Annotated in this window: 214 protein-coding genes, 1 pseudogene and 3 riboswitches (1 of these 218 only partly in view); of the genes and pseudogenes, 99 read left to right on the top strand and 116 right to left on the bottom strand. The window is 68.7% G+C overall.

All coding sequences use genetic code 11. The features are described from left to right. The 8 genes from paaE to IAI53_RS10775 all read left to right on the top strand — a co-directional run. Nucleotides 1-927, top strand: the 3' portion of a protein-coding gene (gene paaE, locus IAI53_RS10810) for a 1,2-phenylacetyl-CoA epoxidase subunit PaaE (RefSeq protein WP_187718215.1). It extends 141 nt beyond the left edge of the window; 927 of the gene's 1,068 nt are visible here — the last part of the coding sequence; its start codon lies off the left edge, out of view; the stop codon is at nucleotides 925-927. A 200-nt stretch (nucleotides 928-1,127) separates the two neighbouring features. Beyond that, nucleotides 1,128-1,763: a TetR/AcrR family transcriptional regulator gene (locus IAI53_RS10805; RefSeq protein WP_187718214.1), complete on the top strand. Its 636-nt coding sequence runs from the start codon at nucleotides 1,128-1,130 to the stop codon at nucleotides 1,761-1,763. Between the two features lie 85 nt (nucleotides 1,764-1,848). Next, on the top strand, nucleotides 1,849-3,051 hold the full coding sequence (gene pcaF / locus IAI53_RS10800) for a 3-oxoadipyl-CoA thiolase (protein ID WP_187719398.1): 1,203 nt from the start codon (nucleotides 1,849-1,851) through the stop codon (nucleotides 3,049-3,051). Nucleotides 3,052-3,178: 127 nt separating this feature from the next. Beyond that, a complete protein-coding gene (locus IAI53_RS10795; protein ID WP_187718213.1) occupies nucleotides 3,179-4,327 on the top strand; it encodes an ABC transporter substrate-binding protein in 1,149 nt (382 codons plus the stop codon). A gap of 120 nt (nucleotides 4,328-4,447) precedes the next feature. Continuing rightward, a complete protein-coding gene (locus IAI53_RS10790; RefSeq protein ID WP_187718212.1) occupies nucleotides 4,448-5,485 on the top strand; it encodes a branched-chain amino acid ABC transporter permease in 1,038 nt (345 codons plus the stop codon). Next, the gene (locus tag IAI53_RS10785; protein ID WP_187718211.1) at nucleotides 5,482-7,296 is read left to right on the top strand and encodes a branched-chain amino acid ABC transporter ATP-binding protein/permease; all 1,815 of its coding nucleotides are present in this window, start codon (nucleotides 5,482-5,484) and stop codon (nucleotides 7,294-7,296) included. Before IAI53_RS10790 ends, IAI53_RS10785 begins: the two co-directional genes overlap by 4 nt. After that, the gene (locus IAI53_RS10780; RefSeq protein ID WP_187718210.1) at nucleotides 7,293-8,054 is read left to right on the top strand and encodes an ABC transporter ATP-binding protein; all 762 of its coding nucleotides are present in this window, start codon (nucleotides 7,293-7,295) and stop codon (nucleotides 8,052-8,054) included. The genes IAI53_RS10785 and IAI53_RS10780 overlap by 4 nt, the downstream gene beginning before the upstream one ends. 53 nt (nucleotides 8,055-8,107) lie before the next feature. After that, nucleotides 8,108-8,698, top strand: a complete 591-nt coding sequence (locus tag IAI53_RS10775; protein ID WP_187718209.1) for a hemerythrin domain-containing protein — start codon at nucleotides 8,108-8,110, stop codon at nucleotides 8,696-8,698. A 132-nt stretch (nucleotides 8,699-8,830) separates the two neighbouring features. Here IAI53_RS10775 and IAI53_RS10770 read toward each other — a convergent pair whose 3' ends face one another. Further along, complete coding sequence (locus IAI53_RS10770) at nucleotides 8,831-10,912, bottom strand: LTA synthase family protein (protein WP_187718208.1); 2,082 nt, start codon at nucleotides 10,910-10,912, stop codon at nucleotides 8,831-8,833. 100 nt (nucleotides 10,913-11,012) lie between these two features. Between IAI53_RS10770 and IAI53_RS10765 the strand changes: the two genes are divergently transcribed. The 4 genes from IAI53_RS10765 (at nucleotide 11,013) to IAI53_RS10750 (ending at nucleotide 15,395) form a co-directional block, all read left to right on the top strand. Further along, a complete protein-coding gene (locus IAI53_RS10765) occupies nucleotides 11,013-11,693 on the top strand; it encodes a response regulator (protein WP_187718207.1) in 681 nt (226 codons plus the stop codon). Next, nucleotides 11,690-13,102 carry an ATP-binding protein gene (locus IAI53_RS10760; protein ID WP_187718206.1) on the top strand — a complete coding sequence of 471 codons (1,413 nt, stop codon included), beginning with the start codon at nucleotides 11,690-11,692 and terminating at the stop codon, nucleotides 13,100-13,102. Before IAI53_RS10765 ends, IAI53_RS10760 begins: the two co-directional genes overlap by 4 nt. A 163-nt stretch (nucleotides 13,103-13,265) precedes the next feature. After that, nucleotides 13,266-13,544 (top strand): HU family DNA-binding protein, encoded by a 279-nt coding sequence (locus tag IAI53_RS10755; protein WP_187718205.1) that lies wholly within the window; start codon nucleotides 13,266-13,268, stop codon nucleotides 13,542-13,544. A gap of 501 nt (nucleotides 13,545-14,045) precedes the next feature. Beyond that, a complete protein-coding gene (locus tag IAI53_RS10750) occupies nucleotides 14,046-15,395 on the top strand; it encodes a DEAD/DEAH box helicase (RefSeq protein WP_187718204.1) in 1,350 nt (449 codons plus the stop codon). Nucleotides 15,396-15,495: 100 nt separating this feature from the next. On the opposite strand, the gene nusB is transcribed toward IAI53_RS10750, so the two are convergent. From nusB to ubiB, 16 genes are all read right to left on the bottom strand, one after another. After that, entirely contained in the window at nucleotides 15,496-15,945 is a 450-nt protein-coding gene (nusB, locus tag IAI53_RS10745; protein ID WP_187718203.1) for a transcription antitermination factor NusB, read from the bottom strand. 79 nt (nucleotides 15,946-16,024) lie between these two features. Beyond that, a complete protein-coding gene (gene ribH, locus IAI53_RS10740; RefSeq protein WP_187718202.1) occupies nucleotides 16,025-16,495 on the bottom strand; it encodes a 6,7-dimethyl-8-ribityllumazine synthase in 471 nt (156 codons plus the stop codon). A gap of 37 nt (nucleotides 16,496-16,532) precedes the next feature. Beyond that, nucleotides 16,533-17,624, bottom strand: coding sequence for a bifunctional 3,4-dihydroxy-2-butanone-4-phosphate synthase/GTP cyclohydrolase II (gene ribBA / locus IAI53_RS10735; RefSeq protein ID WP_187718201.1), 1,092 nt, complete (start codon nucleotides 17,622-17,624; stop codon nucleotides 16,533-16,535). Next, nucleotides 17,621-18,226 (bottom strand): riboflavin synthase, encoded by a 606-nt coding sequence (locus IAI53_RS10730; protein WP_187718200.1) that lies wholly within the window; start codon nucleotides 18,224-18,226, stop codon nucleotides 17,621-17,623. The genes ribBA and IAI53_RS10730 overlap by 4 nt, the downstream gene beginning before the upstream one ends. A gap of 360 nt (nucleotides 18,227-18,586) precedes the next feature. After that, nucleotides 18,587-20,407, bottom strand: a complete 1,821-nt coding sequence (gene dsbD, locus IAI53_RS10725; RefSeq protein ID WP_187718199.1) for a protein-disulfide reductase DsbD — start codon at nucleotides 20,405-20,407, stop codon at nucleotides 18,587-18,589. 33 nt (nucleotides 20,408-20,440) lie between these two features. Then, a complete protein-coding gene (cutA, locus tag IAI53_RS10720) occupies nucleotides 20,441-20,791 on the bottom strand; it encodes a divalent-cation tolerance protein CutA (RefSeq protein WP_187718198.1) in 351 nt (116 codons plus the stop codon). A 72-nt stretch (nucleotides 20,792-20,863) separates the two neighbouring features. Next, nucleotides 20,864-21,475: a glutathione S-transferase gene (locus tag IAI53_RS10715; RefSeq protein WP_187718197.1), complete on the bottom strand. Its 612-nt coding sequence runs from the start codon at nucleotides 21,473-21,475 to the stop codon at nucleotides 20,864-20,866. A 25-nt stretch (nucleotides 21,476-21,500) separates the two neighbouring features. Beyond that, on the bottom strand, nucleotides 21,501-22,157 hold the full coding sequence (locus tag IAI53_RS10710) for an alpha/beta hydrolase (RefSeq protein WP_187718196.1): 657 nt from the start codon (nucleotides 22,155-22,157) through the stop codon (nucleotides 21,501-21,503). Further along, nucleotides 22,154-22,483 (bottom strand): (2Fe-2S) ferredoxin domain-containing protein, encoded by a 330-nt coding sequence (locus IAI53_RS10705; protein ID WP_187718195.1) that lies wholly within the window; start codon nucleotides 22,481-22,483, stop codon nucleotides 22,154-22,156. The genes IAI53_RS10710 and IAI53_RS10705 overlap by 4 nt, the downstream gene beginning before the upstream one ends. Before the next feature lie 24 nt (nucleotides 22,484-22,507). Next, on the bottom strand, nucleotides 22,508-23,587 hold the full coding sequence (locus tag IAI53_RS10700) for a VanZ family protein (protein WP_187718194.1): 1,080 nt from the start codon (nucleotides 23,585-23,587) through the stop codon (nucleotides 22,508-22,510). 51 nt (nucleotides 23,588-23,638) lie between these two features. Next, nucleotides 23,639-24,175: a ubiquinone anaerobic biosynthesis accessory factor UbiT gene (gene ubiT, locus IAI53_RS10695; protein ID WP_187718193.1), complete on the bottom strand. Its 537-nt coding sequence runs from the start codon at nucleotides 24,173-24,175 to the stop codon at nucleotides 23,639-23,641. A gap of 26 nt (nucleotides 24,176-24,201) precedes the next feature. After that, on the bottom strand, nucleotides 24,202-25,098 hold the full coding sequence (locus IAI53_RS10690) for a U32 family peptidase (RefSeq protein WP_187718192.1): 897 nt from the start codon (nucleotides 25,096-25,098) through the stop codon (nucleotides 24,202-24,204). Nucleotides 25,099-25,132: 34 nt separating this feature from the next. Next, on the bottom strand, nucleotides 25,133-26,146 hold the full coding sequence (gene ubiU, locus IAI53_RS10685) for a ubiquinone anaerobic biosynthesis protein UbiU (RefSeq protein ID WP_187718191.1): 1,014 nt from the start codon (nucleotides 26,144-26,146) through the stop codon (nucleotides 25,133-25,135). A 304-nt stretch (nucleotides 26,147-26,450) separates the two neighbouring features. Then, a complete protein-coding gene (locus IAI53_RS10680; protein WP_187718190.1) occupies nucleotides 26,451-27,908 on the bottom strand; it encodes a high affinity choline transporter 1 in 1,458 nt (485 codons plus the stop codon). 172 nt (nucleotides 27,909-28,080) lie between these two features. Continuing rightward, nucleotides 28,081-30,222, bottom strand: coding sequence for an ornithine--oxo-acid transaminase (rocD, locus tag IAI53_RS18695; RefSeq protein WP_187718189.1), 2,142 nt, complete (start codon nucleotides 30,220-30,222; stop codon nucleotides 28,081-28,083). Nucleotides 30,223-30,320: 98 nt separating this feature from the next. Further along, complete coding sequence (gene ubiB, locus IAI53_RS10670; RefSeq protein WP_187718188.1) at nucleotides 30,321-31,850, bottom strand: ubiquinone biosynthesis regulatory protein kinase UbiB; 1,530 nt, start codon at nucleotides 31,848-31,850, stop codon at nucleotides 30,321-30,323. A 160-nt stretch (nucleotides 31,851-32,010) separates the two neighbouring features. Between ubiB and argS the strand changes: the two genes are divergently transcribed. The 5 genes from argS (at nucleotide 32,011) to IAI53_RS10645 (ending at nucleotide 36,404) form a co-directional block, all read left to right on the top strand. Then, the gene (argS, locus tag IAI53_RS10665) at nucleotides 32,011-33,774 is read left to right on the top strand and encodes an arginine--tRNA ligase (protein ID WP_187718187.1); all 1,764 of its coding nucleotides are present in this window, start codon (nucleotides 32,011-32,013) and stop codon (nucleotides 33,772-33,774) included. Nucleotides 33,775-33,789: 15 nt separating this feature from the next. Next, nucleotides 33,790-34,359 (top strand): SPOR domain-containing protein, encoded by a 570-nt coding sequence (locus tag IAI53_RS10660; RefSeq protein WP_187718186.1) that lies wholly within the window; start codon nucleotides 33,790-33,792, stop codon nucleotides 34,357-34,359. A 76-nt stretch (nucleotides 34,360-34,435) separates the two neighbouring features. Then, complete coding sequence (locus IAI53_RS10655; RefSeq protein ID WP_187718185.1) at nucleotides 34,436-35,074, top strand: thiol:disulfide interchange protein DsbA/DsbL; 639 nt, start codon at nucleotides 34,436-34,438, stop codon at nucleotides 35,072-35,074. Between the two features lie 32 nt (nucleotides 35,075-35,106). Further along, nucleotides 35,107-35,895 carry an SDR family oxidoreductase gene (locus IAI53_RS10650; RefSeq protein ID WP_349771919.1) on the top strand — a complete coding sequence of 263 codons (789 nt, stop codon included), beginning with the start codon at nucleotides 35,107-35,109 and terminating at the stop codon, nucleotides 35,893-35,895. Between the two features lie 104 nt (nucleotides 35,896-35,999). Then, nucleotides 36,000-36,404 carry a PilZ domain-containing protein gene (locus IAI53_RS10645; protein ID WP_187718184.1) on the top strand — a complete coding sequence of 135 codons (405 nt, stop codon included), beginning with the start codon at nucleotides 36,000-36,002 and terminating at the stop codon, nucleotides 36,402-36,404. Between the two features lie 51 nt (nucleotides 36,405-36,455). On the opposite strand, the gene IAI53_RS10640 is transcribed toward IAI53_RS10645, so the two are convergent. The 3 genes from IAI53_RS10640 to IAI53_RS10630 form a co-directional block, all read right to left on the bottom strand. After that, a complete protein-coding gene (locus IAI53_RS10640; RefSeq protein WP_187718183.1) occupies nucleotides 36,456-39,101 on the bottom strand; it encodes a TRAP transporter permease in 2,646 nt (881 codons plus the stop codon). Nucleotides 39,102-39,222: 121 nt separating this feature from the next. Then, a complete protein-coding gene (locus IAI53_RS10635; RefSeq protein ID WP_187718182.1) occupies nucleotides 39,223-40,194 on the bottom strand; it encodes a TAXI family TRAP transporter solute-binding subunit in 972 nt (323 codons plus the stop codon). A gap of 183 nt (nucleotides 40,195-40,377) precedes the next feature. Continuing rightward, entirely contained in the window at nucleotides 40,378-41,679 is a 1,302-nt protein-coding gene (locus IAI53_RS10630; protein ID WP_187718181.1) for a D-amino acid dehydrogenase, read from the bottom strand. A 105-nt stretch (nucleotides 41,680-41,784) separates the two neighbouring features. Here IAI53_RS10630 and IAI53_RS10625 point away from each other — a divergent pair, with 105 nt between their 5' ends. After that, nucleotides 41,785-42,735, top strand: a complete 951-nt coding sequence (locus IAI53_RS10625) for a LysR family transcriptional regulator (RefSeq protein WP_187718180.1) — start codon at nucleotides 41,785-41,787, stop codon at nucleotides 42,733-42,735. A 25-nt stretch (nucleotides 42,736-42,760) separates the two neighbouring features. On the opposite strand, the gene ald is transcribed toward IAI53_RS10625, so the two are convergent. Then, complete coding sequence (gene ald, locus IAI53_RS10620; protein WP_187718179.1) at nucleotides 42,761-43,879, bottom strand: alanine dehydrogenase; 1,119 nt, start codon at nucleotides 43,877-43,879, stop codon at nucleotides 42,761-42,763. 68 nt (nucleotides 43,880-43,947) lie between these two features. On the opposite strand from ald, the gene IAI53_RS10615 reads away from it, so the two are divergent. Then, nucleotides 43,948-44,778 (top strand): helical backbone metal receptor, encoded by an 831-nt coding sequence (locus IAI53_RS10615; RefSeq protein ID WP_187718178.1) that lies wholly within the window; start codon nucleotides 43,948-43,950, stop codon nucleotides 44,776-44,778. Nucleotides 44,779-44,851: 73 nt separating this feature from the next. Here the strand turns inward: IAI53_RS10615 and IAI53_RS10610 are convergent, their stop codons facing one another. The 3 genes from IAI53_RS10610 to IAI53_RS10600 are packed head-to-tail and all read right to left on the bottom strand — an operon-like array spanning nucleotide 44,852 to nucleotide 48,256. Further along, entirely contained in the window at nucleotides 44,852-45,292 is a 441-nt protein-coding gene (locus tag IAI53_RS10610; protein ID WP_187718177.1) for a putative toxin-antitoxin system toxin component, PIN family, read from the bottom strand. Nucleotides 45,293-45,351: 59 nt separating this feature from the next. Then, nucleotides 45,352-47,175, bottom strand: coding sequence for a PHA/PHB synthase family protein (locus IAI53_RS10605; protein WP_187718176.1), 1,824 nt, complete (start codon nucleotides 47,173-47,175; stop codon nucleotides 45,352-45,354). Nucleotides 47,176-47,194: 19 nt separating this feature from the next. Continuing rightward, nucleotides 47,195-48,256 carry an MBL fold metallo-hydrolase gene (locus IAI53_RS10600; protein ID WP_187718175.1) on the bottom strand — a complete coding sequence of 354 codons (1,062 nt, stop codon included), beginning with the start codon at nucleotides 48,254-48,256 and terminating at the stop codon, nucleotides 47,195-47,197. 155 nt (nucleotides 48,257-48,411) lie between these two features. Here IAI53_RS10600 and IAI53_RS10595 point away from each other — a divergent pair, with 155 nt between their 5' ends. The 8 genes from IAI53_RS10595 (at nucleotide 48,412) to IAI53_RS10560 (ending at nucleotide 55,666) form a co-directional block, all read left to right on the top strand. Then, the gene (locus IAI53_RS10595; RefSeq protein WP_187718174.1) at nucleotides 48,412-48,849 is read left to right on the top strand and encodes a MerR family transcriptional regulator; all 438 of its coding nucleotides are present in this window, start codon (nucleotides 48,412-48,414) and stop codon (nucleotides 48,847-48,849) included. Nucleotides 48,850-48,924: 75 nt separating this feature from the next. Next, a complete protein-coding gene (locus tag IAI53_RS10590) occupies nucleotides 48,925-49,392 on the top strand; it encodes a PaaI family thioesterase (RefSeq protein WP_187718173.1) in 468 nt (155 codons plus the stop codon). A 49-nt stretch (nucleotides 49,393-49,441) separates the two neighbouring features. Beyond that, a complete protein-coding gene (locus IAI53_RS10585) occupies nucleotides 49,442-50,614 on the top strand; it encodes an isovaleryl-CoA dehydrogenase (protein WP_187718172.1) in 1,173 nt (390 codons plus the stop codon). Nucleotides 50,615-50,789: 175 nt separating this feature from the next. Then, nucleotides 50,790-51,980 (top strand): acetyl-CoA C-acetyltransferase, encoded by a 1,191-nt coding sequence (locus tag IAI53_RS10580; RefSeq protein WP_187718171.1) that lies wholly within the window; start codon nucleotides 50,790-50,792, stop codon nucleotides 51,978-51,980. Nucleotides 51,981-52,211: 231 nt separating this feature from the next. After that, entirely contained in the window at nucleotides 52,212-53,345 is a 1,134-nt protein-coding gene (locus tag IAI53_RS10575) for an acyl-CoA dehydrogenase (protein WP_187718170.1), read from the top strand. Between the two features lie 134 nt (nucleotides 53,346-53,479). After that, nucleotides 53,480-54,082, top strand: a complete 603-nt coding sequence (locus IAI53_RS10570) for a 2-hydroxychromene-2-carboxylate isomerase (protein ID WP_187718169.1) — start codon at nucleotides 53,480-53,482, stop codon at nucleotides 54,080-54,082. Between the two features lie 160 nt (nucleotides 54,083-54,242). Then, entirely contained in the window at nucleotides 54,243-55,412 is a 1,170-nt protein-coding gene (locus tag IAI53_RS10565) for a WD40/YVTN/BNR-like repeat-containing protein (protein WP_187718168.1), read from the top strand. Continuing rightward, nucleotides 55,409-55,666, top strand: coding sequence for a MoaD/ThiS family protein (locus IAI53_RS10560; protein WP_187718167.1), 258 nt, complete (start codon nucleotides 55,409-55,411; stop codon nucleotides 55,664-55,666). Before IAI53_RS10565 ends, IAI53_RS10560 begins: the two co-directional genes overlap by 4 nt. Before the next feature lie 18 nt (nucleotides 55,667-55,684). Here IAI53_RS10560 and IAI53_RS10555 read toward each other — a convergent pair whose 3' ends face one another. After that, nucleotides 55,685-56,053, bottom strand: a complete 369-nt coding sequence (locus IAI53_RS10555) for a VOC family protein (protein WP_187718166.1) — start codon at nucleotides 56,051-56,053, stop codon at nucleotides 55,685-55,687. Nucleotides 56,054-56,171: 118 nt separating this feature from the next. Between IAI53_RS10555 and IAI53_RS10550 the strand changes: the two genes are divergently transcribed. Together IAI53_RS10550 and IAI53_RS10545 are read left to right on the top strand one after the other, a co-directional pair. Next, complete coding sequence (locus tag IAI53_RS10550; protein ID WP_349771918.1) at nucleotides 56,172-56,903, top strand: helix-turn-helix transcriptional regulator; 732 nt, start codon at nucleotides 56,172-56,174, stop codon at nucleotides 56,901-56,903. Nucleotides 56,904-56,969: 66 nt separating this feature from the next. After that, nucleotides 56,970-57,974, top strand: a complete 1,005-nt coding sequence (locus tag IAI53_RS10545) for a GGDEF domain-containing protein (RefSeq protein ID WP_187718165.1) — start codon at nucleotides 56,970-56,972, stop codon at nucleotides 57,972-57,974. Nucleotides 57,975-58,297: 323 nt separating this feature from the next. On the opposite strand, the gene IAI53_RS10540 is transcribed toward IAI53_RS10545, so the two are convergent. Beyond that, complete coding sequence (locus tag IAI53_RS10540; RefSeq protein WP_225433343.1) at nucleotides 58,298-58,888, bottom strand: tyrosine-type recombinase/integrase; 591 nt, start codon at nucleotides 58,886-58,888, stop codon at nucleotides 58,298-58,300. An 84-nt stretch (nucleotides 58,889-58,972) separates the two neighbouring features. Next, nucleotides 58,973-59,103 (bottom strand): annotated as a pseudogene (locus IAI53_RS18630) (phage integrase N-terminal SAM-like domain-containing protein); the annotation flags it as partial. A 340-nt stretch (nucleotides 59,104-59,443) separates the two neighbouring features. On the opposite strand from IAI53_RS18630, the gene IAI53_RS10535 reads away from it, so the two are divergent. The 4 genes from IAI53_RS10535 (at nucleotide 59,444) to IAI53_RS10520 (ending at nucleotide 62,756) form a co-directional block, all read left to right on the top strand. Next, complete coding sequence (locus IAI53_RS10535) at nucleotides 59,444-59,881, top strand: hypothetical protein (RefSeq protein WP_187718164.1); 438 nt, start codon at nucleotides 59,444-59,446, stop codon at nucleotides 59,879-59,881. Nucleotides 59,882-59,961: 80 nt separating this feature from the next. Further along, nucleotides 59,962-60,501 (top strand): hypothetical protein, encoded by a 540-nt coding sequence (locus IAI53_RS10530; protein WP_187718163.1) that lies wholly within the window; start codon nucleotides 59,962-59,964, stop codon nucleotides 60,499-60,501. Nucleotides 60,502-60,594: 93 nt separating this feature from the next. Beyond that, entirely contained in the window at nucleotides 60,595-61,167 is a 573-nt protein-coding gene (locus IAI53_RS10525; RefSeq protein ID WP_187718162.1) for a hypothetical protein, read from the top strand. Nucleotides 61,168-62,231: 1,064 nt separating this feature from the next. Continuing rightward, a complete protein-coding gene (locus IAI53_RS10520) occupies nucleotides 62,232-62,756 on the top strand; it encodes a hypothetical protein (protein WP_187718161.1) in 525 nt (174 codons plus the stop codon). 200 nt (nucleotides 62,757-62,956) lie between these two features. Here IAI53_RS10520 and IAI53_RS10515 read toward each other — a convergent pair whose 3' ends face one another. Next, nucleotides 62,957-64,018, bottom strand: a complete 1,062-nt coding sequence (locus tag IAI53_RS10515) for an AraC family transcriptional regulator (protein ID WP_187718160.1) — start codon at nucleotides 64,016-64,018, stop codon at nucleotides 62,957-62,959. A gap of 201 nt (nucleotides 64,019-64,219) precedes the next feature. Here IAI53_RS10515 and IAI53_RS10510 point away from each other — a divergent pair, with 201 nt between their 5' ends. The 11 genes from IAI53_RS10510 (at nucleotide 64,220) to IAI53_RS10460 (ending at nucleotide 74,730) form a co-directional block, all read left to right on the top strand. Beyond that, nucleotides 64,220-65,827, top strand: a complete 1,608-nt coding sequence (locus IAI53_RS10510; protein ID WP_187718159.1) for a carboxyl transferase domain-containing protein — start codon at nucleotides 64,220-64,222, stop codon at nucleotides 65,825-65,827. An 18-nt stretch (nucleotides 65,828-65,845) separates the two neighbouring features. Beyond that, nucleotides 65,846-66,634, top strand: a complete 789-nt coding sequence (locus tag IAI53_RS10505) for an enoyl-CoA hydratase/isomerase family protein (RefSeq protein ID WP_187718158.1) — start codon at nucleotides 65,846-65,848, stop codon at nucleotides 66,632-66,634. A 374-nt stretch (nucleotides 66,635-67,008) separates the two neighbouring features. Then, the gene (locus IAI53_RS10500; RefSeq protein WP_187718157.1) at nucleotides 67,009-69,012 is read left to right on the top strand and encodes an acetyl/propionyl/methylcrotonyl-CoA carboxylase subunit alpha; all 2,004 of its coding nucleotides are present in this window, start codon (nucleotides 67,009-67,011) and stop codon (nucleotides 69,010-69,012) included. Nucleotides 69,013-69,022: 10 nt separating this feature from the next. Then, nucleotides 69,023-69,949: a hydroxymethylglutaryl-CoA lyase gene (locus IAI53_RS10495; RefSeq protein ID WP_187718156.1), complete on the top strand. Its 927-nt coding sequence runs from the start codon at nucleotides 69,023-69,025 to the stop codon at nucleotides 69,947-69,949. Nucleotides 69,950-70,063: 114 nt separating this feature from the next. After that, a complete protein-coding gene (locus tag IAI53_RS10490; protein ID WP_187718155.1) occupies nucleotides 70,064-70,255 on the top strand; it encodes a DUF1289 domain-containing protein in 192 nt (63 codons plus the stop codon). Continuing rightward, nucleotides 70,252-70,458: a DUF1289 domain-containing protein gene (locus IAI53_RS10485; protein WP_187718154.1), complete on the top strand. Its 207-nt coding sequence runs from the start codon at nucleotides 70,252-70,254 to the stop codon at nucleotides 70,456-70,458. Before IAI53_RS10490 ends, IAI53_RS10485 begins: the two co-directional genes overlap by 4 nt. Beyond that, nucleotides 70,455-71,375 carry an MBL fold metallo-hydrolase gene (locus IAI53_RS10480; protein WP_187718153.1) on the top strand — a complete coding sequence of 307 codons (921 nt, stop codon included), beginning with the start codon at nucleotides 70,455-70,457 and terminating at the stop codon, nucleotides 71,373-71,375. The genes IAI53_RS10485 and IAI53_RS10480 overlap by 4 nt, the downstream gene beginning before the upstream one ends. Nucleotides 71,376-71,436: 61 nt before the next feature. Next, nucleotides 71,437-72,888, top strand: coding sequence for an alanine/glycine:cation symporter family protein (locus IAI53_RS10475; RefSeq protein WP_187718152.1), 1,452 nt, complete (start codon nucleotides 71,437-71,439; stop codon nucleotides 72,886-72,888). A gap of 75 nt (nucleotides 72,889-72,963) precedes the next feature. Continuing rightward, nucleotides 72,964-73,839 (top strand): RNase adapter RapZ, encoded by an 876-nt coding sequence (rapZ, locus tag IAI53_RS10470; protein WP_187718151.1) that lies wholly within the window; start codon nucleotides 72,964-72,966, stop codon nucleotides 73,837-73,839. After that, nucleotides 73,836-74,225: a NusG domain II-containing protein gene (locus tag IAI53_RS10465; protein ID WP_187718150.1), complete on the top strand. Its 390-nt coding sequence runs from the start codon at nucleotides 73,836-73,838 to the stop codon at nucleotides 74,223-74,225. Before rapZ ends, IAI53_RS10465 begins: the two co-directional genes overlap by 4 nt. Further along, on the top strand, nucleotides 74,206-74,730 hold the full coding sequence (locus tag IAI53_RS10460) for a Gx transporter family protein (protein WP_187718149.1): 525 nt from the start codon (nucleotides 74,206-74,208) through the stop codon (nucleotides 74,728-74,730). The genes IAI53_RS10465 and IAI53_RS10460 overlap by 20 nt, the downstream gene beginning before the upstream one ends. 10 nt (nucleotides 74,731-74,740) lie before the next feature. Here the strand turns inward: IAI53_RS10460 and IAI53_RS10455 are convergent, their stop codons facing one another. The 9 genes from IAI53_RS10455 to IAI53_RS10415 form a co-directional block, all read right to left on the bottom strand. Continuing rightward, on the bottom strand, nucleotides 74,741-76,138 hold the full coding sequence (locus tag IAI53_RS10455) for an ATP-binding protein (protein WP_222948275.1): 1,398 nt from the start codon (nucleotides 76,136-76,138) through the stop codon (nucleotides 74,741-74,743). Beyond that, nucleotides 76,135-76,797 (bottom strand): response regulator transcription factor, encoded by a 663-nt coding sequence (locus tag IAI53_RS10450; RefSeq protein WP_187718148.1) that lies wholly within the window; start codon nucleotides 76,795-76,797, stop codon nucleotides 76,135-76,137. The genes IAI53_RS10455 and IAI53_RS10450 overlap by 4 nt, the downstream gene beginning before the upstream one ends. A 1-nt stretch (nucleotide 76,798) precedes the next feature. Continuing rightward, complete coding sequence (locus IAI53_RS10445; protein WP_187718147.1) at nucleotides 76,799-77,461, bottom strand: tetratricopeptide repeat protein; 663 nt, start codon at nucleotides 77,459-77,461, stop codon at nucleotides 76,799-76,801. 36 nt (nucleotides 77,462-77,497) lie between these two features. Further along, a complete protein-coding gene (locus IAI53_RS10440; RefSeq protein WP_187718146.1) occupies nucleotides 77,498-78,295 on the bottom strand; it encodes an SDR family oxidoreductase in 798 nt (265 codons plus the stop codon). After that, entirely contained in the window at nucleotides 78,286-80,457 is a 2,172-nt protein-coding gene (locus tag IAI53_RS18625; RefSeq protein WP_187718145.1) for an AMP-binding protein, read from the bottom strand. Before IAI53_RS18625 ends, IAI53_RS10440 begins: the two co-directional genes overlap by 10 nt. Further along, nucleotides 80,450-81,052 carry a thermostable hemolysin gene (locus IAI53_RS10430; protein ID WP_187718144.1) on the bottom strand — a complete coding sequence of 201 codons (603 nt, stop codon included), beginning with the start codon at nucleotides 81,050-81,052 and terminating at the stop codon, nucleotides 80,450-80,452. The genes IAI53_RS18625 and IAI53_RS10430 overlap by 8 nt, the downstream gene beginning before the upstream one ends. A 279-nt stretch (nucleotides 81,053-81,331) precedes the next feature. After that, nucleotides 81,332-82,720 carry a sensor histidine kinase gene (locus IAI53_RS10425; RefSeq protein WP_187718143.1) on the bottom strand — a complete coding sequence of 463 codons (1,389 nt, stop codon included), beginning with the start codon at nucleotides 82,718-82,720 and terminating at the stop codon, nucleotides 81,332-81,334. Next, nucleotides 82,717-83,379 carry a response regulator transcription factor gene (locus IAI53_RS10420; RefSeq protein ID WP_187718142.1) on the bottom strand — a complete coding sequence of 221 codons (663 nt, stop codon included), beginning with the start codon at nucleotides 83,377-83,379 and terminating at the stop codon, nucleotides 82,717-82,719. Before IAI53_RS10420 ends, IAI53_RS10425 begins: the two co-directional genes overlap by 4 nt. Then, nucleotides 83,379-83,684: a PepSY domain-containing protein gene (locus IAI53_RS10415; protein ID WP_187718141.1), complete on the bottom strand. Its 306-nt coding sequence runs from the start codon at nucleotides 83,682-83,684 to the stop codon at nucleotides 83,379-83,381. The genes IAI53_RS10420 and IAI53_RS10415 overlap by 1 nt, the downstream gene beginning before the upstream one ends. A 158-nt stretch (nucleotides 83,685-83,842) precedes the next feature. On the opposite strand from IAI53_RS10415, the gene IAI53_RS10410 reads away from it, so the two are divergent. From IAI53_RS10410 to IAI53_RS10390, 5 genes are all read left to right on the top strand, one after another. Continuing rightward, nucleotides 83,843-84,265, top strand: coding sequence for a DUF1924 domain-containing protein (locus IAI53_RS10410; protein ID WP_187718140.1), 423 nt, complete (start codon nucleotides 83,843-83,845; stop codon nucleotides 84,263-84,265). Between the two features lie 25 nt (nucleotides 84,266-84,290). Beyond that, nucleotides 84,291-84,794 carry a diheme cytochrome c gene (locus IAI53_RS10405; protein ID WP_225433297.1) on the top strand — a complete coding sequence of 168 codons (504 nt, stop codon included), beginning with the start codon at nucleotides 84,291-84,293 and terminating at the stop codon, nucleotides 84,792-84,794. Nucleotides 84,795-84,813: 19 nt separating this feature from the next. Continuing rightward, nucleotides 84,814-86,133 (top strand): ferredoxin reductase family protein, encoded by a 1,320-nt coding sequence (locus IAI53_RS10400; RefSeq protein ID WP_187718139.1) that lies wholly within the window; start codon nucleotides 84,814-84,816, stop codon nucleotides 86,131-86,133. Between the two features lie 108 nt (nucleotides 86,134-86,241). Continuing rightward, a complete protein-coding gene (gene cysK, locus IAI53_RS10395; RefSeq protein ID WP_187718138.1) occupies nucleotides 86,242-87,222 on the top strand; it encodes a cysteine synthase A in 981 nt (326 codons plus the stop codon). Nucleotides 87,223-87,332: 110 nt separating this feature from the next. Further along, nucleotides 87,333-87,935, top strand: a complete 603-nt coding sequence (locus IAI53_RS10390; protein ID WP_225433296.1) for a histidine phosphatase family protein — start codon at nucleotides 87,333-87,335, stop codon at nucleotides 87,933-87,935. 109 nt (nucleotides 87,936-88,044) lie between these two features. On the opposite strand, the gene IAI53_RS10385 is transcribed toward IAI53_RS10390, so the two are convergent. The 16 genes from IAI53_RS10385 to IAI53_RS10310 all read right to left on the bottom strand — a co-directional run bounded on the left by IAI53_RS10385 (nucleotide 88,045) and on the right by IAI53_RS10310 (nucleotide 103,377). Next, the gene (locus IAI53_RS10385; RefSeq protein ID WP_222948339.1) at nucleotides 88,045-89,127 is read right to left on the bottom strand and encodes a protein-glutamate methylesterase/protein-glutamine glutaminase; all 1,083 of its coding nucleotides are present in this window, start codon (nucleotides 89,125-89,127) and stop codon (nucleotides 88,045-88,047) included. 14 nt (nucleotides 89,128-89,141) lie between these two features. Further along, entirely contained in the window at nucleotides 89,142-89,642 is a 501-nt protein-coding gene (locus tag IAI53_RS10380) for a chemotaxis protein CheD (protein ID WP_187718136.1), read from the bottom strand. Continuing rightward, on the bottom strand, nucleotides 89,642-90,463 hold the full coding sequence (locus IAI53_RS10375) for a CheR family methyltransferase (RefSeq protein ID WP_187718135.1): 822 nt from the start codon (nucleotides 90,461-90,463) through the stop codon (nucleotides 89,642-89,644). Before IAI53_RS10375 ends, IAI53_RS10380 begins: the two co-directional genes overlap by 1 nt. Nucleotides 90,464-90,509: 46 nt before the next feature. Further along, entirely contained in the window at nucleotides 90,510-92,249 is a 1,740-nt protein-coding gene (locus IAI53_RS10370; protein ID WP_187718134.1) for a methyl-accepting chemotaxis protein, read from the bottom strand. Between the two features lie 50 nt (nucleotides 92,250-92,299). Then, on the bottom strand, nucleotides 92,300-92,866 hold the full coding sequence (locus IAI53_RS10365; RefSeq protein ID WP_187718133.1) for a chemotaxis protein CheW: 567 nt from the start codon (nucleotides 92,864-92,866) through the stop codon (nucleotides 92,300-92,302). Nucleotides 92,867-92,878: 12 nt separating this feature from the next. Further along, nucleotides 92,879-94,525: a methyl-accepting chemotaxis protein gene (locus IAI53_RS10360; protein WP_187718132.1), complete on the bottom strand. Its 1,647-nt coding sequence runs from the start codon at nucleotides 94,523-94,525 to the stop codon at nucleotides 92,879-92,881. A 42-nt stretch (nucleotides 94,526-94,567) separates the two neighbouring features. Beyond that, on the bottom strand, nucleotides 94,568-96,778 hold the full coding sequence (locus tag IAI53_RS10355) for a chemotaxis protein CheA (RefSeq protein ID WP_187718131.1): 2,211 nt from the start codon (nucleotides 96,776-96,778) through the stop codon (nucleotides 94,568-94,570). A gap of 3 nt (nucleotides 96,779-96,781) precedes the next feature. Beyond that, nucleotides 96,782-97,099: an STAS domain-containing protein gene (locus IAI53_RS10350; RefSeq protein WP_187718130.1), complete on the bottom strand. Its 318-nt coding sequence runs from the start codon at nucleotides 97,097-97,099 to the stop codon at nucleotides 96,782-96,784. 26 nt (nucleotides 97,100-97,125) lie between these two features. Continuing rightward, nucleotides 97,126-98,394 carry a methyl-accepting chemotaxis protein gene (locus tag IAI53_RS10345; RefSeq protein WP_187718129.1) on the bottom strand — a complete coding sequence of 423 codons (1,269 nt, stop codon included), beginning with the start codon at nucleotides 98,392-98,394 and terminating at the stop codon, nucleotides 97,126-97,128. A gap of 19 nt (nucleotides 98,395-98,413) precedes the next feature. Next, nucleotides 98,414-98,779: a response regulator gene (locus IAI53_RS10340; protein ID WP_187718128.1), complete on the bottom strand. Its 366-nt coding sequence runs from the start codon at nucleotides 98,777-98,779 to the stop codon at nucleotides 98,414-98,416. A 219-nt stretch (nucleotides 98,780-98,998) separates the two neighbouring features. Further along, nucleotides 98,999-99,865 carry a dienelactone hydrolase family protein gene (locus IAI53_RS10335; protein ID WP_187718127.1) on the bottom strand — a complete coding sequence of 289 codons (867 nt, stop codon included), beginning with the start codon at nucleotides 99,863-99,865 and terminating at the stop codon, nucleotides 98,999-99,001. An 82-nt stretch (nucleotides 99,866-99,947) separates the two neighbouring features. Beyond that, nucleotides 99,948-100,601, bottom strand: a complete 654-nt coding sequence (locus tag IAI53_RS10330) for a hypothetical protein (RefSeq protein ID WP_187718126.1) — start codon at nucleotides 100,599-100,601, stop codon at nucleotides 99,948-99,950. A gap of 37 nt (nucleotides 100,602-100,638) precedes the next feature. Then, nucleotides 100,639-101,217, bottom strand: a complete 579-nt coding sequence (gene ruvC / locus IAI53_RS10325; RefSeq protein WP_187718125.1) for a crossover junction endodeoxyribonuclease RuvC — start codon at nucleotides 101,215-101,217, stop codon at nucleotides 100,639-100,641. Then, complete coding sequence (locus tag IAI53_RS10320) at nucleotides 101,214-101,534, bottom strand: heavy metal-binding domain-containing protein (RefSeq protein ID WP_187718124.1); 321 nt, start codon at nucleotides 101,532-101,534, stop codon at nucleotides 101,214-101,216. Before IAI53_RS10320 ends, ruvC begins: the two co-directional genes overlap by 4 nt. Nucleotides 101,535-101,565: 31 nt before the next feature. After that, nucleotides 101,566-102,453, bottom strand: a complete 888-nt coding sequence (locus IAI53_RS10315; protein WP_187718123.1) for a DMT family transporter — start codon at nucleotides 102,451-102,453, stop codon at nucleotides 101,566-101,568. A 198-nt stretch (nucleotides 102,454-102,651) separates the two neighbouring features. Next, on the bottom strand, nucleotides 102,652-103,377 hold the full coding sequence (locus tag IAI53_RS10310) for a YebC/PmpR family DNA-binding transcriptional regulator (RefSeq protein ID WP_187718122.1): 726 nt from the start codon (nucleotides 103,375-103,377) through the stop codon (nucleotides 102,652-102,654). Between the two features lie 122 nt (nucleotides 103,378-103,499). Between IAI53_RS10310 and IAI53_RS10305 the strand changes: the two genes are divergently transcribed. Together IAI53_RS10305 and IAI53_RS10300 are read left to right on the top strand one after the other, a co-directional pair. After that, nucleotides 103,500-104,126, top strand: coding sequence for a hypothetical protein (locus IAI53_RS10305; protein WP_187718121.1), 627 nt, complete (start codon nucleotides 103,500-103,502; stop codon nucleotides 104,124-104,126). Nucleotides 104,127-104,155: 29 nt separating this feature from the next. Then, nucleotides 104,156-105,679, top strand: a complete 1,524-nt coding sequence (locus IAI53_RS10300) for a helicase HerA-like domain-containing protein (protein ID WP_187718120.1) — start codon at nucleotides 104,156-104,158, stop codon at nucleotides 105,677-105,679. Nucleotides 105,680-105,686: 7 nt separating this feature from the next. On the opposite strand, the gene IAI53_RS10295 is transcribed toward IAI53_RS10300, so the two are convergent. Beyond that, complete coding sequence (locus tag IAI53_RS10295) at nucleotides 105,687-107,117, bottom strand: DUF1631 family protein (RefSeq protein ID WP_187718119.1); 1,431 nt, start codon at nucleotides 107,115-107,117, stop codon at nucleotides 105,687-105,689. Between the two features lie 134 nt (nucleotides 107,118-107,251). On the opposite strand from IAI53_RS10295, the gene IAI53_RS10290 reads away from it, so the two are divergent. Beyond that, nucleotides 107,252-108,145, top strand: a complete 894-nt coding sequence (locus IAI53_RS10290) for a DMT family transporter (RefSeq protein WP_187718118.1) — start codon at nucleotides 107,252-107,254, stop codon at nucleotides 108,143-108,145. Between the two features lie 15 nt (nucleotides 108,146-108,160). On the opposite strand, the gene metF is transcribed toward IAI53_RS10290, so the two are convergent. The 7 genes from metF to metK all read right to left on the bottom strand — a co-directional run bounded on the left by metF (nucleotide 108,161) and on the right by metK (nucleotide 115,451). Then, nucleotides 108,161-109,006 carry a methylenetetrahydrofolate reductase [NAD(P)H] gene (metF, locus tag IAI53_RS10285; RefSeq protein WP_187718117.1) on the bottom strand — a complete coding sequence of 282 codons (846 nt, stop codon included), beginning with the start codon at nucleotides 109,004-109,006 and terminating at the stop codon, nucleotides 108,161-108,163. Next, nucleotides 108,993-109,838 (bottom strand): TlyA family RNA methyltransferase, encoded by an 846-nt coding sequence (locus IAI53_RS10280; protein ID WP_187718116.1) that lies wholly within the window; start codon nucleotides 109,836-109,838, stop codon nucleotides 108,993-108,995. The genes metF and IAI53_RS10280 overlap by 14 nt, the downstream gene beginning before the upstream one ends. Before the next feature lie 4 nt (nucleotides 109,839-109,842). After that, nucleotides 109,843-110,715 carry a carbon-nitrogen hydrolase family protein gene (locus IAI53_RS10275; protein ID WP_187718115.1) on the bottom strand — a complete coding sequence of 291 codons (873 nt, stop codon included), beginning with the start codon at nucleotides 110,713-110,715 and terminating at the stop codon, nucleotides 109,843-109,845. Further along, on the bottom strand, nucleotides 110,712-111,371 hold the full coding sequence (locus tag IAI53_RS10270; protein ID WP_187718114.1) for a GNAT family N-acetyltransferase: 660 nt from the start codon (nucleotides 111,369-111,371) through the stop codon (nucleotides 110,712-110,714). Before IAI53_RS10270 ends, IAI53_RS10275 begins: the two co-directional genes overlap by 4 nt. A gap of 75 nt (nucleotides 111,372-111,446) precedes the next feature. After that, nucleotides 111,447-112,856 (bottom strand): adenosylhomocysteinase, encoded by a 1,410-nt coding sequence (ahcY, locus tag IAI53_RS10265; protein WP_187718113.1) that lies wholly within the window; start codon nucleotides 112,854-112,856, stop codon nucleotides 111,447-111,449. A 105-nt stretch (nucleotides 112,857-112,961) separates the two neighbouring features. Continuing rightward, a riboswitch (S-adenosyl-L-homocysteine riboswitch) is annotated at nucleotides 112,962-113,059 on the bottom strand. Nucleotides 113,060-113,111: 52 nt separating this feature from the next. Continuing rightward, on the bottom strand, nucleotides 113,112-114,191 hold the full coding sequence (locus IAI53_RS10260) for a calcium/sodium antiporter (RefSeq protein ID WP_187718112.1): 1,080 nt from the start codon (nucleotides 114,189-114,191) through the stop codon (nucleotides 113,112-113,114). A gap of 93 nt (nucleotides 114,192-114,284) precedes the next feature. After that, nucleotides 114,285-115,451 (bottom strand): methionine adenosyltransferase, encoded by a 1,167-nt coding sequence (gene metK / locus IAI53_RS10255; RefSeq protein WP_187718111.1) that lies wholly within the window; start codon nucleotides 115,449-115,451, stop codon nucleotides 114,285-114,287. 207 nt (nucleotides 115,452-115,658) lie between these two features. Here metK and IAI53_RS10250 point away from each other — a divergent pair, with 207 nt between their 5' ends. Both IAI53_RS10250 and IAI53_RS10245 read left to right on the top strand, forming a co-directional pair. Further along, on the top strand, nucleotides 115,659-116,528 hold the full coding sequence (locus IAI53_RS10250; protein WP_349771917.1) for a lysophospholipid acyltransferase family protein: 870 nt from the start codon (nucleotides 115,659-115,661) through the stop codon (nucleotides 116,526-116,528). Nucleotides 116,529-116,559: 31 nt separating this feature from the next. After that, nucleotides 116,560-117,483, top strand: coding sequence for a lysophospholipid acyltransferase family protein (locus IAI53_RS10245; RefSeq protein ID WP_225433295.1), 924 nt, complete (start codon nucleotides 116,560-116,562; stop codon nucleotides 117,481-117,483). On the opposite strand, the gene IAI53_RS10240 is transcribed toward IAI53_RS10245, so the two are convergent. Further along, on the bottom strand, nucleotides 117,477-117,719 hold the full coding sequence (locus tag IAI53_RS10240; protein WP_187718109.1) for a hypothetical protein: 243 nt from the start codon (nucleotides 117,717-117,719) through the stop codon (nucleotides 117,477-117,479). The two genes, IAI53_RS10245 and IAI53_RS10240, sit on opposite strands and share 7 nt — an antisense overlap. Before the next feature lie 89 nt (nucleotides 117,720-117,808). Here IAI53_RS10240 and dapF point away from each other — a divergent pair, with 89 nt between their 5' ends. The 7 genes from dapF to IAI53_RS10205 all read left to right on the top strand — a co-directional run bounded on the left by dapF (nucleotide 117,809) and on the right by IAI53_RS10205 (nucleotide 123,087). Next, nucleotides 117,809-118,642 (top strand): diaminopimelate epimerase, encoded by an 834-nt coding sequence (gene dapF, locus IAI53_RS10235; protein WP_187718108.1) that lies wholly within the window; start codon nucleotides 117,809-117,811, stop codon nucleotides 118,640-118,642. 64 nt (nucleotides 118,643-118,706) lie between these two features. Beyond that, nucleotides 118,707-119,357: a DUF484 family protein gene (locus IAI53_RS10230; protein WP_187718107.1), complete on the top strand. Its 651-nt coding sequence runs from the start codon at nucleotides 118,707-118,709 to the stop codon at nucleotides 119,355-119,357. Between the two features lie 38 nt (nucleotides 119,358-119,395). Next, entirely contained in the window at nucleotides 119,396-120,280 is an 885-nt protein-coding gene (gene xerC / locus IAI53_RS10225) for a tyrosine recombinase XerC (protein WP_187719391.1), read from the top strand. Between the two features lie 151 nt (nucleotides 120,281-120,431). Then, on the top strand, nucleotides 120,432-120,941 hold the full coding sequence (locus IAI53_RS10220; protein ID WP_225433294.1) for a helix-turn-helix domain-containing protein: 510 nt from the start codon (nucleotides 120,432-120,434) through the stop codon (nucleotides 120,939-120,941). Nucleotides 120,942-120,950: 9 nt separating this feature from the next. After that, complete coding sequence (locus IAI53_RS10215; protein WP_187718106.1) at nucleotides 120,951-121,175, top strand: hypothetical protein; 225 nt, start codon at nucleotides 120,951-120,953, stop codon at nucleotides 121,173-121,175. Nucleotides 121,176-121,427: 252 nt separating this feature from the next. Then, a complete protein-coding gene (locus IAI53_RS10210; RefSeq protein ID WP_187718105.1) occupies nucleotides 121,428-122,618 on the top strand; it encodes a class I SAM-dependent rRNA methyltransferase in 1,191 nt (396 codons plus the stop codon). 121 nt (nucleotides 122,619-122,739) lie between these two features. Then, on the top strand, nucleotides 122,740-123,087 hold the full coding sequence (locus IAI53_RS10205; protein ID WP_187718104.1) for a DUF2249 domain-containing protein: 348 nt from the start codon (nucleotides 122,740-122,742) through the stop codon (nucleotides 123,085-123,087). 11 nt (nucleotides 123,088-123,098) lie between these two features. Here IAI53_RS10205 and IAI53_RS10200 read toward each other — a convergent pair whose 3' ends face one another. The 16 genes from IAI53_RS10200 to IAI53_RS10125 all read right to left on the bottom strand — a co-directional run bounded on the left by IAI53_RS10200 (nucleotide 123,099) and on the right by IAI53_RS10125 (nucleotide 135,752). Further along, entirely contained in the window at nucleotides 123,099-123,446 is a 348-nt protein-coding gene (locus IAI53_RS10200) for a hypothetical protein (RefSeq protein ID WP_187718103.1), read from the bottom strand. A gap of 3 nt (nucleotides 123,447-123,449) precedes the next feature. Continuing rightward, entirely contained in the window at nucleotides 123,450-124,100 is a 651-nt protein-coding gene (locus IAI53_RS10195) for a glycine-rich domain-containing protein (protein ID WP_187718102.1), read from the bottom strand. A gap of 5 nt (nucleotides 124,101-124,105) precedes the next feature. Continuing rightward, the gene (gene ruvB, locus IAI53_RS10190; protein ID WP_187718101.1) at nucleotides 124,106-125,155 is read right to left on the bottom strand and encodes a Holliday junction branch migration DNA helicase RuvB; all 1,050 of its coding nucleotides are present in this window, start codon (nucleotides 125,153-125,155) and stop codon (nucleotides 124,106-124,108) included. Between the two features lie 111 nt (nucleotides 125,156-125,266). Next, nucleotides 125,267-126,100 carry a THxN family PEP-CTERM protein gene (locus IAI53_RS10185; protein ID WP_187718100.1) on the bottom strand — a complete coding sequence of 278 codons (834 nt, stop codon included), beginning with the start codon at nucleotides 126,098-126,100 and terminating at the stop codon, nucleotides 125,267-125,269. Nucleotides 126,101-126,271: 171 nt separating this feature from the next. Further along, nucleotides 126,272-126,877, bottom strand: a complete 606-nt coding sequence (gene ruvA / locus IAI53_RS10180) for a Holliday junction branch migration protein RuvA (RefSeq protein ID WP_187718099.1) — start codon at nucleotides 126,875-126,877, stop codon at nucleotides 126,272-126,274. A 37-nt stretch (nucleotides 126,878-126,914) separates the two neighbouring features. Continuing rightward, on the bottom strand, nucleotides 126,915-127,889 hold the full coding sequence (locus IAI53_RS10175) for a prenyltransferase (protein WP_187718098.1): 975 nt from the start codon (nucleotides 127,887-127,889) through the stop codon (nucleotides 126,915-126,917). 8 nt (nucleotides 127,890-127,897) lie between these two features. Next, nucleotides 127,898-129,352 (bottom strand): ribonuclease G, encoded by a 1,455-nt coding sequence (rng, locus tag IAI53_RS10170; RefSeq protein ID WP_187718097.1) that lies wholly within the window; start codon nucleotides 129,350-129,352, stop codon nucleotides 127,898-127,900. Between the two features lie 163 nt (nucleotides 129,353-129,515). Beyond that, nucleotides 129,516-130,139: a Maf family protein gene (locus IAI53_RS10165; RefSeq protein ID WP_187718096.1), complete on the bottom strand. Its 624-nt coding sequence runs from the start codon at nucleotides 130,137-130,139 to the stop codon at nucleotides 129,516-129,518. A 226-nt stretch (nucleotides 130,140-130,365) separates the two neighbouring features. Next, a complete protein-coding gene (rlmH, locus tag IAI53_RS10160; protein ID WP_187718095.1) occupies nucleotides 130,366-130,836 on the bottom strand; it encodes a 23S rRNA (pseudouridine(1915)-N(3))-methyltransferase RlmH in 471 nt (156 codons plus the stop codon). A gap of 7 nt (nucleotides 130,837-130,843) precedes the next feature. Further along, on the bottom strand, nucleotides 130,844-131,209 hold the full coding sequence (rsfS, locus tag IAI53_RS10155) for a ribosome silencing factor (protein ID WP_187718094.1): 366 nt from the start codon (nucleotides 131,207-131,209) through the stop codon (nucleotides 130,844-130,846). Then, a complete protein-coding gene (gene nadD, locus IAI53_RS10150) occupies nucleotides 131,209-131,886 on the bottom strand; it encodes a nicotinate-nucleotide adenylyltransferase (protein WP_187718093.1) in 678 nt (225 codons plus the stop codon). The genes rsfS and nadD overlap by 1 nt, the downstream gene beginning before the upstream one ends. Continuing rightward, nucleotides 131,873-132,676, bottom strand: coding sequence for a BPSS1780 family membrane protein (locus IAI53_RS10145; RefSeq protein WP_187718092.1), 804 nt, complete (start codon nucleotides 132,674-132,676; stop codon nucleotides 131,873-131,875). Before IAI53_RS10145 ends, nadD begins: the two co-directional genes overlap by 14 nt. Then, nucleotides 132,666-133,439 (bottom strand): BPSS1780 family membrane protein, encoded by a 774-nt coding sequence (locus IAI53_RS10140; protein WP_225433293.1) that lies wholly within the window; start codon nucleotides 133,437-133,439, stop codon nucleotides 132,666-132,668. The genes IAI53_RS10145 and IAI53_RS10140 overlap by 11 nt, the downstream gene beginning before the upstream one ends. Continuing rightward, nucleotides 133,436-134,386, bottom strand: coding sequence for a homoserine kinase (locus IAI53_RS10135; protein WP_187718091.1), 951 nt, complete (start codon nucleotides 134,384-134,386; stop codon nucleotides 133,436-133,438). The genes IAI53_RS10140 and IAI53_RS10135 overlap by 4 nt, the downstream gene beginning before the upstream one ends. Nucleotides 134,387-134,539: 153 nt before the next feature. Further along, nucleotides 134,540-134,869, bottom strand: a complete 330-nt coding sequence (locus IAI53_RS10130; protein WP_187718090.1) for a DUF2782 domain-containing protein — start codon at nucleotides 134,867-134,869, stop codon at nucleotides 134,540-134,542. 160 nt (nucleotides 134,870-135,029) lie between these two features. After that, complete coding sequence (locus IAI53_RS10125; protein WP_187718089.1) at nucleotides 135,030-135,752, bottom strand: LOG family protein; 723 nt, start codon at nucleotides 135,750-135,752, stop codon at nucleotides 135,030-135,032. 115 nt (nucleotides 135,753-135,867) lie between these two features. Here IAI53_RS10125 and polA point away from each other — a divergent pair, with 115 nt between their 5' ends. The 3 genes from polA to IAI53_RS10110 all read left to right on the top strand — a co-directional run bounded on the left by polA (nucleotide 135,868) and on the right by IAI53_RS10110 (nucleotide 141,978). Next, the gene (polA, locus tag IAI53_RS10120; RefSeq protein ID WP_187718088.1) at nucleotides 135,868-138,600 is read left to right on the top strand and encodes a DNA polymerase I; all 2,733 of its coding nucleotides are present in this window, start codon (nucleotides 135,868-135,870) and stop codon (nucleotides 138,598-138,600) included. A 130-nt stretch (nucleotides 138,601-138,730) separates the two neighbouring features. Beyond that, entirely contained in the window at nucleotides 138,731-140,473 is a 1,743-nt protein-coding gene (locus IAI53_RS10115) for a carbamoyltransferase family protein (protein ID WP_187718087.1), read from the top strand. Nucleotides 140,474-140,604: 131 nt separating this feature from the next. After that, nucleotides 140,605-141,978 carry a hypothetical protein gene (locus tag IAI53_RS10110; RefSeq protein ID WP_187718086.1) on the top strand — a complete coding sequence of 458 codons (1,374 nt, stop codon included), beginning with the start codon at nucleotides 140,605-140,607 and terminating at the stop codon, nucleotides 141,976-141,978. A 98-nt stretch (nucleotides 141,979-142,076) separates the two neighbouring features. On the opposite strand, the gene tviB is transcribed toward IAI53_RS10110, so the two are convergent. The 5 genes from tviB to IAI53_RS10085 all read right to left on the bottom strand — a co-directional run bounded on the left by tviB (nucleotide 142,077) and on the right by IAI53_RS10085 (nucleotide 148,376). After that, nucleotides 142,077-143,354, bottom strand: coding sequence for a Vi polysaccharide biosynthesis UDP-N-acetylglucosamine C-6 dehydrogenase TviB (tviB, locus tag IAI53_RS10105; RefSeq protein WP_187718085.1), 1,278 nt, complete (start codon nucleotides 143,352-143,354; stop codon nucleotides 142,077-142,079). 29 nt (nucleotides 143,355-143,383) lie between these two features. Further along, the gene (gene rfbC, locus IAI53_RS10100) at nucleotides 143,384-143,926 is read right to left on the bottom strand and encodes a dTDP-4-dehydrorhamnose 3,5-epimerase (protein WP_187718084.1); all 543 of its coding nucleotides are present in this window, start codon (nucleotides 143,924-143,926) and stop codon (nucleotides 143,384-143,386) included. Then, nucleotides 143,926-144,801 (bottom strand): glucose-1-phosphate thymidylyltransferase RfbA, encoded by an 876-nt coding sequence (gene rfbA, locus IAI53_RS10095; protein WP_187718083.1) that lies wholly within the window; start codon nucleotides 144,799-144,801, stop codon nucleotides 143,926-143,928. Before rfbA ends, rfbC begins: the two co-directional genes overlap by 1 nt. Nucleotides 144,802-144,985: 184 nt before the next feature. Further along, nucleotides 144,986-146,020, bottom strand: a complete 1,035-nt coding sequence (locus IAI53_RS10090) for a porin (RefSeq protein WP_187718082.1) — start codon at nucleotides 146,018-146,020, stop codon at nucleotides 144,986-144,988. Between the two features lie 181 nt (nucleotides 146,021-146,201). Then, nucleotides 146,202-148,376 carry a hypothetical protein gene (locus tag IAI53_RS10085; RefSeq protein ID WP_187718081.1) on the bottom strand — a complete coding sequence of 725 codons (2,175 nt, stop codon included), beginning with the start codon at nucleotides 148,374-148,376 and terminating at the stop codon, nucleotides 146,202-146,204. Nucleotides 148,377-148,650: 274 nt separating this feature from the next. On the opposite strand from IAI53_RS10085, the gene msbA reads away from it, so the two are divergent. Continuing rightward, nucleotides 148,651-150,450: a lipid A export permease/ATP-binding protein MsbA gene (gene msbA, locus IAI53_RS10080; RefSeq protein WP_187718080.1), complete on the top strand. Its 1,800-nt coding sequence runs from the start codon at nucleotides 148,651-148,653 to the stop codon at nucleotides 150,448-150,450. A gap of 50 nt (nucleotides 150,451-150,500) precedes the next feature. Here the strand turns inward: msbA and IAI53_RS10075 are convergent, their stop codons facing one another. The 15 genes from IAI53_RS10075 to cobU all read right to left on the bottom strand — a co-directional run bounded on the left by IAI53_RS10075 (nucleotide 150,501) and on the right by cobU (nucleotide 164,907). Continuing rightward, a complete protein-coding gene (locus IAI53_RS10075; RefSeq protein WP_187718079.1) occupies nucleotides 150,501-151,310 on the bottom strand; it encodes a polysaccharide pyruvyl transferase family protein in 810 nt (269 codons plus the stop codon). Nucleotide 151,311: 1 nt separating this feature from the next. After that, nucleotides 151,312-152,262 (bottom strand): glycosyltransferase family 2 protein, encoded by a 951-nt coding sequence (locus IAI53_RS10070; RefSeq protein ID WP_187718078.1) that lies wholly within the window; start codon nucleotides 152,260-152,262, stop codon nucleotides 151,312-151,314. 20 nt (nucleotides 152,263-152,282) lie between these two features. Continuing rightward, nucleotides 152,283-153,716: a lipopolysaccharide kinase InaA family protein gene (locus tag IAI53_RS10065; protein ID WP_187718077.1), complete on the bottom strand. Its 1,434-nt coding sequence runs from the start codon at nucleotides 153,714-153,716 to the stop codon at nucleotides 152,283-152,285. A 9-nt stretch (nucleotides 153,717-153,725) separates the two neighbouring features. Continuing rightward, the gene (locus tag IAI53_RS10060; protein ID WP_187718076.1) at nucleotides 153,726-154,541 is read right to left on the bottom strand and encodes a glycosyltransferase family 2 protein; all 816 of its coding nucleotides are present in this window, start codon (nucleotides 154,539-154,541) and stop codon (nucleotides 153,726-153,728) included. A 38-nt stretch (nucleotides 154,542-154,579) separates the two neighbouring features. Next, entirely contained in the window at nucleotides 154,580-155,347 is a 768-nt protein-coding gene (locus IAI53_RS10055) for a lipopolysaccharide kinase InaA family protein (protein ID WP_187718075.1), read from the bottom strand. Then, on the bottom strand, nucleotides 155,344-156,183 hold the full coding sequence (rfaP, locus tag IAI53_RS10050; protein ID WP_187718074.1) for a lipopolysaccharide core heptose(I) kinase RfaP: 840 nt from the start codon (nucleotides 156,181-156,183) through the stop codon (nucleotides 155,344-155,346). The genes IAI53_RS10055 and rfaP overlap by 4 nt, the downstream gene beginning before the upstream one ends. After that, entirely contained in the window at nucleotides 156,180-157,307 is a 1,128-nt protein-coding gene (locus IAI53_RS10045; RefSeq protein ID WP_187718073.1) for a glycosyltransferase family 4 protein, read from the bottom strand. Before IAI53_RS10045 ends, rfaP begins: the two co-directional genes overlap by 4 nt. Further along, entirely contained in the window at nucleotides 157,307-158,395 is a 1,089-nt protein-coding gene (waaC, locus tag IAI53_RS10040) for a lipopolysaccharide heptosyltransferase I (RefSeq protein WP_187718072.1), read from the bottom strand. Before waaC ends, IAI53_RS10045 begins: the two co-directional genes overlap by 1 nt. Beyond that, nucleotides 158,396-159,451 carry a lipopolysaccharide heptosyltransferase II gene (waaF, locus tag IAI53_RS10035; protein ID WP_187718071.1) on the bottom strand — a complete coding sequence of 352 codons (1,056 nt, stop codon included), beginning with the start codon at nucleotides 159,449-159,451 and terminating at the stop codon, nucleotides 158,396-158,398. A 2-nt stretch (nucleotides 159,452-159,453) separates the two neighbouring features. Then, entirely contained in the window at nucleotides 159,454-160,419 is a 966-nt protein-coding gene (gene rfaD / locus IAI53_RS10030) for an ADP-glyceromanno-heptose 6-epimerase (RefSeq protein ID WP_187718070.1), read from the bottom strand. Between the two features lie 274 nt (nucleotides 160,420-160,693). Then, the gene (gene rfaE1 / locus IAI53_RS10025) at nucleotides 160,694-161,644 is read right to left on the bottom strand and encodes a D-glycero-beta-D-manno-heptose-7-phosphate kinase (protein WP_187718069.1); all 951 of its coding nucleotides are present in this window, start codon (nucleotides 161,642-161,644) and stop codon (nucleotides 160,694-160,696) included. A 194-nt stretch (nucleotides 161,645-161,838) separates the two neighbouring features. Beyond that, entirely contained in the window at nucleotides 161,839-162,390 is a 552-nt protein-coding gene (gene cobC, locus IAI53_RS10020; RefSeq protein WP_187718068.1) for an alpha-ribazole phosphatase family protein, read from the bottom strand. Further along, entirely contained in the window at nucleotides 162,375-163,145 is a 771-nt protein-coding gene (locus IAI53_RS10015; protein ID WP_187718067.1) for an adenosylcobinamide-GDP ribazoletransferase, read from the bottom strand. The genes cobC and IAI53_RS10015 overlap by 16 nt, the downstream gene beginning before the upstream one ends. A gap of 10 nt (nucleotides 163,146-163,155) precedes the next feature. Next, the gene (gene cobT / locus IAI53_RS10010; protein ID WP_187718066.1) at nucleotides 163,156-164,193 is read right to left on the bottom strand and encodes a nicotinate-nucleotide--dimethylbenzimidazole phosphoribosyltransferase; all 1,038 of its coding nucleotides are present in this window, start codon (nucleotides 164,191-164,193) and stop codon (nucleotides 163,156-163,158) included. A gap of 162 nt (nucleotides 164,194-164,355) precedes the next feature. Beyond that, nucleotides 164,356-164,907 (bottom strand): bifunctional adenosylcobinamide kinase/adenosylcobinamide-phosphate guanylyltransferase, encoded by a 552-nt coding sequence (gene cobU, locus IAI53_RS10005; protein WP_187718065.1) that lies wholly within the window; start codon nucleotides 164,905-164,907, stop codon nucleotides 164,356-164,358. A gap of 73 nt (nucleotides 164,908-164,980) precedes the next feature. Continuing rightward, nucleotides 164,981-165,220: riboswitch (cobalamin riboswitch) on the top strand. A gap of 125 nt (nucleotides 165,221-165,345) precedes the next feature. Here cobU and IAI53_RS10000 point away from each other — a divergent pair. The 7 genes from IAI53_RS10000 (at nucleotide 165,346) to bluB (IAI53_RS09970) (ending at nucleotide 173,064) form a co-directional block, all read left to right on the top strand. Next, complete coding sequence (locus IAI53_RS10000; protein ID WP_187718064.1) at nucleotides 165,346-167,154, top strand: TonB-dependent receptor domain-containing protein; 1,809 nt, start codon at nucleotides 165,346-165,348, stop codon at nucleotides 167,152-167,154. A gap of 72 nt (nucleotides 167,155-167,226) precedes the next feature. Next, entirely contained in the window at nucleotides 167,227-168,180 is a 954-nt protein-coding gene (locus IAI53_RS09995; RefSeq protein ID WP_187719388.1) for a FecCD family ABC transporter permease, read from the top strand. After that, nucleotides 168,177-168,956 (top strand): ABC transporter ATP-binding protein, encoded by a 780-nt coding sequence (locus IAI53_RS09990; RefSeq protein WP_187718063.1) that lies wholly within the window; start codon nucleotides 168,177-168,179, stop codon nucleotides 168,954-168,956. Before IAI53_RS09995 ends, IAI53_RS09990 begins: the two co-directional genes overlap by 4 nt. A gap of 4 nt (nucleotides 168,957-168,960) precedes the next feature. Next, nucleotides 168,961-169,770, top strand: a complete 810-nt coding sequence (locus IAI53_RS09985) for an ABC transporter substrate-binding protein (protein ID WP_187718062.1) — start codon at nucleotides 168,961-168,963, stop codon at nucleotides 169,768-169,770. Between the two features lie 54 nt (nucleotides 169,771-169,824). After that, entirely contained in the window at nucleotides 169,825-170,679 is an 855-nt protein-coding gene (gene cobA, locus IAI53_RS09980; RefSeq protein ID WP_187718061.1) for a uroporphyrinogen-III C-methyltransferase, read from the top strand. Then, a complete protein-coding gene (locus tag IAI53_RS09975; protein WP_187718060.1) occupies nucleotides 170,672-171,958 on the top strand; it encodes a cobyrinic acid a,c-diamide synthase CobB in 1,287 nt (428 codons plus the stop codon). The genes cobA and IAI53_RS09975 overlap by 8 nt, the downstream gene beginning before the upstream one ends. Continuing rightward, nucleotides 171,957-172,150, top strand: a riboswitch (cobalamin riboswitch). (Overlaps the previous gene by 2 nt.) A gap of 155 nt (nucleotides 172,151-172,305) precedes the next feature. Next, nucleotides 172,306-173,064 carry a 5,6-dimethylbenzimidazole synthase gene (gene bluB, locus IAI53_RS09970; RefSeq protein ID WP_187718059.1) on the top strand — a complete coding sequence of 253 codons (759 nt, stop codon included), beginning with the start codon at nucleotides 172,306-172,308 and terminating at the stop codon, nucleotides 173,062-173,064. A gap of 102 nt (nucleotides 173,065-173,166) precedes the next feature. On the opposite strand, the gene IAI53_RS09965 is transcribed toward bluB (IAI53_RS09970), so the two are convergent. From IAI53_RS09965 to IAI53_RS09955, 3 genes are all read right to left on the bottom strand, one after another. After that, nucleotides 173,167-174,090 carry an alpha/beta fold hydrolase gene (locus tag IAI53_RS09965; protein ID WP_187718058.1) on the bottom strand — a complete coding sequence of 308 codons (924 nt, stop codon included), beginning with the start codon at nucleotides 174,088-174,090 and terminating at the stop codon, nucleotides 173,167-173,169. A gap of 18 nt (nucleotides 174,091-174,108) precedes the next feature. Next, the gene (locus IAI53_RS09960; RefSeq protein WP_187718057.1) at nucleotides 174,109-174,705 is read right to left on the bottom strand and encodes a TetR/AcrR family transcriptional regulator; all 597 of its coding nucleotides are present in this window, start codon (nucleotides 174,703-174,705) and stop codon (nucleotides 174,109-174,111) included. A 79-nt stretch (nucleotides 174,706-174,784) separates the two neighbouring features. Continuing rightward, complete coding sequence (locus IAI53_RS09955; RefSeq protein WP_187718056.1) at nucleotides 174,785-176,083, bottom strand: acetyl-CoA hydrolase/transferase family protein; 1,299 nt, start codon at nucleotides 176,081-176,083, stop codon at nucleotides 174,785-174,787. 144 nt (nucleotides 176,084-176,227) lie between these two features. On the opposite strand from IAI53_RS09955, the gene bluB (IAI53_RS09950) reads away from it, so the two are divergent. Further along, the gene (gene bluB, locus IAI53_RS09950) at nucleotides 176,228-176,893 is read left to right on the top strand and encodes a 5,6-dimethylbenzimidazole synthase (protein ID WP_187718055.1); all 666 of its coding nucleotides are present in this window, start codon (nucleotides 176,228-176,230) and stop codon (nucleotides 176,891-176,893) included. Nucleotides 176,894-176,962: 69 nt separating this feature from the next. Here bluB (IAI53_RS09950) and IAI53_RS09945 read toward each other — a convergent pair whose 3' ends face one another. Beyond that, nucleotides 176,963-177,241, bottom strand: a complete 279-nt coding sequence (locus IAI53_RS09945) for a ComEA family DNA-binding protein (protein ID WP_187718054.1) — start codon at nucleotides 177,239-177,241, stop codon at nucleotides 176,963-176,965. 163 nt (nucleotides 177,242-177,404) lie between these two features. Between IAI53_RS09945 and IAI53_RS09940 the strand changes: the two genes are divergently transcribed. Continuing rightward, nucleotides 177,405-177,824 carry a DUF4395 family protein gene (locus tag IAI53_RS09940; RefSeq protein ID WP_187718053.1) on the top strand — a complete coding sequence of 140 codons (420 nt, stop codon included), beginning with the start codon at nucleotides 177,405-177,407 and terminating at the stop codon, nucleotides 177,822-177,824. Between the two features lie 94 nt (nucleotides 177,825-177,918). Here the strand turns inward: IAI53_RS09940 and IAI53_RS09935 are convergent, their stop codons facing one another. Beyond that, nucleotides 177,919-179,349: a DEAD/DEAH box helicase gene (locus IAI53_RS09935; RefSeq protein ID WP_187718052.1), complete on the bottom strand. Its 1,431-nt coding sequence runs from the start codon at nucleotides 179,347-179,349 to the stop codon at nucleotides 177,919-177,921. Nucleotides 179,350-179,516: 167 nt separating this feature from the next. Next, a complete protein-coding gene (locus tag IAI53_RS09930; protein WP_187718051.1) occupies nucleotides 179,517-180,548 on the bottom strand; it encodes an MBL fold metallo-hydrolase in 1,032 nt (343 codons plus the stop codon). A 142-nt stretch (nucleotides 180,549-180,690) separates the two neighbouring features. Between IAI53_RS09930 and ampD the strand changes: the two genes are divergently transcribed. Together ampD and IAI53_RS09920 are read left to right on the top strand one after the other, a co-directional pair. Beyond that, nucleotides 180,691-181,263 (top strand): 1,6-anhydro-N-acetylmuramyl-L-alanine amidase AmpD, encoded by a 573-nt coding sequence (ampD, locus tag IAI53_RS09925; RefSeq protein ID WP_187718050.1) that lies wholly within the window; start codon nucleotides 180,691-180,693, stop codon nucleotides 181,261-181,263. Nucleotides 181,264-181,548: 285 nt separating this feature from the next. After that, nucleotides 181,549-182,262 (top strand): lytic transglycosylase domain-containing protein, encoded by a 714-nt coding sequence (locus tag IAI53_RS09920; protein WP_187718049.1) that lies wholly within the window; start codon nucleotides 181,549-181,551, stop codon nucleotides 182,260-182,262. Nucleotides 182,263-182,359: 97 nt separating this feature from the next. On the opposite strand, the gene IAI53_RS09915 is transcribed toward IAI53_RS09920, so the two are convergent. Next, nucleotides 182,360-183,535: a pyridoxal phosphate-dependent aminotransferase gene (locus IAI53_RS09915; protein ID WP_187718048.1), complete on the bottom strand. Its 1,176-nt coding sequence runs from the start codon at nucleotides 183,533-183,535 to the stop codon at nucleotides 182,360-182,362. Between the two features lie 94 nt (nucleotides 183,536-183,629). Then, nucleotides 183,630-185,474, bottom strand: coding sequence for a phosphoenolpyruvate carboxykinase (GTP) (locus IAI53_RS09910; RefSeq protein WP_187718047.1), 1,845 nt, complete (start codon nucleotides 185,472-185,474; stop codon nucleotides 183,630-183,632). A 238-nt stretch (nucleotides 185,475-185,712) separates the two neighbouring features. Here IAI53_RS09910 and IAI53_RS09905 point away from each other — a divergent pair, with 238 nt between their 5' ends. From IAI53_RS09905 to pbpG, 3 genes are all read left to right on the top strand, one after another. Then, nucleotides 185,713-187,986: an NADP-dependent malic enzyme gene (locus tag IAI53_RS09905; RefSeq protein WP_187718046.1), complete on the top strand. Its 2,274-nt coding sequence runs from the start codon at nucleotides 185,713-185,715 to the stop codon at nucleotides 187,984-187,986. Nucleotides 187,987-188,073: 87 nt separating this feature from the next. Next, complete coding sequence (locus tag IAI53_RS09900; RefSeq protein ID WP_187718045.1) at nucleotides 188,074-189,210, top strand: patatin-like phospholipase family protein; 1,137 nt, start codon at nucleotides 188,074-188,076, stop codon at nucleotides 189,208-189,210. A 159-nt stretch (nucleotides 189,211-189,369) separates the two neighbouring features. After that, nucleotides 189,370-190,284: a D-alanyl-D-alanine endopeptidase gene (pbpG, locus tag IAI53_RS09895; RefSeq protein ID WP_187718044.1), complete on the top strand. Its 915-nt coding sequence runs from the start codon at nucleotides 189,370-189,372 to the stop codon at nucleotides 190,282-190,284. A 38-nt stretch (nucleotides 190,285-190,322) separates the two neighbouring features. On the opposite strand, the gene IAI53_RS09890 is transcribed toward pbpG, so the two are convergent. Beyond that, nucleotides 190,323-191,045: an IclR family transcriptional regulator gene (locus IAI53_RS09890; RefSeq protein WP_187719387.1), complete on the bottom strand. Its 723-nt coding sequence runs from the start codon at nucleotides 191,043-191,045 to the stop codon at nucleotides 190,323-190,325. Between the two features lie 176 nt (nucleotides 191,046-191,221). Here IAI53_RS09890 and IAI53_RS09885 point away from each other — a divergent pair, with 176 nt between their 5' ends. The 12 genes from IAI53_RS09885 (at nucleotide 191,222) to IAI53_RS09830 (ending at nucleotide 203,871) form a co-directional block, all read left to right on the top strand. After that, entirely contained in the window at nucleotides 191,222-191,947 is a 726-nt protein-coding gene (locus tag IAI53_RS09885) for a (Fe-S)-binding protein (protein ID WP_187718043.1), read from the top strand. Next, entirely contained in the window at nucleotides 191,947-193,380 is a 1,434-nt protein-coding gene (locus IAI53_RS09880) for a LutB/LldF family L-lactate oxidation iron-sulfur protein (protein ID WP_187718042.1), read from the top strand. The genes IAI53_RS09885 and IAI53_RS09880 overlap by 1 nt, the downstream gene beginning before the upstream one ends. Then, on the top strand, nucleotides 193,377-194,324 hold the full coding sequence (locus tag IAI53_RS09875) for a D-2-hydroxyacid dehydrogenase (RefSeq protein WP_187718041.1): 948 nt from the start codon (nucleotides 193,377-193,379) through the stop codon (nucleotides 194,322-194,324). The genes IAI53_RS09880 and IAI53_RS09875 overlap by 4 nt, the downstream gene beginning before the upstream one ends. 28 nt (nucleotides 194,325-194,352) lie before the next feature. Continuing rightward, a complete protein-coding gene (locus IAI53_RS09870; protein WP_187718040.1) occupies nucleotides 194,353-195,006 on the top strand; it encodes a LutC/YkgG family protein in 654 nt (217 codons plus the stop codon). 188 nt (nucleotides 195,007-195,194) lie between these two features. Next, the gene (locus IAI53_RS09865; RefSeq protein ID WP_187718039.1) at nucleotides 195,195-198,059 is read left to right on the top strand and encodes a monovalent cation/H+ antiporter subunit A; all 2,865 of its coding nucleotides are present in this window, start codon (nucleotides 195,195-195,197) and stop codon (nucleotides 198,057-198,059) included. Further along, nucleotides 198,059-198,478: a Na+/H+ antiporter subunit C gene (locus IAI53_RS09860; protein ID WP_187718038.1), complete on the top strand. Its 420-nt coding sequence runs from the start codon at nucleotides 198,059-198,061 to the stop codon at nucleotides 198,476-198,478. Before IAI53_RS09865 ends, IAI53_RS09860 begins: the two co-directional genes overlap by 1 nt. Next, nucleotides 198,475-199,998 (top strand): monovalent cation/H+ antiporter subunit D, encoded by a 1,524-nt coding sequence (locus IAI53_RS09855; RefSeq protein WP_187718037.1) that lies wholly within the window; start codon nucleotides 198,475-198,477, stop codon nucleotides 199,996-199,998. The genes IAI53_RS09860 and IAI53_RS09855 overlap by 4 nt, the downstream gene beginning before the upstream one ends. Beyond that, the gene (locus IAI53_RS09850; RefSeq protein ID WP_187718036.1) at nucleotides 199,998-200,522 is read left to right on the top strand and encodes a Na+/H+ antiporter subunit E; all 525 of its coding nucleotides are present in this window, start codon (nucleotides 199,998-200,000) and stop codon (nucleotides 200,520-200,522) included. The genes IAI53_RS09855 and IAI53_RS09850 overlap by 1 nt, the downstream gene beginning before the upstream one ends. Continuing rightward, nucleotides 200,519-200,788 (top strand): K+/H+ antiporter subunit F, encoded by a 270-nt coding sequence (locus tag IAI53_RS09845; RefSeq protein ID WP_187718035.1) that lies wholly within the window; start codon nucleotides 200,519-200,521, stop codon nucleotides 200,786-200,788. Before IAI53_RS09850 ends, IAI53_RS09845 begins: the two co-directional genes overlap by 4 nt. Nucleotides 200,789-200,795: 7 nt before the next feature. Next, nucleotides 200,796-201,197 (top strand): Na+/H+ antiporter subunit G, encoded by a 402-nt coding sequence (locus IAI53_RS09840; protein ID WP_187718034.1) that lies wholly within the window; start codon nucleotides 200,796-200,798, stop codon nucleotides 201,195-201,197. An 89-nt stretch (nucleotides 201,198-201,286) separates the two neighbouring features. Further along, nucleotides 201,287-202,498, top strand: coding sequence for a pseudouridine synthase (locus IAI53_RS09835; RefSeq protein WP_349771915.1), 1,212 nt, complete (start codon nucleotides 201,287-201,289; stop codon nucleotides 202,496-202,498). Continuing rightward, a complete protein-coding gene (locus tag IAI53_RS09830) occupies nucleotides 202,498-203,871 on the top strand; it encodes an AmpG family muropeptide MFS transporter (RefSeq protein ID WP_187718033.1) in 1,374 nt (457 codons plus the stop codon). Before IAI53_RS09835 ends, IAI53_RS09830 begins: the two co-directional genes overlap by 1 nt. Before the next feature lie 9 nt (nucleotides 203,872-203,880). Here IAI53_RS09830 and IAI53_RS09825 read toward each other — a convergent pair whose 3' ends face one another. From IAI53_RS09825 to IAI53_RS09790, 8 genes are all read right to left on the bottom strand, one after another. Then, nucleotides 203,881-204,126, bottom strand: a complete 246-nt coding sequence (locus IAI53_RS09825) for a GlsB/YeaQ/YmgE family stress response membrane protein (RefSeq protein WP_187718032.1) — start codon at nucleotides 204,124-204,126, stop codon at nucleotides 203,881-203,883. Nucleotides 204,127-204,230: 104 nt separating this feature from the next. Further along, nucleotides 204,231-205,028 (bottom strand): undecaprenyl-diphosphate phosphatase, encoded by a 798-nt coding sequence (locus tag IAI53_RS09820; protein WP_187718031.1) that lies wholly within the window; start codon nucleotides 205,026-205,028, stop codon nucleotides 204,231-204,233. Between the two features lie 210 nt (nucleotides 205,029-205,238). Continuing rightward, nucleotides 205,239-205,439, bottom strand: a complete 201-nt coding sequence (locus IAI53_RS09815) for a hypothetical protein (RefSeq protein WP_187718030.1) — start codon at nucleotides 205,437-205,439, stop codon at nucleotides 205,239-205,241. 143 nt (nucleotides 205,440-205,582) lie between these two features. Further along, nucleotides 205,583-206,782, bottom strand: a complete 1,200-nt coding sequence (locus IAI53_RS09810; protein WP_187718029.1) for an ABC transporter permease — start codon at nucleotides 206,780-206,782, stop codon at nucleotides 205,583-205,585. A gap of 5 nt (nucleotides 206,783-206,787) precedes the next feature. Beyond that, entirely contained in the window at nucleotides 206,788-207,996 is a 1,209-nt protein-coding gene (locus IAI53_RS09805; RefSeq protein WP_187718028.1) for an ABC transporter permease, read from the bottom strand. Continuing rightward, nucleotides 207,996-208,715 carry an ABC transporter ATP-binding protein gene (locus IAI53_RS09800; protein ID WP_187718027.1) on the bottom strand — a complete coding sequence of 240 codons (720 nt, stop codon included), beginning with the start codon at nucleotides 208,713-208,715 and terminating at the stop codon, nucleotides 207,996-207,998. Before IAI53_RS09800 ends, IAI53_RS09805 begins: the two co-directional genes overlap by 1 nt. 8 nt (nucleotides 208,716-208,723) lie before the next feature. Further along, nucleotides 208,724-209,878: an efflux RND transporter periplasmic adaptor subunit gene (locus IAI53_RS09795; protein ID WP_187718026.1), complete on the bottom strand. Its 1,155-nt coding sequence runs from the start codon at nucleotides 209,876-209,878 to the stop codon at nucleotides 208,724-208,726. A gap of 63 nt (nucleotides 209,879-209,941) precedes the next feature. Further along, complete coding sequence (locus IAI53_RS09790; RefSeq protein WP_187718025.1) at nucleotides 209,942-211,663, bottom strand: glutamine--tRNA ligase/YqeY domain fusion protein; 1,722 nt, start codon at nucleotides 211,661-211,663, stop codon at nucleotides 209,942-209,944. A 159-nt stretch (nucleotides 211,664-211,822) separates the two neighbouring features. Here IAI53_RS09790 and IAI53_RS09785 point away from each other — a divergent pair, with 159 nt between their 5' ends. Genes IAI53_RS09785 through hrpA form a run of 3 tightly spaced genes read left to right on the top strand, consistent with a single transcriptional unit; the run spans nucleotide 211,823 to nucleotide 217,525 of the window. Continuing rightward, nucleotides 211,823-212,965, top strand: coding sequence for a mechanosensitive ion channel family protein (locus IAI53_RS09785; protein WP_187718024.1), 1,143 nt, complete (start codon nucleotides 211,823-211,825; stop codon nucleotides 212,963-212,965). A gap of 11 nt (nucleotides 212,966-212,976) precedes the next feature. After that, nucleotides 212,977-213,366: a fluoride efflux transporter CrcB gene (gene crcB / locus IAI53_RS09780; RefSeq protein ID WP_432813921.1), complete on the top strand. Its 390-nt coding sequence runs from the start codon at nucleotides 212,977-212,979 to the stop codon at nucleotides 213,364-213,366. A 22-nt stretch (nucleotides 213,367-213,388) separates the two neighbouring features. Then, nucleotides 213,389-217,525: an ATP-dependent RNA helicase HrpA gene (gene hrpA, locus IAI53_RS09775; protein WP_187718023.1), complete on the top strand. Its 4,137-nt coding sequence runs from the start codon at nucleotides 213,389-213,391 to the stop codon at nucleotides 217,523-217,525. Between the two features lie 21 nt (nucleotides 217,526-217,546). On the opposite strand, the gene IAI53_RS09770 is transcribed toward hrpA, so the two are convergent. After that, complete coding sequence (locus IAI53_RS09770) at nucleotides 217,547-217,879, bottom strand: hypothetical protein (protein ID WP_187718022.1); 333 nt, start codon at nucleotides 217,877-217,879, stop codon at nucleotides 217,547-217,549. A gap of 257 nt (nucleotides 217,880-218,136) precedes the next feature. On the opposite strand from IAI53_RS09770, the gene rpsF reads away from it, so the two are divergent. The 5 genes from rpsF to dnaB all read left to right on the top strand — a co-directional run bounded on the left by rpsF (nucleotide 218,137) and on the right by dnaB (nucleotide 221,121). Then, entirely contained in the window at nucleotides 218,137-218,523 is a 387-nt protein-coding gene (gene rpsF, locus IAI53_RS09765; protein ID WP_187718021.1) for a 30S ribosomal protein S6, read from the top strand. 16 nt (nucleotides 218,524-218,539) lie between these two features. Then, nucleotides 218,540-218,839, top strand: coding sequence for a primosomal replication protein N (gene priB, locus IAI53_RS09760; protein WP_222948274.1), 300 nt, complete (start codon nucleotides 218,540-218,542; stop codon nucleotides 218,837-218,839). Nucleotides 218,840-218,841: 2 nt separating this feature from the next. Then, nucleotides 218,842-219,108, top strand: coding sequence for a 30S ribosomal protein S18 (gene rpsR / locus IAI53_RS09755; protein ID WP_136386393.1), 267 nt, complete (start codon nucleotides 218,842-218,844; stop codon nucleotides 219,106-219,108). Nucleotides 219,109-219,123: 15 nt separating this feature from the next. Further along, complete coding sequence (gene rplI, locus IAI53_RS09750) at nucleotides 219,124-219,576, top strand: 50S ribosomal protein L9 (RefSeq protein ID WP_187718019.1); 453 nt, start codon at nucleotides 219,124-219,126, stop codon at nucleotides 219,574-219,576. A 138-nt stretch (nucleotides 219,577-219,714) separates the two neighbouring features. Beyond that, on the top strand, nucleotides 219,715-221,121 hold the full coding sequence (dnaB, locus tag IAI53_RS09745) for a replicative DNA helicase (RefSeq protein ID WP_187718018.1): 1,407 nt from the start codon (nucleotides 219,715-219,717) through the stop codon (nucleotides 221,119-221,121). The last annotated feature ends 267 nt before the right edge of the window (nucleotides 221,122-221,388 follow it).

The following is a 221,388-nucleotide window of genomic DNA, read 5'->3' as shown; positions in this document are numbered from 1 at the left end:
AGCGTGGATGGCGAGGAAGTGCGCCGCTCCTACTCGATCTGCGCCGGCGTCGGTGACGGTGAGCTGCGCGTGGCGATCAAGAAGATCGCCGGCGGGCGCTTCTCCTCCTGGGCCAACGGCGGCATCAAGGCCGGCGACGTGCTCGAGGTGATGACCCCGGAAGGGCGCTTCCACACCCCGCTCGACCCGGCGCACGCCAAGCACTACGTGGCCTTCGCCGCGGGCAGCGGCATCACGCCCATCCTGTCGCTGATCAAGACCACGCTGGCGGCCGAGCCGAAGAGCCGCTTTACCCTGGTCTATGGCAACCGCCGCCAGGCCAGCGTGATGTTCGCGGAGGCGCTGGAGGACATCAAGAACCGCTATCTTGCGCGCTTCACCCTGTACAACCTGTTCTCGCGCGAGGAGCAGGAAGTGCCGCTGTTCAACGGCCGGCTCGACGCAGCCAAGGTGAGCCAGTTCCTCGACACCCTGCTGCCGGTCGGAGACATCGACGAAGCCTTCATCTGCGGCCCCGGGGCGATGATCGACGAGGTGGAGTCCGCGCTGCTGGCCGCCGGCATGAGCGCCGACCACATCCATCTGGAACGCTTCGGCGTGCCGGACTCCGCGCCCGCCCATCACGTGGAAGCGGGCGACGCGCCGCAGGCCACCATCGTGGTGGTGGCCGACGGCCTGCGCCGCGAGATGGAGTTCCACGCCAGCGACCCGTCCATCCTCGACGTCGCCCTGCGCGCCGGCATGGACCTGCCTTACTCGTGCAAGGGCGGGGTGTGCTGCACCTGCCGTGCCAAGGTGGTGGAGGGCAAGGTGCGCATGGACAAGAACTACACCCTGGAGCAGCCGGACGTGGATGCCGGCTACGTGCTGACCTGCCAGGCCCACCCGCTCACCGAGCGCGTGGTGATCAGCTTCGACGAGCGCTGATCGCTACCGAGCCACATCGAAGGACATGTAGGAGCGGCCTTGGCCGCGATCAACGAGATCGGCAGCAACGGACATTGAAGGATTACACATTGGAGATGGTGGCATCGAGCGTGTATGGTCGCGGGCGTGGCGGAGAACCCCTCCGCAGCGCGCGTGCCTGCGCGTCCCCCTTCATGCAACGCTCGAAATCCGACTGAACCATGGCCCGAGGAAAAGCCCCCACCTTCGAACTGCAGCGCGCCGCCATCCTGGCGGAAGCCGCGCGCCTGTTTGCCGAGCGCAGCTTCCCCAGTGCGTCGATGTCCGAACTGGCCAAGGCCTGCGGCGTGTCCAAGCCGCTGCTCTACCACTACTACCGCGACAAGGAACACATCCTGTTCGACATCGCGGACAGCTACATGGACCAGCTGCTGGAGATCATCGCCGGGGTCCGGGCGGAAGGCCTGGCGCCGGAAGCCCACCTGTCCGCGCTGGTGCTGCGCTTCCTGGAGGAATACGAGCACTCGCAGAACCGTCACATGGTGCTGGTGCAGGACGTGAAGTTCCTGCAGGCCGAGCAGGCCGAGCAGGTCACTGCCAAGCAGCGCCGGGTGGTGGCGGCCTTTGCCGAGGCCATCGAAGGGGTGGAGCCGGGGCTCAAGCGCCGCCACCTGGACAAGCCGGTGGCGATGATCCTGTTCGGCATGATCAACTGGACCTTCACCTGGCTGCGCGCCGACGGCCGCTTCACCCATGCCGACATGGCGCCGGTGGTCACCAGCATCGTGCTCAACGGGGTCAAGGGACTGCTGGACAAGGACAAACCGAAACCGAAGGACAAGAGCCCGGCGCACTAGCGGCGGGCACGATGACACCCGGGCGCAGGCGGCAGGCAAGACCGCCGCGCCCGCCAAGGAGGAGAGAGACGTGAATCAACCCGGCCTGACCGACGTATACATCTGCGACGGCATCCGCACCCCGATCGGCCGCTACGGCGGCGCGCTTGCCGGCGTGCGCACCGACGACCTGGCGGCCATCCCCATCAGCGCGCTGATCGAGCGCAACCCCGGGGTGGACTGGGCGGCGGTGGACGACATCTACTACGGATGCGCCAACCAGGCCGGCGAGGACAACCGCGACGTGGCGCGCATGGCCGGGCTGCTGGCCGGGCTGCCGATAGACGTGCCCGGCTCCACGCTCAACCGCCTGTGCGGCTCCGGCATGGACGCCACCGGCACCGCTGCGCGCGCCATCCGCGCCGGCGAGGCCGAGCTGATGATCGCCGGCGGGGTGGAATCGATGAGCCGCGCGCCCTTCGTCATGGGCAAGGCCGACACCGCCTTCTCGCGCAGCGCGAAGATCGAGGACACCACCATCGGCTGGCGCTTCGTCAATCCGCTGATGAAGGCGAAGTACGGCATCGACTCGATGCCCGAGACCGCCGAGAACGTCGCCACCGACTTCGGCATCGCGCGTGCCGACCAGGACGCCTTCGCCTTGCGCAGCCAGCAACGCTATGCGGCCGCCGCCGAGCGCGGCTTCTTCACCGGCGAGATCGTGCCGGTGAGCATCCCGCAGCGGAAGGGCGAGCCGGTGGTGGTTTCCGCCGACGAACATCCGCGCGCCACCACGCTGGAGGCGCTCGCCAAGCTCAAGGGCGTGGTGCGCCCGGACGGCAGCGTGACCGCGGGCAACGCCTCGGGCGTGAACGACGGCGCGGTGGCCCTGCTGCTCGCCAACGAGGCGGCCGCCGCGCGCCATGGCCTGAAGCCGCGCGCGCGCATCGTCGCCATGGCCACCGCCGGGGTGGAGCCGCGCATCATGGGCATCGGCCCGGCGCCGGCCTCGCGCAAGGTGCTGGCGCGCGCCGGGTTGAGCCTGGAGCAGATGGACGTCATCGAACTCAACGAAGCCTTTGCCGCGCAGGGCCTGGCGGTGATGCGCCAGCTCGGCCTGCCGGACGACGCCGCACAGGTCAATCCGAACGGCGGCGCGATCGCGCTCGGGCATCCGCTGGGCGCCTCCGGCGCACGCCTGGTGCTCACCGCGCTGCGCCAGCTGGAGGCCAGCGGCGGACGTTATGGCCTATGCACCATGTGCATCGGCGTCGGCCAGGGGATTGCGATGATCATCGAGCGGGTGTGACGAAACGCCCTCGGTCTTCACAATTCGTTATTTTCAAACGAATTAGTAATGTGATAATTTTTCGCTGCCGGTAATCGGGCAACCCCTCAGGCCCGCTTACTCATACAAACCAAGAGGAGGAGACACCATGAAGCTGAAGAAGACGCTGTTCGCCGCCATCAGCCTGGCCTTTGCGGCCACCGCCGCCCAGGCCGACATCAACGTGGGTGTGGTCGTGTCCGCGACCGGTCCCGCCGCCTCGCTGGGCATCCCGGAGAAGAACACCCTGGCGCTGATGCCCACCACCATCGGTGGCGAGAAGATCAACTACATCGTGCTGGATGACGCCTCCGACACCACCACGGCGGTGAAGAACATGCGCAAGCTGGTGTCCGAGGACAAGGTGGACGTGGTCATCGGCTCCACCATCAGCCCGAACTCGCTGGCCATGATCGACGTGGCCGCCGAGAGCCAGACCCCGATGATCTCCATGGCCGCCTCCAGCCGCATCGTCGAGCCGGTGGACGAGAAGCGCCGCTGGGTGTTCAAGACCCCGCAGAACGATGCGCAGATGTCCACCGCCATCGTCGAGCACATGACCGACAACGGCGTGAAGACGGTCGGCTTCATCGGCTTTGCCGACGCCTACGGCGAAGGTTGGTTCGAGCAGTTCAAGAGCGTGGCCGAGGCCCGCGGCCTGAAGATCGTCGCCAACGAGCGCTTCAACCGCACCGACACCTCGGTGACCGGCCAGGTGCTCAAGCTGATGTCCGCCCGCCCGGATGCGATGTTCATCGCCGGCTCCGGCACCCCGGCGGCGCTGCCGCAGAAGGCGCTGGTCGAGCGCGGCTGGAAGGGCAAGGTCTACCAGACCCACGGCGTGGCCAACAACGACTTCCTGCGCGTGTGCGGCAAGGACTGCGAAGGCACCTTCCTGCCGGCCGGTCCGGTGCTGGTCGCCGACCAGCTGCCCGCCGACAACCCGGTGAAGAAGTCGGCCATGGAGTACATCGCCAAGTACGAGGCCGCCCACGGCAAGGGCAGCGTGTCCACCTTCGGCGCCCATGCCTGGGATGCCGGCGTGCTGATGCAGGCCGCCGTGCCCGAGGCGCTGAAGAAGGCCAAGCCGGGTACGGCCGAGTTCCGCGCCGCGATGCGTGACGCGCTCGAAGGCCTGAAGGAAGTCGCCGGCGCGCACGGCATCTTCAACATGAGCACGACCGACCACCTCGGCCTCGACCAGCGTGCCCGCGTGATGGTGCAGATCCAGGGCGGCGCCTGGAAGCTGGCCAAGTAAGCGCTTCAGACGGGGCGCGGGCGGTCGCAACCGCCCGCGCCCCTCACCCAGACCTATAGAAAGCATTCATACACCGCACCACGAGGCCGCCGGCCGAGGGTGGGGCGGGAGGGTTCGTCCATGGATTTGCAGATCGCCCTGATCCTGGGGCAGGACGGCATCACCAACGGGTCGATCTATGCCTTGCTGGCGCTTGCGCTGGTGTTGGTATTCGCGGTCACCCGGGTGATCTTCATTCCGCAGGGTGAGTTCGTCGCCTACGGCGCGCTCACGCTGGCGATGATGGTCAATGGCAACGTGCCGGCCACCATCTGGCTGTTGATCATGGCCGGCGTGGCGGTGGCCGCGGTCGACGGCTACAGCGCGCTCAAGGCCGGGCAGACCCGGCGGCTGCCGGCCATCCTCGGCATCAATGTCGCCTATCCGCTGGTGCTGCTCGGCGTGCTGAAGATGCTGCCGCTGGCCGAGATGCCGCTGGCGCTGCAGGTGCTCGCCGCGCTGCTGGTGGTGGTGCCGATGGGGCCGATGATGTACCGCCTGGTGTACCAGCCGATCGCCGAGGCCCCGGTGCTGATCCTGCTCATTGTCTCGGTGGCCGCGCACGTGGCCATGGTCGGACTCGGCCTGGTGTTCTTCGGCGCCGAGGGCTATCGAACCCCGCCGTTCTCCGAGGCACGCTTCGAGCTCGGGCCGATGATGATCACCGGCCAGACCATCTGGGTGGTGCTCGCCTCGCTGGTGCTGATCGTCGCGCTGGCGCTGTTCTTCGGCCGCACCCTCTACGGCAAGGCGCTGCGCGCCACCGCGATCAACCGCACCGGCGCGCGGCTGATGGGCATCTCGCCGGCGCTGGCCGGCAAGCTGACCTTCTTCCTCGCCGCCCTGATCGGCGTGCTCTCCGGCGTGCTGATCTCGCCGATCACCACCATCTACTACGACACCGGCTTCCTGATCGGCCTCAAGGGCTTCGTCGGCGCCATCATCGGCGGGCTGGCGAGCTACCCGATCGCCGCCGCCGGCGCGGTGTTGGTCGGCCTGCTGGAAGCCTTCAGCTCCTTCTGGGCCAGTGCGTACAAGGAAGTCATCGTGTTCACGCTCATCATTCCGGTGCTGCTGTGGCGTTCGCTGAAGAGCCATCACCTGGAGGAGGAAGAATGAAGTTCGCGCTCTCTCCGCGCGTGGTGCTCGGCGCCTTCCTCGCCGCCCTGCTGCTCGCGCCGCTCGTCCTGTCGGCCTTCTACGTCACCCTGCTCAACTACATCGGCCTGTATGCCATGGTGGCGCTCGGCCTGGTGCTGCTCACCGGCGTCGGCGGGCTGACCAGCTTCGGGCAGGCGGCCTTCGTCGGCATCGGCGCCTACACCACGGCGGTGCTGTCCACCGCCACCGACCTGCCCGGCTGGCTGGCCTGGCTGGGATGGTCGCCCTGGTTCGCGCTGGGCGCGGGCCTGGTGATCACCGCCGCCGTGGCCATCGTGCTCGGCTCGCTCACGCTCAAGCTCTCCGGCCACTACCTGCCGCTGGGCACCATCGCCTGGGGCATCAGCCTGTACTTCCTGTTCGGCACCATGGCCACGCTGGGCGGGCACACCGGCCTGACCGGCATCCCGCCGATCACCGTGTTCGGCTACGAGCTCTCGCAGGGTCACGAGATCTACTATCTGATCTGGCTCTTCCTGCTGATCGGCGTGTACACCACCAGCAACCTGCTGGATTCGCGCGAAGGGCGCGCGATCCGCGCGCTCAAGGGCGGCATGGTGATGGCCGAGGCGATGGGGGTGAACACCGCGCGCTCGCGCATGGTGATCTTCGTCATCGCCGCGCTGCTGGCCTGTGCCTCGGGCTGGCTGTACGCCCACATGCAGCGCTTCGTGAACCCCACCCCCTTCGGCCTGCACATCGGCATCGAGTATCTGTTCATGGCGGTGGTCGGCGGCGCGGGCCATGTGTGGGGCGCGCTGGTTGGCGCCGGGGTGATCACCGTGCTCAAGCAGTGGCTGCAGGACATCCTGCCGCGGCTCTTCGGCCAGAGCGGCAACTTCGAGGTGATCTTCTTCGGCCTGATGATGGTGCTCATCCTGCACAAGGCACGCGGCGGCCTGTGGCCGATCATGGTGAACCTGGTCGGGCGGGTGGTGCCGGTGCAGGCCGTGCAGCGGCGCATCGACGCCGGCGCCGAGCCGCTGCCGCGCCGCGACCTGCCCAAGCAGGGCGAGGTGCTGCTGGAGGCCCGGGACGTCACCCGGCGCTTCGGCGGCCTGGTGGCCAACAACAACATGAGCCTGAGCGTGAAGGCCGGCGAGATCCTCGCGCTGATCGGCCCCAACGGCGCCGGCAAGAGCACCATGTTCAACCAGGTCTCCGGCGTGGATACGCCGACCTCGGGCGAGGTGCTGTTCCGCGGCCAGTCGGTGGTCGGCCTGGGCGCGCGGGCGATCGCCCGCATGGGCATGAGCCGCACCTTCCAGCATGTGAAGCTGCTGCCGACCATGAGCGTGCTGGAGAACGTCGCCATCGGCGCCCACCTGCGCGGCGCCAAGGGCGTGCTGAGCTCCGCCTGGCACTTCGACCGCGCCGAGGAGGCCCGGCTGCTGGCCGAGGCGGCGCGGCAGATCGAGCGCGTCGGCCTGGCCGAGCACATGTTCGACGAGGCTGGCGCCCTGGCCCTGGGCCAGCAGCGCATCCTGGAGATCGCCCGTGCGCTGTGCTCCGACCCTTGCCTGCTGCTGCTCGACGAACCGGCTGCCGGCCTGCGCCTGAAGGAGAAGGAGGCGCTGGCCAACCTGCTGAAGAAGCTGCGCGCGGAAGGCATGGGCATCCTGCTGGTCGAGCACGACATGGACTTCGTCATGGGCCTGGTCGACCGGGTGGTGGTGATGGAATTCGGCGAGAAGATCGCCGAGGGCCTGCCCGAGGAAGTGCAACAGGATCCGGCGGTGCTGGAAGCCTATCTGGGAGGGGTGGAATGAGCACCGCGACCGTGAACAACGTTCTGGAAGTGCGCGACCTGTGCGTGTCCTACGGCAAGGTCGAGGCGCTGCACAACGCCAACATCAGCGTCGGCCAGGGGCAGATCGTCACCGTGATCGGCCCCAACGGCGCCGGCAAGACCACCATGCTGTCGGCCATCATGGGGGTGCTCGGCTCGCGCGGGCAGGTGAACTTCGACGGCAGCATCGAGGGCGTGCCCGAGGTCGAGCGCATGGTCGCCCGCGGCATGAACCTGGTGCCCGAGAAGCGCGAGCTGTTCGGCGAGATGAGCGTGGAGGACAACCTCGTGCTGGGCGCCTTCCAGCGCTACCGGATGGGCAAGCGCGACCACGCGCAGACCATGGACGAGGTGTACGACATCTTCCCGCGCCTCAAGGAGCGTCGCAGCCAGATGGCCGGCACGCTGTCCGGTGGCGAACGACAGATGCTGGCGGTGGGCCGCGCGCTGATGGCCAAGCCCAAGCTGCTGATGCTGGACGAACCCAGCCTGGGGCTGGCGCCGCTGATCGTGCGCGAGATCTTCCGCATCATCGCGGAACTGCGCCGGCGCGGGGTGTCCATCCTGCTGGTGGAGCAGAACGCGCGCGCCGCGCTGCAGGTGGCCGACTACGCCTACGTGCTGGAGACCGGCGAGATCGCCATGGAAGGCCCGGCCCACAAGCTGGCCGACGACCCGCGCGTGATCGAGGCCTACCTGGGCCTCGGCGGCAAGCACCAGGACAAGCTGGCCGGCTAGGCGACCCCGCCTCAGCCAGAAGCCGGCGATCCATCCCACGAGGAAGACAGAACATGGAAGCCCTACGCATCATCGAGGACGAGCACCAGTCGCTCGCCGCCATCCTGCACGCGGTGCGCTACATGCTGAAGGAGATCGGCAAGGGCAAGCTCGCCCCCGACTTCCGCCTGCTGCGCGCCATGGTGCACTACCTGGACGCCTATCCCGAGCAGCGCCACCACCCCAAGGAAGACCAGTACCTGTTCGCCCGCCTGAAGCTGCGCACCAGCGAGGGCGCGGACGCCATGGCCCGCCTGGAGCAGGAGCACGCCGGCGGCGAGGCGCGCATCAAGGCGCTGGAAACCGCGCTGCACCAGTACGCCAGCGGCGACAAGGACGGCTTCGACGCCTTCAATCGCGCCTTCGAGAACTTCGCCGACTTCTACCGCAACCACATGCTGCTGGAAGAGCGCGAAGTGCTGCCCCTGTGCCGCAAGCATTTCACCGACGAGGACTGGGAGGCGGTGGCCGCCGGCTTCCGCGAGAACAACGACCCGATGGGCGGCACCCGCGACACCGAGGACTTCCAGCGCATCTTCTCCAAACTCGTGGCCGCCGCGCCGCCGCCGATCGGCCTCGGGGCAGGGCCTTACAAGGACGATTGAGCCGCCGACCTCAAGCCGGCCCGGCCGGCCAGTAGGAGCGGCCTTGGCCGCGATGCGGCCGGTGGCGGAACAGCCGTAGGAATCGCGGCCAAGGCCGCTCCTACAGCCGGGGCGGTGGATCCTTGGAGGGGCTCAACCGCCGGTCGCACGCATCGCGCCGGAGCCGGCCGGTCCGGCCGTTCTGGCCGGCGTGCGCTCATCCGGCAGACGGTAGCGCTGCTCGCGGTACAGCCAGGACGGCAGCAGCACATGGGCGAGCGCCCGGCGTTCCAGCTCGGCGGCGTCGGCCGGCGGTTCGGTTGCCAGCGCGAGGCGCTTGGCGGCCGGATCGTAGACGGCGTGTGCAGGTTCCTTCTCCGGCCGCAGGATCACCAGGCGCTGGCCTTCCATCCAGCCGTAGTGCTGCTCGTACTGCATCATCGCGCGGCCCGGTGCGTCGGCGGCCTCGCGCGACAGGTCGCGGCCCAGCATCGGCGTGTCGGCCTCGATGCCCATCAGCGACAGCACGGTGACCGGCAGATCGATCTGGCTGGCCACCGTCCGTATGCGTCGCGGCTCGATGTCGGCGCCCAGGATCAGTCCGGGGATGTGGAAGCGCTCGACCGGGATCAGGCTGTCGCCCTTGGTGCGGATGTCGTGGTCGGCGACCACCAGGAACACGGTGTCCTGCCAGTAGGCGCTGGCGCGCGCCTGCTCGAAGAAGCGGCCGAGCGCGTAATCCGCGTACTTGACCGCGTTGTTCTCGGTGCCCTTCTCTTCGTCGTACAGCTCGATGCGCCCGTCGGGGAACTCGAAGGGCGAGTGGTTGGACGAGGTGAAGATCAGCGTGAAGAAGGGTTTGCCGGCGGCGTGATGCGCGGTGATCTCCTGGTGCGCGCGGTTGAACAAGTCCTCGTCGGACACCCCCCAGCTGCCGGTGAATACCGGCGCCTGGTAGTCCTTCTCGTCGATCACGCGCTCGAAGCCGTTGCCCTTGAAGAAGCTGCGCATGTTGTCGAAGTGCGATTCGCCGCCGTAGATGAACTCGGTGTGGTAGCCACGGCGGCCGAGCAGGTCGGCCAGCGAGAAGAAGCCGGTCTGCGACAGCGACAACTTGACCACGCTCTGCGCCGGCGTGGGCGGAAAGCCGGTGGTGACCGCCTCGATGCCGCGCACCGAGCGGGTGCCGGTGGCGTAGAGCTGCTCGAACCACCAGCCCTGTTCCTTGAGCTTCTCCAGCTCCGGGGTCACCGGCAGGCCGCCGAGCGATTCGACGAAGGTGGCGCCCAGGCTCTCTTCCAGCACGATCACCAGGTTGAGCGGCCGCGCGCGCGGCCGGCTGGGAAGCAGGCGGCTCAGCGTGGGCAGCTCGGGCAGGGCGGCCGAAACCGACGTGAGCCCTTCCGCGCCGCGCGCCGCCGCCACGGTGGCGAGCATCTCTTCGACCGGCATCTCGCCGTAGACCGCGCCGGACTCGGCCTCATGCTTGAGGTTGTAGACCGCGTGGGCCACCGACCAGGCGGAATTGAGGATCAGGCTGTTGACCATCGGGTCGGCGGTCAGCGCGAACATCGCCGGATTGGCCGGGCGATGGTCGGTGGTGGAGCGGATGGCGAAGGCCACCAGCAGGAACACGAAGGGCCAGGACAACCACAGTTGCCAGTGCTTGCCGCGTCGCGGTTCGGCCAGCCAGGGGCGCATCAGCCGGCTCATCGCCCAGGCCGCCAGCGCGGTGAAGGACAGCCCGGCCAGTACATGAAGGCGGAAGCCGCCCCACAGCATGGCGGACACCTCGCGCGGATACTTGAGGTATTCCACGAACAGCCGGTTCGGCCGGCTGTCGTACTCGCCGACGAAGCCCGGCGTGGCCAGTTCCAGGAAGACCAGCAGGGTGATCGCCAGGATCGCCCACAACCAGGTCAGCCGGCGCCACAGCGGCCAGGCGGGTGCGGTGGCGAGAAAGGGTGCGAGGAGCAGCGGCGGCAGGGCCAGCAGCCCGAGCTGGATGAGGTCCACGCGCACCCCCTGCAGCAGCATCTGCCCGGCGAGGCCGGTGGCGGATACCCGCTCCCACTGCCAGGCCATGAGGCCGAGCCGGCTGGCCGAAAGCAGCACCAGACCGACCAGCACCATCATCACCAGCGGGGCATAGGGGCCGAACACGGCCAGGCCTTGCCACAGGCGTGCGAGGCGGGGCGAGGCGGGCGGGGCAGGGGCGGCGAGGGAGGCGGACATGCGGGCGACCGATGATGGAGCGGGCGCCAGTGGAGCATGGCAAACTTAAGGAAGACTTAAGCTTTGCCAACCGGGAACGTAACGGAGCTTTGCAGCGGACATGCGCATACTGCTGGTGGAAGACGATGCCGCGCTGGCGGCCGGCGTACGCACGGCATTGCGCCCCGAGGGTTACACGGTCGATTGCCTGGACGACGGCCCGCATGCGCTGCAGGCGCTGCTCCATGGCGGCTACGAGTTGGCGGTGCTGGACCTCGGGCTGCCGCGCATGGACGGACTCGACGTGCTGCGCCAGCTGCGCGCCAGCGGCAGCGCGGTGCCCGTGCTGGTGCTGACCGCGCGCGATGCCACCGCGGACCGCATCGCCGGGCTGGATGCCGGGGCCGACGACTACCTGGTGAAACCCTTCGAGGTCGACGAGCTCAAGGCCCGCCTGCGCGCCCTGCTGCGCCGTGCGGCTGGGCGGCCGCAGCCGGTGGTCGAGCATCGCGGCGTGCGCCTGGAGCCGGCCGCTCAGGCCGTGTTCCTGCACGGGCGGGCGGTCAGCCTGTCGCGCCGGGAGTTCGCCATATTGCACGAGTTGCTGGCCCAGCCCGGCCGGGTGCTGACCCGCGAGCAGCTTGAAGGCCTGCTGTACGGCTGGGGCGAGGAGATCGAGAGCAATGCCATCGAGGTGCACATCCACCACCTGCGGCGCAAGCTCTTCCCCGGGCTGATCCGCACGCTGCGCGGCATCGGCTACGTGATCGACAAGGCCGGGGCGGACGAGGCCGCGCGATGAACGCCATCCGCCGCCGCACGCTGGCGCTGGTGCTGGCGCTGTTCACCGTCATCAGCACGGTGATCTTCGTCGTCAGCGTGCAGGATGCCGCGCACGAGGTCGAGGAGTTGTTCGATGCCCGCCTGGCGCAGAGCGCGCGCATGCTGCAGGGGCTGATGCGGGTCGATCCCGGCGGCGGCGAGCAGTTGCGGGCGCGCGTCCATGCGGCCTTTGCCGACGCGCTGAGCCAGAGCGGCGAGCTCGATGTCGGCGACGAGGGCAACCTGCCCTATGACGGGCATCCCTACGAGAGCAAGCTCAGCTTCCAGGTCTGGCGCGGCGACCAGCTGGTGATGCGCACCGGCAGCGCCCCGGACGGTCCGCTCAGCCGCATCGCAGGCGGCTTCGCCGACGAGCTGGTCGGCGGCCACGTCTGGCGGGTGTTCGTGCTGCGCGACGCCGCCCAGGGGCTGCGCATCATGGCCGGCGAGCGCGAGGACGTGCGTGGCGAGCTGGTGAGCGGCATCGTCTGGCAGACGATGATGCCGGACATCGTTGGCGTGCCCCTGCTCACCGTACTCATCTGGATGGCGATCGGCTGGGGCCTGAAGCCGCTCGAACGCATGGCCGGCCTGATCCGTTCGCGCGACCCCGCCCACCTGGCGCCGTTGGAGCTGTCGCCCTTGCCCGAGGAGCTGGCGCCCATGCAGCACGCCCTGAACCGGCTGCTCGGCGAGGTCTCCCGCCTGCTGGCGAGCGAGCAGCGTTTCATCGCCGACGCCGCCCACGAGTTGCGCACACCGCTGGCGGTGCTGCGCGTCCATGCCCAGAACGCGCTCGACGCTGGCAGCGAGCAGGAGCGCCGCGCGGCGCTGCTCGAGCTGCGGGCCGGCGTGGACCGCGCCACCCGCCTGGCCGGGCAGATGCTGACCCTGGCGCGCCTGGAGCAGGCCGAGCCGGCGAATGGCCGCGAGGCGCTGAACCTGCTGGCCGAGGTGCGCCGGGAGCTTGCCGGCCTGATGCCGCTGGCCGACGAGGCGCAGGCGGAGCTCGCACTGGAGGCCGACGAGGCCCTGGACTGGCGCCTGCCGCTCGAGCCCGGAGCGCTCGGGATGCTGGTGCACAACCTGGTGGCCAACGCCCTGCGCCATGCGCCGGCCGGCAGCACCGTGGCGCTGCGCCTCGGTGCGGTGGACGATGGCATCGAGCTGGTGGTCGCCGATCATGGCCCCGGCGTGCCTGTAGCGTCGCGCGCGCTTCTCGGCCAACGCTTCCTGCGCCTGGGGGGCGGCAGCGGCGCGGGGCTCGGCTTGTCCATCGTGCGCCGCGTGGTCGAGCGTCATGGCGGGCGCCTGGCGTTCGACGAAACCCCCGGTGGCGGCCTCACGGTGCGGATCGTCCTGCCGCGCACGGCGCACACCATAGTCTGAGCGGGATCGATGTGTATTTCCGCTGTGCCCAAACACGCACAAACTCTGTATGCTGTGCGCCACGCCCTTTGCATTGCGCGATGCCCTGCAGGCCGCGACGGTGCTAGAATCCGGCGCGTAGAACCTGACACCGCTCCCTACTCACACCAATCGAGGATAAAGCATGAACAAAGGTGAATTCGTCGAAGCCCTGGCCGACCGTCTGGACGTTTCCCGCGCGCAAGCCGACCGTGCCCTTTCCGGCGTGCTCGATATCATCGCCGAGCAGCTCTCCAAAGGCGAAAAGGTTGCCTTCACCGGCTTTGGCTCCTTCGAGGTCTCCAAGCGCGCCGCACGTACCGGCCGCAATCCGCAAACCGGCGCGACCATCAAGATCGCTGCTTCCAGCGTGCCCAAGTTCACCGCTGGCGCGACCCTGAAGGCCTCCGTGAACGGCAAGTAAGCCCACGGCTGCACGCTTTCCAAAAGCCCGGTGCCATGCAGGCGCCGGGCTTTTTTTCGTCTGGCCCGTGGATTTCTGCCCGCGAAGTGCTCGGCGTGGGTTAGAATGCGCCTCGTTGTGCAATGCAGCAGCAGGGCCATAGAGGTACCCGGGGCGTGAATCCAGCGATTCGCGGCGCCCGCGACCCGGCCCGAGGGACTGTATCCACAGCCCCATCGCCCCCGACCTCCCTTCAGTCGAACTCCATTCGCTCTTCCGATCGTCTGGCATCGAGATAACCGGTTGGTGCCGATGCGCGGTCGTGCTTTCCTCGCCATGCGGTGAGGACGACGACCGGCCCACGCTCATCGTGCGCCTCCGAATCCGGTGGCCCCGCGTCCGGCTTTGTCCAGAGAATCCTGGCTGCCGGGCGGCGCGATGTCATGCGGCCCGCACCGATGCGGGCCGGAATCCGGCTGACCGGCGCCTTTTCGCCGCCAGCCACGCAAGGAAGACGAAACAATGACGTTCAACGAACTCGGCCTCGGCGAAGAATTGCTCAAGGCCATCGAGGCCACCGGCTACACCACCCCCACGCCGGTGCAACAGCAGGCCATCCCCGCGGCGATCGCCGGCGGCGACCTGCTGGTGTCCTCGCATACCGGCAGCGGCAAAACCGCGGCCTTCACCCTGCCCAGCCTGCAGCGCCTGACCGGCCGCCGCCCGGCGCCGGGTGCCGGCCCGCGCGTGCTGGTGCTCACCCCGACCCGCGAACTCGCCCTGCAGGTGGAAAAGGCGGTCAATACCTACGGCCGCGCGCTGCGCTGGCTGAACACCGCCTGCCTGGTCGGCGGCGCGCCCTTCTTCGCCCAGGTCAAGCAGCTCGCCCGCCATCCGGACGTGATCGTGGCCACCCCGGGTCGCCTGATCGACCACCTGGAGCGCCGCAAGCTCAAGCTCTCCGACATCGAGGTGCTGGTGCTGGACGAGGCCGACCGCATGCTGGACATGGGCTTCCTGGAAGACATCGAGACCATCGTGCGTGCCACCCCGGCCAGCCGCCAGACCCTGCTGTTCTCGGCCACCCTCGACGGCGTGGTCGGCAACCTGGCGCGCGAAATGACCCGCAACCCGCAGCGCATCGAGATCGTCGGCGGCGGCGAGGACCGCGGGCAGATCGAGCAACGCCTGCTGTTCGCCGACGGTCTCGGCCACAAGAACAAGCTGCTGGAAGCGGTGCTGGGCTGCACCACGGTGAACCAGGCCGTGGTGTTCACCTCCACCAAGCGCGGCGCCGAGGAGATCTCCCTGCAACTGCAGGAGAAGGGTTTCTCCGCCGCAGCCCTGCACGGCGACATGCACCAGGGCGCGCGCAACCGCACCCTGCAGCAGCTGCGTTCGGGCCGCATCAACATCCTGGTGGCCACCGACGTGGCCGCGCGCGGCATCGACGTCGCCGGCATCAGCCACGTGGTGAACTTCGATCCGCCGCGCCAGGCCGAGGACTATGTGCACCGCATCGGCCGTACCGGCCGCGCCGGGCGCAGCGGGGTGGCGATCACCCTGTCCGGCCCGCGCGAGACCGGCATCATCCGCGCCATCGAGCGCTACACCGGCGACCGCCTGGAAGTGCACACCATCGAGGGTCTGGAACCCAGCCCGCGCGCGGCCAACCCGCGCCCGGCGGGCAACAAGCCGCGCTTCGGCAGTGGCAAGCCGGGCGGCTTCGGCGGCCGCGGCAGCAACAGCCCGTGGCCGTCGTCGGACCAGCCCTCGCGCCGCAGTGCCGGTGGTTTCGGACGCGGCAACAGTGGCGGGGAAGGCCGCTTCGGCGGCGACCGTCCGCAGGGTGCGCGCCGTCCGCGCCCCTGATCCGCGCGCAGTTCATCAGCACCAAAAAACAAACCCGCCGAATGGCGGGTTTGTCGTTTATGGCGGCCGCATGCCGGCAGCGGCTGCCGGCCGGCGGAGCTCAGCGCTTGCCTTCGCTCTTCAGTGCGGCGATCTCAGCTGCGCGCAGCTGGGTGGCGAGCTTGTCCAGCACGCCGTTCACGAAGCGGTGGCCGTCGGTGCCGCCGTAGCCCTTGGCCAGCTCGATCGCCTCGTTGATCACCACCCGGTAGGGGGTCTCCAGGCAGTTCTTCAGCTCGTGGGTGGCCAGCAGCAGGATGCCGCGCTCCACCGGGGAGAGCTCCGACAGCGGGCGGTCGATGAAGGGTGCGAAGTCGTACTGCAGGTCGGCGACGTTCTCCAGCGTGCCGCGCAGCAGCGAGACGAAGAGCTCGCGATCCGCCTTGTCGAAGCCGCTGGCCTGCTCGACGTGCTCCTCGATCACCGGCACGCTGTTGCCCGACAGCAGCCACTGGTAGATGCCCTGCAGGGCGAATTCGCGCGCCCGGCGGCGGGAGGATTTGCTGCTCATGTCAGGTCTCCCGCCGGGCCGCCCCAAGGGAGGCCTGCGCCCCCTTGGGGGGCAGCGAACGTAGTGAGCGTGGGGGTCGTCATTTCAGGGCCTTCAGCAGGTTGGCCATCTCGACCGCAGTGCGGGCGCAGTCGCTACCCTTCTCCTGCATGCGGGCGAGTGCCTGGTCGTCGTCCTCGGTGGTCAGCACGCCGTTGGCGACCGGGATGCCGGTGTCCAGCGTCACGCGGGTGATGCCCGCGCCCATCTCGTTGGAAACCAGCTCGAAGTGGTAGGTCTCGCCGCGGATCACTGCGCCGAGTGCGATCAGTGCGTCGAAGCGGCCGCTGCGCGCCATGGTCTGCAGGGTCAGCGGAATCTCCAGCGCGCCCGGCACCGTGGCGATGCGGGTGAGGTCGGGCGACACGCCCAGGCGCTGCAGTTCGGCCACGCAGGCCGACAGCAGGCCCTCGCACACGTCCTGGTTGAAGCGGCTCATGACGATGCCGACACGCAGGCTCTGGCCGGCGAGGTCGATGTCGTATTCGGTGATGTTCTCGAAGCGGGACATGGGGTCTCGGTAGGAAAGTTGGAAATGCGGGTGGCGGTCAGGCGTCGGGGTCGACGAAGCCGGTGATCTCCAGGCCGAAGCCGGCCATGCTGGGGATCTTGCGTGGGTTGGACATCAGCCGCATGCGGCCGACCTTGAGCGCACGCAGGATCTGCGCGCCGACGCCGAACAGGCGCGGGTCCCACTTCACCGGGCGGTCGGCGGTGCCGGTGAGGCTGGCGAGCAGGTCGCGGCCGCTCTGCGGGCGGTAGAGCAGGACGATCACGCCGGCCTCGGCCCGGGCGAGCGCGGCCAGCGCGCTGTTGACCGGAAAGCTGTGACGGCCGCTTTCGGGGTCGAGGAAATCGACCACCGAGATCGGCTCATGCACACGCACCAGGGTCTCGCGCTCGGGGGCGATGTCGCCGCGCGACAGGGCGAAATGCACGTCGCCGGAAGTCTTGTCCTCGAAGGCGGACAGGCGGAAGCGCCCGTGCGGAGTGTCGACTTCCTTCTCGCTGACCTGTTCGACCAGGTGCTCGGTGGCCGCGCGGTATTCGATCAGGTCGCGGATGGCGCCGATCTTCAGGCCGTGTTCCTTGCCGAACTCGACCAGGTCGGGCAGGCGGGCCATGGTGCCGTCGTCCTTGAGGATCTCGCAGATCACCGAGGCCGGCTCCAGCCCGGCGAGCTGGGCGAGGTCGCAGCCCGCTTCGGTGTGGCCGGCGCGGATCAGCACGCCGCCCTTCTGCGCGGTCAGCGGGAAGATGTGGCCGGGCATGACGATGTCTTCCGGCTTGGCGTGGCGGGCGACCGCGACCTGCACGGTGCGCGCGCGGTCGTGCGCCGAGATGCCGGTGGTCACGCCGGTGGCCGCCTCGATCGAGGTGGTGAAGGCGGTGCCGTGCGGGGTGCGGTTGTCGCGCACCATCTGCTGCAGCCCGAGCTGGCGGCAGCGCTGCTCGGTGAGCGTCAGGCAGATCAGTCCGCGGCCGAACTTGGCCATGAAGTTGATCGCCTCGGGGGTGACGAACTCGGCCGCCATGACGAGGTCGCCCTCGTTCTCGCGGTCTTCCTCGTCGACCAGGATGACCATGCGCCCGGCACGGATCTCGTCGATGATTTCGGTGATCGGCGACAGCGCGGTCATTGTGCGGACTCCTCGCGCCAGGCGGCCATGCGTTCGACGTAGCGGGCGATCAGGTCGATCTCCAGGTTCACCCGGCTGCCGGCCTGCAGGTGCTTGAGGTTGGTCACCGCCACGGTGTGCGGGATCAGGTTGATGGAGAAATCGGCGCCTTCGACGCGGTTCACGGTGAGGCTCACGCCATTGACGGTGATCGAGCCCTTGCGCGCGATGTAGCCGGCGATGGCCGCGGGCGCGCGGATCACCAGTTCATGGCTCTCGCCCACCGGGGCAAAGCGCAGCACCTCACCGACGCCGTCCACATGGCCGGTGACCAGGTGGCCGCCGAGGCGGTCGGACAGTTGCAGGGCCTTTTCGAGGTTCACCTCTGTGCCCACGCTGTCCAGGCCGACCGTGCAGTTGAGCGTCTCGCGCGACACGTCGAAGTTCACCCGGCTGCCGTCCATGGCGACCACGGTGAGGCACACGCCGCTGTTGGCGATGCTGTCGCCGATGGCCACGTCGGCCAGGTCCAGTCCGCCGACGTCCACCGTCAGGCGCACGCCGTCTTCGAGCGGCGCAATATGTTCGATACGGCCGCAGGCGGCCACGATTCCGGAAAACATGGGGGATCTGTGCGGATGGGGAAGGCGCAATTGTAGGCTAAACGCCGGGGTGTTTGGTTTCCTGGGCGTGCGGCAGGGTTTGTTTCTTTGTCGTGCCGGGGCCGGGCGCTTTCTTTGAGGCTCCCCTGTTCATAGGTGGCCGGTTCCTCATACGGTGCCCGAAATCGTCGCCGGCCGCCTGACCGGCCGGCTGGAGGCGCGGGGGTTCCATCGGCTGTTGTGTTGGGGGCGTTTGAGCCGCCCGGGCGTTTCCAGCCAGGGAGGGGTGAGGGTTGCGGCGATTTCGGGCACAGCATGAGCCGCGACCCTCACCCCTCCCTGGCCGCTCCGGACAGCCCCGCAGCAGGGAACCGAAGCGGTTCAGCGCAAGGCGCGGTCGAGGATCTCGCCAAAGGGCGCGGCGGGCATGTAGCCCACCACCCGCAGGCCGTCGCGCTCCTGGCCGGCGGCGTCGAAGAAGATGATGCCCGGCGGGCCGAACAGCTGGAAGCGGCGCAGCAACGCCTTGTGTTCCTCGCTGTTGGCGGTGACGTCGGCCTTGAGCAGCAGCATGCGCTCCATGCGCGCGGCGACGGCCGGGTCGGAGAAGGTGTAGCGCTCCATCTCCTTGCACGACACGCACCAGTCCGCATAGAAATCCAGCATCACCGGCCGCCCGGCGGAGGCCAGGCGGGCGTCCAGCTCGGCCACCGAGCCGACTTTCTCGAAAGCCGGCGCAGCGCGCGCGGTGGCGCCGGCCTCCGCACGCAGCACGGCCAGCGGCTGCAGGGGGTCGCGCGAGCCGGCCAGCGCGCCGACCAGCATCGCGGTGCCGGCCAGCAGCAGGATCACGCCGATGCCCTTCCAGAAGCGTGCCCAGCCCTTGGTGTGCGGCGGCAGCGGATCGAGCGCGCGCAGGAAGATGCCCGAGAACATCAGCAGGGCGGCCCAGGCGAGCATGGTCAGCAGCTCCGGCACCACCGGGGTGAGCAGCCATACCGCAACCGCCAGCAGCATCACGCCGAAGGCCTTCTTCACCCCCTCCATCCACGGGCCCGCCTTGGGCAGCACGCTGCGCGCGGCCACGCCGACGGCGAGCAGGGGCGCACCCATGCCGAGCGCCATGACGAACAGCGCCGTACCGCCCAGTGCCGCGTCGCCACTCTGGGCGATGTAGAGCAGCGCACCGGCCAGCGGCGCGGCCACGCAGGGGCCGACGATCAGGGCCGACAGCACGCCCATGGTCACCACCCCGCCAATGCTGCCGCCCTTGCGGTGTGCGGCGGTGTCGGCCAGCCGGCTCTGCAGGGCGGTAGGCAGCTGCAGCTCGTAGAAGCCGAACATCGATAGCGCCAGGGCGACGAACACCAGCGCGAAGACGCCGAGCACCCAGACGTTCTGCAGCGCGGCCGACAGCAGGGTGCCGGACATGCCGGCGGCGACGCCGGCCACCGCGTAGGTCACCGCCATGCCCAGCACGTAGGCGAGCGACAGGCCGAAGGCGCGCGCGCGAGAGATGTGGTGGCCATGGCCGACGATGATGCCCGAGAGGATGGGGATCATCGGGAAGGTGCACGGGGTGAAGGCGAGCAGCAGGCCGAAACCGAAGAAGCTGGCCAGCACCAGCGGCACGCTGGCGTCACCCAGCAGGCGGGCGATGCGCCCGCTCTCGTCGCCGGCCGGACCCGAGGTCGCGGGGGCGATGCCGGCCGGCGCGCCACCGGCCAGCGCGCGATCCAACAGGCTGGTGGCGGCGGGCGCCGGGCTGGCGCTGAGATCGATGTCGGCGCTCTGCGGCGTGGGCGGATAGCAGATGCCGCCGTCCCAGCAGCCCTGGCTGGTGACCGTCAGGCGGAAGCGGGTGAGACCCTCCGGTGCGGTCACCGGCAGCAGGATGCTGACCGTGTCGCGCAGGGTCTCGACCGTGCCGAAGAACTCGTCCTCCTTCATCTCGCCCGGGGCGCGCTCGGGTTCGCCGAGCTGGACGCTGGGCGGGTCGGTCTCGAAGCGGAACTTGTCGCCGTAGAGGTAGTAGTCCTTGTGGACGCGGAAGACCGCCTCGACGGTCTGCGGGTCGAGCGCCCGCGCGGTGAATGCGAAGGCCTTCTCAGGTTCGATCGGTTCGCCCAGGGCGTGGGCGGGAGCGGCAAACAGCGTGAGGAGGGCGAGGAGGAAGGCGAACAGCGGCGGGGGTCGGAACATTGCGGGTATGAGTGTTGTTGTTCGGGGCAGGGGTCAGGCTTCCGGGGGGGCGGAAGGCTCGTGCCGGGTTTCCGCGGCCACCCAGGCCAGATAGCCCGGCAGGCCCCGCTCCACAGGGACCGCGACGATCTCGGGAAGTTCGTAGGGATGGGCGAGGCGGATCGCCGCTTCCACCGCCTGATAGTGCGCCGCGGTGGTCTTGATCATCACCGGCAGTTCCGCGGCCTCCTCGACGGCGCCCTGCCAGCGGTAGATGGACTGGCACTCCGGGAGGATGTTGACGCAGGCTGCCAGTCGCGCGTCGACCAGGCTGCGCGCGATGTGGCGGGCGCTTTCGGCGCTGGGGGCGTTGGTGAACACCAGCAGGACGGTCTCATCGGACATGGCGGAGCTCCGGTGCGGAGGTGCTGGAGGCGGCCGGCGCCATGCGCGCCCGGCCGCCGAGGACGAAGGGCATCAGCCGACCGGCGGCTTGGTGTCGATGAAGCTCGGGCGCGCGAACAGGCGGTCGGCGTAGGTCTTCAGCGCCGGATGGCGGGCGCGCCAGTCGAGGTCGGGATGGCGCAGGTCGAGGTAGGCGAGCGCGACCGCTGCAGCCACGTCGGCCAGTCCGAAGCGCTCGCCGTGCAGCCAGTCGTGTCCGTCCGCGCGTTTTTCCAGCTCGACCAGGCTGCGTTCGATCTTGTCCTTCTGGCGGACGATCTCGGCATCGCTGCGCTGGCCGTCGGGGCGGCGGGATTCGAGCAGCGCGGCCACCGCGGCGTCGGTGACGCCGTCAGCCAGCGCCTCGATCTGGCGCACGCGCACGGCTTCCAGCGCATCGGCCGGCAGCATGGCCGGTTGGGCGCCCAGGGTTTCCAGATAGCCGGCGATCACCGGAGAGTCGAAGAAGGCCTCGCCGTCGTCGGTGATCAGCACCGGCACCTTGCCCAGCGGATTGAGCGTGGGGATGCGGGTGTTGGCCTCCCATGGCGAGTCGACCACGAGTTCGAACGGCAGGCCTTTCTCGGCCAGCAGGATGCGGATCTTGCGGGCGTAGGGGCTGGTGAGCGAGGCGAACAGCTTCATGGCGGGGCTCCCTGTATGCGTGGACTCAGAGCGGTGCCCAGGTGCGGGCGATGACATCGCGGATCACGTGCAGCTTGCCGTGAAAGAAATGGTCGGCGCCGGGCACCACCACCACCGGCAGCTCCTGCGGGCGGGCCCAGTCGAAGACGTTGGCGAGCGGCACGGTCTCGTCCACCTCGCCATGCACGACCAGGCTGGAGAGCTTATCCGGCAGCGGCGGGGTGTCGTACTGGCGGGCGCCGTCGGCCGCGCTGCCGGCGGCCATGCCGACCAGCGCCAGGCGCTGCACCGGGGTGAGGCTGTCGGCCAGGCGATTGGCCACCCGGCACTGCACGAAACCGCCGAAGGAGAAGCCGCCGAGCGCCAGCGGCAGGCTACCCCAGCGCGACTGCGCCCAGCCGATCACGTTCAGCACGTCCTCGGTCTCGCCGTTGCCGTGGTCGTGTGCGCCGTCGCTCTTGCCCACGCCGCGGAAGTTGGGGCGCACCACCGCATAACCCAGGTCGCGGAAGGCGCGCGCCAGGGTGTGCGCCACCTTGTTGGTATTGGCACCGCCGTACAGCGGGTGGGGGTGGCAGACCACCGCCAGCCCGCGCACCTCGGCCGGGGTGTCGATCAGCGCGTCGATCGCGCCGGCCGCGCCGCGCAGCAGCACGCTCTCGGTGGGGGCGGGGCGGCTCATGCTGCGGCCGGCCCGTCCGGCAGGCGCAGGCGCTCGACGATGCGCCCGTGCACCAGATGGCTGTCGATGATCTCGTCGATGTCTTCGCGATCCACGTAGGTGTACCAGACGTTGTCCGGGTACACCACCAGCACCGGACCGTCGTCGCAGCGGTCCAGGCAGCCGGCCTTGTTGATGCGGATCTTGCCGCGGCCCTTGAGGCCCAGCGCGGCGATGCGGTCCTTGGCGTAGGTCTGCATCTCGACCGCCTTGTGGTCGTTGCAGCAGGTGTCGCCGGGCTGGCGCTGGTTGCAGCAGAAGAAGACGTGGTGCTTGAAATAGCTCATGCGGACTCCTGGGTGATCGGCCGATTATAGTCGCCGCTCGGCGGCCAGATGTTCGCCGCGCCACAGGCCAAGGGCGGACAGGTAGGCCAGCGCCAGGAAGGGCCAGGCGGCGGTGACCACCGCGGTGAGACCGTGGAAGTTGAGAAAGTGTCCGGCGGCCGCGGCGGAGCGGAACGGCAGGTAGGGGTTCTCCGGCATCAGGTTGACCAGCGCGGTGGCGGCCAGCATGGCCATGCCCGCCAGGGCGTGCTGCAGCACGCGCGGCAGCCGCAGGCAGACGGCGAGCAGCGGCAGCCCGGCGATCAGGCCGAAGCGCGCGCCTGGAGTCAGCCAGACCAGCGGTTCGCTGGCCGAGAAGAAGCTGAAGGTGGCCAGCGTGGTCAGGCCGAAGGCCAGCATGAACAGCAGCGGTATCGGCCACAGCCCGGGTGCGAGCATGATGCAGCGCGCGAACAGGCCCACGCCCACCACGGTAGTGGCCACATGCGCGGCTTCCAGTCGGATGAAGCGTTCCGGCTCGAAAGTCACCGGGTTGGGCAGCGCCAGCCAGTGGCGCAGATCGCCACTGCCGAACAGCAGGCCGTCGGCAGTGAGTTGGGTCAGCAGCCACAGGCCGAGCAGCAGCAGGCCGGCGTCGCCGGTGTAGCCGCCGACGATGTGCCGGCTGCGCCAGCGCTGCAGCCAGCCCTGCGGACCGAACAGCGCCGGGCCCCAGGCAGCGCCGGCCAGCGCCCCGGCCAGCGCGCCGAGCAGGTTGCAGCCCAGATCCAGATTGGAGGCGACCCGGCTGGGCAGGAAGTTCTGCACCGTCTCCAGCCCCAGGCTGAGCAGGCCGGCAGCCAGCGTGGCGGCGAGGATGCAGCCCCTGGCGCCGATCCGCCGCGACAGGGCGGCCGCGGCAAGGAATCCGAGCGGGACGTAGCCGGCCACGTTGAGGATGAGATCCTCGCTGCGGTAGTAGCGCGGCCAGGGTGCCAGCAGGTAGTCGAACACCGGCAGGCCGGTCGCCTGCCAGCCGGTGAACGGGTGCAGGCAGGCATAGGCGACCAGCGCCGCGTAGGCGAGCGCCAGGTGCAGCGGCAGGTTGGAGGCGTGGCGCGCCATCGGGCCGGTCCGGGGGGCGGGAGACCCGATTCTAACCAGATGCCGGGGGCGCTAGGCGCCCGCGGGTCGTCGCGGGCGGCCGGGCAGCGGCAGGCGGGCGAGCAGTGCGGCGGGCGACCAGGCGGTGGTGAGCGCGTCCCAGTCCACCGCATCCAGGGTGTTCTTGACCAGCAGGCCCAGGTCGGTGTCGCCTTCCATGATCAGCCGGCGGCTGAAGAACAGCGTGTCGGCGTCTTCCTCGCGCAGCGCCAGGGCGAGGTAGTCGCGCACGGTGGCGGAGAGCGTCAGGTCCGGGGTGCCGGTGGCTGGGAGCGGGCGGAAGCCGCGCGCACCGAGGCCGAAGTCCAGGGTCAGGCCGGCGTCGGTGACGCGCAGGCGCAGGCGGCGGCCGGTGAGCGGGGCGAGGTCCTCGCGCGGCAGGATGCGGCCGAGCGCGAGGTTGAGCGCCAGGCTCAGCGCCAGCGCGGGCGGCTGCTGCGGCAGGCGGGCGACCAGGCGGCCGAGCGCCGGGGGCACGGTGAACGCGGGTAGGCGGCGGGCGGCGGCCTGCAGGCGGGCGAAGCTGGGCAGGGCGGGAAGGTTCGACATGGGAGCGATCCTGTGGCGGTCCGGGTTCAGGAGGCGACGTATTGCTCGACGCCGGGGCGGCCGTGCCAGAAGCCGTTGCACGGTTCCTCGTTCATCCACTGGCGGCTGGCGGTCAGCGCGGCCTGCGGGTCGAGTTCGCCGGCCAGCGCGGCGCGGAAGGTGGCGAGCACCGCCGCGGTGTGTTCGCCTTGCGGGCTGATGCGCAGCACCCCGGCGCGCTCGCGTACCGCCGGCAGGTCGCCGAGCAGGTTGTAGATGCGCGCCGACTGGGTCTGCACGCCGTTGAGCGTGAGGAAGGGTTCGCCTTCGCGGGTGCGCAGCACGATGCCTTCGTTCATCCCCAGACAGCGGAACTCGCAGGTGTCCTTCTGCAGGTTGAAGTGGCGGGCGGTGAAGCAGCGGGCGGAATGGGCCAGCGGCAGGCGCCCCCAGGCGAAGACTTCGGTCTCCGGCGCCGGGTCCATGCCGGCGACCAGCGCCGCCAGGGCCTCGCCGGACATCTCCGGCGCCATCACCCAGCGCCGCGCGCCGGACTCCTGCAGCAGCGCCAGCGTGGCGGGGTTGAAGATGTTGAGCGTGGGCCCGGCCACCCAGTCCGTGCGCCCGGCCTCGGCCAGCAGGCGCACCGCGCCCATGTCGTTGGCCTCGACGCCGAACTCGCGCTGCGCGACGATGCGGCGCAGGACCTTGAGGTCGGATTCGGATTCGATCAGCGACTGGGTGGACAGCAGCACGTCCTTGCCGGCGGCGGCCAGCACGCCGGCCACCTCCAGCCAGTCCTCCAGGCGCAGTTCGTGGCGGCGCGAGCACACCGTTTCACCGAGATAGACGATGTCCACCGGGCTGTCGGCGATGTCGGCGTAGAAATCCAGCGTGGCCTGGCGCGGCCAGTAGTAGAGCAGGGGTCCGAGGGCGAGTTTCATGGCGTGTTCGTCTTTGTTGCAGGGCGCGCGGCGCTTACTTCCAGGGCCGGTAGTAGGCGCCCAGGGTGTGGCTCTGGCCTTCGGAGACCTTGTTGAGTTCGGCCATCCAGGCGGGCTGCACGGTGAAGTTGTCGGCATCGGCCATCACCCGGTCGAGCGCGGCGCGCCACACCTTGGTGACCTGGGCGACGTAGGCCGGGCTGCGCTGGCGGCCTTCGATCTTGATCGCGCGCACACCGGCGCGGGCGAGTTCCGGCAGCAGCTCCAGGGTGTTGAGGCTGGTGGGCTCCTCGATGGCGTAATAGGTCTCGCCATTGACGTCGAAGCGGCCCTTGCACAGCGTGGGGTAGCCGGCGCGCTCGCCGTCGGCGAAGCGGTCGATGAGGATGCCGTTGAGCCGCGTCTCCATGCCCTTCGGGGTCTGCTCCCAGCGCACATGCTTGCCGGGCGAGCAGGCGCCGTTGCAGTTGGGCGATTCGCCGGTGGCGTAGGCCGACAGCGCGCAGCGCCCCTCGACCATGACGCACAGGCCGCCGAAGCCGAACACCTCGATCTCCACCGGGGTCCTGCCGATGACCTGCTCCACCTGGGCGAGCGACAGCACGCGCGGCAGCACCGCGCGCTGGATGCCGAAGCGCTCATGGTAGAAATTGATCGCCTCGTAGCTGGTGGCCGAGCCCTGTACCGACAGGTGCAGGCGCAGCTGCGGATGGGTCTTGGCGGCGTAGGCCATCAGCCCGGGGTCGGCGAGGATGACCGCGTCCAGTTCCATCTCGGCGGCGCGGTCCACCGCGGCGGTCCAGTCGCCCCAGTTGCCGGCCTGCGGGTAGGTGTTGAGCGCCAGCAGCACCTTGCGGCCGCGCTGGTGGGCGTAGCGCACGCCTTCGCGCATGCTCGCCGGGTCGAAGTTGAGCCCGGTGAAGTTGCGCGCGTTGGTGGCGTCCTTGAAACCGAGGTAGACGCAGTCGGCGCCGTGGTCGATGGCGGTCTTGAGCGCCGGCAGGCTGCCGGCCGGACAGACCAGTTCGATGCGTTGCGTTGGGTTCATTTGGCTGCGGGGGCAAAAAAGCCCCGCAACCATAGTCTCAGCGTCGTTCCGGTGCTTTGACCGGGGTCAAGGGTGACGGCCGTGGAGGAGACTGCCCCCACGCTTGGCCCTGTCGGGCCGGCGCTGCCCCCCGAGGGGGCGCCTCCGGGCTTGGGGCGGCCCGGCGCCCGGAGGGGACTGCCCCCGCGCTTGATCCTGTCGGGCTGGCGCTGCCCCCCGAGGGGGCGCCTCCGGGCTTGGGGCGGCCGGGCGCCCGGAGGGGACTGCCCCTTCGCTCGGCGCTGTCGGGTTGGCGCTGCCCCGCTCAGCGCACGTGATGGGTGGCGGCGGCCGCGTGATGATGGCCGGCGTGCGGGCGGTGGTGGGTCTGGCGGCCGAGATAGCCGCCGATCACCATGCCGATGGCGCTGGCCACCAGGCCGATCAGCTGCGGTTCGACGTCGCCTTCCGGTACGGTGAATTCCAGCAGCAGCCAGGTCGCCAGGCCGAAGGTGATCGCCAGCGCGGCGCCCAGATTGTTGGCGCGCTTCCAGAACAGGCCGGCGGCCAGCGGCACGAAGGCGCCGGCCAGGGTCACGCGGTAGGCGTTCTCGACCATGGTGTGGATGGTCGATTCGGTGGCGGTGGCGTAGAGCGTGACCAGGCCGGCGAACACCGCCACGGTGACCCGCGTGCTCCACAGCAGGCCGCGGTCGGTCATGCCGGGGAAGAAGCCGCGCAGCACGTTCTCGGAGAAGGTCACCGAGGGCGCCAGCAGGGTGCCCGAGGCGGTACTCATGATCACCGACAGCAGGGCGCCGAAGAACACCACCTGGGCGGTGAAGGGCATGTAGTTGATGATCAGGTGCGGGAGGATCAGCTGGGTGTCGTCCTCCATCAGCTGGGCGACCATGTCGGCGTCGATCAGCGTGGCCGAGTAGGCCAGGAAGAGCGGCACCGCGGCGAAGAAGAAGTAGCTCACCCCGCCCAGCGTGGTGCCCCACACCGCGATGCGTTCGTTCTTCGAGGAGTTCACCCGCTGGAACACGTCCTGCTGCGGGATGGAACCCAGCGCCATGGTGAGCAGCGCGGCGATCCAGGCCAGCATGTCCAGCGGGTCCAGCGTGGGCAGCCATTCGAACTTGCCTTCGGCCGCCGCCTTGGAAATCACGGTGTCGAAGCCGCCGGCCATGTCGCCGGCCAGCCAGGTCACGTAGAGCAGGCCGGCGACGATGACGATCATTTGCACGAAGGTGGTGATGGCCACCGACCACATGCCGCCGAACAGGGTGTACAGCAGCACCACCGAGGCGCCGACCATCATGCCCTGGTTCATCGACACCACGCCGTCGGAGAGCACGTTGAACACCAGGCCGAGCGCGGTGACCTGTGCGGCCACCCAGCCCAGGTAGGAGGCGACGATGCACAGCGACAGGATCAGCTCGGTCGTGCGGTTGTAGCGCACGCGGAAGAAGTCGCCCAGGGTGAGCAGGTTCATGCGGTACAGCGGGCGGGCGAACACCAGGCCGAACAGCACTAGGCACAGCGAGGCGCCGAGCGGATCGGAGATCAGCCCGCGAAAGCCTTCGTCGATGAAGGTGGCCGAGATGCCGAGCACGGTCTCGGCGCCGAACCAGGTGGCGAACACCATGGCCAGCACGATGTACATCGGCAGGTTGCGGCCGGCGACGATGTAGTCGCGGGCGTTGTGCACCCGGGTAGCGGCCACCAGGCCGATGCCGATGGAGATGACCAGGTAGGCGACGACGAGCCAGAGCAGCATGGGCGGCTTCTCCGCAAGGTTTCAGGTGTGGTTTTCAGCGGGGCGAAGTGTAGCAACGAAATTCCGCCGCGGGGGCGCGGATTTCCGGCCGATGTGCGGGGCAACGGCGGTCAACGCCGCTCAACGTGCGGCGAATGGCGCACAAAGATGGTGCGTGGCGCCGGGCGGCGCCCTAACTCGCCAGGCTGTGCTGCCCCTGGGGCAGTGCGGCGAGCACCTCGCACACCGTAGCCGCCGCCTGCTCGGCGAGATCGGCTTCGATGATCAGCGGCGGCGACAGGCGCAGCACGCTGCGGTGGGTGTCGCGGGTGGCGATGCCGCGGGCGAGCAGCAGTTCTGCCGCCAGGCCGGCCGAGGCGCCGTCCGGGTGCAGTTCGATGCCGGTCAGCAGGCCGCGCCCACGGATCTCGCGCACGCAGGGCGGGCAGTCGGCCCTCAGGCGCTCGCGCATGCGCCGGCCCACGCGCTCGGCGTGTTCCCAGATGCGGGTCTCCAGCAGCAGGTCGAGCACTTCCAGCGCCACCGCGGCGCCCAGCGGATTGCCGCCGAAGGTGGAGCCGTGGTCGCCGGGGGTGAACACGTCCATCACCGCGCGGTCGGCAAGGAAGGCGGACACCGGCAGCAGACCGCCGCCCAGGGCCTTGCCGAGGATGATGCCGTCCGGGCGCACGCCGTCGTGGTCGCTGCCCAGCAGGCGTCCGGTGCGCCCCAGCCCGGTCTGCACCTCGTCGGCGATCAGCAGTACGTTGTGGCGTCGGCAGATCTCCGCGCAGCGGGCGAGATAACCGGACGGCGGGATCAGGATGCCGCCTTCGGCCTGGATGGGTTCGACCAGGAAGGCCGCGGTGTTGGGCGTGATCGCCTCTTCCAGCGCCTGCGGGTCGCCATAGGGGATGCGCAGCAGGCCGGGTGGGAAGGGGCCGAAGCCCTGGCGGTACTGGGCCACCGAGGACAGGCCGACGATACCGATCGAACGGCCATGGAAGTTGCCGTTGCAGCCGATGATCTCGGCGGCGTCGGTGGGTACGCCCTTGACCTGGTAGGCCCACTTGCGCGCGGCCTTGAGCGCGGTCTCCACCGCTTCCAGGCCGGTGTTCACCGGCAGCGCGCGCTCGTAGCCGAACATCACGCACAGGCGCTCGAGCAGCAGCGGCAGGCGGTCGTTGGAGTAGGCGCGCGAGGTCAGCGCCAGGCGCCCGGCCTGCTCGGTGAGCGCCTGCACCAGGCGCGGATGGGAGTGGCCGAAGCTCACCGCCGAGTAGGCGCTCATCATGTCCAGGTAGCGCCGTCCCTCGACGTCCCACAGCCACACGCCCTCGCCGCGCTGGAAGGCCACCGGCAGCGGGGCATAGTTGTGGGCGCCGAATTCGCGTTCGCGGGCGCGCAGCAGGTAGGTGTTGGGGCCCAGCGCGGCCTCGGCAAAGGTGTTCACCCAGGCTGCGACGGCGCCCTGCGGGTCGCGCTCGGGCAGGTATTCGACGATCTCCAGGGCCACCAGGTCGCCGCAACTGCGCAGCACGTGCAGGGTGTCGGCCAGTCCCTGGGCGGACAGCCCGCCGGGCGCGGGGCACAGCACCGCGGGGATGTCGCCCGGGTCGACCGCATCCAGGTCCACGCTGACGCCGAAGCCCGCGGTGCCGCTGCGTGCCACGGTGAGCGCGTCGCAGAACACCGCATCCAGGCCGCGGCGGCGCACTTCGGCCATGCCGAAGATGCGCACGCCCAGGCGGGTGAGGCGTTCGACCTCTTCGGCTTCCCAGGCGCGTGCGCCGACCACGCACACATGGGCGGGGTCCAGGCGCGGGCCGGGGACGCCGGTGAGCGCCTCGGCGCCCTCGCCGAGCAGGGCGGCCAGCGGCATGCCGTGGATGTTGCCGGAGTGCGTGCTGGTGTCGGTGTGGCTGTCGAGATGGGCGTCGATCCAGATCAGGCCCAGCGGACCGCGTGCCTCAAGGCGGCGCGCCATGCCGCGCCAGGTGCCGACGGCCACCGCGTGGTCGCCGCCGAGCACCAGCGGCAGGCTGTCGTCGGGCAGCGCGGCGAGGTGGTCGGCCAGCCGGCGGGCGTATGCGCCGACCGCCGCCAGGCGCTCGGCGGCGGGGGCTCCCGCGGGGAGTTGCGGCTGTGGCGGATGCAGCACGGTGTCGAGCGCCGCGGCGGTGCCGCGGATGCTCAGGTGGTGAAGCAGGCCCGCAGCCAGCAGGGCGTCGGGGCCGGCCGCGGGACCGGCGCTGGGGGCGCCAAGGGCTGCGGCGGCGCCGACCACCCGGACGGTGGCGCGCGGGCCGTGGGGGAGCGGAGTGGGTTGGGTCATGATCGCCTGCCTCTCGTCCGTTGAACACGGGGCCGGGCGGCGGCGCGCGGACTGCAAGCGCCCGGCATGCCCGTTTGATGACGGGCGGGCGGAATCGTTCAGCCCAGCAGGCGTGCCAGCTCGATGCCGACCAGCGCTGCGAGCAGCAGGCCGATGACGGTAACCAGTCGCCCATGCTGGCGCTGGGTGGCGGCCAGGCGGGCGATCTCGTCGCGGATCGCGGCCTGCTGGCGGGCGGGCTCGGTGAGCGCGTGGTGTATCAGGCGCGGCAGCTGGGGCAGGGTGCCGGCCCAGGCCGGGGCCTCTTCGCGGATGCCGCGTGAGAGCGCGCGCCAGCCCATCTGCTCGTCCATCCAGCGTTCGAGGAAGGGCTTGGCGGTCTTCCACAGGTCCAGTTCCGGGTCGAGCTGGCGGCCCAGGCCTTCGATGTTGAGCAGGGTCTTCTGCAGCATCACCAGCTGGGGCTGGACTTCCATCTCGAAGCGGCGCGCGGTCTGGAACAGGCGCAGCAGGGTCTTGCCGAAGGAGATGTCCTTGAGCGGCTTGTCGAAGATCGGCTCGCACACCGCGCGGATGGCGCTCTCGAACTCGTCCACCCGGGTCTTGGCCGGCACCCAGCCGGCGTCGATGTGGGCCTGGGCGACGCGCTTGTAGTCGCGCTTGAAGAAGGCCAGGAAATTGGTCGCAAGGTAGTTCTTGTCGACGTCGGTGAGCGTGCCCATGATGCCGAAGTCGAGCGCGATGTAGCGCCCGTCGGCATGCACGAAAATGTTGCCGGGGTGCATGTCGGCGTGGAAGAAGCCGTCGCGGAACACCTGGGTGAAGAAGATCTCCACGCCGGCACGCGACAGCCTGGACAGGTCCGTGCCCTGCGCGCGCAGCGCCGCGGTCTGCGAAATAGGCACGCCGTGCATGCGCTCCATCACCATCACCGACTTGCCGCACCAGTCCCAATAGACCTCGGGCACGATCAGCAGCTTGGAGCCGGTGAAGTTGCGCCGCAGCTGCGAGCAGTTGGCCGCCTCGCGCATCAGGTCGAGCTCGTCGGCCAGGTACTTGGCGAACTCGCCGACCACCTCGCGGGGCTTCAGCCGGCGGCCTTCCGGCCACACCTTCTCGAGGAGGATGGCGGCCGCTTCCATCAGCGCCAGGTCGTGGGCGATGACGCGCTCGATGCCGGGGCGCAGCACCTTCACCGCGACTTCGGTGCCGTCGGGCAGGTGGGCGAAATGCACCTGCGCCACCGAGGCCGACGCCACCGGCGTGCGGTTGAAGTCGTGGAATACCTCGTCCACCGGTTTGCCGTAGAAATCCTCCAGCACCGCGATCGCCTGCGCGGTGGGGAAGGGCGGCACGCGGTCCTGCAGCAGCGCGAGCTCGTCGGCCAGGTCCGGAGGCAGCAGGTCGCGCCGGGTGGACAGCATCTGGCCGAACTTGACGAAGATCGGGCCCAGCGATTCCAGTGCGCGGCGCAGGCGTACCGCGCGCGGCTCGCGGAAGCGCCGCCAGAAGAACAGCACGTTCCACACGCGCGCAAGCCGCCCGCTGGTGTCGGCGTCCAGGACGATGCGATCCAGGCCGAAGCGCAGGCCGACGGTGACGATCTTGACGAGGCGGAACAGGCGCACGGGCGGAAGGCGGGAAGGGAAAGGACGGACTTTATCGGAGAGCGCCGCGCGCCGTCGAGAGCCGTTGACGGCGGATGCTGCCGCCCTGTTGCGTGTGCTTACCCGGGCGTCGGGGCGCGATCCGTTATAATTCAGCGCTTTTCCCGTCCCTGCGAGTGCCATGAGCGCCGATCCGAAAGTTCTCCTCACCGACCTGCTGCGCGCCGCACTGAAGAGCGTCGCCCCCGAGCAGGCCGATGCCGCCATCCTGCTGGAGCGTCCCAAGCAGGCGAACCACGGCGATTTCGCCACCAACCTGGCCCTGCAGCTGGCCAAGCCCTTGCGCCGCAACCCGCGCGAACTGGCCGCCCTGCTGCTGGCCGAGCTGCCGGCATCCGGGCTGGTGGCCAAGGCCGAGGTGGCCGGCGCGGGCTTCATCAATTTCACCCTGGCCGCGGATGCCAAGACCGCGGTGGTGCGCGAGGTGCTGGCGCGCGGCGCCGACTACGGGCGCGGTGCACACAAGGGCGTGAAGGTGCAGGTCGAGTTCGTCTCCGCCAATCCCACCGGCCCGCTGCACGTCGGCCACGGACGCGGCGCGGCCTACGGCGCCTCGCTGTCCGACCTGCTGGCCTTTGCCGGCTTTGATGTCACCCGCGAGTACTACGTCAACGACGCCGGCCGGCAGATGGACATCCTGGCGCTGTCGACCTGGCTGCGCTACCTGGCCTTCTTCGGCGTCGAGGTGAGCTTTCCGCCCAATGCCTACCAGGGCGACTACGTGATCGACATGGCGCGCGAGCTGCGCGACGCCCACCAGGACCGCTTCGCCAAGGTCACGCTGGAGCAGGTGCTGGCCGGCACGCCCGGCCTGCCGCCGGCCGAGCGCAAGGACGACGAGGCCAAGCAGCAGCGCGAGGAGCATCTGGACGCGCTGATCGGCAACGCCAAGCGCCTGCTGGGCGAGGACTACGCCTGGGTGCATGGCTTCGCGCTCAACGAGCAGCTGAGCGACGGGCGCGAGGACCTGGCCGAGTTCGGCGTGCGCTTCGACAAGTGGTTCTCCGAGCAGAGCCTGTTCGACACCGGCCTCATCGAGCGCGCGATCGGCCAACTGGAGCAGGCCGGCCACATCTACGTTCAGGATGGCGCCAAGTGGTTCCGCTCCACCGACTTCGGCGACGAGAAGGACCGCGTGGTGCAGCGCGAGAACGGCCTGTTCACCTACTTCGCCTCGGACATCGCCTATCACCTGAACAAGTACGAGCGCGGCTTCGACCGCATCATCGACATCTGGGGCGCCGACCACCACGGCTACATCCCGCGGGTGCGCGGCGCGATCGTCGCGCTCGGCCTGCCGCCGGAGAAGCTGGAAGTGGCGCTGGTGCAGTTCGCGGTGCTGTACCGCAACGGCCAGAAGACCTCGATGTCCACCCGCTCGGGCGAGTTCGTCACCCTGCGCGAGCTGCGCAAGGAAGTCGGCAACGACGCCTGCCGCTTCTTCTACGTGTTGCGCAAGAGCGACCAGCACCTGGACTTCGACCTCGACCTGGCCAAGAGCCAGAGCAACGAGAACCCGGTGTACTACGTGCAGTACGCACATGCGCGGGTGTGCTCGGTGCTGGCGCAATGGGACGGCGACGCGGCGGAACTGGCCGGCGCCGATCTCGGCCGCCTGGAGAACGAGCGCGAACTGGCGCTGTGTGCCAGCCTGGCCGCCTACCCCGAGCTGGTGCAGAACGCCGCCACCGACTATGCGCCGCACCAGATCGCCTTCTACCTCAAGGACCTCGCTGCCGAGTTCCACAGCTGGTACAACGCCGAGCGCATGCTGGTGGAGGACGAGGCCCTCAAGCTCGCCCGCCTGGCGCTGGCCGCGGCGGTGCGCCAGGTGCTGGCCGGCGGGCTGGCGCTGCTCGGCGTGTCCGCCCCGGCGTCGATGTAGTTTTCGGAGACTGACGTGAGTCGCGACAGCAAACCCCGGAAGAAGTCCGGAAACCGGCCGGCCCGCAGTGGCGGCGGGATCGTCATTGGCATCTTCATCGGCCTGGTGCTCGGGGCGGTGTTCGCTGCCGGTGCGGCCTGGTACTTCACCCGGGCCAATCCCTTCCAGGCGCCGCCGACCAGCCCGCGGATCCCCGGTGCCGACCAGCCGCCGGTGGCGCTGCCGGGCAAGCCCGGCGACCGCCCGGTGGTGAAGCAGGACTTCCAGTTCTACAAGATCCTGCCGCAGGGCGATGGTGCGCAGGCCGAACCGGTGGCTCCGGCGGCCCAGCCCGCGCCGGCGCCGGTCGAGCGCCTCTACCTGCAGGTCGGCGCCTTCGAGGATCCGTCCGAGGCGGACAACCTGAAGGCGCGTCTGGCGCTGTCCGGCATCGAGGCCAGCGCACAGCGCGGGCGCACCGCCGACGGGCGCACGGTGCACAGGGTGCGCATCGGTCCGTTCGGCAAGCCCGAGGACATGGCGCCGATGCGCTCGCGCCTGGCCGAAGGCGGCTTCACCGCCACCGTGGTGCGCGCCGCGCCCTGAACCCGATCTTGCGCACGGAGCGGGAACGCTTCGTGCGCGGCACCGTCTATCTGCCGTCAAGCAAACGGAGAACCGCATGAACCGTCGTACCGCCCTGAAGCAACTCGCCGCCCTCGGCGCGCTCGCATCCCCCGTTGCGGGCGCCCTGGCCCAGCAAGGAGGCTTCACTGTCCTCAATCCGGCACAGCCGACCGACGACCCGGCGCGCATCGAGGTCATCAAGTTCTTCCACTACGGCTGTCCGCACTGCGCCGACCTCGCGCCGCTGATCCACCTGTGGGCCAAGGCCCAGCCGCAGGATGTGCATTTCCGCCATGTGCCGGTGCTGTGGAACAGCGCCCAGCTGCAGGGCCTGGCGCGCCTGTACTACACCGCGGAAGTCACCGGCGAACTGGAGAAGCTGCACCCGCAGATCTTCGGTGCGGTGCAGAAGGACAAGCGCCCGCTGCACACCGAAAGCGGGGTGCGCGAGTGGGTGACCGGCAAGGTCGCCGACGTGGAACGCTTCATGGAGACCTACAAGTCCTTCGGCGTGCAGTCCATGCTCCAGCGTGGCAACCAGCTCGCGGCGGCGATGAAGATCAGCGGCGTGCCCACCCTGGTCGTCGAGGGCAAGTACCTGACCGCCAGTTCGATGGCCGGCGGCCACGAGGGCGCGATCAAGGTGCTCGACCAGCTGGTCGCCCGCGTGCGCAGCGAGCGCAGCAAGGGCTGAGTCCCGATGCCGGCCCGCCTTGCGGGGTGTCCGTGAGACCGACCGGCTCGCCGCGTCCGCGGAGCGTGCTGATCACCGGCGCCTCCAGCGGGCTGGGCGAGGCGCTGGCCCGCCACTATGCGGCCGACGGCGCGCGCCTGGGCCTGGTCGCCCGCCGTGCCGAGACGCTCCACGCGCTGGCGGCCGGGCTGCCCGGCGAGCATCTGGTGCTGCCGGCCGATTGCGGCGATCCGGCCGCCATGCGTGAGGCGGCCGCGCGCTTCATGGCCGAGTTCGGTGTGCCCGACGTGGTGATCGCCAATGCGGGCGTCTCGGTCGGCACGCTGACCGAGTACGCCGAGGACGTGGATGCCTTCGAGAAGGTGCTGCGTACCAACCTGCTCGGCATGGTGGCGACCTTCCAGCCCTTCGTCGCACCGATGCGCCAGCGCGGCAGCGGACGCCTCGCCGGCATCGCCTCGGTGGCCGGCGTGCGCGGGCTGCCGGGCGCCGGCGCCTACAGCGCGTCCAAGGCCGGCACCATCAGCTATCTGGAAAGCCTGCGGGTGGAGTTGCGTGGCAGCGGGGTCAGGGTGGTGACCGTGGCGCCGGGCTACATCGCCACTCCGATGACCGCGGTGAATTCCTATCCGATGCCCTTCCTGCTGCCCGCGGAGCAGGCTGCGCCGCGCATTGCGGCGGCCATCTCCGCCGGACGGAGCTGGGCGGTGGTGCCCTGGCAGATGGGCGTGGCCGCGCGCGTGCTGCGCTGGATGCCCAATGCCCTGTTCGATGCCCTGTTCGCCCGTGCGGGGCGCAAGCCGCGCGGCCTGCCGCTGTGATGCGCTGATCGGCCTGCGGGTTCTATCAGCGCTCCGTCATGGTTTATGATCGGCGCCTAAGGCGGGTGCCCGGCGCCCGGACAATCATTCGAACAGGACGAGGGATGGACCGAGAATCCGTAGAGAAGCGGGGGCGGCAGCGCTTCCTGGCGACCCGTCGCGGGGAAGTGTGCTTCTGGGTGCTGGTCGGCGACCAGAAGCTGGCGCTCAATGACCTGTCGCCGGAAGGCTTTGCCTATCCGAGCAGCACACCGCCGCCGTCCGGGCGGAGCTTCGAATTCGTGCTGCAGCGGCGCGGCGTGCCCGACGAGATCCGCGGGCAGGCGCAGGTGGTGAACTATCTGCAGGGGCCCGATGGCGGACAGGCCGGCTGCCGGTTCGTCAAGCTGGAGGGCGATGGCGCGGAACGTATCGAGGACTGGCTAATCGCCCATGTCCTGGCCAACGCCACGGTGCGCATCACCGAGAAGGATGCGCGGGCCATCGTCGCCGGCGGATCGCTGATCTGATCTGATCTGATCTGATCCGCCGGCCGGTCTGTCAGGCGTCCCTCACGTCTTTCAGGCCGCGGGCGCGGGTGCCAGACGCATCCGCCGCCGCTGCATCACGACGACCAGGCCGAGAACGAGCAGGGTCGGGATGAACAGCCATTCCTTGGCGGGCCGCTCGGCAGGCAGCTCCACCGCCTGCACCACGAAGCCGAACTCGATGCCCAGGCGTTCCGCCTGAGAGCCGAACTGCACCCCGGATATCTGCAGATCCTCGCCCATGGCCATCACCGTGAGGCCGGAGAAGGCCAGGCGCTGACGCCCGTTGAGTGCTTCGCCGCTGGCATTGGTGGCAGGGCCCAGGGGTAGCAGCACGCCCTTGGCGACTTCCTTGCCTTCGATGGTGGTGCCTTCGATCCAGATCCGCATCCGGTCGTTGGCACGCGCCTTCTCGGCCAGTTCGATGAGCTGCCCGCCCGGGACGTCCTCGTAGGGCGGATAGATCATGTCCATGAAGTAGCCGGGGCGGAACAGGCAGAAGGTCACCAATAGCAGCAGCAAGGCTTCGTGGATGCGGTTGCGGGTGAAGAACCAGCCCTGGGTGGCCGCGGCGAAGGTGAGGCTGGCGAGTATCGCGCTGCTCACGGTCATCGCCAGCACCCACAGGTTGTCGATGCCGATCATCAGCAACTGGGTGTTGAAGATGAACATGAAGGGCAGGATGGCGGTGCGGGCGCTGTAGCCGAAGGCGGTCAGGCCGGTGCGGATCGGGTCGCTGTTGGCGATGCCGGCCGCGGCGTAGGAGGCCAGGCCGACCGGCGGGGTGACGTCGGCCATCAGTCCGAAGTAGAACACGAACATGTGCACCGCGATCAGCGGCACCAGCAGGCCGGTCTGCGCGCCGAGTTCCACCACCACCGGCGCCATCAGCGTGGACACCACGATGTAGTTGGCGGTGGTCGGCAGGCCCATGCCGAGGATCAGGCAGATCACCGCCACCATGACCAGCATCACCATCAGGTTGCCGCCGGAGATGATTTCGACCAGTTCGGTCATCACCAGGCCGACGCCGGTCAGCGTCACCGTGCCGACGATGATGCCGGCCGCGGCGGTGGCGATGCCGATGGCGATCATGTTGCGCGCGCCGGTGGCCAGGCCGGTGATCAGGTCCTGCACGCCGTGGCGGGCGGCCTCGCCGTAGTGGCCGGTCTTGCGGAAGAAGGCGAACAGCGGTCGCTGGGTGACCAGGATGAAGATCAGGAACATGGTGGCCCAGAAGGCCGACAGTGCCGGCGAGAGCTGCTCGACCATCAGGTTCCAGATCAGCGCGACCACCGGCAGCAGGAAGTGCAGGCCGGATTTCAGCGTGGGACCGATCTCGGGCAGGTACTCCATCGGTTCCTTGGGATCGTCCATGTGCAGCTCGGGGTAGCGTGCGCCGTGGGCGATCAGGCCGACGTAGGCGAGGAACATCAAGCCGCCGATGATGACGAAGGAGGCATCGCCGGCCAGCGTCTTGATCCAGCCGAAGCCGAAATAGACGATGGCGGCGAGGATGATCAGGCCCGAGACCGTCATCGTGGTGCTCACCATCGCCCGCTGCCAGGGCAGCGGTTCGCGCCGCGGGATGCCCTGCAGGTTCATCTTCATCGCCTCCAGGTGCACGATGTAGAACAGCGCGATGTAGGAGATCAGCGCGGGCAGGATGGCGTGCTTGAGCACCTGCACGTAGGGAATGCCGACGTACTCGACCATCAGGAAGGCGGCCGCGCCCATCACCGGCGGCATCAGCTGGCCGTTGACCGAGGAGGCCACTTCCACCGCCGCCGCCTTGTCCGGGCGGTAGCCGACGCGCTTGATCAGCGGGATGGTGAAGGTGCCGGTGGTCACCACGTTGGCGATCGACGAGCCGGAGATCAGGCCGGTGGACGCCGACGCCACCACCGCCGCCTTGGCAGGGCCGCCGCGCAGGTGGCCGAGCAGGGCGATGGCCGACTTGATGAAGTAGTTGCCGGCACCCGCGGTCTCGAGCAGCGCGCCGAAGAGCACGAACAGGAAGATGAAGCCCGCGGATACGCCGAGCGCCACGCCGAACACCCCCTCGGTGGACAGCCACAGGTGGCTCATCCCCTTGGCGAGCGAGGCGCCGCGGTGGGCGATGGTGTCGGGCATGTACTGCCCGAAGAACACGTAGATCAGGAACACCACCGCCAGGATCACCATGGGCAGGCCCAGGGCGCGGCGGGCCGCTTCCAGCAGCAGTGCCATGCCGCCCACGGCCACCACCAGGTCGAGCGTGGTCGGCAGGCCCGGCCGGTTGGCCAGTTCGGAATAGAACAGGAACAGGTAGCCGGCGCAGAAGGCGCCGGCGAGCGCCAGCAGCCAGTCGAACAAGGGCACGTAATGGCGTGGCGAGGACTTCATCGCCGGGTAGGCGGCGAAGGCCAGGAAGACGGCAAAGGCCAAGTGGATGGCGCGCGATTCGGTGTCGTTGAGGATGAAGAAGCCGAGCGAAAACGGCAGCGGCGAGGCGATCCACAACTGGAACAGCGACCACACGATGGCCGCGGCGAGCAGGAACTTTGCGGCCAGTCCGGTCGGCTGGCGTCCGCCGGTGTCGGCTTCGGCGACGATCTGCTTGAGGTCGTCGTCGCTCAGTTCGTGGTGCTGGATTGGGGTTTTGTCTTGATCGATGGAGCCAGAGTCAGAGCGGGCCATGGTCCGCACCTCCCGGTTGGTACGCAGGATGGCAGGTCCGCGGGCCGGCTCCGGGCCGGCAGGGACGCAAGCTTGCCAGAAAGCGGCGGGGCGGCCGCCGGCCGCCCCGCCCGAGGGTGGATTACATCCAGCCCTTTTCCTTGTAGTACTTCACGGCACCATCATGCAGCGGTGCGGACAGACCGTTCTTGATCATGTCCTCGGCCTTGAGGTTGGCGAAGGCCGGGTGCAGGCGCTTGAACTCGTCGAAGTTCTCGAACACCGCCTTGACCATGGTGTAGACCACGTCGTCGGGCACCGCGGTGGAGCTGACGAAGGTGGCCAGCACGCCGTAGGTGGTGGTCGGTTCCGGGTTGTTGGCGTACAGCCCGCCCGGGATGGTGGCCACCGCGTAGTACGGGCGCTCGGCGATCAGCTTCTGCACGGCCGGGCCGGTGAGCGACACCAGCTTGGCGCCGCAGGTGGTGGTCGGGTCCTGGATGTTGGCCGAGGGGTGGCCGACGCCGTAGAAGAAGCCGTCGATCTTGTTGTCGCACAGCGCCGCGCCGTGCTCGTCGGCCTTCAGCTCGGAGGCCAGCGAGAAGTCGGAGAGCTTCCAGCCCATGGCGTTGAGCAGCTCCTCCATCGAGGCGCGGGTGCCGGAGCCCGGGTTGCCGACGTTGAAGCGCTTGCCCTTCAGGTCGTCGAAGCTCTTGATGTTCGCTTCCTTGCGGGTCAGCACGGTGAACGGTTCGGGGTGGATGGAGAACACCGCGCGCAGGTCCTTGTTGGCACCGGCTTCCTTGAAGCTGCTGCTGCCATTGAAGGCGTGGTACTGCCAGTCGGATTGGGCGACGCCGAAGTCGAGCTCGCCGGCGCGGATGGTGTTCAGGTTGTAGACCGAGCCGCCGGTGCTTTCCACCGAGCAGCGGATGCCGTGCTGGGCGCGGTCCTTGTTGATCAGCCGGCAGATCGCGCCGCCCGCGGCGTAGTACACGCCGGTGACGCCGCCGGTGCCGATGGTGACGAACTTCTGCTGGGCCTGGGCCGGGGTGGCGCCCAGGGTGCCCACGAGGGCGAATGCGGCTGCCAGTGCGGTGAGCTTCTTCTTCATGCTTTCCTCCTGATGATGTTTCATCACGCGATTGGACGATCCCGTTCGGTGCATGCTCTCGTGGAGCATGCCCCCCGCTGTCGGGGGACGGAAAGTGGTTCAGCTTGGCATGCTTGATCCCCGGCTGTCAGCTAGGGATAGCCCGAAGTTATCGGCCTCTGCCGCTCGGCGCAAGGACATTCGTCATGCGCATTGCCGCCGCGCGCCGCCCGGGCGGGCGGCGGAAAGCGCGAACTCGTCGTCCGGAACCGCCGGTTCGCGCCCGGCGATGCGGTCGGCGACGATGCGGGCGCAGCCGCTGGCCAGGGTGAAGCCGAGCGCGCCGTGTCCGACGTTGAGCCACAGTCCGGGCACCCCGCTGGTGCCGAGGATGGGACGGCCGGTCGGCGTGGCCGGGCGCAGGCCGGCCCACGGTGCGATGTTCGTCAGATCGACGCCCGCGCCGAAGGTTTCACGGGTCTCGCGCACCAGGGTGGCGATGCGCTTGGCGGAGATGCCCTCGTCGTGGCCCACGATGTCCGCCATGCCGGCCACCCGCAGGTGCCCGCCGAGGCGGGCGTAGACGATCTTGCGCTGGAAGTCGGTCACGCTCAGCGCGGGGGCCGCGGCGGCGTCGCGCACCGGGGCGCTGATGCTGTAGCCCTTGAGCGGATAGACCGGCAGGTCGATGGCACAGCGCGCGGCCAGCGCCGGCGCGCCGACGCCGTTGGCCAGCACGCATGCGGCGGCGGGCAGCTCGACGGTTTCGCCGTCCGGGGTGCGCAGGGCGAGGGCGGCCAGTCTGCCGCCGCGCACCACCAGCTCGTCCACCGCGTGGCCGAGCAGCAGGCGCGCCGGGTTTTCGCCCTGCTGCAGGCCTTCGGCCAGCGCCAGGCAGAGCTTGTGGCAGTCGCCGGCCTCCTCGCTGCGGGTCAGGATGCCGCCGACGATCTGTCCGCGCAGGCCCGCCAGCGCCGGTTCGGCGTCCACACAGCCGGCGGCGTCGAGCGCGGCCTGCTCGCTGGCGAGTTCCGGCTGGCTGGCGAGCAGGGCGCGTGCCGAGGCGAAGCTCTTCGGGTCGCGATACACCACCAGTTTGCCGTTGCGCCGGTAGTCGAAGGCGAAGCCGTGGTGCTCGACCAGCTCGTGGATCATGCGCTGGCTGTAGAGCGCCAGCGGCAGCAGGGCGGCCACCGAGCGCAGCTTGTCGTGGCCGTTGCAGGCGCGCAGGAAGTCGGCGATCCAGCGCCACTGGGCGGGGTCGAAGCGCGGACGGAAACGCACCGGGGCGTCGCGGCCGAGCATCCAGGCGGGAATCTTGGCGAGGATGTCCGGATCGGCCAGCGGCGCGATGTAGCGGTAGCTCAGCTGCCCGCCATTGCCCTGGCTGGTGCCGCTGCCGACGACCGGCGCGCGTTCGACCACGGTGACGCGGTGACCGTCCTCGCGCAGCGCCCAGGCGGTAGTGAGGCCGACGATGCCGGCGCCGATGACGACGATGTCCATGGATGCTCTCCTGCTGGCTGAATACGGATCAGACTATAGCCATTGCGCAAGGCGGAAATCTTGCAGATCATGGGCATGGTTATGTTCGTAGGACATGGAGTCGACATGCGTCTGCGTCAGATCGAGATCTTTCGCGCGGTCATGCTGACCGGCTCGGGCAGCGAGGCGGCCCGCCTGCTCGGCGTGTCGCAACCGGTGGTGTCGCGGGTGTTGAGCCATGCCGAGATCGGCCTGGGCTTCGCTCTGTTCGAACGCCGTCGCGGGCGGCTGCTGCCCACGCCCGAGGCCCGCGCGCTGTTTGCCCAGGTGCAGCGCGCCTGGGGCGAGATCGAGCGCATCGAGGCGCTGGCCGCCAATCTCAGGCGCGGGGCCTCCGGCCTGCTGCGCGTGGCGGCGACGCCTTCGCTCGCCACTGCCCTGCTGCCGGACGCGCTGGCGGCGATGCGTGCGGCCCATCCCGGCGTGGCGTGCGACCTGTGGGCCAGCCACACGCGCGAGATCGAGGCTCATCTGCTGGCCTGGGAGGTCGATGCCGGTTTCGCCATCGAGCCGCCCGAACAGGCCGCGGTGGCGCTCACCCCCTTGTGCGGGGGCGAGATGGTGCTGGCCGCGCCGCGCGAGTGGGCGGCCGGCGTGCTGCGCCCCGGTGAGCGCGCCTGGCTCGCCGGGCGGCCCTTCATCGCGCTGGCCGAGGCCACGCCGCTGGGCGAGCGGCTGTCGGCTCGGCTGTCGGCGGCCGAATGGTCGCCCCGCCAGATCCTGCGCGTGCAGACCTATGCGCTGGCCGGCACCCTGGTCGAGCGCGGCCTGGGTTACGCCTTCCTGGACAGCTTCACCGCCGCCGCGCTGGACCCCGCGCGTGTGCTGCTGATGCGTACCGATCCGCCGGTCGGCTTCAGCCTGAGCATGATGAGTGCGGTAGGTTCGGCCCCCTCGGTGCTGCTCGGACGGCTGCGAGACTGCCTGGTGCAGGCTGCGGCAGCGTCTTCCGCCAGGCTGCGGACGCGCCTGGCGGCAGAGCCGCTCGATCTGCGCGGCGCGCAGGACGCCGGCTGAAGCCTTGCGCTTGCCGGCGCGGTGATCAGCCGTCCGGCAGCCCGGCCACCGGACGCCACGGCAGGTCGAGCGCAGCAGCCACCCCGGGGTGGGTGAGGTGTCCTTTGCAGACGTTGAGGCCGGCGGCCAGGTGCGGGTCGTCTGCCAGTGCAGCGCGCCAGCCCTTGCCCGCCAGCGCCAGCACGTGGGGCAGCGTGGCGGCGTTGAGCGCGTAGGTGGAGGTGCGCGCCACCGCTCCCGGCATGTTGGCCACGCAGTAGTGCACCACGCCTTCCTCGACATAGGTCGGGTCGGCATGGGTGGTCGGGCGCGAGGTCTCGCAGCAACCGCCCTGGTCGATGGCGACATCGACGATCACCGAGCCCGGGCGCATGCTGCGCAGCATCTCGCGGGTGATCAGCCGCGGAGCGGCCGCGCCGGGGATCAGCACCGCGCCGATCACCAGGTCGGCGCCGACCACCGCCTCGGCCACCGCGTGGCGGCTGGCGTGGCGGGTGGCCAGCCGCGGCCCGAAGCGTTCGGCAAGGCGGCGCAGCACGTCCACCGAGCGGTCGATCACCGTGACCCGCGCACCCATGCCCAGCGCGATCAGCCCCGCGTTGGCGCCGACGATGCCGCCGCCGAGGATGACCACATGCGCCGGCTCCACGCCCGGCACGCCGCCCAGCAGCAGGCCGCTGCCGCCGGCCGCCTTTTCCAGGCAGTGGGCGCCGGCCTGCACGCTCATCCGCCCGGCCACCTCCGACATCGGTGCGAGCAAGGGCAGGCCGCCGCCCGCTGCGCTCACCGTCTCGTAGGCGATCGCCACCACGCCGCTGGCGAGCAGCTCGCGCGCCTGCACCGGGTCGGGCGCCAGGTGCAGGTAGGTGAACAGCACCTGCCCGGCGCGCAGGCGGGCACGTTCGACCGCCTGGGGTTCCTTGACCTTGACGATCAGTCCGGCCTCCGCAAAGACCTGTTCGGCCGTGTCCACGATCCGGGCGCCGGCGGCTCGGTAGGCCTCGTCGGTGGCGCCGATCCCATTGCCGGCGCCGCGCTCCACCAGCACTTCGTGGCCGGCCTCGCAGGCCTCGCGCACGCTGCCGGGCGTGAGTCCGACCCGGTACTCGTGGACCTTGATCTCCTTGGGTACTCCGATGCGCATGGCCTCGTCCTCCCGGTGTCGCCGCGGCTTAGAATCCAGTCTGCAATGTACTCGCAAGCCGGACGAGGATGAATCACACACCCACCGAACTGACCGATGCGCTCGGTACCCAGCACCGCCCCGCCAGCGGCGAGGCGCGCATCGTCTCGCTGGTGCCTTCGCTCACCGAACTGGTCTGCGACATGGGGCTGGCCGCCAATCTGGTCGGACGGACCGGCTTCTGCATCCATCCGCGCGAGACGCTGCGCGCGGTGACCAAGGTGGGCGGCACCAAGGACGTGAAGCTCGACCTGGTGCGCGAGCTCGCCCCCACCCACCTGATCGTCAACATCGACGAGAACCGCCGCGAGACGGTGGAGGAGCTGGCGGCCTTCGTGCCGCACGTGGTGGTCACCCATCCCTGCACGCCCGAGGACAACTTCGCGCTCTACCGCCTGTTCGGCGCCTTGTTCGACCGCCGCGCCGAGGCCGAGCGGCTGGCCGCCGAGCTGGCCGCGGCCTTGACCGAGGCACACGCAGTGGCCGCCGCGCTGCCGCCCGAGGACGTGCTCTACCTGATCTGGCGCGAACCGTGGATGGGCGTGGCGCGCGACACCTACATCGCCGCCACGCTGGCCGCGGTGGGCTGGCGCACCCTGCCCGCGGCGAGCGATGCACGTTATCCGCAGATCGACTGGCAGGCGCCAGGGCTGCAGGCGGCGGCGCGGGTGTTCGCGTCCACCGAACCCTACCGCTTCGCCGAGCGTCACCTGGCGGAGATCCGCGCGCTGTCAGGCGGCCGCCCGGCGTCGCTGATCGACGGCGAAATGACCTCCTGGTACGGCAGCCGCGCAGCGGCCGGGTTGCGCTACCTCGCGGACTTGCGCCGCAAGCTGGTCGAGGCGGGCACCGTTCGGTAGGAGCGGCCTTGGCCGCGATTGCGGCCTTCGGATTCACAACGCAGCTCGCGGCCAAGGCCGCTCCTACACTGGCTCAAGCGGCAGGCGTGTCGGCCAGGTAGCGCTCCGGCGTGAGAATGGCGAAGCGCTCGCGCACCAGGCGGTGGCGGGCAAGGCGCAGCAGGGCCTTGTCGCGGGTGAGCAGCAGGCCGGCGCCGGCGTCGCGGGCGATCTCCAGGAACTTCTGGTCATCGGCGTCGCGACAGGGCGGCAGTGGCGTTGCATCGGCGGCCGGCGGGGCGACGCAGACGATCCGCGCGCGGTAGGCCTCCAGCAGGGCCGCCTGGCGCGCCGGGTCGATGGCAAACTGGCGGTAGGCGAGGACGCGGCGCAATTCCTCCAGCGCGTCCTCGCGGCACGCCAGGCGCAGGCGGCCGGATTCGATGCGCGCACGCAGATCGACCAGCCCGGGGTCCTCGAAGAACCACAGGGCCATCACGGTGTTGGTGTCGAGGACGACGATGGGGGTAGGCATCGGGGCAAAAGAAACGAGGGGGCCGCGGCCCCCTCGTGCTCCATGTGGTCCTGCCGGACTCAGGCGCTGCGCGTGCTGTCGATGCGCACCTTGACGTAGCTGCCCGGCCCGTCCTCGATGACCTTCAGCTTGCCCTTGGCCGGGTCGCGCGGCGCGACCTGCTCGTCGTCGTGCGCGACCACCCAGGCCTGCCAGTCGGTCCACCACGAGCCCGGCTGCTGCTGGGCGGCGGCGAACCAGTCATCGGCCGACTCGACCAGCTTGGCGGCCGGGTTCAGCCAGTAGCCGTACTTGTTGGCCACCGGCGGATTGACGATGCCGGCGATGTGGCCGGAGCCGCCCAGCACGAAGCGCACCGGGCCGCCGAAGTTGCGCGCACCGGCGTAGGTGCTCTTCCACGGCGCGATGTGGTCTTCGATGGTGGAGATGAAGTAGCAGGGCACCTTGATCTTGCCGAGATCGATCGGGGTGCCGTCGATTTCGATGCCGCCGGGCTGGGACAGGCGGTTCTCCATGTACATCTTGCGCAGGTAGAAGCTGTGCATCTTCGCCGGCATGCGGGTGGAATCGGAGTTCCAGTACAGCAGGTCGAAGGGGAAGGGGTCCTTGCCCATCAGGTAGTTGTTCACCACGAAGGACCAGATCAGGTCGTTGGCACGCATCATGTTGAAGGTGCCGGCCATCTCCGAGCCTTCCAGGTAGCCGCGCTCGAACATCTTCTTCTCGAGGCTGGAGACCTGGCCTTCGTCGATGAACACGCCCAACTCGCCCGGCTCGGTGAAGTCGGTCATGGTGGTGAAGAAGGTGGCCGCGGCGATGCGCTTCTGCTTCTTGGCTGCCAGGTAGGCCAGGGTGGTGGCCAGCAGGGTGCCGCCCAGGCAGTAGCCTGCGGCGTTCACTTCCTTCTCGCCGGTCTGTTTCTCGATGGCGTCGAGTGCGGCGATCACGCCTTCCTGCACGTAGGCGTCGAAGCTCTTCTCGGCCAGCTTCTCGTCCGGGTTCACCCAGGAGATCACGAAGACGGTGTGGCCCTGGTCCACGCACCACTTGATGTAGGAGTTCTTCTCGCGCAGGTCGAGGATGTAGAACTTGTTGATCCACGGCGGCACGACCAGCAGCGGACGCTTGAGCACCTTGTCGGTGCTGGGCGTGTACTGGATGAGCTGCATCATGTCGGTCTGGAAGACCACCTTGCCCGGCGTGGTGGCGACGTTCTTGCCCAGCTCGAAGGCCGTGGTGTCGGTCATCTTCACCCGCAGGTTGCCGCCGCCTTCCTCGACGTCGCGCAGCAGGTTGTTCAGGCCCTTGACCAGGTTCTGCCCGTGGCTCTTGACCGTCTCGCGGAACACTTCCGGGTTGGTCATGGCGAAGTTCGACGGGCTCATCGCGTCGATGTACTGGCGGGTATAGAAGTTGACCTTCTTCTGCGTCTGCTCGTCCAGGCCCTCCACGCAGCACACCGTGTCATGCACGTGGCGGGCGGCGATCAGGTAGGACTGCTTGATGAAATCGAACATGAAGTGCTGTTCCCACTCCTCGTCCTTGAAGCGCTTGTCGGTCTTCTCGGGGGCGGCCACCGGGGGCGCCTGCATGCCCATGAAGCGCATCATGGAGTGCTGCCACAGCGAGAAGTAGTCCCACACCAGGTTCATCTGCGACTGGGCGAGCTTGTACGGGTTGGACAGCAGCTTGGCCATCATGTCCATGAAGGCCTGGGCGATGCCCAGTTCGTCGGCCGGTGCGGCCACGCCCTTCTTGAGCTGGCGCTGCACATGCTCGCTGATCAGCTTGGAGGCGCGCTGGGCAACCTCGGCGTAGGTCTTGGCGACTTCCTTCGGATCGGGAAGTTCGGGATGGGTGGTCTCTTGCGTGGGTGCAGCCATTTTTCTTCGTACTCCTCGTTCAAGCGTTTCTTGCAAAACGGATCACGCCATCGCCATCGACCTGCCTGCAGAGCTCTCCCCGCACTGCAAGATGGTTGAGATGGGCGATTGCCTCCCCCATGGCGAACATGACCTGGTGCGTGTCCAGTTCGCGCGGGAACAGAGTGCCGAGCAGTTCCCCTGCACTGCGCGGCATACTGCATGCTGCCAGCAGTTCGTTACAGCGGTCGCGGTGGTGCGTCACGAGTTGCTCCACACGCGTCCGGATGCCCCGGAACGGACTCCCGTGCGATGGTAGCACGAGCGTTCGGTCGGGCAGCTTGCTGATGCGGTGCAGCGAATCGAGGAACCAGCCGAGCGGGTCGTCATCCGGCGTGGCGGCGAAAACGCTGACATTGGTGGAGATGCGCGGCAGCAGCATGTCGCCCGAAATGAGCACCCCGAGCGACTCGCAGTAGAGGCTGGCATGTTCCGGGGCGTGGCCGTAGCCGACGATGACCTCCCATTCGTGCGCGCCGATGCGCAGGCGGTCGCCGTCGAAGAGCCGGTGGTAGCTGGCCGGCAGCGCCGGCACGCCGCGGCGGTAGGCGTTGCCGCGGGTGGCCAGCGCGTCCAGGCGGGCGGCATCCAGGCCGTGGGCGCGGAACTGTTCCACCATGTCGGCCACGCAATGCCCGGGCAGCTGGTGCCAGAGCGCGTGGCCGCCGAGGAACTCGCCCTGCGTCATGCATACCCGCGCCCCGTCGCGGGCGGCCAGCCAGTCGGCGAGGCCGAGATGGTCGGGGTGGCAGTGGGTCACGACCACGCGCGACAGCGGGCGGCCGTCGGCGGCGAGGATGTCGTTCCAGTGCGTGCGCACCTCGTCCAGGCCGAAGCCGGTATCCACCACCACGGCGGCGTCGCCGTCGTCGAGCAGCCACAGATTGACGTGATTGAGGGCGAAGGGCAGCGGCATGCGGACCCAGCCCACGCCGGTGGCGACCTGGCGCACGGTGCCGCCGGCGGGGGTGTCGGACCAGGGGTAGGACAGGGCGTCGGGGCCTGCCGCGTCGGGTTTGGTGGCGGGTGCGGTGGTATTCATCGGGGTCTCTCCTGCGGGCGGGGTGCGATGCGCATTGCTCAAACCCCGGAAATCTGCTTAACTTTTCTCGCTGTAAAAACTTTTGTTTTTATAAAACAAATATTTAACTTTTCCTGCCGCCTCCAGGGCGTGCGGGTTGCGCGACAGGCAGCGCCATGGCCACCGAACAAACCTACACCATCACCGAACTCGCACGCGAATTCGACGTTACCCCGCGCGCGATCCGGTTCTACGAGGATCAGGGCCTGCTCACCCCGTCGCGCAGCGGCCGGGCGCGGGTCTATACCAAGGCCGATCGCACCCGCCTGCGCCTGACCCTGCGCGGCAAGCGCCTCGGCCTGTCGCTCGCCGAGATCAAGGAACTGATCGACATGTACGACGGCGTGCGCAACTCGGCCCCGCAGCTGCAGCGCTTCCTGCGCGTGCTCACCGAGCGTCGTGCGGCGCTGGAGCAGCAGCGCGAGGACATCGAGGCCGTGCTCGGCGAGATCGACATGCTCGAGCGTCAGTGTTCCGCCCTGCTGGGCGACAACGCCGCCGGCGCCGAACAGGCGCGCGCCGAACTCGACCGCCACATGCGCAGCGTCGCTTGATTTTTTTGATGGTTAGTTTACGTTGACGTAAACGTAAAAACAATGACAGGATTCGCCTCTGTCGAAGGAGACCGAATGCGCCGCGAAGCCCCGATCTTCCAGCCGCGAGACCCGAACTACGCCGAGCGCGTGCGTGCGAGTTTCGACCGCCAGCAGGCGATGAGCCTGATCGGTGCGCGCATCATCGCGGTCGAGCCCGGCTTCGTCGAGATCGAACTGCCGCACCGCGACGACATCACCCAGCAGCACGGCTACATCCACGGCGGCATCGTCGGCATGATCGCCGACAACGCCGGCGGGTTCGCCGCCAACTCGCTGGTGTCGGCCGAGGCCAGCGTGCTCACCGTCGAATACAAGCTCAACCTGGTCGCCCCGGCGGCCGGAGAGCGCCTGGTGGCCTGCGGCGAGGTGGTGCGCCCGGGCCGTACGCTGATCGTCACCCGCGCCGACGTGTTCGCGGTGCAGGACGGGCAGTGGAACTTGTGCGCCACCATGCAGCAGACCATCATGGTTCTACACGGCAAGGCCGAGCGGCCCGCCTGAACGGACACGTACGACAACCGCTGAACAGCAGCGTGGAGGAGACCACAACATGAACGTACCCAGCCTGGACTTCAACCTCGGCGAAACCATCGAGATGCTGCGCGACACCCTGCGCGACTTCTGCGCCGCGGAAATCGCCCCGCGCGCCGCCGAGATCGACCGGGTGAACGAGTTCCCCGCCGACCTGTGGAAGAAGCTCGGCGACCTGGGCGTGCATGGCATGACCGTGGAAGAGGAATACGGCGGCACCGCCATGGGCTATCTGGCCCACATCATCGCCATGGAAGAGATTTCCCGCGCCTCCGCGTCGGTGGGCCTGTCCTACGGCGCGCACTCCAACCTGTGCGTGAACCAGATCCGCCGCAACGGCAACGAGGCGCAGAAGCGCAAGTATCTGCCGGGGCTGATCTCCGGCGAGCAGGTCGGTGCATTGGCGATGTCGGAGCCCAACGCCGGTTCCGACGTGGTCAGCATGAAGCTGCGCGCCGACAAGAAGGGCGACCGTTACGTGCTGAACGGTTCCAAAATGTGGATCACCAACGGCGGCGACGCCGACACCCTGGTGGTCTATGCCAAGACCGACATCAACGCCGGCCCCAGGGGCATGACCGCCTTCATCATCGAGAAGGGCATGAAGGGTTTCTCGCACGGCACCCACCTGGACAAGCTGGGCATGCGCGGCTCCAACACCTTCCCGCTGTTCTTCGACGACGTCGAAGTCCCGGAAGAGAACGTGCTGGGCGGCGTGGGCAACGGCGTCAAGGTGCTGATGAGCGGCCTGGACTACGAGCGCGCGGTGCTCTCCGGTGGCCCGCTGGGCATCATGGCGGCGTGCATGGACGTGGTCGTGCCCTACATGCACGAGCGCAAGCAGTTCGACACCCCGATCGGCGAGTTCCAGCTCATGCAGGGCAAGATCGCCGACATGTACTCCACCTGGAGCGCCACCCGCGCCTACGTGTATGCGGTGGGCCAGGCCTGCGACCGCCTCGATCATTCGCGCAGCCTGCGCAAGGACGCTGCCGGCGCCATCCTGTACTCCGCCGAAAAGGCCACCTGGATGGCCGGCGAGGCGATCCAGGCGCTGGGCGGCGTGGGCTACACCAATGAATACCCGGTCGGCCGCCTGTGGCGCGACGCCAAGCTGTACGAAATCGGCGCCGGCACCAGCGAGATCCGCAGGATGCTGATCGGCCGTGAGCTGTTTGCCGAGACGATGTGAGGCGTGGGTTTTCTCCCTCCCCTTCAAGGGGAGGGCCGGGGTGGGGATGGGTTTTACGCTGCGGCCTTCCGGCTTGACCCATCCCCATCCTGTCCTTCCCCTTGAAGGGGAAGGCACCTGCTAATCGGCATCGTTACCTACCGCAAGATTCAACCGACTTCATCAGGAGCACCCCATGACCGACCCCGTCGTCATCGTTTCCGCCGCCCGCACCCCGATGGGTGGCTTCCAGGGCGAGCTCGCCTCGCTCACCGCCCCGCAGCTGGGCGCTGCGGCCATCCGCGCCGCGCTGGAGCGCGCCGGCCTGAACGCCGAGCAGGTGCAGGAAGTGATCATGGGCTGCGTGCTGCCCGCCGGCCTCGGCCAGGCGCCGGCCCGCCAGGCCGCGCTGGGCGCCGGGCTGCCGCTGTCGGCCGGCTGCACCACCATCAACAAGGTGTGCGGCTCGGGCATGAAGGCCACCATGCTGGCCCACGACCTGCTGCTCGCCGGCAGCAACGAGGTGATGGTGGCCGGCGGCATGGAATCCATGTCCAACGCCCCCTACCTGCTGCCCAAGGCGCGCGGCGGCTACCGCCTGGGTCACGGCCAGGTGCTGGACCACATGTTCTTCGACGGCCTGGAAGACCGCTACTCGGAAGAGACCAAGGGCCGCCTGATGGGCACCTTCGCGGAAGACTGCGCCGGCCACTACAGCTTCTCGCGCGAAGCGCAGGACGAGTTCGCCATGAGCTCCACCACCCGTGCGCAGAAGGCCATCAAGGAAGGCCTGTTCAAGTGGGAAGTGACGCCGGTCACCATCTCCGGGCGCAAGGGCGATGTGGTCGTGGAGAACGACGAGCAGCCGCTCAAGGCCCAGCCGGAGAAGATCCCCACCCTCAAGCCCGCGTTCAGCAAGACCGGCACGGTCACCGCCGCCAACTCCAGCTCGATCTCCGATGGCGCCGCGGCGCTGGTGCTGATGCGCCGCTCCACCGCCGAGAAGCTCGGCCTCAAGCCGCTGGCCACCATCCTGGCGCACGCCACCCACGCGCAGGAGCCGAAGTGGTTCACCACCGCCCCGGTCGGCGCCATGCAGAAGGTGCTGGACAAGGCCGGCTGGCAGGTCGGCGACGTCGACCTGTGGGAGATCAACGAAGCCTTCGCGGTGGTCACCATGGCGGCCATGAAGGAAATGAACCTGCCGCACGACAAGGTCAACGTGCATGGCGGCGCCTGCGCCCTGGGTCACCCGATCGGCGCCTCCGGCGCACGCATCATCGTCTCGCTGCTCGGCGCGCTGCGCCAGTACGGCAAGAAGCGCGGCGTGGCCAGCCTGTGCATCGGCGGCGGTGAAGCCACCGCGCTGGCAGTCGAGCTCGCGTAGGCACCGGTTTTCTCCCTCCCCTTCAAGGGGAGGGTCGGGGTGGGGATGGGTATTCTCGGCCGCAAGGGGAACCCATCCCCCAGTGTCCGTCGGGGCCGGTTTTGCACAACCAGCCCGTTCGGTCGGCGCAAAGCATGCTTTGCGAAACCCCGCCCTCACCCCCCTTGAAGGGGGAGGGACGCAGGTAATGACCGACCAATCACCCGGAAACTCAGGTATCCAGGACTCACAATGATCCTCACCCAAGAACAGGAAATGATCCGCGACTCGCTGCGCGCCTTTGCGCAGGAGCGCCTCGCCCCCTTCGCCGCCGACTGGGACCGCAACCACACCTTCCCGCGCGAAGCCCTGCAGGAGCTGGCCGAGCTCGGCGCGCTCGGCATGGTGGTGCCGGAAGAGTGGGGCGGCGCGGGCATGGATTACATGAGCCTGGTGCTGGCGCTGGAAGAGATCGCCGCCGGTGACGGGGCCACGTCCACCATCGTCAGCGTGCAGAACTCGCTGCCCTGCGGCATCCTCAACCGCTTCGGCTCCGACGCGCAGAAGGAGGCCTGGCTCAAGCCCCTGGCCCGCGGCGAGAAGCTCGGCTGCTTCTGCCTGACCGAGCCGCACGTCGGCTCGGACGCTTCGGCCATCCGCACTACCGCGGTTCGCGAGGGCGACGAGTGGGTGCTCAACGGCGTCAAGCAGTTCATCACCACCGGCAAGCATGCCGACATGGCGATCGTCTTCGCGGTGACCGACAAGGCTGCCGGCAAGAAGGGCATCACCTGCTTCCTTGTGCCGGCCAACGCGCCCGGCTACCAGGTCGGCCGCATCGAGGAAAAGATGGGCCAGAAGGCCTCGGACACCACCCAGATCCTGTTCGAGGACTGCCGCATTCCGGCCGATTCCGTGATCGGTAAGGAAGGCGAAGGCTACAAGATCGCGCTCTCCAACCTGGAAGCGGGCCGCATCGGCATCGCCGCGCAGTGCCTGGGCATGGCGCGCGCCGCGCTGGAAGCGGCGGTCAAGTACGCGCAGGAGCGCGAAGCCTTCGGCAAGCCGATCTTCGAGCACCAGGCGGTGAACTTCCGCCTGGCCGACATGGCCACCCGCCTGGAAGCCGCGCGCCAGCTGGTCTGGCACGCCGCCAGCCTCAAGGACGCCGGCCGCCCCTGCCTCAAGGAGGCCTCGATGGCCAAGCTGTTCGCCTCCGAGATGGCCGAATCCGTATGTTCGGACGCCATCCAGGTGCACGGTGGCTACGGCTACGTGAGCGACTTCCCGGTCGAGCGCATCTACCGCGACGTGCGGGTGTGCCAGATCTACGAAGGCGCCTCCGACATCCAGCGCCTGGTCATCGGCCGCGCGCTGGCGGACTGAGGCCGGCGAAATGATTTGACCGGTTCCGCGGACCCCAACGCCTCCGGGATTCCCAAGCCTCCCTCTCCATGCCTGGGGGTGTCCGCGGAACTTCTTTTATTCCCAAGCCTGCCGGCGCAGGCGGAGATTGAACGATGGCCGAACCGATCGACTTCTACTTCGACTTCTCCTCGCCCTACGGCTACTTCATGGCCGAAAAGATCGACGCGCTGGCCGCGGCCCACGGGCGCAGCGTGCGCTGGCGGCCCTTCCTGCTGGGGGCGGTGTACAAGCACACCGGCTCCAGGCTCATGCTCGATGCGCCGCTCAAGGGGCCGTACGTGTTCCGCGACTTCGAGCGCACCGCCGCGTTCTACGGCCTGCCCTGGGTGGTGCCGCAGCCCTTCCCGGTGGGCACCCAGGTTGCTGCGCGCGCCTTCTACTGGCTGCTCGACCAGGACGAAGCCATGGCCCGCCGCTTCGCGCTGGACATCTATCGCGCCTACTTCGCCCAGGGGCGCGACATCTCGCAGGAAGCCGTGGTGGCGGACGTGGCCGCGGCGGTCGGCGCCGACCGTGCCGCTCTGGTCGAGGCGCTCGCCGGTGAGGCCATCCGCAACCGCCTCAAGGACGAATGCGCGCGCGCCATCGACAAGGGCGTGTTCGGCTCGCCCTACGTCATCGTCGATGGCGAAGCCTTCTGGGGCGTGGACCGCATCCCGCAGATCGAGCGCTGGCTGGAAACCGGCCGCTTCTGAGTACGGCACGGATGTCCGTGCCACGCATCCTGTCGATTTCGCTCCTCCCCCGACGACTAGGCGGTGTGGCGTCCTGCCACGCCGACTATCCTGAAGGACGTCGGGAACCGATCGCGCCCCGCGCCGTGCCGCAGGGTCGCCCGCCGAGGAGGAGCACGCCATGCCGGCCACGTCCGCAGACCCCGCCAGCCCAGCACCCTTGATCCTGGTTGCCACCCGCAAGGGCGCCTGGTTCGTCCATGGCGATGCCGCGCGCAGCCGCTGGCGGCTGGACGGGCCGCACTTCCTCGGTCACATCATCAACCATGTGGTGCTAGACCCGCGCGACGGCCGCACCCTGCTGGCCGCCGCCAGCACCGGGCATCTGGGCCCCACCGTGTTCCGCTCCACCGATCTGGGCGTCTCCTGGCAGGAGGCCAGCCGTCCGCCGGCCTTCGCCAAGCACGAAGACGGCAGCGGCCGTGCGGTGGACCACACCTTCTGGCTTACCCCGGCCCACCCGTCCGAACCCGGCTGCTGGTATGCCGGCACCTCGCCGCAGGGCTTGTTCCGCTCGCAGGACGGCGGCGACACCTGGGCGCCGTTCTCGCCGATCAACGAAGACCCGGATTACCTGCGCTGGATGGGCACGGTGCAGGACGGTACGCCGGACGGCCCCAAGCTGCACTCCATCCTGGTCGATCCGCGTGACCCGGCGCATCTGTACTTCGCCATGTCGGGCGGCGGCGTACATGAGTCACGCGACGGCGGACAGACTTTCGCGCCGCTGCTCAAAGGCCTGGAAGTGGGCGAGGGTTTCGACGTCGCCGACCCCACCTTCCATGATCCGCACTGCGTGCGCCTGTCGCCTGCCAACCCGGACCGCCTCTACCAGCAGAACCACTGCGGCATCTACCGGCTGGACCGCCCCGGCGACACCTGGGTGCGCATCGGCCGCGCGATGCCGGCGGAGGTGGGCGACATCGGCTTTCCCATGGTGGTCCACCCGCGCGACGCCGAGCGTGCCTGGGTCTTCCCGATGGACGGCCAGAGCGTCTGGCCGCGCACCAGTCCGGACGGAAAGCCCGCGGTGTATGCCACCCGCGATGGCGGCGAAAGCTGGCAGCGCCAGGACGCCGGCCTGCCGCGCGAACAGGCGTGGTGGACGGTGAAGCGCCAGGCCATGTGCGCGGACGCGCACGACCCGGTGGGGCTGTACTTCGGCACCACCAGCGGCGAGTTGTGGGCCAGCACCGACGAAGGCGCCAGCTGGACCTGCATCGCCCGCCACCTGCCGGAGATCTACGCGGTGGAAGCCTGCGTGCCGGCCGCCGGGGCAGGCGGGCGATGAAGGTGCTCATCCCCTCGCCGCTGCGCTCCTACACCGGCCAGTCGCTGGTCGATGCGCAGGGTGCCACGCTGGGCGAGGTGCTCGCCGACCTGGATGTGCGCTACCCGGGCATCCGCTTCCGCATGGTCGACGAGCAGGACCGTCTGCGCCGCCACATGCGCTTTTTCGTCAACGGCCGCGCGGTGCAGGAACTCGCCCAGCCGCTCGGCGCGGCCGACGAACTGGCCATCGTGCAGGCGCTGAGCGGCGGGTGAGCGCCGGGTCGAGGGTACTCAGTGCTTCGAGTACAACCCCACCCGGTTGCCCTCGCTGTCGATGAACAGCGCCATGTAGCCGACGTCATCGGCGATCAGCGTCTTCTCCATCGCCACTTCGCCGCCGGCCGCCCGCACCCGCTGGAGCGCCAGGTTCAGGTCCTCGCCGCCGTTCAGGTACACCAGCGTGCCGTTGTCGCGCGGCGCCAGTTGTGGCATCTGCACCAGCGCGCCGGAGGGCTGCGGTTCGGCGTAGGGAAAGATCGCCATCGGATGGCCACCGCACTCGTCGCGACGCAGCGTCACACCGAATACCGTCTCGTAGAAGCGCACCGCGCGCGCCATGTCGCTCACCGGCAGCTCGAACCAGCAGATCGGCTTGTCCATGTCAGGACTCCTTCGCAAGATCCGCCACGGGATGCGGCGGGTGAGGCCATTCTCGCCACGTCCTCCTGACAGCGTGGTGTCAGGAGCCTGGCCGGGCCGCTGCGCGACGCGTGCTATCGTGAAGCGTCTGTCAGCCACCCGGCCCCCGATGCGCCCCGCCGACCGTCTCTTCCAGATCATCCTCATGCTGCGCAACGGCCGCGTGCTCACCGCGCGCGCGCTCGCCGAGGCGCTGGAAGTCTCCGAGCGCACCATCTACCGCGACATCGCCGACCTCATCGCCAGCGGCGCCCCCATCGATGGCGAAGCCGGCGTCGGCTACCGCCTGCGCCGCGGCTACCAGGTGCCGCCGCTGATGTTCACCGGCGACGAACTCGAAGCCCTGGTGATCGGCGCCAAGCTCGTCCAGGCCTGGGCCGACCCTGCGCTAGGCCAGGCTGCCGCGCAGGCCATGGCGCGCATCGAGGCGGTGCTGCCGCGCGCCCTGGAAGAACGCATCGCCGCCAGCGAAATGCGCTACTGCGCGCCCGGCTTCATGCAGCCCGCAGCGCTGCGCGAGCCGATGACCCTGTTGCGCGAAGGCATGGAGAAGGGCCGCAAGGTGCAGGTGCGCTACCGCCGCGCGGACGGCGAGGTCTCCCTGCGCACCCTGTGGCCGCTCGGCCTAGTGTTCTGGGGGCATTGCTGGACGCTGGGTGCCTGGTGCGAACTGCGCCAGAGCTTCCGCACCTTCCGCGTCGACCGCATCGAGGCAGTGGAACCCGGCGCGGAGCGCTTCGACGACCGCTACGGGCATCTGTGGAAGGCCTACCTGGCCGAGGCGCAGGACGACGGTTCCGCCGTGGGATGAGGCCGGCGGCCCGCTCATTAACCCTCCTTTTGACAGGGTCATGCATAAGCTGATTTTGGTACGCGCGTGAACCGCGCGCGCAATATCCGCCATCGACTGACTACCGACTTCCAACTCGCCATCCTGTCGCTGATGGGGGCGATCGCGCTGATCGGGATCACCCCCTTTCTCTTCGTCCGTGCCGCCAATGGCGAGTGGTACGCCTTCGTCGTCGATCTGCTGATCGAGACGGTGATTCTCGGCTGCATGCTGCGTGCCTGGCTGACCGGGAAGACCCATGGCCCCAGTCTGTTTCTTGCCTACTTCATCGGTGCCGGCGCAGTTGCAGCGATCTCCGCCCTGGGCGTGGCCGGACAATACTGGTATTTCCCGGCGGTCGTTGCCTGCTTCTTCCTCGTGCATCGCCACCATGCGCTCGGCATCGCCCTGGGAACCCTGCTGGTGGTTCTTGCCCTGGGCAGCCTGGTGGGTGACGCCAGCGATATCGCCTCCTTCTGCGTTACCGGGATTGTCTGTGCCTTCCTGGGGTATGTCTTTGCGTTCCGTACGGAGGTCCAGCGCCAGCAACTCGAAGTGCTGGCGACCAAGGATGCGCTGACCGCGACTTTCAATCGTCATGCCCTGCTGGACGAACTGGAGCGCGCCCGGCGCGTGCATGCGCGCGACAAGGTCGGCTTTGGCATCCTTGTTCTCGACCTGGACTACTTCAAGAGCATCAACGACCAGTATGGCCACTTGGCCGGCGACAAGGTTCTAGTGGAACTGGCCCGTCTGCTCGAAAAGCACATCCGCAAGAATGACCGCCTGTTCCGCTACGGCGGCGAGGAGTTCGTCATTCTCGCGCACGACGTAGACGAGGGCGCGCTCATCGCCATGGCCGACAAGCTGCGCGTACAGGTGGAGACATGCCTGCGCAGCCCGGGCGGCGCGGCCGTCACGGTCTCCATCGGCGGCAGCCTGCTGCGCCCGGACGAGAGCATCGACCAGTGGTTCGCCCGTGCCGACGCTGCCCTGTATGCCAGCAAGGGCAGCGGTCGCAACCGTGTCACGGTCGATTCGGCTCATTATTGACCCGGCAATGAATACCGTTCGGGCTGAGTCCTTCGGCTGCGTTCAGGACAGACCTGTCGCAGCCAAGTGGACGCGAACGCCCTTCGACAGGCTCAGGGAGAACGGTGTGGCGTATTTCGTTACCGGGTCAAGAATGGCCCATCGGGTGAGCCGAACAATGCCCGCCTTCGGCTCATCCGCAACGTGCCCGGCACCGTGGCAGGGTGCGGAGGGCGATGGGGATGCGGGTGAAGAACGGCGGCTTTCGGCCATTACAGGACGCACGGCCAAGGCGCCCCAAACCAGACGTTCGCCCCGCTACGTAACTGCAGCGGGGCGTTGGGTTAGCCGGACAGCGCGTCGAATGGGCTCATCACCTTCCTCATCGCTTCAAGGACATGTGTGTAGATCATGGTTGTCTGCAAACTGCGATCGCCGAGCAGGAGTTGAATGGTTCGGATGTCCATGCCGGTGGCCAATAGGTGCGTCGCAAAGCTGTGCCTCAGGCGGTGGACGCTCGCGTGCTTGGGGATTTCGGCGCGGGCGACCGCCTGCTTGAAGGCCCTTTGCACCGTGGAGTCGGAAGTGTGCCAGCGCACCAGCCTGCCGCTGTTACCCCATGGGCGCAGGCTCGCGGACGGGAACACGTATTGCCACGGAAACGATGCCGATGCGGAAGGGTACTTGCGCGCGAGCGCGTCGGATATTGGCGCCAGACCGCCGCCACGGGCCAGATCGTTACCATGAAGTGTCGCGACGCGCAGCAAGTGCTGTTGTAGCGGCGAGACCAAGCCTTCCGGCAACAAGGTCCGTCGGTCCTTGGAGCCTTTGCTGTTGCGGATGGAAAGCGTGCGGGAGCCAAAATCAACGTCCTTGACACGCAGTGTCACGCATTCATGCACACGTAACCCCGCGCCGTAGATCAACTCAGCCATCAAGCGGGTAGTGCCGGTCATCTGTCCTAAGGGCTTTTCGAGCACGGCCTGGTAGAGGAAGACGATGGCGTTGAGTGCTTGAGACTGCATCGATGCGGCAACCCGGCGTTCCACCGCCAGATGATTGAGGAATTGCTCCACCTCCGCAGGCCCCATCTGCAGGGGTGCCGCTTGTCATGGAAGAAGATGTACTGTCTTACCCAGAAGCGGTATGCTTTTGCGGTACGTGGGCTGAAATGCCTCCGTCGGCAAACGGTGTCGAGTTGGTCGAGTAGGCGCGGGGGACGGTGGCTGGGATGTTCACCCCATGAGGGTCACTCCTTGACAGTGGACAAAGCGCCCAGCGTAAACCGATTCGGCTGCAGCGCGGTGACTTCAATATCACGGTTGTTAGACTGACGGCCGAGCGGGCAACCCAGTGAAGCTAAAGCGCATTCTTGGTCGCGTGCAGCGTCCCGAATATCAATTGTTATTCAGACCCGAACGTCCGTGTAAACACTGTTGGTCGTCGCAAGCCGAGCGCTTCCGCCGCCTCTTTCCGCCGAGCAATTTCTGATGCCCGCAAACGCCGCAATCTATATCGCTGATCCGTCAATCCTTGGCTCCAGAACCTTGGACGCCATTGGCGAAGTTCAATCCTACGAAGGATTGACCCGCGACCAACAGGCTTCTGGTTTGCAACTAAGACTTGCGTGGGGCACCGTCGCGCTGAACTTCATTCCGTCGGGGCAACTGCAAGACCATCTGGCGGGGTTAAGGTCGTACGCGGAGCAAGTGATCGAGGACGAAAATACACTCGTCTATGCCCTTGCTCGTATCAGCCACGTTCGTATGTGTCTCGGTTGCGTTATTGAGCACCAACCGGACAGCGAGTCGGCGGCGCAACAATTTCTTTTTCGCCTCAACAGCGAACTGAACGGGCTTCTGTTCCTCTACGACTCGATTTTTGACCGCGACGGCCAACCTCTCGGCGGGCCCGCAACAGTCGAATGACTGAGGCGACGCCCAACCCGGCAGTCAACCGGACCTGCGCAAAAAGCCGCGCAGTCCGGTTACTTCTACGTTAGGCACCAATGGACACTGACGCCGTTCCCAGTAAGGACCCACTCATTCAGGCACTGGAGCAGAGCGACAATTGGCGTCGACAAGAGCGAGCTGAACGAATTCGTTGGGTTTCGCAGCACCAAGTTGAGTTCAACGGCATGATTTCGGGTTCCGTTGAATTGATAAGCCTCTTAAACGAAGCACGAGAGTGTTTCGTTGAGGGGCACTACATTGCCTCCATGGTCCTCGCAACAGCAGTGATTGAGCATCTTCTGTCCGAGGAGCTGGTTTCAGCGGGCAAGGCAAAGTACGGTATTCCGTTTGACAAGGCAATTCAGGTCGCGAAAGACGAAGGATTGTTTCCCGCCGAAATGTTGGCTCACGCAGATACGCTGCGCGTCATACGCAATCCTTTCGCACATCGCAAGCCGGACGGACACCCGCACACCTTGGGCAATCGGTATCTTAGTCAGAAGCGACACCCGAATCTCGTTGTGCAAAAAGATGCGCAAACGGCGCTTATCGCTATGTATGGTTTCTTTCGACATGCACTTAAAATTGGTGCCTAACCCTAGGCTCAACACGGACCGCCCAACGGCTCCGCCGTTGGGTTCCCTCCGGCCTTCGGCCTCCGGCGGCCGGTTAGCTCCACGTTAGCGATCATGACTGAGTTCTTTCTAGCGTTCTGGCCAAATCTGGCGTCCACGGTCCTTGGAGTTGTTCTCGGGGTGCCTGTTGCTCTGCTTCTGAATCGACGATTTCTCGAACACCAACAGCAACTTGAAAGAACGGAGTCTAGTGAGCGATTGGGGAGCGCAGTGGATGTGCTTGTCGACGCTTGCGAGTACAACAGCAAAGTGCTCGACCGTATAGCGGAACTCGCGCTTAGCGGGAGAGCAATGAGAAACGTTGATTTGCGTCTAACTACCTGGGACGCAGTAGGGGCGATGTTGTCTGGCAGTTTCTCTGATCCAGAATTGCTCCAGATGCTGTCGCACCATTGGCTCAGGCTCAAGCGGCTTGAAGACCTCAATCACGAGATATTTTCGAGAGAAGTGGTTGGGATGTTGCCAGAAATAATGGCCGTAGAGTTGAAAGTGGGTTATTGGCAGGAACTTCACGACAATGCAATTAACTTGTCAGCTCATGCAAGCCAAGCCGCTGACAAGCTGAAGAAGTTGAAAGGCACTTCTGCCGAGTTGACGGTTGATGGGAAACCAAGCGGAATTCGCTAACAATCGCGTCAACTCGGACGCCAGAGAGCTACGCTCCGCTCCGCTTTCTGCCGCCGGGTACGCGAGGCGTTGGGCGTAACGGGAGAAACTGAATCATGACAAGACACGAGCTGCTTTCTCTTGTGGCTGACGCGGTAGTCTCGAAGAACTGGGATCTGCCTACACCGGGAAGAGAGTTTGATACTTCAAAGACGTATTTTGGCCCAGATTCCGATTAGAGAGAAAAGGCGAAAGAATTTGCAAGAAGACTTCAGGACTCAAAAGACAATTCAGACGTACTCTTTGGTTTCGCCCTGGAAGCTAGCGCTCATTTCTACGGCTCGCTTGAGGCGGGAACAAATCAAGGTAGAACCCATCCAGAGCGGTTTGAACAATATTTGCCCCGCTGGATTCATTCCGATCCAAATTATTTCCCAGCAGAAATATTCCGGATTCTTGGAGAGTGGTTTCCAGCCCCAAGATCTCTGAAAATAGAAAGAGGAAGAACGTACTGGAGAGCTCGCGCCCAACAAAGCGCTCGTGTCGGACGCTCCGCTTCGCTGCGCGCCCCACAGCTTTGAGGTTATGTTCACAGCATGTCGCCTCGGCATAGAAAGCTCCTGTGGGTCGGGCTAATTCTCTCGGTACCGGCAGGTGGTTATGCCGCTGTCTCGGTCGTTTTCTATGCTTGGCTCAGCGCAGCATCCCCTGACCGCTGGCCCCCTGATCGCGCCGGCTTGTGGGTAGCCGTTTCATTGTTTTTCGCTGTGCTGTTCTTTGTGCTTTTCGTTTATTGCATCGTTTCACTCATCCGCGACGCAAATCATCGTTACCGCGAGGAGCAAAGGCAAAGTGCAACATAACATCCCAGTCAAACCGCGCTTCGCAGGCGCTTGGACGTACCGCAAGCGGCACGCCATTTACTTTGCACGTTGGAGATCATTCCCGTGACATCCGCCTCGCGATTTTGGCAAGGTCAAGTTTCGCTCCCGAAAACGTTTTGGCTAGGGTGGGCAGTTCCCGTGGTCGCCGGCAATGCAATGGTGTCTCTCGCGGCTTGGTGGCTTATCAGCAACCTCGGTCTCATGGCTTTCTACCTCACGGTTGCCTTGGTAGCTGGCTACTCAATTGTCGCCGTTGTTCCGGTGTGGCGTAGCGCATCGACCTATGGTGGATCAAAGTTCCTGAAGTACGGTGCAAGAGGCCTTGCTTCGATTGCAACCGCGGTTCAAGTTGCGGCTGTCGGTGCCGTTGTTGCCACGTTTGTATCCGTCATAATGGGTAACGATCCAACCAGCGATCTCGACCGCATTGCTGAGAAAACTGCAATTCCGTCCGAGACACATCCCTTGGCTGGCTTCTGGAAGTACGGTGCAAACGATAACTTCGGCCTGGCTATCGCGCCGGCCGATGGAAATCTCTATTCGGTTTCGTTCTGCGGTCCTGGTGGCTGTTTCAAACCGGGCACCTATCGGCCCAATACGCCAATTGCTGGAGATGGCGACTACCAAGTCGTATCCAATGACACCATTCGCGTGCGCGGTGCGGATGGTTGGTCGACCATAACCCGTTCTGCTGGTCGAGGCGGCGAAGATTGCCCGAAACCATGATGTCCAACCCTGCGGTCAACCGGACGCCCGGCTAGCTGCGCTTGCCGGTCCCGTCCGGCCAGCGGCCTCCTGTCGCCGGTTACCTTAGACGTTGAACGACCGCTTGCGCGATAGCTCAACGGCTGCATTGGGTTGGAAGGCGCCAGTTGCAGGCGGCCAGTTCAGCAACTGCTCCGGTCGACCCAGCGCTACTGAGTAGTTCACCCATCCGCTGCCACATCTCCCACCCCCGCAGCGGCCCTGAACCGCCCCGGCGCCTCCCCCGTCCATTCCCGGAACGCCCGCGAGAAGCTCTTCTCGCTGTCGAACCCCACCGCAGCGGCGACCTGCTTCACCGGTTTGCGGGTCTGCAGCAGCAGCTTGATCGCCCGCTCGCGGCGCGCCTCGTCCTTCAGGCGCTGCAGCGACACGCCTTCTTCCTTCAGCTGGCGGTGCAGGGTGCGCACCGAGATGTTGAGTTGGGCGGCGACGTCTTCCGCTGTGCGGGCGACGCCCGGCGTGGTGGCGAGGATCTGGCTGACGCTGTGCACCAGCAGGCGGTCGCGGCGGTACTGGTGCACGGTGAGCGGCAGCGCGCGCTGCAGCATGGCGCGCAGGGCGTCTTCGTCGCGGCGCAGTGGCAGGGCGAGGTAGCGGGCGTCGAAGCTGAAACCGGCGGCCTCGGCGTCGAAGCGCAGCGGGCCGGGGAAGAGGTAGGGGTAGGCGTCGGCGTGCGGCGGGGCGGGGAAGGGCAGGGTGGTCTCGGTGAGCGCGATGCGCGAATCGATCAGCCAGCAGGCATAGCCGAGCAGGTTGCGCAGCATGGAGACCAGGCAGAACTCGCGCATCGCGCCGAAGTCCCGCCGCTCGGTGATGCGGATGGTGGCGCTGTGGCGGATGTGGGTGAATTCCAGTTCCAGGTCGTCGGTGAGCAGATGGTGGTGGCGGCACCAGCGCTTCAGCGCCACTTCCAGCGTGGGCGAGGTGAGCGAAGCGCGCGCCAGCATGCCGTAGCTGCCCCACGGCAGGCGGCGCGAGAACCAGCCCAGGGCTTCGTCGTCCAGTTCCTGCATGGCCAGCGCGGAGATGGTTTCCATCTGCGCCGCGGTGATGCGTGCGGCGGGGTTGGCCAGGGCGTCGTCCGTGATCTGCGCCTGGCGCAGCGCGCTGGCCGGATCCAGCCCCCGTGCGCGGTAGCCGAGGACGATCGCGCGGATGAAGGCGATCGGAGTGGCGGCGCGGCCGCGGGTGAGATCGGCGGGGGCGGGGAGGTGAGTCTTCATGGGGTCGAATCCTGCTGCTGTGTGGCAGGAATTGCAACCTTGTTGGCAGGCACGGGGTGGGCTTTGGGGCTAGGCTTCGTCGTATGTCGGCCTGCTGGATGGGCGCGGGTGGCCTACCCATCCCCATCCTGTCCTTTCCCTTGAAGGGGAAGGAACCTTCTAATGGAGGCCAGCGGAAACAAGACAAGAGGACGAGGAGACATGAGCACGATCAAATCTGCCATCAACCCGCGCAGCGCGGAGTTTCAGGCCAATGCGGCGACCATGCGCGGGCTGGTTGACGACCTGCGCGGCAAGGCGGCGGAAGTTGCCCTGGGCGGCGGCGAGGCGGCGCGCGCCAAGCACACCGCGCGCGGCAAGCTGCTGCCGCGCGACCGCGTCGGCCACCTGCTCGACCCCGGCACGGCCTTCCTGGAAGTGGGCCAGATGGCCGCTTTCGGCATGTACGACAATGACGCGCCCTCGGCCGGGGTGATCACCGGCATCGGCCGGGTGCAGGGCGTGGAGTGCATGATCGTGGCCAACGACGCCACGGTGAAGGGCGGCACCTACTACCCGATGACGGTCAAGAAGCACCTGCGCGCGCAGGAGATCGCCGAGCAGAACAACCTGCCCTGCGTCTATCTGGTGGATTCCGGCGGCGCCTTCCTGCCCAAGCAGGATGAGGTCTTTCCGGACCGCGACCACTTCGGGCGCATCTTCTTCAACCAGGCCAACATGTCGGCCAAGGGCATCCCGCAGATCGCCGTGGTGATGGGTTCGTGCACCGCGGGCGGCGCCTACGTGCCGGCGATGTCGGACGAGACGGTCATCGTCAAGAACCAGGGCACCATCTTCCTCGGCGGCCCGCCGCTGGTGAAGGCCGCCACCGGCGAGGTGGTGAGCGCCGAAGACCTGGGCGGTGGCGACGTGCATACGCGGCTTTCCGGCGTGGCCGACCACCTCGCCGAGAACGACAACCACGCGCTGTCGATCGCCCGGCGCATCGTCGCCAACCTCAACCGCGTCAAGCCGCAGGGCCTGGCGCTGGGCGAGGGCGAGGCGCCGATCTACGACCCGGAAGAGATCTACGGCATCATCCCCACCGACACCCGCAAGCCCTTCGACGTGCGCGAGATCATCGCCCGCGTGGTCGATGGCTCGCGCTTCGACGAGTTCAAGGCGCGCTACGGCACCACCCTGGTGTGCGGCTTCGCCCAGCTCCACGGCTATCCGGTGGGCATCGTCGCCAACAACGGCATCCTGTTCGGCGAGTCGGCGCAGAAGGGCGCGCACTTCGTCGAGCTGTGCGGCCAGCGCGGCATTCCGCTGCTCTTCCTGCAGAACATCACCGGCTTCATGGTCGGGCGCAAGTACGAGAACGGCGGCATCGCCAAGGATGGCGCCAAGATGGTGACGGCCGTCTCGACCGTGCAGGTGCCCAAGATCACTACCCTGATCGGCGGCAGCTTCGGCGCCGGCAACTACGGCATGTGCGGCCGCGCCTACTCGCCGCGCTTCCTGTGGACCTGGCCCAACAGCCGGATCAGCGTGATGGGCGGCGAGCAGGCCGCCAGCGTGCTCGCCACCGTGCGCCGCGACGGCATCGAGGCCAAGGGCGGCAGCTGGAGCGCCGAAGAGGAAGAAGCCTTCAAGTCGCCGATCCGCGAGCAATACGAAGTGCAGGGCCACCCCTACTACGCCACCGCGCGCCTGTGGGACGACGGCGTGGTCGATCCGGCGCAGACCCGACGCGTGCTGGGGCTGTCCCTGTCTGCCGCGCTCAATGCGCCGATCCAGCCGACCAAGTTCGGCGTGTTCCGTATGTAAGGCGGGCGAGGAGACGACATGTACGAGACCCTGGAAATCGAACTCAAGAACGGCGTGGCCACGGTGTGGATGAACCGCCCGGATGTGCACAACGCCTTCAACGCGCAGCTGATCGCCGACCTCACCGCGGCCTGCCGCCAGCTCGACGCCGACGACGCGGTGCGCGTGGTAGTGCTGGCCGGGCGCGGCAAGAGCTTTTCGGCCGGAGCCGATCTGAACTGGATGAAGGCCGCCGGCGCTGCCAGCGAGGCGGAGAACTTCGCCGACGCGATGAAGCTGGCCGGCATGCTGCGTGCGCTGGCCGAGATGGACAAGCCCACCATCGCGCGGGTGCATGGCGCCGCGCTGGGCGGCGGCATGGGGCTGGCCAGTGCCTGCGACATCTGCGTGGCCGGGGAAAAGGCGGTGTTCGCCACCTCCGAGGTCAAGTTCGGCATCATCCCCTCGGCGATCAGCCCCTACGTGATCCGCGCCATCGGCGAACGCCAGGCCTACCGCTACTTCCAGACCGCGGAGCGCATCTCCGCCGCACGCGCCGCCGAACTGGGCCTGGCGCACGAGGCGGTGGCCACGGAAGAGCTGGACGCCAAGGTCGCCGAGATCGTCGACGCCCTGCTGCAGGGCGGTCCCAAGTCGCAGGCTGCGGCCAAGGACCTGATCCGCGCGGTGGGCAACCGTCCGGTGTCCGACGCGGTGGTGGAAGACACCGCGCGGCGCATCTCGCAACTGCGTGCCACCCCGGAAGCGCGCGAGGGCCTGACCGCCTTCCTCGACAAGCGCCCGGCCGAGTGGGTGCCGAAAGGCTGAGCTTGCAACGGCGCCGCAATTAGCAGGTTCCTTCCCCTTCAAGGGGGCGAAGCCGGGGTTTCGCGAAGCATGCTTCGCGCCGGCTGAGCGGGGCGGCTGTGCAAAGCCGGCCCTGGACAAGACAGGATGGGGATGGGTTTCGTGCAGGCGTTGCGGAGTCCACCCATCCCCACCCCGGCCCTCCCCTTGAAGGGGAGGGAGCAAACCGATCGCTCCCCGCCATGGTTCACGGGAGATGAGGCTGGAGACACAAAGAATGTTCGAAAAAATCCTGATTGCGAACCGCGGTGACCAGCCGCGTAGCGGCGCAGCGACGAAGTCAAATCGCCAGGCATGCGCAGCATGCTTGGGCGGTTTCACCGCGGAGGCCACCCATGTTTGAAAAGATCCTGATCGCCAACCGCGGTGAAATCGCCTGCCGCGTCATCAAGACCGCCCGCCGCATGGGCATCAAGACGGTTGCCGTCTATTCCGAGGCCGACGCCAATGCGCGCCATGTGCGCCTGGCCGACGAGGCGGTGCTGATCGGCCCGGCGGCCGCGCGCGAGAGCTACCTGGTGATCGAGCGCATCATCGCCGCGGCCAAGGCCACCGGCGCGCAGGCCATCCATCCGGGCTACGGCTTCCTGTCCGAGAACGAGGACTTCTGCCACGCCTGCGATGAGGCGGGCATCGTCTTCATCGGCCCGCCGGTGTCGGCGATCCACGCCATGGGTTCCAAGTCGGAAGCCAAGAAGCTGATGGAAGCGGCCGGCGTGCCGCTCACCCCCGGCTACCACGGCGACGACCAGGACCCGGCGCACCTGCACCAGCAGGCCGACGCCATCGGCTATCCGGTGCTGATCAAGGCCGCGGCGGGCGGCGGCGGCAAGGGCATGCGCCTGGTGGAGAAGTCCGAGGATTTCCTGGAGATGCTCGCCTCCTGCAAGCGCGAGGCCTCCTCCTCCTTCGGCGACGACCATGTGCTGGTGGAGAAGTACATCACCAAGCCGCGCCACATCGAGATCCAGGTGTTCGGCGACACCCACGGCAACGTGGTGTATCTGTTCGAGCGCGACTGCTCGGTGCAGCGCCGCCACCAGAAGGTGCTGGAAGAAGCGCCCGCCCCCGGCATGACGCCCGAGCGCCGTGCGGCGATGGGCAAGGCTGCGGTCGATGCCGCCAAGGCGGTGGGCTATGTCGGCGCCGGCACGGTGGAGTTCATCGCCAACCAGGACGGCTCCTTCTACTTCATGGAGATGAACACCCGCCTGCAGGTGGAGCACCCGGTCACCGAGATGATCACCGGGCTGGACCTGGTGGAGTGGCAGCTGCGCGTGGCCTCGGGCGAGAAGCTCCCGCTGGAGCAGGAACAGCTGCAGATCCGCGGCCATGCGCTGGAAGCGCGCATCTACGCGGAAGATCCGGCCAAGGGTTTCCTGCCCTCCACCGGCAGGCTGGTGCACCTGGCGCCGCCGGCAGAATCCCTGCACGTGCGGGTCGATACCGGCGTCGAGGAGGGCGACGAGATCAGCCCGCACTACGATCCGATGATCGCCAAGCTGATCGTCTGGGACGTGAACCGCGACCGCGCGCTGGCCCGCATGCTGCAGGCACTGGCCGACTACCGTGTGGTGGGGGTGGCCAACAACATCGACTTCCTCTCGCGCCTCACCGCCTGCCCGGCCTTCTCCACCGCCGATCTGGACACCGGCCTGATCGAACGCGAGAAGGACTACCTCTTCCCGCAGGAAGCCGCGGCGCCGGATGAAGTCTTCTTCATCGCCGCGCTGGCCGAGTTGCTGCGCGAGTCCGAGCGTGCCGAAAAGCGCGCGCGGCGCGACAGCCATCCGGCTTCGCCCTGGCATGCGCGCGACGGCTGGCGCCTGAACGCCACCGCCCAGCGCGTGCTGCTGTTCCGCTGGCAGGAGCAGGAGGCCGCGGTGAACGTGGCCTATCTGGCCGACGGCTACCGCCTCGGCCTCAACGGCCACGGCGTCACCGCGCGCGGTGAGCTCAACCCGCGCGGCCTGCTGCGGGTGGACCTGGACGGCAAGCGCCTGGACGCCACGGTGATCGCCGCCGCCGGCCGCCGCCACGTGTTCGCCCAGGGCCGCGCCTGGTCGCTGGCCGCGGTCGATCCGCTGCATCACACCGGCGAGGGTGGCGGCGCCGAAGGCGGGCTGGTGGCGCCGATGCCGGGTAAGGTCATCGCCCTGGTCGCCGCCGAAGGCGCCAAGGTGGACAAGGGCGCGCCGCTGCTGATCCTGGAGGCCATGAAGATGGAGCACACCATCACCGCGCCGGCCGCCGGCACGGTCAAGGCCTTCCGCTTCGGCGTGGGCGACCAGGTGGGCGACGGCGCCGAGCTGGTCGAGTTCGAGCCGGCCGCCGGCTGAGGAGGACGATATGGACCTGCCGAAGACCGTCCGTCTGGTGGAAGTCGGCCCGCGCGACGGGCTGCAGAACGAAAAGCAGCTGGTGCCGGCCGACACCAAGGTCGAGCTGATCCGCCGCCTGGCCGCCGCCGGGCTGCGGACCATCGAGGTGACCTCCTTCGTGTCGCCCAAGTGGGTGCCGCAGATGGGCGACAACACCGAGGTGCTGACCCGCGTGCTCGGCGGCGCGGCGCCGGCGGGACTCGACTACCCGGTGCTCACCCCCAACCTCAAGGGCTTCGAGGCCGCGCTGGCGGCCGGCGCGAAGGAAGTGGCGGTGTTCGGTGCGGCCAGCGAATCCTTCAGCCAGAAGAACATCAACTGCTCGATCGCCGAGTCGCTGGAGCGCTTCCGCCCGGTCACCGAAGCGGCGCAGGCCGCCGGCGTGCGGGTGCGCGGCTACGTCTCCTGCGTGGCCGGCTGTCCCTACGAGGGCGCGGTGGCGCCGGAGAAGGTCGCCGAGGTGGCGGAAACCCTGCTGGTCATGGGGTGTTACGAAATCTCCCTGGGCGATACCATCGGCACCGGTAACCCGGTTTCCATCCGCCGCATGCTCGAAGCGGTGTTGCGCCGCGTGCCCGCCGAGCGTCTCGCCGGCCATTACCACGACACCTACGGCATGGCCGCCGCCAATGTGTACGCGTCCCTGCAGATGGGTGTGGCGGTGTTCGACGCCTCGGTCGGCGGCCTGGGCGGTTGTCCCTACGCCGCCGGCGCGTCCGGCAACGTCGCCACCGAGGACCTGGTCTGGCTGCTGCACGGCATGGGGCTGCAGACCGGCATCGACCTCGATGCGCTGGTGGACGTGGCCGCCTGGATCAACGCCGAGATCGGCCGCGAACCGGCCTCGCGCGTGGCCCGCGCGGTGCTGGCTAAGCGCGCCAAGGCCTGCGCCTGACATCGCCGTAGGAGCGGCCTTGGCCGCGATTGGACGGAGGACAGGGAACCACGACGTGCGCCGCAACATCGAAGCGACGCCTCACGACAACAACGACTGCACCCCCGACCGACCATGAGCATTCCCTCCCCCTGCATCAACGTCTGCCGCATGGACGCCGACCGCCATCTGTGCGAAGGCTGTCTGCGCACCATCCCGGAGATCACTGCCTGGAGCCGTGCGGACGACGCCGAGCGCCTGCGCATCCTCGCCGCGGTGGCCGAGCGCCGCGCGGCGCGGGCCGCCGCCGGAGAACCGGCGCGATGAGCAATGACGCGCTGTGCGTGGGGGTGTGCATGATCGACTGGGATACCGGCGTATGCCTCGGCTGCGGGCGTACCTCGGACGAGATCAATGGCGTGCCGGTCGCTGAACCGCCACCGGCGGAGATGCCGCGGCCGCAGCAGTCCGCGGTCGCCGCGCCGCTGCCGCCCAACGTGGCGGACGCGCTCGGGGAGGGCAGCGATTGAGCGCACCGCCCCGGCTGCCCGCCGGCGTGCAGGTGTTCGAACGCGGCTGGCTTTCGGCCAACAACATCCTGCTCGACGACGGCGACCACGCCACGCTGATCGACAGCGGCTACCTCAGCCACGCGCCGCAGACCATCGCCTTGCTGCGCAAGGCGCTCGGCGCGCGGCGGGTCGCGCGCCTGATCAACACCCACTCGCATTCCGACCACATCGGCGGCAACGCCGCGGTGCAGGCCGCCTTTGGCTGCGAGATCACCGTGCCTGCCGGCATGTACCAGGCGGTGACCGACTGGGACGAGGACGCCCTGCTGCTCAGCGTCGCTGCCCAGAAGGGCGAGCGCTTCCGAGCCGACCACGCGCTGGCGGCGGGTGAAGGCTTCGTCGCCGGCGGGCTGGCCTGGCAGGCGCACGCCGCCCCGGGGCACGACATGGACGCGCTGGTGTTCCACAACCCGGAGCATCGCGTGCTGATCTCGGGCGATGCGCTGTGGCGCGACGGCTTCGGCATCCTGTTCGCCGACGTGCTCGGCACCGGCGACGGCGTGGGCGAGGCCCGGCGCACCCTGGAGGCCATCGCCCGCCTGCCGGTGGACCTGGTCATCCCCGGGCACGGCGCGCCCTTCGTCGAGTTCGACGATGCGCTGGAACGCGCCTTCGGCCGCCTGCGCGCCTTCGAGGAGGACGGCGCGCGCATCGCGCGCAACGCCATCCGCGCCTGCATCACCTTCACCCTGCTCGACCGCCGCGAGATGGCGGTGGAGGAACTGGCCGCCCACCTGGCCGAAGTGCCCCTGTACCGTGAGGCCAATGCGCGCTTCCTCGGCCTGACGCCCGATGCGCTGACCGACTGGCTGGTGGGCGACCTGCAGCGCTCGGGCGTGATGCGGCGCGAGGGCGAAAGACTGCTCGCCGCCTGAGTGCCGCCATCGGCGGCAAGCAGTTACAATCCGGCCCTTTTTTTCCGGCAGCCTCATTTCCATGCAAGCAATCGTCGACGGGATCAATGGCTGGGTGTGGAGCCCGGCACTGGTCTACCTGTGTCTGCTCGTCGGACTCTATTTCTCCCTGCGCACCCGCTTCATGCAGGTGCGCCATTTCTCCGAGATGGTTCGCGCCATCTTCCGCGGGCGCAGTTCCTCGGCCGGGGTGTCGTCCTTCCAGGCGCTGAGCATCGCGCTCTCCGGGCGGGTCGGCACCGGCAACATCGCCGGCGTGGCCACCGCCATCGGCTTCGGTGGGCCCGGGGCCATCTTCTGGATGTGGATGGTGGCCTTCCTGGGGGCCGCCACCGCCTATGTCGAGTCGGCCCTCGGGCAGATCTACAAGACCGAATATCACGGCCTCTACCGTGGCGGTCCGGCCTACTACATCGAGCAGGGCCTGGGCTGGCGCGTCTATGCCATCGTGTTCGCGGTGGCCACGCTGCTGGCCTGCGGCCTGCTGCTGCCGGGGGTGCAGACCAACAGCATCGCCTCCAGCATGGAGAACGCCTTCGGCATCGCCCCGGCGGTCACCGGCACGGTCATCGTCATCCTGCTCGGCTTGATCATCTTCGGCGGCGTGCGCCGCATCGCCCAGGTCACCCAGGTGGTGGTGCCCTTCATGGCGCTGGGCTACGTGCTGGCCGCCTGCGTGGTGGTGGCGCTCAACATCGAGAAGGTGCCGGGCATCGTCAGCCTGATCGTGTCCTCGGCCTTTGGCTTCGAGGCCGGCTTTGGCGCCATGATCGGCCTGGCCATCCAGTGGGGAGTGAAGCGCGGGGTGTATTCCAACGAGGCGGGCCAGGGTACCGGCCCGCATGCGGCGGCCGCGGCCGAGGTCTCGCATCCGGCGGCGCAGGGCTTGGTGCAGGCCTTCTCGGTGTACGTCGACACGCTGTTCGTGTGCACGGCAACGGCTTTCATGATCCTGATCGCCGGCAGCTACAACGTCACCGGCCCGGACGGTCAGATGGTGTTCACCGGCCTGGCCAACATCGCGGCCGGCACCGGCTTCACCCAGGCGGCCATGGAGTCGGTGCTGCCGGGCTTCGGCGCGGTCTTCGTCGCGGTGGCGCTGTTCTTCTTCGCCTTCACCACGGTGCTGGCCTACTACTACATTGCCGAGACCAACCTGGCCTACCTGACCCGCAACCTGCGCTCGGAGGTCCTGATCTTCGTGCTGCGCGTGGCCCTCATCGGCTCGGCGCTGTATGGCTGCGTGCGCACCAGCGACCTGGCCTGGGGGCTGGGCGACATCGGTGTCGGCATCATGGCCTGGCTCAACATCCTCGCCATCCTGCTGCTGCAGAAGCCGGCGCTGGCCGCACTGAAGGATTACGAGGCGCAAAAGGCGAGAGGCCGCATCGAACCGGGCTTCGACCCGCGTCCGCTGGGTATCGCCAACGCCACGCTGTGGGAGAAGCGCGCGGCCAGGAGCGAAAGCCAGTAAGCCCGCCACCTGCGGGCGACCGGCCCGCCGGCACTGCGCTATAGTGTCGGCGGGCTTTCCTTTCGTACCGGACGCATGCAGATCATCCTCATCAGCGGCCTTTCCGGCTCGGGCAAGAGCGTTGCCCTGAACGTGCTGGAAGACGCCAGCTACTACGTGGTGGACAACCTTCCGGCCACGCTGCTGCCGCAGCTCGTCGCCTATCTGCGCGACGCCGGCTATCGCCGCGTGGCGGTGGCGGTGGACGTGCGCTCCGGGGCGAACATCGCCGCACTGCCGCAGCAGGTGGACCAGCTGCGCGGCATGGTGGACGACCTGCGCTTCATCTTCCTGGAGGCGCGCGACGACGCGCTGATCGCGCGTTTCTCGGAGACCCGCCGCAAGCACCCGCTGGCTCAGGAAGGGGTATCGCTGGAAGAGGCGATCCGCCAGGAGCGCGACCTGCTCTCCGAAATCGCCGAGCTGGGCCACCGGGTCGACACCAGCGAGCTGCAGGCCAACACCCTGCGCGCCTGGGTCAAGGACTTCGTGGACATCGAGGCCACCGAAGGGCTGACCCTGATGTTCCAGTCCTTCGGCTTCAAATACGGCATTCCGCTCGACGCCGACCTGGTGTTCGACGTGCGCTGCCTGCCCAATCCGCACTACGACCTGCGCCTGCGCCCGCTCACCGGGCGCGACCAGCCGGTGATCGACTTTCTTGCCGGCGTGCCCGAGGTCGGGCGCATGGCCGAGGACATCCGCCGCTTCGTCGACACCTGGCTGCCGGCCTATGTGCGCGACAACCGCAGCTATCTGACCGTGGCCATCGGCTGCACCGGCGGCAAGCACCGCTCGGTGTACCTGGCCGAATGGCTGGCCGAGCGCTTCCGCGATCGCGTCCGCGTGCTGGTGCGCCACCGCAGCGCGGCGCGGCGGGCCTCCGACACGGCGGGCAACGGCGCGCAGTGAAGGACAGGCTGGCCGACTGGCTGCCGCTCGTCCGCCCCGGCGACTGGCTGGTGATGGGCGCCGGGCTGGCGCTGTGCGTGTTCGCCACCGTCACCCTGTGGCGCGGCGGCGCGCCGGACAAGGCGGTGGTTCGCGCGGGCGGCGAGGTGTTCGGCGAGTACGGCCTGAGCACGCCGCAGCGCATCGAGGTGCCCGGGCCGCTGGGCGTCAGCGTGATCGAGATCGAGCCCGGCCGCGCCCGGGTGGCGGTCGATCCCGGACCGCGCCAGTACTGCGTGCGCCAGGGCTGGCTGAGCCAGGCCGGTTCGGTGGCGATCTGCGCGCCCAACCAGGTGAGCCTGAGCCTCAGCGGACAGGGAGGGCAGTATGACTCGCTCAACTATTGAGCTGGTGCCCACCCCCGAAGATCATCGCATCGCCCGCCACGCGGCGGCGGCGATCGTGCTCACCGTGGCCGAGGCCGCCATCCCGCTGCCGCTGCCCGGCGTGAAACCCGGACTGGCCAACATCGTCACGCTGATCGTGCTGGCGCGCTGGGGCTGGCGCGAGGCCGTGTGGGTGGCGCTGCTGCGCGTGCTGGCCGGCAGCCTGCTGCTCGGCCAGTTCCTTGCCCCGGGCTTCTTCCTCAGCCTCTCCGGCGCCATCGCCAGCCTGCTCACCCTGGGCTTCGCGATGCACCTGCCCGGGCGCTGGTTCGGCCCGGTGAGCCTGTCCATCTTCGCTGCCTTCGCCCATATCGGCGCGCAGCTTGTGGTCGCCCGCCTGTGGCTGGTGCCGCACGATGGCGTCTTCTACCTGACCCCGGTGTTCTCCGCGGCGGCGGTGTTGTTCGGCGTGGTCAACGGCCTCATCGCCGCCCGTTTGCTGCGCGATCTGCCGCGGGCTGGCTGAGCAGGCGGGCTCAGTACGCAGCGGCCCGGCGCAGGCCGCACAGCACCGCGCGGAAACCGCCTTGCGGGCGATTCGACAGTTCCAGCCGGCCGCCGTGCAGCGCCATGATGCGCGCGACGATGGCCAGGCCCAGGCCGCTGCCTTCCGCGCTGCTTGCGCCGCGGAAGAAGCGTTCGCCCAGCCGCGCCAGGGTGTCGGCCGGCACGCCGGGGCCGTCGTCGCACACCACCAGGTTCAGGGCCTGGCCGTCGTCCTCGACCGCCACCTGGATGGCAGCCTCCGCCGGCGTGTAGCGCAGCGCGTTGTCCAGCAGGTTGCGCAGCGCGATCTGCAGCAGGTCGGCGTCGCCGGCCACCGCGGGGGTGTCGGGAGGCAGCGTGTGGGTGATGCGCTGCGCGGCGTCGGGCGTGGCCTGGCGCAGCGCGTCGATGGTGCCGTCGACCAGCGCGTGCAGCTTGACCGCGCGCGGTTCGGGCAAGGTGTTGAGCGGGTCCAGCCTTGCCAGGCGCAGCAACTGCTCCACCAGGCGGGTGGCGCGATCCACGCCGTGTTCGATCTGCCGCAGGGCGTGGTCGCGCTGGGCGTCCTCGCGGCTCAGGCGGGCGACCTGGGTATGCACCTTGAGCGCCGCCAGCGGCGTGCGCAGTTCGTGCGCGGCGTCGGCGGTGAAGCGGCGTTCGTTGTCCAGGGTACGGGCGACGCGCCGGAACAGGCGGTTGATCGCGCCGACCAGCGGCAGCGCTTCGGTGGGCACCTGCTGGTCCGGCAACGCGGCGAGGTTGTCCGGGCTGCGCGCGGCGACCTCGCCGGCCAGGCGGTCGAGCGGGCGCAGGGCGCGCAGCACCGACAGGTAGATCAACAGGATCAGCACCGGCGAGAGCGCCGCCAGCGGCAGCACCGTCTGGCTGGCCACCTCCAGGGCGGCGCGGTCGCGCAGGTCGATGGACTGCGCCACCTGCACGCGGAAGCGGCCATCGCCCGAGGCCACGTTGAGCACCCGCCAGGAGGCGTCCTTGCGCAGGATGTCGCTGTAGCCGGCCACGCCCAGCACCGGCAGGTTCGGCGCGGCTTCCGAGCGCGCCAGGATGCTGCCGTCGCCGCGGCCGATCTGGAACTCCAGCGGCGGTTCGTAGATGTTGTCCGCGGCGCCGCGCACGGTGGCGAGCCGTCCGGCCAGTTCGCGCAGGTCGTCTTCGTTGTCGTGCAGGATGGCCAGCAGCAGACGCCCGGTCTGTGCCAGGTTGCCGTCCATCAGTTCCTCGGCCTCATGCTGCGCCTGGGTATAGCTCAGCCAGCCGGTGAGCAGCCACAACAGCAGTACCGCGGCGCACACCGCGCCCAGCAGGCGCCAGCGCAGCGAGCGCAGGCGGGATGGGGCGGTCTTGGCGATCGTGGCGGCTTCCCTCATCGGCCCTCGCCCAGCTGGTAGCCCAGGCCGCGCACGGTGCGGATGAAGTCGGCGCCCAGCTTCTTGCGCAGATGGTGGACATACACCTCCACGGTGTTGCTGCCGGCTTCCTCGCCCCAGGCGTAGAGGCTTTCCTCCAGCTGGCTGCGGCTGCGGATGTGCTGGGGATGGCGCATCAGCTCCTGCAGCAGGGCGAACTCACGGGCGGACAGCGCCACGTCCTGGCCGGCGCAGGTCACCCGCTTGCTGGCCGGGTCCAGGGTGACGTCGCGATGGCTCAGCACCGGCTGGGCCTGCCCGCCGGCACGGCGCAACAGGGCGCGGATGCGGGCCTGCAGTTCGGCCAGGTCGAAGGGCTTGGTCAGGTAGTCGTCCGCCCCGGCGTCCAGCCCGCCGATCTTGTCGGCCTGGGTGTCGCGTGCGGTGAGCACCAGCACCGGGGTGAGGTCCCCGCGCCGGCGCAGCTCCTGCAGCACCGCGATGCCGTCCTTGCCCGGCAGGCCGAGGTCGAGCACGCAGGCGTCGTACTGGTGGCCGGCCAGCGCGGCCAGCGCCTGCTCGCCGTTGTGCACCCAGTCCACCGCGTAGCCGGCCAGGGCCAGGCCGGCGCGGATGCCGTCGCCGAGCAGCAGGTCGTCCTCCACCAGCAGGATGCGCAATTCAGCTTCCTTCCTTGTCGATGCGCGCCAGCAGGGCGCGGATTTCCTCGCGCCGGCCCTCGTCGGCCACTTCCCGCCCGGGGCGCGGCGGCGCCTGCAGGGCCTTGCGCAGATGCTCGCGGCCTTCGGCCACGCGGCCTTCATCGACCAGATACTCGCCGTAGAAATAGTTGGGGTCAATCCCGTCCGGGTTGAGGGCGAGCGACTTGCGGAACAGCTCCTCGGCGCGCGCCTTGTCGCCGAAGCCCAGCGGCCAGCGCGGCACCTTGGCGTACAGGGTGGCGAGGCTGGTGTAGGCCGAGCCGTTGAGCGCGGCCTCGTCGAGCTTGAGGCTCTCTTCCAGCAGGTCGCGCGCGCGCTTGGCCAGCGACAGGGCGCCGAAACCGCCGCGGGCGCCGGCTTCGCTGGACACCACGATGCCTTCCCAGATCAGCGCGGGGGCGAGGTTGGGGTGCGACTCGCTGAGATGGCGGGCCTGCTCGGCGAGCGTGCGGTAGAGGTCGGCCTGCTGCTTCTCGGGCTGCTTGTACTTGATCTCCGCCCAGCGCTGCTGGATGGGACGGATCAGCTCGTCCGGGGTGTCGGACTGTGCCGCGGCGCCCAGGCCGAAGCACAGCGCGGAGGCGGCGAGCAGGTTGCGGATGATGAGACTGGGGCGTGACATGGAGGCGTCCTCTGTTGTGGGTGGGGGCGGGGCGGTTCAGCGCCCGCCCGGCTGGCTGGCGGCGTGGCGCTTGATGATGGCGAGCTTGCCGGCCAGGCCGCGGTCGAGCAGGCGCGGGGCGGTGCCGTTGAGCCAGGCGAACAGGCCTTCCGGGAAGCCGATATGGCGCTCGTCGGGGCCGTGCTGCAGCATCGCGACGATCTGCGCGGCAACCGTGTCGGGACTGTCGCAGGCGCTGCCCAGCGCGCTGTTGAGCGCCACTACCGCGGGCGGGTTGAGCGGCGTGTCGATGGCGCGCGGGGCGACGTGCAGCACGCGTACCGGGGCGTCGGCCAGTTCCCGGCGCAGGGCCTGGGAGAAGGCGCGGAGTCCGGCCTTGGCGGCGGAATAGGCGGCGAAGCCGGCAAACGGAATGCTGCCGAAGGCCGAACCGATGTTCACGATGGCCGCGGCCGGCTGCTCGCGCAGCAGTGGCAGCAAGGCCTGGGTGAGGTGCATCGGCGCGGCCAGGTTGGTGGCCAGGATGGCGTCCACGGTGGCGCGGTCCTGCGCTTCCAGCAGGCCGAAACCGCCGATGCCGGCGTTGTTGATCAGCACGTTGGCGCGAAAGGCGTGGGCCGCGCCGGCCAGCGCGGCGACGCCCGCCGGCTGGGTGAGGTCCACCGCCAGTCGCTGCACCTCGCTGCCCTCGGGCAGGGGGATGGCGGCCAGACGGGCGGCGTCGCGCGCGGTGAGCAGCAGGGCCGCGCCGGCGCCGGCCAGCTGGCGGGCGAGCGCCTCGCCCAGGCCGCCGCTGGCGCCGGTGAGTACGATGCGGGCGTCCTTCAGTTGCATGGCACGGCCTCGGCTTCCGTCTCGGCCGCAGCGGCCGGCAGGGCGCGGAAGATGTCGCCGTAGAGCTTGAAGAACACCCTGGCGGCGTGCAGCACTTCGGCCTGGTCCTGCGGCGTCATGCGTTCCAGCAGGCGGGCCAGGTGCTGGGTGTGCTCCTGGTCCAGCGTGCCGTGCGAGCGCAGGTAGCTGAAGGCCGCATCGGGCAGGCCGAGGGCCTGCTGGATGCGGTCGGCGGCTGTGAGCGCCAGGGCCACGCTGGTGCCCTCGAGCACGAAGACCATGCCGAAGAAGGCGGCCGGATTGCCGCGGTTGATGATGTCCCAGGCGTAGGCCACCATCAGTTCGGCCGGCAGCTCCGGGCGGCTGGCGCGCACCGCGTCGGCATCGCCGCCGGCGGCGGCGATGTCGTTGAGGATCCACTCCTCGTGGCCGATCTCCTCGGCGATGTATTCGGCCACCGCCGGGCGCATCCACGCCAGGCGCTCCGGCAGGCGGCCGCCCAGGGCCATCAGCAGGGGCGTGGTGTGGCGCACGTGGTGGTAGGCCTGGGTGAGGAAGGCGAGGTAGGCGGCGCGGCTGACCTTGCCTTGCAGGCAGTCGGCGACGATGGGCGCACCCACCACGTGCTGGCGGTCGACGGCGGTGGCGTGCTGAAGGTGCTCGTAGAAGGACATTTCGGTTTCCTTGTCGGTGAAGGGCGTAGCGTCGTCGGCCGCGCCGTACAGCGCGGCCAGGGTGTGGGCGTGAGCGGCGGCGATGCGCGCACGGACCGGGCGGCCGTTGCCGGTGGCCAGGCCGTTGGCGGCGGTGAAGGGGGCGACCGCGGCCCAGTGGGCGACGCGGGCGTAGTCCGGCAGGCCGGCGTTGACCCGCTCGACGAGTCCGCCCAGCGCGGCCGCGTCCGCCCCCGGGGCGGGGACCAGCAGCGCGGCCAGCGCGGGGCGGCCGTCGCCGCTCACCACTGCCTGCATCACCCGCGGGTCGGCCAGCAGGGCGGATTCGATCCATTCCGGCGAGACGTTGCGCCCGAAGGAGGTCACCAGCAGGTTGCCGCGCCGTCCGTCCAGATGCAGATGGCCGCGCTCGTCCAGGTGGCCGAGGTCGCCGGTGGCGAACTCCGCCTCCTGCGGCGCCGCCTGGCCGGCGTAACCGAGGAAGGCGCGGGTGCGCACGCGCACTTCGCCGTCTGCGCAGCGCAGCGCGGCATGGGCGAGCGCTGCGCCGCAGCCGTCGCCGTCGTCTCCCGGGCGGTTGAGGCAGACCACCGAGCCGGCCTCGGTCAGCCCGTAACCCTGGTAGGCGGGGATGCCGAGCGCGCGCGCGTGTTCGATCAGCGCCGGAGCCACGCGGGCGCCGCCCACGGCGACGAACTGCAGTGCCGGGCTGGCGCGCTGTCCGGTGGCGGTCAGCCAGGCGGTCCAGGCCTTGAGCAGTTCGGGCACCAGGATCAGGCTGGCGGCGGTGCTGTCGCGCACCTGGCGATCGAGCGCGGCCGGGTCGAAGCCTGCGGCGCCCTGCCAGCCCAGGCTGGCCAGCGGCGGCAGGTGGATGGGCATGCCGCGCAGCAGCGGTGCGTGGATGCCGGCCACGTTCTCCAGCAGCAGGGCGAGCGGCAGCGCCGCGAGGTGGCGCGTCAGCGGCAGCTCGTGCAGGCGCTCGACCACCGCTGCGGCGGTGTCGCGCAAGCCGGCGGCGGACAGGCACACGCCCTTGGGCGCCCCGGTGCTGCCGGAGGTGAAGGAGATCTTGGCGGTGCCGGCGGGCAGTTCCGCCGGTGCGACCACCCGGCGCATCCAGTGCAGCCCCTGCCACTGCCCGGTGAGACAGAAACCCAGGTCGAGCGCGCCGATGCGTTCGGGCTGGTCGGTGATCACGGTGTCGGCGCCGCTGGCGTTCAGGGCGTGCTGCAGTTGTGCCGCGGTGAAGAAGGCCGGCAGCGGCAGATGTACCCGGCCGGCGTCCTGGCAGGCCAGCTCGGCCAGCACCCAGGCCGGGCCGTTGTCGGCCAGCACCGCCACCACCCGGCTGTCCGCCAAGCGTTGCTGCAGCGCGTGCAGCTCGTCGCGCATCGCGGCCGCGGTCCAGCTGCCGGTGGCGCCGCTCAGCACGACGTCCTGCTGCGGCCGGCGGGCGAGCAACTCGCTCCAGAAGGCTTCAGCCACGGGCGCCTCCCTTTTCCAGCGCCAGGCGCAGGCGCCCGGCCACCACCACCGGGCGGGTGTCGTAATAGCGCCCCCAGGCCTGCGCCTGCGCGCCCAGGCGATGCGGATCGGCCGGCGCCAGGGCCAGCGGCGGCAGGTCCAGACGACGGAAGATGCCGATCAGCTCGCTGGTGGCGGTGAAGACCACCCACTCGAAGCCGAGCTGGTCGAGGTGGGCGGCCAGCGCCAGGATCACCGCCACGCTGCCGCCCGGGCGTTCGGCAGCCAGGTTGCCGACCTCCACGATGCGCCCGCGCGGCACCGGCTGGCCGGCGAGGCGGGAGATGGCGTGCTCGATCGGCTCGTCCAGGTACTGCTCCAGCATCAGCGCTTCGGACTCCGCACCGCGCCAGCCGGCCGCGGCGACGATGCGCGGCGCCTGTTCGAGCAGCATCAGGTTGGGCGCGAAGCCAGGCACTTCGGCTTCGTAACGGCGCCGGAAGACGTCGCGGATGAAGTCCTCCGCCGCAGCCCGGCGCGGATGGCCGGCCACCGCATGGCGCACCACCGGCTGGTGGCGGGGGCGGGATTGGATGCGTTGCAGGGCGCCCGTCATGATGGTCCTTGGGGAACGAAGTGTCGCCAAGGTAGGGCGGGGCGCTTAAATCTGCCTTAAGTCCGCCCGGGTGCTCGTGCTGCGGAGTGTTTCATCATGTTAGCCCGCATTTCTCACACTGTCCCTACTGCGGGTGCCGATACGCTCGCCGTGGCACGCCGTACTCGCTCGCGCCACCTAGACGTAGTGTCAGCTACGCCGTCGGCGTCGCTCGCTCCGTGCGGCGCACCACGGCGGCGCCTCGACCCCCTCGTGACGTGCCAGTGTGAGAAATGCGGGCTAGGCGGTGGGCAGGTGCAGCGCTGCGCACAGGCCCCCTTGCGCGGGGGTGTGCAGGCGGACGCTGCCGCCGTAGGCCTGGGCGAGGTCGCGCACGATGGCCAGGCCCAGGCCGCTGCCCGGGGTATGTTCGTCCGCCCGGACGCCGCGTTCGAGTACCGCATGCAGGGCGTCTTCCGGTAGGCCGGGGCCGTTGTCGGTGATCGTCACCCGCAGCATCCCGTCACTGCACTGCGCCTGCACCTCGACCTGGCTGCGCGCCCATTTGCAGGCATTGTCCAGCAGGTTGCCGAGCATCTCCTGCAGGTCCTGCTCTTCGCCGCGGAAGAATGAATCGGCCGGACAGTCGACCAGCCGCAGGCGGATGCCGCGCCCGGCATGCACGCGTTCCATCACGCGCAGCAGTCCCTCGATCACCGGGCACAGCGCGCAGCGCAGGCCGGGCACCTGCACCGCTGCGGCGGCGCGGGCGCGGGCGAGGTGGTGGTCCACCTGCACGCGCGCGGTGGCGACCTGTTCGCGCACCAGGCCGGCCAGCGGGCCGTCCTCGCTGGCCGCTGCGTTGGCCAGCACCGTCAGCGGCGTCTTGAGCGCGTGGGCCAGGTTGCCCGCCTGGGTACGCGCGCGGGCGACCACTTCGGCGTTGCGTGCCAGCACGCCGTTGAACTCATCGACCAGCGGCTGGATCTCCGACGGGAAACGCCCGGCGATGGCCTGGGCCTCGCCCCGGCGCACCGTGGCCAGGCCGTCCCGCAGGCGGGCCAGCGGGCGCAGGCCGATGCGTACCTGCACGACCGCGGCCGCCACCAGGCCGGCGGCGAGCACGCCCAGCGCCAGCAGCAGCTGGCCGGTGAAACGGTCCTGGGCGGCGCTCAGCAGGGTTTCGTCCGCAGCCACCACCAGGCGCCAGGCCTCCTGCGGGCGCTCGGCCGGGCGCACCACGCGCTCGATGGAGCGCACCGCCTTGCCGTCCGGGCCGTCGATGCGGTGGCGGTGCACCTCACCGTCCGCCGGGTGGTCGGCCGGCACGCCGAGCGCGCCGTCCCACAGTGAGCGTGAGCGCAGCGGCGGGGTGCCGTCGGGCTGCCGGCCGTCGAGCCGCTCCACCTGCCAGTACAGGCCGCCATAGGGGCGCCGGGTGCGCGGGTCGGACAGGGGGGAGGCCAGCGTCGGAGCGCCGTCGGCGTCGAAGGCGAGGACGGCGGTGAGCTGGTCGAGGTGGGTGAGCAGCTCGGCGTGGAACTGGCGGGACAGATGCTGTGCGAACAGGCCGGAAAGCCCCCAGCCCGCGACCGCGATGGTGCCGAGTATCCAGGCCAGCGTGCCGGCCAGCAGGCGCAGGCGCAGCGAACCGCGCCAGGCGCCCGGGGTGGCGGGGGGCGCGCTCATGCCGGGCAGGACAGCCGGTAGCCCAGGCCGCGCACGGTCTCGATGCTGCCCGGCGGCAGCTTCTTGCGCAGGCGGCCGATGAACACCTCGATGGTGTTCGAGTCGCGGTCGAAGTCCTGGGCGTAGATGTGCTCGGTGAGTTCGGTGCGCGAGACGATCTCGCCGCGCCGGTGCATCAGGTAGGCGAGCACGCGGTACTCGTGGCTGGTGAGGCTCAGGGCCTGCCCGCTGGCGGTGACCCGACCGCTGCGCGTGTCCAGCACCAGCGGGCCGCACTGCAGTTCCGCGCTGGCCTGGCCGGCGGTGCGGCGGATCAGCGCACGCAGGCGGGCGAGCAGCTCTTCCATGTGGAAGGGCTTGGTCAGGTAGTCGTCGGCGCCGGCGTCGATGCCGGCCACCTTCTCGTGCCAGGCGTCGCGCGCGGTGAGGATCAGCACCGGCATCGCGCGCCCGGCGCTGCGCCAGCGGCGCAGTACGCTCAGGCCGTCGAGCTGCGGCAGGCCGAGGTCCAGGACCACCGCGTCGTAGGGCTCCTGGTCGCCCATGAAGTGGGCGTCACGGCCGTTGTCGGCCAGGTCCACCGCGTAGCCGGCGGCAGCGAGCGCCTCGCGCAGCTGGTTTGCCAGCGTCGGTTCGTCCTCGGCCACCAGCAGGCGCATCAGTGCTTCTCCTTCTCGCGGCTGCGCAGCACCGCGCCGCTGTGTGCGTCGAGTTCGAGCTTGAGCAGCGAGCCGTCGCTGCGCAGCAGCTTGATCTCGTATACCCAGGCGCCGTGCTCGCGCTCGAGCTCGACCTCCATCACCTGGCCGGGGTGCTCGCGCTCCACGGTATCGAGCACCTGGCGCAGCGGCAGGATCTGACCGGCCTGCAGGGCCTCGCGGGCGCGGTCGTGGTCGCCCGAGGCGAGCGCGAGGCCGGTGCCGCCGGCGAGGATCAGGGCGAGGATGGCAAGTTGGCGTTTCATGACGAATCTCCCGGGCGTGGCGCAGGGGCGCGGCGCGTCCCGGAGTCCTGTTTAGCGCGCCGGGGCTGAACGCCGGATGAACGGCTCCTTAAGCATTCGTTCAGCCACGCAGGCCTAGTCTGCAGCCCATCGACATCGCAGATGGGAGGAATTGAGACATGAAAGCTGCCCTGTACGCAATTGCCGCGGCGCTGTCCGCCGGCTTGGCCCAGCCCGGTGTGGCTGCCGCGTCCGGCATCGACGCGCAGCTGTCGCGCTACGCCGCGCAGGCGCGCGCCGCCGATTCCGGCTTTGCGGGCTTCTCGGTCGAGCGCGGTGCGCAGCTGCACACGCAGCGCTTCGCCGGTGGCAAGCCGGACGCGCCGGCCTGCGCGAGCTGTCACGGCGCCGACCCGGCCAAGGCGGGCAAGACCCGTACCGGCAAGGAGATTGCGCCGATGGCGCTGTCGGCATCGCCCGCCCGCTACGCCGACGACGCCAAGGTGGAGAAGTGGTTCGGGCGCAACTGCCGCGAGGTAATGGGGCGCGAATGCACGCCGCTGGAGAAGGGCGACTGGCTGAGTTTCATGCGTGCGCGCTGAGCGCGCCGCCGACAAGGAGAAAACCATGAAGATCCTGCGCAAGATTTCCCCACGAGCGGTGATGGCCGTGCTGATGGTGCTCGCACCGGGCCTGTTCGTGCTCGACAAGGCGCTGGCCGGCGGCGGGCATTTCTACCCGCCGGTGAGCGACCCGGTGGTGGCCGAAGAGTGCGGCAGCTGCCATATGGCCTTCCCGGCCGCGATGCTGCCGGCGCGCTCGTGGTCGCAGATGATGGGTTCGCTGGACCAGCACTTCGGCGACGACGCCAGCGTGGATGCGGAGACCGCGGCGCGCATCGAGCGCTACCTGGTGTGGCACGCCGCCGACGGCCAGGGCGCGCGCTATGCCGGCAAGCTGCTGCGCGGTGTGGCGGCGGATGCGGCGCCGCAACGCATCACCGAGCTGCCCAAGTGGGGGCGCGAGCACCGCGAGGTGTCGCGTGCCGAATGGGCCGACCCCAAGGTGGGCTCCAAGGCCAACTGCGCGGCCTGCCATCGCGACGCCGAGCGCGGCTACTTCGACGACTGAGGAAGCGGGGAGCAGAACCATGAAAACCATACTGTCGGGCTTCGTTGCCCTCGTTGCCCTCGCCTGGGGGCTGAGTCTGGCCGCGCACGGCGCCGGCCCCGGCACGCTGCCCTGGGTGGCGCGCGAGCAGGCCTTGTACCTGAGCGGCCTGCTGTCGATCGGGCTGATGTCGCTGGCCATGGTGCTGGCCACCCGGCCGGCCTGGCTGGAGCGTCCCTTCGGCGGCATGGACCGCGTCTATCGCGCGCACAAGTGGGCCGGCATCCTGGCCGGCAGCTTCGCGGCGCTGCACTGGCTGGTGGAAGAGTCCGGCGGGCTGGTCAAGGCGCTCGCCGGCACGGCCGGGCGGCCGCCCAAGGTGGAGTACTTCGGCCTGCTGGAGAACCTGCGCGACGCCGGCGAGGAACTGGGCGAGTTCGCGGTCTATCTGGTACTGGCCATGGTGCTGCTGGCCCTGTGGAAGCGCTTCCCCTACAAGTTCTGGCGCCACCTGCACCGCGCCATGCCGGCGCTCTACCTGATGCTGGCCTTCCACGCCGCCGTGCTGGCGCCCCTGTACTGGTGGACCACGCCGGCCGGCGCCGTGCTCGGCGTGCTGCTGGCTGCCGGTTCGGTGGCGGCGGGGCTCTCGCTGGCCGGGCGCGTCGGCCGCGGGCGACGGGTGGCAGGTCAGGTGGTGGCGGTGAACCGGCCAGCGCCGGACGTCACCGAGGTGGTCTGCCGGCTGGACGGCGACTGGCGAGGGCACCGCGCCGGGCAGTTCGCCTTCGTCACCTTCGAGCGTTTCGAGGGCGCGCACCCCTTCACCATCGCCAGCGCCGACCACGGCGACCGCACGGTGACTTTCCAGATCAAGGCGCTGGGCGACTACACCCGCAGCCTGCCGCAGCGCCTGGCCGCCGGTCAGCCGGTGAGCGTGGAGGGTCCCTACGGACGCTTCGAGCTCGGCCGCCACGACCGCCGCGCGCGGCAGGTGTGGGTGGCCGGCGGCATCGGTGTGACCCCTTTTCTGGCCTGGCTGGGCGCGCTGCGTGCCGACCCTGCGTCCGCACCTGAGGCCGACCTGCACTACTGCACCCGGCGGGCCGAGGGCGACCCCTTCGTGGCACGGCTGCAGGCGCTGTGCGCGGATCTGCCGGGCGTGCGTCTGCATGTCCACGACAGTGCGGCCGAAGGCCCGCCGAGCGCCGAGACGCTGGGCCTGTCGGTCGGCGAACGGCGCCGTGCGGAGGTGTGGTTCTGCGGTCCGCAGGGCCTTGCCGATCACCTGCGCGCCGGGCTGGCGCGACTCGGCTTGCGCCGCCTGCGCTTCCATCAGGAGGCCTTCGAGATGCGCTGAATGCGGGCGGCTGCGTTGCGCCGCGGGAGCTAAACCGGCATGCTGCGGCGCAACCGGTCGGCCGCCCGCGGCCGGCTTCGTTCACGAACCGCTGCAAGAGGAGATCCCATGTCCAACTGGTACGCCGACAACGCAGAGTCCATCGGCCGCACGCCCCTGGTCCGTCTCAACCGCATCCTCGACGGCGCCGGCGCCACGGTGCTGGCCAAGATCGAGGGGCGCAACCCGGCCTACTCGGTCAAGTGCCGCATCGGTGCAGCCATGGTGTGGGACGCCGAGAAGCGCGGCCTGCTCGGCCCGGGCAAGGAGATCGTCGAGCCGACCAGCGGCAACACCGGCATCGCGCTGGCCTTCGTCGCCGCCGCGCGCGGCATCCCGCTCACCCTGACCATGCCGGAAACCATGAGCGTCGAGCGGCGCAAGCTGCTGCTCGCCTTCGGCGCCAAGTTGGTGCTGACCGAAGGCGCCAAGGGCATGAGCGGGGCGATCGCCAAGGCCGAGGAGATCGTCGCCTCCGACCCGGGTCGCTACGTGCTGCTGCAGCAGTTCAGCAACCCGGCCAACCCCGCCATCCACGAGGCCACCACCGGCCCGGAGATCTGGGAGGGCACCGAGGGCAAGGTGGATATCTTCGTGGCCGGCGTGGGCACCGGCGGCACCATCACCGGCGTGTCGCGCTACCTGAAGCAGGGCCGCGGCAAGGCGGTGCTGTCGGTGGCGGTGGAGCCGAGCGCCAGCCCGGTGCTCACCCAGAAGCTCGCCGGCGAGGCGCTCAAGCCGGCGCCGCACAAGATCCAGGGCATCGGCGCGGGCTTCGTGCCGCAGGTGCTGGACCTGTCGCTGGTCGACGCGGTGGAGCAGGTGAGCAATGAGGAGGCCATCGACTACGCCCGCCGCCTGGCGCGCGAGGAGGGCATCCTGTCGGGCATCTCCTGCGGCGCGGCGGTGGCGGTGGCGGCGCGTCTGGCGCGCCGGCCGGAGCACGCGGGCAAGACCATCGTGGTGATCCTGCCGGATTCGGGCGAGCGCTACCTCAGCTCCGCGCTGTTCGAAGGCATGTTCGACGCCGCGGGCATGCCGGCTGCCTGAGCCGCGCGCCGCGCACACCGAAAGACCGGCCGCTGGCCGGTTTTTTCTTGCCCGGAACGCCGGCGCCGGGCGTGCGTCCAACCCGCATCGGAACCCCCGCGGGGGCAGGCATGCGGACGTGGCTGAGGACGATTGCGACGGCACTGGCGTGGATGGCGGGCATCATGTTCGGCCTGTGGGCGGGCGTGGGCATCGTGCGCGCGGACGACGCCCGGTTGCTCGCCAGCATGCGCAGCGGCGGCAACATCGTGCTGATCCGCCATGCCGCCACCGAACCGGGCATCGGCGATCCGGCGGACTTTCGGGTGGACGACTGCAGCACCCAGCGCAACTTGTCGGAGGCCGGGCGCGAGGACGCGCGCCGCATGGGCGAGGCCCTGCGCGCGGCCGGCGTGCCGATTGCAGCGGTGCGCAGCAGCCGCTGGTGCCGTTGCCTGGAGACCGCAGCGTTGGCCTTCGGGGCGTGGCACGAGGTCGAAGCCTGGCCGGTGCTCGATTCCTTGTTCGGCCGCGCGGGCGAGCGTGAGGCACGCCGCACACGCATGCTGGACGCGGCGGCCGGCGTGCCGGCGGACGGCAACTGGGTCTGGGTAACGCATCAGGCGAACATCACGGCGCTGACCGGCGAGTTCACCGCCATGGGCGAGGCCTTGGTGGTGCGCCCGGACGCGGGCGGAGGCTTGCACGTGCAGGGCCGTTGGCGGGCGCGCTGAACGCAGGCGGTAGGAGCGGGCTTGCCCGCGATGCGGATTTTCGCCTTCGTGCACACCGCATCGCGGCCACGGTGCGCGCCACCGGCCGCGCACCACGTTCCTGCCGGGTTCAGCCGCGCACCGACTGCATGATCGCCTCGGGGATGCGGTCGAGCGGCAGCACGTGATCGACCCCGCCCAGGCGGATCGCTTCCTTGGGCATGCCGAAGACCACGCAGGTGGATTCGTCCTCGGCGTAGGTGGTGGCGCCGGTGTCGTGCATCTCCCTGAGCCCGCGCGCGCCGTCGTCGCCCATGCCGGTCATGATGATGCCGGTGGCGTTGCGCCCGGCGAACTTGGCGCAGGAGCGGAACAGCACGTCCACCGACGGCCGGTGGCGATTGACCAGCGGGCCGTCCACCACCTCCACCGTGTATTGCGCGCCGCTGCGCGTGACCATCATGTGCTTGCCGCCGGGGGCGATGAGCGCACGGCCCGGGGTGATGCGGTCGCCGTGGCGCGCTTCGCGTACTTCGATGGCGCACAGGCCGTTGAGCCGTTCGGCGAACATCGCGGTGAAGCGCTCGGGCATGTGCTGCACGATGACGATGGGCGGCGCCACCGCCGGCAGGCGGGTGAGCACCGCCTCCAGCGCCTGGGTGCCGCCGGTCGAGGTGCCGATGGCGACGAAGCGCTCGGTGGTGCGCACCATGCCGGCGCCGCTGCCCAGCCCGCCTGCGGGTGTGGCGGGGATCACCGCGTCGGCGCTCAGGCGCGGGCGCGGCGCGGCGGCAGGCGTGCCGGCGGCGGGGCGGGCTAGACGGCGGATGTTGGCGCGCGCGGCGGCCTTGACCGCCTGCACGATGTCGTTGGAGCTGTCCTCCAGGAACTGCTTGAGGCCGGAGGTCGGCTTGGTGATGATGGACACCGCGCCGGCGGCCAGCGCGTTCATCGCCGCATCCGAGCCGCTGGCCGCCAGCGAGGAGCAGATGACCACCGGGGTGGGGTGCTCGGCCATCAGCTTGCGCAGGAAGGTGAGCCCGTCCATGCGCGGCATCTCGATGTCGAGCACGATCACGTCCGGCCACTGGCGCTTCATGTGCTCCAGGGCGAACAGCGGGTCGGAGGCCGCGCTGATCACCTCGATGCCGGGGTCGGCGGACAGGGCCTGGCGCACCACCTGGCGCACCACGGCCGAATCGTCCACGATCATCACGCGTATCGCACTCACTCGCTTTTTCTCCTGTGCACATCGCCGAGATCCTGGAAAGCCAGCCAGGCGTCGCCGCTGGAGACGTCGAACACCAGCTTGCGGTGGCCGTCGCCACCCAGGTGTTCGGCCACGATCGGGATGCCCCGCTCGGCCAGCAGGCGGTGGGCGATGTCGATGTTGCGCCGCCCGACGTCCAGGCTCTGTACCGGTTGCGGGCGGGTGGGAAACATGTTGCCGCCGCCGAAGACCTTGGCGCGGTAGTCGGCGTGGCGGGTGTGGTGACGGGCGATCTGGCGGTCGAACAGCGCCATCGCCTCGTCCGCGTAGCGTCCGTCCAGCGGCTGGTCGCCGCGGCGGTTGCGCGTGGGCAGCATGAAGTGGCACATGCCGCCCACCCGGCGGGCCGGGTGCCACAGCGTGATGGACACGCAGGAGCCCAGCACGGTGCGGATGCGCGCCGGCGCCTCACAGAAGTGCAGGTCGCCGATGCCGAGATAGATCTCCAGTTCGGCCATCAGGGCTTGCGGTAGATGGTGGGGCGCACCCCGGCGAGCTGCTCGGGTTCGACGATGCCGTTGAGCGTCTCCGAGTGGCCGACGATGAACCAGCCCCCGGGCTTCAGGCGGGTGATCAGGTTGCCGACCACCTTGCGCTTGGTCTCCTGGTCGAAATAGATCATCACGTTGCGCAGGAAGATCACGTCGAAGGGACCGAGCGCGGGCGGCGGTTCGATCAGGTTCACCTGCATGAAGCTGACCCGGCTGCGCAGTTCGCGGGAGATTAGGAAGGTGCCGGCCTGTTCGCGCACGCCCTTCAGGCAGTATTTCTTGAGCAGGGCCTGGGGGATGCCGCGACTGCGTTCCAGCGGGTAGTGGCCGCGCCGCGCGCGCTCCAGCACCTGGGTGGAAATGTCGGAGGCGGTGATCTTCCATTGCGCTTCGCCGAGCGCCTCGGCCAGCACCATGGCCAGGGTGTAGGGCTCCTCGCCGCTGGAGCAGGCCGCGCTCCACACCTCGAAGCTGCCGCCGCGCGGGCGCCGGGCGATGATCTCGTCGCGCAGGAAGTCGAAATGCTTGGGTTCGCGGAAGAAATAGGTCTCGTTGGTGGTCAGCAGATCCACCATGGTCTGCAGTTCCTGGCCGTGCTCGGCGGCCGTCACCAGGCGGTAGTAGTCGGCGAAGCTGGCGAGGTTGAGCGCGCGCAGGCGCTTGGCGAGCCGGCCGACCAGCAGCACCTTCTTGGACGGGGCCAGGTAGATGCCGGCGATCTTGTAGAGCAGGGACTGGAAGCGGGCGAAGTCCTGGTCGCTGATGCTGCTGGCGGTGTGTTGCTCCATGAGCGATCCGGTTGGCGGCGGGGACGCGGATGGCCCCCGCACAGGGTCAGAAACGTTCGAAGGCTTCTTCGTCCAGCGCCGCGGTGGTCACCTTGGGCAGTGGCTTGCCCGTGGTGCGCGCCGCTGCAGGCTTGGTGCGCGAAGCGCTGGCCGGGCGGGACGACGGCGGTGCCGCTTCGGCGCGCTGCGTGTTCCGCGGTGCGGCGGCCGGCACGCGCGGCGCGGCGCTCATGCCGGCGCCGGGGCGGCCTTCGTCGATGTGGAAGAAGTGCATCAGCGACTGCAGCTGTTCGGCCTGCGAGCCCATTTCCTCGGCGGTGGCGGCGAGCTCCTCGGAGGCCGAGGCGTTCTGCTGGGTGGCCTGGCTCAGCTGGCCGACGGCCTGGTTGATCTGGGTGACGCCGCCGGCCTGCTCCTCGGAAGCCGAGGCGATCTCCTGGACCAGGTCGGAGGTCTTGCGGATGGAGGGCACCATCTCGTCGAGCAGGTGGCCGGCCTTCTCGGCCAGCTTGACGCTGGAGCCGGCCAGCTCGCCGATCTCCTGGGCGGCGACCTGGCTGCGTTCGGCCAGCTTGCGCACCTCGGCGGCGACCACCGCGAAGCCCTTGCCGTGCTCGCCGGCGCGGGCGGCCTCGATGGCGGCGTTGAGCGCCAGCAGGTTGGTCTGGTAGGCGATGTCGTCGATGATGCCGATCTTGTCGGCGATGGACTTCATCGCATCGACGGTCTCGCGCACCGCGGTGCCGCCATCGGCGGCCTCGGTGGCGGCCTTGGCGGCGATGCCGTCGGTGACGCGGGCGTTCTCGGTGTTCTGGTGCACGCTGGCGGTGGTCTGCTCCAGGGTGGCGGAGATTTCCTCGACGCTGGCGGCCTGCTCGGAAGCGCCTTGCGACAGCGACTGGGCGGTGGCCGAGACCTCTTCCGAGGCCGAGGACAGGTTGTCGGCCGCGCTGCGCACCTCGCCGATGATCTGCGACAGCTGTTCCACCATGCCCTTGATCGCGTACAGCGCGCTGCCGGTATCCCTGGGACGGGTGTCGACCTGCACGGTGAAGTCGCCCTCGGCCACGCGGTTGACGATCTGCGATACGTAGCGCGGCTCGCCGCCAAGCTGGCTGAACAGGCTGCGCACGATCCAGAAGCCCAGTCCCGCGGCGAGCAGCACGCCCACGGCGATGGTGGCGATGGCGATCGCCAGGCTGCGCTCGAAGGCGGCGACCGCGGTGTCGTACTCCTGGCGGGCGACATCGACCTGCAGTTGCAGCAGCTTCTCGGCGACTTCCTTGGCCTCCGCGTACAGCGGGCCGACACGGGTCACCATGTGGGTGTTGGCCTCGGCGTAACGTCCTTCGCCATAGAGCTGCGCGGCCGGCCGCAGGCCTTCCTCGACGAAGGCGCGGCGCTCTTCGGCGAACTCCTTGGCCAGGGCAGCCTCCTCGGGGGTGAGATAGGTGGACATGTAGGCGTCCCAGATCTCACTGATCTTGCCGATGTTGGCGGTAACCGCGTCGAGGTGCATGCCGATCGCGTGACTGTGCAGGCGGCTTTCCTCCATGCGCGGATCGTGCATGCCGGCGAGCTGCAGCTGGCGGATGTTGTCCTGCATGTAGTTGTTGATGTTGGCGAGCTGGCCGGTGGGGATCAGGCGGTCGTTGTAGACCGTGGCCAAGGACTCGTTGCTCTGCCGGGTGGTCATCAGGCCCTGCACGCCGATCACCAGCAGCAGCAGCGAGAGGAAGGAGAGCACGCCGATCAGGCGGGCCTTGATGGTGACGTTGTCGAGCATGGTCCGGACTCCGTGAAGATCTTGGTAGGTCGTTCGCAGTAGCGGGCGGCTCAGGCGCCGTGCTCCTCGCCGTCGGCCTGCAGGCGACCGCCGACGGCGGCCAGCTGGGCCATCTCGTCGACCGACAGCACGCGGTCGATGTTGAGGATGATGACGAATTTGCCGGCCACCTTGCCCATGCCCTGGATGAAGTCGGCGCGGATGCGCGCGCCGAAGGCGGGCGGCGGTTCGATTTCGCCGGGGGGGATTTCCAGCACTTCGTTGACGCTGTCGACGACGATGCCGATGTCCTGGCGGATTTCGGCATCTTCGACCATCTGGCTCATCTCCACGATGACGATGCAGGTGCGCCGCGCCACCGTGGTCTGCTTGCCGCCGAAGCGGGCCGACAGGTCGACCACCGGCACCACCGCGCCGCGCAGGTTGATCACCCCGCGGATGAAGGCCGGCATCATCGGGATCTCGGTGAGCGTGCCGTACTCGATGATCTCCTTGATGTTGAGGATGCCGATGGCGAACACCTCGGCGTTCAGCGTGAAGGTGAGGTATTGCTGCGAACCCTGGTCACCCGCGGCGATGGCGAGCGGGGAGGTTTTCTGCGCGACGACTTGTCCCATGAGCGAAGTCCTTCAGAAGCGTTCGAAATCCTGCTCGTCCACCGTGGCGGCCGGGGCGGGCGAGGGCTTGCGGGCGGGCTTGGCGGCTGCCGGCTTGCGCGAGGGGGCGGGTACGGCAGGCGGGGCGGTGTGCGAGCGTCGCATGCCGCCGGCCGGACCTTCGCTGACCTGGAAGAACTGCATCAGCGACTGCAGCTGTTCGGCCTGCGAGCCCATTTCCTCGGCGGTGGCGGCGAGCTCCTCGGAGGCCGAGGCGTTCTGCTGGGTGGCCTGGCTCAGCTGGCCGACGGCCTGGTTGATCTGGGTGACGCCGCCGGCCTGCTCCTCGGAAGCCGAGGCGATCTCCTGGACCAGGTCGGAGGTCTTGCGGATGGAGGGCACCATCTCGTCGAGCAGGTGGCCGGCCTTCTCGGCCAGCTTGACGCTGGAGCCGGCCAGCTCGCCGATCTCCTGGGCGGCGACCTGGCTGCGTTCGGCCAGCTTGCGCACCTCGGCGGCGACCACCGCGAAGCCCTTGCCGTGCTCGCCGGCGCGGGCGGCCTCGATGGCGGCGTTGAGCGCCAGCAGGTTGGTCTGGTAGGCGATGTCGTCGATGATGCCGATCTTGTCGGCGATGGACTTCATCGCATCGACGGTCTCGCGCACCGCGGTGCCGCCATCGGCGGCCTCGGTGGCGGCCTTGGCGGCGATGCCGTCGGTGACACGGGCGTTCTCGGTGTTCTGGTGCACGCTGGCGGTGGTCTGCTCCAGGGTGGCGGAGATCTCCTCGACGCTGGCGGCCTGCTCGGAAGCGCCTTGCGAGAGCGACTGGGCGGTGGCCGAGACCTCTTCCGAGGCCGAGGACAGGTTGTCGGCCGCGCCGCGCACCTCGCCGATGATCTGCGACAGCTTGCCGACCATGTCGCGCATGGCGGTGAGCAGCTGGCCGACCTCGTCGCGCGATGAGGAGTCGATCCGCACAGTGAGATCGCCGTCGGCCAGCGCGTTGGCCGCGGATACGGCCTGGGCGAGCGGGCGGGTGATGGAGCGGGCGATCAGGAAGGCGAAGACCAGGGCCAGGGAGATGGCAGCCGCCGAGAGCACGATCATCAGCAGGCGCGAGCCTTCGGCGGTTTCCAGGGCCTGCTTGCCGCTGTCTTCCATCAGATCGCCCTGGTAGGCGATGAGGGCCGCAATGCTGTCCATGTAGGCGCCCTGCGCCTTGCGCATCTCGCCGGTGAGCAGCGCGGTGGCGCCCTCGCGATTGTCGGCCTCGATCAGGCGGCGCAGGTTGCCGAGCTCGGTGACGTAGGCGGCGCGGGTGGACTCGACCGTGCGCAGCAGCGCAATGCCTTCGGGCGAGGTGATGGTGCTGCGCAGCTTGTCGATGTTCTCGGTGATGCGTGCCGAGGACTGCGGAATGCGCGCCATCTCGCGCTCGGATTCGGTGCGCGTGGGCACCAGGATGGCGTTGCGCGTGGCGCGCGCCACGAGGTTCAGCTCGTCCAGGACGTTGTTGGCCCACACCGTCTTCTGGTAGCGGTCGGCGACCATCAGGTCGACCTCTTCGGCCAGTCCGCCGATGCGGGCGATGCTGACCACCGCCATGACGCACATGAGTACGACCACGAAGGCGAAGGCGATGGCGAGACGTATGCCGATCTTGAGATTGTTGAGCACAGAGAACCCCTTGTAGCGAAGCGTCGGTCGATCAGGTATCGGTTAGTTAGCCAGGCTGTTGCGCCCGGTCTGGTTGTGGGACAGCGTGGCTTCCTCGCCCCTGGCTGCCAGTTGGGTCAGCGCCTGCACGTCGAGGATCAAGGCCACCTCGCCGCTGCCGAGGATGGTGGATCCACCGATGCCGCGTAGGTTGCGGAACAGGTGGCCGAGCGGTTTGATGACGGTCTGGAACTCGCCCAGCAGGTCGTCGACCACGATGCCGGCCTTCTGTCCGGCGGATTTGACCACCACCACGTTCTCGCGCCGGGGACGCTCCCCGGAGATCTCGAACAGCTCGCGCAGGCGGATGAAGGGCAGGACCTCGCCGCGCAGGTTGAGGTAGTTGCGGTCGGTGGCCTCGGCTTGCAGTTCCATGCACTCCACCACCATGTCGAGCGGCACCACGTAGCTCGCCTCGCCGGCGCCGACCAGGAAGCCGTCGATGATCGCCAGGGTCAGCGGCAGGCGGATCGAGAAGCGCGTGCCCTCGCCTTCCTGCGAACTCACCTCGACGCGGCCGCGCAGGCTCTGGATGTTGCGCTTGACCACGTCCATGCCCACGCCGCGCCCGGACAGGTTGGAGACTTGCTCGGCGGTGGAGAAGCCGGCCTCGAAGATGAGGCCGTAGATTTCGTTGTCGGACAGGCTCTGGCCGCTGGCGATGATGCCGCGCTCGATGGCCTTGCGGGTGATCTTCTCGCGGTTCAGGCCGCCGCCGTCGTCCACGATCTCGATGACGATGCTGCCCGAGTCGTGAAAGGCGTTGAGCTCCAGCCGGCCGCGCGGGTCCTTGCCGCGCTCGGCGCGTACTTCCGGCGGCTCGATGCCGTGGTCGATGGCGTTGCGCACCAGGTGCATCAGCGGGTCGCCGATCTTCTCCACCACCGACTTGTCGAGCTCGGTGTCGCCGCCGGAGATGACCAGCTCGATGTCCTTGCCGAGCTCCTTGGAGACGTCGCGCACCACCCGGTTGAAGCGGTTGAAGGTCTCGCCGATCTGCACCATGCGCAGTTGCAGCGCGGAGTCGCGGATGCTCTCCACCAGGCGGCTGACGATGGAGGTGGCCTCGGTCAGGTCGGCCTGGCCGGCGCGGCTGGCGAGCAGGTTCACGCTGGCGCCGGCGATCACCAGCTCGCCGACCAGGTCGATCAGGCGGTCGAGCTTGTCGGCCTGGATGCGGATCAGGCGCGCTTCGGCGGCCTTCTTGTCGCTGACCTGCTTCTGCTTGACCACCGCGGCCTCGACCAGCTCGGGCTGCACCACCTTCTGCTCGATGAGGATCTCGCCCAGCGGGGCGGGCGCCGCCGCTTCGCCGCCTTCGGCGGGCTCGCCGGTGCCGCTTTGCGCGCGCAGGCCTTCGTCCAGTTCGGCCTGGGTCAGCGCGCCGATGCGCACCAGGATCTCGCCCAGGCGCATCGGGTCTTCCGGCAGCGCCATCATCAGCTGCATGTAGTCGGCCAGGCGGCTGCGCGGCGGCAGGATGTGCAGGGTGCAGTCGTCGCGTACGAAGTCGAACACCCGCTCGATGGCGGCCTTGTCGGCGTCCGAGGCGAAGCTGATCTCGAAGCCCAGGTAGCAGGACTCCGGGTCCATCTCGTCGGCCGGCGGCATGGCGTCGGCCAGGGTTTCGATGCGCTCGATGCGCCCCAGGGTGCCGAGGTAGCGCAGGAAGGACAGCGGGTCCATGCCGTTCTTCAGCACGTCCGGGCCGAAGCGCAGCGAGATGTGCCAGCAATCGGTCTCCACCACGCCGCCGCCGCTGGCCAGCACTTCCTCGGACTTCGGTGCCGGCGGCGCGTGGCCGCTGTCCTGAGCGGCGCCGGCGCCCGACAGCCAGTCGCGCTGCAGGCGGGCGAGCAGGCCGTCGCCTTCGGCCTGCAGGTCGGCATCGGGCGCGTCGGCGCCGGATTCGAGCACGCCGATCAGGTTGCCCATGTGGTCCGAGCAGGCCAGCAGCAGGGCGATCAGGTCGGTATTCGCGGCAATCTCGCCGTTGCGCAGCTTGTCCAGCGCGCTTTCCACCACGTGGGTGAAGGCGACCAGGAAGCCGCATTCGATGACGCCGGCGCCGCCCTTGATGGTGTGTGCGGCGCGGAACACCGCGCCGAGGATGTCGGCGTCGTCGGGGCTGTCCTCGAGTTGCAGCAGCGCGGCCTCCATGGCCTCTAGCTGCTCGCGGCTCTCGGTGACGAAGACGGAGGTGATCTCATCCATCGTTCAGCGCGCCTCCTGTGCGGGCACCAGCATCGGATCGCCGAAGTGGGCTGCCATGTTGAAGAAATCGACCACTTCGCTGACGGCCTGGCTGTGCGCCACGATGCGGGCCTGCTTGCCCAGGCGCGCGGCCTCGCGCTTGACCAGCACCAGCAGCTGGAAGCCGGCGGTGTCGATCTCGGCCACGGTGGACAGGTCCAGTTCCAGTTCGTCGCAGGCAGCCAGCGCCTCGACCAGGGACTGCTTCTGCATCATGGCGTTGTAGATGGTCATGTCCTCGACGATCGCGAGGCGCTGGACGGTGCTTTTCTTCTTGCTCATCGACCCTCCCCAGGGCGGTGCGGCGGTCAGAACAGTTCTATCTTGGGACTGCCGCCAGCCGGTTCGTCCTTCTGGTGCAGACTGTGCTTGTGGGTGCTGCGCTGGCTTTCCATGACGTACTGGGAGTACAGCTGCTCCAGGTGTTCGGCCAGCGGAACGTACTTGAAGTCCGGGTTCTCGGCCTGGACCAGGCGCTCGGCCAGGCCGGCCAGGTGTTCGTCCAGGCGCTGCAGGGCCTGGGCGGTGTGCTCGATCTGCTGGCGGGTGACGTCCTGGAACTGCACGCTGGCCATGGTATCCATGAACATGACCGCCAGTTCCTCGCTGCTGCCGCGCACGGTGTCGATCACCGTGGCCTGGTGGCGGAGGATCTCCTCGTAGCTGCCGCCGAGTTGCACCAGCTGGTCGGCGAACTGGCCGAGTGCGGCCTTCTCGCGGTCGAGGTTGATGGCCGAGAGCTTCTCCTGCAGCTGCACCTCGATGGTGGTGGCCACGCCCTGGATGCCCTGGTTGATCGCCAGCACCGCCTTTTCGGTTTCCGCCGAGAGCTTGCGCACCTCGTCGGCCACCACCGCGAAGCCGCGCCCCGCCTCGCCGGCGCGGGCCGCTTCGATGGCGGCGTTGAGTGCCAGCAGGTTGGTCTGCGCGGCGATGTCCTTGATCAGCTTGGTCAGCGACTCCAGCGAACGCGCCTCGCCGACCACCTGCGCCACGCGCTCCTGGTCGGCCTGGGCCTCGGCGATGCGGGCCTCGATGTATTCGCGCATCTCGCCGATCAGGCGCTGGTTGTGCTCGATGTTCTCTTCCGAGTGCTCGGCCAGCTGGTTGGAGGCCGACGAGCTTTCGGCGACGAAGCCGTTGAGACGGCTGACGACTTCGTCGATCGCCTGCAGCCGGCTGGTGATGTCGTAGGCCGCCTGCTCGGTCTGCTGGATCACGCTGTCGAGCTGGTCGCGCAGCACGCCGTTGTAGGTCGGCACCGTGCGCAGTTCCTTGGAGACTTCCTCGTTGACCGCGACCACGTTGCGCGAGGAGAACTCCATCCTCTCCTGCACCGAGGTCAGGCCGAACATGTGGTCGCGGAAGAAGGCCAGCGACACCAGGCGCTGGGCCAGCGTGGCCACCGCGACGATGAGCACGGTGCCGACCGCATCGCCCAGCGGCTGGGCGATGTTGAGCCCGGCGAGGAAGTCCTCGTGGAACCATTCGTTGAGGAAGAAGACCGTGGTGCCCGCCCCCAGCGCAACCACGGTGGCGACCAGTATTGAGCGGCGGAGGAGGGCATTGAAGTCCATGGTTCTATTCCCGTGCGGGTCAGCGCATGACCAGCTTGATGGTGTTGAGCAGCTCGTCGGCCGAGGCCGGCTTGACGATCCAGCCGGAGGCGCCGGCGGCCTTGGCCTCGGCCTTCTTCGACTGCTGCGATTCGGTGGTGAGGAAGAGGATGGGCATGAAGCGGTAGCCCGGCAGCTTGCGGACTTCCTTGATGAACTCGATGCCGTTCATGCCGGGCATGTTGAGGTCGGTGATCAGCAGGTCCACCTTGACCCCGGCCTGGAACTTCTTCATCGCTTCCTGTGCGTTGCCGGCCTTCTCCACGCCATAGCCCGCCTTGCTCAGGATGCCGGAGATGCTCAGCAGGATGGTTGCGGAATCATCGACCAGGAAGATGGTTTTCATGAGGGTGTCACTCTGTGCGGTTAGCCGAGAAAAAGCGCCCTGATCGGCCCGAGGTCGGTGAGGGCGCTTGCCTCGGATGAGTATACGACGATATTGCGGTGCAACTTTAGTCGCAGGGCCGCGCTTGTACTTTGGTACAGATCAATCGCGCACAGGCCCGCCGGACCGCCCCATTCTGGGCGCTCCGGCGGGCACGGCATCGAGGGAAGCGGGGCGGCGCTAGCCGAGGTGGCGGGTGAACCAGGCGGTGAGCCGCTGCCAGCCGTCCTCCGCCTCGGTCTTGCGGTAGCTCGGCCGATAGTCGGCGTGGAAGGCGTGCGGGGCGTCCGGATAGACCACGATCTCGCTGGTGCTGCCGGCCTTTTTCAGGGCCTCGCGCATCATCTCCACGTCGTCCAGCGGGATGCCCTGGTCCTGTCCGCCGTAGAGGCCGAGCACCGGCGCGTTCAAGGCGTCGGCCACGTCGATCGGGTGCCGGGGGGTGAGTTCGCCGGGGGCGCCATCGATGCGCCCGTACCAGGCCACGCCGGCCTTGAGTCCGGGATTGTGGGCGGCATACAGCCAGGTGACCCGCCCGCCCCAGCAGAAACCGGTGATGCCGAGGCGGGCCGGGTCGCCGCCCTGGCCGCCGGCCCAGGCCGCGCAGGCGTCGAGGTCGGCCATGACCTGCGCATCGGGCACCTTGGAGACGATGCCGGAGAGGATCTCGCCGACGCTGCCGAGCGCGGACGGATCGCCCTGGCGGAAATACAGTTCGGGCGCGATCGCCAGATATCCGAGGTGGGCGAGGCGGCGGCACACGTCGCGGATGTGCTCGTGCACGCCGAAGATCTCCTGCACCACCAGCACCACCGGCAAGCCGCTCTTGGCGGCCGGCCGGGCATAGTAGACCGGCAGGGTGTCGCCGCCGGAGGGGACGCTCGCGTTGCCCTGGTCCAGGCCTTCGGCCGGGGTGGTGATGACGCTCTGGGCCATCACCGGCTGGACGGCCAGGGCGAAGCCGGTGGCGCCGAGCGTGGCGACGAAGCCGCGCCGGTCCATGCGCGCGGCGGGCAGCAGGCTGTCGAAGTCGGCGGTGTCTTTCATCGTGGTCTCTCCTTGTTGTTGGTCTGCGGTGTTCGGGCGAACTGAAGGATGACAAGGCGGCAGTGCCGGCGTTCCGTGGCGCTCAGTCGGTTTCCCGGCGCATGGCGAAGGCCTGGGCCTCATCGAAATGGATCGCGGTGCGCAGCAGGCCGGCCACGTGTCCACGATAGGCCACCTCCTGCGGTCCGGCAGTGATCTCCCAGCCCGGGCGTGCGGCCGGCTCCATGGCCGCGAAGCGCAGCCGGGGCGTTTCGAGCACCACCGTGCCGTGCACCGCCATCGGGTGGAAGCTGTCCAGGAAGCGGCGCTGCAGCGGGCCGCCGCGCAGCACCCAGCCGGCGGCCTCGCGCTCCAGCGACCGCGACTGCAGGTCGATGCAGATGCTCGCGCCGCGGGTCACCCGCTCCAGGCGTACCTCGTGGGCGCCGGCATGCACCGCGCCGATGCCCTGGTGACTCACCACCCTGGGCGCCTGCACGCGGTCGGCGGCGAAGACAATGTCCACGCGGTCGATCGGATCGAGGTTGTAGTGGCAGGTGTGGGTGCGCACCACGCCGCTGTCCAGGCTGGCTTCGTCGATGTGGATGCGCGCCTCGAAGCGGTACAGCGTGGCGGGCGCATCCTCGGCGAAGAAGGCGGTGGGCTGGCCGGCATTGACCGGTTCGGCGGCGCCGGCCGGGCCGCCGGCGAGCAGGACGGCGAGCGCGGGAGCGAGGATGGGGGTGCGCACTGACATGGCCGGACTCCGCGGGGCGATGACCGGGTGGACCGCCTCAGCGCGGAAAGCGTTCGCCCTGCCCGGGAATCAGCCGCCCGCCGCGCCGCCGCGTGCCGCTGCCGGCCAGCGCGCCCAGCCCCGCGGCACCGTGCGCGTGGCAGATGGCGCAGGCCAGCGCATCCGAGGCGTCCGGGCCGGCGAGGGCGGGCAGCGCGAGCAGGCGCTGCACCATGTGCTGCACCTGTTCCTTGTCGGCCTTGCCGTAGCCGACCACCGACTGCTTGACCTGCAGCGCGGTGTATTCGGCCACCGGCAGGTCGCAGCTCACCGCGCCGCAGATCACCGCGCCGCGCGCCTGGCCGAGCAACAGGGTGGATTGCGGGTTCACGTTCACGAACACCTTCTCCACCGCGACCTGGTCGGGGGTGTAGGTCTGGATCACCTCGCGCACGCCGTCGAGCAGGGTGCGCAGCCGCCCGGGCAGTTCGCCGTCGGCGGTGCGGATGGTGCCGCTGGCCACGTAGCGCAGCTGGCTGCCGAGGCGGTCGATGAGGCCGAAGCCGGTGATGCGCAGCCCGGGGTCCAGCCCCAGGATGCGGGTGGCGACCACGCCGGAGGCCGTGGGTGCGTTCAAGCGGTCACCACCGCGGTGCCGCTGACGCACACCATCAGCATGCCGTTGTCGGCGCCCAGCACTTCGTAGTCGATGTCGATGCCGACCACTGCGGTCGCGCCCAGGCGCGCGGCCTGCTCGGCCATCTCGTCCATCGCCACCTGGCGCGCATCGGCCAGCGAGCGCTCATAGGCGCCGGCACGCCCGCCGACGATATTGCGGATGGAGGCGAACATGTCCTTGAAGATGTTCGCGCCGATGATCGCTTCGCCGGTGACCACGCCCAGGTACTTGCGGATCGGGCGGCCTTCCAGGGTCGGGGTGGTGGACAGTTCCATGGCCTGCGCTCCGGTGCGGAAAAGTCCGATTCTAGCCCTTGCGTGCCAGCCACACGCCGCCCACCGCCACCACCATGCCGGCCAAGGCCGGCGGCGCGAGGGTCTCGCCGAACATCGCCCAGGCGATCAGCGCGGTGGTCGGCGGGGTGAGGTAGAACAGGCTGGCCACGTTCACCGCGCTGCCGTTGCGGATCAGGATGTTGAGCAGGCTGATCGCACCCAGCGAAAGGACCAGCACCAGCCACAGCAGGGCGAATACGAACTCGCCCTGCCAGTCGATCTGCATGGTCTCGGTCTGGCTGGCGGCGAGTGCGGACACCGCCAGCGTGGGGACGAACTGGATCACCGAGCCGGTGCGCAGGTCGAAGCGCGGGCAGAAGCGCTTCTGGTACAGCGTGCCGCCGGTGATCGCGACCAGTGCCACCAGGGCCGGCAGCAGCGCGTGCCACAGCCCGGCCAGGTCCGCGCCGCCGGTGCCGGCCTTGTCGCCGACCACCAGCGCCACGCCGGCAAAGCCCAGCGCCAGCCCCGCCCACTGGCGCGCGCTGACCCGCTCGCCGAGCAGCCAGCCGGCGCCGAGCGCGGTGAGCAGCGGCTGCATGCCGACCACCAGCGCGGTGACCCCGGCCGGCAGGCCGCGGTCGATGGCGACGAACACGCCGCCCAGATAGCAGGCGTGCAGCAACAGGCCGGAGAGGCCGATATGGAAGAAGTCCTGCGGGCGCTTGGGCCAGGGCGCGCGGGTGGCCAGCACGACGAGCAGCATCAGGCCGATCACCAGCACGTAGCGGGTGGACAGGAAAGTCAGCGGCTCGGCGTAGGGCAGGCCGAACTTGGCGCCGATGAAGCCGGTGCTCCACAGCAGGACGAAGAGCAGCGGTGCGGCGGCGCTGAGCAGGGCGGTGCGGGGTGGATTCATGCGCGCATGGTGCCCTTTCGGGCGGTGGGCGGAGAAGGCACAGCGACACGTCGATCGGCCGGTACAGCTGGGGGGTGGGAAAGCAAACGGGCCGCGTGGGGCGGCCCGTCGGGGGTGTGCAGCCGAACGGCCGTATCGCGGGCAAGCCCGCTCCTACCGTCGACCTGTAGGAGCGGCCTTGGCCGCGATTCGCCCGGCTTACTCTTCCAGCACGGCGGAGGTATACACCTCCTGCACGTCGTCCAGCGATTCGAGCGCGTCGAGCAGCTTCTGCATGCGCGCGGCCTCGTCGCCGGTGAGCACGGTCTCGTTGAGCGGCTTCATGCTGACTTCGCCGAACTCGGCGGTGAAGCCGGCGGCTTCCAGCGCCTCCTTGACCGCGGTGAACTCCCACGGGCCGGTGATGACTTCGATGGAGCCGTCCTCGTCGCTCACCACGTCCTCGGCGCCGGCTTCCAGCGCCGCTTCCATCAGCGCGTCTTCATCCGTGCCGGGGGCGAACATCAGCTGGCCGCAGTGCTTGAACTGGAAGGCCACGCAGCCGTCCGTGCCCATGTTGCCGCCGTACTTGGAGAAGGCGTGGCGCACGTCGGCCACGGTGCGGGTCTTGTTGTCGGTGAGGCAGTCGACCATCACCGCCGCGCCGCCGATGCCGTAGCCCTCGTAGCGGCCTTCCTCGTAGGTCACGCCCTCGAGCTGACCGGTGCCGCGCTTGATGGCGTTCTCGATGTTGTCCTTGGGCATGGACTCGGCCTTGGCCTTGTCGATGGCCAGGCGCAGGCGCGGGTTGGCGCTCGCGTCACCGCCGCCCATCTTGGCGGCGACGGTGATTTCCTTGATCAGCCGGGTGAAGATCTTGCCGCGCTTGGCGTCCTGACGCCCCTTGCGGTGCTGGATGTTGGCCCACTTGGAATGACCAGCCATGGAATGCCCTCGATGCTGCCGGTTGGTTTGAGAGAGGCCGGCATTATACAGGCCGGGCATGGTGGCCGGACAGGGGCGCGCCGGTGGTATGCTCGCCGGGTGCAAACCCGAGGGCTCCGGTCATGACTGCTCCGCTGACGCGATTCTTCCTGGTCCTGCTGGTGGTCTTCGCGCCGCCGGCCTTCTCGCAGGAGACGATTTCCTATCACGGCTGCACCGACGCGCGCGGCCGCGCGGTGCTGTCGGTGGCCGATCCGGCCTCGCCGGTGGTGGCCGGCACCCATGTCGAGGCCGGCCGCCGGGTGATCCGCTACAACCCGGCCCTGATGCCCGAGCTCTCCCAGACCGCGCGCCTGTTCTTCTATGCGCATGAGTGCGCGCGCCACAACCTCGCCCTGCCGCTGGACCGCCCCTTGTTGGCCGAGGAAGCGCAGCGCGCGGATTGCTGGGGGCTGGACAGCCTGCTGCGCTCGGGCCTGCTGCGCAGCGCGGCGGACCTGGCCGCCCTGCAGGCCGAACTGCGTTTCACCCCGGAGCAGTGGGCGCTGCTGCCCGGCCCGCCGCGCGAGTTCGATCTGCCGGCCTGCCAGGCGCGCATCGCCGCGCGTCCGCGGCTGGCCGCGCCGCCGGCCGGTCAGGACGCCTGGAACACCTGCGTGCGCGTGTGCGGCGATGCGCTGTTCGCCTGCCGCGGCGCGGGATGCGACGACGAGTACGGGCGCTGCATCGCCCGCTGCGGCGAACGCTGAGCGCCGGAACCCCGAACGAGGAGCCCACCATGGCCGAACCCCTGCCGATCGCCCGCGCGGGCGACAAGACCCTGCACCTGCTGCCGCGCCTGGCCAACCGCCACGGCCTGATCACCGGCGCCACCGGCACCGGCAAGACGGTGACCCTGCAGAAACTCGCCGAGAGCTTTGCCGCCGCCGGCGTGCCGGTGTTCATGGCCGACGTGAAAGGCGACCTCTCCGGCATCGGCGCGGCGGGCGTCGCCTCGCCCAAGCTCATGCAGCGCCTCGCGGCAATCGGCATCGACGAATTCACGCCGCGCGCCAATACCGCGGTGTTCTGGGACGTGTTCGGCGAGGCCGGCCACCCGGTGCGCGCCACCATCTCGGACATGGGGCCGCTCTTGCTGGCGCGCCTGCTGAATCTCAACGACACCCAGGCCGGCGTGCTGCAGCTGGTGTTCCGGGTCGCCGACGACAACGGCCTGCTGCTGCTCGACCTCAAGGACCTGCGCGCGATGGTGCAGTACGTGGGCGAGAACGCGAAATCCTTCACCACCGAGTACGGCAACGTCTCGGCCGCGTCGATCGGCGCCATCCAGCGCAACCTGCTGGCGCTCGAGGAGCAGGGCGGCGACGTCTTCTTCGGCGAGCCGATGCTCGACATCGCCGACCTGATGCAGACCGACGCCGACGGACGCGGGGTGGTCAACGTGCTGGTTGCCGACCGCCTCTACCACTCGCCCAAGCTCTACTCCACCTTCCTGCTGTGGCTGCTCGCCGAACTGTTCGAGCAGCTGCCCGAGGTGGGCGACCCGGACAAGCCCAAGCTGGTGTTCTTCTTCGACGAGGCCCACCTGCTGTTCGACGATGCGCCCAAGGCGCTGGTGGACAAGATCGAGCAGGTGGTGCGGTTGATCCGTTCCAAGGGCGTGGGGGTGTACTTCGTCACCCAGAACCCGCTCGATGTGCCCGACGCGGTGCTCGGCCAGCTCGGCAACCGCGTGCAGCACGCGCTGCGCGCCTTCACTCCGCGCGACCAGAAGGCGGTGAAGACGGCGGCCAGCACCATGCGCGCCAACCCGGCCTTCGATGCCGCCACCGCGATCACCGAGCTGGGGGTGGGCGAGGCGCTGGTCTCCTTCCTGGATGAGAAGGGGCGTCCAGAGGTGGTCGAGCGCGCCACCGTGGTCGCGCCAAGCTCGCGCATGGGGCCGCTGGAGAAGGCCGAGCGCGAGGCGGCGATCCGCGCCTCGGTGCTTTACGGCCATTACGAGCAGGCGCTGGACCGCGAGTCGGCCTACGAACGCCTGCGCGCGCAGGCCGAGGCGGCCGCCGCGCAGGCGCCGGAACCGCCCGCGACGCGTGGGCGCGCCGGCGCACCGGCCGAATCCGCGCCGGCGGGCGGCGGCCTGAGCGACATGCTGTTCGGCTCCACCGGCCCGCGCGGCGGCAAGCGTGACGGCCTGGTGCAGATCGCCGCCAAGACGGTCACGCGTACGGTGGGTAGCGCCATCGGCCGGCAGATCGTGCGCGGCCTGCTCGGCTCCTTGCTCGGCGGCAGTCGGCGCTGAAGGCGTTTCAGGCCGCGTTCAGCACGCGGCAGCGCCCGGCTGCCGCCAGCTCGGCGAGTGCGCGGCGGCTGGCCACCAGCACCTGAGGGGCGTCCGGGTCGGCAAGCACGACCATGTGTCCGGTGGCGCCCACCCAGGCGATGCATCCATGCAGCGCGCTGCCGTCCGGCAGATCGATGGCGAGCCAGCTTCCGGCGGCGGCGTCGGTGACCGGATGGGGGGCGGGGCTGCTCGCCGAGTAGCCGGTGTGATTGAGGATGCGCAGGCCGTTGGCGCCGAGCGGCGCGCTGAGCGTGGCATTGGCCGGCACCGGCGGCAGGCCGGCTGGAGGGGTTTCACCGGCGATCAGCGCACCGTGCAAGGCCATGCACGGGGCCAGCGCGGCCTGCCGTGCGTCGGCGTCCAGGCCCAGGGCGACGAGCCCCTGGGTGAGCTTCCTGACCAGCGCCGGCAGCCCGCTTGCCCATTGCTGGCGCTCCTGCGGGTCTGCGGGTAGGCGGGCGCTGCGCACCAGGCGTCCGGCCAGTTCGCCGCAGATCTGCCATTGCTGGTGGTCGCTACCGTGGTTGTAGTGCAGGCGGGCGAGCAGCGGCAGCCACGAACGGGTGAGAAACTGGCGTATCGCGTTCGGCGTTTCCGTGCTCATCAGGCTTTCGATCAGGGCGGTGGCCTGGATGAGCGAGTGTTCGCGCCGCTCGGCGCGCTCGGCCAGGGCATGGGCCGGTTGCACGAGCTCGGCAATGCGGCCGGCGAGCTCGTCATCGGTGGCGCCGGCGGCAGCCGCGCTGCGCCGCTGGCCTTCGCCCGAGGCCTCCGCCCGCTCATGCGCGCGACCGTCCGAGCTTGCGGCAGGGGCAGGCGCCGGGGGGGTGTTGCGATACGGGGCGACACCGGCCGCATCCAGCGTTGCGCCCAGTTCGCGGTAGGTGGCACGCAAGGCGTGCGCCAGCGGCTCGCCGCAGCGCTCGAGGAATTGCAGACGTTGCTCGGGGTCGAAACCCGCCGCGTCCGACAACGCGCGCAGCGCGCGGCAAACGGTTTCGGGGCCGACCGGGGTCTGTTCGGCTGCGGCGTCGCGCTGCCCGAGCAGGGTCATGTAGCGCAGGTGCAGGCGGCTCAGTTCGCCACCGCAATAGTCGCGCAGGCGACGGGCCAGGGCGGTGAGTTCGAGGGTGAACTCGAGGTCGTGTTCATGTACCAGGCTGATCCGCGATGCGGTCAGCCCGTGCGCCTGCTCGAAGCCCCGACGGTCGTGCAGGCCGGCGAGTTCATCGTGGCAGCGGGCCGCCTCGTCGAGGAAGGCCGCAATCGTTTCCTGCTGGACGAAGCCGAGGCCGCGGGCGAACGCCTCGAGGCTGGCAAGCAGTACGCTGCGGCAGTGATCGCGCAGTCGCTCCTGGGCCGACTGCGGAGCACTGGCAGTGGAAGTGTCGATCATGGCGGCGTCCAATGCGGCGGCAATGCCCGATTATGCCGCCGCATTGCCCAAAATGGTGCGTTTGCGCACAGGACATTTGCCAAGCGCCGCGGCCGGTGGCGTAATGCCAGCCGGATTGGGGTAGGGAGTGGATGATGGGCGAGGCGGTAAAGCGGGCAGGCTTGCTGTTCGCGCTGGTCGGTGCGGTGGGGTTCTCGTTCAAGGCCATCCTGGTCAAGCTCGCCTACCAGTACGAGGTCGATGCCGAGACCCTGCTCGCCCTGCGCATGGCCATCTCGCTGCCCTTCTTCCTGGTGATGGGCGTGGTGGCCGACCGGCGTGCGGCGCGACGCCTGGACGGGCGCGACTGGCTGTGGATGGCCGGCCTGGGCTTCTTCGGCTACTACCTGGCGAGCTATCTCGACTTCCTGGGCCTGCAGTACATCAGCGCGGCGCTGGAGCGGCTCATCCTCTTCCTCTATCCGACCCTGGTGATCGTGCTCTCCGCGCTCTTCCTGGGCAAGCCGGTCACCCGCCGCGCGATGGCCGCCCTCGGCCTGTGCTACCTGGGTATCGCGCTGGCGCTCGGCCACGACCTGAAGATTGCCGGCGAGGCCGGGGCGGTGCTGCTCGGCTCCTTGCTGGTGTTCGGCAGCGCGCTGGCCTACGCGCTCTACCTGATGGGCAATGGCGAGGTGGTCGGCCGGCTCGGGTCGATGCGGGTGACCGCCTTCGCCACCAGCTTCGCCTGCCTGTTCTGCATCGCCCAGTTTCTGCTGCTGCGTCCGCTGGGCGCGCTGGTGCAGCCCTGGCCGGTTTACGGCCTGGGGCTGGCGATGGCGCTGTTCTCCACGGTGGCGCCGGTGTGGCTGGTGTCGGAAGCCATCCGCCGGCTGGGCGCCGGCCCGGTGTCATTGACCGGCACGCTGGGGCCGGTGATCACCATCTTCCTCGGCTGGCTGATGCTCGACGAGGCCATCGGCGCCAGCCAGATCGCCGGCGCCGCGCTGGTCATCGCCGGCGTGCTGGTGATGGCGCGGCGCGGCTGAAGCCGGCCGTGCGGCTCACTCGGCTTGCGGGCCGAGGCCCAGACGCTCGCAAACCGCCAGCGTGAGCTCGGCCTGGTTCATGCAGTAGAAGTGCAGGCCGGGCGCGCCGGCGTCGAGCAGGCGCTGGCAAAGGTCGGTGACCACGTCCAGGCCGAACTCGCGGATCGACGCCGAGTCGTCGCCGAAGCTCTCGAACTTGCGCCGCATCCAGCGCGGGATCTCGGCGCCGCAGGCGTCCGAGAAGCGCGCCAGCTTCGAAAAGCTGGAGATCGGCATGATGCCCGGCACGATGGGGATGTCCACGCCCAGCGCGCGCGCCTCGTCTACGAAATGCAGGTAGGCGTCGAGGTTGTAGAAATACTGCGTGATCGCCGAATCCGCGCCGGCGGCCACCTTGCGCTGGAAGGCGATCAGGTCGTCGCGCGGGCTCTTCGCCTGCGGATGCCATTCCGGATAGGCGGCCACCTCGAGGATGAAGCGCCGGCCGGTCTCGGCGCGGATGAACTCCACCAGCTCGTTGGCGTAGCGGAATTCGCCCGCGGTGCCCACGCCCGAGGGCAGGTCGCCGCGCAGGGCGACGATGCGGCGGATGCCGGCCTCTTCGTACTCCTTGAGGATGGCGCGCAGCTGCTCGCGGCTGGAGCCGATGCAGGACAGGTGCGGGGCGGCCTCGTGCCCGGCGGCGGCGATCTCCTGCACGGTGGCGAAGGTGCGCTCGCGGGTGGAGCCGCCGGCGCCGTAGGTCACCGAGAAGAAGGCGGGCTGCAGCACCGCCAGGCGCTCGCGCACCGCACGCAGCTTGTCGGCGCCCTCGGGGGTCTGCGGGGGGAAGAATTCGATGGAGAGTTCAGTTGCTTGCATGTTCGGGGTGTCGCATCCAGATGAAGAATTCGCGGTTGCCGTCGCCGCCGGCGATGGGTGAATCGTACCAGCCGCACACCGTCAGCCCGGCGTCGTGCGCGGCGGCGCGCAGTTTGTCCTCCACCTCGCGGTAGAGACGGGCGTCGCGCACGATGCCGCCCTTGGCCAGCCCCTGCGGGCCGACCTCGAACTGCGGCTTGACCAGTGCGAGGATGTCGCCGCCGGCGGCCAGCAGCGCCGGCCACTGCGGCAGCAGCAGGGTGAGCGAGATGAAGCTGGCGTCGCAGACGATGAGGTCGAAGCCGTCCGGCGGGCAGTGACCGCCGAGGTCTGTCGCCGACAGGTGGCGGGCGTTGACGCCTTCCAGGGTGATGCAGCGCGGCTCCGCGGCGAGCCGCGGGTGGAGCTGGCCGTGGCCGACTTCGATCCCCACCACGCGCGCGGCGCCGGCCTGCAGCAGGCAGTCGCTGAAGCCGCCGGTGGACTGGCCGACGTCCAGGCAGGTCCGTCCGGCCACCGCCACGCCGCTGGCGGCGAGCGCGCCGGCGAGCTTGAGGCCGCCGCGCGAGACATAGCGGTCGGCTTCGTCCGCGGCCACGGTGAGCCGCGCCGAAACGGGCAGTTCCTGCGCCGGCTTGGCGACCGTGCCGCCGTCCCAGGCCACCCGCCCGCCCTCGATCAGCTGGCGGGCGCGGGTGCGTGATTCGGCCAGGCCCTGCGCCACCAGCAGGGCGTCGGCGCGCAACATGCCGTCTGCGCGCGCTGCCGGGCGGTGCTTGTCGGCGGTAGGGCGCGGCCGCCCGGAGCGTGCGTGGAAGGAGTTCATCGACATGGCTTCACCGCGCGCTGATCAGCTCGACCTCGTTGTCGTACACGTCGTGACGCTTGTCGTACAGCGGGATGGTGGTGCCGTTCACCCGGTTCTGGGTGAGGTTGTCGATGTTCACGTCGGCGATGACGATCTGCTCCACGTTGGGCGTGCCTTCGGCGGCGATGCCGTCGCGCGAGAAGGGAAAATCCGACGGGGTGATGATGCTGGCCTGGCCGTAATGCACCCCCAGGCCCTGCACCGGCAGGTTGCCCACGGTGCTGGTCATGGCGACGTACACCTGGTTCTCGATGGCGCGCGCGTGGCAGCAGTAGCGCACCCGCAGGAAGCCCTGGCGGTCGTCGGTGCACGAGGGCACGAAGAGGATGTCGGCGCCGGCTTCGCAGACCATGCGCGAGAGTTCCGGGAACTCGATGTCGTAGCAGATCAGGATGGCGATCTTGCCGTAGGGCGTGTCGAACAGGCGCAGCTGGTCGCCAGCGGCGGTGTCCCACATCTCGCGCTCCCAGCGCGTGCGGTGGATCTTGTCCTGCTCGAACACCTCGCCTTCCGGGGTGAACAGGTAGGCGGTGTTGTACAGCTGGCCGTCGCGCAGCGTGGGGTGGCTGCCGCCGATCAGGAAGACCCGCCAGTACTGCGCCTGCTCGCGCATCAGCTCGATGTAGCGCGCGGTGTAGTCGTGCATGTTGCGCACCGCGGCGGGCAGTTCGCGGGTGTCCATGAAGGACAGCAGCTGGGTGGTGAAGATCTCCGGCAGCAGGACGAAATGCGGGCGGTAGTCGCCGGCTGCCTGCATGACGAAGCGCACCTGGTTCTCGAAGCCGGACCAGTCGTGGATCTGGCGCAGCAGGTACTGCACCGCGGCGATTCTGACGATCATAGGATGTCCTCCTCCGGTATGCGGGTGGGTCGGCCGGGATCGTAGGCCGGGTTGAGCCACACGATCAGCGAGGCGTTGCCGCGCGATTCGGGATCTTCGGGCAGGTAGTCCTCGATCACGCCGCAATAGTGGAAGCCTTCGCGCAGCTGGAAGCCGAGCACCGGGTCGGAGAAGTCGCCCCATACCACGCGCTTGGCGTAGTCCTCGGCGCTCATCTGCGTCGCATGCTCGTGGTAGCCCGGCAGGCGGCCGCAGGCGATGATGCGCTTGAGGTTCATCGCCCGGCACAGGCGCCGGCGTCCTTCGTAGAGCGCATGACCCAGGCCCTTGCCGCGAACCTCCGGGTCGACGAAGACCTCGGCGCCGTAGAGCGTGCGCCCTTCCGGGTTATGGTTGTCGAAGCTGCCGCCGGCGGTGATCTCCTTCCAGGTGTGCGATTCGCACCAGTCGTCCCACAGCACCACCAGCGAACTGGCGCAGCCGACCAGGCGGCCGTCCGCTTCGGCCACGATCTGGCCCTGGGGGAATATCTCGAGTTGCTGTGCGAAGGTGCTGCGCGACCAGGGCGGCATCTGCGGCGGGTAGGCGCGGCGCTGCAGGGCGACCAGCGCGGGGATGTCCTCGTGGCGCAGATGGCGTACGCGAAGCTTGCTCATGACGGTTTCCTCCCACTGCGGCAAGGCGCCGGCTTCGCGACCGCCCGGCGCGAGGCCGGGCGGTGCAAGGGCCGCTCAGTAGCGGTAGTGGTCGGGCTTGTACGGCCCTTCCACCGGCACCCCGATATAGTCGGCCTGCGCCTGGCTCAGCACGGTGAGCTGGGCGCCGATCTTCTTGAGGTGCAGACGGGCGACCATCTCGTCCAGCTTCTTCGGCAGCACGTACACCCCTACCGGATAGTCGCTCGTGCGCGTGAACAGTTCAATCTGCGCCAGGGTCTGGTTGGCGAAGGAGTTGCTCATCACGAAGCTCGGGTGGCCGGTGGCGCAGCCCAGGTTCACCAGGCGGCCTTCGGCCAGCAGGATGATGCGCTTGCCATCGGGGAAGATGATGTGATCGACCTGCGGCTTGATGTTCTCCCACTCGTACTGGCGCAGGCTGGCGACTTCGATCTCGGAATCGAAGTGGCCGATGTTGCACACGATGGCGTTGTTCTTCATCGCCTTCATGTGGCCGTGGTTGATCACCCCGACGTTGCCGGTGGTGGTGACGAAGATGTCGCCCAGGGCGGCGGCCTCGTCCATGGTGACCACGCGGTAGCCTTCCATCGCAGCCTGCAGGGCGCAGATCGGGTCGATCTCGGTGACCCACACGGTTGCGCCCAGGCCGCGCAGCGACTGCGCGCAGCCCTTGCCCACGTCGCCGTAGCCCAGCACCACGCCGATCTTGCCGGCGATCATCACGTCGGTGGCGCGCTTGATGCCGTCGACCAGCGATTCGCGGCAGCCGTAGAGGTTGTCGAACTTGCTCTTGGTGACCGAGTCATTGACGTTGATCGCCGGGAACTTCAGCTCGCCGCGCGCGTGCATCTGGTACAGGCGGTGCACGCCGGTGGTGGTCTCCTCGGTGACGCCCTTCACCTGCGCCAGGCGGGTGGAGTACCAGGTCGGGTCGCTCTGCAGCTTCTTGCGGATGCTGGCGAACAGCACGGTGGCTTCCTCGCTGTCCGGCTTGTCCAGCACCGACAGATCCTTCTCGGCCTTTGCGCCCAGGTGCAGCAGCAGGGTGGCGTCGCCGCCGTCGTCCAGGATCATGTTGCTGTAGCCACCGTCCGGCCACTCGAAGATGCGGTGGGTGTATTCCCAGTAGTCTTCCAGCGACTCGCCCTTGACCGCGAACACCGGAATGCCGTCGGCGGCGATCGCCGCGGCGGCGTGGTCCTGGGTGGAGAAGATGTTGCACGAGGCCCAGCGCACCTCGGCGCCCAGCGCGGTGAGCGTCTCGATCAGCACCGCGGTCTGGATGGTCATGTGCAGCGAACCGGTGATGCGCGCGCCCTTGAGCGGCTGGCTGGCGGCGTACTCCTCGCGGATCGCCATCAGGCCAGGCATCTCGGTTTCGGCAATGCGGATTTCCTTGCGACCCCAGTCGGCGAGCGACAGGTCGGCAATCACGTAGTCCTTGAAATCAGCCACAGCGTTCATGAATTTCTCCATGCTATGGCCGGGGGGGAGGGGGAGAGAATCGCGTGCGGCTCACCCGGCATCCCCAACCCGGCAGGGTTGAGAAGCGAAACACCGCGGGGGTGCTTCGGGTGAGCGCCGTTCAAGCGGCCGCAGCGCGGGGCTGGCGGCTTTCCGAGCCTGGGGGCCGGCGAATGCGGCGCCTCGCAGCGCTCCTCGGAAAAGAGGGGTGGATTATACCCCGCGGCGCGCGGCCGCGAGCGGTACGATCCGGGTTCAGTCCCTGGACGTGTGTCCGTTGTGGCGTACCACCGAGACGATCAGGGTGATCACGGTCAGCGGCATCACGTAGCCGAGCATGACGCCGGAGAAGGCCGGCAGCACCGTGTGCTGCTGGGCGGACAGTACCAGCCAGGCGGTGTAGGCGGCGTAATAGCCGAGGAACACCCCGCCCTCCCAGCGCGCGATCTCGCGTCCGGTCATCAGGATGGGCAGGCAGGCGAAGGCCACGGCGAGCATCACCCACAGGTCGAAGTTGCGCGCGGCTTCCGGCACCGGGATGCCGGCCGAGGACACCAGTCCGGTGGCGCCGATGACCGCGAAGATGTTGAACACGTTGCTGCCCACCACGTTGCCCACCGCGATGTCGCGCTGGCCGCGCAGGGCGGCGACCACCGAGGTGGCCACTTCCGGCATCGAGGTGCCGACTGCGACGATGGTCAGGCCGATCACCAGATCGCTCACCCCGAAGGCCTTGGCCAGCGCCACCGCGCTGTCCACCAGCCAGTCGGCGCCGAGCACCAGCAAACCCAGGCCGACGACGATGAGCGCGAGCTGCACGCTCCAGTGGCGGTCCCAGTTCGAGGTGGGGATCTCGCTGGCGAACTCGTCCTCCGCCGCCTTCGAGGCGCTGCGCGACTGGCGGATCAGGAACACGGTGTAGGCCACGACCAGCGCGAACAGCACGCCGCCCTCGAAGCGGCTGATGCCGCCGTCCAGGGCCATCACCACCAGCAGCAGGGAGGCGCCGATCATGATGGGGATTTCCTGGCGGATGATCTGCTCGGCGACCACCAGCGGGGTGATCAGCGCCGAAATGCCGAGGATCAGCAGGATGTTGGCGATGTTGCTGCCGACCACGTTGCCGATGGCCAGGTCCGGCGAGCCCGAGAGCGTGGCCCCCACCGACACCGCCAGTTCCGGCGCGCTGGTGCCGAAAGCGACCACGGTGAGGCCGACGACCAGCGGCGAGATGCCCATCGACACGGCCAGGCGCGAGGCGCCGCGCACCATGAGGTCGGCGCCGATGACGAGGATGACGAGACCGAGAGCGAGCAGGATGACGTGGTCTAGCATGGGCAACTACGGGTTCAAGGAAGTGAAGGCCGGCCTGGCGCAAGAATAGCAAGGGCCGCCCGGGCGGAGCGGCCCTTGCAGTTGCTTACACCCTTACAGCCCGGCGTCGGCACGCAGCGCGGCGGCCTTGTCGGTCTGCTCCCAGGTGAATTCCGGCTCGTCGCGGCCGAAGTGGCCATAGGCGGCGGTCTTGGAATAGATCGGGCGCAGCAGGTCCAGGGTCTGGATGATGGCCTTGGGGCGCAGGTCGAAGTGCGCACGGATCAGCTCGACGATCTTCTCGTCGCTGATCTTGCCGGTGCCGAAGGTGTTGACCATCAGGCTGACCGGCTTGGCCACGCCGATCGCGTAGGCCACCTGCACCTCGCACTTGTCGGCCAGGCCGGCGGCGACCACGTTCTTGGCCACGTAGCGGCCGGCGTAGGCTGCCGAGCGGTCGACCTTGGAGGGGTCCTTGCCGGAGAACGCGCCGCCGCCGTGGTGGGCCGCGCCGCCATAGGTGTCGACGATGATCTTGCGCCCGGTCAGGCCGCAGTCGCCGTGCGGGCCGCCGATGACGAAACGGCCGGTCGGGTTGATCAGGTAGCGCACCTCGCCGGCCATCAGCTCGGCGGGGAGGACCGGCTTGATGATCTCCTCGATCACCGCCTCGGAAATCTGCGCGTGGGAGACCTCCGGGCTGTGCTGGGTGGACACCACCACGGTGTCGATCGCCACCGGCTTGCCGTCCACGTACTTCACGGTGAGCTGGCTCTTGGCGTCCGGGCGCAGCCACGGCAGGCGGCCGTCCTTACGCACTTCGGCCTGGCGCTGCATGATGCGGTGCGCGTAGTAGATCGGCAGCGGCATCAGGCTGGGGGTTTCGTTGGTCGCGTAGCCGAACATCAGGCCCTGGTCGCCGGCACCCTGGTCGAGATCCAGGCCTTCGCCCTCGTTCACGCCTTGGGCGATGTCCGGCGACTGGCGGTTGATTGCCGCCAGCACCGCGCAGCTCTTGTAGTCGAAGCCGATGTCGGAACTGTCGTAGCCGATGCGGCGGATGACGTCCTGGGCGATCTCGCGGTAGTTCGGGTGCGCGGTGGTGGTGATCTCGCCGGAGATCACCACCAGGCCGGTGGATACCAGCGTCTCGCAGGCCACGCGGGCGTGCGGGTCGTCGGCCAGGATGGCGTCGAGCACGCCGTCCGAGACCTGGTCGGCGACCTTGTCGGGATGGCCTTCGGAGACCGATTCGGAGGTGAAGAGGAATTCGCTGGACATGCACTGCTCCTGAGCAAATGAAAAAATCCCCGGTGCTTCTGGCGTCGCGGCCGGCTCCGGGGATTTCACGAGCAGCTGACGCTTTAGCAGTATTTCTGTGCCGGTCGAGGCCGGCGGCCGCCCTGCAAGTTGTCGTATTAACTCGGCGGCTGGGCGATAATTATAAGCTTTCAGTCTTGGCGGTCAAATCCGCCACCCACCTAGACCGTGATCACCAAGCTGTTGTTCCGCATGCTTTCGCGCCTGCCCCTGCGGGTGCTCCACCTGCTGGGCGGCTGGGCCGGCTGGCTGGTGTACCGCGTGGACGCCGGCTATCGCCGCCGCCTGCATGACAACCTCGCGCTCGCCATCGGGCGGGACGACCCCGCGCTTGTGCGGCAGGCGGCGCGCGAGGCCGGCCGGCAGGCGCTGGAACTGCCCTGGGTGTGGCTGCGTACTGCCGACGAGGTGGTGGCCGGCGTGCGTCGCGTGGAGGGTTGGGAGCTGGTGGATGCGGCGTTGGCCGAAGGCCGCGGCCTGTTGTTCCTCACCCCCCACCTCGGTTGCTTCGAGATCACCGCGCAGTACATCGCCAGCCGCACGCCGATCACCGTGCTCTACCGGCCACCGCGCAAGGCCGTCCTGCAGCCGCTGATGGAGGCCGGGCGCGCGCGCGGGCAGATGAAGACCGCCCCGGCGGACCTGTCCGGGGTGCGCAAGCTGGTCAAGACGCTGCGCAGCCACGAGGCGGTGGGCATGCTGCCCGACCAGGCGCCCGGCGTGGGCGAGGGCGTGTGGGCGCCATTCTTCGGCCGGCCCGCATGGACCATGACCCTGGCCGCGCGCATGGCCGAGGTCAAGGGCGTGTGCGTGCTCTACGTGTGGGCCGAACGCCTGCCGCGCGGCGAAGGCTTCGCGCTGCGTTTCAGCGAGGGGGTGGAAGCGCTGGAGGGCGAACTGGAGGCCCGTTGCGCCACCATCAACCGCGAGATCGAGCGCCTGATCCTGGCCTGTCCGGCGCAGTACCTGTGGGGCTATGACCGCTACAAGCGGCCCAAGGGCGTGGCCGCGCCGGATGCGCCGGCGGTGCGCGCATGAGCCAGTTGTCGGTCGGAAAGAGGGGTTTCGCTTGAGCCGCCGCAAGCGCGATGAGGAGGGGAGCGGCGTGCTCGCCCGTGCCGCCAGCCGCGTGGGCGTGGCGCTGCTGTGGCTGCTGCACTGGCTGCCCCTGCCGGTGCTGGCGCCGCTGGGTGTGGCGCTTGGCGAATTGCTGTTCCGCTTCGCGCGCGGGCGTCGCCATGTCGTCCTGACCAACCTGCGCCTGTGCTTTACCGAGCTCGACGATGCCGCACGCCGCGCCCTGGCCCGCCGCCATTTCCACGTGCTCGGCCGCAGCCTGCTCGAGCGCAGCCTGCTGTGGTGGGCGCCGCGCGCCCGCATCGAGCGCGTGGTGCGCTTCGACGGCGACCAGCGGCTGCGCGAGTTGCTCACCGCCGGCCGGCCGGTGATCCTGCTGGCGCCGCATTTCGTCGGCCTGGACATGGGCGGCACGCGGGTCACGATGTCCTTCGACATCGTCAGCATCTACGCGCGGCAGAAGAACCCGGTGTTCGACCGCTGGTTCCTGCACGGGCGCAGCCGCTTCGGCGACCAGCTGTTGCTCGCCCGCGAGGACGGCGCGCGCGCCACGGTGAAGGCCATGAAGGCCGGGCGCCCCTTCTATTACCTGCCGGACATGGATTACCGCCGCAAGGACTCGATCTTCGTGCCTTTCTTCGGCGTACCCGCGGCCACCATCACCGGCCTGTCGCGCCTGTCGCGCCTGGCGGGCGCCGCGGTGGTGCCCTGCGTCACCCGCATGCTGCCCGGCGGGCAGGGCTACCGGGTGGAGTTCGGTGAGCCGTGGGCGGACTTTCCCACCGCGGACGTCGAAGCGGACACCGCGCGCATGAACCGCTGGGTGGAAGAGGTCATCCGCAGCATGCCCGAGCAGTACTACTGGGTGCATCGCCGCTTCAAGACGCGGCCGGAGGGTGAGCCCCGGCCCTACTGATCGCCGGCGGGCAGGTCGCGTTCGGCCAGGCGCCGCAGCACCAGCGGAAAGGCCGCGCTGCCGAGCAGGGCGATGGCCGAAACCAGCAGCGCCAGGCCGGCACCCGCACCGCCCAGCAGCGGATGCAGCGCGCCGAAATCGAAGGCCAGCAGGACGACGCCGGCCGCGAGGCAGGCCAGGCCCGGCAGGCCGAGCAGCCAGGCAGTCAGCGGTATGGTGGCGGGCGGTCTGTTCATGGAGGCGGATTCTCGCACGAGGGGACCGCGGTGGACGCGCCGCAGCCGCTGGAGGACAATCCGCGAATTGTCCTCGAGATGCACCATTCATGACGATGCGCTTCACCAAGATGCACGGCCTCGGCAACGACTTCGTGGTCATCGATGCCACCCACGAGCCGGTCGAGCTTACGCCGGAGCGCGTGCGCCACATCGCCGACCGCCATTTCGGTGTGGGCTGCGACCAGCTGCTGGTGGTCGAGCCGCCCAGCCAGGCGGGCGTGGACTTCCGCTACCGCATCTTCAACGCCGACGGCGGGGAGGTGGAGCAGTGCGGCAACGGCGCGCGCTGCTTCGTGCGTTTCGTGCATGAGAAGGGCCTGACCGCCAAGCGCGAGATCCGCGTCGAGACCCGCTCCGGCATCATCGCCCCGCGCCTGGAAGACAACGGTCTGGTGACCGTGGATATGGGCGTGCCGGTGCTCGAGCCGGCGCGCATTCCCTTCATCTCCGATTCCGATGCGGTCGTGCAGCCGCTGGACGTAGGCGGCACCATGGTGCCGGTCACCGCGGTGTCGATGGGCAACCCGCACGCGGTGCAGGTGGTCGCGGATGTCGATGCGGCGCCAGTGGCCGCACAGGGGCCGCTGATCGAAGGCCATGCGCGCTTCCCCGCCCGGGTTAACGCTGGCTTCATGCAGGTGGTGTCGCCTTCGCACATCCGCCTGCGGGTCTACGAGCGCGGTGCGGGCGAGACGCTGGCCTGCGGCTCTGGCGCGTGTGCCGCGGTGGTTGCGGGCGTCCTGCGCGGGCTGCTGGTTTCGCCGGTACGCGTGGAAACCCTCGGTGGCAAACTGGAGATTGCCTGGGCGGGGATCGGCGCGCCGGTCATGATGACCGGCCCGGCGGTGACCGTCTTCGAAGGCGAGCTGGCGCTTGCCTGACACCCCTGTTCATAACTCGCCGGAGCGCGCCTGCGGGCGACCGCGCGACAGGAGCCAACAACCGATGAACGCCGACGACGTTGCTCGCTATCTGAAGCAGAATCCCGACTTCCTCGCCCAGCATGGCGAGCTGTTCACCGAACTCACTGTGCCGCATCCACATGGCGGGCAGGCGATATCGCTGGCCGAGCGCCAGTTGCACGCCCTGCGCGACAAGATCCGCCAGCTGGAGCACAAGCTCGCCGAACTGATCCGCTTTGGCGAGGAGAACGACGAAATCGGCGAAAAGGTGCACCGTTTCAGCGTGGCCTTGCTCGACTCTGCCGAGTTCGACGGTTTACGCCATGTGCTCTTCCATCACCTGCGGGAGGATTTCGCGGTTCCGCATGTGTCGCTGCGCATCTGGAACAGCGTGATCACCCACGATGGCGAGGACTTCGCCGAGGTCAGCGAAGCGGTACGCTTCTACGCGGGCGACCTGCGCCAGCCTTACTGTGGGGCGCCGGGTAATATCGAGGTGGTCGGCTGGTTCGGTGAGGCGGCTCCGCACGTGCGTTCGGTGGCGCTGGTGCCCTTGCGTCGCGGTGCTCAAGTGTTCGGCCTGCTTGCGCTCGGCAGCGAAGAGGCCGAACGCTTTTATTCCGGCATGGGCACGCTCTATCTCGGCCGCATCGGTGAACTGGTGTCCACCGCCCTGCTGCGGCAACTCGGATAGACCTCGTGGGCGAGGCAGCCGTCGAGTTGCCGGAGTGCATGACCGCCTACCTCGACTGGCTGGACAGCCAGCGGCGGGCGGCAAGGCTCACCCTGGAGAACTACCGGCGGGACCTCGCCGCGCTGCAGCGCCTGGCCGGAGGGCGCCCGCCCGAAACGCTCGGCGCTCATGACATACGCGTGTTCGTTGCCCGCCTGCACGGCGAAGGCCTGGGCGGACGCTCGATCGCGCGTCGGCTGTCGGCATGGCGCGGCCTGTTCCGTTGGCTGGTGCGTCATCGCGGACTGGCGGCCAATCCCGCCGAGGGCGTACGCTCGCCGCGCGCCCCCAGGAGACTGCCCAAGGCGCTGTCGCCCGACCAGGCCCAGATGCTGCTCGACGCGGATGCCGACGACGGCGTGCTGGCAGTGCGCGACCGTGCGATGTTCGAGCTGTTCTACTCCTCGGGCCTGCGCCTGGCTGAGCTGGCGGGCTTGAACCTGAGCCTTGCAGCGGATCTCGAGGAGGGCCTGATCACCGTGACCGGCAAACGCGGCAAGACCCGCAGCGTGCCGGTGGGCGGCAAGGCGGTGGCGGCCCTGCGCGAGTGGCTGGTCCAGCGCCCGGCGATGGCGATGGCCGGCGAGCAGGCGCTGTTCGTCAGCCGGCGCGGCGCGCGGCTGGGGGCGGGGGCGATCCGCAGCCGGCTCGCACGCTGGGCGCGCGAAGCGGGCCTGGGCGTGCACGTCCATCCACACATGCTGCGCCACAGCTTCGCCAGCCATCTGCTGCAGTCGAGCGGGGATCTGCGCGCCGTGCAGGAACTGCTCGGGCATGCCAGCATACAGAGTACGCAGGTCTATACGCACCTGGATTTCCAGCATCTGGCAAAGGTGTACGACGCGGCGCATCCGCGCGCCAGAAGGCGTGATCAGGGCAAGTGACCCCAAGGCAGTAGCGCTCGTGAACTGCTCCCCATTTTGGGGATTGAAGATCAAGCTGTGCTAATAGTCGTAGGGTATTCTCGGTAAAAAACACTGAGATGAGATCCTAGCCCGGGAGGCCCTGCGTACGGGGAAGAGGGAGCGGGAAAACATGACAACAACCAATACCCCAGCACGCCGCACAGACGGCAACCAGGACGAGCAGTCACGCGCCGAGGCGCAGCGTATCTTCCGTGCAGTCGCGCTTCTCCTTGCGCGCTACGAGGTGCGCAACCTCAAACGCATCTTCGATGAATTCGAGCGCGACATCCTGCTCCCCATCCTGTTGGGCGAGATCGCCCTGCACAACCTCGGCGAGCTCGAGAACGGGCGCGAGGTCAAGGAGTCCGCGGCCAATGAGGACGGCGTAGAGCTTTGCGGCGTGCGTGACCTGCGGCCGTGCAACGCCTATTCCATTGCTGCCGCCACCGGCCTGCCGCGTGAGACCGTGCGGCGCAAGATTGCCCGGCTGACCGAACTCGGCTGGATCAACCGGCGGCGCAATGGCCACCTCTACATAAGCTCCGATGCGCTGGCAAAGTTCGGCGAGGTGCTGTTCTCGCGCGAGTTGCCTGAACTGCTTGCCATTGCCGACCGCGCGCGTCGCCTGATGAGGCAGTAAAGCGCCGAGATGGAGCCGCAGGCTCGCCGCATCATCGAGATCCTGGAGAGCGAGGTGCTCGCGATCTGTGATGATGAGGGCGTCGAATGCGGCGACTTCGATGCCCTGTTGGAGCGCCTCGAAGGCCACGAGGCCACCACCCGGCACCTGTCGGCGCCGGTGGTCGAGGCGCTGCGCAGCCTGCTGAGCCTGCGCCGCGACCTGTTGGCCATCCATATCCGCGGCCGTCGTTGAGCCGCTGCGATGGCCGGGCGAGGTCCTGGCCCGCATTTCTCACACAGCCCCTGCTGCGGGTGCCGATACGCTCGCCGCGGCACGCCGTACTCGCTCACGCCACTTCGACGTAGTGTCAGCTAGGCCTTCGGCGTCGCTCGCTCCGTGCGGCGCACCACGGCGGCGCCTTGACCCCCTCGTGACGTGCCAGTGTGAGAAATGCGGGCTAGCGGGTAGACTCTGGCGCCTTCCCCCTTTGCAGGCTGTTCGATCATGGCCCGACTCATACTCAAGCCCGGCAAGGAGCGCTCGCTCATGCGCCGTCATCCGTGGATATTCGCCGGTTCGGTGGCGGAGCTCGACGGCCGCGCGCGTGCGGGCGACACCGTGGATGTCTGCGCGGCCGATGGCCGGGTGCTGGCGCGTGCGGCCTGGTCGCCCGCCTCGCAGATTCGCGCGCGGGTGTGGAGCTTCGATCCTGAGGTCGCCATCGATCACGCCTTCTTCAAGCGCAAGGTGGCCGAGTCGGTCGCGCGCCGTGCGGCCCATCCGCTGCTCGCCGGACAGGCCGGCATGCGCCTGATCCATGGCGAATCCGACGGCCTCCCCGGGGTCATCGCCGACCGCTACGGCGCGGTGGTGGTGGTGCAGCTCACCAGCGCCGGCGCCGACAAGTGGCGCACGGCCATCGTCGGCGCCCTGGTGCAGGCGACCGGCTGCGTGGCGGTGTATGAGCGCTCCGATTCCGAGGTGCGCGGCCTGGAAGGCCTGCAGCCGGTGGCCGGCTGCGTCCATGGCGAACTGCCGGAAGGCCCGCTGACCATCGTCGAGAACGGCGTCACCATGGAAGTGGACGTGGCCGGCGGACACAAGACGGGCTTCTACCTGGATCAGCGCGACAACCGCCTGCTTACCGGACAGCTGGCGGCCGGCCGCCAGGTGCTCAACTGCTTCTGCTATACCGGCGGCTTCTCGCTGCAGGCGCTGGCCGGCGGCGCGGCCGGCGTGCTGTCGATCGACTCCTCGGGCCCGGCGCTGGCGGTCGCGCAGCGCAATCTGGCGCTCAATCCAAAGCTCGACGCGGCGCGCGCCGAATGGCGCGAGGACGACGTCTTCCAGGCGCTGCGCGCGCTGCGCGCCGAGGGCCGCAAGTTCGACCTGATCGTGCTCGACCCGCCCAAGTTCGCGCCTTCGGCCGCGCACGCCGATCGCGCCGCGCGCGCCTACAAGGACATCAACCTGCTGGGTTTTCGCTTGCTGAACCCCGGCGGCATCCTGATGAGCTATTCCTGCTCCGGCGGCGTGGGGCTGGAACTGTTCCAGAAGATCGTCGCCGGCGCGGCGATCGATGCCGGCGTGGATGCGCGCATCATCCATCGCCTGTCGGCCGCGGCCGACCACCCGGTGGGGCTGGCGGTACCCGAGGGCGAGTATCTCAAGGGGCTGGCCTGCCAGATCGGCTGAGCGCCGTCCGCGGATTCTTGTTCTGGCTCAAGGCGGTAGGGGGCGCGCATCCATACGATGCGTCGCAGCGTCACGCCCCGCCAAGCGGGCGGGCGTCCCCCGACTCCAGGAGAGAGAATCCATGAGCGAACTGCCCCTGTTCAACGAATCCGTTTTCCCCTTCGATGCCCGCGGCGTCGCCAAGCGCTTCCGCCATGCGGCCATTTTCGGTGCGCTGGAAGCCCTGATGGACGGCGAGACCATGCGTTTCGTCAACGACCACGATCCCTTGCCGCTGCTCGGCCAGATCCGCCAGCGCTACGGCGACCAGGTCAGCATCGAGTACGTGGCCCGCGACCCGGGCAACATCGTCATCGACTTCTCCATCTGTCTCTCTCCGCGCGAACAGAAGCAGGCCCCGGCCGAGAGTGCGCCGGTGGGCGGCGGCTGCGGCGGGGGTGGCGGTGGCTGCGGCTGCTCCGGCGGCTGAGCGGCTGCCGTTCAGGAGACCGCGCCGCTCTCGATGCGCAGATGCGGCGCGGGCCCGGCCTCGCCCAGGTAGTAGGCGGTGCCGATCAGCGCCAGGGTCAGCATCAGGGTGAGGAAGTAGCGCACCTGCCAGCGATGCGGTGGCGGCTTGCCGCTGCCGCGCCCGGCATAGCGCTTGACGCTGAAGCCCGCCCAGGCGAGCGACAGCAGGCCGAGACCGAGCAGGCGCGAGGACAGGCCGCTGAAGTACATGCCGTAAGCGGGATCGTGCCGTCCGGGCATGTAGAACTCCGGCCCGCTCAGCAGCCAGGCGCCGGAGAATACGCACAGCAGGATGACAAAGGCCTGGAAAGTGCGCATGCGTCAGTCGCCGCCGCAGCCCCCGCCACAACTGCTGCCCCCGCTGTCCCCGCAGCTGTCCGAACTGCAACCGCTGCCGCATCCGATATGGCTGGCGCAGTAGGGTGCGCCGCCGGCGGCGCGTGTGTCGCGGCAGTCGAGGCTGTAGTGGAAGCCGTCGGCCAGCCCCAGTTGTGCGTCGAGCGCGAACAGCAGCGGCAGGTGGCTTGGGCGGTCCGGGGCGATGCCTTCGGCGCGGCAGGCCAGCTGCCACGTGGCGCGGATGCCGCGTTGCGCCTGAGTGGGCGAGCTCATCGCCTCGGCCGGCACGTGGTGCAGGAAGCGGCCCAGCGCGCGTTGGCAGAACTGCGCATAGTTGCGGGTGAACAGGATGAACTCGTGCCAGGCATCGTCCACCGCCTGCGAGGGCATGGACAGGCGCCGGCCGTCCTTGTGCTGGCACAGCGCGAACCACTGGCGCAGGCCGTCGAACACCAGGCGGCGCTGCGCGGCGTCCAGTTGCGGGCGACGCAGGGCTAGGCGGCGGTCGAGCAGGCGGGCGAAGTCGTAATCCGCCAGGTAGGCGGCGCGCTGCCGGCTACGGCCGCGCTTCATCTGCCAGCCGAAGAGCAGCACGACGGCGCCCGCGAGCAGCAACTGCAGCGTCGTGCCCATGCCCTTCAGCCGTCGAACAGGCCGGGGCCCCCGGCGCGCGGCGGATTCAGCCCGAAGTGCTGCCAGATCGCCGGAGTGGCCATTCGTCCGCGCGGCGTGCGCTGCAGGTAGCCCTGCTGGATCAGGTAGGGCTCGAGCACGTCCTCGATGGTGTCGGCGGATTCCCCGACCGACGCGGCGAGGTTGTCCAGGCCGACCGGGCCGCCGCCGAACTTCTCCAGCATGGCGCCGAGCAGCTTGCGGTCCATCAGGTCGAGTCCCAGATGGTCCACGTCCAGCATGGTGAGTGCCGCATCGGCAACCTCGGCGGTGATCTGTCCGCCGGCCTTGACCTCGGCGTAGTCGCGCACCCGGCGCAGCAGGCGGTTGGCGATGCGGGGCGTGCCCCGTGCGCGCCGGGCGATCTCGAAGGCGCCGGCTTCGTCGATCGTCACGTTGAGCAGGCCGGCGGAGCGGCCGACGATGTAGCCCAGTTCCCCGGGCGTGTAGAACTCGAGGCGCGAGACGATGCCGAAGCGGTCACGCAGCGGGTTGGTGAGCATGCCGGCGCGGGTGGTCGCGCCCACCAGGGTGAAGGGCGGCAGGTCGAGCTTGACCGAGCGCGCGGCCGGACCTTCGCCGATCATGATGTCGATCTGGAAATCCTCCAGCGCCGGGTAGAGGATCTCCTCGACCACCGGCGACAGACGATGGATCTCGTCGATGAACAGCACGTCGTGCGGTTCGAGGTTGGTGAGCAAGGCGGCCAGGTCGCCGGCGCGCTCCAGCACCGGGCCGGACGTTTGGCGCAGGTTCACGCCCATCTCGGCGGCGACGATGTGTGCCAGCGTGGTCTTGCCCAGGCCGGGCGGGCCGAACAGCAGCACATGGTCGAGCGCTTCGCTGCGGTTGCGCGCCGCGGTGATGAAGATCTCCAGCTGCTCCCGGATCTTCTGCTGACCGACGTAATCGGCCAGGTGCTTGGGGCGCAGCGCCCGCTCTATGGCGTCTTCCTGGCGGTCGGTCGGTTGCGCGGAGAGGAGCCGTGGGGCGGCCAACTTGTCGGTTTCGATCATGGGCCGAAGTTTAGCCGAAGGCAGACGTCAAATCCTCCGACAGCTGCGGGAAAAGAAAACGGGGAGCACGAGGCTCCCCGAACGGTGCTGCACCGAGGGTGTGATTCTTGTTCAGACGCGACGCCTGCGCATCGCTCCCAGGCCGGCGAGGCCGATGCCGAGCAGGGCGAGCATGCCGGGCTCGGGCACGCCCAGCGGTTCGGTGGAGATGGTGAAGCCGAAGGCCAGGGTGGTCGACTGGTTCTCCTGGGTCTGGAAGCCGATACAACCCGGAGCTTCGCCAGCCGCCGCGCAGCTTGCGTTGGAGAGGACGCTCAATACCCCGCCGGTGATCGGGAAGATGTTCACGAAGTAGGTCAGCAGGCCGTCACCGTCGCCGGCGTCGTACTGGAAGCTCTGGTTCAACAGACCGCCGAGCAGCACGAAGATGTCGTCGCAGTTGCTGGTCGAGGGGAAGCCGCAGTTGGCTACGTTGGGGGTCTCGGCGAAGGAGATGTCGAAGGAGGTGATCTGGTCGGGCAGCGCACCGCCGGCCGGGTTGGTCGGCGTCAGGGTGACCTGTGCGCGCAGGGTCGCGGAGGTCAGCGAGTTGCCGGTGATCGGGTTGTTGTTGTGGGTGAGCGAGGTGCTGAAACCCAGGTAGGGAGGCGCAGCGGGGGGCATGCCGCCGCCGATGAAGGTGTCCACCGAGGCGCCGACAATCTCGGGGTTGTTCACCACGAGCGAGCTCTGGCCGGAACCGGTCGAGGTGCCCCAGGACAGGATGTCAACGCCCGGATCGGGATAGTTGGTCGTCGCGCCGCCGATGGTCGACTGGGTGAAGCCGCTGAGGATGTCGTAGTCCCACGACAGCACTGCGGACTGGGCGCTCCCGGTGAACAGGGCTGCGGAGGCGAGCAGGCTGCTTGCCAGGACGTTCTTGCGAAGGGTGTTGGTGCTGAACATTGCCGTTCTCCTGTCTTCAGGTTGCAGGTTTGACTGCTTGCCCTGTAAGAGCATCAGTCGTGCCAGTCTTTGAAAAACCTTAAAAAACAGGAGCTTGTTGCTGGTGCTGGTTCGGTCGATGTATCGATGTGTAAAGGTGTTCGACAGGAGCGCCCGGCCGGCGCGGGCTCTTCAGGCCTTGGACAATTGCTTCAGCGCCTGGCGGATGCCGTCGGATACGCCGACCTCCTCGTCCAGTCCCTTCATCGCGCCTAGCGCTTCGCGTTCGTTGTAGCCGAGTGCCAGCAGCGCGTTGAGGATGTCGCTCTTCGCGTCGCCGGGCAGCGCGGTACATGCCGGCGACGCCAGGCGTGCCGCCGCAAGCGTGGGCAGGGCCTGGCCGAGCTTGTCGCGCAGTTCCAGCAGCAGGCGTTCGGCGGTCTTCTTGCCGATGCCCGGCACCTTCACCAGGCGGCCGGCTTCCTGCAGCGCCACGGCCTGGGCGAGGTCGGTAACCGAGAGGCCGGAGAGCACCGCCAGCGCGGTGCGCGCGCCGATGCCGGAGACCTTGAGCAGCTGGCGGAAGGCGGCGCGCTCTTCTTGGGAGGCGAAACCGTAGAGGAAGTGGCCATCCTCGCGGATGGCGAGATGGGTGTGCAGGGTGACCGGCTGGCCGGTGGCGGGCAGTCCGTAGAAGGTACTCATCGGCACGTCCACTTCGTAGCCGACGCCGTGCACGTCCACCAGAATCTGCGGCGGGTTCTTTTCCAGCAGGGTGCCTGCAAGTCGTCCGATCATGGGTGTGGCGTATCCGGGAGCGGTGGTTGGGAAGCGGTCAGTGCCCGCCGGGCCATTCGGCCATGGCGAGCGCGCCGGTCAGGATGAGGCCGTGGACGCAGGCAGCAGCAATGGTCTGGCGGATGGCGGGGGCGAGCTCGGCGGCCTCGTCGGCATGGTCGATCAAGTGCTTGGCGGCGTTGAAGGACAGCACCAGGGTGAAGGCGGCCGCGGCCGCCTTCTGCGGCAGCAGCTCGCGGCCCACCATCAGCACCAGCCAGGCGTAGGCCAGTAGCGCGATGACGAGGTAGCCCCACTTGGCCGCCTGCGGGCCGAGACGCACGACCAGGGTGCGCTTGCCGGCCGCGGCATCGCCGGCGTGGTCGGGAAACTGGTTGATGTACAGCAGGTTGGCCACCAGTAGCGCGTAGGACAGCCCGGCCGCGAAGGGCAGGGCGCTGAACGCGCCGCGTTGCACGTAGTCCGCGCCGGCCACCACCAGCAGCCAGGCGGCGACGATGCACAGTTCGCCCAGGCCGCGTCCCACCAGGTAGAGCGGCGGCGCGGAGTAGGCCCAGGCCACCAGCAGGCCGCCTGCACCGATGGCCAGCAGGCCGGGGCCGGCGCTCCAGGCTAGCCACAGCCCGCCGGGGATCACCGCGGCCAGCAGGCCGTAGCCGAGCATCGCGGTCTGCCGGGCGCTGAGCACGCCGTTCTGGATGAAGCGGCTGCCGCCGGTGAAGGGAAACAGGCGGCCGGTGTTGAGCCGGTCCGCGTCGCGGTCATGGTAGTCGTTGATCACGTTGCCGGCCGCATGCGCCACGAGGGCCAGCAGCACGGTGGCCAGAGCGGTGAGCGGGTCCAGCCGTACGCCGCTGCCGTGGGCGACCGCCAGCCCGACCAGGCAGGCGACCAGGGTGACCAGCAGGAAGGCCGGCCGGGTGGCGGCGATGCCGCGTGCCAGCGGATTGGCGAAGCGCGCCGGGCTGGGCTCGGCCGGGCCGGCGGACGGATGCTGGGGCGATGGGCTCACGGCGTGGCTCAGAGCAGCACGATGTCGAACTGTTCCTGGGTGTAGCTGGCTTCCGGGTGCAGCGAGATCTTCTTGCCGATGAAATCCGACAGCATCGCCAGCGACTGCGACTCTTCGTCGAGGAACAGGTCGATGACGTTGGGCGCGGCCAGCACGCGGAACTCGCGCGCATTGAACTGGCGCGCCTCGCGCAGCAGCTCGCGCAGGATCTCGTAGCACACCGTGCGCGCGGTCTTCACCTCGCCGCGCCCGCCGCAGGTGGGGCAGGGCTCGCACAGCAGGTGGGCGAGCGACTCGCGGGTGCGCTTGCGGGTCATCTCCACCAGGCCGAGCGCGGTGAAGCCGTTGATGCTCATCTTGGTGTGATCGCGCGACAGCGCCTTGCGGAACTCCTCGAGCACCATCTCGCGGTGCTCGACGGTTTCCATGTCGATGAAGTCGATGATGATGATGCCGCCCAGGTTGCGCAGGCGCAGCTGGCGGGCGATGGCCTGGGCCGCCTCCAGGTTGGTCTTGAAGATGGTGTCGTCGAAGTTGCGCGCGCCGACGAAGCCGCCGGTGTTCACGTCCACCGTGGTCATCGCTTCGGTCTGGTCGATGATCAGGTAGCCGCCGGACTTGAGCTCGACGCGGCGGGCGAGCGCCTTCTGGATCTCGTCCTCGACGCTGTGCAGGTCGAACAGCGGACGCTCGCCGGTGTAGTGCTCGAGCAGCGGCAGCACCTTGGGCATGTATTCCTGGGCGAAGGCGGTGAGCTTCTGGAAGTTCTCCCGCGAGTCGATGACGATGCGCCCGGTGTCGTCGTCCACCAGGTCGCGCAGCGCGCGCTGGCCCAGGTTGAGGTCTTCGTACAGCACGCGCGGCGGATGGGCGCCGGTGCTGCGCGCCTGGATCTCGCCCCACAGCTTGCGCAGGTAGGCGATGTCGGCTGCGAGCTCGTCGTCGGTGGCGGACTCGGCCATGGTGCGCACGATGAAGCCGCCGGGTTCGTCGGCCGGGACCAGGCGGGTCAGGCGCTCGCGCAGCGCTTCGCGCCCGGCTTCGTCCTCGATGCGCTGCGAGATGCCGATGTGCTTTTCCTGCGGCAGGTACACCAGCATGCGCCCGGCGATGCTGACCTGGGTGGACAGGCGCGCGCCCTTTGTGCCGATCGGGTCCTTGAGCACCTGTACGGTGAGGTTCTGGCCCTCGGACAGGATGCGCTCGATCGGCTTGGCGGCCTCGCCGTGCTGGCGCTCGCTCCAGATGTCGGCCACGTGCAGGAAGGCGGTGCGCTCCAGGCCGATGTCGATGAAGGCCGACTGCATGCCGGGCAGCACGCGGGCCACCTTGCCGAGATAGATGTTGCCGACGATGCCGCGACTGGCGGTGCGTTCGACGTGCAGTTCCTGGACCACGCCCTGTTCGACCAGGGCCACCCGCGTTTCCTGCGGGGTGCAATTGATGAGGAATTCGATGCTCATGCGCACTGGGATTCAATGAGGAATGCGCAATGACGGACTGGCGGGCCGCCCTTGCGCATTGCCCATCGGGGCTGCTTGCGTGCCAACCGGGTCGGCTGCCCCTGCCGGGGAGACACGGGCCGGTCGGACACAAGCGCGGGGGATGAGTGTGCGGTGCGTCCCCCTACAGGCAAGAGTAACCGAAGCCCTGGAGGAGCTGCGCGGTTTCGTACAGCGGCAGGCCCATGATGCCGGTGTAGCTGCCGGAAATACGCTCCACGAACACCGCGGCGCGCCCCTGGATGCCGTAGGCCCCGGCCTTGTCCAGCGGTTCGCCGGTGGCCACGTAGCGGTGGAGTTCGCCGTCCTCGATGGCGCGGAAACGCACTTCGCTGATGCTCAGCGCGCTGCGCGTGCGCTCGCCGTCGCTCACTGCCACCGCGGTCAGTACCCGATGGGTGCGTGCCGACAGGCTGCGCAGGATGGCTACCGCATCTTCCGGGCTCTCCGGCTTGCCGATGATGTGGCCGTCGACTTCCAGGGTGGTGTCGGCTGCCAGCACCGGCTGGCGTGGCAGGTGGCGCCAGACCAGGCGGCGCATGCCGGCTTCCGCCTTGGTCAGCGCCAGGCGTTCGACATAGCGCTCGGCGGCCTCGCCGTCGATAGGCGTTTCATCCACGTCGGCATCCTCGCCCCGCTCGCCGCCGCGGAAGGCAAGCACGTCGAAACGCACGCCGATCTGGCGCAGCAGTTCCCGCCGGCGCGGACTGCGCGAAGCGAGATAGATGCGGGGCTGGGCGGCACTCATGACGGGAATGTGTTGGTGGAATAACGTCGCATTCTAGCGCTTTCGCGCAGTTCGGGCGGCATGATGAGCGCGCCCGGGAGCGTGCAACCCGAACCGGCCAGGCTTTGGTAGGAGCGGCCTTGGCCGCGATGCGGCCTGGGATGGAACAATCGCCGCATCGCGGCCAAGGCCGCTCCTACAGGCGCGAAACCACAGCCTGGAGGGGGTACGAGCGGCTCGGCTGCGATCACTCGCGGTGATAGGGATGGTTCTTCAGCACGCTCCACGCGCGGTACAGGGCCTCGGCGAGCAGCGGGCGTACCAGGGCGTGCGGCAGCGTGAGGCTGGTCAGGCGCATGGTCTCGTCGGCGCTGGCCTTGAGCGCCGGGGCCAGGCCATCGGGGCCGCCGACGATCAATGCCACGTCGCGGCCCTCGGTCTGCCAGTGCTCCAGACGGTCGGCCAGCTTGCGGGTGGTGAGGTCGGCGCCGCGTTCGTCGAGGATCACCCGTCGGCAGCGCGGCGGCAGGGCGGCCTCGATGCGTGCCGCTTCGGCGGCCATCATGGCCTCCACGGTCTTGCCGGTGGTGCGCGGCTCGGCCTTCACCTCGATCAGCTGCAACGGCAGTTCGCGCGGCATGCGGCGGGCGAACTCGTCGAAGCCGGCGGCCACCCAGCCGGGCATGCGGTGGCCCACCGCAACCAGCAGCAGCTTCACGCGTGCGTCAGTCGGCCGCGGCGCCGGCCTTGCGGCGGGCCGGGGTGGGCGGGTTGTGAGCCCAGAGCTCTTCCAGGTTGTAGTAGCTGCGGATGGCCGGCTGCATGATGTGCACCACGATGTCGCCGAGGTCGACCAGCACCCATTCGCCGGTCTCCTCGCCTTCCACGCTGACCACCTCGCCGCCGGCCTCCTTCACCTTCTCCTGGACGTTGCGCGCCAGTGCGCGCGTCTGCCGGTTGGAGTCGGCGCTGGCGATCACGATGCGGTCGAACAGGGCGGTGAGTCGGGACGTGTCGATGACTTCGATGTCCTTGGCCTTGATGTCCTCGAGGGCATCGACGACCACATTCTGCAGGGTGCTTGGTTCCATCAGTTGGGGCGGTAGAGGTGGTGCAGCCCAATATAGTCGAGAACCGAATCGGGGAGCAAATAACGGGCGCTGTGACCGCCGGCGAGCAGGTCGCGAACCAGTGAGGCGGAGATGTCCAGCGGGGTCATGTCGAAGGGAATCACCAGGCCCGCCGGCGCCGCGGCGATGCGTGCCGGATCGGTGCTCATCCGCCCGGCGCAGGTTTCGTCCAGCTCGGGCGACAGCACGCCGGGCCAGCGCCGGCCATGCGGTGCGTAGCCGGGGCGGTTGGCGACCGCGATGTGGGTGAGCGCAAAGAGCTCCTGCCAGCGGTGCCAGGTGGGCAGACCCTGGAAGGCGTCGGCGCCGAGGATGAGCACCAGCGGCCGCTCCGGGCCGAGCTCGGCGCGCAGGCGTTCCAGCGTGAGCACGGTGTAGCTGCGCGTGGCGGCGCGGATCTCGCCGTCGTCCACCTCCAGGGCCGGGTTGCCGGCTGCCGCCAGACGGGCCATGGCCAGGCGGTCGGCGCTGCTGCTCAGCGGGGTGTCGCGGTGCGGCGGCTGGCCGGCGGGGATCAGGCGTACCCGCGCCAGGCCGAGCGCCTCGCGCGCCTCTTCGGCCAGGCGCAGGTGGCCGAGGTGGATGGGGTCGAAGGTGCCGCCCAGCAGGCCGAGTGGGCCGGCCTCAGTCGTGGGCATCGTTGTCGTCGACGATCAGCGGCGCGGAATGCACCACCGCCCCCGGGATGCCGAACACGTCGCGCGCGTTGATGTAGAAGCTGGCGAAGATGGTCGGCACCAGCACCAGCGGCACCAGGAAGGTGAGCACGGTGGCCAGCAGCGGCACCACCAGGCCGACCACGCCGATCACCACGCCCGGCAGGATGGCGCCGAACAGCATCAGCGCGATGGCGTAGGCGAGGAAGGGGCGCCAGTTGCGCAGGCAGGCGAAGAAGCTGAAGAACATGGCCTTGGGCGCCGGCAGCTTCCACCAGCCGGCGAGCAGCGGGGCGAACCAGTAGGCCATCATGACCGGCGTCGACAGCACCACCGCGAGCAGCAGGGCGAGGGTGAAGCCGGGAGCCTGGGCGGCTTCCGGGTCGAGCTTGCCGCCGCCCATCACCTTGAGCAGTGTGCCGCCGTCGGCCGCCATGGTCAGCACCAGCACCAGCAGGCTGGCGATCAGGTAGATGCCGCCTATGGTCACCAGTGCGGCGATGTTGGCGCGAAAGCCGGAGAAGAGGATGTCGGGCCCCGCCTTTCGACCCTCGTCGATCGAGCGGCAGCCGTTGAGCACGCCGAGCGAGAGCACCGGCATCAGCAGCGAGGCGATCGGCTGGCCGATCAGCGGGAAGATGCTGATCACCACCAGGGTGAGCAGGTAGCCGAAGGCCAGGAAGGTCATCAAGGCAGGGTTGCGGCGCCACAGCTGCAGGCCTTCGGTCAGCCAGGACCAGCCGCGGTGCATGGGAAGTTGTCTAGCTTGCATCGACGGGATTTTCCGGTTTGTCGTCGGGGGAGGGCAGGGCCAGCGGCGGCTTGAACACCTGCACCCAGGCCGCATGCAGCGTGCCGGCAATGACCGGCACCAGTACCAGCATGCCCAGGCCCGCCGGCAGCATGGCGATCCATACCAGCACGTAGAGCATGGCGGCGAGCACGATGAAGGTGAGCAGGTTGGCGAAGCAGGCGCGAGCCGACAGCTTCATCGCTTCGAGCGGCGGCACGCCGTCGAGCAGCACCAGCGCCGGGGCGAAGCACAGGGCCATGATCAGCAGGGTCCACAGCACGGTGAACACCAGGACGCCGAACATCACGCCGCCCGCGGCCACGCCGGCTCCGGCCAGTGCGCCGATCAGCATGCCGGTAAGCACCGCGCTGCCGCCGACCACGGCCGCGATCAGCGCGGCGGCCAGTGCGCCGGCCAGATGGCAGGCGCCGAGCAGCAGCAGCTCGCCGGTGCGGCGACGCAGGCCTTCGAAGAGATGGTCCACCCGCAGCGCCTCATCGCGGCGCAGGGCCTCCACGCCGGCCAGCATGCCGGCGGCAAGCATGGGCAGCGCGACCGGCGCGGCCGCCCAGCCGAGCAGCGGCACGAAGCCGAGCGCGGCGAGGATGGCGATCAGGATCACCGTCTGGGCGATCCAGATGCCGGGGTTGGCGAGAAAGACCCGCCAGCCGGCGGCCAGCCATTGCAGGGTGTGTGCCGGTTCGACAGTGCCGAAGCGCATCGGCTGCGGGGTGGCGTTCATCGGCCCGCCTCCACCAGCGGCGGCACCGCGCGGGCGCGCAGGCGCAGGATGTCGCGGTATTCGTTGGGGTCCTTGACCAGCACCAGTTCGCCCTCGCGCGGCAGGTGGAAGTCGGCGGCGCGCGACAGCCAGAAGCGCAGGGCGGCGGCGCGCAGCATCGCCGGCCAGGCCTTGCGTTCGGCGGCGGTGAACGGGCGTTCGGCGTGGTAGGCGTCGAGCAGGGCGCGGGTGCGCGTCTCGTCCAGCTCGCCGCCGGGCAGCGTGCACCAGTCGTTCACGGTGACCGCCACGTCGAACAGCAGCGCATCCACGCCGGCGAAATAGAAGTCGATCACCCCGCCGATGTGCTCGCCGTCCCACAGGATGTTGTCGCGGAAGAGGTCGGCGTGGATCACGCCTTCGGGCAGTTCCTCGCCGGCGGCGGCTGCCTGGAAGGCGAGCTCGGCATCGAGCAGGCCCTGCTCGTCGGCCGGCAGGAAGGGGCGAACCTGGGCGGCGGTGGCGCTACGCCACGCCGCGCCGCGCGGGTTGTCCTGGCGGCGACCGTAGGACAGGCCGGCGAGGTGCAGGCCGGCGAGCATGGCGCCGACGCGTGCGCAGCGCGCCGGCGCGGGCGTCATGTCGGACTGGCCGGTGAGGCGTGCGACCAGTACCGCGGGCTTGCCGGAGAGCGTGCCGAGGTATTCGTTGTCGCGGTCGGCGATCGGCGCAGGCACCGGCAGGCCGTGGCGGGCGAGATGCGCCATCAGGTGCAGGTAGAAGGGCAGCTCGGCGCGCGGGATGGTCTCGAACAGCGTCAGCACGTAGCGGCCGAGCGTGGTGGTGACGAAGAAGTTGCTGTTCTGCACGCCGGCAGAGATGCCCTGCAGCTGCGCCAGACGGCCGATGGCGTAACGGCGCAGCCAGTCGGCGAGAGCTTCTGAGGTGACGGGAGTGAAGACGGACATGAATGCTCGACGTGCGGCGCTGGTTGACAGCTCCCTTTTCCTTCAAGGGCAAGGACGGGATGGGGTAGCAGGCGCCATAAGACCACCCATCCCCACCCCGGCCCTCCCCTTGAAGGGGAGGGAGTGATCGTACCTGCTCCAGCGCGCTTCAGCTCACCAACTGTGAATGACCCACATCGGCACCGACAGCGTGGGCACCGCCTCCTGGGCGCGCACGAACTGGCCGTTGCCGCGCTGATCGATCAGGTAGTAGGGCGTGCCGTGCGGCGGGGTGACCTTCATCATGTAGAGGCGGCCGCGGATGCGGTACTCCTCCACGGTGTCCTCGCCGCGCTTGACGATGGTGACCTCGGGCTCGAAATCGTCCCCGGCCATGCCCGGCGGCGGGGGCGGGGGCTCCGGCAGGGGTTCCAGGTTGGCGGGTTGCTGGGCGAAGGCCGGCAGGGCGCAGGCCAGAGCAAGGATGAGCAGTTTGCGATGCATGATGGGTTCTCCGCAGGGTAATGCGATTGTAGCCCGGATGTGCCCCCGCGGAATCCGGCCGGGGCGGAAGGCCTGAACCGCCGACGGCTCAGGTAGGAGCGGGCTTGCCCGCGATGCTGCGCTTGTTTCCTCGCAGGATGCATCGCGGCCAAGGCCGCTCCTACAGGTTAAGCATCAGCTCGTGTTCTTCGGGCAGCGGCAGGAAGCCGCGCGTCTCGTAGTGCTTGAAGATCGCTTCGACCACCTCTTCCGGCTTGTCGATCACCTGGACCAGGTCGAGATCTTCCGGGTTGATCATGCGCTCGCTCACCAGGCGGTCGCGGAACCAGTCGAGCAGTCCTTTCCAGAACGGGCCGTGCACCAGGATGATGGGAATCTTGCGGCTCTTGTGGGTCTGGATCAGCGTCATCGCCTCCAGCAGTTCGTCCAGCGTGCCGAAGCCGCCGGGCATCACCACATAGGCGGCGGCGAACTTCACGAACATGAACTTGCGCGCGAAGAAGTGCTGGAAGGTCTGCGAGATGTCCTGGTAGGGGTTGGCGGCCTGCTCGTGCGGCAGCTGGATGTTGAGCCCGATCGACGGGCTCTTGCCGAAATAGGCGCCCTTGTTGGCCGCCTCCATGATGCCCGGGCCGCCGCCGGAGATCACCGAGAAGCCGGCGTCCGAGAGCTGGCGGGCGATCTTCTCGGTGAGCATGTAGTACATGTGGTCCGGCGGGATGCGGGCGCTGCCGAAGATCGACACCGCCGGGCGGATGGCGTTGAGCCGTTCGGTGGCTTCGACGAACTCGGCCATGATGCCGAAGATGCGCCAGGATTCGCGCGCATTGAAGCGCGGCGCCGCGCTGGCGACGCCGTGCGGGAGTTTGTCTTTTGCTGTCATGGAAGGGCCGGTTGTGGAAGGGCTCTGGGCCGTTCTTGGGAAAGACGTAAACGATAACCCAGAGCGCGGGCGCGGTACCATTCGTTCCTTCCTCCGTTCTGCCCGCCCATCCGCCATGCCCACGCTGCTGCTCGTCGACGGTTCCAGCTACCTGTACCGCGCCTTCCACGCCCTGCCGGACCTGCGCAACGGCGCGGGCGAACCCACCGGGGCGATCCGCGGCGTGCTCTCCATGCTGCGCCGACTGGAAGCCGAGTACGCCGCCGAATATCGCGCCTGCGTGTTCGACGCCAAGGGAAAGACCTTCCGCGACGACTGGTATCCGGAATACAAGTCCCACCGTCCGCCGATGCCGGACGACCTGCGCGCGCAGATCGAGCCGCTGCACCAGGCGGTACAGGCCGAAGGCTGGCCGCTGCTGTCGGTGGAAGGGGTGGAGGCCGACGACGTGATCGGCACGCTCACCCGCCAGGCCGCCGAGCGCGGCTGGCAGGTGGTGATCTCCACCGGCGACAAGGACCTTACCCAGCTGGTGCGCCCCGGCGTGCGCTGGGTAAACACCATGAACGAGGAGGTGCTGGACGAAGCCGGCGTGACCGCCAAGTTCGGCGTGCCGCCCGAGCGCATCGTGGACTACCTGGCGCTGGTCGGCGACACCGTGGACAACGTGCCCGGGGTGGAAAAATGCGGCCCCAAGACCGCGGTGAAGTGGCTCACCGAATACGGCACCCTGGACGATCTGGTTGCCAACGCCGACAAGGTCGGGGGCAAGGTCGGCGAGAACCTGCGCCGGCATCTGGACTTCCTGCCGCTGGGGCGCAAGCTGGTCACCGTGGCCACCGATGTCGAACTGCCGGTGCAACTGGAAGACCTGCCCGCGCGCGAGGACGACAAGGCGGCGCTGCGCGCCTTGTACGAGCGCTTCGAGTTCCGCACCTGGCTGAAGGACCTGGACGGCGCCCCTGTAGGAGCGGCCTTGGCCGCGATACGCGACGCCGATCCGGCACCGGCCGACGAAATCGCGGGCGAGCCCGCTCCTACAGAACGCCACTACACGACCATCCTCGACTGGCCCACCTTCGACGCCTGGCTGGCTAAGATCGACGCCGCCGAGCTCACCGCCTTCGACACCGAAACCACCAGCCTGGACCCGATGGCCGCACGCCTGGTCGGCATGTCCTTCTCCATCGTGCCGGGCGAGGCCGCCTACCTGCCGCTGGCCCACCGCGGCGCCGAGGCGCCCGAGCAGCTGCCGCTGGACGAGGTGCTCGCCAAGTTGAAGCCCTGGCTGGAGTCCGACGCCAAGCCCAAGGTCGGCCAGAACCTCAAGTACGACGCTCACGTGCTGGCCAACCACGGCATCCATCTGGGTGGCATCGCCCACGACACCCTGCTGCAGTCCTATGTGCTGGAGTCCGACAAGTCGCACGACATGGATTCGCTCGCCAGGCGCCACCTGGGGCTGACCACCATTCCCTACACCGAGGTGTGCGGCAAGGGCGCCAAGCAGATCGGCTTCGATGAAGTAGCGGTGGAGCGCGCCACCGAGTACGCCGCCGAGGATGCCGACGTCACCCTGCGCCTGCACCGCAAGCTGTGGCCGCAGGTCGAACGCGAAGCGCGCCTGGCGGCGCTCTACCGCGACATCGAGCTGCCCACGCTCGCCGTGCTGCTGGAGATGGAATGCAACGGCGTGCTGATCGACCCCTTCCTGCTGGCCGGCCACAGCGAGGAACTCGGCCGCCGCCTGCACGAGCTGGAACGCGAAGCGCACGAACTCGCCGGCCAGCCCTTCAACCTGGGTTCGCCCAAGCAACTGGGTGAAATCCTCTTCGGCAAGCTCGGCCTGCCGGTGGTCAAGAAGACCGCCACCGGCCAGCCCTCCACCGACGAGGAGGTGCTGGAGAAGCTCGCCGAGGACTACCCCCTGCCCAAGCTGCTGCTCGAGCACCGCGGCCTGGCCAAGTTGAAGAGCACCTACGCCGACAAGCTGCCACGCATGGTCAATGCGAAGACCGGCCGGGTGCACACCAGCTTTTCGCAGGCCACCGCGGTCACCGGCCGGCTCGCCAGCTCGGAACCCAACCTGCAGAACATCCCCATCCGCACCGCCGAGGGCCGGCGCATCCGCGCGGCCTTCATCGCCCCGCGTGGCCACCACATCGTCTCGGCCGACTACTCGCAGATCGAGCTGCGCATCATGGCCCATCTGTCGGACGACGCCCGCCTGCTGGAGGCCTTCGCTCACGGCGAGGACGTGCACCGCGCTACCGCCGCCGAGGTCTTCGGCAGCACGCCAGCAGAAGTCAGCAGCGAGCAGCGCCGCTACGCCAAGGTGATCAACTTCGGCCTCATCTACGGCATGAGCGCCCACGGTCTGGCCAAGAACCTCGGCATCGACCGCGCCGCCGCCCAGGGCTGGATCGACCGCTACTTTGCCCGCTATCCCGGCGTGGCCGCCTACATGGACCGCACCCGCGCGGAAGCGCGCGAGCGCGGCTACGTCGAAACCGTCTTCGGCCGCCGCCTCTACCTGCCCGAGATCCGCGCCAGCCAGGCCGGCCGTCGCCAGGCCGCCGAGCGCGCGGCGATCAATGCGCCCATGCAAGGCACCGCCGCCGACCTGATCAAGAAGGCGATGATCGCCACCAGTGCCTGGCTGAAGGACAAGCGGCTGCAATCGCGCCTGATCCTGCAGGTGCACGACGAACTGGTGCTGGAAGTGCCGGACGCCGAACTCGACCTGATCCGCCAGGAGCTGCCCGCGCTGATGGGCGGCGTGGCCGCACTCAAGGTGCCGCTGCTGGTGGAGGTGGGCGCGGGGGCGAACTGGGATGAGGCGCACTGAGCGCACCCGATGCCCGCCGTCCGGCGCCAGCAGGCCGGGCGGCGTGGCATGCCCCGCATGTATAATCCGCTGTTTCCATGACGCTTTCCGGCTGGTGCGCGCTGCTGCCCGGCCCTGAAGAGGTTTCCCCTTGTCCCAGACCATCCTCGGCCTGTCCGGCGCCCTGACCCACGACCCCTCTGCCGCCCTCTACATCGACGGCAAGCTGGTCGCCGCGGCGGAAGAAGAGCGCTTCGTGCGCGACAAGCACGCCAAGCACCGCATGCCCTACGAATCCGCGCGCTTCTGCCTGGATTTTGCCGGCATCAAGCCCAAGGACGTCAGTGCGGTCGCCATCCCCTTCGCGCCGATCAGCATCTTCGACAAGGCGCGCTGGCACTACGCCAAGCGCTACTGGTACGCGCCCGACCGCGGGCTGGACGCCATCCTGATGGGCAACCGGCGCTTCCATCGCTACAAGAAGCGCATCGAATGGTGCCTGCAGCAGCTGGGTTTCGACCTCGGCAAGACCGAAATCGTGCCGGTCGAGCACCACCTCACCCACGCCTCCAGCGCCTATCACTGTTCCGGCTTCACGGAAAAGACCGCCATCCTCGGCATCGACGGCAAGGGCGAGTACGCCACCACCTTCTTCGGCTACGGCGAGAACGGCCGCATCCACAAGATCAAGGAGTTTTACGACCCGGATTCGCTCGGCGGCCTGTACGGTGCGATCACCGAGTACCTCGGCTTCGAGATGCTCGACGGCGAATACAAGGTCATGGGCATGGCGCCCTACGGCGATCCGGACAAATACGATTTCTCGCAACTGGCGAAGTTCGAGAACGGCGAACTGGTCATCAACACCGATCTCGCCAACGTCATCGGCCTGCGGCGCTACAAGGAAAATGGCAAGGGCTACTACTTCTCGCCCAAGCTGATCGACTGGCTGGGCCCGATGCGCCACGGCGACATCGCCGACGAGCCCTACATCCACTACGCGGCGAGCATGCAGAAGCTGTTCGAAGACCTCGCCCTGCAGATGATGGACTACTACCTGGGCGACATCCTGCGCGAGACCGGCAAGCTGGCCTTTGCCGGCGGCGGCGCGCTGAACGTCAAGCTCAACCAGAAGATCATCGCCCGTCCGGAGGTCAAGGAGCTCTTCGTGCAGCCGGCTTCCGGCGACTCGGGCACCGCGGTTGGCGCGGCCGCCTACGTCTCGGTGAAGCGCGGCGTGCCGGTGGAGAAGATGGAACACGTCTATCTCGGCCCGGCCTACAGCAACGAGGACGTCATCGCCGCCTGTGCCCGCCATCCGGCGCAGCCCAAGTGGCAGAAGATTGATGATGTGCCGGCGCACATCGCCAAGGTGCTGGCCGACGGCAACCCGGTGGCCTGGTTCCAGGGACGCATGGAATTCGGCCCGCGCGCGCTCGGCGGGCGCTCCATCCTCGGCTGCCCCAGCGCGCCCGGGGTGGCCGACCGCATCAACGAGCAGATCAAGTTCCGTGAGCGCTGGCGCCCGTTCTGCCCCAGCATGCTCGATACCGTCGGCCCGCAGATGCTCGGCACCGACCACCCCGCGCCCTTCATGACCTTCACCTTCGAAGTCGCCGAGGGCTGGAAGGAGCGCGTGCCGGAAGTGGTGCACGAAGACGGCACCTCGCGCGCCCAGGTCCTCAAGCGCGAGTTCAACCCGCGCTACTACGACCTGATGAAGGAACTGGAAAAGCGCACCGGCAATGGCGTGGTGCTCAACACCTCGCTCAACCGCCGCGGTGAGCCGATGATCTGCTCGCCCACCGACGCGCTGAACATGTTCTTCGGATCGGATCTGCAGTATCTGATCATGGAAGATGTGCTGGTGGTGAAGGAGAGCGTGGGTGCATGAAGCCTCCTGTGAGTCGTCACAGGTTGGTATCTTGTGCGGAGCACGTCGGACCGGTTTGGACTGCGTTCGCTCTTAGCATTCTGCTGTCACTGATCGCACTATCGGCTGCGATCACGCCGAACGACGACGGCATGCTGTACGTAGAGACGGCGAGGGCGTTTCAGAGTGAGGGGCTGAGTGCCGCCCTGCAGCTCTTCGACTGGCCGTTCTTGCCTATCCTGATGGCTGCCGTTTCGTCGTTTACCGGCCTTGAGGTGGAGGCGTCCGGCTATCTGCTGTCGACAGTCTTCATCGCGGGCACCTGTTCGCTGATCGTCGCTTGTACTCGCGAAATGCTGCCTCGGTCCGGGTGGGCGGCAATGGTCGTCGTGCTGACGGTGCCGGCGCTCAACAACTACCGTGATCACATCATTCGGGAGTTCGGGGCGTGGTTTCTCCTGTTTCTGGCGCTCTGGCTGCTACTGCGTTGGGCACGACGCCCGGGATGGGCAGGCGGATTGGCTGCGCAGTCCGCGATCTGTGCGGCCGCCCTTTTCCGACTGGAGACGCTGATCTTTCTCGCTGTCCCCGTTCTCTGGCAGTTGATCTCGATACGGCATGGTTGTGGCTGGAGGCGAGTGGCGATGTTCCTACTGCCGCCCTTGCTTGGAGGGGTCGGTGTCGGCCTTCTGGCTGGCGTCGGTGACGCGGAGTTTGGCAGCCGGGTGGCTCAGCAGCTCAACGCGATCGACCTTGCCTCCAAGCACGATCGATTCTTCGCCATGGCGGCTGAGATTGGCAGTCAGATAGACAACAAGTACGCCATCAAGCAGATGCCGACAATCCTGTTCTTCGGTGCGTTCGGCCTTCTCCTGAGCAAGTTCATCTCGAACTTCGGCCTGCTCATCGTTCCGGGCATCTACGCCTTGATACGCCCGCGCCTGCCAGTACTGCTAGTGTCCGCCGCTCCTTTCGCGATCGCTTTCGCCGTGTATGCCATCGTGCCACTGGCATTCGTGCTTGATAGCATGTTCTTGTCCTCGCGATATGTTGCGCTGCTCAACCTCCTTGCCGTGCCGCTGGTTTCGGTTGGGCTCGCGCATCTTTTCCAACGGATCGCGCGCTGGCGCATTCCGTTGATAGCGATAGCGGTGATGATGGGGCTGTCTAACGTGATCTCCACGACGCCTCCAGAAACGCGCATGATGGACGCCGCGACCTGGCTCAAACTACATGGGGCCGACCCGTCGCGAGTGTTCGTGGAGCCCAGGGAAGTGATCTACCTTGTCGGCTGGCCCTACCACGGCCCGCAAGCGCAGTCGATCAGGGGGCGGGAAGAAGCGCTCGTTGCGCTCGCCAGCGGCGCTATCGACCTTGCACTGCTCGACCTGCCCTCTGACTCGCCCGACCTGCAGCATTGGGCGAAGGAAAAAGGGCTGCGGAGCGTCGAACGCTTTGCCGACGCCAGGAACAGGACAGTCCACGCGTTCGTGCGGTCTGCCGCCCCTGCTTTGGATCACCGCTAGCGAAAGGCGGCAGGTTTCGCGAAGATCCAGGCGTCAGTATTGGCAAGGTGTTCAGCTGTCGCCTTGCTGACGCGGTCGCATCCGGGGGCAAGTTCCGATCAGAGACGCAGGTCCGCCTCGCCAGCCGGCAGCAGATACTTGAGGTCATAGAGCACGTGCTGGGGCTTGCCGAGCGCGCGTATCCGTTCTGCGCCGAGCTCTCTGAACTGCTCGTGTGCCACCGCCAGCACGATGGCATCGTAGGCGTGGGAGGCAGGTTCGTCGACCGGCGAGATGCCATACTCGTGAAGGGCTTCGTCGGCACTCACCCAAGGGTCGAAGACGTCCACCGCGATGCCGTAGTCTGCGAGTTCGCGCACGATATCGACGACGCGGGTGTTGCGCAGGTCGGGGCAGTTTTCCTTGAAGGTCAGACCCATGACCAGCACCCGCGAACCTTCGACCTGGATGCGGCGCTTGAGCATGGCCTTCACCAGCTGCGAAACCACGTAAGCCCCCATGCCGTCGTTCAGGCGCCGGCCGGCGAGGATGATCTCGGGGTGGTAGCCGATGGCCTGGGCCTTGTGGGTGAGGTAGTAGGGATCGACGCCGATGCAATGCCCGCCGACCAACCCTGGGCGGAAAGGCAGGAAGTTCCATTTGGTACCGGCCGCCTTGAGCACCGCTTCGGTGTCGATGCCCATCTTGTTGAAGATGATGGCCAACTCGTTGATCAGCGCAATGTTGAGATCGCGCTGGGTGTTCTCGATGACCTTCGCGGCCTCGGCAACGCGGATGCTTTCGGCCTTGTGGGTACCCGCGGTGATGATCTGGCGGTAGAGCGCATCGACCAGTTCCCCCACTTCCGGGGTGGAGCCGGAGGTGACTTTCTTGATCGTCGTGACGCGATGTTCCTTGTCGCCCGGGTTGATGCGTTCCGGGCTGTAACCCGCGAAGAAGTCGGCGTTGAACTTGAGGCCGGAGAGCCTTTCGAGCACCGGGACGCAGTCCTCTTCGGTGGCCCCAGGATAGACCGTGGATTCGTAGATCACGACGTCACCGCGCTTGAGCACACGGCCTACGGTCTCGGACGCCTTGATCAGCGGTGTAAGGTCGGGGCGCTTGTGCTCGTCGATGGGCGTGGGCACGGTGACGATGAACACGTTGCAGGCGGCCAGTTCGGTCGCGTCAGCGGTGAAGCGCAACCCGGATGCACTGCGCAAATCGGCGTCGTCGACCTCCAGCGTCGCATCGTGCCCGGCGCGCAACGCCTCGATGCGTGTCGTGTTGATGTCGAAACCGAGCACCTCGCGGTGCTTGCCGAACTCGACCGCTAGCGGCAGGCCGACGTAGCCGAGGCCGATTACGGCAAGACGTACTTGGGGCAATGTGAGCATGGACGATTCTTGTATGAGGGAGGAGTATCTCAGCGCAGAGTACTGAAACGTGCGCCACGCAGATCCTTCTCCGACAACCTGGGGGTGCGGCCCTCGAGCGGCCAATCGATCGCAAGGTCCGGATCGTCCCAGGCGATGCAGCGTTCGTGTTCGGGGGAGTAGAAGTCAGTGGTCTTGTAGAGGAATTCAGCGGACTCGGAGAGCGTGAGGAAACCGTGTGCGAACCCGGGAGGGACCCACATCTGGCGCTTGTTCTCCGCGGACAGTTCCTCGCCTACCCAGTGACCGAAGGTGGGTGAACCGGGGCGGATGTCTACCGCGACGTCGAACACCGCGCCCTGCACCACACGCACCAGCTTGCCCTGGGCGCGGGGTTCGACCTGATAGTGCAGGCCGCGCAGCACGTCGCGGGCGGAGCGGCTGTGGTTGTCCTGAACGAAGTCCGTCGTCAGCCCCGTCGCCTCGCGGAAGGCGTGCTGGTTGTAGCTCTCGAAGAAGAAGCCGCGTTCGTCACCGAACACGCGCGGGGTGAACAATACGACCTCGGGAATGGCGAGCGGAGTGGCTTGCATCAGAACACCTTTGTGCGCAGCAGGCTTTGCAGGTACTGGCCGTAGCCGTTCTTGGCCAGAGGTTCGGCCAGTTCGCGTAGTGCGTCGTCACCGATCCAGCCGCTTCGCCAGGCGATCTCCTCCGGGCAGGCCACCTTCAGGCCCTGGCGTTTCTCCAGCGTGGCGATGAACTGGCTGGCGTCCAGCAGGCTTTCGTGGGTGCCGGTGTCCAGCCAAGCGTAGCCGCGGCCCATGATCTCCACCGCAAGCTGCCCGCGTTCCAGATACAGGCGGTTGAGGTCGGTGATCTCCAGCTCGCCGCGAGCAGAAGGTTTCAGTGAGCGGGCAAGCTCTACGACCTGCCGGTCGTAGAAGTAAAGCCCGGTCACGGCGTAGTTGGATCGTGGCTTGCCTGGCTTTTCTTCCAGCGATAGCGCCTTGCCTTGTGCGTCGAAGTCCACCACGCCGTAGCGCTCGGGGTCGTGCACATGATAGGCAAACACACTTGCGCCCACAGGCCTTGTCGCCGCGTTGCGTAGCAGCAGGTGAAAGTCGTGCCCGTAGAAGATGTTGTCGCCCAGCACCAGCGCGCAGTGCTCGCCGGCGATGAACTCCTCGCCGATCAGGAAAGCCTGCGCCAGCCCGTCCGGGCTGGGCTGCACCGCGTACTGCAGGTTCAGACCCCAGCGGGCGCCGTCGCCGAGCAATTGCTCGAAGCGTGGGGTGTCCTGCGGCGTGGAGATGATCAGGATGTCGCGGATGCCCGCCAGCATCAGGGTGCTGAGCGGGTAGTAGATCATCGGCTTGTCGAACACCGGCAACAACTGCTTGGAGATGGCCAGCGTGGCCGGATGCAGCCGGGTGCCGGCGCCGCCGGCAAGGATGATGCCTTTCATGGGGGGAGTCCGGAACAGGTGACGGGCGGCTTTGCCGCAGCGCCCGGATTCTAGCCGTCAGGCAAGGGGCTGTCACGGATCGGCTTGTATTGCCCGAGCAATCAGGACGTGAGCGCCTGGTTGGCGCCAAAAACAAAAACGGGCGCCGAAGCGCCCGTTTGCAGCTCGGATCGTTTGGAAACGATTAGAACTTGTGGTTGATACCGACGGCGAACGCGGTCTCGTTCTCGCCGGCAATGCCCAGCACGGAGCCGAAAGCGGCGTTGTCGTCGTTGCTGGTGCGGTTCATGCCAGCGTACACGGTGGTGCGCTTGGACAGGCCGTGGGTGTAGGCCAGGCCGACGGAGGTGGCGTCACGCTCGCTACGGTCGTCGCTGCGCTTGCCGACGGACACGTGGATGTTGCCGGCGCCAACCGGGATGATGCCGCCGATGGTGGCGACCTTGATGTCGAAGTCGCTAGCGCCCGGGGCGTCGATGTTGGCGATCTGGTAGGAAGCGACCAGCTTCATCACGCCGAAGTTGTAGCCGGCGCCGATCAGGTGCTCGTCTTGCTCGACGTCGGTGAGGTTCTCGGCAGCCTGATACACGTAGCGAACGTCCAGCGGGCCGTTGGCATAGGTCAGGCCCAGGCCGACGTCGTTGCTGTCCATGCGGTTGCGGTCGCCGAGGCCGTCAACAACGGTGCCGTCGCCGGACTTGCCGCTGAAGGAGTAGATGGCCTGAGCGGAGAAGCCGCCGAAGGACGGGGAGGCGTAGTTGATGGCGTTTTCCCAACGGGCGTTGCTGCCCGGGGCGATGCCCAGACCGGAGGTCAGCACGGCGATCGGGTCCAGCGGGCCGGCAGCCACGGCGCCGAGAGCGGCGGTAGCGTAGTAACCCGGAGCGTACTGGCGACCCAGGGTCACGGTACCGAAGTTGCCGGACAGGCCGACGAAGCTCTGGCGGGTGAAGGTCAGGCCGCCGCCGGAGATGTCGGGGCTGATGCCGTATTCGAGGGTGAACAGGGCCTTCATGCCGTTGCCGAGGTCTTCGGTGCCCTTGAAGCCCAGACGGCTGCCAGCCAGGCCGCCGGAGAGAACGTCGGTAGCCTTGGTGTCGCCGGCCTTGCTGTGGCCAACGAACATATCGACGATACCGTACACAGTCACGTTGGACTGGGCGAAAGCCGGAGCGGAAACCAGGCCAGCGACAGCCAGCGCGATCAGTTTCTTCTGCATGTAATTCTCCTCTTGCTTGAAGTGGAGGTCGCGGTGTCCCGCGGCCTGTTGACCTCTCATAACGAGAAGTTGCCTGCGATTCTGCAAACCCGCATGTGACCGCGCAAGCGTTAGCGGGTAAAAGCCGCGCATTTCGACAAATCTTGTTGCATGCGTGCAACAGGCAGTCGGAGCAAGCCGCTCAGCGTTTGAGTGCCCTGTAGGCGCGGGTTCTGCGCAGGCGGCGCTTCAGGGCAGCCTTGAAGTCGTAGAGGCGGAAACCGGCCCGTTGCAACAGAGTGAACTTATGACCTATGCCCTGCAGGTAGATCGCCATGAAGGCTTCACGGCCTTCCGGGTGCAGTTTGTGGCAGGCTCGGGCGAGGTCGGCCATGCGGTGCCGTACGGGGACGCCGTGAGGGTATAGACGGATGCGGGCGGTGTCGATCAGCGCGAACGCGAGACCGCCCTGTGGCGCACGTTGGGCGAGGATGTTTCCGCCCGAGAGGTCCCGAAAGAATATGCCGCGGCCGTGCATGCGCAGCAGAAAGCTTGCGAGGTTGCGATAGACGTCCTCGGCAGTCAGTCCTTCGTATATGCCCTCACCGCGCGCAAAGGCGGAGAAGGCTCGTCCGATCGAGACTTGTCCGCTCATGTACTCGCAGGTGTACCAGTTGAGCGTCAGGTCCCGCCCGCTGCGCTGCTCGAACCAGGCCACCGGTGCGGCCGAGCCCAGCCCCCGGCGCAGCAGTTCGCAGGCGCCGTTCCAGCTGCGACGGGCCTTGGACGGCTTGAGGCGGTCGAGCAGCTTCTTGTGCAGGTGGTGCTTGACCGGCTGCTTGACGGCGAGCAGCGCGCCGCTGTGGCGCGGGTCGGCCACGGTCCAGATGGCGTTGCGCGCGTGGCGCAGGGTGGCGTCCGCGTTCGGCGCGCCGACCTGCTCGGGGTGCAGCGCGCGGATCAGCGCGTCCGCCTCCAGGCCGTCCTGCGCGCGCACCATGCCGTGCCACTCGCCCTTGCGGTGGTAGTAGTGCAGGCCGCCGCCGTGGGCGTGCACCACCAGGCCGGGCAGCGGCGCGGCGCCGGGCAGCACCTGCGGCTGTTGGTCGGCGGGCCAGACCAGGTAGAGCGGCTTCTCGGTGACGGCGAGGGTGGCGAGGCGCGATTCGAGCGCGGCGGTGCCGGAGAGCTCGAGACCGTCGCGGTCGAGGATGCGCGCATCGGCCAGGCTGGCGGCGTCGTACAGGTCGGGCATGGCCGCCGCGCGGGCGTTGGTGGTCCAGATGACGTGGATGCGGCGCCCTGCGCCGGCGAAGGCGTGCACTTCCAGGCCTTGCCCCCGGTTGAGCCGGCCTTCGTAGCGCGTGCCGGGGATGAGGCGGTTGAAGGCCGCCAGGGCGTCGAAAGCCGGGCGCGGGCGATACTCGGGGCCGGTCACCGCAGCGTAGTGGGTGATGCGTTCGAGCTTGGGGTAGGGCTGTTCGCCGTCGTCGACCAGGCCCTCGCGATGGCAGGCGAGCGGCCCCCAGCTGGCGTGCTCCAGCGCGCCCGAGGCGGCGCAGAGGACGAAGTAGCGGGTGAGGTAGTCGGCCTGCTTCTGCTCGCTGTCCGGCAGGCGGCGCTCGATGCGCGGCAGGGTCCAGAAGGCGGCGGGGGATACCAGTCGCGGCACCCCGGCCTGCGCGCCGATGCGCGCGAGCAGACGCGCCTTCTTGACCAGGTTGAAACGGATCAGCGGCGCCAGGCGCTCGCCGAGGATCTTGTGGTCCCAGCGTTCCGGGCGGAGGGCGCGCTCGGCGAACAGGTTGTCGGTGTGGATGTCGGGCAGGCGGCCCCGCTCGCGCAGCAGCGACAGCAGGCCGACGTTGTAGACCGGCTCGAAGTCGGTGATGCTGGGACCCGCCAGCGTGAGGCCGCGGCGGCGGACCTCGTCGTGGGCGATGTCCCAGGCGGCCAGCAGCCCGTCGAGCCGGTAGCCGGCCCAGCGGCGGCGATTGACCGTGGAGGTGACCTCGACGAGGTCGGCCAGCGCGCCGAAGCGGTCCAGCGTGTCGGCCAGGAAGGCGCGCCAGCGCTCGCAGGCGGCCGCGTCGGGCATCTGCCGGGCTTCGTCGAAGGGCTGCAGCAGGTGCAGGTTCACGCGGTAGCCGGCCGCAGCGAGCTTGGGCAAGAGGCGGCCGGCGGGGCGGTCTGCGTCGCCGTAGGTGTAGTCGATGCGCACGCGGCGCACGCCCAGCCGGGCAAGATGGGCGAGCTGCAGCTCGTCATGTGCCGCATCCGCGCCTGCCGCAACACCGACGCCAGCGAAGTCCTCGGGCACCTGGTGGCCGGCCGGCGGCAGGTGGCCGCCGCGTAAGAAGAAGCGGGCGCGGAGCAAGGCTGCAAATACTGCGAGCGCGAACCGGGAGCCTGTGCGGAGCGGGTTGGGTGTTTGCATTTGTTCTGCTATTTCCGGAGCTCGGGGCTCGCATGCGGACGGCCATGGATCTCCCCCTCTTCAAGGGGAGGGACGCTAGTAACGCGCGCATGGCGGGCTCCATGGCGCCGCCCGGCGAGGACTGCGGATTGTAAGCCAGGCGACCCGCGCGCGCATTCGTGGCAACACGCCCGTGTTACCATCGCGGCCCTGTCCGTGCCGGATTCCTCCAACGATGCAAGCTGCCGCCCCGGCGCCCGTGAAGCCGCGCGAAGGTTCGGTCAGAATCTACCTGCGCCTGCTGACGTACGTACGACCCTATGCGGGCTTGTTCGCGGTCAGCCTGTTGGGCTACATGATCTTCGCTTCCGCGCAGCCCATGCTGGCCAGCGTGCTGAAATACTTCGTGGACGGTCTGACCGACCCTGCGGGGGCCACGCTGAGTGGCATCCCCTTGCTGGAAGGCATGCAGATCATGCACGGTGTGCCGTTGCTTCTGGTGCTGATCGCTGCCTGGCAGGGGCTGGGTTCCTTCCTCGGCAACTACTACCTATCGCGCGTCTCCCTGGGTTTGGTGCACGACCTGCGGCGCGCGCTGTTCGACAGCCTGCTGCGGCTGCCGAACAGCTACTTCGACCACCACAGCTCCGGACACCTGATTTCGCGCATCACCTACAACGTGACCATGGTGACCGGCGCGGCGACCGACGCGATCAAGACCGTGGTGCGCGAGGGTCTGTCGGTGATCTTCCTGTTCGGCTTCCTGCTGTGGATGAACTGGAAGCTGACCCTGGTGATGATGGCCATCCTGCCGATCATCGGCGTCATGGTAGGCAGCGCTAGCCGCAAGTTCCGCCGCCAGAGCCGCAAGATCCAGGTGGCGATGGGCGACCTGACCCACGTGGCATCGGAGATGATCCAGGGCTATCGCGTGGTGCGCAGCTTCGGCGGGGAGGATTACGAGTCCAACCGCTTTCGCGACGCCAGCACTGACAACACCCGCAAGCAGCTCAAGCAGGTGAAGACCGCTGCGGTGTTCACGCCCTCGCTGCAATTGGTGACCTATTCGGCGATGGCGGTGCTGCTCTTCCTGGTGCTGCTGTTGCGCGGGGACGCCACGGCGGGCGATCTGGTTGCCTACATTACCGCCGCCGGCCTGCTGCCCAAGCCCATCCGTCAGTTGTCCGAAGTCAGTGCGACCATCCAGAGGGGGCTCGCCGGCGCGGAGAGCATCTTCGAACAACTCGATGAGCAACCTGAAACCGACCTCGGTTCGGTGGAGCGCGAGCGGGTGAGCGGCCGCATCGATGTACGTGACCTGCACTTCGCGTACCCGGGGAGCGAGCGCAAGGTACTCGACGGCATCGACTTCACGGTCGAGCCGGGGCAGATGGTCGCGGTGGTGGGGCGTTCAGGCAGCGGCAAATCCACCCTGGTCGGCCTGGTGCCGCGTTTCTATCACCATGCCGAAGGACAGATCCTGATCGATGGGGTGGATGTCGAGGACTACACCCTGCGCAACCTGCGCCGCCACATTGCTTTGGTGACCCAGCAGGTCACGCTGTTCAACGACACGATCGCCAACAACATCGCCTACGGCGACCTCGCCGGTGCTCCGCGCGAGGCGATCGAGCGCGCCGCGGAGGCAGCGTACGCGAGCGAGTTCATCGAGCGCCTGCCGCAGGGCCTCGATACCTTGGTGGGTGAAAACGGTGTGCTGCTGTCCGGCGGGCAGCGCCAGCGCCTGGCGATCGCCCGCGCGATCCTCAAGGACGCGCCTATCCTGATCCTCGACGAGGCCACCTCGGCGCTGGATACCGAGTCCGAGCGCCACATTCAGGCCGCGCTGGACGGCGTGACCAAGGGGCGCACGACGCTGGTCATCGCACATCGGCTGTCGACCATCGAAAAGGCCGACGTCATCCTGGTGATGGAGGGTGGGCGGATCGTCGAGCGGGGACGCCATGCAGAGTTGCTTGCGGCGGGCGGGGTATATGCCGGACTGCACGCTCTGCAGTTTCAGGACCGCGATTGACCGTCGATTCGGTCTCGCTGTCCGGGGGCAAGGTTTCGGTGGAGTTGCGACTACAGGTCTGGAAATGCGGCTGCAAGGCGATCCTGAAGCGCCTGCAGACCCGGGCGAGCATAGCTTTCTGCAATGAGGTCCAGCTTGAAGCGCGGGTCGAGTACTTCTGCCGGAGTAAGCGGCTGAGGTTCCTGCAGTCCGTAGATCGAATAGTAGTCTTCGAACTTCATCGACGATTTCACTTTGTCGGAGAGCAGAATGCGCCGATTGGGAATGCCGAAGGCATCGCTGACGATCAGCCCGTGCATGCTCGATGACAGGATGAAGTGACACCTCCTGATCTGTTCGAGCACGCTGTCGACGGGATCGAACACATTGATGACCAATGTGTTGGGGCGTGAGCCGATCTCCGTAACGGCTTTCAGAGACTGGTCCACGAAGTGAGGAATGATCCCCAGCGTGAATGTCTTGTCGGGCGCCTGCCTGCCATCGACATATCGCCCTGCGAGAATGCCGGGATCGCCGAGCGCGGGTGATGCTCCTCCCGTGGCCTTGATCCTTGCGAGCGTCAGGTGGCCGCGAACAGCGTGATAGTAGTGGCGCGCGGGAAAGCGCTCGTCGGGTTTTCCAGCCCCGCTCCCCCATATGTGAAGCTTGCGCGGAAAGCCGAAGAATCTGGCCTGGCGCTCCCGTTTCAGGATGGTGCCTATGGCAAGCATGTCGGCACTCGCGACCGGTGCGAACACTACCGGTCGCCGGGAGACCATCTCCACGATCAGAGGGGATAGATAGTCGCCGAAGTTTCTGCGCGAGACGTCGTGGGCGCCGTCGCCCTGCCACCAGAACAGTTTTATGGGTCTTGCGGTCATGTCAGGATTCCGAGGTATGGCTGCGTCTCAACACGCAAGCGAGCGCCTTGAGCAGGTAATCGGGTTTCAGCGCCTGACGCGGTTCGATACGCAAGGCGTGCATGAAGTTGTCCAGGGCGCGGCGCCGGTCGCCCGCGCGATAGAAGCTTCTGAAGCGCGATAGATACCTGCGGGCAAGAAATGGAGCCTTGAAGCGCATCAGGTCGACCGGCATCTGCTCGGGGTCGAAGATCCGCTCGGTTAGTTCAAGGGCGTTGTCCAGTCTGTCCGAGACGGCATTGCGCAGGCGCCCGGGATGAGCGTGAATCTCGGCGACCGGCGTGGTAATCGAACGGCATGCGTGGTTGGCGAGGATGAGGGCGTCGACCACCATGTCCTCGTTGTTGCGCAGATCCTCGGGATAGGAGATGCGCTCAAAGACCTGGCGGGCGATTGCCGCGGTGCCGTTGGAGATGCGGAAGCGGCCCTCTACATAAGCCGCGAAATCGCGCTCACGCTCGCCGCTGAGGACGTAAGCGGGTCGGACGGTGCGATGGCCGTCTTCGCCCACTGCGTAGCGGCCACCAAACACCATGGCCGGCTCTTGAAAGGCCGTGATCGCGGACGCGAGTTGATGCAGCGCATCGGGAAGCAGCGCGTCGTCCGCGTCGAGAAAAACGATGTAGTCACCAATGGCCTGCCGGATGCCGTGATTGCGGGCGGCCGATGGTCCCTGGTTGATCTGGCGAAAGGTCAGCAACTCGGGGGCTGCGGGGGCCTTGGCCAGATAGTGCTCGAGCACGGCAGGCGTGTCATCGGTTGAGCCGTCATCAACCACCACGATGCGGACCGGCGGAAAGCTCTGCCGGAAAACCGAATCCAGAGCCCGGGGCAGATAGTGCGCATAGTTGTAGGCCGGGATGATGACCGTGATTGCGACCGAGGGCTGCGGGTGCTGGGCGGAAGTGTCCATTCTCATGTGGGGCGAGGTCTTCAGTTTGCCGCCGGCAGGTGGGTGTCGAACCACTGCGCAATGCGACTGCCTGCGGGCCAGTTCGCCAGCAGTCGGGCGCGGTCGCGTGCCCAGGCCTTGCGGTAGGCATTGTTGCTGTGGTGTTGCACCGTGGCGTCGAGATCGATCAGATGAAAGCGCCCATCGCACCAGAGCAGATTGCTTGCCTTCAGATCGCCGTGAGTGACGCGGTGGCGGTGCAGTGCGGCAAACAGTTCGGTCAATGCTCGGGCCTCGTCGGTGTTGGGCGTCTGGTCTTCTCGGCGGGCGAACAGTTCGCGGAGGCTGGGGCCCTCGCACCAGGCGGTGACCAGCCACGCCCGACCGCGTAAGGGGCCGAATCGGTTCTCCACCACCGCCAGCGCGGCCGGGGTAGGGATGCCGAGAAACGTCAGCCGATGGGCCTCTCGCCAGGCATGCCAGGCACGGGTCGGACGTAGTGCGCGCCGTGCAGCATGGGCAAGATTCTTCAGGTTATAGCGTTTGATCACGCAATCATGGCCCCCTGACGCCACGCGCGCGACGGTGGCGCTGCGCCCGCTCTTGAGCCGCTTGCCCTGCTCCAGCCAGTGGTCGGGATCGGTAAGCAGCGGGGCGAGCCAATTGGCTTCGGTGCGACTGATCAGGGTTCTTCGCGAGAGGCTCTGCTGTGCGACGAAGCGGGTGCAGTCACGACCGGTTTTTTCCATATAGCGCTGTAGCCGGGTCGCGAGCGTGCGCTCGACGCGGCTTGCGAGCGCAGGCGCTTCCGGCGCTGCAAGGCCCGCTCCCAGCCCGCGACGGTAGGCCGGTAGGGCGTCGGCCGCGGATGGTGCGTCTGGCCCGGTGAACTGAGCAAGAAAAAGCGCGAGGTTGTCCGTCCGGGCGTTCAATGTTGTCGCATCGGAGATCGCATCGCCGTCGATCAGATACCAGCGGCCGTCGTGTTGCAGCAGATTGCCTGGATGCAGGTCGCTATGGATGAGGCCGGCGGCATGCAGACGGCCAATCAGTTCAAGCACATCGTCGAGCGCCTGCAGGGGCCGAGCGGAGGGCCGCTCTTGGGCGAGTGTCATCGCGCCGTCGAGCCAGGTGGTCAGCAGTATCGCCATGCCGTCGGTGCTTTGCCTGCGGGCGAGCAATGCTGGCGTGGGCAGACCGGCGGCAGCCAGCTTGCCCTGACCCGCGGCTTCACGCGTGGCGTGGCGGGCGGCATCGCCGTCGAGGTAAAGCTTGGCAAGGACCGGGCGGTCTTCCCAGCGTGCTTCGGCCACGAGGCGCTGACCGGGTAGAACGCGCAACGTACGGAGCAGAATCAGCAGGCTGCCGTCGTCGAGTGAGATCCTGCACGGCAGGGGTGGCGTGCGGCCGGCTGCGAGCAGCGCATCACGGCCGAGCAAGGGTGGTGGCAGAGCGGAGCAGTTGTCGGCCGTCATGCGCGGCGTTCAGCGGTCAAGGCTGTCATCGGACAGCAGACCCACCGCGTCGATGCCCCTGAGTTTCTGGCGAATGCGCTTGTGGCCTTCGCGAATGCTGCGCTGCTTGCTGCCGAGTTCGGGATTGAGAACCATCGTGGCGTGGTTGAGGTGATCCACGTATTGACCGAGCTGTTCGGATTCGAGGAAGACCATGCGATATCCGGCTTCGACCATCTTACGGTGCATGACGCTGCCCGCCGTGCTGTTGCCATCGGCAAACCCGGTGCCAAGCTTGCGGATGACGTCGGTGCGGTACATGGCGCAATGGCTGCGCAGGTAATGCAGGCTTTCGTCGAAACGAATGGGGTGGAAGGTGCGGATGCCGGTCAGGCGGTACAGTGCGAGCTTCCAGGCCTTCTCGATGTTGCGTCCGAGGATTTCAAGGCGCGTCTTGGATTCCAGCTTCCATGAACCCACCCCGGCGACATTGGAATCCGCCTTGAAGGGTGCGAGCAGTACATCCAGCCAGTCGTCCCGTTTCACGAACGTGTCTGTGTGGATGGACAGGACGTAGGGCGTGTCGACAGTCTGCAGCGCCAGGTCGAGTGCCCTCGAATGGGAGCGCGGCGGGGTGTCGTCGGCCTCAGCTTTACGCTCGATCAAGTCTATCCATTTGAGCGAGCGGAGGTAGGCAAGGGACTCGTCCTTGGAGTCGTTGTCGATCGCGACGACCCGAACCCGGCTCAGATCCGTGTGCTTGCGCAGCAGGCGCATGCAGATCTTGGTGATATCCGGCGTGCGGTAGTTGGGAATCAGGATCGTGATCTCTTTCTGGCTATCCATCGGTGTTCTGCCCGTGTGTTGAGTTCGCCTGGAGGGCTTCAGGCCGGACGCTGCTTGCGCTTCTGGCGGTGTTCGGCCGCGTGCATGACATAGCGGATTGCTCGTTTGTCCGCTTCGTCCAGACGTGTCTTCTGCGAATACTCCAGGTAAAAACGCAGACGTTGTGTGCGAGTCAGACAGGTGCGCGCGGTGCGGTCCAGCGCCGCCAAGTCCTTGGCAACCCGGTAGCTTAGCAGGGGGCCGAACCAGAAGCGCCCCCCCGGGCAGTCGATCAGGTACACGCGACCGCTCTGCTCCTGGAGCAATAGATTGCGCCAGTGCAGGTCGTTGTGGGCAAAGCGATGATCGTGGAGGGCACGCGCGATGGCTGCGACCTGAGTGATGAGTGCGCTTACGAAAGCGCGCTGGCGCAGGCGGGGGTCACGGTTGCGGACCATGCGCGCAAGATCGACGGTGCCTTGAATTTCCTCCGTGATCAATGCCCCTCGGCGAAACACCAGCCCCACAAAGCGCTCGAGTCCATATGCGACAACCTGTGCGGTCGGTATGCCCCAGCGCGCGAACAGCAACAAGTTTCGCCATTCGGCGACGACGCGCGGGCGACCGAGAAAGCGTCGAAGGTACTTGCCGGCCAGGTTGTAGCGCTTCACGTAGTAGTTCTTGCCGTCTGCAGGCACCAGGATGACGTCGCTGATCTGGTCGTGAGTGATCTGCCGGCCATCGAGCAGGAAGGTGTCGTTCAATGAACGAAAGAGATGCCGGGCGTGCTGTCCGAGGGCAGAGATGTCGGTATGCCAGCGAATCATTTCTGCAGAGCGGGGCGGTGGGCAAACTTGCGATCGAAGCGCAGGAGGAGGCGTTGTGCCTCGCGCTCCAGCCACTTAAGAAAACCGGCTTCGCGGACGAGGACGGTGCGCAGTGGCGCGCCGAAGTAGGCGCGCAGGAAGCGCAGCTTGTCGCGCCGGGTGAGGCCGATGCGCAAGGCGGAGAAATACAGCGCGGCGAGATCCTTGTTGCGCCAGCGCGCGGGCGTGCGGGCGCGGATCTGCACGCGGTGCAGGTCGATCAGCGACACGCGAAGTTGTGCGGGCGAGGGTGGCGGCTCGGTGGCGAGCAGGAAGTGGCAAAGGTAGAAATCGCGGTGGTTCAGCCCACCTTCGTGCAGCGTGCGCGCGATGCGCGCCACCTCCGCCAGTAGCGCACGTTTCAGCGCCAGCGGCGGCGGGGCATCAACCCAGCCGCGGGTGCAGGTGTCGAGATCGACCGCGGGCTCGATGGCCTCGGTGACCAGGAAGGAAGTCCGGTGCGTCCAGCCTCGGCCGCGCTCGCCATAGCCGACCGCGTTCATCGTCGGCACGCCGAGGCGGTGGCAGGCGCCGATGGCGCGCCATTCGTTGCCCGCGCCGAGCACCGGCAAGCGCAGGCGTGCGAGCTCGCCGAGGATCCGTCCCCAGCCGATGCCGCTTTGCAGCTTGAGGTAGTAGCCGCGCCCGTCGAGTTCGAAGCGCAGCGTGCGGCGGCCCTCGACGTCGCGGGTGATGGCGTCGGGAGGCGCATTGCGGGCGAGTTCGGCCGTGGCGGCGAAGGGGTCGCGCCCGGCCCACAGCCGGTCGAGCGGCGGCGCGAGCGTCACCTGGTTCATCCGCGACCCCGCCCGAGGATGACGTCGGCGGCACGCTCGGGCATGTCGTAGATGTCCGCGCTGTCGGCGAAGGCCAGTGCGTTGCGCGCCCAGTGCCGGCGGGCGGGCTCGTCGCTGAGCATGCGCGCCAGCTCGGCGTCGAGCTCGGCTTGCACGAAGGGGGCGCTGGATACTACTACGCCGGCATCGGCGTCGGCGACGTAATGGGCGAAGCCGCAGATACCGGTGACCAGCACCGGCAGGCCGGCGGCCAGTGCCTCCAGCAGCACGTTGCCGGTGTTCTCGTTGTAGGCCGGGTGGATGAGCAGGTCGGCGCCGAGCAGGAAGCGCGGGATGTCGGTGCGCCCCTTGAAGAAGCGCACTCGTCCGGCCACGCCGAGTTGCGCGGCCTGGCGGCGGTACGGGGCGTCGTCGTCCTGGCCGATGACCATCAGCCTGGTGCGTGCGGCGAGGGGCGGCGGCAGGGAGGCCAGCGCGGCCAGCGTGCGGTCCACACCCTTGATGCGGAAGCCCGAGCCGATCTGCAGCAGCAGCAGATCCTCGTCAGCAAGCCCGAACTCGGCGCGAAAGGCGGCGCGCACCGCGGGCGCATCGGGCGGCGCGCGGCGGTCGCGGGCGATGCCCGGTGGCAGCTGGTGGAAGCGGTGCGCCGGGGTGCCGTAGTGCTCGACGAACATCGGCTTCTGCACCGGCGACATCATCAGGATGCGGGTGTGCGCCGTGGGGTCGAACACCGCGCGCTCGTATGCGGAAAAGTGCCGGTAGCGTGGCGAGAAGCGGTAGAAGCGCCCGCGCAGTGCGCGCGCCTTCTGCTCGAAGCAGGGGTCTCCGGCGTAATACACGTCCAGCCCAGGCATCTTGTTGAAGCCGACCACGCGGTCCACCGGGCGGCGCGCGAGGTCGGCCTGCACCCAGTCTGTGAACTTACGATAGCGCCGGTGATTGACCAGGGCGCGCACCGGCACGCGCACCAGCTCGAAGCCTTCCGGTACTTCGCCCTGCCACTCCAGCACATACACGCGGATGTCGTGGCCGCGTGCCTGGCAGGCCAGCGCGATGCGCAGGAAGTTGCGCTGCATGCCACCGAAGGGGAAGTACTTGTATAGGCAGAAGGCGAGCTGCATCAGGCGTGGGCCTCGTCGAGCAGGGGTTGCAGGCGCTGCCAGACCTGTGCGGCGTCCACGCGGGTGAAGCACAGCGGCCAGTCGCGCTCCAGGTCGAAGCGCTCGCGCTCGGCCGCGCTGGGCTGGTAGGCGCAGGTCTTGGCGAGGCAGGGCGCGCAGGAGAAGTCGCTGGCCAGGTGGATCTGGCGCGGGCCCCAGGCGCCGGTGTAGCCGGGGTTGGTGGGGCCGAACAGCGAGATGGTCGGCACGTCCAGCGCGGCGGCGAGGTGGCCGAGGCCGGTGTCGACCGCCACGCAGGCGCGCGCGCCGGCAAGCTGCGCGGCAATACCGGCGAGCGGCAGCCTGGGCAGTACTGTGGCATCGGCCAGGCCAGTCGCCAGGCGTTCCGCGCGAGCCCGTTCGACCTCGTTGCCCCAGGGCAGGCGTACCGGCCAGCCGGCGGCAATGGCGGTTTCGATCAGGCGTCGCCAGTAGGCCTCGGGCCAGTGCTTGGTGGTCCAGGTGGTGCCGTGCAGGAAGACGAGATAAGGGCGGGCGTCGGCCGCCACGGCCACATTGGCGGCTTCGCCGGCGCCCGCGAGCACGCGCGTGCGGTCCAGGCCATAGCTGCCGGCTCCGGTGGGGACGGGGTAGCCGAGCGCGCGGGCGAACAGCTCGCGGGTGCGCTCCACCGCGTGGCGGCCGCGGGCGACCGGGTGGCGGTGGGTGTAGAAGCGCGCGGCCAGTGGTTCGCGGGCAGAGGCGCGGTCCAGGCCGTGCACCGGGGTGCTGGCGTAGCGGGTGAGCAGGGCACTTTTGAGCAGGCCCTGGGCGTCGATGGTGAGGTCGTGGCGGACGTGCAGTAGCTCGCGGGTGAAGCGCCGCCATTCGCCGCTGGTCCACGCGCGGAACGGCGCCTTGCGCCAGCGCCGGATGGCTACCGGGATGACGCGGTCGACCGCCGGATGCCAGGCGGGGATCTCGGCGAAGGCCTCTTCCACTACCCAGTCGAAGCGGATGCCGGGGATGGCGCGCGCGGCGTCGGTGAGCGCCGGCAGGGTGTGGATGACGTCGCCCAGCGAGGAGGTCTTGACCAGCAGCACCCGCATTCAGCGCGCCCTCGCCACCATGGGTTGTGCGACCACGCCGAGTTGGGTGAGTGCGGCCATCACGCTGGCCGGGGTGATCTCGTGCAGGCAGCGGGTGTGGCCGAGCGGACAGGTGCGCTCGAAGCACGGCGAGCACTCCAGGCGCAGGTAGCGGATGGCGACGCGTTCGGCCAGCGGCGGGGTGTGGTCCGGCGTGGAGGAGCCGTAGATCGCCACCAGCGGGCGGTCGAGCGCGGCGGCCACGTGCATCAGCCCGGAATCGTTGGTGACCGCGGCCTGCGCCATGGCGAGCAGATCCACCGCGTCGCCCAACTGGGTGCGGCCGCACAGGTTGATGACCGCGTCTTCCATGTCGGCGGCGATGATGTCGCCGAACTCGCGGTCCTTGGCCGAACCCAGCACCCAGACCTGGAAGCCGCGCTGGGCGAGGTCTTCTGCCAAGGCGGCGAAGTGCGCCAGCGGCCACTGCTTGGCCGGGCCGTACTCGGCGCCGGGCATGAAGGCCACCGCGGGGCGCTCGGCGGCGAGCCCGAGCTCAGCGCGCAGGCGTTCCTGGTTGGCCGCGTCCGGGACCAGCTTGGGGCGCGGGAAGGGTTCGGGCAGCGGTGCGCCGGCCACCCGGCCCAGCGCGACGAAGCGCTGCACGGTCATCGGCAGCGCGGCCTTGTCCAGCGGGCGGATGTCGTTGAGCAGGCCGTAGCGCATCTCGCCGCGGAATCCGGTGCGGCGCGGGATGCCGGCGAAGAAGGGCACCAGCGCGGACTTGAGCGAACCCGGCAGCACGATGGCCTGCTGGTAGCCTTCCGCGGCCAGTTCCTTGCCCAGCGCGCGGCGCTTGGCGAGGCCGAACTCGCCGTGCCCGAGCGGCATGACGATGCCGCGGCGCACTTCCGGCATGCGCTCCAGGATGGCCAGCGACCAGCCCGGGGCGAGCACGTCGATCTCGCATGGCGTGCCGGCCTTGAGGGTCTTGAACAGGCTCTGCGCCATGACCATGTCGCCGACCCAGGACGGGCCGACCACCAGGATGCGGCGCGGCGCCTTGTCTTGCGCCATGCTCACAGCCCGCGCGCGGCCAGCCAGTCGAGGTAGCGCGGCACGCCGTCTTCCACCGGCATGAAGGGGCGGTCGTAGCCGGCCGCCTGCAGCGCGCCCATGTCGGCCTCGGTGAAGCTCTGGTAGCGGCCCTTGAGGTGGTCCGGGAAGGCGATGTAGTCGATGCCGCCGCCTTCGCGGTCCTGCTCGCGGTGCCAGCGGATGGCGGCGTGGGCAACGTCGTTGAAGCTCTGCGCGCGGCCGGTGCCGACGTTGAAGATGCCCGAGACCTGCGGGTTGTCGAGCAGCCACAGGTTCACCGCGACGACGTCGTCCACATGGATGAAATCGCGGCGCTGCTCGCCCGGGCCGTAGCCGTCGGAGCCCTCGAACAGGCGCACCCGGCCGGATTCGCGCAGCTGGCCGTTGAAGTGGTAGGCCACGCTGGCCATGCTGCCCTTGTGCTGCTCGCGCGGACCATAGACGTTGAAATAGCGCAGCCCGGCGACCTGCATCGGCAGCTTGCCCAGCTGCGGGCGCAGGTGGCAGTCGAAAAGGAACTTGGAGTAGGCGTACATGTTGAGCGGCTGTTCGTGCTCGCGCGCTTCGCGGAACACCGGGCCCATGCCGTACACCGAGGCCGAGGACGCGTAGATCAGCCGCGTCTTGTGCGCGGTGCACCAGGCCAGCAGGGCCTTGGTGTACTCGTAGTTCACGCTCATCACGAAGCGGCCGTCCCATTCGGTGGTGGACGAGCACGCGCCTTCATGGAACACCGCCTCGACCTTGCCGAAGGATTCGCCGGCCTTGATGCGGGCGAGGAAGTCGTCCTTGTCCATGTAGTCGGCGATGTCGGCGTCCGACAGGTTCAGGCACTTGCGCCCGTCGGAGAGGTCGTCGACCACCAGGATGTCGCGAATGCCGCGCGCATTGAGACCCTGAACGATGTTGCTGCCGATGAAGCCGGCGCCGCCGGTGACGATGATCATGCCTGTTCTCCGTTCGATTCTTGCGAGCTGCTGCAAATTGAGCGCCCAACCTTGATACAGCGACTCACCCTCCCCTTCAAGGGGAGGGCTGGGGTGGGGATGGGTTCGAACTAGGCGCGTGCATGCGCAACCCGAGTCCGAGGGTGACCCATCCCCCACCTGTCCGTCCGGGGCGGGCTTTGCACAGCCCGCCCGCTCTGCCGGCGCGAAGCGGTGCTTCGCGAAACCCCGGCCTCGCCCCCCTTGAAGGGGGAGGGACCTGCTAAGCCTGCGCCTAGGTCTCCGATAGCGCCGCCGCGCGCAGTTCTTCCATACTCACCGTTGCCGTCCCCAGCTTGCCCACCACCACGCCGGCGGCGAGGTTGGCCAGCGCAGTGGCGTCGGCCAGCGACAGCCCGCAGGCCAGGCCCGCGCCCAGCACCGCGACCACGGTGTCGCCCGCGCCGGTGACGTCGAACACGTCGCGTGCACGGGTGGGCAGGTCCAGCGGTGCCTGCCCGCGCTGCAGCAGCGTCATGCCGCGCTCCGAGCGGGTGACCAGCAGTGCTTCCAGGTCCAGCGCCTCGCGCAGCGCCTCGCCGCGTTCGCGCAGCGTGGCCTCAGATGCACAATGGCCGACCACCGCCTCGAATTCGCTCATGTTCGGGGTGATCACCGTGGCGCCGCAGTAGCGGCCGAAATCGGTGCCTTTCGGGTCGACCACCACTGCCACGCCCTGTTCGCGCGCCACCCGGATCAGGCTGCCGACCTGGGCCAGCGTGCCCTTGCCGTAGTCGGACAGCACCACCGCGCCGCCGCCCGGCAGCGCGCCCTCGAAGGCCTGCTCGATGCCGGCGGACTCGAGCACGGCGAAGTTGTCCTCGAAGTCCAGGCGGATCAGCTGCTGATGGCGGCTGATGATGCGCAGCTTGGTGATGGTGGGGTGCTGCGGCGCCTCCAGCAGGCGGCAGGCGACGCCACCGGCGTCCAGCTTTTCACGCAGCAGGCGCCCGGCCTCGTCGCGGCCGACCAGGCCGACCAGCTCGGCGCGCCCGCCCAGCGAGGCGGCGTTGAGCGCCACGTTGCCGGCGCCGCCGGCGCGGAATTCGTCGTTCTGTACGCGGACCACCGGCACCGGGGCCTCGGGCGAGATGCGGTCGGTGGAGCCGTGCCAGTAGCGGTCGAGCATCACGTCGCCGACCACGATGATGCGACCGGCGGAGAAATCGGGCAGGGGAGGCAGCATAAACAGCGCGGCAGCCAGCAGGATGGAAAGTCCGCGATTATCCCATGAAGGCGGGGAATATCGCTCGCACGGCGTGGCAGCGATGTGCATCGCGCTTGCGGGGCAATGCAGGAGCGGCCTTGGCCGCGATGCGCCCTTCGGGAAACCTCCGCCGCATCGCGGGCAAGCCCGCGCCTACCGGGGACAGGGCTGGCTCAGCGGTTGAACCACTTCAGCACCACGCCCCAGCTCTCCACGTCCAGCCGGGTTACATGGCCGCAGGCGAAATCCAGCCCCAGCCAGCGTTCGGCCGGCAGGCCGAGGAGGTGCCCGGCGATGACGCGCAGCGGGCCGCCGTGGGCGACCACCACCACGGCTTGCTGCGGGGCGGCGGCGATGAGGCCGTCGAGCCAGCGCAGCACGCGGGCGCTCATCTCGCGCGCCGATTCGCCACCCGGGGCGCGGAAACCCAGCGGGTCGCGCGACCATTCGTCGAGCGCGCTGCCCAGGGTGTCGAAGGGCTGGCCTTCCCACTCGCCGAAGTGGATCTCCTTGAGGCGCTCGTCCAGGCGCGGGGCGCCCAGCTCTTCGGCCAGCAGGCGGGCGCGTGCCAGCGGACTGGCGTGCAGCTCGTACGCCGCGGGCAGCAGCGGGCGCAGGCGTTCGGCCACCGCAGCGGCCGGTTCGGCCAGGCCGATGTCGCGCTGGCCGTAGCACACCCCGGGCGCGATGTCCGGCTTGGGGTGGCGGATCAGGTGTAGTTCCATGCTGCGAGAATTCCGAGATAGCAGGCGAGCTCGGTGCCTTGCTGGGCGGCGCCGAGCAGGTCGCCGGTGTAGCCGCCGAGGCGGCGCAGGAAGACGCGCGCCGCCCACAACGTGAGCGCGGCCACCGCGACCAGTGCGGCCGCCGCCTGAAGTGGAGCGAGAAGGGCGAGCGGGGCGAGGCCGAAGGCGGTGGCGGCGGCGAGCTCCGCCGGACGCAAGGCGCGCGCGAGCGGTTTCGATTTCGAGCTTTCGTCCTCGCGTACGTAGGGCAGCCAGTGGATCAGGCTGGTCGAGGCGAGGCGCGACAGCGGATGCGCGGCGAGCAGCGCGAGCGCTGCGGCGGCGTGGCCGTGCGCGGCCAGCTCCACCAGCGCCGCCGCCTTGGCGAGCAGCATCAGCACCACGCCCACGGTGCCGTAGCTGCCGATGCGCGAGTCCTTCATGATGGTGAGCACCTGCGCCTTGTCCCAGCCGCCGCCCAGCCCGTCGCAGGTGTCCGCCCAGCCGTCCTCGTGGAAGGCTCCGGTGAGGCGGATGGTGACGGCCATCGACAGGATCACCGCGAGCGAGGCCGGCAGCACCAGCGCGAAGGCGAGGAAGGCGCCCGCGCCCACCCCGCCGACCACCCAGCCGACCAGCGGGAAGTAGCGTGCCGCGTGGTTGAGGCGCTCCGGCGACCACGGCACCCAGGCGGGCACCGGGATGCGGGTGAAGAAGCCCAGGGCGGTGAAGAAGAGTTCGAGCTGGTAGCGCATGGCGGCCGGATCAGGCCTCGCGGTCGCTCACGCCGGCGGATGCGAAGCTCGCCATCTCGGCGAGGAAGTTCACCGCCGCCTGCACCAGCGGGAAGGCGAGCGCCGCGCCGGTGCCTTCGCCCAGGCGCAGGTCGAGGTCCATCAGCGGTTCGGCGCCCAGGTGGGCGAGCTGCACGCGGTGGCCGGCTTCCTGCGAGCGGTGGGCGAATACGCAGTAGGGCAGCAGCGCGGGCGAGATGGCGTGCGCGGCGAGCAGCGCGGCGGTGACGATGAAACCGTCGATCAGCAGCAGCATGCCGCGCTCGGCCGCGCCCAGCATGGCGCCGGCCATCATGGCGATCTCGAAGCCGCCGTACTCGGCGAGCACCTGTAGCGGGTCGCCCGGGCGGCCGCCGCGTGCCAGCGCGGTCTCCAGCAGCGCGCGCTTGCGGGCGAGGCCGGTGTCGTCCAGCCCGGTGCCGCGGCCGGTGACGGTGGCCAACGCCTCGCCGGTCAGGCAGTGGGTGATCAGCGAGGCGGCCGCGGTGTTGCCGATGCCCATCTCGCCGAAACCCACGCAGTTGCAGCCGTTGGTGGCCAGCGCGTGGGCCAGCTCGCGGCCGCGCGCGAGGGCGGTGCGCACGGTCTCGGCGTCCATCGCCGGCTGCTCGAGGTAGTTCACCGTGCCCGCGCCGAGCTTGGCGTCGATCAGGCCGGGGCGGCGGCCGAAATCGTGGTTAACCCCGGCGTCGATCACCGTCAGGCCCAGGCTCATCTGCCGGCAGAACACGTTGATCGCCGCGCCGCCGGCGAGAAAGTTCTCCACCATCTGCCAGGTGACGTCTTGCGGAAAGGCCGACACCCCGGCGCGCGCGGCGCCGTGGTCGCCGGCGAACACCATGATGTGCGGCTGGCGCAGCTCCGGCGCCTCGGTGCCCTGCACCAGCCCGATTTGCAGCGCCAGCGCCTCCAGGCGGCCGAGCGCGCCCGGCGGCTTGGTCTTCTGGTCGATGCGCTGCTGCAGGCGCGGGGCGAGCGCGGCGTCGGGCGTGGCGATGCGGAAGTCCATGGCGGGCGGGGTCTCGTGAGGGCGGTGGATGTCCGGGGGCGGCAAGGGTAGCACGGGGCGGGCGGGACCATCCTTGACGATGGTAGGGGCAACGGTAGGAGCGGGCTTGCCCGTGATGCTGCTTTCGTTCTCCGCACGCCGCAATCGCGGCCAAGGCCGCTCCTACCCGGGGGCCTTCAGCGTGAGCGGCAGCCCCGCGGCGACGAAGGTGACGGTGTCAGCTAGTTGCGCGACCTGCTGGTTGAGCCGTCCGGCCTCGTCGCGGAACAGTCGGCCGAGCGGGTGCTCGGGGACCAGGCCGAGGCCGACTTCGTTGGACACCAGCAGGATGTGGCCGGGCAGTTGCGGCAGGGTGGCGAGCAGGGCGTCGCGCTCCTCGGTGAAGTGCGGCAGCGCGCTGGCGTCCGCGCCGGGCGGCAGGTTTTCGGCACCGTCCAGCAGATTGGCCAGCCACAGGGTGAGGCAATCGACGACCAGGCAGCGCCCGGGAGCGGCTTCGCGCGACAGCGTCGCGGCCAGGGCGCGGGGGGTCTCGACGGTGCGCCAGGCTGACGGACGGTCGTTCTGGTGGCGGCGGATGCGGGCGACCATCTCCTCGTCCAGGGCTTGCGCGGTGGCGATGACGGTGACCGCCGCAGCGCTGGCCTGTGCGCGCGTTTCGGCGTGGCGGCTCTTGCCGGAGCGGGCGCCGCCGAGTATCAGTTCTATGCTCATGAAGGGGCGTGGCGCGTGATGTCGCGCTGCACAAGTGGTGACGAACGCGCTATTATCCGCCCCGCACCCGTTCAGGGTGCAACGCGTTTCAGGTGCCCCGCGGCGGTCCACGCCAAGGGGTTAAACGGGAAACAGGTGCGCGGCCCTCAGCCGCTATGCCTGTGCTGCCCCCGCAACGGTAAGTGAGCGCAAGGCGCATCAGACGGCCACTGGGTTGATCGAGACCCGGGAAGGCGATGCGCCGAGTCCGGACGGCAAGACCGCGCCGGCACAGTTCACGAGCCCGGATACCGGCCTCGAACGCACTGGCGGATGTGCCGCGGGGTGGCGGCGACGGGCGCGTTCCATATTGCTCTCGATACCCCTCGTGTGCGCATCGTTTCGACGATTGCCACGGCGTGCGGGGACGCCCGGCGTGGCACAGGGAGCATGACTCAAATGAAAATCCGTTATTCCGCGGTGGCCCTTGCGCTGGCCGCCGCGTTTCCGTGTTCTTCCGTGGCCTTGGCGAGCGCGGAGAAGACCGCCGATGCCGTAGTGGTGACCGCAACCCGCCAGGCGCAGCGCGCCGACGAAGTCCTGGCCAGCGTCGAGGTGATCGAGCGCGAGCAGATCGAGCGCGCCGGGCAGTCGACGCTGATCGACGTCCTGCGTGCGGTCCCCGGGGTACGCGTGGCCAGCAACGGCGGACCGGGCTCGAACTCCAGTTTCTTCATCCGCGGTACCGAGTCGCGCCACGTGCTGCTGCTGATCGACGGCGTGCGCGTCGGCTCGGCGACCAGCGGGCAGGCGACGCTGGAAGCCATTCCGCTGGCGATGATCGAGCGCATCGAAGTCCTGCGCGGCCCTGCCAGCGCGCTGTACGGCTCCGAGGCGATCGGCGGCGTGATCCAGGTGTTCACCCGCAAGGGCAGCAGCGGTTTTCATCCGCAGCTGTTCGCCGGATACGGCAGCGACGATACCCGGCAGGTGAATGCCTCGCTGGCCGGCGGCGTCGAACGCTTCCGCTACAGCCTGACCCTGGGGCAGGACCGCACGCGGGGCTTCGACGCCCGCAACGAGGGTATTCACGACACCGACCGGGACGGCTTCCGCAACGCCTTCGTGAGCGCCAATCTTGCGCTCGGCCTGCGCGAGCGCGACGAGATCGGCGTGAATCTCTACCAGTCGGATGGCCGCAACTGGTATGACACCAACCTGAGCTTCGACTCCTATCTCGACAAGCGTATCGATTCGGCCGGCGTCTATGCCATCAACCAGCTCTCCGAGGGCTGGCGGAGCACCCTGCGGGTGGCGCGCAGCCGCGACCGGCTCGACAACCGGGCCACGGTGGCGCGGCCGTCGGAGTTCTACACGACGCAGGATCAGTTCTCCTGGCAGCACGACATCGACCTGCCGCTGGGCGTGCTGATGGCGGCCTTCGACTACGTCAGGAGCAGGGTGGACGGCACGACGGCGTTCACCGTCGACGAGCGCACGGTCAAGGCCTGGTCGCTCGGCTGGTCGGCGAAGCTCGACGCCCACAACATCCAGGTCAACGTGCGGCGCGACGACAACTCGCAGTTCGGTGGCAAGACCACCGGCCTGCTGGCCTACGGCTACGACATCGACCAGGAGTGGAGCGTGCGCGGCAGCATCGCCACCGCCTTCAACGCGCCCACCTTCAACCAGCTCTACTGGCCGGATACCGGTTTCGGCGGCGGCAACCCCGACCTCAAGCCGGAGCGCGCGCTCAACCGCGAGATCGGCCTGCGCTGGGACGACGGCCGCCAGACGGTGGATGCGACCTACTACGACAACAAGGTGCGCGACCTGATCAGCGGCTGGCCGCCCGCCAACCTGAACGAGGCACGGCTCAAGGGCGTGGAGCTCGCCTACCGGGTGGAGCTGGGCAATCTCGGCGTCCAGGTTGGCGTGGACTGGCTCAGCGCGCATGACGAGGCCACCGGCAACCGTCTCGCGCGCAGGGCGAGCAACGCGGCCTTCCTGAAGGTGGATCACCGCATCGGCAACTGGTCCTACGGCGTGGACGTGAACGGCCAGGGCTATCGCTACGACGACGCGGGCAACACCAATCGCCTCGGCAGCTACGGTGTGGTCGATGCCTATGTACACTACCGCCTGGCTCAGGACTGGCGCGTGGAAATGCGGGCGAACAACATCTTCGACAAGCAGTACGAACTGGCCAAGGGTTACGCGACCCCCGGCGCCAGCTATTTCGTCGGCGTGCGCTACGCCCCGCGCTAAGCTAACGTGAGCGCCGCCCACCCGCATTCCTCGCATGCCGTCCCGTCCACGGGGCGGCGGCGTGCGTGGGCGGTGATCGCCGGACTGGCGCTGGCCGGCGTGCTGGCGCAAGTATGGGCGCTGGCCGCCGGCGAGCTGGACATCCCGGCCCTTGAAGTGCTCGGCGCGCTGTTCGGCGGCGGGCAGGGCATGGGCGCGGACGTGGTGCGCGAACTGCGCCTGCCGCGCGCGGTGGCGGTGTATGCCTGTGGCGGGCTGCTGGCGATGGCCGGTGCGCTGATGCAGGTGCTGCTGCGCAATCCGCTGGCCGACCCCTACGTGCTCGGCATTTCCGGCGGCGCGGCGGTCGGCGCCCTGGCGGCGATGCTGTTCGGTCTGGCGCCGCTGCTGGTCGACGGCGCCGCCTTCGGCGGGGCGCTGGCGGCCATGCTGCTGGTGTTCGGTCTGGCGCACGGCGACGGTTCATGGACCCAGACCCGCTTGCTGCTCACCGGGGTGATCGTCGCCGCCGGCTGCGGCGCGGCGGTCACGCTGATGCTTGCGCTGGCCCCCGATACCCGGGTGCAGTCCATGCTGTTCTGGCTGATGGGCGACGCCTCCGGCGCCACCCGCCCGTGGCCGGCGCTGGCGGTGATGGCCGCCGGCCTGCTCGCCGCGCTGCCCTTCGCCCGGGAGCTCAACCTGCTGGCGCGCGGCGAACTCGCGGCGCAGGCGCTCGGCGTGCAGGTGCGCCGCCTGCGCTACCTGCTCTACGTGCTCGCCTCGCTGCTCACCGCGGTGGCGGTGACCCTGGTCGGCTCGGTCGGCTTCGTCGGCCTGGTGGTGCCGCACCTGGTGCGCTTCGTCGTCGGCAACGACCAGCGTCTGCTGCTGCCCGCGGTGATGCTGGCCGGCGGCGCGCTGCTCACCCTTGCTGACACCGCCGCGCGTACCGTGATCGCGCCGCTGCAACTGCCGGTGGGGGTGCTGACCGCGCTGATCGGCGTGCCGGTCTTCCTCTTCCTGCTGGCGAGGCGTCAGCGATGACGCCGGCCGCCGCCCCCATGCTGGAAGCGGACCGCCTCGCGCTGCAGGTCGGCGAGCGCTGGCTGTGTTGCGAGTTCAGCCTTACGCTCAAGGGTGGCGAATGCCTGGTGCTGCTCGGCCCCAACGGCGCCGGCAAGACCACCCTGCTGCATACCCTGGCGGGCCTGCGCGAACCGTCCGTGGGCAGCGTGCTGCTCGGCGGCCTGCCGTATGCCGCCTGGCGTGCCACCGAGGCCGCGCGCTTCCGCGGACTGCTGGCGCAGCAGCAGCCGGACCATTTCTCCTCCACCGTGCTGGAGACCGTGCTGGTCGGGCGACACCCCTACCTCGGGCGCTGGGGCTGGGAAGGGCCGGAGGACGAGCGCATTGCGCGCGCGGCGCTGGCCGACGTGGGGCTGGCCGACATGGCCGGGCGCGACATCCTCACCCTGTCGGGCGGCGAGCGCCAGCGCGTGGCGGTGGCCGCGCTGCTGGCCCAGGCGCCGCAGTTGCTGCTGCTCGACGAGCCCACCAACCACCTCGACCTGCATTACCAGATCGCGGTGCTCGACCTGATCCGCGGGCTGGCGGACGCCGGACGCGGCGTGGTCATGGTGCTGCACGACATCAACCTGGCGGCGCGCTACGCCGACCAGATCATCCTGCTCGACGGCCGTGGCGGCGTGCGCGCCGGGGCGCGCGACGAGGTGCTGCAGGCGGCGCTGCTGAGCGAAGCCTTCGGCCATCCGCTGCGCCGGCATGTGCTCGACGGGCGGGTCAACTTCATTCCCGACTGAACCCATGAAAACTCTCACCACGCTGTTCCGTACCCTTGTTGCCGGCCTGCTGCTGGCCGCCTCCAGCGCTGTCCTGGCCGGCGACTGCCCGCGCATCGTCAGCCAGTCGCCCTATCTGAGCGCCGCGCTCGACTGGCTGGGGCGCGGCCATTGCATCGTCGGCGTGTCGCGCTACGACACGCTCGATCTGCCGCGCACCGGCGGGGTGAAGGACCCGGACGTCGACGCCATCGAACTGCTCGCCCCGGATCTGCTGGTGGCGTCCGAAGGCACGGACGCGGCCGCCCTGCAGGACGCGCTGCCGGCCGGCGCCCGGCTGCTGCGGGTGAACGGCTTCGCCTCGCTGGCCGACGCCGAGGCGATGCTCGCCGAACTGGGGCACGCCAGCGGCGTGCCCGACGTCGATGCCCGGGTAGCCGCCTTCCGCCGCGACTGGCAGGCCGCCGCCGCACGGGTGGGCGGCAAGGGGCGGCGCGTGCTGGTGCTGTCGGCGTGCAGCGCGATGCCGTATTCCTTCGGCCGCGCCCACTTCGTCGGCGACGTGTTCGCGCATGCCGGCTTCGAGCTGGTGGAGAGCGCGCCGCGCATCCGCCACATCCGCCCCGGCGAGGAGTACGAGGATCTGCTCACCGCGGTCGACCGGCTGCAGCCGGACGTGGTGTTCTCGCTCGACCGCACCGATGCCCAGCAATGCAACGCCCTGCTCGGCCTGCTGCCGGTGCCGGTGATCCACCTCGTCGGGGAGAATTTCTTCCAGCCGGGCGCGCGCGTGCTGGCCGGGCTGGCGGAACTGGCCGACAAGGCGGGCCGATAGGCGCTATGTTGACAGCGAAACCATGTCCCTGGTCCCGCCACACCGAGAGCAAGCATGTCCCTGCCTGAACTTGCCAGCGCCCGTCCGGGGCCGCAACCCGGTCATGTCTACCTGGTCGGCGCCGGCCCCGGCGACCCGGAGTTGCTCACCCTGCGCGGCGCGCGCCTGGTGGCCGGTGCCGAGGTGGTGGTGTACGACAATCTGGTCAGTCCGCTCATCGTCGAGCTCGCGCCCGCTGCGGCCGCGCGCATCTACGTCGGCAAGAAGGCCGCCGACCACACCCTGCCGCAGGACGAGATCAACGCCCTGCTGGTGCGTCATGCGCGCGCCGGGCGGCGGGTGGTGCGGCTGAAGGGCGGCGACCCCTTCATCTTCGGGCGCGGCGGTGAGGAGATGGAGACGCTGATGGCCGCGGGGATCACCGTGGAGGTGGTGCCCGGCGTGACTGCGGCGGCGGGCATCGCCGCCTACGCCGGCATCCCGCTCACCCACCGCGACCATGCGCAGTCGGTGGTGTTCGCCACCGGCTTCCTCAAGGACGGCGCGCTGGAGCTGGACTGGCCGATGCTCGCCCGCCCCAATCAGACCCTGGTGATCTACATGGGCATCTCGCGCCTGGGCGAGATCTGCGCCCGCCTGGTCGAACACGGCCTGCCGGCGAGCACGCCGGCAGGCGTCATCGAGCGCGGCACCACCGCACAGCAGCGCGTGGCGGTGGCTACGCTGGCCGACCTGGCCGGGCAGGTCGCGCGGGCCGGCATCCGTCCGCCCGCGCTCACCGTAGTGGGCGGGGTGGTGGGCCTGTACCCGCGCCTGGCCTGGTTCCAGCCGGACGCGGGCGAGCCGCCGGCACACCCGCCGCACGCCGGCTGCAGCGCCATCCACCGCGGGGAGGCCGCCGATGACTGAACGCTGCCCGGCGCTCTTCGTCGCCGCTCCCGCCTCCGGCCAGGGCAAGACCACGGTCACCGCCGCGCTCGCCCGCCTGCACGCCCGCCAGGGGCGGCGGGTGCGGGTGTTCAAGTGCGGCCCGGACTTCCTCGACCCGCAGATCCACGCGGTGGCCAGCGGCGCACCGGTGTACAACCTGGATCTGGGCATGTGCGGCGAACAGGATGCCGCCTGGCGGCTGCACGCCGCGGCGCGCGAGGCCGACCTGATCCTGGTCGAAGGCGTCATGGGCCTGTACGACGGCGGACCCTCGGGAGCCGACATCGCCCAGCGCTTCGGCATCCCGGTGATGGCGGTGATCGACGCCAGCGCGATGGCGCAGACCTTCGGCGCGGTGGCCTACGGGCTGGCGCATTACCGGCCCGGCCTGCCGTTCTCCGGCGTACTTGCCAACCGGGTGGGCAGCGCGCGCCACGCCGACATGCTGCGCGCGGCGCTGCCGGACGGCATGCGCTGGTACGGCGCGGTGCCGCGCGAAGCCGGCGCGGCCCTGCCCGAGCGCCATCTCGGCCTGCTGCAGGCCGCCGAGATCGCCGATCTGGCCGAGCGCCTGGACCGCATGGCCGACGCGCTGGCCGCCACCGGCGCGGGCGAACTGCCGCCGCCGGTCGACTTCGCCCCGGTGGCCGCGCCCGCGCCGGCGCCGCTGCTCGCCGGGCGCACCGTGGCAGTGGCGCGCGATGCGGCCTACGGCTTCATCTACCCGGCCAACCTCGACACGCTCACCGCGCTCGGCGCGCGTCTGGCCTTCTTCTCGCCGCTGGCCGGCGAGCGCCTGCCGGAATGCGATGCGGTCTGGCTGCCCGGCGGCTATCCGGAACTGCACGGTGAGCGTCTGGCCGCGAATACCGGCTTCTGGACCGACCTGCGCGCGCATGTGGACGCCGGCAAGCCCTTGCTGGCCGAGTGCGGCGGCATGATGAGCCTGTTCGATGCGGTGGTGGACAAGGCCGGCGTGACGCATGCCTTCGGCGGCCTGCTGCCCGGCCGCGCGGTGATGCAGCCGCGTTTGGCGGCGCTCGGCATGCAGGAGGCCGAACTGCCGGAAGGCCGCCTGACCGGTCACACCTTCCATTACTCCAAGACCGAGACAGCGCTCGCGCCGCTCTGCCGCGCGCAGCGCCCGGACGGCGGCGAGGGCGAGGCGATCTACCGCCGCGGCCGGCTCACCGCCTCCTACGTGCATTTCTATTTCCCGTCCGCGCCGGAGGTGGCCGCCCGCCTGCTGACGAACTGATCTTTCACCGTTTCGAGGTGCCCGCGCATGACGCGCGGGAGAATCGGGAAGGCGGTGCGATTCCGCCACGTGCCCAGCGCCGTGTTGGGGACCGTCCGGGCAAGCGCAAGCAGCCACTGGCCGAACAGGCCGGGAAGGCGTCCGGACGGGACGAACCTCAGTCGGAAGACCGGCCTCGAGACGCGACCCGCAGCGGCGTGGAAAGCCGCTGTCCACGTGGACTGTCCGAACGGATTGTCCACCGCGCGTAGGAGCGGGCTTGCCCGCGATAGGGTGGTTCCGGATGCAAATGAAGCCGCATCGCGGGCAAGCCCGCTCCTACCGCTGCTCTTACCAAGGGGACTACGATGAGCAGCCCATTGCAGCAGATCCAGACCCATCCCGCCTTCGACGACGCCGAGCGCGCCGCGGTGTACCGGGCCATCTTCACCCGCCGTGACGTGCGCGGCGAGTTCCTCCCCGACCCGGTGCCGGACGAGGTGCTGGCGCGCATCCTCGCCGCCGCCCACCATGCGCCCTCGGTCGGCTTCATGCAGCCGTGGGACTTCGTCGTGGTGCGTTCGCCCGAGGTCAAACGGCGGGTGCATGCGGCCTTCACGGAGGCGCACGCGGAAGCCGCCCTGATGTTCGAGGGCGAGCAGCGCACCACCTACCGCAAGCTCAAGCTCGAAGGCATCCTCGAAGCACCGGTGAACCTGTGCCTGACCTGCGACCGCGAACGCCACGGTCCGGTGGTGGTGGGGCGCACCCACATCAAGACCATGGATCTGTACAGCACGGTGTGCGCGGTGCAGAACCTGTGGCTCGCCGCGCGCGCCGAAGGTCTGGGGGTGGGCTGGGTGAGCATCTTCCACCAGCGCGCGCTGCGCGAGGCGCTCGGCATCCCCGCCGGCATCACCCCGGTGGCCTACCTGTGCATCGGCCACGTCAGCCACTTCTACCGCAAGCCAGAACTGGAAGCTGCCGGCTGGCTGCCGCGCCTGCCGATCGAGCAGCTGCTGCACTTCGACCGCTGGCAGGGCGCGGCGGGCGAAGCGGACGAGGCGCTGGTCGACGCGGTGCGCGACACGCAGGCGGTACTTGCCGCGGGCGGGCCGCTGGGCTGAAGCGGAGGGCGTGTGTCGTAGGAGCGGCCTTGGCCGCGATGCGGCGGCGGTTTCCTTGCCGGCCGCATCGTGGGCAAGCCCGCTCCTGCCCTGTGCGCCCGCTCAGTAGAGCGGTGCCGGCTCCGGCAGGCGTGGCAGTTCGGCGGGCAGGGCGTGCTCCTGTCCGCCGATGAAGGCCGCTGCGGCGCTTACCACGCCGTGGTCGCGCAGGATGCGGTGATGGCCCAGGTCCCAGGTTCGGATCAGGCGGGCTGTGGGCATGCGCGCGGTGAGGCGCTGGCTGTGCTCGAAGGGGACGTCCGGGTCGGCCGCATCATGTACGAAGAGCGCCGGGATGCGCACCTGCGCCAGTTCCTCGCTGCGGTCGATCTCGGCGAAACGCAGGCCGTAGCGGCGCTCCAGGCGCTCGCGCATGGCCTCGCGCACCCGTGCACTGATGCCGAGCAGACGGGCGAAGTGGTGGGCGTATTCGTTCATCGATGCGGGCGGGGCGACGAACACCGCGCGCTCCAGCACCAGGCCGCGGCGCAGTGCGAGCGCCAGCACGCCAGCGCCCAGCGAGTGGCCGACCGCCGCGCTGAACGGTCCATGGGTGCGCACCACCGCTTCGAGGGCGCGCAGCATGTCCGGTAGCGCCACCGCGCCGCCGCCGCTGGCGCCGTGGCCCGGCTGGTCGTACCACACCACACGATGGCCGCGGGCGAGCAGCGGCTCGACGAAGCTGCCCATCTGCACCGCGCGCCCGCCCCAGCCGTGCGCCAGCAGCACGGCCGGCGCGTCGGCCGGACCGGCCTGCCATACCGCGATCTCGCGTCCATCGGCGCTCACCGTGTCACGCCGCGCGGCGACCGTCACGCTGCGACGCCCGGCATAGCGCGGCGGGCGGGTGAACAGACGCTCGGCCTGTCGTACCGCGAGACCCGGGAGGAGGCGGGAGAGGGTGCCGAAATAGGCGCGCAGCAGGGCATGCAGGGAAGTGTTCAGCACGACCGTGCTATTTCTGGGCGAGGCGAAAGCGGTGCTCATGGTGGTACTCCGGGCAGCTCAGGGGGTGGGTGAAGCCGCGGCAATCAGCCGTGCGAAGGCCGCGCGCGCGTGCGCGGCCGCGGTGTCGCGGTGCATCAGCCGCTTCTGGTGGTAGTAGGCGAAGACGATGCCGAGCAGATCGAAGACGATCTGACCGACGTCGAGGTCGGCGCGCAGGTGGCCTTCGCCGATGGCCAGTTCGACCGCACGGGCCATGGACTGCTCGAGCCGCGTGTAGTGGCCGACCACCGCGTCGTGCATCGGGCCGGGCTTGTCGTCGAATTCCACCGCCGCGGCTTGCATCGGACAGCCATGCGCCAGCCCGCTGCGCACCGTCCATTCCAGCCAGTTGTCGAACAGCGCGCGCAGCCGCGGCAGGCCGCGCGGCTGGCTGAGGGCGGGGACGAACACCGCTTCGGCGAAGCGCTCGGCGGCCAGTCCGACCGCCGCGACCTGCAGGTCCTCGCGCGAGCCGAAGTGGGCGAACAGGCCGCTCTTGGACAGACCGCAGCGTTCGGCCAGCGAGCCGATGGTGAGCGACTCGAAGCCGGCAGCGCTCGCCTGGGCGAGCGCGGCTTCGAGGATCGCATTGCGGGTGTGTTCGCCTTTGTTCATGGCTGAAAAATACGAACGGTCGTGCTAAATGTCAAGCTTGCCGTTCGGCGGCCCGAGCCCGGGCCGCCGAATTGCCGGCTCAGAGCAGCTGCAGTTGCCGTGCGGCCTGGCGCAGTTCGCCGCGGAAGTCCGGATGGGCGATGCCGATCAAGGCCTCGGCGCGCTGCTTGGCGGTCTTGCCGCGCAACTGGGCCACGCCGTATTCGGTGACCACGTAGTTGATGTCGTTCTTGCTGGTGGTCACGTGGGTGCCGGGGGTGAGCGTGGGCACGATGCGCGAGATGCTGTTGGCCTTGGCGGTGGACGGCAGCACGATGAAGGCCTTGCCGTCGCGCGAGCGGTTGGCGGCGCGCACGAAATCCACCTGGCCGCCCGTGCCGGAGTAGGGCTGCGGACCCAGGCTCTCCGAGCCGCACTGGCCGAGCAGGTCGATCTGCAAGGTAGCGTTGATCGCGCACAGCTTGTCGTTGCGCGCCGCGATGTATGGGTCGTTGGTGAACTCGACCGGGTGCATCTCCAGCATCGGGTTGCGATGCAGGAAGCGGTACAGGCGGCGCGAGCCGAGCGCGAAGGTGGCGACCATCTTGCCGGGCATGAAGGTTTTGCGCCGGTTGGTGACCGCGCCGGCCTCGACCAGGGAGAGGATGCCGTCGCCGATCATCTCGGTGTGGATGCCGAGGTCGTGCTTGTGCTTGAGCTGCATGACCACCGCGTCCGGAATGCCGCCGTAGCCGATCTGCAGCGTGGCGCCGTCGTCGATCATGTCGGCGACGTACTGGCCGATCGCCTCCTGCACCGCGCCGATGGCCGGCAGGCCGACTTCGAAGAGCTCGTCGGCGCTCTCCACCAGCGCGGCGACCTGGGAGACGTGCACATGGCAGTCGCCGTTGGCGAAGGGTACATTGGGGTTCACTTCCAGCACCACCGCGCGCGCGCGGCGCACCGCGGCCATGGTGTAGTCGGGCGCCAGCGAGAGCGCGAAGTAGCCGTGCTCGTCCATCGGCGAGGCCATGCTGAACACCACGTCCGCCGGGCTCAGGCCGCGGTCGATCAGCATCGGCAGCTCGGAGAAGTAGGCCGGGATGAAATCGACCCAGCCTTCCTGGCCGCCGGCGCGGGTGGCGCCGCCGAAGAAGTAGGCGTCGTGGCGCACATGCTCGCGGGTGGCCGGATCGAGGTAGTCGAAGCGGCGCAGCGGGAGGATCTGGCTCACCGCCACGCCGCGCAGCTCGTGCCGGCGGGCGGACAGGGCGGCGAGCAGGGCCGGCGGCTCGCCGACCCCGGTAGGCACCACGACGGTGTCGCCGTCGCGCACCAGCGCGGCGGCCTCGGTGGCGGACATGAGTTTGTTGCGATACTGCGTTGCTGCGTCCTGCATGCTGTTTCCCTCTTGCTCGTATGGATGCTTGTTTTTGTGCAGGCGCGATTATCTCCGTACGGGAGCGTATGGAAAAGCGGTTTGGCCGTCGTGTGAGCCTGGGGCACAATCCGCCGTCGCTGAATCCCGATAGGAGTCGATGCCGTGTCCAGCCCCGAAGCAGTCGCCGCGCAGCCGTTCACCGAAGCAGAACGCGAGGCGGTCTATCGTGCGATTGCCGAGCGTCGCGACATGCGCCATTTCCTGCCGGACCCGGTCGCACCCGAGGTGCTGCAGCGCCTGCTGTGGGCGGCGCACCATGCGCCGAGCGTTGGCTACATGCAGCCCTGGCGTTTCATCCGCATCACCGACAGGGCCTTGCGCGGGGCGATGCACGCCCTGGTCGAGGAGGAGCGCCGGGCCACCGCGCGGGCGCTCGGTGAGCGCGAGGACGAGTTCATGCGGCTGAAGGTGGAGGGCGTGCTGGACGCCGGCGAGGTGCTGGTGGTGGCACTGGCCGACGGGCGCGAGCGCCACGTGTTCGGGCGCCGCACCCTGCCGGAGATGGATCTGGCTTCGGTGGCCTGCGCGATCGAGAACATGTGGCTGGCGGCGCGGGCGGAGGGGCTGGGGCTCGGCTGGGTGTCGATCTTCGATCCGCTCAAGCTGGCCGGGCTGCTGGCCATGCCGGAGGGTGCCAAGCCGGTGGCCATCCTGTGTGTCGGCCATGTGGCGGCCTATTATCCGCGGCCGATGCTGGAGATCGAGCGTTGGGCCGAGCGCATGCCGATGGCCGAGGTGCTGGGCGAGAACGCCTGGCCGGGCGCATAGAACGCAATACGGCCGGCGAAACCCGGGCGCGTTGCCGCGGATTCCGCCGGCCGTCGCTGGCGCCTCGCCTTACTTGGCCGCGGCGCGCGTACCCACGGTGATCTGGCTGCCCAACTGGGCGACCGTCTTGTCGCCGATGCCCGGCACCTTGGCGAGATCGGCGGCACTGGAGAAGTTGCCGTGCTGCTTGCGGTAATCGACGATGGCCTTTGCCTTGGCCGGGCCGATCCCCTTGAGTTGCTCCAGCGTCGCGGCGTCCGCCGTGTTGATGTTGACCGGGCCGCTGGCCAGGGCCAGACCCGGGCCGAGCGCGAGCGCGAGGACAAGCATGCGAAGGAAACGCTTCATGGTGGTGTCTCCGGTGTGAATGACATCCGGATTGTTGGTGTCGACAATGACATTGTCAACTTCCATTTGTCATTCTTCGGCCAGTCCATGAATCGTGACAGTGGACTTGAAAACATAAGAAAACGCTTATATATTCGCGACCTCTCCATCGAGGACTCCGAACATGCTGCGTTTCGATATCGCGCCGGTGTGCGCCAATGCATACCGCCTTCAGGCAGCGGTCACCTTTGCGGTGAGTGCGGCCTATCTGTTCACCCCTTATCGCTGGCTGGCGCTGGTGCTGGCCCTCGGCGGGCTGCTGCGCGGCTTCGTGTCGCCGCACAAGTGCATGTCCTACAAGCTCTTTGCCACGCTCACCGCGAAGCTGGGCAAGGGCAAGCAGGTCAACGCGGGGGCCAAGATGTTTGCCGACAAACTGGTGGCGATAGCCGGTGCGGTGATGGTGGCGAGCTGGCTGCTCGACTCGCCGGTCGGCATGATCCCGGCGGCCGTGCTGCTGGTGTTCTCGTTCATCGACCTGAGCATCGGCTTCTGCGCGGCGTGCTGGGCCTACGCGCTGTGGTACCGGCTGCGCGCGGCCTGATCCTTGCCTGAAGGGCCGCCCCTTCCCTCGAAGCGGCCCGCTGTTCGAGGCGACCGTCCCTTGCGGGACCGGTCGCCTCTTTTTTTGCCGGCGTTCAGCGGCTGCCGTTGCCCGGCTTGGCGGCGAACAGGGCGGCGCGTTGCTGCGGGCGGCGGTTGCCGTCGCGCCGTGCGTCGTCCTGGCGGGCGGCAGCCCGGGGGGCTTCCGTGGCGGTCTGCGTGCGCTGCTTGTTGCGCGGCGGGTTGCCGTGAGCTTCCGCCCGCGGTGCCGGCCGGCCGCTGTCGGCGGCGTGGCGCGGGCGCTTGTGCTCCTGGCGTCCGCGTGGCGCATTGCGCGGCGGACGTTCCTCATTCACCTCGACATCGGTGCCCGGCGCGCTCGGCACGAAGCCCTGCGGCACCGCGCGGTCGATCTTGCGCTTGATCAGGCGCTCGATGGCGACGAGCAGCTTCATCTCCTCGCTGTCCACCAGCGACACCGCGGCGCCGCTGGCACCGGCGCGGCCGGTGCGGCCGATGCGGTGCACATAGTCTTCCGGCACGTTGGGCAGCTCGAAGTTCACCACCTGCGGGAGCTGGTCGATGTCCAGGCCGCGCGCGGCGATGTCGGTGGCGACCAGTACCGGCAGGGAGCCGTCCTTGAACTCGGACAGCGCACGGGTGCGCGCCGACTGGCTCTTGTTGCCGTGGATGGCGGCGGCCGGGATGCCGTGCTTGCCGAGGTATTCGGCCAGCTTGTTGGCGCCGTGCTTGGTGCGGGTGAACACCAGCACCTGCTCCCAGGCGTTCTGCTTGATCAGCCAGGCCAGCAGCTCGCGCTTCTGCTTCTGGCCGATGGCATACACCGACTGGTCGACCAACTCGGAAGCGGTGTTGCGGCGGGCGACTTCGACGCAGCCCGGGTTGTGCAGCAGGCCATTGGCCAGCTGGCGGATCTCGTCCGAGAAGGTGGCCGAGAACAGCAGGTTCTGACGCTGCTTGGGCAGCAGGGCGAGCACCTTGCGGATGTCGCGGATGAAGCCCATGTCCAGCATGCGGTCGGCCTCGTCCAGCACCAGGATCTCGACGCCGGACAGGTCCAGCGTCTTCTGCCCGACGTGGTCGAGGAGCCGCCCCGGGGTGGCGACCAGGATGTCCACGCGCTTCCTCAGCGCGGCGATCTGCGGGTTGATGCCCACGCCACCGAACATGACCATGGAGGTCAGCGGCAGGTGCTTGCCGTAGGTCTGCACCGATTCCTCGACCTGGGCGGCGAGTTCGCGCGTCGGGGTGAGGATCAGGCAGCGCGGCCGGCCGGCGGCGCGCGGATGCACGTGCTCGGCGGAGAGGCGGTGGAGTACTGGCAGCGTGAAGCCGGCGGTCTTGCCGGTGCCGGTCTGCGCCGCGGCGAGCAGGTCGCCGCCGGCGATCACCAGCGGGATGGCCTGGGCCTGGATGGGGGTGGGGGTGGTGTAGCCGGCTTCCGAAATGGCGCGCAGCAGGGGTTCGGCCAGCCCGAGGCTGGCGAAGTCGTTTTGATTCGTCATGTAAGGGAAAAGCTCCAGCGACGGCCTGTCGCGCGCATCGGGCGACACCAATCACGGCTGGCGGGGCAAGGGCCGGCAAGGGGGAGGGCGCCGGCCAGGGTCTAGAGGTTTTGCAGCCGCAGCGATTGGTGGCTGCGGGCAAGCGGGCGATTGTACGGCAATCGCGCCTAGAACGCTTCCTTTTCCGCTTCCAGGTAGGCCAGGCTCACGTACTTGCCGATGTTGCCGTCGAAGCCGGCCGTGTCGGCCGCCTTGCCCGCCACGCGGGGATCCTTGACGACCATCTCGCGCGCGGCGTCCATCGGCAGGCCTTCCTCGACCGCCTGCACGCAGTTCTCCCAAATGCCGGCGAACAGCTCGCGGTTCCAGTCGAGTACGCCCGGCCCGGCATGGCCGTGACCCGGCACCCAGATCGCCGACCGTGCATTGGCTTCCAGCGCGTCGTAGGTGCGGAAGGTGCCGGGGTAGGAACCGTCGTCCATGTTGGCGATCCGCCGGTCCATGGCCACGTCGCCGACATAGGTGAGGTTGTCCTCGACCACCTGCAGGCAGATGTCGCCGGGGGTGTGGGCCACGCCGTAGTGATGAACGCGGAGGGTGACATCGCCGAAATCGAACTCGGCGCCGTGCTCGACCGTGCGATTGGGCGCGACGATGCGCGTGCCGGCGGTGGCCTGGTTGGTCCACCGTTCCATCAGGCTGCGCCACAGGTTGCCCTGCACGCCGGCAATCTCGCGTGCGGTGTGTGGATGGGCATGGATGGGCAGGTCGGCACCGTAGGCGTCCACGAAGGCGTGGTTGGCCAGCCAGTGATCGCCGTGATAGTGCGAGTTGAAGATCGCCACCACCGGCTTGTCGGTGAGCTTGCGGATCTGGCGGATGACCATCTCACCGATCTGCAGGGAACCGCCCGGATCGAGCATCACCACGCCCTTGCGGGTAATGGCGAAGGTGACGTTGCACATCATTCCCTGGTTCTCGGGGGTGGGAAAGCCGTCCCGGGACCAGATCATCCACACATGCTCGGAGAGCTGCTGCGGCGCGATGTCGGGTACCGCAGGGCCCTTGATGAAGTGCTCCATGTCGTCGGCAAAGGCCTGCACCGCCGGCCAGGTCGCGCCGACGGCTGCCATGGCGGAGCCGCCCAGGCTGGCGGCGAGCAGGCGGCGGCGGGTGGGATCGACGGGGCGGGCGGGCATGCGGGGCTCCGGGCAAGGCAGGGTTAGGAAGTGGAATATTATCGAAAACTGATGCGTCGCGCCGCTGGGTGTGGGGTGGCCGGCGCGTCATAATCGCGTTTTCCTTGGGGGCTGGCGGATGAAGCGGAAGAGGGCAGGGGCGATGCGCATCGTCGATGGCTGGGTGAAAGGCGCGCGCAAGCTGCCTTCGCCCAACTGCGACGAACGGCCCGAGGGCGTGCCGGTGGACCTCGTCGTGGTGCACGCGATCAGCCTGCCGCCGGAGCAGTTCGGTGGGCCGGGCATCGAGCAGCTGTTCACCAACTGCCTGGACCCGGCCGCGCATCCCTACTACGCGGAGATCCATGCGCTGCGCGTTTCCGCCCATTTCCTCATCCGCCGCGACGGCGAGCTGGTGCAGTTCGTGCCGGTGACCCGGCGGGCCTGGCACGCCGGCGTGTCGTGCTGGGACGGCCGCGAGCGCTGCAACGATTTTTCAATCGGGATCGAACTGGAGGGCAGCGACACGCAGCCCTTCGAGCCGGCGCAGTACCGCCGCCTCGCGGAGCTCATCGCCCTGCTGCGGGCCGAGTTTCCGCTGGCCGGGGTGGCCGGGCACGCGGACATCGCACCGGGGCGCAAGACCGACCCCGGCCCGTTCTTCGACTGGGCGCGGCTGCGCGGCCTGCTCCCGGGCGAGAGCGGCCTGTTTGACAAAAACCAAAGGAATCAATAGTATTCGGCGTTCGCTGCATTGCAGCAAATGTTGTTTCGACGCTTTTTCAGGTGCGGCGCCGGGTCTGGCTCAAAGCCGGGCAGGGCGCATCCATGGGCCGCTCGCACCGCGGGGCACGCTGTCTGGTTGCGGCAGCGCGCTTGAACAACGACTGGCAGCCGACGCTTCGCTCCGCCTCCGGCCTTCGGGTCGTCCAGGCATACCCACCCTCGATCACGCCGACCCGCCGCATGCGGAGGCCGAGGGGCGGGCCGGGCGTGCGTTCGATGCCGGAACGGGGGAACCATGATGCACGCAACTCGTTTCAAGCACCTCGTCCGCAATGCGGGCTCCTTTTTGATTCACGCCGCCCATGGTGTCCTGCTCAGCGCAGGGCTGGTGGCGCTCGCCGTGGTGGCTGCAGGCATGCTGGAGCGCGGTCCGCTGCGCTTCTTCGACGGCAGCATGGCCGAAGCGCATGCCGCGGTCGGCTCGCGCTACGACTTCGGCACCGTCCAGTCGCAGCAGGCCGAGGCCGAGCAGCCCGGGCTGTCCGCGGAGATGGAGCGCGTGCGCGACTACATCGCCCGCCGCTACCGGGTCTCGTCGCTGGCCCTGGAGCCGGTGCTGCTGGCCGCGGAGGACAGCGCCCGCAGCGTGGGCATCGACCCGCTGCTGGTGGTGGCGGTGATCGCTGTGGAGTCGAGCTTCAATCCCTTTGCCGAGAGCCATGTCGGTGCGCAGGGGCTGATGCAGGTGATCCCGCGCTTCCACATGGACAAGATCGGCGAGGACGCGGGTGAAGATGCGCTGTTCGATCCGGCGCTCAACGTGCGCGTCGGCACCCTGGTGATCGACGAGGGCCTGCGTCGGTTCGGTTCGCTCAAGGCCGCGTTGCAGTACTACGGCGGCGCGCGCAACGATGCCACGGCGGCCTACTATCGTCGGGTGATGGCGATGAAGCAGCGCCTGGTGACGGCTGCCGGGCGCGGCCAGGTGGCCATTACGGCCGGCGCCTGAGCAGGGCCGGAACCGGCCGCTGCGGCGGCTGTGGTGCAAGGAAGGCGGGCTTAGGTCCGCCTTCCTGCGTTTACCTCGGCGTCGTGGGGCCGGCGGGTCAGCCGAGCAGGGCGCGCATGCGCTCGCAGGCTTCCAGCAGGCGGGCTTCGCGGGTGGTGTAGGCGATGCGCAGGTGGCGGCGCGGGGCGTTGTCGCCGAAATCCAGGCCGGGCGTGGTGGCCACGCCGGCTTCCTCGATCAGACGGCGGGCGAGGGTCTCGCTGTCGCCGCCCAGGCGGCTGACGTCGGCGTAGATGTAGAAGGCGCCCTGCGGCTCGGTGGCGATGCCGAAATCCAGCTCGCGCAGCGCGGGCAGCAGGGTGTCGCGGCGGTGGGCGAACTCGTGGCGACGTTTTTCCAGGATCTCCAGCGTGGCCGGCTGAAAGGCCGCCAGGGCGGCGTGCTGGGCGGGTGTGGAGGCGGAGATGAAGAAATGCTGGGCGAGCTTCTCGACCTCGCGCGCCCAGCACTGCGGCACCACCAGCCAGCCCAGCCGCCAGCCGGTCATGCCGAAATACTTGGAGAAGCTGTTCACCACGAAGAGGTCGTCGGCCGCGGCGAGCGCCGGCTGGGCGAGCACGGTGGAGGCCGGCACGCCGTAGGTGAGCCCCTGGTAGATCTCGTCGACCAGCAGCACGCCGCCGCGGGCATGGGTTTCGGCGTGCAGCGCGGCCAGTTCCGCGGCAGTCAGCAGGGTGCCGGTGGGGTTGGACGGGCTGGCCACCATCAGGCCGCGGGTGCCCGCCTGCCAGGCGCTGCCGACCTGCCCGGGCGTGGGCTGGTAGCGGCTTGCCGCATCCACCGGCAGGGCGCGGGCGCGGCCTTCAACGCTGCGCACCAGGTGGCGGTTGGACGGATAGCCGGGGTCGGGCAGCAGCCATTCGTCGCCCGGGTTGGTGGATACCGCCAGGGCCAGCATCAGCGCGCCGGAGGCGCCCGGCGTGATGACGATGCGCTCGGGCGCGACCTCGGCGCCGAAGCGGTCGCGGTAGAAGCGCGCGATCGCCTCGCGCAAAGCCGGCAGGCCGAGCGCGGCGGTGTAGTGCACGTCACCGTTGGCGAGGAAGCGCGTGGCCGCCTCGATGATGGGCTGCGGCGTGGGGAAGTCGGGTTCGCCGACCTCCATGTGGATGATGTCGCGCCCCTGCGCCTCGAGTTCGCGCGCGCGGCGCAGCAGCTCCATGACGTGGAAGGGCTGGATGTCTGCCATGCGGCGGGCGGGTTGAAAGGCCATCGCGTTGCTCCGTGAGTCAGGGGGCGGGAAAAGCAAAAAAGCGCCGGCCGTGGCCGACGCTTCTCGTGGGTGCCGGCCGAGCGCCGGCGCAGCTTCAGACCGACAGGGCCAGTTCGAACAGCTCGCGCTTGAGCACCAACTGGCGCGGCAGGCGGTCCTGCAGCTTGTCGAACCATTCCTTGTGCAGTTCGAGTTCCTTCTTCCAGGCATCGGCGTCAACCTGGGTCAGGGCCTCGAACTCCGGCTTGGTGACGTCGGAACCGCTCCAGTCGATGTCCTCGAACTTCGGCATCCAGCCCAGCGCGGTTTCCTTGGCGGCGACCTTGCCCTTGACGCGGTCGACGATCCACTTCAGCACGCGCATGTTCTCGCCGAAGCCCGGCCACATGAAGTTGCCCTTCTCGTCCATGCGGAACCAGTTCACGCAGAAGATCTTCGGGGTCTGCTCGACCACGTGACCCATCTTCAGCCAGTGGTTGAAGTAGTCGCCCATGTGGTAGCCGCAGAAGGGCAGCATGGCGAAGGGATCGCGGCGCACCACGCCCTGCGCGCCGAAGGCGGCGGCGGTGGTCTCCGAACCCAGGGTGGCGGCCATGTACACGCCGAAGTTCCAGTTGAAGGCCTGGTACACCAGCGGCACGGTGGTGGCGCGGCGGCCGCCGAAGATGAAGGCGGAGATGGGCACGCCGGCGGGGTCTTCCCAGGCCGGGTCGATGGACGGGCACTGGTTGGCGGGGGCGGTGAAGCGCGCGTTCGGGTGGGCGGCCTTGCGCCCGGTTTCCTTGGCGATCTCCGGGGTCCAGTCCTTGCCCTGCCAGTCGACCAGGTGGGACGGGGCTTCCTTGGACATGCCTTCCCACCACACGTCACCGTCGTCGGTCAGTGCGACGTTGGTGAAGATGATGTTTTCCTTCAGCGTCGCCATGGCGTTGAAGTTGGTCTTCTCGGAGGTGCCCGGCGCCACGCCGAAGTAGCCGGCTTCCGGGTTGATGGCGTAGAACTTGCCGTCCTTGCCCGGCTTGATCCAGGCGATGTCGTCGCCCACGGTGGTGACCTTCCAGCCGCCGAAGCTCTTCGGCGGTATCAGCATGGCGAAGTTGGTCTTGCCGCAGGCCGAGGGGAAGGCGGCCGCCACGTAGGTCTTCTCGCCTTCCGGGGATTCCACGCCGAGGATCAGCATGTGCTCGGCCAGCCAGCCTTCGTCGCGCGCCATGGTGGAGGCGATGCGCAGCGCGAAGCACTTCTTGCCGAGCAGCGCGTTGCCGCCATAGCCCGAGCCGTAGGACCAGATCTCGCGGGTCTCGGGGTAGTGCACGATGTACTTGGTGTCCGGGTTGCACGGCCAGCGGCTGTCCTTCTCGCCGGCGGCCAGCGGGGCGCCGACCGAATGCACGCAGGGCACGAACTCGCCGTCGGTGCCCAGCACCTCGATGGCACCCTTGCCCATGCGGGTCATGGTGCGCATGTTGGTGACCACGTAGGGGCTGTCGGAGATTTCCACGCCGATGTGGGCGATCGGGCTGCCCAGCGGACCCATCGAGAACGGGATCACGTACATGGTGCGGCCGTGCATGCAGCCCTTGAACAGGCCGTTCAGGGTTTCGCGCATCACCGCCGGGTCTTCCCAGTTGTTGGTCGGGCCGGCGTCTTCCTTGTTCTGCGAGCAGATGAAGGTGCGGTCTTCCACGCGGGCGACGTCGGAGGGGTCGGACCAGGCGAGGTAGGAGTTCTTGCGCTTTTCCGGGTTCAGCTTGATCAGCATGCCGGACTCGACCATCTCGGCGCACAGGCGGTCGTACTCTTCCTGCGACCCGTCGCACCACACCACGCGATCGGGCTCGGTGAGCGCGGCGATCTCGGCGACCCACTTCTTCAGGCCTTGGTGGCGAACATAGTCGGGGGCGGCGGCCAGGGCGGCCTCGGAAAAGCGTTGGGTCATGGCGGGTGGCTCTCCAGGTTGCGGGTGCTAAACCGGTCCCCGTCGGTCGGGCGGCACAGCGTGCGGCCGGCGGGCTGCGGGGGCGGACCAGTCACACCCCTGCAGTGCGACTTGCGGAAAATACTAGGGTAAACCGCAGTCGGCGAAAGCCTAATATTATGCCACGTCCCGGAAGGCGGCGAAAAGCCCGACCCCGGTCGCCCACACCAGCCAAACAAAGAGAGAAGACGGAACCGCCATGGATGAACTGATACGCGTCGCAGCGCTCGATTACCACCGCAACCCGCGCCCGGGCAAGATCTCGGTGACCCCGACCAAGGTGCTCAGCAACCAGCGCGACCTGTCGCTGGCCTATTCGCCGGGCGTGGCCGCAGCCTGCGACGCCATCGTCGAGGACCCGGGCCAGGCGGCGGAACTGACCGCGCGCTCCAACCTGATCGGCGTGGTCACCAACGGCACCGCGGTGCTCGGCCTGGGCAACATCGGGCCGCTGGCGGCCAAGCCGGTGATGGAAGGCAAGGGCGTGCTGTTCAAGAAGTTCGCCGGCATCGACGTGTTCGACCTGGAGATCGACGAGCCGGACGCCGACAAGCTGATCGACATGATCGCCGCGCTGGAGCCCACCTTCGGCGGCATCAACCTGGAGGACATCAAGGCGCCCGAGTGCTTCTACATCGAGTCGAAGCTGCGCGAGCGCATGAAGATCCCGGTCTTCCACGACGACCAGCACGGCACCGCCATCGTGGTCGGCGCGGCCATCCTCAATGGCCTGCAGATGCAGGGCAAGGACCTCAAGAAGGTCAAGCTGGTCACCTCCGGCGCGGGCGCCGCGGCGCTCGCCTGCCTGGGCCTGCTGGTCAAGCTGGGCGTGCCGGTCGAGAACATCTGGGTGACCGACCTCGAGGGCGTGGTCTATGAAGGGCGCACCGCGCTGATGGACCCGATCAAGGCGCGCTACGCCAAGCGGACCGACGCGCGCAAGCTGGCCGAGGTGATCGAGGGCGCGGACGTCTTCCTCGGTCTGTCCGCCGGCGGCGTGCTCAAGCGCGAGATGGTCGCCAAGATGGCCGCCAACCCGCTGATCCTGGCGCTCGCCAACCCCACCCCGGAGATCCTCCCCGAGGAGGTCAAGGCGGTGCGCGACGACGCCATCATCGCCACCGGCCGTTCGGACTATCCGAACCAGGTGAACAACGTGCTGTGCTTCCCGTTCATTTTCCGCGGCGCGCTGGACGTGGGCGCGACCACCATCACCGACGAGATGCAGCTCGCCGCGGTGCGCGCGATCGCCGAGCTGGCGCGCGCCGAGCAGAGCGACATCGTCGCCGCCGCGTATGGCGAGAAGGTCGGTGGCTTCGGTCCCGAGTACATCATCCCGCGCCCCTTCGACCCGCGCCTGATCGTCAAGATCGCCCCGGCGGTGGCCGAAGCGGCGATGGCCTCCGGCGTGGCCACCCGCCCGATCACCGACTGGGACGCCTACCGCAGCCAGCTCAACAACTTCGTCTGGCATTCCGGGCTGATCATGAAGCCGGTGTTCGCCGCCGCCCGCAAGACGCCCAAGCGCATCATCTTCTCGGAAGGCGAATCCGAGAAAGTGCTGCGCGCGGTGCAGACCGTGGTGGACGAGGGGCTGGCGCGTCCGATCCTGATCGGCCGCCCGGAGGTGGTGAAGAACAACATCGAGCGCTTCGGCCTGCGCATGGCCGCCGATCGCGACTACGAACTGGTCAATCCGGACTCCGATCCGCGCTTCAACGAGCTGTGGCAGCACTACCACGGCCTGATGGAGCGCCGCGGCGTGTCGGTGGAGTACGCCAAGAAGGAAGTGCGCCGGCGCACCACGCTGATCGGCACCCTGCTGCTCAAGTTCGGCTACGGCGACGGGCTGATCTGCGGCACCTACGGCATGCACCGCCTGCACCGCGAGTTCGTCGAGACCGTGCTCGGCCGCCGCGAAGGCGTGGACCACCTGTACACGGTGAACCTGCTCAGCCTGCCGGGGCGCACGCTGTTCCTGGCCGACACCTACGTGAACTACGACCCCACGCCGGCGCAGATCGTCGAGATGACCCTGCTGGCCGCCAAGGAGATGCAGGGCTTCGGCATCGAGCCGCGGGTGGCGCTGCTGTCGCACTCGTCCTTCGGTTCGGCCGACTCGCCCACCGCCGAGAAGATGCGCACCGCGCTGCGCATGCTGCACGAACAGCATCCGGATCTGCAGGTGGAAGGCGAGATGCACGGCGATTCGGCGCTGGACGCCAAGCATCGCCTGCAGGTCTTCCCCAACGCCAAGATGCGCGAGGACGCCAACCTGCTGATCTTCCCGACCCTGGATGCGGCCAACATCGCCTTCAACCTGCTGAAGAACGCGGCTGGCGAGGGCATGACCGTCGGCCCCATCCTGCTCGGTGCGGCCAAGCCGGTGCACATCCTCACCCCGTCCGCCACCGTGCGGCGCATCGTCAACATGACCGCGCTGACCGTGGTCGAGGCCGGGCAGGGCGAGTGAGCCGACGGCTGTCCGACAGCTGCGTCACGCCGCCCGGCGGGTGATCCGGCGTAGCATGTCGGCATCCAGGTTCCGGGGAGGCGCGCGATGACGCAGGCGGGGGAACGGGCGGCGCTGGTGCTGACCGGGGGCGGCGCGCGCGCCGCCTACCAGGTCGGCGTGCTTGCCGCGATCCGCGAGCTGCGCGGGCGCCGCGCCGGCAATCCCTTCCCCATCCTGTGCGGCACCTCCGCGGGCGGCATCAACGCCGCCGCGCTGGCGGTGTATTCGGCCGATTTCAATGCCGCGGTGCGCCGGCTGATGTGGATCTGGCGCAATTTCCATGTGGAGCAGGTATACCGCACCGACCCGGCCGCCCTGTTCGGCACGGGGCTGCGCTGGGGCGCGGCGCTGACCCTCGGCTGGGCGGTGCGCCAGACCCCGCGCTCGCTGCTCGACAACGCGCCGCTGCACCGCCTGCTCGGCAGGGTGCTGGATTTCTCCGCGATTGGTCGCGCCATCGACGCCGGCCATCTGTACGCCTTGTCGGTCACCGCCTCCGGCTACACCTCGGGCGAGAGCCTGGCCTTCTTCGAGGCCGCGTCCGAGGTCCAGCCCTGGCGGCGCACCCAGCGCGTCGGCATGCGGGCGCGGATAGGCGTCGAGCATCTGCTGGCCACCAGCGCGCTGCCCTTCGTCTTTCCCGCGGTGAAGATCAACCGGGAGTACTTCGGCGACGGCTCCATGCGCCAGCTCGCGCCCATCAGCCCGGCCATCCACCTGGGGGCCGATCGCATCCTGGTGATCGGTGCCGGGCGGCTCGCGGAAGAAGGGCGGCAACGCACCGAGACCTATCCCTCGCCGGCACAGATCGCCGGCCACGCCCTGTCGAGCATCTTCCTCGACAGCCTGGCGGTGGATCTCGAGCGCCTGGACCGCATCAACACCACCGTGGGGGCGATGAGCCCGGCGCAGCGCGAGGCGGCCGGCATCGGCCTGCGCCCCATCGAAACCCTGGTGATCTCGCCCTCGCAGCGCCTGGACACCATCGCCGGCCACCACCGGCGCAGCCTGCCGCCCTTGCTGCGCACCCTGCTGCGCGGGGTCGGGGCGATGCGCAGGGAGGGCTCGACCCTGCTCTCCTACCTGTTGTTCGAACCCGGCTTCACCCGCGCGCTGATCGAGCTGGGCTACTGCGACACCCTCGCACGTCGTGGCGAAGTGACTGATTTTCTAAGGTTATGAGCCGGCAGGCCGTTAAGCAATTGCCCTGGCTCAAGTCGCTGTCGGGGCGATTTTGTGACAATCCTCTTTGACTGTTTTACGAAACAGCTTCAAAAAAGCTTGATATCTGTTTATTTTTATTAAGAATAATAGGAACGCGCACACGCCCCCGGATTCGTCATGATGTATCGAACCTTTGCAGCCGCACTTCTTGGCATCGTATTCGCCCAGCTCGGCTGGGTTTCGCAGGCTGCGGCCGGGCAGGAAGGCACGAAATCCGGCAAGGCCGCCGTCCGGGCGGAAGACCGCGGCATCAGCGGCCTGGAACTGGGGTCGAGCGCCTTCGCCATCGCCCACCAGCTCACCGGGGAGATCCTCGCCGAGCGGCGTGGCGCGTCGGTGGCACCGATCGCCTCGATCACCAAGCTGATGACTGCGATGGTGGTGCTCGACGCCGCCCTGCCGCTGGCGGAGACGCTGACCGTGACCCGCGCGGACATCGACACGCTCAAGGGCACCGGCTCGCGCTTGCCGATCGGCGCGCGCCTGAGCCGCGAGCAGATGCTGCTGCTGGCGCTGATGTCCTCGGAGAACCGTGCCGCTTCCGCGCTGGCCCGTCATTACCCGGGCGGCGAGGCGGCCTTCATCAAGGCGATGAACGTCAAGGCGCGCATGATCGGCCTCAGCGACACCCAGTTCTATGACAGCACCGGACTGAGCCCGCGCAACGTCTCCAGTCCGCGCGACCTGGTGAGGATGGTCGCCGCGGCCGCCGAATATCCGCTGATCCGTGAATTCACCACCTCGGACGAGCGTCAGGTGCGCGTCGGCCGCAAGATGCTGCAGTACCGCAACAGCAACAGCCTGGTGCGCAATCCGGAGTGGAACATCGGTCTGTCGAAGACCGGCTTCATTCGCGAAGCGGGGCGTTGCGTGGTGATGCAGACCCAGCTTCAGGGCGAACCGGTGATCATCGTGCTGATGAATGCGCGCAGCCGCTGGGCGCGCGACACCGACGCCAAGCGCCTGCGCGAATGGCTGCAGACCGCCGGCCTGCAGCGTCTGGCCCTGGCCGGCGGGCGGCGCGAGGGCTGAGCCCTTTGCCCCTCAGTGTCTGAGGTCAGCCCTCGCCCTCAGCGTTGGACGTAGCCCATTGCCTGGGAAATCTCTTCCGCCGTCTGGCGCACCAGCGGCGCCCAGTCCGGGTTGAAGCGCTCGGATGGTGTCGACAGCGACAGGCCGGCGATCAGTTCGCCCGCGTCGTCGCGGATGCCGGCGGCGATGCAGCGCACCCCGTTCTCCACTTCATCGAGGTCGAAGGCCACGTTGTGACGGCGAACCTTGTCCAATTCCTTCTCCAGCGACTGCAGGCTGGTGATGGAGGTCGGGGTGGAAGCCGGCAGGCCGGTGCGCTTGGCGTAGTCGCGCACCCGCTCGGCGCCGTCCTCGACCAGGAAGAGCTTGCCGGTGGCCGTGGTGTGCAGCGGGGCGCGGGCGCCGACGATGTGCACCACCCGCACCGCCGAACGGCCGCTGGAGGTGCGTTCCACATAGACGATCTCGTCGCCGTCGCGGATGCCGAGGTTCACGCTCTCGCCGGTGGCCGCGTGCAGCTTGAGCATCGAGGGCATCGCGGTCTCGCGCAGCGAGATGCGCGACTTCACCAGGCTGCCCAGTTCCAGCAGGCGGATGCCCAGCCGGTACACACCCGGCTCGGTGCGTTCGACGAAGCCGCTCTGGCTCATCGCGCCGAGGATGCGGTGGGCGGTCGAAGGGTGCAGGCCGGTGTCCAGGGCGAGCTGCTTGAGCGGCGCCGGGTCGGGGTGGCGGGCCAGCGCGTCGAGCAGCTTCATCATGCGCTCGATGACCTGAATGGGGTTCTTGGCTTCCGGTGCTGCGGTGGCCGAAGTTCTTGTTTTGTTGGGTGACACGTCGATCCTGCGGGTTTTCCGTAACTTGCGAATGTTAGCCGGCGGACTTAATTTCGCCTAGTGAAATGACGCGGCAGGGCGCCGCAGGAAGGAGGCTTGCAATGCGGGTAGGGCTGTTCGTGACATGCCTGGTGGACATGATGCGGCCGCGCATCGGCTTTGCCACGCTGAAACTGCTGGAAGGGGCCGGCTGCGAGGTGGTGGTGCCGGAAGGCCAGACCTGCTGTGGTCAGCCCGCCTGGAACTCGGGCGACGCGGCCACCGCGCGCGGTCTGGCGCTCAAGGTGCTGGACGATTTCGACGGTCTCGAATGGGTTGTGACGCCCTCGGGCTCCTGTGGCGGGCAGATCGTCAAGGTCTTCCCCGAGTTGTTCAAGGACGACCCGGCCAACCATGCGCGCGCGCTGCAACTGGCCGCCCGTACCCGCGAGCTGACCGATTTCCTGGTCAATGTGCTCAAGCTCGAGACGGTGCCCGGGCGTTTCGACGGCTCGGTGACCTATCACGACTCCTGTTCCGGCTTGCGCGAGCTGGGCGTCAAGCGCCAGCCGCGCGAGCTGCTGGCCAAGGTGCCCGGCCTGCTGCTCACCGAGATGGGTGGCTGCGAGGAGTGCTGCGGCTTCGGCGGCACCTTCTCGGTGAAGTTCGGCGACATCTCGGCGCAGATCGCCGAGCGCAAGGCGCGCAACATCCAGGCTGCCGGCACCGACGCGGTGGTGCTGGGCGACCTGGGCTGCATGCTCAACATCGAAGGCAAGCTGCGCCGCATGGGCGACGACAAGACCCGCGTGCTGCATGTGGCCGAAGTGCTGGCGGGAGAGGGCTGATGCAGAGTCAGGCGATGTTCTTCAAGGCGCGCGTGGGCGACAAGCTCGCCGACCGCGTGCTGCAGGAAAACCTCGGCAAGGCCAAGAGCAAGTTCGTCGATGCGCGCGCCCGTGCGGTGGCGGAGTACGAGCGCGACGAGGGCGCCGACTTCGAAGCCCTGCGCGAAGCCGGCAAGGCCATCCGCAACCGCACGCTGGCCAACCTCGACGTATGGCTGGAGACCTTCGAGGCCAAGGCCACCGAGCGCGGCGGCCAGGTCATGTACGCGCGCGACGGCGCCGAAATCTGCCGCCTGGTCACCGAGATCGCCAAGCGCCACGGCGTGACCAAGGTGGTCAAGTCCAAGTCCATGCTCTCCGAGGAGGCCGCGCTCAACAAGGCGCTCGCCGCTGCCGGCATCCAGCCGGTGGAGACCGACCTGGGCGAGTACATCCTGCAGATCAACGACAACGAACCGCCCTCGCACATCATCGCCCCGGCCTTCCACAAGTCCAAGGAAGAGGTTGCCGAGCTCTTCGTGCGCACCCATGGCAAGCCGAAGAAGAGCGGCATCGAGGAGATGACCCGCGAGGCGCGCGAGGCCCTGCGTGGCCACTTCCTCACCGCCGAGATGGGCGTCTCCGGCGGCAATTTCCTGATCGCCGAAACCGGCTCGGTGACCCTGGTCACCAACGAGGGCAACGGCCGCATGGTGACCACCATGCCCAAGGTGCACGTGGTGATCACCGGCATCGAGAAGGTCATCCCGACGCTGGAGGATTTCGCCACGCTGATGCGCCTGCTGCCGCGTTCGGCCACCGGGCAGCACATCTCCAACTACGTGTCGGTGCTCACCGGGGTGAAGGGCGCAGACGAGCTCGACGGCCCCGAGCACCTGTACTTCATCCTGGTGGACAACGGCCGCGCCAGCCTGGTCGGCACCGAGTTCCAGGAGATGCTGCGCTGCATCCGCTGCGGCGCGTGCATGAACCACTGCCCTGTGTACCAGACCGTTGGCGGGCACGCCTACGGCTGGGTGTACCCGGGGCCGATGGGCTCGGTGCTCACGCCGCTCTACACCGGCATCGCCAACGCGCTCGACCTGCCGCACGCGGCCACGCTGTGCGGCCAGTGCAGCGTGGTCTGCCCGGTGAAGATCCCGCTGCCCGAGCTGCTGCGCGGCCTGCGCGAGAAGCAGGTGGACATGGACCTGCGTCCGCGCAGCGAACGCCTCGCGCTGCGCGCCTGGGGCTGGGTGGCGCGCCATCCCAAGCTCTATGCGCTGGCCACCAGGATCGGCGTGCGCTACCTCAACTGGCTGGCCGACGGCACCGACCGCATCCGTGTGCTTGGCGTGGCCCAGGAGTGGACCAAGGGGCGGGATTTCCCGGCGCCGGAGGGGCGCACCTTCCGCGAGCTCTACGCCGAGCGGCGCAAGGGGGCAGCGCGGTGATCACCATCGTCTGCCCCGAGCGCGATGCGGTCGGTGCGCAGTTCCGTGCCCCGGCAATCGAGCACCGCTGGATCGAGCACCCGGCGACGACGCAGGCCGAACTGGTCGCACGGCTGGCCGGCGCCCAGGTGGCGATCATCAACAAGCTGAAGCTGGGCGCGGCGGAAATCGCCGCGTTGCCCGAGCTGCGCATGATCGCGGTGGCCGCCACCGGCGCGGACAACATCGACCTGGCGGCCTGCCGGGAACGCGGCATCGTGGTCTCCAATGTGCGCGGCTACGCGGTGGATACCGTGCCCGAGCACGCCATGATGCTGATCCTCGCGCTGCGCCGCCGGCTGCTCGACTATGTCGCCGACGTGCGCGCCGGGCGTTGGGCGCGGTCCGAGAACTTCTGCTTCTTCGACCACCCGATCGGCGACCTGGCCGGCGCCACCCTGGGCGTCGTCGGCCGCGGGGGACTGGGGCAGGGCGTCGCGCGCCTGGGCGAGGCCTTCGGCATGCGCGTACTGTTCGCCGAACACCGCGGCGCGACCACGGTGCGCGAGGGCTACGCCGCCTTCGAGCAGGTGCTGGCCGAGGCCGACGTGATCTCGCTGCACTGTCCGCTCAAGGACAACACCCGCGGCCTGATCGGCGCGGCCGAACTCGCGCGCATGAAGCCCACGGCGATCCTGGTGAACACCTCGCGCGGCGGGCTGGTGGACGAAGTGGCGCTCGCCGAGGCCCTGCGTGCCGGACTAATCGCCGGTGCGGCCACCGACGTGCTGTCCACCGAACCGCCGCGCGACGGCAATCCGCTGCTCGACGCCGACCTCCCCAACCTGATCGTCACCCCGCACGTGGCCTGGGCCTCCGCCCAGGCGATGCAGCGCCTGGCCGACCAGGTGATCGACAACATCGAAGCCTTTGCCGCCGGCGCGCCGCGCAACCGGCTGGCCTGATCTAGCGAAGAAACTCACGGAAGAAGCCATGGACGCCCGAGAAGACATCCTGTTCCGCGTGCGCGTTGCGCTCGGCCGCAGCGACCAGAACCGCCACGAAGGCGAGACCGACGTGCGCGCCGCCTTTGCCGCGCGCACCCAGGGACCGCGCCCTCAACTGGGCACCGATCTGGTCGCGCGCTTCTGCCATGAATCCGGCGTGCAGTCGTCCACCGTGGATGTGGTCGACACGCTGGACGAGGTGCCGGCCGCGGTGGCGCGCTTCCTTGCCGACCGCCAGTTGCAGCCGCAGGCGGTGGTGTGGCCGAAGTACGGAAACCTGCCGTGGGCCGCGGCCGGCATCCAGGCCGAGGCGCGCGCGGCGCGCGACGAGGACCTGGTCGGCATCACCGGCTGCTTCTGCGCGATCGCCGAGACCGGCACGCTGATGACCTGCTCGGCGCCGGATGCGCCGCCCTCGACCAGCCTGCTGCCGGAGACCCATATCGCCATCGTGCCGGAGTCGCGCATCGTCGCCGGCATGGAGGACGGCTGGGCCTTGGCGCGCGCCGAACTGGGCGAACTGCCGCGCGCGGTGAACTTCATTTCCGGGCCCTCGCGCACCGGCGACATCGAGCAGACAATCGTGCTCGGGGCGCACGGCCCCTATCGTGTCCACCTGATCCTGGTGCGCCAGGCCTGAGCCGCAGCCCGCTCTTTGGATTGTGGATTTCCCTGAATCGGCGCCCTTCGGCGCCGATTTAGATGGTGCGCATCAGTCACCGTCGATATACTTTGCCGCAATAGGGTCTGCCGCAGGCGTACCCGAACTTGCTATGGCCGGGGTGGTCCACCCGGCCGTTTTTGCGCACGCATTGCCGGGTCCTGTCGATGAGTCTTGCCCTGATCGTGATGCTGCCCTTCCTCGGGGCGATGCTGCCGGCGTTGATGATCCGCGCCGGGCGCAATGCCTGCGCGCTGACCACGGGTTTCATCACCCTGCTGGCCTTCGCGCTGTTGATGGTCCACGCCCCGGCGGTGGTGCTGCGCGGCGAGGTGGTGCAGGCGCAGTGGAACTGGCTGCCGGCGCTGGGACTGAACGCAAACTTCTTCCTCGACGGCCTGGGCTTCCTGTTCGCCACGCTGATCCTCGGCATCGGCCTCCTGATCATCACCTACGCCCGCTTCTACCTGGCGAAGGAAGACCCGATGGGCAGCTTCTACAGCTACCTGCTGCTCTTCCAGGGCGCCATGGTGGGCATCGTGCTGTCCGACAACATCCTGCTGCTGCTGGTGTTCTGGGAACTGACCAGCCTGTCGTCCTTCCTCCTCATCGGCTACTGGAAGCACCTGCCGGAAGGCCGCCAGGGCGCACGCATGGCGCTCGCCGTGACCGGCGCCGGCGGGCTGGCGATGATCGCCGGCATGCTGATCCTCGGCCACATCGTCGGCTCCTACGACCTCTCGGTGATCCTGCAGCACGGTGAGGCGATCCGCGAATCCGAGCTCTACCTGCCCGCGCTGGTGCTGATCCTCGCCGGTTGCTTCACCAAGAGCGCGCAGTTCCCCTTCCACTTCTGGCTGCCGCACGCCATGGCCGCGCCCACCCCGGTGTCGGCCTACCTGCACTCGGCCACCATGGTGAAGGCGGGGCTGTTCCTGATGGCGCGCATGTGGCCGGTGCTGGCCGGCACCGAGGCCTGGTTCTACCTGGTGGCCACGGCCGGCCTGCTGACCATGGTGATCGGCGCCTTCATCGCGCTCTTCAAGGACGACCTCAAGGGCCTGCTGGCCTACTCCACGGTCAGCCACCTGGGGCTGGTGACCATGCTGTTCGGCTTCGGCACGCCGATGGCGGCGGTGGCCGGGGTGTTCCACATCATCAACCACGCCACCTTCAAGGCCGCGCTGTTCATGAACGCCGGCATCGTGGACCACGAGGCCGGCACGCGCGACATCAAGCGCCTCGGCGGGCTGGCCTTGCTGATGCCGATCTCCGCCACCCTGGCCACCCTGGCCGCAGCCTCGATGGCCGGCCTGCCGCTGCTCAACGGCTTCCTCTCCAAGGAGATGATGCTGCACGAGGCCGCGCACACCGCCTGGGCCGGGCAGGGCTGGCTGGTGCCGCTGCTGGCCACGGTCGGCGCGCTGTTCTCGGTGGCCTATTCCTTCCGCTACATCCTGCACGTATATTTCGGCCGCCGCCGCGACGACTATCCGCATCCGCCGCACGACCCGCCGGCCGGCATGTGGCTGCCGCCCGCGCTGCTGGTGGCGTTGGTGGTGCTGATCGGGCTGTTCCCTGAGACCATGGCCGGCACTCTGGTGCGTGCCACCGCCGCTGCGGTGATCGGTGGGCCGGTGCCGGACTTCCACCTGTCGATCTGGCACGGTTTCACCCTGGCGCTCGGCATGTCGGCGGTGGCGGTGGCGGTCGGCCTGCTGCTCATCCTGGCCTATCCGCGGGTGCGCGCCCTGTGGCAGGCCGGGCCGCATCCGGAGGCCAAGGCGATGTTCGACGCCACGCTGGGCGGCGCGCTGGCGCTGGCCGGGCGCTTCACCCACGGCCTGCACAACGGTTCGCTGCAGCGCTACCTGGCCTTTGCCATCGCTGCCATGGTGCTGGCCGGTTTCGCCGCCTTCCTCGGCGCGCCGCACGCGGCCGGCACGCGCGCGCCGCTGCCAATGCCGCCGGTCGCGGTAGTGGCCTGGGTGCTGCTGCTCGGCGGCTGCATGCTCGCGGTGGTGTTCTTCCGCAAGCGCCTGCTCTCGGTGCTGGTGGTGGGGGCCGTGGGCCTGATCGTTTGCGTGGCCTTCATTTATCTGTCCGCTCCCGACCTGGCGCTGACCCAGATCTCGGTCGAGGTCACCACGGTGATCCTCATCCTGCTCGCCCTCTACTTCCTGCCCAAGGAGAGCCCGGTGACCAGCACGGTGCGCGCACAGCCGCTGCGCCACCTGCGCGACGCGGTGCTGGCGCTGGCGGCCGGCGGCGGCATGGCGGCGGTGAGCTGGGCGATGATGACCCGCGACGGCACCTCCCTGTCCACCTACTACCTGGAGAATGCGGTGAGCGGCGGGGGCGGCACCAACGTGGTCAACGTCATCCTGGTGGACTTCCGCGGCTTCGACACCTTCGGCGAGATCATCGTGCTCGGCATTGCCGCGCTGGCCATTTATGCCCTGCTGGACGGCGCGCTGCACGGCCGCGTCGCGCGCCGGCTGAGCGCGTGGACGCCGGACCTGCCGGTATCGGTGGATCGCCACCCGATCATCATGGTGGTCGCCACCCGGGTGATGCTGCCGCTGGCCCTGCTGGTCGGCGTCTACATCTTCCTGCGCGGCCACAACCAGCCCGGCGGCGGCTTCATCGCCGCGCTGGTCGTGTCGATCGCGCTGATCATGCAGTACATGGCGAGCGGCTTCGGTTGGGCGGCGCAGCGGGTCAAGGTGAAGTACCACGCGATGATAGGCAGCGGCGTGCTGGTGGCCGCGGCCACCGGCATCGCGGCCATGGTGCTGGACCGCCCCTTCCTGACCTCCGCCTTCGCCCATGTGCACCTGCCGGTGATCGGCGAGTTCGAACTGGCCAGCGCGATGGCATTCGATACCGGCGTGTTCCTCACCGTGGTCGGCGCGGTGATGCTGGCGCTGGCCAACCTGTCGCGCATGGGGCGGTGGACCGCGCACCGCGCGGTCAACAAGACGGCGATGGACGTCGATCCGAGCGCCGTGCCGAACGGGGAGTCGCACTGATGGAGTTCCTCATCGCCACCGCGATCGGCGCCATGACCACCGCCGGCATCTACCTGGTCCTGCGCGCCCGCAGTTTCCCGGTGATCATCGGCCTGTCGCTGCTGACCTATGCCACCAACCTGTTCCTGTTCGCCACCGGCCGCCTGGCGGTGAACCTGCCGCCGGTGATCAGCCCCGAAGCCGCGGCCTATGTCGATCCGCTGCCCCAGGCCCTGGTGCTGACCGCCATCGTGATCTCCTTCGGCATGACCGCGGTGGTGGTGGTGATGGCGCTGCGCGCATACCTCGAGACCGGCAACGATCACGTCGACTTGCCCGGCGAGGCCTCGCCCGAGGCGCGCGAGGACGACTGGAAGCTGCTCGGCCGCAAGCAGGGTGATACGGCCCGTCCGCCCTCCGCGGTGGAGGAGAGCGTATGAACCACTGGCTCATCCTTCCCATCCTGCTGCCGGCGGTGCTCGGGGCGGTGCTGGTCATCGCCGCCCGCCACGACCGCCTGCTCTCCAGGGTGTTCGCGGTGGCCTCCTGCGTGCTGCTGCTGGTCCTCGGCGTGGTGCTGCTGGTCATGGCGAGCGATGGCAGCATCCGCTCCTATGCGCTGGGCGACTGGGTGGCGCCCTTCGGCATCGTGCTGGTGCTCGACCGCCTGTCGGCGCTGATGCTGGTGCTCACCGCGGCGCTCGGGCTGGGCGTGCTGCTGTACGCGATCGGCGGCTGGGACGAGCGCGGCAAGCACTTCCATCCGCTGTTCCAGTTCCAGCTGATGGGCCTGAACGGCGCCTTCCTCACCGGCGACTTCTTCAACCTCTTCGTGTTCTTCGAGATCCTGCTGATCGCCTCCTACGGCCTGATGGTCCATGGCGGTGGCGGCTTGCGGGTGAAGGCTGGCGTGCAGTATGTGGTCACCAACCTGGTCGGCTCCTCGCTGTTCCTGATCGCGGTGGGCCTGATCTACAGCGTCACCGGCACGCTCAACATGGCCGACCTGGCGATCAAGGTGCCGCAGGTGCCGGCCGCCGACCAGGCCCTGCTGCAGACCGGGGCGGTGCTCCTGCTGCTGGTGTTCGGCGTCAAGGCGGCGCTGGTGCCGCTGCATTTCTGGCTGCCCGGCACCTATGCCAATGCGCCCGGCCCGGTGGCGGCGCTGTTCGCCATCATGACCAAGGTCGGCGCCTATTCCATCATCCGGCTCTACGTGCTGGCCTTCGGCGCGGATGCCGGCGAGGCGGCGTGGATTGCCGCGCCCTGGCTGCTGCCGGCGGGGCTGCTGACCCTGGTGCTGGGCATGAGCGGCGTGTTCGCCGCGCGCAGCCTGGGGCAGATGGCCAGCTTCGCGGTGATCGGCTCCATGGGCATGCTGCTCGCCACGGTGTCGGTGTTCACCCCGCAGGCGCTCAGTGCCGCGCTGTTCTATCTCGTGCATTCCACCTTCGGCGCCGCGGCCCTGTTCCTGATTGCAGACCTGGTCGCCGAGCGCCGCGGCGTGCAGCGCGACCGCCTGGCGCTGGCCCCGCGCTTCGCCCAGGGCACGCTGATCGCCGGGCTGTTCTTCGCCGCCGCCATCGCGGTGGCCGGCATGCCGCCGCTGTCGGGCTTCCTCGGCAAGCTGCTGGTGCTCGACGCGGTGCGCGCTCATCCGCAGGCGGTGTGGTTCTGGGCGCTGATCCTGGCCACTTCCCTGCTCGCCATCCTGGGTTTTGCGCGCGGTGGCAGCCTGGTGTTCTGGAAGAGCCACGCGCTGGAGGCGCCTGCCACTGCGAGCCGGCGGCCGGCGCCGGTGCTGCCTTTCGTGGCGGTGGGCGGACTGCTGGCGGTGCTGGCGGTGCTGACGGTGGCGGCCGGACCGGTCCACGCGTGGCTGGAACAGGCCTCGGCACAGGTCTTCGCGCCGGCGGGCTACATCGATGCCGTGCTGGGCGCGGCAGGAGGAGGGCAGTGATGGCTGACAGGTCCGACAACGACGGGCGCAGCTTCATGCAGCGCTGGCTGCCGCACCCCCTGCTGACCGTGGTGCTGATCGCGCTGTGGATGCTGCTGCTCAACAACTTCAGTGCCGGCGGGTTGCTGATGGGCAGCCTGCTCGGGGTGGTGATCCCTATCATCACCAGCAACTTCTGGCCGGAGCGCCCGCCGGTGAAGGCCTACGGCAAAGCCTTCTCCTACATGGCGCTGGTGGCCTGGGACGTGGTGGTGGCCAACCTGCAGGTCGCCCGTCTGATCCTGTTCCGCCGCGCCGACGAGCTGCACGTGCGCTGGGTGACCGTGCCGCTGGAACTGCGCTCGCCCGAGGCGATCACCGTGCTGGCCGGCACCATCACCATGACGCCGGGCACGGTGTCTTGCGACCTGTCGGCCGACGGCCGCAGCCTGCTGGTGCACTGCCTGGATGCGCCCGACGCCGAGGAAGCGGTGCGGCAGATGAAGGAGCGCTACGAGGCCCGCCTGATGGAGATCTTCCCGTGATCGAACATGCCCTCAACTTCGGCTATGTCGCGGTGTCGATGGCCGTACTGCTCAACCTGTGGCGTCTGCTGCGCGGCCCTTCGCTGATGGACCGCGTGCTGGCGGTGGACACCATGGTGATCAACGTCATCGCGCTGATCATCCTGTTCGGCATCCAGCAGCGCACCACGGTGTTCTTCGAGGCCGCGCTGCTGTTCGCCATGTTCGGCTTCGTTTCCACGGTCGCCTACTGCCGCTTCATCCTGCGCGGCGACGTCATCGAGTGAGACGACGATGAACTTCCTGCTCGAACTGCTGGTTTCCGTGCTGATCGTGCTCGGCGGCATCTTCGCCCTGATCGGCTCGATCGGCCTGGTCAAGCTGCCCGAACTGCTCACCCGCCTGCACGGGCCGACCAAGGCCACCACCCTGGGCGTGGGCGGTGCGCTGGCGGCCTCCATGCTGTTCTTCTTCGCCATCGAGGGCACGCTGTCGATCCACGAGGTGCTGATCAGCGTGTTCCTCTTCCTCACCGCGCCGATCTCCGCGCATTTCATCGCCAAGGCGCATCTGCACGAGCATGAGGAACTGCGCGGCGATCTGCCGTCCACTGGCCGTCCGCAAGGCTGGAGCACCTTCGACGGCCTGCCGGAAGGCGAGGGCGAGGAGCGTCCCGAGCAGGCGCCGCGCGCCTGAGCGCACGTACAGGCGACCGCGCTCGGGGCGGTTTCAAGGATAATGCTGGGCTTTGATCCGGCCTTTCTCCGGACGGCCCGAGGTTTCCAGTGAACACCACACGCAGAACTCCCCCCGCGCCCGCGCCGTCCCGCGTCGCCGGCACCCTCAAGGTCCGCGCGCGCGCACCCGAGACCGAGCCGGCCGAACCGGCCGCAGACTCGCCGGACGCGGTCACGGCCAAGCAGGACGCTGCGCCGGCACGCAAGCCGGCCGCGTCCAAGAGTGACCGGAAGCCGTCGCCCGCTGCGCGCGGCGAGCGCCGGGCCAAGGAGACGCGGGCCAATACCGGTGCGCCGCGCGATGCGGCGGAACGGGCTTCCAGCCGCGCTGCGCCCAAGGCGGCCGAGGGACGCGAGCGCCAGCCGGCGCGTCGCACCGCGACTGAAGCAGGCGGCAAGCCCGGCCGAGCGCCCGCCGAACGCCCTGCCCGCACCACGATGGATCGCCGCAGCACCGACCGCCCCGCACGCGCCGCCACGCCACGTCCGCAGCCCACCCCGCGCAGCCCTGCCGGCACTGCAGAGGGCGCGCCCGAGGGTGTGCGCCTGTCCAAGGTGATGGCCGAGCGCGGCCTGTGCTCGCGGCGCGAGGCCGACGGGCTGATCGAGCGCGGCTGGGTGTTCGTGGACGGCCGGCGGATCACCGAACTGGGCACCCGCATCGATCCGGGCGCCAACATCACCGTCGCACCCGAGGCGCGCCGCCAGCAGGCGCAGCGCGTGACCATCCTGCTTCACAAGCCGGTGGGCTATGTCTCCGGCCAGCCGGAGCCGGGCTACGAGCCGGCGGTGGTGCTGATCAAGGCGGAGAACCAGTTCGACGTCGGCGAGGCGCAGAACTTCCACTACAGCCATCTCAAGGGCCTGGCGCCCGCCGGGCGGCTGGACATCGATTCCACCGGCCTGCTGGTACTGACCCAGGACGGACGCATCGCCCGCCAGTTGATCGGCGACGACTCCAAGGTCGACAAGGAGTACCTGGTGCGCGTCGAAGGCGAGCTCTCGGCCGAGGGCCTGGCCCTGCTCAACCACGGCCTCGAGCTGGACGGCCGCAGGCTGCGCCCGGCCCAGGTCGAATGGGCCAACCCGGACCAGCTGCGCTTCGTGCTGCGCGAAGGGCGCAAGCGCCAGATCCGCCGCATGTGCGAGCTGGTCGGCCTCAAGGTGGTGGGCCTGAAGCGCGTGCGCATCGGCAAGGTGCGCCTGGGCGACCTGCCCGCCGGGCAGTGGCGCTACCTCCGCGAGGACGAGCACTTCTGATGCGTGACCGGCTGGCGGCGGCCTTCGCCACCTACCTCAACCGCCGCATGCTGACCCTGCTGGCGCTGGGCTTCTCCAGCGGCCTGCCGGCGCCGCTGGTGTTTTCCAACCTGTCGATCTGGCTGCGCGACGAAGGCGTGAGCCGCACCGACATCGGGCTGTTTGCGCTCGCCGCCACCCCCTACGCGATCAATTTCCTGTGGGCGCCGCTGATCGACCACCTGCGCCTGCCCTGGCTCACCGACCGCTTCGGGCGGCGGCGCGGCTGGGCGCTGGCCACGCAGATCGCGCTGATCGGCGCCATCCTGTGGATGTCCTATTCGGCGCCCGCCCAGCACCTGTGGATGATGGCGGTGGCCACGCTGCTGGTGACCACCGCCAGCGCCACCCAGGACATCGTGATCGACGCCTACCGCATCGACTCGCTCACGCCCGAGCAGTATGGCGCCGGCTCGGCGGTGGCGATCTGGGGCTGGCACCTGGGCGGCACGCTGGTGGGCGGCGCAGGCGGGCTGCTGCTGGCCGGGCAGTTCGGCTGGCAGGCGTCCTACCAGATCCTCGCGCTGGCGGTGCTGGTCGGCGTGCTGGCCATCCTCGCCAGCCCCGAGCCGGTGCGCGCCATTCCGCGCCGCGTGGCCGAGGAGGAGGCCGCCGTGCGCGCACGCCTCGCCGGCCGTCTGCCGGCTGGGGCCGCGGCGGTGGCGGCCTGGCTGTACAACGCGGTGGTGGCGCCCTTTGCCGAATTCATGCGGCGTGACGGCTGGCTGCTGGTGCTGGTCTTCGTCTTCGTGTTCAAGTTCGGCGACGCCATGCTGGGGCGCATGTCCGGGGTGTTCTACCGCGAACTGGGCTTCTCGCTGGAGACCATTGCCGAGGTTTCCAAGGTGTATGGCTTTGCGGCGAACATGGTCGGGGTCTTCCTCGGCGGCGTGCTGGCAGCGCGCATCGGCGTGCTGCGCGCGCTGTTCGTCGCCGGCTTCCTGACCGCGGCGACCAATCTCACCTATTCCGCGCTCGCCGTGGTTGGTCAGCAGAAGTGGATGCTGGCGGTGGCGGTGGTGTCCGACAGCTTCACCACCGGCTTGGTCACCGTGGCCTTCGTCGCCTATCTCTCGGGGCTGTGCAATGTCGCGTACACCGCCACCCAGTACGCGCTGCTCGCCTCGCTGGGCAATCTGTCGCGCATCTGGCTGTCGGCCTCGGCCGGCTACATGGTGGACCGCCTGGACGGCGACTGGGCCACCTTCTTCACCTTCACCGCGGGGCTGGCCCTGCTCGGCCTGCCGCTGCTGCTGTGGCTGATGCGGCGCTTTCCGTCACATGTCGCCGCCCGTGGTGCCAGCGGGGCGGGCGAGGGCGCGCCGGCCGCTTGATTGCCGTGTTCAGGCGCGCTTGATCGCGCGCACCAGCACCAGCAGCACCACGGCGCCGACGGTGGCCACCAGCAGGCTGCCCAGCATGCCGCTGCCGGACGCAAAGCCGAAGAAGCTGAACAGCGTGCCGCCGATGAAGGCGCCGACCACGCCGACCACCAGGTTGCCGAGCAGGCCCATGCCGCCGCCGCGCACCACGATGCCGGCCAGCCAGCCGGCCACGAGACCGATCAGCAGGAACATCAGGAAATTCATCGTTCACCTCCGTGGGTCATGAAGAGCGGCCGGTGCGCGCCGGCGCTGTTTCATCATGGGCGAACATGTGCTGCTGCGCCAGGCGCAGTGGGTTCCGTCGTTCGCTACAGGTAGAGCCACAGCAGGATCGCGCCGAGCAGCAGGCGGTAGGCGACGAAGGGCTGCATGCCGATGCGGTTGATGAAGACCAGGAAGTAATGGATGCACAGGTAGGCGCTGATGCCCGACAGCACCGCGCCCAGCCACAGCGCGTTCCAGTCCACCGGGTGGCCGTTGCTCAGCAGTTCGCGGGTTTCCAGTCCGCCGGCGAGCACGATCACCGGGATGGACAGCAGGAAGGAGAAGCGCGAGGCGCCTTCGCGGCTGAGGCCGGCCATCAGCGCCGCGGTCATGGTGATGCCCGAGCGCGAGGTGCCGGGAAACAGGGCCAGGGCCTGGGCGCAGCCGACGATGAGCACGTCCCGCCAGGTGATCTGGTGCTCGCTGCGGGTGCCGCGATGGCGCCAGTCCGCCCAGCTAAGCAGCAGGCCGAAGGCGATCAGCCCGATGGCCAGCATGACCGGCGAGCGCAGGTGGGTTTCGACGATGTCCTTGGTGGCCAGGCCGGCGAGGCCCACCGGGATGGTGCCGAGCAGCACCGCCCACGCCAGGCGGGCGTCGGCATCGAGCTGGCGGGTGGTGAGCGAGCGTGTCCAGCTCCTTGCCATGCCGGCGAGGTCGCGGCGGAAGTAGATCACCACGGCGGTGAGGCTGCCGATGTGCAGCGCCACGTCGAAGGCCAGACCCTGGTCCGGCCAGCCGGTCAGCGTGGGAACGAGGATGAGGTGTGCCGAGCTGGAAATGGGCAGGAACTCGGTGAGCCCCTGCAGCACCGAGAGAATGACGACTTGCAGCCAGTCCATGGATTCCGGTCAGTCCGTTGCGGTAGGTGCCCGCGACGTGCGGGCGCGGCGCGAAAAGCGCCCGGCATTCTCGCACAAACAAGGTGTACCGACCGGTAAACGGAGCCAAGGCAAAAGCGGGGATGCCCGGCATCCGTTGGCTGGGCTGCAACGCGGCCAAGGCCACTCCTGCGAGGGGCCTTGCCGCGCATCGTTCCGCGCAGCGCTGGACTAGGGCGCGTGGTGCGTCGTCGCGAACTGCTCGGCGTGTTCTGGGTCGATGCCGCTCACCTCGGTGAAACGGCCGGCCAGCGGGCACTCGCGGCCGGGCGGGCAGTCATGCTCGTACGCGCACTCCTGCTGGGTTTCGTCCAGCAACACCATCTCGTGCACCTTCTCACAAGGCGCAACCGGGGAATCGAAGAAACACATGATCTCCTCCTGCCATTGTGCGGTCCGCGTCAGCGGACCTTTCTCTGTTTTCAATCTAGGCAGGGAGGGGCGGATGTGAGGGACTATTACGGAAGTTCTTGATCCTGCGCAAACGGAGCGACCGCGGCCGACCCGTTTCCGGGCTACTCGGCGCGCAGCGCCTCGACCGGGTCCAGACCGGCGGCGCGGCGTGCCGGCAGTACGCCGGCGACCAGGCCGATGACCACCGCCACCACCTCGGCCAGCACCACGAAGTGCCAGGGTGTGGCGACCGGCAGGGCCGGCAGGAGGACGCCGACGAGCTGGGCGATGCCCGCGCCGGCCAGCAGGCCGAGCACGCCGCCCAGTGCGGAGAGCAGCACCGCTTCGGCGAGGAAGAGCAGTAGCACCGTGCTGCGCCGTGCGCCCAGGGCCACCAGCAGGCCGATCTCGTTGGTGCGTTCGGCCACCGCGATGGTCATGATGGTGACGATGCCCACCCCGCCCACCGCCAGCGAGATGCCGCCCAGCGCGCCCACCGCGGCGGTGAGGATGTCGAGGATGTTCGACAGCGTGCGCAGCATGTCTTCCTGGGTGGTCAGGGTGAAGTCCACGCGGCCGTGGCGCGCTTCGAGCACGCGGCGCACCTCGGCTGCGACGCTGGCCGCGGGCACACCCTCGGCGTAGGACACGTTGATCTCCATCAGGCCGTCGCGCTGGAACAGCGCCAGCCCGCGCCCGGCGGGGATGTAGGCGGTGTCGTCGAGGTCGAAGCCGAGGATCTGGCCCTTTTCCTCCATTACGCCGATCACCCGGTAGCGTTCGCCGCCGATGCGCACCCGTTCGCCGAGGGCGCTCGCCTCGCCGAACAGCTCGCGCTTGAGCTTGGCGCCCAGCACCACGAAGGCGCGTGCGTGGGCCGGATCGTCCGGCGGCAGGAAGCGGCCGCTGCGCACCTGCAGGGTGAACACCTGTGAGAAGCCCGCGCCCACGCCATAGATCGCGGTGCGCCGCACCCGGCCGTTGCCATGCACCTCGGCGTTGCCGAACACCACCGGGGTCACCCCGGTCACCTGCGGCAGGCGCTCCAGGGCGGCGGCATCGTCCAGGGTCAGCTCGCGCGAGGTGTTGGGCAGGCCGGGCGGGCCGCCGCGCGCGCCCTGGCGGCCCGGGGTGATCTCGATCACGTTGGTGCCGAACTGGGTGAACTCCGCGAGCACGAAGCGGTGCACGCCCTCGCCGATGGAGGTGAGTAGGATGACCGCGGCGATGCCGACCGCGATGCCCAGCAGGGTGAGAAAGCTGCGCAGGCGGTGGGCGGTGAGCGCACGCAGTGCCAGCAGCAGGAAGTCGCGCCAGGCCATGTTGCTCACCTCTTGGCCAGGGCCTGGACCGGGTCCAGGCGGGCGGCCCGGCGCGCCGGCTGCACGCCGAAGACGATGCCGGTGACCAGGGCCGTGCCCAGCCCGGCGGCCACCGCCCAGTCCGGCGGCCAGGCCGGCAGGGCCGGGTAGAGCAGGCGCAGCAGCGCGGCGCCGCCGTGGCCGACGGCCAGTCCGGCCAGTCCGCCGCCCAGCGACAGCAGGCTGGCCTCCATCAGGAAGGCGTTGCGGATCGCCCGCGCCTCGGCGCCCAGGGCCTTGAGCAGGCCGATCTCGGCGGTGCGCTGGGTGACCGAGACCAGCATCACGTTCATCACCAGGATGCCCGCCACCGCCAGGCTGATCGCGGCAATGCCGGCCACCGCCAGGGTCAGCGTGCCGAGGATGCGGTCGAAGGTATTGAGCACCGCGTCCTGGGTCAGCAGGGTGACGTCTTCCTCGCCCGCGTGGCGGCTGCGGATGATCTCGGCGATGTCGGTTTTGGCGGCTTCCAGCGCGCCCCGGCTGCGGGCTTCGACCAGGATGCGGAACAGGCTGTTGGTGTCGAACATCGCCAGCGCTGCACCGACCGGGATGATCACCTGTTCGTCGGTGTTCATGCCCAGGCCCTGGCCGGCGGCGGCCATCACGCCGATCACCCGGAAGCGCCGGTCGCCGATGCGCACCAGGCGACCGACCGCGCGCTCGTTGCCGAACAGCTCACGCTGGATGGTGGCGCCGATGACCGCGATGTTGGTGGCGCGGCGCAGGTCTTCGCGCGGCAGGAAGCGCCCGGCGGCGAGCTCGAGTTCGCGCACCGCGGTGAAGTCCGCGCTGGTGCCCAGCACCATCACCTCGCGCAGCCGGCCGCCGGCCGAGATCTCGCTGTTGCCCACCGCCAGCGGGGCGATACGGGTGACCAGCGGCGAGCGCAGCAGCGCCTGGGCGTCTTCCACGGTGAGGTCGCGCGGGGTGGAGGTGACGAAGCTGCCCGGATTGATGCCGCCGGTCTCGGAACGCCCGGGCAGCACGATCACCAGGTTGCTGCCCAGCGAGCCGAACTCGCCGACCACGTAGCGCCGCGCGCCGTCGCCCAGGGCCGTGAGCACGACCACCGCGGCCACGCCGATTGCCATCGCCAGCACCATCAGGGCGGTGCGCAGAGGGTTGCCGGTGGCCGCGCGGGTGGCGAAGCGCAGGGTGTCGGCGGCGCGCATCAGCGGCCTGCGTCTGGCGTGGCGGCGGGGTCGGCCGGCGCCTGCTGCAGGTCGCCGACGATGCGCCCGTCTTCCATGCGGAGGCAGCGCCGGGCGCGTTCGCCCATGGCCGGATCGTGGGTGACCACGATCAGGGTCACGCCGCGTCCGTTGAGTTCTTCAAGCAGGCGGGTGACTTCCTGGCCGGTGGCGCGGTCGAGGTTGCCGGTGGGTTCGTCGGCCAGCAGCATGGCCGGCTGCATGATGGTGGCGCGGGCGATTGCCACGCGCTGGCGCTGGCCGCCGGAGAGCTGGTCGGGGCGGTGGTCGGCGCGCGTCTCCAGACCGAAGTCGGCGAGCGCGCGCGCCACCCGCGCGTGGCGTTCGGCGCTCGGCAGGCCGGCGAGCATCAGCGGCAGGGCGATGTTCTCGGCGGCCGACAGGCGCGGCACCAGGTGGAAGCTCTGGAACACGAAGCCGATACGCTCGCGCCGCACGCGGGCCTGCTCGTCGGCCGACAGCGTGGTCACGTCGCGCCCTTCCAGGCGGTAGTGGCCGGCGTTGGGGCGGTCGAGCAGGCCGAGCAGGTTGAGCAGGGTGGACTTGCCCGAGCCGGAGGGGCCCATCACCGAGAGGTACTCACCGGCCTCGATGCGCAGGCGCACGTCCTGCAGGGCGTGCACCTGGCTGTCGCCCAGGGTGAAGACGCGCTCGATGCCGTCGAGTTCGATCAGCGCCATGGCCGCGCTCAGCGCCCGGCGGACGGCTCGGTCGTCACCCGCACGCCGGGCGCGATGCCCTCGCGCTCCAGCGAGGTGACGATGCGCTCGCCCTCGCTCAACCCGTCGGTGACCTCGGTGTACTCCCAGTTGGCCACGCCGGTCTGCAGCGTGCGTTCGGCCAGCACGCCGTCGGTGTCGACCACCAGCACGGTGTTGCCGCTGCGCAGCGCCGCGGTGGGTACGCGCAGCACGTTCTCGCGCGTGGCGAGGATGATCTCGACGTCCGCGCTATAGCCCACCAGCAGGCCGCGCGCCTCGTCCTGCGAGGCGAAATCCACGTCGATGTCCACCGTGCGCGCCTGGCGCTCCTGTGCCGACACATAGGGTGCGACGCGGCGCACGCGGGCGGCGAAGTGCTTGCCGGGCAGGGCGTCTACGCTGACCCGCGCGGTCATGCCGGGCTGGATGCGCGGGGCGTCGACCTCGTCCATCGGCGCCTTCACGTACAGGCAGCTGTCGTCGAAAAGCTCGATGGCCGGCGGGGTGGGCACGCCGGGCGGCGAGGGGGTGGAGTATTCGCCCAGTTCGCCGGTGATCTTCGCCACCGTGCCGGCGAAGGGCGCGGCGATGACGATGCGCCCCAGGTCTACGCCGGCGGCGGCGAGCTGGCGTTCGGCGGTGGTCAGGTCGGCACGCGCGCTGAGGCAGGTGGCGCGCCGGGCGTCGGCCTCGCTGCGCGCGGTCTCGGCGCGCGAGGCGGACACGAAGCCGCGGGTCGCCAGCGCCTCCTGGCGTTCGGCCTCGCGTTCGGCGTTGCCGGCCACGGTGCAGGCTTCGCGCACGCGGCTCCTGGCGGTGGCCACCTGGGCCTCGGCCACCTCGGCGCGGGCGCGGATGTCCTCGTGCCACAGGCGCATCAGTACCTGGCCGGCTTCAACATGGTCGCCTTCCTTGACGCCCAGGTATTCGATGCGTCCGCCGAGGATGGTGGACAGCTTGGTGCGCTGGCAGGCTTCGACTTCGCCGGCGCGGGTGTTTGAGACGCTGGCCTCGACCCGCCCGCGGTCGACCGCCCTCACGGTGACGGTCAGCGGGTCGGGCCGGGCGAGCCAGGCGCCGAGGGCGGCGAGCGCCGCCACGATCAGGATTGCGATGAGGATGCCGCGCCACCTGCGTGTCATGATCCGTGTCCCTTCCGTGTCGCCTTCATGCTACGCGGATCATGGCGGCAGGCAAGTGCGGGCTTACTTCTTCCAGGTGTCCTTCAGCGTCACCGTGCGGTTGAACACCGGCGCGCCGTCGCGCGAGTCCCGGCGGTCGGCAACGAAGTAGCCGTGGCGCTCGAACTGGAAGCGGTCTTCCGGTCGGGCGTGCTTGAGCGAAGGCTCCAGCCAGGCGCGGATGACGCGCATGGACTCGGGGTTGAGGTCGTCGAGGAAGCTGCGCTCGACGCCTTCGGCATCGCCTTCGCGCCGCGCGCCCGGGTAGGGGTGGGCGAACAGGCGGTCGTAGAGCCGCACTTCGGCCTGGTAGCCGTGCGCGGCCGAGACCCAGTGCAGGTTGCCCTTGACCTTGTAGTTGTCGGCGCCCGGGGTGCCGGACTTGGAGTCCGGCATGTACTCGGCCAGCACCGCGGTGGTGTTGCCGTCGGCGTCCTTCTCGCAGCCGGTGCACTTGATGACGAAACCGTAGCGCAGGCGCGCCATGTTGCCCGGGTAGAGGCGGTGGTAGCCCTTGACCGGCTCCTCCATGAAGTCCTCGCGCTCGATCCACAGCTCGCGCGTGAAGGGCATGTCGCGCTTGCCCAGTTCCGGCTTGAGCGGGTGGTTGGGCGCCTGGCAGAGCTCGCTCTCGCCTTCCGGGTAGTTGGTGATGACGAGCTTCAAGGGGTCGAGCACCGCGACGCGGCGTTCGGCCGCCTCGTTGAGGTGATCGCGCATGCATTCTTCCAGCACGCTGATGTCGATCCACGAATCCGCTTTCGACACCCCGATGCGCTCGGCGAAGCGGCGGAAGCCTTCCGGCGTGTAGCCGCGGCGGCGCGCGCCGACCAGGGTGGGCAGGCGCGGGTCGTCCCAGCCGGCGACATGGCCTTCGTCCACCAGCTGGATCAGCTTGCGCTTGGAGAGCACCACGTAGGTGAGGTTGAGGCGCGCGAACTCGATCTGCTGCGGCAGCGGGCGCGGGAAGAAGCCGCCTTCGGCGAGCGCGTCGAGCAGCCAGTCGTAGAACGGGCGCTGGTCCTCGAACTCCAGCGTGCAGATCGAGTGGGTGATGCGCTCGATGGCGTCCTCGATCGGGTGCGCGAAGGTGTACATCGGGTACACGCACCACTTGTCGCCGGCGCGGTGGTGTACCGCCTTGCGGATGCGGTAGATGGCCGGGTCGCGCAGGTTGATGTTGGGGCTCGCCATGTCGATCTTGGCGCGCAGGATGTGGGTGCCGTCCGGGAACTCGCCGTCGCGCATGCGGCGGAAGAGGTCGAGGTTCTCGTCCACGCTGCGATTGCGGTAGGGGCTGTCCTTGCCCGCTTCGGTGAGCGTGCCGCGGTAGGCGCGCATCTCTTCGGCGGACAGCGAATCGACGTAGGCCTTGCCGGCGCGGATCAGGTATTCCGCATACTCGTACATGCGGTCGAAGTAGTCGGAGGCGAAGTACAGGTGCTGACCCCAGTCGTAGCCCAGCCACTGCACCGCCTCGACGATGGAGTCGACGTACTCCTGCTCTTCCTTCTCCGGGTTGGTGTCGTCGAAGCGCAGGTGGCAGACGCCGCCGTACTGTTCGGCCAGGCCGAAGTTCAGGCAGATCGACTTGGCGTGGCCGTAGTGCAGGTAGCCGTTGGGCTCGGGCGGGAAGCGGGTCTCCACCCGGCCGTTCCATTTGCCGCTGCGATTGTCCTCGTCGACGATGTTGCGGATGAAGTTGCTCGCCGCGGGCGCGGTGTCCTTGGGGGTGTTGTGGCTCATGGGTGTCAGGTCGGGCTGGGATGCGCCGGCCGCATGCCGGCGTAGAAATGGGCGCAATTGTAGCCGATGCGCGTCCGCGACCGGCGGCGTGCGGGCAGGGTCGGCGGTGCTCCGGTAGAATCGCGCAATTCGCGCCCCGCGCGACGACAGCGACATCCGATGGACGACACACCTGTAGACAAGCTGCTTGCCGAGATCACCGGCGGCGACGCCACGCTGATGTTGATCACCCAGGTCTTCCTGGTGGTGCTGGCGGTGGTCGTGGCCAACTTCTTCCTGCGCCGCATGCTGGCCAGGCTGGAGGCGCGCTCCCTGCAGACCGCCACGCCGTGGGACGACGCCCTCATTCTGGCTGCGCGACGTCCGCTGACCTGGCTGGCCTGGATCGTGGGCATCGCCTTCGCGGCGCAGATCGTGCAGGCCGAGACCGATACCGCGATCTTCGAGGCGGTGGGCCCGGCGCGCACCGTGGGGGTCATCGCCTGCATCACCTGGTTCCTGATCCAGTTCATCCGCAACGTGCAGGATGGGGTGATGCGGCAGCGCCTGGCGCGCGGCGAGTCAATAGACCGCACCACGGTCGACGCGGTCGGCAAGCTGCTGCGCGTCTCGGTGCTGATCACCTCGGTGCTGGTCGGGCTGCAGAGCCTGGGCTTCTCGATCTCCGGCGTGCTCGCCTTCGGCGGCATCGGCGGCATCGCGGTGGGCTTTGCCGCCAAGGACCTGCTGGCCAACTTCTTCGGCGGCCTGATGGTGTACCTGGACCGCCCCTTCGTGGTGGGTGACTGGATACGGTCGCCGGACAAGCAGATCGAAGGCACGGTGGAGGAGATCGGCTGGCGCCTGACCCGCATCCGCACCTTCGACAAGCGTCCGCTCTACGTGCCCAATTCGGTGTTCACCCAGATCACCGTGGAGAACCCCTCGCGCATGACCAACCGGCGCATCTACGAGACCGTGGGCGTGCGCTACGACGACATCGACCGGGTGGCCGGCATCGTTGCCGACATCAAGGCCATGCTGCGCGCGCATCCGGAGATCGACCAGGGGCAGACCCTGATCGTGAACTTCAACCAGTTCAGCGCCTCCTCGCTCGACATCATGGTCTATACCTTCACCCGCACCACCGCCTGGGTGGCCTTCCACGAGATCAAGCAGGACGTGATGCTGAAGATCGCCGAGATCGTCGCCCGCCACGGCGCGGAGATCGCCTTCCCGACCCGCACCCTGCACCTGCCGGAAGGCGTGCGGCTGGAGACGGCCGCGGATGCCGGGCTCGCCGCGCAAGCCGCAGGGAACTGACCGCGATGCCGATGCAGCTGAGCGCTTCCACCTTTCTCGCCGTCGGCCTGGGTGCGGCCTGCGGCGCCTGGCTGCGCTGGGGCCTGGGGCTGCTGCTCAATCCCTTGCTGCCGCTGTTGCCGCTGGGCACGCTGGCGGCCAACCTGGTCGGCGGCCTGCTGATGGGCGGCACGCTGGCGCTGCTGGAAACCTGGCCGGGCATCAGTCCGGCGCTCAAGCTGCTCCTGACCACCGGCCTGCTCGGCGGGCTGACCACTTTCTCGACCTTCTCCGCCGAGGCCTTCCATCTCGTCCAGCGCGGCGAGTGGGGCTGGTTTGCGGGTCACCTGCTCCTGCACGTGGCCGGCACGCTGCTGATGACCTGGGCGGGCTACCTGTTGTTCAACGCGTTGCGCGCCTGAGGGCCGCAGCGCCGGTTCATCGATGAGTTCCAGATCCTCTCGCGCCACCGTGCGGCCGGCGCCCTCCACAGTATCCTTCGACGATTGCCTGAGCGCCGACCGCGGCCGGCTGATCGGCCTGGCCCGCGCGCTCGGGCATGCCAGCGGCGACAAACGTGACCGGCTGCAGGCCGACCTGGCGGCGCTGCTGGAACGCTCGCGCGCCGCGGTGGCTGCGCGCCGCGCCGCCCTGCCGGTGCCCGATTTCCCCGCCGATCTGCCGGTCAACCAGCGCCGCGAGGAAATCGCCGCGGCGATCGCCGCCCACCAGGTGGTCATCGTGTGCGGCGAGACCGGCTCCGGCAAGACCACCCAGCTGCCCAAGATCTGCCTGGAGCTGGGGCGCGGCGTGCAGGGCCTGATCGGCCATACCCAGCCGCGCCGCATCGCCGCGCGCTCCACGGCGGCACGCATCGCCCAGGAGTTGAAGAGCGAACTCGGCCAGACGGTGGGCTACAAGATCCGCTTCACCGACCGGCTGAGCGCCTCGTCCTACATCAAGCTGATGACTGACGGCATCCTGCTGGCGGAAACCCAGGGCGACCCGTGGCTGTCGGCCTACGATACGCTGATCATCGACGAGGCCCACGAGCGCAGCCTCAACATCGACTTCCTGCTCGGCTACCTGCGCACCCTGCTGCCGCGCCGCCCGGACCTGAAGGTGATCGTCACCTCGGCCACCCTGGATGCCGAGCGCTTCGCCCGCCACTTCGCCGACGCCGCCGGTCAGCCGGCGCCGGTGATCGAGGTCTCCGGCCGCCTCTACCCGATCGAGATGCGCTACCGCCCGGTCGCCGAGGACGACGGCGACAGCGCCGGCACGCCTGCGCGGCGTGACGCAAAGAAGCGCGACCTCTACGAGGCGCTGGTCGATGCGGTGGACGAGGCGCAGCTGAGTGGCCCCGGCGATGTGCTGGTCTTCCTGCCCGGCGAGCGCGAGATCCGCGAGGCCGCCGAAGCCCTGCGCCACGCCCACCACGCCGCCGGTACCGAGATCCTACCGCTCTTTGCGCGCCAGTCGGCGCAGGAGCAGGCGCGCGTGTTCGCCGGCTCCAACGGGCGGCGCGTGGTGCTGGCCACCAACGTGGCCGAGACCTCGCTCACCGTGCCCGGCATCCGCTACGTGGTCGATACCGGCCTGGCGCGGGTCAAGCGCTACAGCTACCGCAACAAGGTCGAGCAACTGCAGATCGAGAAGGTTGCCCAGTCCGCCGCACGCCAGCGCGCCGGGCGCTGCGGGCGGGTGATGGACGGGATCTGCTTCCGCCTGTACGACGAAGAGGATTTCGAGCGCCGCCCGCCGCACACCGACCCGGAGATCCTGCGCTCCTCGCTGGCCGGGGTGATCCTGCGCATGAAGGCGCTCAAGCTCGGCGCGGTGGAGGACTTCCCCTTCATCGACCCACCGTCGCCGCGCATGATCGGCGACGGCTACCAGTTGCTCACCGAGCTGGGCGCGGTCAGCGACGATGATGCGCGCGAGCTCACCGCGGTGGGGCGCGAACTGGCCAAGCTGCCGCTCGATCCCAAGGTCGGGCGCATGATCCTCGCCGCGCGTGAGCGCGGCTGCCTGGCCGAGATGCTGGTGGTGGCCGCCGCGCTGTCGGTGCAGGACCCGCGCGAACGCCCGCAGGACAGTCCCGGCGCGGCCGACCAGGCGCACGCGCGCTTTCGCGGCGGCGAGCAGGACCAGCGCTCCGAATTCCTCTGGTACATCCACCTGTGGCGCGCCTGGAGCGAGGCGCTGCGCCACGAGAGCAGCAGCAAGCAGAAGGCCTGGTGCAAGAAGCACTACCTGTCCTGGCTGCGCATGCGCGAATGGCGCGATGTGCACACCCAGCTCCACGCGCTGTGCGCCGAGCACGGCTGGCACCCGGAGACCGCCGCCGAGGCCGAACCGCCGTCGCGCGGCGCCAAGGCCGCAGCGGGCGAGGCCGGCGCCGAAGCGCGCCCGATCGCCTACGAACCCCTGCACAAGGCCCTGCTCGCCGGCCTGCTCGGGCACATCGGCTGCCGCGCCGAGGACGCCTCCGGGCCGCAGGCCGGCAGCTACCTGGGCGCGCGCGGCATCCGCTTCTGGCCGCACCCGGGTTCGGCGCTGGCGAAGAAGGCGGGCAAGTGGATCATGGCGGCCGAGCTGGTGGACACCACGCGCCTGTTTGGCCGCTGTCTGGCGCGCATCGAGCCGGAATGGGTGGAGGAGGTCGGCGCCCATCTGCTGCGCCGCCACGTCTTCGAGCCGCACTGGTCGAAGAGCAGCGGCGCGGTGCGCGCCTGGGAGCGCGGCACGGTGCATGGCCTGGTGCTCTACGCGCGGCGCGGGGTGTCCTACCGCGACACCGACCCTGCGCTGTGCCGCGAACTGTTCATCCGCGAAGGCCTGGTGCAGGGCGAGATCGCCGAAGGTGCGGCGCGCGCCATGCCCTTCCTGCGCCACAACCTCAAGCTGGTCGCCGAGATCGAGCGCCTGGAACACAAGAGCCGCCGCCCCGATGTGCTGGTCGACGAGGAGCTGATCCACGCCTTCTACGATGCCAAGCTGCCGCCCGAGGTGGTCGATCTGGCCAGCTTCGAGCGCTGGCGCAAGCCAGCCGAGAAGGCAGAGCCGAAGCTGCTGCATCTGACCCGCGAGCAGCTGATGCGTCACGAGGCCGAGGGCATTACCACCGAGCGCTTCCCGGCCCACTTCGAGGTGCTCGGCCAGAAGCTCAAGCTTGCCTACCTGCATGCGCCCGGCGAGGCCGACGACGGCGTCACGCTGACTGTGCCGCTCGCCATGCTCAACCAGATCCCCGCGGCGCGCTGCGAGTGGCTGGTGCCCGGCCTGCTGGAAGAGAAGGTCGCCGCGCTGCTGCGCACCGTGCCGCAGAAGCACCGTCACCGCCTGCAGCCGATCGCCGACAGCGCGGCCGCCTTCATGGCGCTGTTCGCGGCTGGCGAGCTGGACGTCGACGAGCCGCTGCTGCGTGCCCTGCAGCGTTTCGTCGAAGAGCGGGTGTCGCTCAAGCTGCCGGCCGAGAGTTTTCGTGCGGAAAACCTCAAGCCGCACTGCTTCATGAACTTCCGCCTGGTCGACGAGCACGGCCGTGTGCTCGGCCAGTCGCGCAACCTCGCCGAGCTGCGGACGAAGTTCCGCGAGCAGGTCGCCAGCCAGTTCCGCGCTGCGCGTATCGAGGGGGTGGCCGCAGCGGCCGAGGCGCCGGTCGCTGCGGGACCGAAGAAGGCTGCGCCCCCCGCGGCCGCCGCACCTGCAGAGGCCGAAGGCGGGCTGAGCGGCTTCACCGCATGGACCTTCGGGGCGCTGCCGGAACTGCTCGAAGTGCGCGTCGCGGGCCGCGAGGTGATCGGTTTCCCCGCCCTGCACGACGACGGCGACAGCGTCTCGCTGCGCCCCTACGACACCCCGGAACAAGCCGCACGCGTCCACCTCGACGGGCTGGCGCGCCTCTTTGCGCTCAACCTGAAGGACCAAGTGCGCGCCATCGAGAAGCTGCCGGGCATCCGCGAGCTGGCGCTGCAGATGATGAACTTCGGCTCGGAGGCCGAGCTCAAGGCCCGCCTGGTTACCGCCACGCTGCGCCGTTGCTGCCTGCTCGAGCCGCTGCCGGCGGACGCCGAATCCTTCGCGCGCCGTTGTGCCGAAGCCAAGCCGCGCATCACCTTGGTGGCGCAGGAGTTCATGCGTCTGGCCGGCCAGCTGGTGGCCGAGCACGGCGCGCTGCAGAAGCGCCTGGCGGGACTGAAGACCTTCCCGGAAGCGGTGGCCGACATCCAGGCCCAGGTCGGCGCCCTGATGCCGAAGGACTTCCTGCTCGCCTACCCATGGGAGCGCCTGGCACAGTTTCCCCGCTATCTGAAAGGGGCGGCGAGCCGTCTCGACAAGCTTCGTAACAATCCGGCGCGTGATGCGCAGCTGCTCGCCGAGTGGCGCGCACTCGCCCAGCAGTGGGAGCGCGAGCGCAGCGCCAAGCGGCGCGCGGGGGTGGACGACCCGCAGCTCGGGGAATTCCGCTGGTTGCTCGAGGAGCTGCGCGTCGGCCTGTTCGCCCAGGAACTGAAGACGCCGATGCCGGTGTCGGTGAAGCGCCTGCAGAAGATCTGGGAAGCGCGCCCGCGCTGAAGGTGGCGGCGCGGGCGGCGCTCAGCGCAGCGGGATCACCACCGGGGGCAGGCTGATCACGATCGCAGGTTCGCGATAGCCGTAGCCGGAGTAGGGCGTGCCATAGCCGTAGTGGTGGTGATGGATCACCCGCGGCGAGCGATAGCGTGGCCGCTCGGGGGCGTACTGGTGGATGACCACGCGTTCGCGTACCACGGTGTGTCGATGGCCGGGGTGTTTGTCGTGCTGTCGCTCCCAGCCCTTGCCGCCATGCTTCCAGCGTCCGTCGTCACGCGCTTCGGCGGCGCTGCCCAGGCTCAGGAGTCCGCCGCAGAGCAAGGCGGCGAGCAGTTTGAGTTTGTTCGGTCGGGTCATGGTCGTTCTCCGGTCGCAGTTTCGCGGTGCCTTGCCGGCACACAGGATGGACCGGATGCTAGCCGCGGCGTGCGCGCCGCCCGTTGCCGGGAATGTAAGCGCGGATTTGTAACGGCGACCGGGGCGGTCCGCAGCGCCTGTCCGGGCTCGGTCGTCGATCTTTGATTTCTCAGGAAAACTTGTTAAGATTCCCGGCTTTCCCTTGCTCCACCGGTTCTCGCATGCCGGGGAGCTGCAATCAACCGCAAGGAGTCTGCATGCGACACTACGAAATCGTTTTCATCGTCCACCCGGACCAGTCCGAACAGGTCCCGGCGATGATCGATCGCTACAAGGCGATCGTCACTGCCCGTGAAGGCCAGATCCACCGCCTGGAAGACTGGGGTCGCCGCCAGCTGGCCTACCCGATCCAGAAGGTGCACAAGGCCCACTATGTGCTCATGAACATCGAGTGCGACGGCGAGGCCCTGGCCGAGCTCGAGCATTCCTTCAAGTTCAACGATGCCGTGCTGCGCCACCTCGTCGTCAAGATGAAGAAGGCCGTGACCACCCCGTCGCCGATGATGAAGGAAGAGAAGTCCCGCTCGCTGACCCCCGCCGCTGCCGGCGAGGAAGAGAAGCCTGCCGAGACCCAGTCGGCCTGAGGTGGTTGAGCCGGGGTTGAACGACCTCCGCGTCGACGCCGTGCTGGCCGAAGTCCAGCCGCTGCGTCGAACCCCAGCAGGTGTGCCGGTGCTCAGTTGCATCCTGGCGCACGAATCGAAGCAGATCGAAGCGGGAAGTCCGCGGGATGTTTCGGTGGAACTGCAGGCGGTGGCGGTCGGTGAGCTGGCCGGTGTGCTGGCCGCAGCGGCCCCGGGCATGAGGATACGGGCTACCGGTTTTCTCGCAGCGAAGAGTCTTCGCAGTCGGGCGCCGGTGATGCACCTGAACAAGATCGAATTTCTGGAAGGAAACTGAAAATGGCTTTCAAGCCCAAGTTCAAGAAGAAGGACGACCGCGGTCGCGGCCTGTTCAAGCGTCGCAAGTTCTGCCGCTTCACTGCGGAGAAGATCGAAGAAGTCGACTACAAGGATGTGGACATCCTCAAGGACTTCATCACCGAGAACGCCAAGATCATGCCGGCGCGCATCACCGGCACCAAGGCCGGCTACCAGCGTCAGCTGTCCGTGGCCGTCAAGCGCGCCCGCTTCCTGGCGCTGCTGCCGTACACCGACCTGCACCAGTAAGAGGAGAACGGAAACATGCAGATCATTCTTCTCGAAAAGGTCGTCAACCTCGGTGGCCTCGGCGACGTGGTCAAGGTCAAGGATGGCTACGCACGCAACTACCTGATCCCGCAAGGCTTTGCCAAGCGCGCCACCGCCGCCAACATGGCCGAGTTCGAAGCGCGTCGCGCCGAACTCGAGCGCGTGCAGGCCGAGAAGCTGGCCGCTGCGCAGGAGCTGGCCGGCAAGCTGGAAGGCCTGATGGTGCAGGTTACCCGCAAGGCGGGCATGGACGGCCGCCTGTTCGGCTCCGTGACCAACGCCGACGTGGCCGAAGCGATGGCCGCGCAGGGTTACGAGATCGAGCGTTCCGCCATCCGCATGCCGGAAGGTCCGCTGAAGTCCGTGGGCGACGTCCAGCTGGAAGTCGCGCTGCACTCCGACGTGGTGACCACCATCACCGTCTCCGTGCTCGGCGACACGCAGTAATCGCGTCCTGCCGCATGAACAAAGGGCTGCCTCGGCAGCCCTTTGTTTTTTGTGCGCGGCGCGGCACCCGGTAGTCCACTGCCGGGCCCGCGTGCCCGCTAGAATCACCTCCTGACCACAGCGCATCGAACCGGAAAAATGGCCAGTTCCACACGTAGCAGATCCCAGGACTCCTTCTCCGACCCGCAGATGGCGGGCATCAAGCTGCCGCCGCATTCGCTCGAGGCCGAGCAGTCGCTGATCGGCGGCATCCTGCTCGACAACGCCGCCTGGGAGCGCGTTGCCGATCTGGTCAATGAGGCGGACTTCTATCGCGACGATCATCGGCGCATCTACCGCCACATCGCCAAACTGATCGACTTCGGCAAGCCCGCCGACGTGGTCACCGTGTTCGAATCGCTGGAAAAGAGCGGCGAGGCGGAACAGGCTGGCGGCATCGCCTATCTGGCCGAGATCGCCAACAGTACACCGTCGGCCGCGAACATCCGTCGTTACGCCGAGATCGTCCGCGAGCGCGGCATCCTGCGCAAGCTGGTGGCGGTGGGCGACGAGATCGCCGCCAGCGCGCTGGCGCCGTCCGGCAAGGATGCCAAGCTGCTGCTCGACGAGGCCGAGGCCAAGGTGTTCGAGATCGCCGAGGCCGGTGCGCGCCACAGCAGCGGCTTCGTCTCCATCCAACCCATCCTCAAGCAGGTGGTCGATCGCGTCCAGGAACTCTACGACCGCGACAACCCCAGCGACGTCACCGGCGTGCCGACCGGGCTCGTCGACCTCGACGGCATGACCTCCGGTCTGCAGCCCTCCGACATGATCGTGGTGGCGGGCCGTCCGGCGATGGGCAAGACCACCTTCGCGCTTAACGTCGCCGAGCACATCGCCGTCGAGTGTCGTCTGCCGGTGGCGATCTTCTCGATGGAAATGCCCGGCACCCAGTTGGCCACCCGCTTCATCTCCTCGATCGGCCGCATCGACCAGAGCAAGATCCGCTCGGGTCGCCTCGGTGACGAGGATTGGCAGCGCCTCACCGCGGCGATGGGCAAGCTCTACGATGCGCCGATCTTCATCGACGAAACCCCCGGCCTGAACCCCATCGACCTGCGCGCACGCTGCCGGCGCCTGGCGCGCCAGTGCGGCAAGCTCGGCCTGATCGTCATCGACTACCTGCAGCTGATGAGCAGCACGCGGGACAGCGACAACCGCGCAGCCGAGCTGTCGGAGATCTCGCGCTCGGTGAAGTCGCTTGCCAAGGAACTGCACGTGCCGATCATCGCGCTCTCGCAGCTCAACCGCAGTCTGGAGCAGCGCCCCAACAAGCGCCCGGTGATGTCCGACCTGCGCGAATCGGGCGCCATCGAACAGGACGCGGACATCATCATGTTCATTTACCGCGACGAGGTGTACAACCCTGATTCGCCGGACAAGGGAACTGCCGAACTGATCATCGGCAAGCACCGTAACGGACCGACCGGCACGGTGCGCATGACTTTCATCGGCGAAAGCACGCGCTTCGAGAACTACGCAGGCGGCGCTTCAGGCGGGTACTGAGGCGGTTGCACGGGAGTATTCGCAGAAGGGCGCGCGGATGAGAGAAGGGGCGGGCGACGAAAGTCGCCCGCCCTTTGTCCTTGATTCGCCGGCTCTTTCGGTGCGGTGCGGGGCGGTGTGATCGGTCGCTTGTCGAAATTCTTGGTTCAGGGCGTTGACAGTCTTTTCATGGTGTCTATAATGCGCACCTCTTTCGCGCTGCACGGCGCACCGGTGTTGAGCCGGGGTGCTGCGAAAGTCAGTGTTTAAGCGGTTCTTCAGCGGTTT

It is taken from the genome of Thauera sedimentorum (genome assembly GCF_014489115.1).
Taxonomy (GTDB): Bacteria; Pseudomonadota; Gammaproteobacteria; order Burkholderiales; family Rhodocyclaceae; genus Pseudothauera; species Pseudothauera sedimentorum.
The sequence above is the reverse complement of the archived record's forward strand: the minus strand, read 5'-3'. Positions and strand labels throughout refer to the sequence as shown.

Bases quoted from the DNA above. Each gene is read 5' to 3' on its own strand.
- IAI53_RS10805 (WP_187718214.1), top strand. From the start codon at position 1,128: ATGGCCCGAGGAAAAGCCCCCACCTTCGAACTGCAGCGCGCCGCCATC.
- IAI53_RS10795 (WP_187718213.1), top strand. From the start codon at position 3,179: ATGAAGCTGAAGAAGACGCTGTTCGCCGCCATCAGCCTGGCCTTTGCG.
- IAI53_RS10790 (WP_187718212.1), top strand. From the start codon at position 4,448: ATGGATTTGCAGATCGCCCTGATCCTGGGGCAGGACGGCATCACCAAC.
- IAI53_RS10785 (WP_187718211.1), top strand. From the start codon at position 5,482: ATGAAGTTCGCGCTCTCTCCGCGCGTGGTGCTCGGCGCCTTCCTCGCC.
- IAI53_RS10780 (WP_187718210.1), top strand. From the start codon at position 7,293: ATGAGCACCGCGACCGTGAACAACGTTCTGGAAGTGCGCGACCTGTGC.
- IAI53_RS10775 (WP_187718209.1), top strand. From the start codon at position 8,108: ATGGAAGCCCTACGCATCATCGAGGACGAGCACCAGTCGCTCGCCGCC.
- IAI53_RS10770 (WP_187718208.1), bottom strand. From the start codon at position 10,912: ATGTCCGCCTCCCTCGCCGCCCCTGCCCCGCCCGCCTCGCCCCGCCTC.
- IAI53_RS10765 (WP_187718207.1), top strand. From the start codon at position 11,013: ATGCGCATACTGCTGGTGGAAGACGATGCCGCGCTGGCGGCCGGCGTA.
- IAI53_RS10760 (WP_187718206.1), top strand. From the start codon at position 11,690: ATGAACGCCATCCGCCGCCGCACGCTGGCGCTGGTGCTGGCGCTGTTC.
- IAI53_RS10755 (WP_187718205.1), top strand. From the start codon at position 13,266: ATGAACAAAGGTGAATTCGTCGAAGCCCTGGCCGACCGTCTGGACGTT.
- IAI53_RS10750 (WP_187718204.1), top strand. From the start codon at position 14,046: ATGACGTTCAACGAACTCGGCCTCGGCGAAGAATTGCTCAAGGCCATC.
- nusB (WP_187718203.1), bottom strand. From the start codon at position 15,945: ATGAGCAGCAAATCCTCCCGCCGCCGGGCGCGCGAATTCGCCCTGCAG.
- ribH (WP_187718202.1), bottom strand. From the start codon at position 16,495: ATGTCCCGCTTCGAGAACATCACCGAATACGACATCGACCTCGCCGGC.
- ribBA (WP_187718201.1), bottom strand. From the start codon at position 17,624: ATGACCGCGCTGTCGCCGATCACCGAAATCATCGACGAGATCCGTGCC.
- IAI53_RS10730 (WP_187718200.1), bottom strand. From the start codon at position 18,226: ATGTTTTCCGGAATCGTGGCCGCCTGCGGCCGTATCGAACATATTGCG.
- dsbD (WP_187718199.1), bottom strand. From the start codon at position 20,407: ATGTTCCGACCCCCGCCGCTGTTCGCCTTCCTCCTCGCCCTCCTCACG.
- cutA (WP_187718198.1), bottom strand. From the start codon at position 20,791: ATGTCCGATGAGACCGTCCTGCTGGTGTTCACCAACGCCCCCAGCGCC.
- IAI53_RS10715 (WP_187718197.1), bottom strand. From the start codon at position 21,475: ATGAAGCTGTTCGCCTCGCTCACCAGCCCCTACGCCCGCAAGATCCGC.
- IAI53_RS10710 (WP_187718196.1), bottom strand. From the start codon at position 22,157: ATGAGCCGCCCCGCCCCCACCGAGAGCGTGCTGCTGCGCGGCGCGGCC.
- IAI53_RS10705 (WP_187718195.1), bottom strand. From the start codon at position 22,483: ATGAGCTATTTCAAGCACCACGTCTTCTTCTGCTGCAACCAGCGCCAG.
- IAI53_RS10700 (WP_187718194.1), bottom strand. From the start codon at position 23,587: ATGGCGCGCCACGCCTCCAACCTGCCGCTGCACCTGGCGCTCGCCTAC.
- ubiT (WP_187718193.1), bottom strand. From the start codon at position 24,175: ATGTCGAACCTTCCCGCCCTGCCCAGCTTCGCCCGCCTGCAGGCCGCC.
- IAI53_RS10690 (WP_187718192.1), bottom strand. From the start codon at position 25,098: ATGAAACTCGCCCTCGGACCCCTGCTCTACTACTGGCCGCGCCAGGCC.
- ubiU (WP_187718191.1), bottom strand. From the start codon at position 26,146: ATGAACCCAACGCAACGCATCGAACTGGTCTGTCCGGCCGGCAGCCTG.
- IAI53_RS10680 (WP_187718190.1), bottom strand. From the start codon at position 27,908: ATGCTGCTCTGGCTCGTCGTCGCCTACCTGGTCATCTCCATCGGCATC.
- rocD (WP_187718189.1), bottom strand. From the start codon at position 30,222: ATGACCCAACCCACTCCGCTCCCCCACGGCCCGCGCGCCACCGTCCGG.
- argS (WP_187718187.1), top strand. From the start codon at position 32,011: ATGAGCGCCGATCCGAAAGTTCTCCTCACCGACCTGCTGCGCGCCGCA.
- IAI53_RS10655 (WP_187718185.1), top strand. From the start codon at position 34,436: ATGAACCGTCGTACCGCCCTGAAGCAACTCGCCGCCCTCGGCGCGCTC.
- IAI53_RS10645 (WP_187718184.1), top strand. From the start codon at position 36,000: ATGGACCGAGAATCCGTAGAGAAGCGGGGGCGGCAGCGCTTCCTGGCG.
- IAI53_RS10640 (WP_187718183.1), bottom strand. From the start codon at position 39,101: ATGGCCCGCTCTGACTCTGGCTCCATCGATCAAGACAAAACCCCAATC.
- IAI53_RS10635 (WP_187718182.1), bottom strand. From the start codon at position 40,194: ATGAAGAAGAAGCTCACCGCACTGGCAGCCGCATTCGCCCTCGTGGGC.
- IAI53_RS10630 (WP_187718181.1), bottom strand. From the start codon at position 41,679: ATGGACATCGTCGTCATCGGCGCCGGCATCGTCGGCCTCACTACCGCC.
- IAI53_RS10625 (WP_187718180.1), top strand. From the start codon at position 41,785: ATGCGTCTGCGTCAGATCGAGATCTTTCGCGCGGTCATGCTGACCGGC.
- ald (WP_187718179.1), bottom strand. From the start codon at position 43,879: ATGCGCATCGGAGTACCCAAGGAGATCAAGGTCCACGAGTACCGGGTC.
- IAI53_RS10615 (WP_187718178.1), top strand. From the start codon at position 43,948: ATGAATCACACACCCACCGAACTGACCGATGCGCTCGGTACCCAGCAC.
- IAI53_RS10610 (WP_187718177.1), bottom strand. From the start codon at position 45,292: ATGCCTACCCCCATCGTCGTCCTCGACACCAACACCGTGATGGCCCTG.
- IAI53_RS10605 (WP_187718176.1), bottom strand. From the start codon at position 47,175: ATGGCTGCACCCACGCAAGAGACCACCCATCCCGAACTTCCCGATCCG.
- IAI53_RS10600 (WP_187718175.1), bottom strand. From the start codon at position 48,256: ATGAATACCACCGCACCCGCCACCAAACCCGACGCGGCAGGCCCCGAC.
- IAI53_RS10595 (WP_187718174.1), top strand. From the start codon at position 48,412: ATGGCCACCGAACAAACCTACACCATCACCGAACTCGCACGCGAATTC.
- IAI53_RS10590 (WP_187718173.1), top strand. From the start codon at position 48,925: ATGCGCCGCGAAGCCCCGATCTTCCAGCCGCGAGACCCGAACTACGCC.
- IAI53_RS10585 (WP_187718172.1), top strand. From the start codon at position 49,442: ATGAACGTACCCAGCCTGGACTTCAACCTCGGCGAAACCATCGAGATG.
- IAI53_RS10580 (WP_187718171.1), top strand. From the start codon at position 50,790: ATGACCGACCCCGTCGTCATCGTTTCCGCCGCCCGCACCCCGATGGGT.
- IAI53_RS10575 (WP_187718170.1), top strand. From the start codon at position 52,212: ATGATCCTCACCCAAGAACAGGAAATGATCCGCGACTCGCTGCGCGCC.
- IAI53_RS10570 (WP_187718169.1), top strand. From the start codon at position 53,480: ATGGCCGAACCGATCGACTTCTACTTCGACTTCTCCTCGCCCTACGGC.
- IAI53_RS10565 (WP_187718168.1), top strand. From the start codon at position 54,243: ATGCCGGCCACGTCCGCAGACCCCGCCAGCCCAGCACCCTTGATCCTG.
- IAI53_RS10560 (WP_187718167.1), top strand. From the start codon at position 55,409: ATGAAGGTGCTCATCCCCTCGCCGCTGCGCTCCTACACCGGCCAGTCG.
- IAI53_RS10555 (WP_187718166.1), bottom strand. From the start codon at position 56,053: ATGGACAAGCCGATCTGCTGGTTCGAGCTGCCGGTGAGCGACATGGCG.
- IAI53_RS10540 (WP_225433343.1), bottom strand. From the start codon at position 58,888: ATGGCTGAGTTGATCTACGGCGCGGGGTTACGTGTGCATGAATGCGTG.
- IAI53_RS10535 (WP_187718164.1), top strand. From the start codon at position 59,444: ATGCCCGCAAACGCCGCAATCTATATCGCTGATCCGTCAATCCTTGGC.
- IAI53_RS10530 (WP_187718163.1), top strand. From the start codon at position 59,962: ATGGACACTGACGCCGTTCCCAGTAAGGACCCACTCATTCAGGCACTG.
- IAI53_RS10525 (WP_187718162.1), top strand. From the start codon at position 60,595: ATGACTGAGTTCTTTCTAGCGTTCTGGCCAAATCTGGCGTCCACGGTC.
- IAI53_RS10520 (WP_187718161.1), top strand. From the start codon at position 62,232: ATGGCTTTCTACCTCACGGTTGCCTTGGTAGCTGGCTACTCAATTGTC.
- IAI53_RS10515 (WP_187718160.1), bottom strand. From the start codon at position 64,018: ATGAAGACTCACCTCCCCGCCCCCGCCGATCTCACCCGCGGCCGCGCC.
- IAI53_RS10510 (WP_187718159.1), top strand. From the start codon at position 64,220: ATGAGCACGATCAAATCTGCCATCAACCCGCGCAGCGCGGAGTTTCAG.
- IAI53_RS10505 (WP_187718158.1), top strand. From the start codon at position 65,846: ATGTACGAGACCCTGGAAATCGAACTCAAGAACGGCGTGGCCACGGTG.
- IAI53_RS10500 (WP_187718157.1), top strand. From the start codon at position 67,009: ATGTTTGAAAAGATCCTGATCGCCAACCGCGGTGAAATCGCCTGCCGC.
- IAI53_RS10495 (WP_187718156.1), top strand. From the start codon at position 69,023: ATGGACCTGCCGAAGACCGTCCGTCTGGTGGAAGTCGGCCCGCGCGAC.
- IAI53_RS10490 (WP_187718155.1), top strand. From the start codon at position 70,064: ATGAGCATTCCCTCCCCCTGCATCAACGTCTGCCGCATGGACGCCGAC.
- IAI53_RS10485 (WP_187718154.1), top strand. From the start codon at position 70,252: ATGAGCAATGACGCGCTGTGCGTGGGGGTGTGCATGATCGACTGGGAT.
- IAI53_RS10475 (WP_187718152.1), top strand. From the start codon at position 71,437: ATGCAAGCAATCGTCGACGGGATCAATGGCTGGGTGTGGAGCCCGGCA.
- rapZ (WP_187718151.1), top strand. From the start codon at position 72,964: ATGCAGATCATCCTCATCAGCGGCCTTTCCGGCTCGGGCAAGAGCGTT.
- IAI53_RS10460 (WP_187718149.1), top strand. From the start codon at position 74,206: ATGACTCGCTCAACTATTGAGCTGGTGCCCACCCCCGAAGATCATCGC.
- IAI53_RS10455 (WP_222948275.1), bottom strand. From the start codon at position 76,138: ATGAGGGAAGCCGCCACGATCGCCAAGACCGCCCCATCCCGCCTGCGC.
- IAI53_RS10445 (WP_187718147.1), bottom strand. From the start codon at position 77,461: ATGTCACGCCCCAGTCTCATCATCCGCAACCTGCTCGCCGCCTCCGCG.
- IAI53_RS10440 (WP_187718146.1), bottom strand. From the start codon at position 78,295: ATGCAACTGAAGGACGCCCGCATCGTACTCACCGGCGCCAGCGGCGGC.
- IAI53_RS10430 (WP_187718144.1), bottom strand. From the start codon at position 81,052: ATGACGGGCGCCCTGCAACGCATCCAATCCCGCCCCCGCCACCAGCCG.
- IAI53_RS10425 (WP_187718143.1), bottom strand. From the start codon at position 82,720: ATGAGCGCGCCCCCCGCCACCCCGGGCGCCTGGCGCGGTTCGCTGCGC.
- IAI53_RS10420 (WP_187718142.1), bottom strand. From the start codon at position 83,379: ATGCGCCTGCTGGTGGCCGAGGACGAACCGACGCTGGCAAACCAGCTG.
- IAI53_RS10415 (WP_187718141.1), bottom strand. From the start codon at position 83,684: ATGAAACGCCAACTTGCCATCCTCGCCCTGATCCTCGCCGGCGGCACC.
- IAI53_RS10410 (WP_187718140.1), top strand. From the start codon at position 83,843: ATGAAAGCTGCCCTGTACGCAATTGCCGCGGCGCTGTCCGCCGGCTTG.
- IAI53_RS10405 (WP_225433297.1), top strand. From the start codon at position 84,291: ATGAAGATCCTGCGCAAGATTTCCCCACGAGCGGTGATGGCCGTGCTG.
- IAI53_RS10400 (WP_187718139.1), top strand. From the start codon at position 84,814: ATGAAAACCATACTGTCGGGCTTCGTTGCCCTCGTTGCCCTCGCCTGG.
- cysK (WP_187718138.1), top strand. From the start codon at position 86,242: ATGTCCAACTGGTACGCCGACAACGCAGAGTCCATCGGCCGCACGCCC.
- IAI53_RS10390 (WP_225433296.1), top strand. From the start codon at position 87,333: ATGCGGACGTGGCTGAGGACGATTGCGACGGCACTGGCGTGGATGGCG.
- IAI53_RS10385 (WP_222948339.1), bottom strand. From the start codon at position 89,127: ATGATCGTGGACGATTCGGCCGTGGTGCGCCAGGTGGTGCGCCAGGCC.
- IAI53_RS10380 (WP_187718136.1), bottom strand. From the start codon at position 89,642: ATGGCCGAACTGGAGATCTATCTCGGCATCGGCGACCTGCACTTCTGT.
- IAI53_RS10375 (WP_187718135.1), bottom strand. From the start codon at position 90,463: ATGGAGCAACACACCGCCAGCAGCATCAGCGACCAGGACTTCGCCCGC.
- IAI53_RS10370 (WP_187718134.1), bottom strand. From the start codon at position 92,249: ATGCTCGACAACGTCACCATCAAGGCCCGCCTGATCGGCGTGCTCTCC.
- IAI53_RS10365 (WP_187718133.1), bottom strand. From the start codon at position 92,866: ATGGGACAAGTCGTCGCGCAGAAAACCTCCCCGCTCGCCATCGCCGCG.
- IAI53_RS10355 (WP_187718131.1), bottom strand. From the start codon at position 96,778: ATGGATGAGATCACCTCCGTCTTCGTCACCGAGAGCCGCGAGCAGCTA.
- IAI53_RS10350 (WP_187718130.1), bottom strand. From the start codon at position 97,099: ATGAGCAAGAAGAAAAGCACCGTCCAGCGCCTCGCGATCGTCGAGGAC.
- IAI53_RS10345 (WP_187718129.1), bottom strand. From the start codon at position 98,394: ATGGACTTCAATGCCCTCCTCCGCCGCTCAATACTGGTCGCCACCGTG.
- IAI53_RS10340 (WP_187718128.1), bottom strand. From the start codon at position 98,779: ATGAAAACCATCTTCCTGGTCGATGATTCCGCAACCATCCTGCTGAGC.
- IAI53_RS10335 (WP_187718127.1), bottom strand. From the start codon at position 99,865: ATGAAAGACACCGCCGACTTCGACAGCCTGCTGCCCGCCGCGCGCATG.
- IAI53_RS10330 (WP_187718126.1), bottom strand. From the start codon at position 100,601: ATGTCAGTGCGCACCCCCATCCTCGCTCCCGCGCTCGCCGTCCTGCTC.
- IAI53_RS10320 (WP_187718124.1), bottom strand. From the start codon at position 101,534: ATGGAACTGTCCACCACCCCGACCCTGGAAGGCCGCCCGATCCGCAAG.
- IAI53_RS10315 (WP_187718123.1), bottom strand. From the start codon at position 102,453: ATGAATCCACCCCGCACCGCCCTGCTCAGCGCCGCCGCACCGCTGCTC.
- IAI53_RS10310 (WP_187718122.1), bottom strand. From the start codon at position 103,377: ATGGCTGGTCATTCCAAGTGGGCCAACATCCAGCACCGCAAGGGGCGT.
- IAI53_RS10305 (WP_187718121.1), top strand. From the start codon at position 103,500: ATGACTGCTCCGCTGACGCGATTCTTCCTGGTCCTGCTGGTGGTCTTC.
- IAI53_RS10300 (WP_187718120.1), top strand. From the start codon at position 104,156: ATGGCCGAACCCCTGCCGATCGCCCGCGCGGGCGACAAGACCCTGCAC.
- IAI53_RS10295 (WP_187718119.1), bottom strand. From the start codon at position 107,117: ATGATCGACACTTCCACTGCCAGTGCTCCGCAGTCGGCCCAGGAGCGA.
- IAI53_RS10290 (WP_187718118.1), top strand. From the start codon at position 107,252: ATGGGCGAGGCGGTAAAGCGGGCAGGCTTGCTGTTCGCGCTGGTCGGT.
- metF (WP_187718117.1), bottom strand. From the start codon at position 109,006: ATGCAAGCAACTGAACTCTCCATCGAATTCTTCCCCCCGCAGACCCCC.
- IAI53_RS10280 (WP_187718116.1), bottom strand. From the start codon at position 109,838: ATGTCGATGAACTCCTTCCACGCACGCTCCGGGCGGCCGCGCCCTACC.
- IAI53_RS10275 (WP_187718115.1), bottom strand. From the start codon at position 110,715: ATGATCGTCAGAATCGCCGCGGTGCAGTACCTGCTGCGCCAGATCCAC.
- IAI53_RS10270 (WP_187718114.1), bottom strand. From the start codon at position 111,371: ATGAGCAAGCTTCGCGTACGCCATCTGCGCCACGAGGACATCCCCGCG.
- ahcY (WP_187718113.1), bottom strand. From the start codon at position 112,856: ATGAACGCTGTGGCTGATTTCAAGGACTACGTGATTGCCGACCTGTCG.
- IAI53_RS10260 (WP_187718112.1), bottom strand. From the start codon at position 114,191: ATGCTAGACCACGTCATCCTGCTCGCTCTCGGTCTCGTCATCCTCGTC.
- metK (WP_187718111.1), bottom strand. From the start codon at position 115,451: ATGTCCAGCGAATTCCTCTTCACCTCCGAATCGGTCTCCGAAGGCCAT.
- IAI53_RS10240 (WP_187718109.1), bottom strand. From the start codon at position 117,719: ATGAACAGACCGCCCGCCACCATACCGCTGACTGCCTGGCTGCTCGGC.
- dapF (WP_187718108.1), top strand. From the start codon at position 117,809: ATGACGATGCGCTTCACCAAGATGCACGGCCTCGGCAACGACTTCGTG.
- IAI53_RS10230 (WP_187718107.1), top strand. From the start codon at position 118,707: ATGAACGCCGACGACGTTGCTCGCTATCTGAAGCAGAATCCCGACTTC.
- xerC (WP_187719391.1), top strand. From the start codon at position 119,396: ATGACCGCCTACCTCGACTGGCTGGACAGCCAGCGGCGGGCGGCAAGG.
- IAI53_RS10220 (WP_225433294.1), top strand. From the start codon at position 120,432: ATGACAACAACCAATACCCCAGCACGCCGCACAGACGGCAACCAGGAC.
- IAI53_RS10215 (WP_187718106.1), top strand. From the start codon at position 120,951: ATGGAGCCGCAGGCTCGCCGCATCATCGAGATCCTGGAGAGCGAGGTG.
- IAI53_RS10210 (WP_187718105.1), top strand. From the start codon at position 121,428: ATGGCCCGACTCATACTCAAGCCCGGCAAGGAGCGCTCGCTCATGCGC.
- IAI53_RS10205 (WP_187718104.1), top strand. From the start codon at position 122,740: ATGAGCGAACTGCCCCTGTTCAACGAATCCGTTTTCCCCTTCGATGCC.
- IAI53_RS10200 (WP_187718103.1), bottom strand. From the start codon at position 123,446: ATGCGCACTTTCCAGGCCTTTGTCATCCTGCTGTGCGTATTCTCCGGC.
- IAI53_RS10195 (WP_187718102.1), bottom strand. From the start codon at position 124,100: ATGGGCACGACGCTGCAGTTGCTGCTCGCGGGCGCCGTCGTGCTGCTC.
- ruvB (WP_187718101.1), bottom strand. From the start codon at position 125,155: ATGATCGAAACCGACAAGTTGGCCGCCCCACGGCTCCTCTCCGCGCAA.
- IAI53_RS10185 (WP_187718100.1), bottom strand. From the start codon at position 126,100: ATGTTCAGCACCAACACCCTTCGCAAGAACGTCCTGGCAAGCAGCCTG.
- ruvA (WP_187718099.1), bottom strand. From the start codon at position 126,877: ATGATCGGACGACTTGCAGGCACCCTGCTGGAAAAGAACCCGCCGCAG.
- rng (WP_187718097.1), bottom strand. From the start codon at position 129,352: ATGAGCATCGAATTCCTCATCAATTGCACCCCGCAGGAAACGCGGGTG.
- IAI53_RS10165 (WP_187718096.1), bottom strand. From the start codon at position 130,139: ATGAGTGCCGCCCAGCCCCGCATCTATCTCGCTTCGCGCAGTCCGCGC.
- rsfS (WP_187718094.1), bottom strand. From the start codon at position 131,209: ATGGAACCAAGCACCCTGCAGAATGTGGTCGTCGATGCCCTCGAGGAC.
- nadD (WP_187718093.1), bottom strand. From the start codon at position 131,886: ATGCCCACGACTGAGGCCGGCCCACTCGGCCTGCTGGGCGGCACCTTC.
- IAI53_RS10145 (WP_187718092.1), bottom strand. From the start codon at position 132,676: ATGCAAGCTAGACAACTTCCCATGCACCGCGGCTGGTCCTGGCTGACC.
- IAI53_RS10140 (WP_225433293.1), bottom strand. From the start codon at position 133,439: ATGAACGCCACCCCGCAGCCGATGCGCTTCGGCACTGTCGAACCGGCA.
- IAI53_RS10135 (WP_187718091.1), bottom strand. From the start codon at position 134,386: ATGTCCGTCTTCACTCCCGTCACCTCAGAAGCTCTCGCCGACTGGCTG.
- IAI53_RS10130 (WP_187718090.1), bottom strand. From the start codon at position 134,869: ATGCATCGCAAACTGCTCATCCTTGCTCTGGCCTGCGCCCTGCCGGCC.
- IAI53_RS10125 (WP_187718089.1), bottom strand. From the start codon at position 135,752: ATGACAGCAAAAGACAAACTCCCGCACGGCGTCGCCAGCGCGGCGCCG.
- polA (WP_187718088.1), top strand. From the start codon at position 135,868: ATGCCCACGCTGCTGCTCGTCGACGGTTCCAGCTACCTGTACCGCGCC.
- IAI53_RS10110 (WP_187718086.1), top strand. From the start codon at position 140,605: ATGCTGTACGTAGAGACGGCGAGGGCGTTTCAGAGTGAGGGGCTGAGT.
- tviB (WP_187718085.1), bottom strand. From the start codon at position 143,354: ATGCTCACATTGCCCCAAGTACGTCTTGCCGTAATCGGCCTCGGCTAC.
- rfbC (WP_187718084.1), bottom strand. From the start codon at position 143,926: ATGCAAGCCACTCCGCTCGCCATTCCCGAGGTCGTATTGTTCACCCCG.
- rfbA (WP_187718083.1), bottom strand. From the start codon at position 144,801: ATGAAAGGCATCATCCTTGCCGGCGGCGCCGGCACCCGGCTGCATCCG.
- IAI53_RS10090 (WP_187718082.1), bottom strand. From the start codon at position 146,020: ATGCAGAAGAAACTGATCGCGCTGGCTGTCGCTGGCCTGGTTTCCGCT.
- msbA (WP_187718080.1), top strand. From the start codon at position 148,651: ATGCAAGCTGCCGCCCCGGCGCCCGTGAAGCCGCGCGAAGGTTCGGTC.
- IAI53_RS10075 (WP_187718079.1), bottom strand. From the start codon at position 151,310: ATGACCGCAAGACCCATAAAACTGTTCTGGTGGCAGGGCGACGGCGCC.
- IAI53_RS10070 (WP_187718078.1), bottom strand. From the start codon at position 152,262: ATGGACACTTCCGCCCAGCACCCGCAGCCCTCGGTCGCAATCACGGTC.
- IAI53_RS10065 (WP_187718077.1), bottom strand. From the start codon at position 153,716: ATGACGGCCGACAACTGCTCCGCTCTGCCACCACCCTTGCTCGGCCGT.
- IAI53_RS10060 (WP_187718076.1), bottom strand. From the start codon at position 154,541: ATGGATAGCCAGAAAGAGATCACGATCCTGATTCCCAACTACCGCACG.
- IAI53_RS10055 (WP_187718075.1), bottom strand. From the start codon at position 155,347: ATGATTCGCTGGCATACCGACATCTCTGCCCTCGGACAGCACGCCCGG.
- rfaP (WP_187718074.1), bottom strand. From the start codon at position 156,183: ATGAACCAGGTGACGCTCGCGCCGCCGCTCGACCGGCTGTGGGCCGGG.
- IAI53_RS10045 (WP_187718073.1), bottom strand. From the start codon at position 157,307: ATGCAGCTCGCCTTCTGCCTATACAAGTACTTCCCCTTCGGTGGCATG.
- waaC (WP_187718072.1), bottom strand. From the start codon at position 158,395: ATGCGGGTGCTGCTGGTCAAGACCTCCTCGCTGGGCGACGTCATCCAC.
- waaF (WP_187718071.1), bottom strand. From the start codon at position 159,451: ATGGCGCAAGACAAGGCGCCGCGCCGCATCCTGGTGGTCGGCCCGTCC.
- rfaD (WP_187718070.1), bottom strand. From the start codon at position 160,419: ATGATCATCGTCACCGGCGGCGCCGGCTTCATCGGCAGCAACATCGTT.
- rfaE1 (WP_187718069.1), bottom strand. From the start codon at position 161,644: ATGCTGCCTCCCCTGCCCGATTTCTCCGCCGGTCGCATCATCGTGGTC.
- cobC (WP_187718068.1), bottom strand. From the start codon at position 162,390: ATGGAACTACACCTGATCCGCCACCCCAAGCCGGACATCGCGCCCGGG.
- IAI53_RS10015 (WP_187718067.1), bottom strand. From the start codon at position 163,145: ATGCGCTACCAGCTCGAACTCTTCTTCACCGCCCTGGGCTTCTTCACC.
- cobT (WP_187718066.1), bottom strand. From the start codon at position 164,193: ATGGACTTCCGCATCGCCACGCCCGACGCCGCGCTCGCCCCGCGCCTG.
- cobU (WP_187718065.1), bottom strand. From the start codon at position 164,907: ATGAGCATAGAACTGATACTCGGCGGCGCCCGCTCCGGCAAGAGCCGC.
- IAI53_RS10000 (WP_187718064.1), top strand. From the start codon at position 165,346: ATGAAAATCCGTTATTCCGCGGTGGCCCTTGCGCTGGCCGCCGCGTTT.
- IAI53_RS09990 (WP_187718063.1), top strand. From the start codon at position 168,177: ATGACGCCGGCCGCCGCCCCCATGCTGGAAGCGGACCGCCTCGCGCTG.
- IAI53_RS09985 (WP_187718062.1), top strand. From the start codon at position 168,961: ATGAAAACTCTCACCACGCTGTTCCGTACCCTTGTTGCCGGCCTGCTG.
- cobA (WP_187718061.1), top strand. From the start codon at position 169,825: ATGTCCCTGCCTGAACTTGCCAGCGCCCGTCCGGGGCCGCAACCCGGT.
- IAI53_RS09975 (WP_187718060.1), top strand. From the start codon at position 170,672: ATGACTGAACGCTGCCCGGCGCTCTTCGTCGCCGCTCCCGCCTCCGGC.
- bluB (WP_187718059.1), top strand. From the start codon at position 172,306: ATGAGCAGCCCATTGCAGCAGATCCAGACCCATCCCGCCTTCGACGAC.
- IAI53_RS09965 (WP_187718058.1), bottom strand. From the start codon at position 174,090: ATGAGCACCGCTTTCGCCTCGCCCAGAAATAGCACGGTCGTGCTGAAC.
- IAI53_RS09960 (WP_187718057.1), bottom strand. From the start codon at position 174,705: ATGAACAAAGGCGAACACACCCGCAATGCGATCCTCGAAGCCGCGCTC.
- IAI53_RS09955 (WP_187718056.1), bottom strand. From the start codon at position 176,083: ATGCAGGACGCAGCAACGCAGTATCGCAACAAACTCATGTCCGCCACC.
- IAI53_RS09945 (WP_187718054.1), bottom strand. From the start codon at position 177,241: ATGAAGCGTTTCCTTCGCATGCTTGTCCTCGCGCTCGCGCTCGGCCCG.
- IAI53_RS09940 (WP_187718053.1), top strand. From the start codon at position 177,405: ATGCTGCGTTTCGATATCGCGCCGGTGTGCGCCAATGCATACCGCCTT.
- IAI53_RS09935 (WP_187718052.1), bottom strand. From the start codon at position 179,349: ATGACGAATCAAAACGACTTCGCCAGCCTCGGGCTGGCCGAACCCCTG.
- IAI53_RS09930 (WP_187718051.1), bottom strand. From the start codon at position 180,548: ATGCCCGCCCGCCCCGTCGATCCCACCCGCCGCCGCCTGCTCGCCGCC.
- ampD (WP_187718050.1), top strand. From the start codon at position 180,691: ATGCGCATCGTCGATGGCTGGGTGAAAGGCGCGCGCAAGCTGCCTTCG.
- IAI53_RS09920 (WP_187718049.1), top strand. From the start codon at position 181,549: ATGATGCACGCAACTCGTTTCAAGCACCTCGTCCGCAATGCGGGCTCC.
- IAI53_RS09915 (WP_187718048.1), bottom strand. From the start codon at position 183,535: ATGGCCTTTCAACCCGCCCGCCGCATGGCAGACATCCAGCCCTTCCAC.
- IAI53_RS09910 (WP_187718047.1), bottom strand. From the start codon at position 185,474: ATGACCCAACGCTTTTCCGAGGCCGCCCTGGCCGCCGCCCCCGACTAT.
- IAI53_RS09905 (WP_187718046.1), top strand. From the start codon at position 185,713: ATGGATGAACTGATACGCGTCGCAGCGCTCGATTACCACCGCAACCCG.
- IAI53_RS09900 (WP_187718045.1), top strand. From the start codon at position 188,074: ATGACGCAGGCGGGGGAACGGGCGGCGCTGGTGCTGACCGGGGGCGGC.
- pbpG (WP_187718044.1), top strand. From the start codon at position 189,370: ATGATGTATCGAACCTTTGCAGCCGCACTTCTTGGCATCGTATTCGCC.
- IAI53_RS09890 (WP_187719387.1), bottom strand. From the start codon at position 191,045: ATGATGAAGCTGCTCGACGCGCTGGCCCGCCACCCCGACCCGGCGCCG.
- IAI53_RS09885 (WP_187718043.1), top strand. From the start codon at position 191,222: ATGCGGGTAGGGCTGTTCGTGACATGCCTGGTGGACATGATGCGGCCG.
- IAI53_RS09880 (WP_187718042.1), top strand. From the start codon at position 191,947: ATGCAGAGTCAGGCGATGTTCTTCAAGGCGCGCGTGGGCGACAAGCTC.
- IAI53_RS09870 (WP_187718040.1), top strand. From the start codon at position 194,353: ATGGACGCCCGAGAAGACATCCTGTTCCGCGTGCGCGTTGCGCTCGGC.
- IAI53_RS09865 (WP_187718039.1), top strand. From the start codon at position 195,195: ATGAGTCTTGCCCTGATCGTGATGCTGCCCTTCCTCGGGGCGATGCTG.
- IAI53_RS09860 (WP_187718038.1), top strand. From the start codon at position 198,059: ATGGAGTTCCTCATCGCCACCGCGATCGGCGCCATGACCACCGCCGGC.
- IAI53_RS09855 (WP_187718037.1), top strand. From the start codon at position 198,475: ATGAACCACTGGCTCATCCTTCCCATCCTGCTGCCGGCGGTGCTCGGG.
- IAI53_RS09850 (WP_187718036.1), top strand. From the start codon at position 199,998: ATGGCTGACAGGTCCGACAACGACGGGCGCAGCTTCATGCAGCGCTGG.
- IAI53_RS09840 (WP_187718034.1), top strand. From the start codon at position 200,796: ATGAACTTCCTGCTCGAACTGCTGGTTTCCGTGCTGATCGTGCTCGGC.
- IAI53_RS09830 (WP_187718033.1), top strand. From the start codon at position 202,498: ATGCGTGACCGGCTGGCGGCGGCCTTCGCCACCTACCTCAACCGCCGC.
- IAI53_RS09825 (WP_187718032.1), bottom strand. From the start codon at position 204,126: ATGAATTTCCTGATGTTCCTGCTGATCGGTCTCGTGGCCGGCTGGCTG.
- IAI53_RS09820 (WP_187718031.1), bottom strand. From the start codon at position 205,028: ATGGACTGGCTGCAAGTCGTCATTCTCTCGGTGCTGCAGGGGCTCACC.
- IAI53_RS09815 (WP_187718030.1), bottom strand. From the start codon at position 205,439: ATGTGTTTCTTCGATTCCCCGGTTGCGCCTTGTGAGAAGGTGCACGAG.
- IAI53_RS09810 (WP_187718029.1), bottom strand. From the start codon at position 206,782: ATGGCCTGGCGCGACTTCCTGCTGCTGGCACTGCGTGCGCTCACCGCC.
- IAI53_RS09805 (WP_187718028.1), bottom strand. From the start codon at position 207,996: ATGCGCGCCGCCGACACCCTGCGCTTCGCCACCCGCGCGGCCACCGGC.
- IAI53_RS09800 (WP_187718027.1), bottom strand. From the start codon at position 208,715: ATGGCGCTGATCGAACTCGACGGCATCGAGCGCGTCTTCACCCTGGGC.
- IAI53_RS09795 (WP_187718026.1), bottom strand. From the start codon at position 209,878: ATGACACGCAGGTGGCGCGGCATCCTCATCGCAATCCTGATCGTGGCG.
- IAI53_RS09790 (WP_187718025.1), bottom strand. From the start codon at position 211,663: ATGAGCCACAACACCCCCAAGGACACCGCGCCCGCGGCGAGCAACTTC.
- IAI53_RS09785 (WP_187718024.1), top strand. From the start codon at position 211,823: ATGGACGACACACCTGTAGACAAGCTGCTTGCCGAGATCACCGGCGGC.
- crcB (WP_432813921.1), top strand. From the start codon at position 212,977: ATGCAGCTGAGCGCTTCCACCTTTCTCGCCGTCGGCCTGGGTGCGGCC.
- hrpA (WP_187718023.1), top strand. From the start codon at position 213,389: ATGAGTTCCAGATCCTCTCGCGCCACCGTGCGGCCGGCGCCCTCCACA.
- IAI53_RS09770 (WP_187718022.1), bottom strand. From the start codon at position 217,879: ATGACCCGACCGAACAAACTCAAACTGCTCGCCGCCTTGCTCTGCGGC.
- rpsF (WP_187718021.1), top strand. From the start codon at position 218,137: ATGCGACACTACGAAATCGTTTTCATCGTCCACCCGGACCAGTCCGAA.
- rpsR (WP_136386393.1), top strand. From the start codon at position 218,842: ATGGCTTTCAAGCCCAAGTTCAAGAAGAAGGACGACCGCGGTCGCGGC.
- rplI (WP_187718019.1), top strand. From the start codon at position 219,124: ATGCAGATCATTCTTCTCGAAAAGGTCGTCAACCTCGGTGGCCTCGGC.
- dnaB (WP_187718018.1), top strand. From the start codon at position 219,715: ATGGCCAGTTCCACACGTAGCAGATCCCAGGACTCCTTCTCCGACCCG.